This is a genomic window from Sabulicella rubraurantiaca, assembly GCF_017355885.1.
Classification (GTDB): Bacteria; Pseudomonadota; Alphaproteobacteria; order Acetobacterales; family Acetobacteraceae; genus Roseococcus; species Roseococcus rubraurantiacus.
The window spans coordinates 327,937-548,822 of sequence record NZ_JAFEUU010000002.1 but is presented as its reverse complement, the minus strand read 5'-3'; the positions used below and the strand labels follow the sequence as shown (position 1 = coordinate 548,822).

The window sequence follows — 220,886 nt, the reverse complement described above, 5'->3', positions numbered from 1 at the left end:
CGCTCATCGGCCGCGCCTCGCTCCCGGTCGGGTGCTCCACCAGCGCGACGCGCTGCGATCCATCGCGCAGCGTGGCAGTCAGGCGCGCGGCGCCGCGCGGCAACGAAGCGTCCAGCCTGGCGCGCACCCGCGCGCGCATCGCTTCCAGGGCGGGGTCGTCCACCGCCCCCTGCTCGAACTCCGCGACGCCGGCACGCCGGCGCACGAGGCCGAGAGCGACGGAATGATGGATGGAGACGCGCGCATCGCCGCGGCTGTGCACCGGACGGTCGCCACGCGCCAGCAGCAGCGCGTCGCCCTCGGCCACCACCTCCGTCACCTCCTCCGGCGCGACGCCCAGCTGCAGCGCCGCCTCGATCACGGCGTGGAACACGATGCCGGCCGGATAGGGCTTGTAGGTGATGCGCGACACCTCCCAGCGCGTGCCGAGATCGCCCGCCATCGCCGCGACGTCCGGCGCGTCACCCGTGGCGCGCGCCCAGCCCAGCCGCCCCTCCACCGCGCCGGGCGCGGCGTCCCAGCCCGCCTCGGCTAGGAGTGCGGCGAGAAGGCCGTTCCTGGCCGCGTTGCCCATGCTGGCGTTCTTGCCGGAATTCGGCAGGTTCTCGACGATGCCGGCGGATTGGCTGGCAGCGAGGCCCAGCGCATGGGAGGTCCGCACCGCATCGAGGCCCAGAAGCCGCGATGCCGCCGCCGCCGCGCCGAAGGCGCCGCAGGTGGAGGTGATGTGCCAGCCCCGGTCGTAATGCCCCGGCGAGACGCCGAGGCCGATGCGGCACTCCACCTCCATCCCCAGCAGCAGCGCGTGCAGCACCTCGCGCCCCGACAGGCCACGCGCCTCGGCCAGCGCCAGGGCGACCGGCGCGACGGGCGCGGCCGGGTGGATCACCGTCGCCAGATGCGTGTCGTCGAAATCCAGCAGATTGCCGGCCACGCAATTGACGAAGCTCGCCGCCATGGGGTCGAGCTGCGTGCCCTGGCCATAAACGGTCGCGACGGCGGGGCCGGACCAGGGACGCAGCACGGCGAGGGCGGAGAGCACCGCCTTGTCCCGCGCCACACCCAGCGCGCAGCCCAGATGGTTGAGCAGGGCGCGCGGCGCCTCGCGCCGCACCGCCTCGGGAATCGCATCCCAGGTGGTTTCCGCGACGAAGCGGCCGAGCGTCCCCGCGACCGAGGCGCTCACCCTGCGCGCCCGAGCAGGCCGTCGCGCCGGAATTGCTGCCAGCGCGCATCCTCCTCGCGCAGCAGGGCGGTGAAGCCTGCGGGGCCGAGCGGCTTCAGATCGGCGCCGATGGCAGCGAGGCGCTGCCGAATGTTCGGCTCCTGCAATGCCGCCTGGATCGCGCTCCACATCGCTTCCGCAATGGCGGGGTCGAGGCCCGCGGGCGCCGCCATGGCATACCAGCCCGCGAACTCGTAGCCCGGCACGCCTGCCTCCTGCAGCGTCGGGACCTCGGGCAGAAGGGCGGAGCGCTCGGCCATGGTGACGCCGAAGGCGCGCAGCCGCCCGGCCTGGATGTGGGGCAGCGCGGCGACGGTGCTGTTCCACCCCACCGGCAGGTGGCCGGCGATCAGGTCGTTAAGCATGGGCGCAGCGCCGCGATAGGTCACCTCCACCATCTCCACCCCCGCGAGGCGGGCGAAGAGATTGCCGGCGAGCGAGATGGCAGCGTCCGAGGTGCCGAAGCCGATGCTGCGCGGCGCGGCCTTTGCCGCGGCAACGAGGGAGCGCACGTCGCCGAAGGGCTGGTTGTTCGCCACCGTCATCATCAGCGGGAAGCGCGACAGCAGCGAGACATGGGTGAAATCACGCAGCGGCGAGAAGGACAGGTTGGGCACGACGTGCGGGTTAAGGCTGAAGGAGCCGGTATCCACCAGGAAGACCGAGCCATCCCGCTCGGCCCGCGCCACGAACTCGTTGCCCACGACGCCGTTGCCGCCCGAGCGGTTCTCCACCGTCACCGTCTGGCCCAGGACGGGGCGCAGGCCTTCCGCCAGGGCGCGGGCGAAGACATCCGTGCCGCCGCCAGGCGCATAGGGGACGACCAGGCGCACGGGACGCTGTGGCCAGCGCCCCTGCGCCTGCGCCCCGAGCGCGGGGAGGGCGAGCGCGGCCTGCAGCGCTGCGCGGCGGGCGAGAAGGGGCATGGGCTTCCTCCGGTTCGTGGTAACGCTAACCACGGCCATGGATGGCCGCAACCCGGCCACCCGCGGCTTGCGGCCCAAAGCGGGCGAGGAATAGGCTCGCGCCGTGATACCGATAGCAGAAGCGACCTCCCGTTCCCTGGCCGGGCGCACGGCCCTCCTCACCGGCTCGACGGGCGGGATCGGCCTGGCCGCCGCCGAGGCCCTCGCGGCGCTGGGCTGCGGCGTCGTGCTGCATGGCCTGGCATCCGAGGCGGAGGGCGAGGCAGTCGCCTCCGAGGTCGCGGGACGATGGGGTGTTCCCACTCGCTACCTGCGCGCCGAGCTCGCCGACAAGGCGGCGGTCGCGCGCCTCGCGGCGGAAGCCGGGCCGGTGGACGTGCTGGTGAACAACGCCGCGACGCGCCACTTCGCGCTGGTGGAGGCGCTGTCGGAGGCGGATTGGGATGCCGACCTCGCGGTGAATCTCTCCGCCCCCTTTCACCTCATCCGGCTGCTGCTGCCGGGGATGCGGGCGCGGGCTTGGGGGCGGGTGATCAACATGTCCTCCATCTACGGCCTTGTCGGCGCCACGGGGCGCGCGGGCTACGTGGTGACCAAGACCGCGCTGCTCGGCCTCACCCGCGCGGTGGCGCTGGAAACGGCAGGCAGCGGCATCACTTGCAACGCGCTCTGCCCCGCCACCACGCGGACCCCCAACATCGAGGAACGCCTGCGCGACCTGATGGCGCGCGAAGGGCTGGACGAGGCGGAAGCCTCGCGCCGCTTCCTGGGCGGCAAGCAGCCCAGCGGACGCTTCGTGGATGCGGCTGCGGTGGGAGCCCTGGTCGCCTTCCTGTGCGGGCCCCACGCGGATGGCATCACCGGATCGGCGCTGCCGATGGATGGCGGCTGGTCCGCAGCATGACAAAGAACTGGGAGGAACAACCATGAGATGGACGCGACGCGCCGCGATCGGCACCGCCTTCGCCACCGGGCTTCAGACCCCGGCCCTTGCGCAGGATTTCCCTTTGCGCCCGCTTCGCCTCCTGGTCACCTGGCCGCCTGGCGGCACCACCGACATCCTGGCGCGGCAATTCCAGCCGCGCCTCTCCGCCCTGCTGGGCCAGCCCATCGTGGTGGAGAACCGGGGCGGCGCCTCGGGCGCCATCGGCGCGGCGGAGATGGCGCGCATGAACCCGGATGGGCACGGCTTCGGCATGGTCACCTCGACCGTGATCTCGGCGGCGCTGCTGTCCCGCCAGCCCTATGACCCGGTGCGCGACCTCGCGCCCATCATCAACCTCGCGCGGGTGGCGAATATCCTGGTGGTGCATCCCTCGCTGCCGGTGCATTCGGTGAGGGACCTCATCGCGTTGGCCCGCTCGCGGCCCGGCGCGCTCACCTTCGGCTCGCCGGGCATCGGCTCGGCCGTCCATATCTCGGGCGAGATGTTCAAGCTCGCCGCCGGTGTGGACATGGTGCATGCCCCGTATCGCGGCGGCGGGCCGGCCCTGGCGGATCTGGTGAGCGGCCACATCCAGCTGATGTTCGGCAACGCCTCCTCGACCTTGCCCTTCGTGCGGGACCGTTCGCTGCGCGCCATCGCCGTCACCTCGGCGGAGCGGGCTGCCTACCTGCCGGAGGTGCCGACCGTGGCGGAATCCGGCTTGCCCGGCTTCGCGATCGACGAGTGGTATGCCTGCCTCGGCCCCGCCGGGATGGCGCCGCGCGCGGTGGAACGGATCAACGCCGCCTTCAACACCGTAATCGCGGAGCCGCAGGAGCGGGCGCGCCTGCTGGAGATGGGGGCCGAGGTGGTCGGCGGCACTGCCGAGGCCTTCGGCGCCTTCATGCGCGAGGAGGTGGAGAAGATCGGCCGCGTGGTCCGCGACGCACGCATCCGGATGGAGTAGAGCAGGCGGGCATGCACGACCTGCCCGACCCACCCGGCGGCGCACGGATGCGCGACGTGGCGCGCGCCGCCGGGGTTTCCGCCATGACCGTCTCCCGCGCCCTGCGCGAGCCCTCGCGCGTCTCGCCGGAGGTGCGGGCGCGAGTGGAGGCGGCGGTGCGCGAGGTGGGTTACGTGCCGAACCGCCTCGCCGGCTCGCTCTCCTCGCGCCGCTCCGACGTGGTGGGGCTGGTGGTCCCGTCACTGGAGAACTCGCTCTTCGCCGCGACGGTGAAGGGGATTTCCGACGTGCTGCGGCGCGAGGGATTCCAGCTGATGATTGCCGACAGCCTTTATAGCCCGGAGGCGGAGGAGGCGGCGATCCGCGCCTTCCTCGAGCAGCGCGTGGCGGGGCTGATCCTGCACGACACGCTGCACACGGAGGCGACGGTGCGGATGATCCGCCGCGCCGGGGTTCCGGTGGTGGAGAACGGCACCGTGCCGGCGGAGCCGCTGGACATGGTCGTCTCCTACTCGAACCGGGAGGCGGCGAAGGCGATGACCCGCCACCTCGCCCGGCTTGGCTACCGGCGCGTGGCGCTGGTGACGCTGCCCTCTGCCGCCAATGCCCGCTCGCGTGATCGGCGTGACGGCTTCCTGGAGGCGCTGGCGGAACTGGGCCGGCCGCAGGATCCGCGCCTCATGCTGGAGATGCCATCCGGGCTGGTATCGGGAGCGGAGGCGCTGGCACGGCTGATGGAAGGGGCGGAGCCGCCCGACGCCATCTTCTTCGCGGGCGACGTGCTGGCGGCGGGCGCCGTGCTGGAATGCCAGCGGCGCGGCTGGGCAGTGCCGGGCAAGGTGGCCATCGCCGCCTTCGACAACGTGGACCTGCTGGCCCAGCTCAATCCACCCGTCACCACGCTGCGCCTGCCCCGGCATGAGATCGGCACTCGCTCCGCTCGCATGCTCCTTGATCGGCTGGCGGGACGGCAATCCGGCCCGGCCGTGCTCGACCTGGGCTTCGAGATCATCCAGCGCGCGAGCACCTGACGCCGCGCCCTTGGCCTTTATGGTGATACCGGTATCATCGCCGCAAGGCTGAAGGGGAAACGTGGAGATGGCGGATCAGGTCATCGGGTTCGTAGGGCTGGGTCAGATGGGCCGGCCCATGGCAACGCGCCTGCTGGAGGCGGGGCACCGTCTCGTCGTGCATGACCGCGTGCCAGAAGCGGTGGCGGCGCTGGTCGCCAAGGGCGCGGAGGCCGCGGGCAGCCCGCGGGAGGTGGCAGACCGCGCCGACGTGGTACTGGTGAGCCTCCCCACCCCCGCCATCGTGCGCGACGTGGCGATCGGCCTTGGCGGCGTGCTGGAAGGCCAGCGCGCCCGCGCCCTGGTGGATTTCTCCACGACCGGTCCGCGCGTCGCGGGCGAGGTGCACGAGGCCTTCGCCGCAGCGGGACGCGACGTGCTGGACGCGCCGGTGAGTGGCGGCAAGTCCGGCGCGGCGGCCGGCACGCTGGCCGTGATGGTCTCCGGTCCTCGCGCCCGCTTCGACGCGCTGGAGCCCGTGCTGAAGGTGATGGGCCGGCCCTTCTTCTGCGGCGAGCAGCCCGGCGCCGCGCAGGTCATGAAGCTGTGCAACAACCTCCTCGCCGCCGCGACTCTCGTCGTCTCCTCCGAGGCGCTCGCCATGGGGGTGAAGGCCGGGCTCGATCCTTCGCTGATGTGCGAGGTGATCAACGCCTCTTCCGGCCGCAACAGCGCGACGCAGGACAAGTTCCCGAGAGCCATCATCCCACGCAGCTTTGACTTCGGCTTCACCACCGGCCTGTCGCACAAGGATGTGCGCCTCTGCGTGGAGGAGGCGGAGGCAATGGGCATCCCGATGGTGGTGGGCAGCGCGGTGCGGCAGATGCTGGCCGTCACCAGCGCCAAGCACGGGCCGGAGAGCGACTTCACCAGCGTCGCCAAAGTGCTGGAGGATTGGGCTGGTGTGACCATCGGCGGGAGCAAGCCATGAGCTGGGAAGTCTATGCGCTGCGCTATGCGCGCCGCGACGCCACCGCCTCCGCGCATTTCATCGGCGGCGATCCACATGATGGGCCGATGCCCATGGACTACTTCGTCTGGGCCTGCGTGCGCGACGGGCGCGCCGTGGTGGTGGATACCGGCTTCACGGCGGAGGTGGCGGCACGGCGCGGGCGCGAATGGCTGCGCTGCCCCGCCGAATCCCTGCGCCTGCTGGGCATCGCGCCGGAGACGGTGGAGGACGTGGTCATCACCCACCTCCACTACGACCATGTCGGCTCCTTCCACCTGTTTCCCCGCGCGCGCTTCCACCTCCGCGAGGAGGAGATGCACTACGCCACGGGCCGCTACATGCGGCACCGCCACCTCGCCCATTCCTTCGAGCCGGAGGATGTGGTGGGCATGGTGCGGATGAACTTCGCCGGACGCGTCTCCTTCCATGACGGCGTGGTGGAGCCCTGGCCGGGGCTGCGCCTGCATCCCACCGGCGGGCATTCGGCGGGGCTGCAATTCGTGTCGGTGGAGACGGCGCGCGGGCAGGTCGTGCTGGCCTCCGACGTTACGCATTTCTACGCGAACATGGAACAGGGGCGCCCTTTCACCGTCGCCTTCCATGTCGGCGAGATGCTGGAGGGCTATGACCGGCTGCGGCGCGCGGCATCGAGCGAGGCGCATATCGTGCCCGGCCACGATCTGCTGGTGATGGAACGCTATCCTGCGCCTTCGCCGGAACTTGAGGGCATCGCCGTGCGCCTCGACGTGGCGCCGCGCCCGGATCGCCATTGACAGGGCGGGCTGACGCATCGTGTGATCGGTAACAGGACCGGGCGGCAAGCCCCGGCCGCCCGATCCCGGAGGACACGCCATGAACGCTCCCGTCACCCGCCGCGCGCTGCTTGGGGCGGCCGCGCTGCTGCCGCTCGCCGCCCCGGCCCTGGCTTTCCCGGACCAGCCCGTCCGCGTGATCGTGCCCTGGAATGCGGGCGGCCTGGCCGACGTGGTGATCCGCGCCCTCGGCCCGGCCATGGCGGGGCCGCTGGGCCAGCCGGTGGTCATCGAGAACCGGCCCGGCGCCAATGGCGCGGTCGGCACCCAGGCCGTGTCGCAGTCGCGCCCCGATGGCCACACGCTGATCCTGGGCAATGCCGAGACGCATGCGATCAATCCGCTGATCTATCCGCGCCTGCCCTATGACGCGGTCGGCGACTTCACCCCGGTCACGATCTTCGCGCGCGGGCCCTTCGTGCTGATCACGCGCCCGGGGCTGGGCGTGGAGACGCTGGAGGCCTTCCTCGCCCGGGCGCGCGCCCAGGCGGGGCGGATGACCTACGCCTCCTGGGGCATCGGCTCCACCTCGCATCTCGCGATGGAGCGGCTGATGAAGGAGACGCGGCTGGAGTTGCTGCACGTGCCCTTCACGGGCGCCGCCCCGGCCAGCACGGCGGTGCTGGGCGGGCAGGTGGACTGCATGTTCCTCAATGCCGGCCCGGCCGAGGCCATCGCGCGCGACGGGCGTGCCAAGATTCTCGGCGTCGGCGCCGATGAGCGCATCCCGCTCCTGCCCAACGTGCCCACGCTGAAGGAACTCGGGACGCCGGTGGACGCGGCCAACTGGTTCGGGCTGCTCGGCCCCGCGCGCATGCCGCAGGCCGGCGCCACGCGCATCGCCGCCGTGACGGCGGAGGCGCTGCGCAATCCACAGGTGCAGGAAGTGTTCCGTGCCCAGGCGGCGCTGCCCGTCACCATGACGCCGGAGGAAACGCGCAGCTTCATCTCGGGCGACCGCGAGCGTTGGGGATCGGTGGTGCGCGACCTCAACATCCGGCTGGAGTGAAGGTCAGGAGGCGTCGAACTCCGCCAGGCGCAGCACGGCGCCGGCCAGCGTCTCGTCGGCACGCAGCCCGGTCAGCAGCAGCTGGTCCCGCGCCACGGTGCGGGCGAGGTCGCAGAGTTGCCGCAGCGCCTCCACGGCCTCGGGCTGGAGGCGCGGACCGGTATCTGGCGGCGTGACCTTCACGCCATCCGAGGCGACGAGACGCAGGGGCGAGTTCTTGTGGTTCGGCATGACCCATTCCGGGGAAGCGCCGGGATTATGCGACGCCGCCCGGACTTGTCGCCCTGCGGGAAACTACCGAAGCGCCGTCAGACGAACTCGCCGCCGATGCGCCCGACCCCATGGATGGCGGCGGACCATTTCTCGCCGGGCTGAGGCTCGGCCTCGCCGCCCAGCCCTGACACCAGCAGCACCGCGCCCGCGGGCAGCCCGCCCCAGCGCCGCGCCTCGGCAGCGGCGCGGGCCATCAGCGCGCCCAGCGATTCGTGGATGGGACGCGGGCGCGCGCCGCGCCGCCCCAGCCGCGCCTCGGCGGAAGCGGGGAGGGGGGCGAGGGAGCGCTTCCCCACCAGCACCTGCCCCAGTCCGCCAAGATCGGCCACGAGCTGTGCCGCATCGGCCGGGCCTTCGGTGAAGCGCGTCGCCGCCACGTCCAGGGCGGGATAGAGGGCACTGAACTCCGCCTCGCCCTCGCCCTCCGCCTCCAGCGGCGTGGCGAGCACGCCCAGCACCCCGGCGGAAAGCCGCGGCCGACGCAGCGCAGCGAGGGCCACCGGCGTGCCGGCGCGCAGCATCCGTCCCTCCAGCAGCGGCGCGGACAGCCAATTGCCTCCCGGCCCGCGCGCAAGGCGCAGGCCACAGACCGGCAGGCCCAGCGCCTCCACCAGCGCGGCTGCCTGCGCTTCGCCCTCGGCGATGTCCAGCGGTGCTACCTCGGGCGGCAGGGGGGCAAGGGAGTTGCCGGTCTCCCACGCCTCGGCCAGCCAGTTGGAAGCGCCGCTCATTGCAGCGGCGGCAGTTCGGGAATTTCCTCTTCCTGGAAGCCACCGGAGGGCGGCGCATCCATCTGGATGGCGGGCGCCCCGGCTTGGTTGCCATAGAGGGTCTCGGGCAGCCAGGTGACGATGGAAGGGAAGATGTAGACCATCAGCATGGTGAAGATGACGATGTAGATGAAGGGCATGCAGCCGCGGAAGATGTCCTCGATCCTCACATGCTTCGGCGCCACGCCCTTCAGGTAGAAGGCGGCCATGGCGACGGGCGGCGACAGGAACGAGGTCTGCAGGTTCAGCGCGATCAGGATGCCGAAGAAGAGCGGGTCCACGCCGAAATTGTCGAGCAGCGGCAGGAAGATCGGCACGAAGATCACGATGATCTCCGTCCATTCGAGCGGCCATCCCAGGACGAAGATGATCGCCTGCGCCAGCAGCATGAAGGTGAAGGTGTTGAGCGGCAGGGACTTCACGAACTCTTCCACCACGCCCTGGCCGCCGAGATAGCCGAAGACCGACGAGAAGATGTAGGAGCCGACGAAGAGCCAGCACACCATGGCGGAGGTGCGGGCCGTGAGGAACACGCTTTCCTTCAGCTTCTCGAAGGTGAAGGCGCGATACGCGATGGCCAGCACGATGGAGCCGAGCGATCCCATCGCCGCGGCCTCGGAAGGCGTGGCGAGGCCCATCAGGATGGCGCCCAGCACCATGGCGATCAGCAGCGCCAGCGGCAGGAAGCTGGTCAGCAGCGCCCATAGAATCTTGTGCATCGGCACTGCCACCGCATCGGGCGGCAGGCGCGGCGCCACCTCCGGCTTGATGATGGCGATGCCGATCGCATAGACGATGTAGAGCCCTGCCAGGGTGACGCCCGGGATGAAGGCGGCGGCGTAGAGCTGCACGACCGAGACGCCCGCGGTCGCGCCATAGAGGATCAGCATGATGGAGGGCGGGATCAGGATGCCGAGGCAGCCCCCCGCGCAGACCACACCCGAGGCCAGCTTCACGTCGTAGCCGGCGCGCAGCATGGCGGGGAAGGCGAGAAGCCCCATCAGCGTCACCACCGCGCCGACGATGCCCGTGGCGGTGGCGAAGAGCGCGCAGGTCGCGAGCGTCGCAACGGCGAGCGAGCCGGGAATATTGCCCGAGGCCATCTGCAGCGAGCGGAACAGCCGGTCGAGGATGTTCGCGCGCTCGATGATGTAGCCCATGAAGACGAAGAGCGGGACGGAGATCAGCACGTCGCTCGACATCACCGCGTAGGTGCGCTGGATCAGCAGGTCGAAGATGCGGTCGCCCATGCCGAGATAGCCGAAGAACAGCCCCATCGCCATCAGCGTGAAGGCGATGGGGAAGCCCAGCAGGATGAAGAACAGGAAGAGCAGGAGCTGGGTGAGGCCCAGCGCGGCGTCGGACATCATGGGCTCAGGTGCTCTTGTTCGTGAGGGTCGTGTCGTCGCCTTCGGCGATCTTGCGCGCGAGATCCTCGGGGTCTTCGGCCTCGGCGGCGCGGGCGAGGATGATCTGGTCCAGCTCCTCCACGTCCGACAGGCGCTGCGGCCATTCACCGGTGCGGATGCAGCGCACGCAGCGCACCGTCTCGACCAGGCCCTGCAGCAGCAGGATGAAGCCCACGACCGGGATGATGCCCTTGAAAGGCCAGATGACCGGCCCGGAGGGGCTGAACATCGAGCGCTCGTTCTGGATCCAGCTCAGCTCGAAGAAGTGCCAGCCGGCGATCATGAAGGCGAAGATCGCGGGAAAGAAGAACAGGATGTAGAGCAGGCAGTCGAGCATGGCCTGCTTGCGCGGCGCCATCATGCGGTAGAGGAAATCACCCCGCACATGCCCGTTCCGCGACAGCGCATAGGCGCCGGCGAACATGAACAGCAGGCCGTAGAGCATGTACTGCGCGTCGTAACCCCAGTTGGTCGGGGAGGAGAAAAAACGCCGCGCGAAGACCTCGTAGACGATGGATGCCGTCAACAGGAGGATGGTCCAGGCGAAGATCTGGCCGATCAGGGTGGAGAACCGGTCCACGGCCAGCAGGGCGCGCTGCACGAAATGCGCGCCGGAAAAGGCGATGCCCACGATGAGCGCCGCCACGACGAGGCCCGCAAGCCCCCCGACTACGAGGCTGTCCGTCATCCCCCTGTCACTCCCTGCGCAGGCGCGAAAAAAACGGCCCGGCGTGATATTCGCCGGGCCGGGAAGCCATCAACCGGAACTTAGCCCCGGGCGAAGAAGTGGTTGTAGGACACCACGGGGCTCACGTTGTAGCGCAGCATGAAGTTGCCGACGCGGCGGCACCATTCGCGCTGGCTGTCGCAGACTTTCTTGAAGAACGGACCGGCCTGCGGGTTGGAGTTGTCGCCCTCCATCTTCTGGATGACGCGGTCCCAGGCCTGGAGCTGGGCGTCCAGGATGGGGCGCGGCGTGGCGCGCACGTTCACGCCCTGCTGCTGCGACATCGCCAGCAGGTCGCGCGAGTAGCGGTCCTGCAGCTTCCAGGACATGTCGGCGGAGGCCGCCTCGGAGGCGTGGCGGAGCATCGCCTGGAGTTCCTGCGGCAGCCCCTCGTATTTCTGGCGGTTGAACAGGATCTCGAAGCATTCCACCGCCTGATGGTAGCTCTGGATGTAGTAGTTCTTGGCGACATCGGGGAAGCCGAGCACGCGGTCGGAGGAGGGATTGTTGAACTCCGCCGCGTCGATGACGCCGCGCTCCAGCGCCGGCACGATCTCACCGCCCGGCAGCGCCACGACGGCCGCGCCCATCTCCTGGAACAGGTCGGTGGAAAGGCCGACGGTGCGGTAGCGCAGGCCGCGGATCTGGTCGGCGCGCTCGATCGGGTTGCGGAACCAGCCCAGGGGCTGGGTCGGCATCGGGCCCGACATGAAGCCCACTGCGTTCATGCGCAGGACGTCGTGCAGCAGCTCGCGATACAGGGCCTCGCCGCCGCCATAATAGAACCAGCCCAGCATCTGGTTGGCGTCGCCGAACCAGGGCGGCGTGGTGCCGAAGAGCGAGAAGGCGCGGTTGCGGCCGAACCAGTAGGCCGACACGCCATGCCCGCCATCCAGCGTGCCGGAATGCACGGCGTCGAGCACCTGGAAGGCGCCGACCACGGCGCCCGCGGCCAGCAGCTCCAGCCGCAGGCGGCCGCCCGCCATGGCGTTCACGCGGTTGACGTAATCCTGTGCGAATTCATGGAAGATGTCGCGCTGCGGCCAGGTGGACTGGAAGCGCAGCGTCACCGTCTGGGCCCGGCTTACATTGGGGGTTGCCAGCACGGCGGCGCCGGCCGCAGTGACGGCGCCGGCCTTGAGAAGTCCGCGGCGGCTGCCGGAGACGGCTTCAGTCATGTCCCACTCCCTTGATCTGTGCCCCTGTTGGCACAAGGCCCCCGCTCTCTGGCGGTTCTCTGCGATTAAAGAACGACTTCGGCACTTGCAATCCCGCAATGCATCTGGCGCTTGACTCGCCAGCTGTTGCGGCGCAACCAGACGCGACGAAGCCGGGACCGTGATGAGCGAGATCCTCGACCTGATCGCGCCTGCGGGCGCGGTGCCCGAACGGGCCTATCGCCTCGACGCCTCGGCGGGGCACCTGCTTCGGCGCGCCCATCAGCGATACCAGGCGCTCTTCGGCGAATGCGCCGCGGGCCATGGCCTCACCGGGCCGCAATTCGCCGCGCTGCTGCGGCTTTCCGAAGCCGGGCGCGCCACGCAGAACCAGCTGGGACGCCTCGCCGCCATGGATTCGGCGACGGTGCAGGGCGTGGTGCGGCGCCTCGCTGCGCGCGGCCTGCTGCGCGTGGCCAATGACCCGTTGGACCGGCGCACCCGTGTCCTGTCCGTCACGCCGCTTGGCCACGACCTGCTTGCCGAGGCGAAGGAAGCCGGGCGCCGCGCCAACGAGGCGCTGCTGGCCCCGCTCTCCGCCGGGGAGCGCGCGCATCTCCTGTCGCTGCTGCAAAGGCTGTCAGGCTAGGAGCGCGCCGCCTCCGGCCAGTCGGGCCGGTCGAAGCGCTGCACCTCCAGCAGGTAGCCCGCCGGATCACGCAGAAAGAAATGCGTGACGCGATACGCCTCCGACCATTCGGGCGCAGGCGGCAGATCGACCCCCTTGGCGGCGAGGCGCGCATGCCATGCCTCTACATCCGGCGTGACGAAGGTGAAGACGACGCCGCCTTCGGCGCGCGGATTCTCCTCGCTGCGCGGGGCGCGGGCGCGGCAAACACCCAGGAAGGCGCGGCCGCTTTCCGCCGCCTCGTAGATGCGGCACGAGCCCTGATCCTGCGCGAGGGGAAGCTCCAGCACCTCTTCGTAGAAGCGCCAGCTGGCTTCCGGGTCCTCGGCGTAGAGGAACGTCACCTGCTGCGCGAATCGGGGCATGGCGCAGCTTGGCACGCGGTGATTCAGCCGGGAAAGCGCAGCGTCCCGTTGCCCGAAAGCAAGGCCAGACGTGCCTCGACCGCCGCCTCGGCCCCCGCTTCCAGCCCCAGCATGCGCACGATGCCGCGCGCCGCCTCGGCCTCCGTCGTCATCGGTCGCGCTTCGAGCAGGGCGCGCGCCGCCGCCTCCAGCTCGCGCGGATGCAGGGCAGCGGCGCGGCGCAGCGCGGGCAGGGCGGCGCGGCGGTCGCGCGGACGGAAATCGGGCGCCGCCTCGCCGAACCAGAACCCTCCCTCCTCGTGGAGCCCGTGCAGGGACCGGGCAAGGCGCAGCGCCTGGGCCAGCGCCGCGCGCTCGACGGCGGAAAGCGGCGCCTCCCCGCGCGCGAGGCGCAGCCGTTCCGCCAGCGCCTCCTCCGGCATGGGAGCCTCGGCCGCCACCACCTCGGCCGCCGCCTCGGCGAGGCGCGCGAAGGGCAGGGCGTCGAGCGGCGCGTCGAGGCGCGGCGCCGCCTCCGCGTAGGGCGCGGCCAGCCCGGCATCGTCCGGGGCGGGCGACGCCGCTTCCGGAGCGGCGAGGCCAAGCGTCCCGCGCAGCCGTTCCTCCGCCTCGCGCGGACGGTCCAGCCAGTCGAGGGTCCAGCTTTGGGCCAGCCGCCAGCCCATGGATTTCAGCGCCTCGGTCCAGCCATTGCTGCGGTCTCGCGCCGAGCGCAGCCCGGACCAGTCGGCCCCGTCGGCTTCGATGCCCCATTCGAAGCGCCCGTCGCGCCGCGCCGCCACGTCCACGCGCAGCCGCCCCGCGCCCACCCCTGACACCGGCTCAAGTCCGCCCGCGCGCAGCACCGGCCCGACCAGCGCGCCGAGCGGCGTGTCCGCCGCCTCCGCCTGCTTGGCCTCGTCCTCGGAGGCGGCAAAGGTGAGGAAGGCCCGCAGCGCCGCCACGCCGCGCCCGCCGGCACGCGACAGGTCGATCTCCTCAGGCGCGAGGCCGGTGAAGACGATGCAGCGCCGCCGTGCCCGGGTGATGAGGACGTTGAGCCGCCTTTCGCCACCCTCCGTCGCCAGCGGCCCGAAGCGCAGGGCGAGGCGCCCATCGGCGTCGCGCCCATAGCCGACGGAGATCAGCATCGCGTCGCGTTCGTCGCCCTGCACGTTCTCCAGGTTCTTCACGAAGAAGGGCTCGTGCGGGTGGGCGCTGAAGAAAGCCTCCGTGTCCGGGCTGTCGCGGCGCAGCGCCTCCAGCTTGGCGATGATGGCGTCGCGCTGGCCGATGCCGAAGGCGGCGATGCCCAGTGACTCGCCCGGCGTCTCGCGCGCATGGCGCATCGCCGCCTCGGCCACGGCCTGCGCTTCCTCCGCATTGTGGCTGTCGCGGAACCGCCCCTCCACCCGCACCAGGGTCAGGCCCAGCGCGGGAGAGCGCGGCAGGGGCGAGGGCAGGACCAGCAGCCGCCCGCCATAGAACTCGGCGTTGGAGGTGGCGATCAGGCTTTCGTGGCGCGAGCGGTAGTGCCACCGCAGCAGCGCACTGGGCACGCCCCGCGCGGCGGCGAGGCCGAGGATGCTTTCCACGTCGCGCGCCGCGGGACCGTCGGCCTCCTCCTCGGCCTCGGCTTCGTCTTCCTCCTCCGTTACGCGGCGGAAGAAGCGCGTGGGCGGCATCTGACGGTCGTCGCCCACCACGACGAAGTGCCGGCCGCGCGCGATGGCGCCCAGCGCGTCCACCGGCTCGATCTGCGACGCCTCGTCCATCACCACGAGGTCGAAGAGCGGGAAGCCCGGCTGGGTGGCGTGGTGGGGGTTAGCGAGGAAGCGTGCGACGGAAAGCGGGCTCATCATCAGCACGGGCTTGAGCATCCGCACCGCCGCGCTGCCGCGCGCCAGCAGGGTCCGCACCGGGGCGTGGCCGCGCCGCCGCTCCATCTCGCCGCGCAGGAAGCCCATGGAGGCCGGCTCCGCCCCGCCGCGAAGCGCCGCCGCACGCTCGGCGTGGCGCAGCAGGGCCTCATGTCGCGCGAGTCGCACCCGCGCCGCATCGGCGACCTGGAAGGACTCGACCAGCCGGTCCATCGCCGTGCCGTCAAAGGCGGCGAGTTCCGGATGGGCGCGCAGCGCCGCGCGCCACAGCGCCTCGAACAGGGCACGCTCAAAACCCGCTTCCGCCTGCTCGGGCGGGAGGGTGCCGACTGCCAGCGCATCGGCCAGCGGCGCCAGTTCCGGCGCCGCCTCCCGCGCGCGCAGCCACAGGCGCCAGCGGGGCAGCGCGTCGGTCTCTGCCGCCAGCGTGGCCAAGCGCGCGGCGAGATCGCCGAAGCGCCCGGAAAGGGGCAGACCCAGCGCGCCACAGGCCTCCCGGGCCGCTGCGAGCGCGTCGCGCGCGGTGTCGTCCAGGGGCGGCGTGGCGCCATGCGCTGCGTGCCATTCCAGGGCCGCGCGCAGCGTGGCGGCGTCGCGGGGCAGGGGGCTGGACGCCACGCGCCGCATCGCCTCCCGCGCTGCCAGGAGGCTCGGCAGGGCGGCGGGGTCACGCAGCGCCGCATCCAGCACGCGCTGGGCTGCGCGGCGCTCGCCATCGAGGAAGCCGAGCAGCCCGCCGGGGCGCGCCAGCCGCGCGGCCGCCTCCTCCACCTCCGGCGTATCCAGGTTGGCGATGCGCGCATCGACGCGCGCCCGGGCGATCGTCTCAAGGTCCGCCAGCAGGGCGCGGACCGCCGGAAGGGTCTCGGCAGGCAAGGGCGGGGCGCCCGCTGCCTCCGCACGCTGCGCCTCCTCCACCGAGCCGGACGCGGCGGCGAGGCGGCGGATCAGGGGTGGAAGGGAGGGCAACGTCTCCGCGGGCACGGTTCCCGCCCAGGGACCCCGCGCTGCCTCGGCGCGTTCCGCGAGCGTGGGCACCGCCTCACGCAGCGCGTCGCGCCGCGCCGGGCTCCAGGCTTCCGCGCCATCCAGGCGGAAGGGCGGTGCCGGGCCGTCCTGCCGCAGCAGGGCGAGGCGCTGCGCGATCTCGTGCACGGGAATGCCGCCGAAGCGGTCGCGCATCGCGGCGGCGTGGCGGTTGAGGCGTCCGCGCAAATCGCCCAGCCGGGCAATCGCCGCCTCGCGGTCCATCGGCTCGGGGCGCGGCGTCGCCAATGCCTCGCGCAGCGCATCCAGCACGGCGCGCGGCCCCGTTTCCTCGTCATGCAGGGACAGGATGGCGGGATCGAGGCCCAGCGCGGCCAGGCGGCGCTGCACCACCTCCAGCGCCGCCGCCTTTTCCGCGACGAACAGCACCGTGCGCCCGTCCAGGATGGCCTGGGCCAGGATGTTGACGATGGTCTGGCTCTTGCCCGTGCCGGGCGGCCCCTGGATGACGAGGTCTCCGCCCCGCCGCGCCGCCTCCGCCGCCAGGGCCTGGGAACCGTCCACTGGCACGACATGGTCCAGCCGCTCCACCGGGATGGCGGCGTCCACGTCGGCGTCATCCTCGAAGGGGGGCGACGTTTCGGTGGGCGGAGCGGGGTCGAGCAGGCGGCGCAACGGGGCGTGCGACAGCAGGCCCGGATGCAGCGTCGGGTCCAGGTCGCGCCACATCAGGAAGCGCGCATGGCCGAATAGGCCCAGGACGATGCTGCCCTCCTCCACGCGCCATCCTTCCGGCAAGTGCGGGGACAGCAGCCCGGCCCAGGCCAGCGGCGCGGCGGGGTCGAAGGGCGGGAGTTCGCGCCGCAACTCGCGGGCGAATTTCTCGCGCAGGGGCAGGTTCTCCTGCGGCTCCCCCGGCGCCAGGCGAAGGCGGAAGCGCGAGGACACGCCTTCGCGCGTCAGTGTCACCGGCAGGAAGGCGAGCGGCGCCTCGCGCTCGCGCTCCGGCGTGCGGGTGTCGCGCCAGTGCAGCGTGCCGAAGGCCAGGAAGAGGGAGGCGACGCCGGTTTCCTCCCGTGCCGCCCGCGCATCGGCGGCGATGCCGCGCAGCCGCGTTTCCAGCTCCTTGGCCGGCAGGGCGGTACGGAAGGGGGCAGATGGGCCGAAGGCGATGGCGTCACCGGCTTCGAGCCGCGCCAGCGCGGCGGCGGGGTCGCCTTCCAGCCGCAGCACGCGCCGGCCCCGCGCCTCGCCGGGCAGGGAGAGCATGCGGTTGCGCGTGGAAAGATCCAGTAGGGCGCGGCGCGCCTCCTCCAGGGCAGGGGCGATGCTCATCCCAGGGCGCGCTTCACCCGGCCTTCCTCCAAGTCCAGTTCCTCGTTCAGCTTCACCAGGAACTCCTCCGGCAATTCACCATCATCATGGCGTTGGCGCAGCACGACGCGGGCGGCCTCCAGCGCCTCCAGCCGCAAGGCGCGGCGCGCGGCGCGTTCCGCCCGCGCCGCACCGCCGCCGCGTCGGACCCGCTCTAGATGGGCGTGGCGGTCCCGGTATTCGGGCAGGAGGTCCGCGGCGATGGCGCCATACAACTCGTCGCGCAACCGCTCTTCGATGGTACGCAGCCGTGCCTGGGCCGCGAGTTGGCGCGCCGTCGCCTCCTCCGGCGCGAGCCCGTCGGGCGGGGGTGGCACGGTGAGGCGGAGGCGGCGAATCACCCATTCCAGCGTCGTGCCCTGCACCACCAGCGTGGCGAGGATGGCGCAGAAGGCGAGGAAGACCAGCAGGTCACGCTCGGGGAAGCCGATGGGCAGGGCCAGGGCGACGGCCAACGACACCACGCCGCGCATTCCGGACCACCCAAGAACGAAGACCTGCTGCCAGGGCAGGTCGGGCTGGTCGCGCCAAAAGGCTGGGAGAAGCCTGGCCAGCAGGGCGGCCGGGAACACCCATAGGAACCGGAGCGCGATGAGGGCGAGGGAGATGGCCAGTGCCAACCCTGCCAATTCGAAAGTGCCGCGCCCCTGCAGGTCGGACAGGATGGCGTTCACCTGCAGCCCGATCAGGATGAAGACGAGCGAGGTGAGGGCGAATTCGACGAAGTCCCACACCGCCCGCGCTTCCAGCCGTGTGCGGGCGGAGTAGACGCGATGCGCGGCGCGGCCGAGCCAGATGCCGCAGGTGACGGTCGCCATGACGCCCGAAAGCCCCAGCTCCTCGGCCAGCAGGAAGGAGGCGAAGGCGGCGAGGAAGGACAGCGCGGTTTCCAGCAGCGTGTCCTCCAGCTGCCGCAGCGCCCAGCCGGTGAAGCGTGCGACGGCATAGCCCACCAGGATCCCGCCCCCGCCCAGCAGCAGGAAGGAGCCGACCGCCGCCGCGGGCGACAAGCTTCCCGCCGTTGCGGCCACGATGGCGAGGCGATAGAGCACGAGGGCGGACGCGTCGTTCACCAGGCTCTCGCCCTCCAGGACGGTGACGATGCGGCGCGGCAGGTTCAGCCTTTGCAGCACGGCGGCGGCGGCCACCGCGTCGGGCGGGGCCAGGATGGCGCCCAGCGCCAGCGCCGCCGCCCAGGGTAGGTCGGGGACCAGCAGCCGCGCCACGGCACCCAGCGCAAAGGCGGTGAAGACGACGCAGCCCACGGCGAGCAGCAGGATAGGGCGCAGATTGCGGCGAAAGGCCTGCCAGTCCGTGCGGTAGGCGCTGCCCATCAGCAGCGGCGGCAGGAAAAAGGCCAGCGCCAGTTCCGGATCCAGCGCGATGCGAGGCACGCCAGGGGCGAAGGCCAGCGCCATGCCGGCCAGGATCAGCACCACGGCGTAGGGAAGCCGCAACGCCCGCGCCAGCAGCGCGAGCAGGATGCAGGCCGCCATCAGCCCCAGCACGGCCTGCAGAATCGCCATCGCGCGGGAGGATAGCCACCCCGCGCGGGAATGTCAGCGACGGCTGATCAGGGCGAAGACCAGGACCAGGACGGCCACGAGAAGCAGCGCCGTCATGCCCTGCAGCACGGGGTGGAGCGCGGAAAGCGGCGGCACCAGCAGTGTGGCAAGCGCGCCGGCAGCGGCGAGGATCAGGCGGATCAGCATGGGCATGGGCGGGGCCTCCTCAGCTGGTCCTGTCCCACATCGCGGGACCCTGCACCTTGCGCATGCTCAAAAGGAAGGGGCGCCGCGGGGAGGTCCCGCGGCGCCCCTTGGTTGGGCTCCGTCGTGGCGGGGGTTCAGCCCGCCATCGCGGCGTCCTTGCTCTTGCGCATGTTGGGCAGGAGCATCAGCGCCAGGGCGAAGGCCGCGATGCCGAGCATCGTGGCCGAGATCGGCCGCTCCAAGAACACGATCCAGTCGCCGCGCGACAGCAGCATGGCGCGGCGCAGGTGCTCCTCCATCATCGGGCCGAGCACGAAGCCAATCAGCAGCGGCGCCGGCTCCATCTTCAGCTTCGAGCACATGTACCCGAACACCGCGAAGAGGATGGTCGTGTAGACGTCGAAGACGTTGTTGTTGATGGAGTACACGCCGATCGAGCAGAAGACGAGGATCGCCGGGTAGAGGTACTTGTAAGGCACCTGCAGCAGCTTCACCCACATCCCGATCATCGGGAGGTTGATGACCAGCAGCATCACGTTGCCGATCCACATGGAGGCGATGAGGCCCCAGAACAGGTCGGGCTGCGCCTCCACCATGCGCGGGCCGGGCTGGATGCCCTGGATGATCAGCGCGCCCACCATCAGCGCCATCACGGCGTTGGACGGGATGCCCAGCGTCAGCAGCGGGATGAAGGAGGTCTGCGCCGCAGCGTTGTTCGCCGCCTCCGGACCGGCAACGCCCTCGATGGCGCCCTGGCCGAACATGTGGCGGCCCCGGCTCATCTTGCGTTCCATCATGTAGGCGCCGAAGGCCGCGAGCGACGCGCCGCCGCCCGGCAGGATGCCAAGCGCGGAGCCGAGCAGAGTGCCGCGCAGCACCGAAGGCGTGGCGCGCTTGAACTCGTCCTTGGTCAGCCACAGCTTGCCGACCTCGGTCTTCAGCACCTCGCGCGCCTCAGGACGCTCGAGGTTCAGGATGATCTCGGCGATGCCGAACATGCCCATCGCGATGGCGGCGAAGCCGAGGCCGTCCGACAGCTCGGGGATGCCGAAGGTGAAGCGCTGCTGGCCGGTCTGCACGTCCGTGCCGACGAGGCCGAGCGCCACGCCCACCACCACCATGCCGATGGCCTTCAGGATCGAGCCCTGCGCAAGCACGCAGGCGATCACGAGGCCGAGGAGCATGAGCGAGAAGTAGTCCGCGGGCCCGAAGGACAGGGCAATCTGCGTCAGCAGCGGGCCGGAGGCGGCGACGAGGATGGTGGCCACCGAGCCGGCGAAGAAGGAGCCGAGCGCCGCCGTGGCCAGCGCCGCGCCGGCGCGCCCGTTGCGAGCCATCTTGTAGCCCTCGAGCGTCGTCACAACGGACGATACCTCGCCGGGCAAGTTCAGCAGGATGGCCGTGGTCGAGCCGCCATACTGTGCGCCGTAATAGATGCCGGCCAGCATGATGATGGCGGTCGTCGCCTCCTGCCCGAAGGTGATGGGCAGCAGCAGCGAGATCGTCGCCACCGGACCGATGCCCGGCAGCACGCCAATGGCCGTGCCGATCAGCGCGCCGAGCAGAGCGAATGACAGGTTCTTGAGCGAGAGCGCGACGCTGAATCCGTGCGCCAGATTGTCGATGAGGAGTTCCATGGTCGCCTTGTCCCTATCGCGCCGTCAGAACTGCGGCCACAGGTTTACGCGGATGTCGAGCTCGTAGATGAAGACCCACCAGCAGAGCGCCAGCAGGAAGACGAGCATGCCGGCCACGCCACGCACCGTGTGCGTGCGCTCCGCCATCGACGCGACGAGGATAATCCCGGTCAGTGCCGCAAAGAAGCCAAACTTCTCCAGCAGAAGGGCGAACACGGCCATGGATGCGCAGATCAGCCCGATCTTGCGCCACCCGGCCGACCAGGAGACGACGAGCATCCCGACCAGCACGCCCAGTCCGACGCCATTATAGGTCTGCGAGAAGAAGGGGCCCAGGTTGGTGGCGATGGCCCAGGTGATGAAGCCGGCTGCCACGCCGAGGGCGAGCGAGGCCGCATCCAGGCCGGTCCACTTCTCCAGCGGATCGGGCCCGCTGAACAGGCCGATCAATGTCACCGCCGTGCCCAGCCCGACCTGGATCCAGAACACCAGCATAGGCATGTAGCCTGGCCCCATGCGCCGTGCCGAGCCAAGGCTGTGATCCTGATTCAGCCAAAGTCCAATCAGGGCGAGGAGGACCAGGAATAATCCCGATACCACATCCTTCATGTTGATCCTGAGCTGCATCGCCCGTTCTCCCGTCAAAGCCGCCGGAAAATCCGGCATTTCTCCTAAACTGCCAAGTCTTGCCTGTCCGACATCAACAAGATTACGCTTCAGTCAGGCTTTGCGCCACTTTCGCGCACCACCGGTCCCCAGCGCGCTAGCTCGGATTCGACGAACTGCGTGAAACTCACTGGATCGAGCGTGCCGGGCGTCCCGCCGAACTCGGCAAAGCGCGCCTGTAGCTCAGGCCGTGCCAGAATCGCCAGCACTTCCCGCGACAGCCGCTCCGTGACTGGGGCGGGAAGCCGCGCCGGGCCGGACAGGCCGAACCAGGAGGAGGTGACGAGGTCAAACCCCGCCTCGCGCAGGGTCGGCACTTCGGGAAAGGCGGGGTGGCGCATTTCGCCGCTCGTCGCCAGGGCGCGCACGCTGCCCTGGCGGATATGCGCCGCCGCGCTGGGTAGGCTGTCCGACATCAGCGGAACCTGCCCGCCGATCACCGCCGTCATTGCCGGGCCGGCGCCACGGAACGGGATGTGGTTCAGCTCCTTCCCCAGAAGCTGGCCGAGGCGGACGATCAGGAGGTGGTTGGACGAGCCTGCTCCCGAACTCGCCATATCGAGGCCGCGCGCGCCCTCGCGGTGGCGCCTCGCCAGATCCGCCATGTCGGTGGGGCCGAGGCGCGGATGCGCCACGATCACCGAGGGGTTCAGGCTCAGCAGCGCGACATGGGTGAAATCCGTCAGCGCGTCGTAGCGCACGCCGGAATACAGCGCGGGCGCGATGGCGTGGCTGGCGATGGAGGAGAGCACCAGCACGTGCCCGTCCGGCGGCGAATGCGCGACCAGCAGCGAGCCGAGAGTCGCCCCCGCGCCCGGCCGGTTCTCCACCACCACCGGCTGGCCGAGACTTTCGCCGAGCGGCGTGGCGACGAGGCGCGCGATGAGGTCGGTGGTGCCGCCGGGCGCGAAAGGCACCACGAGGCGAATGGGCTGCGAGGGCCAGGATTGCGCGAGGGCTGGAGTGGCCAAGCCGGCAAGGGCAAGAACAGGAGCAAGGGACAGCGCGGCGCGCCGTGGCGTGGGCTTGGACAACCCGCTCTCCCTTTCCCTGAATGGTTCTGCTTGGTGACGGCTATGGCATGTGCCTCCCCTGGCTGCAAGCGTCTGGACACGGCGGGATACCGCCGCGAGGATGCCCCATGCCCGAGAATCGCATCGCGGCCCTGCCGGCGCCCGAGGTGGCCGCGCGCGTCGCGTCCGGCCACGCGGTGATCCTGCCGCTCGGCAGCACGGAGACGCATGGCCCGGCCCTGCCCATGGGCGACTACGCCCTAGCCGAGGCCGTGGCGTGCCGCATCGCCGACGAGGCCGGGGATGCCCTGGTCGCTCCGCCCCTTCCGTTTGGCGGCGCGGATTTCTTTCGCGGCGTCCCGGGCGGCGCGGCGCTCTCCCCCGCCACCCTCGCCGCCGTGGTGACGGAGGTGCTGGAGGCGCTGCGCGAGGGAGGGGCGACGCGGCTTCTCGTGCTGAACGGCCATGGCGGCAATATCGGCGCGATCGAGACGGCGCAGCGGCGCCTGCGCGAAGCCGGGATACTGGTCCCTGCCTTCCACATCTGGCGCAACGCCGCCGCCTGGCATGCGGAGGAGGGCGGTGCCGCCACCGCGCTGGGCCATGGTGGCGACCCGGTCGCCTCTGTGGCGCTGCATCTCTTTCCCAGGCTTTGCGATCCGTCGCGCCTCGGGCCGGGCGCCCAGCCCGGCGCGGCCTTCGGCCTGCCAGTCACGGGTTTCGGCACGCTGCGCGCAGGCGGGGCGGAGTTTGCCCTGCCGCTGGAGATCGGCGAGATCGCGCCGGGCGGGGTGCAGGCAGCGGATGCGCGCGGCGCCTCCGCGGAGCTGGGGGCGCGGCTGGTCGCGCGGATGGCGCGCGCGGGCGCGGCGATGCTGGAGGCGATGCGGGAATGAAGGTTTGCGTTTTCGGCGCGGGGGCCATCGGCGGCCACCTGGCGGCACGGCTGGCGCGCGGCGGGGCGGAGGTGTCGGTGGTGGCGCGCGGTGCCCACCTCGCCGCCATGCGCGAGCGGGGGCTGACGGTGGAGGCGCCGGATGTGCGCTTCACCGTGCCCGTGCGCGCCAGCGACGACCCGGCCGCGCTCGGCCCGCAGGACGCGGTGCTCGTGACGGTGAAGACCCCCGCGCTGGAAGCGGCGGCCTCGCAGATCCCGCCTTTGCTGGGACCGGACACGCCCGTCGCCTTCGTGGTGAATGGCATCCCCTGGTGGCACGAGGCCTCGCCGCCGCACCCGCTGCATGACGCGGTGGGGCTTGGACGGACGCTGGGCGGGGTGGTGTGGTCCGCCTGCACGGTGGAGGAGCCGGGCACCATCCGGGTGCAGACCGCGGCCAACCGGCTGATCCTGGGCGAGACGCAGCCCGGTGCCTCGGATCGCGCCGCCCCCATCCTGCAGGCGCTGGAGGCGGGCGGGATGACCGGCACCACAAGCCCCGACATCCGGCGCGACATCTGGCTGAAGCTGCTGAACAACCTGAGCAACGGGCCGATCTGCCTGCTCAGCCGCGCCGACATGAAGACCACCTTCAGCGACCCGGCGGTGCGCGAGGCGGCGCTGGCCGTGCTGCGCGAGGGCCTGGCCATCGCGGCGGCCGAGGGGCATGACGTGTCCAAGGGGGCCGAGGAGCGCGCGATGCGCTCCGTCGCCCTGCCGCACAAACCCTCCATCCTGCAGGATGTGGAGGCGGGAAGGCCGACGGAGTTCGCCACGCTGTTCGAGGCGCCGCTGGCCATCGCCCGCGCGCGTGGCGTCGCGACGCCCATGCTGGACCTGCTGGTGGCGCTGGCGCGGGTGGCCTCGTCTCCGCGCTGACGGTTACAGGCGATGGGGCAGGGCGGTCTGGCCCAGCACCCAGCCCTCCCAGCGCCGGACCCACGGGTCATCCGGCACGAAGTCGGGCGCCGCGCCGTCCAGCACGGCGAGGAGGTTCAGGAGGCCCAGCACGCAATCCAGCCGGTCCTCCCCCGCCGCATCGGCGCCGAACCCGTTCAGAGCGGCGTCGCGCAAGCCCGGCTCGGGCGTGACGGAGAGCGCATCCATCGCCGCGAGCAAGGCAGGGCCGAGGCGCCGGCGCGCCTCCGGGTCGCGCTTCGAGCCCCCGAGGCGCAGGCCGAGCAGGCGCAGCGCCTCGGCCGGATACACCTCCGCCAGCACGAGGCGGCCCGGGGCGAGCAGGGCACGCAGATCGCCCTCGAAGGGCCAGAGCGCGTAGGGCGCCCCGGCAGCCAGGGCCGGGGCGAGCCAGTCGCGCCACGCGGCGATGGCCGCCTTGCCCGACTGGTTGGCACCCAGCGTCCAGAAGGGCGGTGCCCCGGCGGGGCGGGTGGCTGTGGCACGGTCGCACCAGCGCTCCAGCGCCGCCGCGCCTGCGAGTCCGAGCGCGGCGGCGTGGGAAGCGCGCGTCATCCCCCGCAGGCCGCGCGCCGGATAGAAGGGCGCGTGCGGTCCCACCGCGTGCAGCGACGCCGCGACATCAAAGAAGCGCGCATCCCCGACACGGGCGCGCAGGAACTCGGGAAAGCCGCCTTCGCTCCGCCCGGCGGCATAGGCGCGCGGCAGGCCAAGCGGCATGTCGAGGCCCAGCGCGGCGGGGGCCCCGCCTTCGAGCAGCGCACCGGCCAGGGCGAAAGGGTCGCCCACCGGGCGTGGTGCTGCGGCTCGCCAGCCTGTCGCGTCACGTTCGGCCAGGCAGGCCCAGCGCTTCTCCGGCCGCACCGACCAATCCGCATGCGCGGCACGGCGCGCGATGCTAGGGTCAGGCATGGGCTATGCCGCACCCGCCAAGTGGTTCCACTGGATCACCGTCGCGCTGATGCTGGTGGCATTGCCCACCGGCATCGTGATCGAGCACATCCGCGATGCCGACAAGATGCGCTTCTATGCGATCCATGAAAGCGCGGGGCTGACGACCTTCCTGGTCGCCCTGGCGCGTCTGGCCTACCGGCTCCGCAATCCGCCGCCCGAAGCTTCGCACCAGCCGCGCCTGTTTCGCCTCGCCGCGACGACGGTACATCACGCGCTCTACGCCGCGCTGATCGTGCAGCCCGTGCTGGGCTTCCTGGCGACCAATGCCTTCGGCTTCCCCTTGCGCGGCCAGACCGCCTATCTCGGCTTCATTCACCTGCCGCGCTTCATGGAAACGAATGTCCCACTGGCCGAGGCGCTGCTGGCGGCGCATCTCTGGCTGGGCTGGGTCATCGCGGCGCTGCTGGTGCTGCACGTCTCGGCGGTGGTGTTCCATCAGGCGATCCGCCGCGACGGCACGCTAGACCGGATGATCTGAGCGCAGCTTCGCGATCTCCTCCGCCACGCGCTCCGGTGTCGCCTCGGAGGGGAAGATGGCGTCCCACTCCAGCGCATCGGCCAGCGCCGCCTTGTACTCGGCGCGCGGGATCTCGATCGTGCCAAATTGCGCCAGGTGCTCCGTGGTGAATTGCGCATCGAGCAGGGAGTAGCGGCCGATCCGCAGCCGCGCGACGAGGTGGACCAGCGCGACCTTGGAGGCGTCAGTGGCACGCGAGAACATGCTTTCCCCGAAGAAGGCGCCGCCGATCGCCACGCCGTAGAGGCCGCCCACCAGCTCGCCATCCTGCCAGGCCTCGACCGAATGGGCGTGGCCCATCGCGTGCATCGCAGTGAAGAGCGCGGCGATCTCGCTGTTGATCCAGGAATCGAAAGAGCCGCGGCGCGGTGCCGCGCAGAGCGCGACGACGCGGGCGAATTCGCGATTGGCCGTGATGGTGAAGCGCCCCTGGCGCACGGTGCGGGCCAAGCGGCGGGACAGGTGGAAGCCGTCGAGCGGGATCACGCCGCGCCGCTCGGGATCGAGCCAGTAGAGCCGGTCGCTGTCCCGGCTCTCGGCCATGGGAAAGAGGCCGATGCGGTAGGCACGCAGCATCAGCTCGGGCGTGATCTCGATCCGCCGGCGGCTCATGCTGCGCCCTCCATGGGATAGGAAGCTAGGGAAGCGCGCCGGCGAATGCCAGCGCCGCGTTCCTCATCCGGCGCGGGAAACGAACCGCTCCAGCCAATGGATCGTGTAGTCGCCGGACTGGAATTCCGGATCGTCCATGATGCGGCGGTGCAGCGGAAGCGTGGTGCGGATGCCGTCCACCACCATCTCGTCCAGGGCGCGGCGCGCGCGGGCGATGGCGCCGGCACGCGTCGGCGCGTGCACCACCAGCTTGGCGACGAGGCTGTCGTAATGCGGCGGCACGGCGTAGCCGCTGTAGAGCGCGCTATCCACCCGCACCCCCAGTCCGCCCGGCGCGTGGTAGGTCGAGACGCGGCCCGGCGAGGGTGCGAAGCTCTCGGGGTCCTCGGCAGTGATGCGGCACTCGATGGCGTGGCCGGAGAAGCGCACATCTTCCTGCCCGTAGCCCAGCGCCTCGCCGCCCGCGATGCGGATCTGCTCGCGCACCAGATCCACGCCGCAGACCATCTCCGTCACCGGATGCTCTACCTGCAGGCGGGTGTTCATCTCGATGAAGGCGAACTGCCCGTCCTGCCACAGGAATTCCAGCGTGCCGGCGTTGCGGTAGCCCAGCTCCCGCAGCGCCTTGGTCACCTGCGCGCCCAGCGCGTCGCGCTCGGCGGCCGAGAGCACGGGCGAGCCCGCCTCCTCCACCAGCTTCTGGTGGCGCCGCTGGAGCGAGCAGTCGCGCTCTCCGAAATGCACCACGTTGCCGTGCGTGTCCGCGAGGACCTGCAGCTCGATATGGCGGGGCCGGTCGAGATACTTCTCCATGTAGACGCTGTCGTCGCCGAAGGCGGCCTTGGCCTCCGTGCGAGCGACGCGCCACGCCTCCTCCAGCTCGCCCTCGTGGCGGGCGACCTTCATGCCGCGCCCGCCGCCGCCGGCGGCGGCCTTGATCAGCACGGGATACTTCACCTGCTCGGCGACCGCCCGCGCTTCCTCCAACGATTCCAGCGCGCCGAGCGAGCCGGGCACGAGGGGGACGCCCAGGCGGCGCATCGCGTCCTTGGCGGCGATCTTGTCGCCCATCATGCGGATATGCTCGGCCGTCGGGCCGATGAAGGTCAGGCCGTGCGCCTCCACCATCTCGGCGAAGCGGGCATTCTCGCTCAGGAAGCCGTAGCCGGGATGGATCGCCTCCGCGCCCGTGATGGTGGCGGCGGACAGGATGGCGGCGACGTTGAGGTAGGATTCACGCGCCGGGGGCGGGCCGATGCACACGCTCTCATCCGCCAGGCGCACATGCATGGCGGAAGCATCGGCGGTGGAATGCACCGCGACGGTGCGGATGCCCATTTCCTGGCAGGCGCGGTGGACGCGCAGGGCAATCTCGCCGCGATTGGCGATCAGCACCTTGGAAAAGGGACGCGTCATCACTCCACCAGCACCAGCGGCTCGCCGTATTCGACCGGGGTGCCGTTGTCGATCAGGATGCGCGTGACGGTGCCCGCCTTCGGCGCCTTGATCTGGTTGAAGGTCTTCATCGCCTCGATCAGCAGCAGCGTCTGCCCGGCAGTGACCTTGGCGCCCAGGGTGATGTAGGGCGCAGACCCTGGCTCCGGCGACAGGTAGGCGACGCCGACCATGGGCGAGGTGACGAGGCCCGGGTGGCTCGCATCCAGGGACGGAGCGGCAGCGGGGGCAGGGGCGGCGGCTGGCGCTGCGGGCGCGGCGGCCTGGGCCGGCGCGGCGGCCATGGCCTGCATGGGCGCCATGGCGGGAGCGGCGAAATACTGCGCCGGGGCCGGCGCCGGGATCACGCGGGCGACGCGGATGCGCGCATCCTTCTCCGCGACCTCGATCTCGGTCAGGTCGGTGTCGCGGAGGATCTCCGCAAGCTTGCGGATCGCGTCCGCGTCCACGGTGACGCCGTTGCTCATGTCAGTCGTCCTGATCCTCGTCCCCCGCCTCGGCGAGGATGCCCGCCATGGCGCGCAGCGCCAGCGCGTAGCCGCCGATGCCCAGCCCGGCGATGACGCCGGTGGCGACGCGGGAGACGTAGCTGTGATGCCGGAATTCCTCCCGGCGGTGGATGTTCGTGATGTGCACCTCGATCACCGGCAGATCCACGGCGGAAAGCGCGTCGAGGATGGCGACCGAGGTGTGCGAGTAGGCGGCCGGGTTGATGATGATGCCCGCGGCGCGCCCCCGGCATTCCTGGATCCAGGACACCAGCTCGCCCTCGATGTTGCTCTGCCGGAAGTCGATCGCCAGCCCCAGCTCCTCCGCCGTCTCGGCGCAGAGGCTTTCCAGGTCATCCAGCGTCGCGGGGCCGTATTTCTCCGGCTCGCGCGTGCCGAGCATGTTGAGGTTGGGGCCGTTCAGGACGGCGACGAGCTTCATCGGGGGCGGGGTCCGGTGTCCGGGAAAGGGGGCCGGGTATCACGGCGCGCCGCGCCGGGGCAACCCGGGGTTCCCCGGACATGCCTCCTAGAAACGGAAGGATACGCTGAGCGAGCCGAAGATCTGCGTCCCCCGCTGGCCGTAGAACTCCTCCGACCGGACCACCTGGGTGTAGGCGATGCGGGTGCCGCGCCAGTAGATCGCCGCCCCGGCCTGCGCCTCGCCGACGAGCCAGCGCCGCTGCACGGAGGGTGAGTTCTCCCGGAAGGTGCTGCCATCCAGGAACAGGTCGCGGGCTACGACGCGCCCATCCACCCCAGCGAAGAGGTACCAGCCGAAATCCCGCGTCGGCTGAAAGAAGGAGGAGCCGGCGGGGGAGGGGCGGATGCGGGTCGGGCCCCAATCCGCCTCCAGCCCCTGGCCGATCCGCAGGACGGCGCCGCCGCCCGCGTTGATCGCGACGTTGCCCAGGGACGCCGTGGCCGAGGGGATGAGCTCCGTCTCGAGCGAGCCCACGCGCGCAAGCGGAACGCGCCAGCGCCGCTCCAGCATCGCGTTCAGCGTCGGCTCGTCCTTCAGCTGGTGGTCCCAGCCATTGAGCCGCTTCACGTTGATCAGCCGGTGGTAGTTGTTCTGCACCTGCTCGCCCAGCGCCGAGGGGCCGACCACGCCGGCCTGGAGTTCCAGCAGGGTCTGCGTCGTCGCCGTGGCGCGCGACAGGCTGACCGTGGCGTAGAGATGCCCGGCATAGGGCCGGTCGCGCGGGTCGGGGACGTAGCGGCGCTTGTCCTCCGGCGTGTAGATGTTCTGGCCGAGCGACACGCCCCAGCGGAGGTTGCCCGGCCCGAAGAGCCAGGTGAGGCGCTGGTCCAGCCAGGCGAGGGGGCTGGGCAGTTCCGTCGAGGGCGAGCGCCAGGTCAGCAGCAGCCCGTTGCTGTAGTAGCGGTCGGTGAAACCGCCGAAGAGGTCGTTCTCCGTCGTCAGGGTCAGGGTGCCGCGCGGGTCGGGCGGGGGCGTGCGGACCGGAAGCTCCATCACGGGGGATTGTGCCGCGGCGGGCAGCGCGAAGAGGGACAGGGCCAGGGCCAGCCCCGGCGCAGGAAAGCGGATCATGGCCCCTCCAACGCCTGATGGGCGCCGCCGTCCACCCCCGCCTTGTCCTGGTTGGTGGGCCGGTCCACATACCGGGACATGGACCAGGCGCTGCACAGCCGCATCACGCTCTCGGTGAATGGCGAGACGCGCGCCCTCCCCGGGGGCGCGACCGTGGCCGATCTTCTTGCGGAAATCGGCCTTGCCGCGCGCAAGGTGGCGGTGGAGCGCAATCTCGAGATCGTGCCCCGTTCGCAGTATGGCGCCACGGTGCTGGCGAGCGGCGACACGATCGAGATCGTCCATTTCATCGGGGGCGGGTAAGCGCATGGATGGCATGACCGAAATGCAGGACGACCTTTGGGAGGTCGCGGGACGGCGCTTCCGCTCGCGCCTCGTCGTCGGGACCGGGCGCTACAAGTCGCTGGAGGAGACGGCCGCGAGCATCGCCGCCAGCGGCGCAGAGATGGTGACGGTGGCAGTGCGGCGGGTGAACCTGTCGGACGCCTCCGCGCCCATGCTGCAGGATTTCGTCCCGCCCGACCGCTACACCTACCTACCCAACACCGCCGGCTGCCACACGGCGCAGGAGGCGGTCCGCACGCTGCGCCTGGCGCGCGAGGCGGGGGGCTGGAACCTCGTGAAGCTGGAGGTGCTGGGGCCGCCGCCCTTCCTCTATCCCGACATGGCCGCGACCTTCGAGGCCGCCGCCGCGCTGCTCGCCGATAATTTCGAGGTCATGGTGTATTGCGCCGACGACCCGGTGGCGGCGAAGCGCCTGGAGGAGATGGGCTGCGTCGCCATCATGCCGCTGGGAGCGCCCATCGGCTCCGGCATGGGGGTGGTGAACCCCTACATGATCCGCGCCATCAAGTCCCAGGCCAAGGTGCCGGTGCTGGTGGATGCCGGGATCGGCACGGCGAGCGACGCGGCGCTGGCGATGGAACTGGGCTGCGATGCGGTGCTGCTGAACAGCGCCATCGCCCACAGCCAGGACCCGGTGCGGATGGCGGTGGCGATGAAGCACGCGGTGATTGCCGGTCGCGCGGCCTTCCTGGCCGGGCGTATGGGACGTGACTACAAGGCCGATGCGTCGAGCCCGATGACCGGGCTGATCCGCCAAGGAAGCTAGATCAGCCGCGCTTCACGAAGGGCGGCGCGCAGCGACTCTGGCAGCTTGTCCAGGCCGCGCACCGGCTCCGCGCCGGAGGCGACATCCACTGGCGCCTCGGCGGGGTCGAGGTAGCGCCAGCCCTGAAAGGCCTTCACGGCCCGTGCCTCCACCGGCACCAGCTCCGGATCGAGCACGAGGCCGCAGCAGGCGGAGCCATCCTCCCAGCAATCCTCGATGATGTCCGTGATGCGCTGGCGCACCTGCACGAAGCCCGCCACGACCCAGAAGATCGAGCCGCCCTGCAGGATCTCCGCGCGCCGCTTCGGCGCCATGCGGGTGCGGTGGCGCAGCGGCGGTTCCGACAGGGCGCGGTCCGCCTGGATGCGGCGAAGCTGCGCCACGTCGCGCGGCCCGACCGAAAGCTTGATGAGGTGAAGCACGGGGCAATAGGTGCGACGGCATCCGCACCCCGGCAAGAGGGGGACCCCCGCGCGAACCCGCGCGGGGGAGAGGCGTCAGGCGCCGTGCCGCTCGACCAGGAGCTGCTTGATCTTGCCGATGGCGGCGGCCGGGTTCAGCCCCTTGGGGCAGGTCCGGGTGCAGCTCATGATGGTGTGGCAGCGATACAGGCGGAACGGGTCTTCCAGGTTGTCCAGACGCTGGCCCGTCGCCTCGTCGCGGCTGTCCGCGATCCAGCGATAGGCGGCCAGCAGCACGGCCGGGCCCAGGAAGCGGTCGCCGTTCCACCAGTAGGACGGGCAGGCGGTGGAGCAGCAGAAGCACAGGATGCATTCCCACATCCCATCCACCTTGGCGCGCTCATCCTTGCTCTGGCGGCGCTCCTCGTCGGGTGGGGGCGGGGTCTCGCTCTTCAGCCAGGGCTCGATGGAGCGGTACTGGGCGTAGACCTGCGACAGGTCGGGCACCAAGTCCTTCACCACCGGCATGTGCGGCAACGGGTTGACCCGCACCTCGCCCTTCACCTCGTCGATGGGCTTCAGGCAGGCGAGGGTGTTCAGCCCGTCGATGTTCATCGAGCAGGAACCGCAGATGCCCTCGCGGCAGGAGCGGCGGAAGGTCAGCGTGCTGTCGATCTCGTTCTTGATCTTGATTAGCGCGTCCAGGACCATCGGGCCGCACTTGTCCATGTCCACCTCGTAGGTGTCCATGCGCGGGTTCTCGCCCGTATCCGGGTCCCAGCGATAGATCTTGAACGCCTTGACGTTCGTGGCCCCGGCGGGGGCCTTGAAGACCTTGCCTTGTCCGACGGTGGAGTTCTTGGGGAGCGTGAAAGTCGCCATTGGCTCAGTACACCCGCGCCTTGGGCGGGAAGACCTGGACCTCGTTGGTGAGGGTCCGCATCTTCACGCCGCGATAATCCAGGGACACCTCGCCCTTGTCGTTCACGGAGGCGAGGGTGTGCTTCATCCAGTTCTCGTCGTCGCGCTCGGGGAAATCCTCGTGCGCATGGGCGCCGCGGCTTTCCTTGCGCGCCTCGGCACCGACGATGGTGGTCAGCGCATTGCCGACGAGGTTGTCCAGCTCCAGCGCCTCGACGAGGTCGCTGTTCCAGACCAGCGAACGGTCCGCGATCTTGAGGTCGGACAGGCCAGCGTGGACCTTGCGCATCTTCTCCACGCCCTCGGCCAGCAGCTCGCTCGTGCGGAACACGGCGGCGTGGTTCTGCATGGTCCGCTGCATCTCGAGACGGATCTCGGAGGTGTGGGTCGTGCCCTTGGCGTTGCGGATGCGGTCGAACCGGTCCAGCGCCTTCTCGCCCGCCTTGGGGGGCAGGGGTGCCTGGGTGGCGCCGGGCTTGATCGTCTCGACAGCGCGGTGCGCGGCGGCGCGGCCGAACACCACGAGGTCGAGCAGCGAGTTCGTGCCCAGGCGGTTCGCGCCGTGCACGGAGACGCAGGCCGCCTCGCCCACCGCCATCAGGCCGGGGACCACCGCGTCCTCGTCCTCGCGGGTCGGGCGCAGCACCTCAGTGTGGATGTTCGTGGGGATGCCGCCCATGTTGTAGTGGACGGTCGGGAGCATCGGGATCGGCTCCTTGGTCACGTCCACGCCCGCGAAGATGCGCGCCGTCTCGGAGATGCCGGGCAGGCGCTCATGCAGGATGTCCGCGCCCAGGTGCTCCAGGTGCAGGTGGATGTGATCCTTCAGCGGGCCGACGCCGCGGCCCTCGCGGATCTCCATGGACATGGCGCGGGAGACGACGTCGCGGGAGGCGAGGTCCTTCGCGGTCGGCGCGTAGCGCTCCATGAAGCGCTCGCCCTCACTGTTGGTCAGGTAGCCACCCTCGCCGCGCGCGCCCTCGGTCACGAGGCAGCCGGCACCGTAGATGCCGGTCGGGTGGAACTGCACGAATTCCTGATCCTGCATGGGCAGGCCGGCGCGCAGGATCATGCCGCCGCCATCGCCCGTGCAGGTATGGGCGGAGGTGCAGGAGAACCAGGCGCGGCCATAGCCGCCGGTCGCCAGCACCACGCTCTGCGCGCGGAAGCGGTGGATGGAGCCGTCCTCGAGATTCCACGCCATGACGCCGCGGCAGGCGCCCTCATCGTCCATGATGAGGTCGAGGGCGAAGTATTCGACGAAGAACTCGCAATTGTGCTTGAGGCTCTGCTGGTAGAGCGTGTGCAGGATGGCGTGGCCGGTGCGGTCGGCGGCGGCGCAGGCGCGCATCGCCGGCTCCTTGCCGTAGTGCTTCATGTGGCCGCCGAAGGGGCGCTGGTAGATGCGCCCATCCTCCGTGCGGCTGAACGGCACGCCGTAATGCTCCAGCTCGATGATCGCGGGCACGGCCTCGCGGCACATGTACTCGATGGCATCCTGGTCGCCGAGCCAATCCGACCCCTTCACGGTGTCGTACATGTGCCAGCGCCAGTCATCCTCGCCCATGTTGCCCAGCGCGGCGCCGACGCCGCCCTGCGCCGCCACGGTGTGCGAGCGTGTGGGGAAGACCTTGGTGATGCAGGCCGTCTTCAGCCCGGCAGCGCCCATGCCGAAGGTGGCCCGAAGCCCCGCGCCGCCCGCGCCGACCACCACCACGTCATAGGTGTGGTCCACGATGCGGTAGGCGCCGCTGGAAGGCATGGTCATGGCGTTCATCGCGAAATCCCGCTCCGCTCGCGCTCCTTGTCGGAGCGCCCTCGAAACTGCAGCCGGAACCGCCCGGCCTCGAACAGAAAATCGGCGCGGGATGGCCCCGCGCCAGCATTGTTACGCCGCGGCGACGATCCGCACCACCGCCACGGCACAGGCCAGGGCGAGCAGGACGGAAACGGCCTTGATCGCCAGCACCGCCAGCATCTGCGCCGTCTCGGGGCGGACATAGTCCTCCGCCACCACCTGCAGCCCATTGGCCATGTGGTGGAAGGTGGCGGCGATCAGCGCCAGCAGCAGCACGGCGTTGAAGGGCCGCGAGATCCACAGCACCGTCTCGACATAGGAGGCGCCGGCCAGGCCGATCATGCTGAACACGAACCAGAAGGTCAGCGGCAGCAGCGCCAGGGAGGTGACGCGCAGCATCCACCAGTGATGGGTGCCCTTGCGCGCCGAGCCCAGCCCCCGCACCCGCCCGAGGGCGGATCGCATCGAAGCCGGGCTGCTCGTCTCGTTCGCCATATCTTGCGTCAGCCCCAGAAGATCAGCGCCAGGATCCAGGTCAGCACCGTCAGCACGGCCGTGCCGATCAGCACGGCGCGGCCCGTGGCGTACATGGTCGGCAGCTCGAAGCCGAAGCCCCAGTCCCACAGGAGGTGCCGCAGCCCGGCCAGCGTGTGATACCAGGTCACCGCCGTCAGCCCGAACAGCACCAGCAGGCCCAGGAAGGAGCCAAGGAACCACTGCACGCGGGCGAAGGATTCCTCGCCCGTCGCGGCGGCAACCAGCCACCACACGAGCAGCAGCGTGCCCGCGGACCAGATCGCCCCCGTGATGCGGTGGGTGATGGAAAGCGCGCTGTTCATCTGCATCATGTCGTAGACCTGCAGATGCGGGGAAAGCGGGCGTCGGACGGGGGTTCCGTCGGAACGCCGGCCCGTCATCAAGGCCTCGCGCGCGTCATGTTGGGTCGTCATTTGAGCTGGGCTCCGGCCTGCCTTGCCTCGCGCCCGTCTTTAAGGACGGGCTGCCACCCGGTCAATCCGCGGTCGGACCGGAATCAGGCACGGCGAAGCCGTGGCGCAGCACTTCCTCGCCATCCAGGCGCAGCACGGCATAGCCCGGCGCCTCGCCGGTCGGACGCAGCCGCTGCCCCGGACGGAAATCCAGCGCGAAGGAGGAGGCGGTGCCCCGCACCCCGAAGCTGGGGATGCCGTGCCACGTGCCGGCGATGTCGCGATGGACGTGGCCGTGCAGCATCGCCCGGATTCGCGCGCGATGCGGGCGCAGCACCTCCAGCAGCGCCGGCGCGTCGCGCAGGCCGATGGCATCGAAGCCGGGGATGCCCACACGCATCGGCGGGTGGTGCAGGGCCAGGATGATCGGCCCCTCCGCCTCGTCGAGTTCCCGTGCCAGCCAGTCCAACCGCGCGCGGCACAGCCGGCCGCCCGCCTCGCCGGGGGAATGGGTGTCGAGGGTGACGAGTCGCCCCGCCGGGGTGTCGCGCGTCTCCTGCACGAAGCCCTTTCCGCCGAAATGGCGCCGGAAGGCATCGCGGTCGTCGTGGTTGCCGATCATCGGCACGACCGGGAAGGGGAGGGCGGCCAAGCGGTCGCGCAGCCAGGGATAGGTGTTCTCGTAGTCGTCATGCCCGATATCGCCCGTCGCGACGGCCAGCACGGCGGGCCAGACGCTGCCCGGCCCGTGCAGGGCCACGAGGCTGTCCAGCACCGCCTCCAGCCTTTCGCGGCCGCCCTTGGGCGTGCCGATGTGGAAATCCGACAGGTGCAAGAGGATCATGACGCGGCGCATGATTGACCCATGCGGCCGGGGAGGGAAGTCTCGCCGGAGGCAACCGGCGGATCGGGCCGGGATTGCGCTTCCGTCGCCATGTTGCCTGGGGAAACGCCGTGAAGCGCCTGCTTGCCCTGCTGCTTTGCGCCTGCCTTGCCGCCGGGGCCGCGCGCGCGGGGGAGCCGGTGCGGCTGCTCATCGGCCTGGCGCCCGGCAGCGCAGTGGACCAGATGGGCCGCCTCCTGGCGGACGGACTTGCCGACGAGCTGGGTCGCCCTGTCGTGGTGGAGAACCGCACCGGCGCCCGCGGCAACGTGGCGGCCGAGGCGGTGGCGCGCGCCAATCCGGACGGGTCGGTGCTGGGGGTGGTCTCGGCAGCCACGCTGGTGCTGAACCGGCACCTTTCGCGGCGGATGGGCTATGATCCACAGGCAGATCTGACCCCCATCAGTCGCTTCGCCGCCCAGCCCTTTCTGGTGTTGGTCCCACCGCGCGACGGGCCCCGCGACCTGGGTGAGCTGATCGAGAATTTGAAAGGAAAAACAGGCACTTGCGGGACGCCGGGTGCGGGGACTCAAGCCCATCTGGTGCTCGACATGCTGCTGCGTTCGGCGGGGGCGCGCTGCGACTTTGTCCATTACAGAAACAATGCAAGCGCTATTCCAGATTTGCTTGATGGGTCGCTTCAGGTCTATGTCGGCTCCGCTGTCATCGGATTGCCATGGGTCCAGGAGGGGCGCGCGCGATTACTCGCCGTTACCTCCCGGGTGCGTTCCACCCTATTCCCCGAGGCGCCCACGGTGGGTGAGACGGTCCCCGGCTTCGAAGCCGAGACCTGGATCGCCCTGATGGGACCCCGCGGTATGGAGGAAGCCCTGGTGGCGAGGATCGAGGCAGCCGCCATCGCCGTCGCGCGTGACGTCGCGGTGGTGAATCGGCTCCGGGCCATGTTCGCCGAACCCGTTGGGGAAGGGCGGACGGAACTCGCCGCCACCATCCGCGCGCAGGATTCCATATGGGGGCCGGTGGCCCGCGCCGCCGGAGTGACCGCTGATTGACGCTGCACAGGAAGCCACCATTCCTCGGAAGCTTGGTTTCAAGCCTGGGATGGTGTGCGCCGTCCTCGAACCGCCGGCCGGCTTCAAGCATGGCCTTCCCGCGACCAATGCCTCGGAGCCCGAGCTGATCCTCGCCTTCGCCCCCGACCGCGCCGCCCTGGCGCGGGTGGCGGCGAAGGCGCTGGATCTCTACGGCGTCGGTGGCAGGCTGTGGTTTGCCTATCCGAAGAAGACCGCGAGCATCCGCACCGACCTGGACCGCGACCATGGCTGGGAGCCGCTGACCCAAGCGGGCCTCCTGCCGGTGACGCAGGTGCCGCTCGACCCCACTTGGTCGGCGCTGCGCTTCCGCCTGCGTGAGGAAATCCCCACCCTCACCCGCAAGGCCTGAGGCGCGACGCGCAGGTTGATCCTGCGCAAGGCGCTTGCTTGCATTCCGGGGCAAGGGAGGGACATGCTCCCTTGTCCCATCTCGCCCCCCGGCGCAGGGTCCCGCCCGATGAACGCCACACGCTCACGCTTCCTCAACCAGTGCCGCCAGGGCCTCGATGCCCTGCAGGCGGAAGGGCGTTACCGCGAATTCGCGAAGCTGGAGCGGGAGGCGGATCGCTTCCCGGTCTATCGCCATGAGGGCCGGGACGTCGTCGTGTGGTCCTCCAACGACTACCTGGGCATGGGGCGGCACCCGGCGGTGATCGCCGCCGGGCAGGCGGCGCTGGCCACGCAGGGCGCGGGGGCGGGCGGCACGCGCAACATCTCCGGCACCTCGCCGCTCATTGCGGCGCTGGAGGAGGAGCTGGCGACGCTGCATGGCATGGAGGCCGCGCTGCTCTTCGGCTCGGGCTATGTCGCCAACCAGGCGGCGATCTCGACGATCCTCACCTCGCTGCCCGGCTTCTACGTCTTTTCCGACGCCAAGAACCACGCGAGCATGATCGCGGGGATGCGCGGCCTGCCGGGGGTGACGCGCCACATCTTCCGCCACAACGACCTCGCCCATCTCGAGGAGCTGCTGGCCGCGGCCCCCGCGGACGCGCCGAAGCTGATTGCCTTCGAGAGCGTCTATTCCATGGATGGCGACATCGCCCCCATCGCCGCGATCTGCGACCTGGCCGAGCGCTTCGGCGCCATGACCTATCTGGATGAGGTCCATGCCGTCGGGCTCTATGGCGCGACGGGCGGCGGCATCAGCGAGCGCGACGGCATCGCCCATCGCCTGGACGTGATCGAGGGCACGCTGGCCAAGGGGTTCGGCGTGGTCGGCGGCTATGTCGCGGCGCGGGCGGAGGTGGTGGACCACATCCGCTCCAACGCCTCCGGCCTGATCTTCACCACCTCGCTGCCACCGGCCACGGTGGCTTCCGCCCTCGCCTCCGTCCGGCACGTGAAGGGGGACGGGGCACTGCGCGGCCGCCTCGCGGCCCAGGCGCGGCTGCTGAAGGGCAAGCTGGACGCGGCAGGCATCTCCCGCCTGCCGAGCGAGAGCCATATCGTCCCCGTGTTGGTCGGCGAGGCCGAGGCGTGCCGCGCCGTGGCGCGCCGCCTCCTGGCCGAGTTCGCGATCTACGCAACCCCCATCAACTACCCCACCGTACCGCGAGGCGGGGAGCGGCTGCGGCTCTGCGCCACGCCCTTCCACACCGAGGCGATGATGGACGCCCTGGTCGTGGCGCTGCGCGCCGTGCTGCCGCGCGCCGTCCTGTCCCGGGCCGCCTGACGCGGCCTGTCAGGGCGTCGCGGTCATTCCATTGGCGTTGATCGTCAGGTTGGGCGTCGCGCAGGGATCCACCCCCGCCACCTCACCGGCGCGGCCCGTCGCATAGACCACGCGGAAGGCGCGCGGCCCCGGGCCGATGCGGAAGATGCGCTGGGCGCCGGGCGCCAGAGTGCCGGGGACCAGCAGATCCTGGCCCCATTGGCCGGGCGCCCCGGCGAAGAACTGCTCCACCTCCACCGGGGCCGCATTGCGGACCACCATCACCCCGTCGCAACCGCGCCCGGCGGCTTGCTGGGCGACCGGTCCGGCACAGCCAGCCAGAAGGAGCGGAAGCAGGACGGGAAGGGCGCGCATGGCGCCCATCCTACACCCAGGCCGGGTCCACGGGCGAGATCGGCTCGGGCGCCAGCGCCTCGCCAGCCTGGAGCAGCAGATCCTCCCGATAGCGCCCGGCGACGAGCTGCACGCCAACCCCCACCGCGCCGGTGGTGACGGCCAGGCCAGGCAGGCCGAGAAGCGGCAGCCCCACCTGGGGAAGCTGCGCCTCGATGATCCCCTGGAACGCCTCGAACCCTTGCGTGTCCAGCTGGTCGGGGAAGGGGGTGCGGCCGCAGACTGGCATCAGGACCACGGGATAGTTCTGGAAGAACAGGTTCCACTGCCGCAGGAAGCCGGCGCGGGCGGTCAGCGCATCCTGGAAGGCCGCGAGGTCGGGCGGCGGGCACAGCTTCGCCATGTGCTGGTGGACGGCCAGCGCGGCGGGCTCCGCCTCCCGTTCCACGAGCGCCATGCCGCCGCGCGGCAGCAGGGCAAGCCAGAGCTGCGCCTGGAGCCGGGCCGGCTCACGCAGCGGCGGCAGGGTGTCGGTCTCCTCCACCTCCCACCCCGAGTCGCGCAGCCGGGCGGCGGCGTCGCGCAGCGCCTTCTCCACGGCGGGCTCCACCTCCATCCCGTCGGGGCGCACGCACAGCGCGACGCGGCGCGGCACGGGCGGGCCTTCCAGCGGCGCCGGAACCCACCACGGGTCGCGCGGGTCGAACTCGCTCATCGCCGCAAGGGCGAGGCGCAGATCGGCGATGGAGCGGGCCAGCGGGCCGGACACCGCCATCAGCTGCCCGCCAATGTCGCGCTCGGGCAGGGAGGGGTTCCAGGCCGGGATGCGCCCCAGCGTCGGCCGCAGCCCATGGATGCCGCAGGCATAGGCCGGAAAGCGGATCGAGCCGCCGATGTCGGTGCCGTGCCCGATGGCACCGATCCCCGCCGCCGTGGCCGAGGCCGCGCCGCCGGAGGAGCCGCCGGGGGTCAGCCCCTTGTTGTGCGGGTTGTAGGTGGCGCCATGCAATGCGTTGTCGGTGAACCAGCGCACGGAGAAGGCCGGGGTGTTGGTGCGCCCCAGGATGATGGCGCCGGCCTTGCGCAGATTCGCGACAACGGGGTTGTCCACCTCCGCCCGGTGGTTGGCTTGCAGGCGCAGCCCGTTGGTGGTGGCGCAGCCCGCCTGGTCCACGTTGACCTTCACCGTGACCGGGACGCCGGCCAGCGGGCCGGGCTCCTCGCCGCGGGCGAGGGCGGCATCCACCGCCGCAGCCGCCTCGCGCGCCTCCGATTCCAGCGGCTGCACCACGGCGTTCAGGGCGGGATTCACCGCCGCCATGCGGGCCAGCGCCGCCTCCGTCACCTCGCGCGCGGACACGTCCCGCCCCCGCACCCGCCGCGCCGTTTCCGTGGCGGTCCAGCCGTGAATCGCTTCCATCCGCACTAGCCCTATACGGGGCTCTCCCGATTGCGAGGACGATGGTCCCGGCGGCATGGTCCGGCGTCAAGGAGCCTTCAATTTCGTCATGTCCGCCGTCCTTCGTTCTGCCGAGGTCCAGCCCCTGCACCGCCCCCGTTCCTCCTGCGCCTGGCTGCCCGAGAAGCGCCGCGCGCACATCGTCCTCGAAGGCGACGTGACGGGGAGTGATTATGTCGGGCTGCTGCGCCAACTGCTGACAGCGCATCCCGAGGCGGCGCTGCATGACTGGGTCTTCGACCTGCGCGCCTATCGAGGCTCCATCCGGCACGAGCACGTGGAGGAGGTCGCGACCCTCTACCACACGGTCGCGCGCGGACGGGACGACCGGGCGATCACCGTGCTCGTGACGCCCGATCCAGGCTTCGTCCACTGGGCGGTGCTGCTGCGGGTGCAGTTCCGCCCGCGCCGCTTCGAGGTGGTGCAGACGATGAACGAGGCCGAGGCGATGCTCTCGGCCCCGGAGTGGTGAGCTACCCGTGGTGAAGCAGGGCTAGCCCAGTTCCAGCACGTTCTTGGCGATGATGTTGCGCTGGATCTCGCTGGTCCCGCCATAGATCGTCGTCGGTCGCGCCTGGATGTAGAGCGCGCCAGGGTTGAGGTTGCGGTTCCCCTCCATCGGGCCGAACAGCGCACCATTCTCCCCGGCGATGGAGAGCGCCGTCTCGGTGATGCGCTGGAACAGCTCGCTCTGCACGATCTTCAGCTGCGACACGTCGGCGCCGAGCGGACGCCCGGCCTTCAGCACTGCGACATAGCGGGCATAGAGGGACTTCAGATCCTCCAGGTCGCAGCGGTGCTTCGCGTAGGTGGCGGCGAAGACCGGCTCCTCCGCCACGCCCATCCGCTCCGCCAGCTGGCGCAGACGCGTCAGCGCATAGGCGGACTGGCGGGGCGAGCCGAGATAGATGCGCTCGAAGGAGAGTAGCGCCTTGGCCATGTCCCAGCCCTTGTTGAGCTGGCCGACCAGGTTCTCCTTCGGCACCTTCACATTGTCGAAGAACACCTCCGAGAACTCGTCATGCATCTCGAGGTTGATGATGGGCCGCACGGTGATGCCGGGGCTCGTCATGTCCACGAGGAGGAAGGAGATACCCTCCTGCTTCTTCGCTTCCTTGTCCGTGCGGACGAGCAGGAAGATCCAGTTCGCGTCGCCGGCCAGCGTGGTCCAGATCTTCTGGCCGTTGACGACGTAGTGGTCGCCCGCATCCACCGCCTCGGTGCGGAGGCTGGCGAGGTCGGAGCCGCTATTGGGCTCGGAATAGCCCTGGCACCATACGTGCTCGCCGGACAGGATCTTGGGCAGGAAGCGCTGCTTCTGCTCCTCCGTGCCGTAGCGGATCACGAGGGGGCCGAGCATGACGATGCCGTGGTCGTTGGTGCGGGCGCAGCCCCAGCGCTCCAGCTCCTCCGTCCAGATGATCTGCTTGGCCGGCGACAGGCCGAGGCCGCCATATTCCCGCGGCCAGCCGGGGCAGAGCCAGCCTTTCTCGGCCAGCTTCATGTACCAGGGCTTGTTCTCGTCCCAGTGCAGCCGCTTCTCCGGGTTGCGGATCTCGGCCGGGTAGTTGGCCTCGATCCAGGAGCGGATGTGCTGGCGGAACTCCTCGTCGGGGAGGAGGTTCAGGTCCTGCTTCTCGCGGGGCGTGATCGCATTCATCTCAGCGCCCCCCGAAGACGGGCTTGCGCTTGCCCAGGAAAGCCTCGCGCCCTTCCTTGTGGTCGGCGGTGGCGAAGAGCGCGGCCTGCCAGTCGGATTCCTTGGCCAGCGCCGCCTCCATCTCGTCGGAGAACCACTGCTTCATGTAGGCGATCGGCAGCGGCGCCTCGGCCGCCAGGGCCCGCGCCTTCTCCATCGCCGCCGCCAGCGCCTGGCCCTTGGGCGCGATCGCGTCCACGAGGCCGATGCCGAGCGCCTGCGCGCCGGTGTACTGGGTGTGGAACAGCATCATGTCCCGCGCACGCCCCAGCCCGATGCGGGCGGGCAGCGTCATCGGCAGGGCAAGGTCGGCCATCAGCCCGATCTTGTGGAAGCCCAGCACGAACTTGGCATCCTCGGCCGCCACCACGTGGTCGCAGAGCAGGGCGAGCGAGCAGCCCGCCCCCGCGGCCCAGCCTTCCACCGCGGCGATGATCGGCACGTTGCCGCGCGCCATAAGCCGCACGAGGCGATGGGTGCGGCGCATCCGCTCCCGCCCCTCCAGCGGCGTCTCCACATTCATGCCGGAGATGTCGCCGCCCGCAGAGAAGATCCCCTCCGCACCGGTCAGCACGATGCAGCGTGTCCCGTCGGATTGCGCCTTCTCCAGCGCCGCTTCCAGCTCCGTCCGCAGCGGCACCGCAAGGGCGTTGCGCCGCGCCGGGTAGTCGAGGGTGAGGACGAGGATGTCGCCCTCGCGTTCCGCGTTGATCCGCATGCGCGGGGTCTGGTTGCCGTCCATCACGCGTCCTCCGTCTCGGGTTCCAGGGCCATGAAGCGGGCGCGGTGCAGCGCCGCCCCGCCGAAGCTCGGCACCAGCACCATGGCACGGCGCAGATGCAGCCCCTGGTCGTATTCGTCCGTGTAGCCAATGCCGCCATGCAGCTGCAGCGCCGCCTGCTGCACGGCCATGGCCGCGTCGCTGGCCCGCGCCTTGGCGCGCGCGACGATGGCGGGGCCGCCCGTGCCCTCGTCCAGCTCGAAGGCCGCTTCCTCCACCGCCGCGCGGGCGAGCGAAAGCTGCACGCGCGCATCCGCCGCCTTGTGCTGCAGGGCCTGGAACTTGCCGATCACCGTGCCGAACTGCTTGCGGGTGCGGAGGTAGTCGAGCGTCATGGCGAAGCTCGCCTCCATGCCGCCTAGCAGCTCCGCCGCAGTCGCCAGCGCCGCACGGTCCAGCGCGGCGGCGATGGCCTCGCCAAGCCCGGTGGCGATGGGGGCGGGAAGCGCACCCTTGGGCCGCACCGTGCCGAAATGCCCGCCATCCTGGCGCTGCTCGGTTTCCAGCGTGACGTCGCTGGCGGGGAGGAGGTGCAGGTTGCCGCCCGACACGAACAGGAAATGCGTGGCGCCCGCCGCCATGGGCACGAAGCGGCGCGGCCCGTCGCCCGTCGCCGGCTCCAGCGTGTTGGGGCGATCCTGCCAGGCGGTGAGCACGATCGCCTCGCCGGAAAGCATCTGCGGGAGCAGGTCATGCCCGGCGGCGGCGAGCAGGGCGGCAGAAAGCTGGAGCGACGTCAGCGGCTCTGGCGCGCAGGCGCGGCCCAGTTCCTCGGCTAGCGCTGCCATCTCGGCATGGCCGAGGCCGGTGCCGCCCTTCGCTTCCTCGATCATGAGGCCGATCCAGCCCGCCGCGCCCATCTCGCGCACCAGGGCTGGGTCGAAGCCCGGTTCGGTGAAGCGCAGCTTGCGCACCCGCGCCATGTCGGCGCCCAGCAGGCCCTGGGCGCTGTCGCGGATCATGCCGATGCTCTCGGCCCGGTCCTCGCTGAAGGGCGCCAGCCCCGTCGGGTCGGCGCTCATGCGCGGGCGTGCAGCTTGGCGCCGGAGCGCGCCTGCAGATCGGCGAGGCTCATCCCCGGCACGATGTCGCGCACCACGAAGCCCAGCCCCTGCACCACGTCCAGCACGGCGAGGTTGGTATAGACGCGTGTGACCGTGCCCAGCGCGGTGAGCGGATAGCCGCAGCGCTCCACGATCTTGGGACGGCCATCCTTGGTCTGGTGGTCCATGGTCACCCAGATCTGCTTGGCCCCGGCGCCCAGGTCCATCGCGCCGCCCACGGCGGGGGCGGTGTCGTTCTCGCTGGTCGCCCAGTTGGCGAGGTCGCCATTCTCCGCCACCTCGAACCCGCCCAGCACGCACAGGTCGATGTGCCCGCCGCGGATCATCGCGAAGCTGTCGGAGTGATGGCAGAAGGAACCGCCGGGTCGCAGCGTGACCATCTGCTTGCCGGCATTGATCAGCCAGGGGTCTTCCTTGCCCCTCTCCGGCGCCGGGCCCATGCCCAGCACGCCGTTCTCGGACTGGAAGATGACCTCGCGCTCCAGCGGCACGTGGTCGGCGATCAGGGTCGGGATGCCGATGCCCAGGTTCACCACCCAGCCCTCGGGGATGTCGGCGGCGGCGCGGGCGGCCATCTCGGTGCGGCTCATCGGCTGCATGGCATGTCTCCTCTGCCGGCCAAGCTAGGACCGCGCGGCGGCCCGGTCCAGACACACCCGATGCCGCCGTGCCCCGCCGGTTTCGTGCGGTGCGGAGGCGTCCCGCCAAGTTGTGGCGAGGTTTTGACTTCTGTATGCAGGAGGCTGCCGCCCTGGCCGGGGCATGTGGCGGGCTCAGCGGAAGGAAGCGAAGCGTGGAGCGGGTCCTGGGACAGCTTTCCCTTGCCCTTGTCGAGCATATCAGGGCGACCGGCGCGACGCAGGAGCAGTTGCTCCAGGAAAGCATCGAGTATTTCCGCGGCATCGCCGATGCCTCCCCGGGCGTGATTTGGCTGACCGACCCCGCGGGTGAGTGCATCTTCGTCAATCACCGCTGGACGGAGATCACGGGCCAGGATGGCCAAGCCGCGCAGGGCATGGGCTGGCTGGACAGGGTACACCCGGAGGACCGGCCCGCGGTGGAGCGCAGCTTCGCCGAGGCCAATGCGGTGAAGGGCTGCTTCCGCGCCGAATATCGCCTCTTGCGGGAGGACACGGACGAGGTCTGCTGGGCGCTCGACACGGCCTCGCCGCGCTTTTCCGCCTCCAACGAGTATCTCGGCTATATCGGTGCGGTCACGGACGTGACGGAGCGGCGCCTCGCCGAGGAGCGGGCGCTGTTCCTCGCTTATCACGATCCGCTGACCGGCCTTGCCAATCGCCGCCTTCTCCGTGACCGCCTGGCGAATGACCTTGCCGCGCTCCGTCCGGGGGCGGGGCTGGCCCTGCTCTGCCTCGACCTCGACCACTTCAAGGCGATCAACGACACGCTGGGCCACCCGGCGGGCGATGCGCTGCTTTGCGAGGCGGCAGAGCGCCTGCGGAGCTGTGCGGGGCCGCGCGACCTCGTGGCGCGGCTGGGCGGGGACGAGTTCGCCATCCTGGCCGCCACGGAAGGCGAAGGGCGGCCCGAGGCCAGCCTCCTGGCCGAGCGGGCCCTTGAGGCTCTGCGCCGCCCCTATTTCCTCCGTGGGCAGCCTTATGTGGTGAGCACCAGCATCGGTGCCGTGCTCGCGCCCCGGGATGGCATGCTGCCGGATGAGCTGGTCCGTCACGCTGACATCGCCCTGTACCGTGCCAAGCGCGACGGGCGCGACGCCGCGCGATTCTTCGACTGTGCCATGGCGGAGGAGGCGGAGCGCCGCCACGGCCTGCGGCGAAGCCTCACCAGCGCGCTGGAGCGGAACGAGCTTTCCCTGCGCTTTCAGCCTCTCCGGCGGCTGAGCGACCGCAGCGTGACTGGGTTCGAGGCGCTGCTGCGCTGGATTCCGGCCGGGCAGAAAGCGGTGCCGCCGGCCGAATTCATCCCCTTGGCGGAGGAAAGCGGCGTCATCATTCCCATCGGCGAATGGGTGCTGCGGCAGGCGTGCCAAGCCGCCGCGCTCTGGCCGGACGATGTGCGGGTCGCGGTGAATCTCTCGCCCGTCCAGTTCCGCTCGCCGTGCCTCCTGGCTGCCGTGCAGGAGGCGCTGGCCGATGCGTCCCTCGCGCCCGACCGGCTGGAGCTGGAGGTGACCGAGTCGGTGCTGCTGCAGGAAGACCAAGCCAATCTGGACATTCTGTGCCGCCTGCGCGGCCTGGGCGTGCGGATCGTGCTGGACGATTTCGGTACGGGGTATTCGTCGCTCGCTTATCTGCTCCGCGCGCCCTTCGACAAGATCAAGGTGGACCGGTCCTTTGTGGCCGGGCTGCCCGGCCGGCGCGAATCCAAGGCCATCATCTGCGCCATCGCCGGGCTCGGCCGCAGCCTGGAAATCGCCGTGACCGCCGAAGGGGTGGAAACCGAGGCGCAGCTTCAGACCGTTGGGGAGATGGGATGCAGCGAGGCGCAGGGCGCGCTTGTCGGCTCTCCCATGACGGCAGGAGAGGCCGGTGCGTTGCTGGCGGGCATGCTGAGCGTGGCCTGAATGGGCGTGCGGCCCTGGGGTCATACGTGACCCTACGGAGGGACATGGCCGGAAGCCCTCCTGCCAGCGCGGCTGGCAAGCATGATTTTTCCAGGCTTTCGCCGGGCGTCCTGGGGGCACTTCCGGTGCCGCGGCAGGGCGGCGCGAAAAATCTTCGCCATGGGCGCTGATGTCCCTTGCATCCGGGGGCCGGCGCGCGTATCTGCCCCCTCCACAAGACGCAGTACGCACGTGCCTCTAGGCCCCAGGCCCACGGAGCGGAGCCCCGAGTAAGGCTCGCCACCGCGGCGCAAGGTTTACGCAACGACGTCAAGCGTTCTGGCACCCCGCGGGTCGCAAGCCCCGCGGTTTTCTTCTGGTCGCTGGTTCGTTCGACCGTTTCGTCAATCTGGGGCCGCCCCGCGGAAGGGGAGGGTTCCACACATGCTGGTGGAGGATGGTGCGATGACCCCCAAGGTCGCTCGCTATCTGGCGGAGATGGAGCCTGCGACGCCGTGCCTCGTCATGGACGTGGACCGCGTGGAGCAGAACTATGCCCGGCTGAAGGCCGCGCTGCCGCTCGCCCGCATCTATTATGCCGTGAAGGCCAACCCGGCCGCGCCGATCCTGGAGCGTCTGGTCGGTCTCGGCTCCTTCTTCGATGCCGCCTCCTTCCAGGAGGTGGAGATGTGCCTCGATGCCGGCGCGACCGGTGATCGCGTCTCCTACGGCAACACGATCAAGAAGGAGCGGGACATCGCGGCGGCCTATGCGCGCGGCGTGCGGATGTTCGCCTTCGACAGCGAGGCGGAGTTGCTGAAGCTCGCCCGTTCCGCCCCTGGCGCGCGCGTCTATTGCCGCATCCTGGTCGGCAATGACGGCGCCGAGTGGCCGCTGTCGCGCAAGTTCGGTTGCGAGGTCGAGATGGCGCGCAAGCTGATGGTGCAGGCCGGCGAGCTCGGCCTCGACCCCTTCGGCCTGAGCTTCCATGTCGGCTCCCAGCAGGTGAAGACCGCGGCCTATGAAGCGGCCATCGCCAAGGTCGCCATGCTGTTCACCGACCTCGCCGAGGCGGGGGTGAAGGTGCGCATGGTGAATCTCGGTGGCGGCTACCCCGTTCGGTACAAGAGCGAGGTGCCGGAGATCGGCGCCTTCGGCGACGCCATCATGGGCGCGATGACGAAACACTTCGGCAATGCCCTGCCGGAGATCGTGATCGAGCCCGGCCGCTTTCTGGTGGCCGATGCGGGCGTGGTCCAGAGCGAGGTCGTGCTCGTGTCCCGCAAGGGCGAGGACGATCCGGTGCGCTGGGTCTATCTCGATATCGGGCGCTTCGGCGGGCTGGCGGAGACGGAGGGCGAGGCCATCAAGTATGGCATCCGCACCCCGCATGACGGCACGGAGGAAGGGCCGGTGACCATCGCCGGGCCAACCTGCGACAGCACGGATACGCTCTACGAGAAGAGCAACTACCGTCTGCCGATGGCGCTGCGCGATGGGGACAAGGTGGAGCTGCTGGCCACCGGGGCCTACGTCACCACCTATGCCAGCCAGAAGTTCAACGGCTTCGCGCCGCTGAACGAGATCTACATCTGACATTCCCGGGCGGAGTTTCTCCGCCCGGCTTCCCGCCGCGATGGGACGGTGCCGCGCTTGCCCTTTGCGCGGCAGACCGCCTGTCGCGGCGGTTTTCCTTTTCCGCCCCTCCCAATCCGGATAAGCTTCGGCCATGGACGAGATTGACCGGAAGATATTGCTCGCGGTGCAGGCGGACGGCGCAGCCGGCCTCGCCGAGATCGCCAAGATCGCCGGGCTTTCCGTGTCTGCCACGGCCGAGCGGCAGAAGCGGCTGGAAGAGCGCAAGCTGATCCGCGGCTGGCATGCCGAGTTGGACCCGGCCCTGGTCGGCGTGCCGCTCCTCGCCTTCCTGCGCCTCGACATGCGGCCCGGCAAGGAGGACAGCGCCTTCCGCCGCCTCGTGCGCAAGCAGGAGGCTGTGCTGGAGTGCCACCAGCTGACCGGCGAATGGTCCTACCTCCTGAAGCTGCGCGTTCCCGACATCGGCGCGCTGGACGAGCTGATCACGGAGGAGATCCGCCCCCTGCCGGGGCTGGAGCGCCTGTCGGTGGAGATCGCCCTGGCTTCCGTGAAGGAAACCGGCCTCCTCCCCATCCCGCCCGTGCCGGAGGAGGACGAGTAGCGCCGCCTTGAAGCGGGGTCTCGTTCTCTCTATGTTCTAATCATGGCCAAGGATCGCGCGCGCTATGTCTGCCAATCCTGCGGGGCGGCGCATCCGAAGTGGCAGGGGCGCTGCGATGCCTGCGGCGAGTGGAACACCTTGTCGGAGGAGGTGGTCCAGTCCGGGCCTGGCCCTGCTGGCAAGGGACCGCGCGGCAAGGGGCTCGATTTCGTCGGGCTGAAGGGGCAGGGCGCCCCGCCGCCGCGTCACGTCACCGGCCTTGCCGAACTCGACCGCGTGCTGGGTGGCGGCTTCGTCCCCGCCTCCGCCGTGCTGGTCGGCGGCGACCCAGGCATCGGCAAGAGCACCATCCTGCTGCAGGCGGCGGCCCGCATGGCCACGGGCGGCAAGCGCGTCCTCTACATCTCGGGCGAGGAGGCAGTGGAGCAGGTGCGGCTGCGCGCCCGTCGCCTGGGCCTCGCCGAGGCACCACTGGCGCTGGCCAATGCCACGGCGCTGCGCGACATCACCGCCAGCCTGGAAAGCGAGCGCGAGGCGGCGCTGGTCGTCATCGACTCCATCCAGACCATGTGGCTCGACACGCTGGACTCCGCACCCGGCACCGTCGCCCAGGTGCGCGCCTGCGCGGCGGAGCTGATTCGCACCGCCAAGGCGCGCGGCTTCGCCCTGGTGCTGGTGGGGCACGTGACCAAGGAAGGCACGCTGGCCGGGCCGCGCGTGCTGGAGCACATGGTGGATGCGACGCTCTACTTCGAAGGCGATCGTGGCCACCAGTTCCGCATCCTGCGCGCGGTGAAGAACCGCTTCGGCGCGACGGACGAGATCGGCGTCTTCGAGATGACGGAAGGCGGGCTGGTTGAGGTTGCCAACCCCTCGGCGCTGTTCCTGGCCGAGCGGCGCGGCAACATCTCTGGCTCCGCCGTCTTTGCCGGGCTGGAAGGCACGCGTCCCGTGCTGGTTGAGGTGCAGGCGCTGCTCTCGCCCTCGGCCGGCGGTTCCCCCCGGCGGCAGGTGGTGGGCTGGGATGGCGGGCGTCTGGCCATGCTGCTGGCGGTGCTGGAGGCACGCTGCGGCCTGACCTTCGCCCAGGCTGATGTCTACCTGAACATCGCCGGCGGGCTGCGCATCAACGAACCGGCGGCGGATCTCGCCGTGGCGGCGGCGCTGGTCTCCGCCATGACCGATCGGCCCACTGAGGCGGATGCGGTGTATTTCGGCGAGGTCGGGCTGTCAGGCGAGGTGCGGCAGGTGGCCCAGGCGGAGTCGCGCCTGCGCGAGGCCCGCAAGCTGGGCTTCGGCGCCGCTGTGCTGCCGCGCCGGCTGGCACGCGGTCAGAAACCCCCCGCCCCGGTGGAAGGGCTGCGTCTGGATGAGATTGGCCACCTTGCCGACCTCGTGGCGCCCTTCGCGGCGCAGACCGTGAAGCGCAAGGAGCGGGCGTAGCTTTAACCCCCGCCCATCCTCGCCTAAACCCTCCCTCATGAACCCCCCTCGACATGGAGCGCCGCGATGACCTGGGTGGACGGCGTCCTCCTGCTGGTGATGGTGCTGTCCGCCATCCTGGCCTTCATGCGCGGCTTCATCCGCGAGGTGTTGGGCATCGGCGCCTGGATCGGCGCGGCCTTCGCCGGCTTCGCCTTCCGCGGCGCGGTGCGGCCCTTCATGGACCAGCTGGTGGAGGTGGACTGGATCGCCGACGGGCTTTCGGTGGCCGCGGTCTTCCTGGTCGTGCTGATCGTCCTCAAGCTCGTCATCCACGTCATTGCCGGCAAGGTGCAGGGTTCGGCGCTGGGCGGGGTGGATCGTTCGTTGGGGGCGCTGTTCGGGCTGGCACGGGGCGTCGCCATCGCCATATTGGCTTATGTCCTGGCCGGATTGCTCGAACCCGATACGGGGGAGTGGCCCGAACCGGTGCGCGAAGCCAGGACGCTGCCGCATATCGCGGATGGCGCGCGTTGGGTTGTGGGGTTGCTCCCGCCGGAGTATCGCCCCCGCATTGCCGCCCCACCGGAACGCCGCGTGCCCACGCAGGAAGACCTGCTGCGCCCGCCCGCCCGGAACCGAACGTAAAGGGCTAGGTCGCCATGTCTCTTCCGTTGTCCGACGACGACAAGTTCCACGAGGAGTGCGGCGTCCTCGGCGTATGGAACGCCAAGGACGCGGCGGCCCTGGTCGCGCTCGGCCTCCATGCCCTGCAGCACCGGGGCCAGGAGGCGTCGGGCATCGTCGCCATGGGAGAGGGCGGGCAGTTCCGCACCCACAAGGGGCTGGGCCTCGTCGGCGACATCTTCGGCGATGCCAAGGTGATGGCCGGTCTGCCCGGACGTGCCGCGGTGGGCCACAACCGCTACGCCACCACGGGCGAGACGGCGATCCGCAACGTCCAGCCGCTCTTCGCCGATTTCGAGTTCGGCGGCTTCGCCGTCGCCCATAACGGCAACCTCACCAACGCCGCGCAGCTTCGCCGCGCCCTGGTGCGCCGCGGCTGCCTGTTCCAGAGCTCGACGGATAGCGAGGTCTTTGTCCACCTTATCGCCATCAGCCTCTATTCGACGGTGCTGGACCGGCTGATCGACGCGCTGAAGCAGGTCCAGGGCGCCTATTCCCTTGTCGCCCTGCACAATGGCGCGCTGATCGGTGCGCGCGACCCGCTGGGGGTGCGGCCGCTCGTGCTCGGCCGCGTCCATGATGGCTGGGTGCTGGCCTCGGAGACCTGCGCCCTCGACATCGTCGGCGCGGATTTCGTGCGCGACGTGGAGCCGGGCGAGATCGTCGTGATCGACGACAACGGCGTGCAGAGCGTGAAGCCCTTCACCGCTGCACCCGAGCGTTTCTGCATCTTCGAATACATCTACTTCGCCCGGCCGGACTCCGTGGTCGAGGGCACGCCGGTCTACGACACGCGCAAGCGCATCGGCGCGGAGCTGGCGCGGGAAAGCCACGTTGCCGCCGACCTCGTCGTGCCGGTGCCCGATTCCGGCGTCCCGGCCGCGATGGGCTACGCGACGGAGGCGGGAATCCCCTTCGAGCTGGGCATCATCCGCAACCACTACGTGGGCCGCACCTTCATCGAGCCGACGGACCAGATCCGCCACCTCGGCGTGAAGCTGAAGCACAGCGCCAACCGTGCGGCGCTCGAAGGCAAGCGCGTCATCCTGGTGGACGATTCCATCGTGCGCGGCACCACCTCCAAGAAGATCGTCGAGATGGTGCGCCAGGCCGGCGCGGCGGAGGTGCACATGCGCATCTCCTCGCCGCCCACGACGCATTCCTGCTACTACGGCATCGACACGCCGGACCGCGCGCACCTGCTCGCCGCGCAGAACGACGTGGAGGCGATGGCGAAGCTGATCGGCGTGGACAGCCTCGCCTTCATCTCGCTGGACGGGCTGTACCGGGCGCTGGGCCGACCGGGGCGCAACGCCGCCAATCCCGGCTATTGCGACGCCTGCTTCACCGGCGACTACGCCATTCCTCTCACAGACTGGCCTACGAATGAGGAGCAAAGGGCCAAGCAGCTCCAGGTGAATTTGTGATTTTGCGCCCTCAGACGCCGGGCGCGGCCTCCGACCGCTTGGCTTCGCGCCGCTGCGGGTGTGCTGACCGGCAGGTTCGTCTTGGCGCGGCTCGCGCTTCGCGCGGCTCGGCTCGCGATGCGAGCCGCTTCCCCTCCCATTCCACTTGGAGCCCTGCATGACCCTCGCCGGGCAGGTCGCGCTCGTCACCGGGGCGTCGCGCGGGATTGGGCGGGCCACGGCGCTGGCACTTGCGAAGCGCGGCGCGCATGTCGTCGCCACCGCCCGCTCCCAGGGTGGGCTGGAGGAGCTGGACGATGCCATCCGTGCTGCCACCGGCCAGGGCGCGACGCTGCTGCCGCTCGACCTCGTGAAGGAAGCAGAGCAGCTCGACGCGCTCGGCCCCACGCTGCTGCAGCGCTTCGGGCGGCTGGACCTCCTGGTCCACGCGGCGGGGCTGCTGGCCAAGCTGACGCCTGTCGCGCATATCATGCCGCGCGACTGGAATGAGAGCCTCGCGGTCAATCTCTCCGCCTGCTGGCGGCTGATCCGCACCGCTGACCCGCTGCTGCGCGCTGCCCCCGCCGGTCGCGCCCTGATGCTGACGGATCGCCGCACCGAGGAACCGGAGGCCTATTGGGGCCTCTACGGCGCTGCCAAGGCGGGGCAGCACCACCTCGTCCTCGCCTGGGCGCGCGAGGTGGCGAGCACCCCCCTGCGCGTCGCCCTGGCCGACCCCGGCCCGACCGCCACCAACCTCCGTCAGGTGGCAATGCCAGGGGAGGACCCGAAGTCGCTGCGCCAGTCGGAGCAGGTCGGCGAGTGGCTGGCCGCGCAGATGGAGGCCGGCTTCGGCAACGGCGCCGTCCTGCGGGCTTGAACTACCGCCACGCCTTTCACGCGGGAAATTTCGCCGACTGCATGAAGCACGCGCTGCTTCATGCCCTCCTCCTCGCGCTGCGGCGAAAGGCCGCGCCCTTTCACGTCCTCGACACCCATGCCGGCATCGGCCGTTACGACCTCCGATCCTCCGAGGCGGAGCGGACCGGCGAATGGCGCGCCGGCATCGGCAAGCTGCTCGGCATCACGGAGGGACCGCTGGCGCCGTGGCTGGACCTCGTCCGTGCAGAGGGAGGCGCCTATCCCGGCTCCCCGGCGCTCGCGGCGGCGATGCTGCGCGAGGCGGACCGCCTGACCCTCGTCGAACTGCACGAGGCGGACCATGCCACGCTGCGCGCCGCATTCCGCCGCGACAAGCGCGTTTCCGTCCACCGGCGCGACGCGGCCGAGGCGGTGCGTGCCCTGCTTCCCTTCACCGAGAAGCGCGGACTCGTCCTGCTGGACCCGCCTTTCGAGCAGCCGGGCGAGTACGAGCGTCTCGTCGCCGCCATGGTCGAGGCGTGGCGCCGCGCGAGAGGGCTGATCCAGGCCGCTTGGTATCCGATCAAGGGCCGCGCCCCCGCGCGTGCCTTCCACGCGGCGCTGCGCGACAGCGGCATCCGCGACGTCGTCGCCGCCGAGCTTCACCTGCGCGAGCCGACCGATGCGGCGCGGCTGAACGGGAGCGGCCTCATTATCGTCAATCCGCCCTTTGGCTTCGAGGGAGAGGCGCGCGACATCCTCGCCGCGCTGCACGCCGCCCTCGCCACCGGGGAGGCGGGCGGCGGCTGGTCGCTGGAGCGGATCGCGGATGAGTAGCCTCGCCATACTCGGCGCGGGGGCCTGGGGCACGGCCCTCGCCATCCACGCGGCGCGGCAGGGCCGGAATGTCACGCTCTGGGCGCGCGATCCGCGCCACGCGGCCGAGATGGCGGAGGCGCGCGAGAATCGGCGCCGCCTGCCGGGTCACGCATTCCCGGCCTCGCTGCGCGTGACGGCGGAGTGGCCGGAAGGAGCATCGCTGGCGGTAGTGGGCGTGCCGATGCAGCCCTTGCGTGCCACCCTCGCTACCTGGCCGGAGCAGCTGCCGCCGCTCGTCCTGCTGTGCAAGGGGCTGGAGGGTGGCAGCCACCGCCTGCCGCTGGAGGTGCTGGAGGAAGCAAGGCCCGGCCACCCGGCTGCCATCCTGTCCGGGCCGAATTTCGCGCATGAGGTCGCGGCCGGGCTGCCCGCCGCCAGCGTCGTCGCCAGCCGCGACCTCCCCCTGGCGCGGGCGGCGCAGGCGCTGCTCTCCGGCGGCCGGCTCCGCCTTTACCTGAGCCAGGACCCGGTCGGCGTGCAGCTGGGCGGTGCGGCGAAGAACGTGCTGGCCATCGCGGCGGGCGTCGCTATGGGGGCCGGCCTCGGCGAGAATGCGCGCGCCGCCCTGGTCACGCGCGGCCTCGCGGAATTGTCGCGCCTGGTCGTGGCCTTCGGAGGGGAGGCCGCGACGGCGGCGGGGCTGTCCGGCCTGGGCGACCTGCTGCTGACGGCGACCGGCGAGAGCAGCCGCAACACCTCGCTCGGCCTCGCACTCGGGCGCGGCGCCACGCTCGACGAGGTGCTCAAGGGACGCTCTTCCGTGACGGAGGGGGTGGCGACGGCGCCCGCCCTGCTGGCCCGCGCGGCCACGGTCGGGGTGGAGCTGCCGGTCTGCGCCACCGTGGCGGCGCTGCTGGAAGGGCGTCTGGACGTGCAGGGTGCGCTCCGGGCTTTGATGGAGCGGCCGGTCGGGGAGGAATAGACTTCCTCGACGAAAGATGCGCGCCAGCAAAAAAGGGGCTGACCACTCGCCAGCCCCTTGCGCGGATATCCGAAGGCCAACGGTCTCAACCAGCTCGCGCCTCGTTCGGCCGCAGCGCCTCGCCCGACCAGCCGATCTCGCCCGCCGTGTCGCAGGCTTGGCACAGCGGTTTCCATCGATTGTGCTCGGCGCCGCAGCGGCGGCAGCGCCAAGTGGGTGCGGCCGGGGCATCAGCGGCGAGGCGCAGCAGTTCCGGCTCCTTCTCCCGCGCTGCCTCGTCGCCCAGATCGGCGCGCTCCACCTGCACCATCAGGTCGTAGCAGCGGCGATCGGCGGCGCCCGTCTCCATCCAGGCCTGGAGGTCCTGGCGGGCGCGGCCGGTCAGTCCGGCCTGCAGGGCCACCTGGGCGCGTAGCAGGCGGCTTTCCGGATGGCTTGCCGTGTCGCGAGTCAGCTCGTCCACCAGCTTGATGCGCGTCGTGGGGTCCGGCTCCTCTGCAACGTAGGCGGCGCCGATGTCGGGGTGCGGCGCGGCCGCCCAGCCTTCGCGCAGCACGGCGCGGCCGCGTCGCGGGCTGCCCGTATCCACCAGCCGCCGCGCATGCGCCACCACGGCCGGCGAGAAGGAAGGGTCGGCCATGAAGGCCTGGCGTTCCAGTTCCGCCGCCTTGAGCGGGTCCTCCGCTTGCGCGGCGGCGGCCAGCGAAAGGGCGGCGCGCGGCGCCTCCGGGCCAGACAAGGCCAGGGCTTCGCCCCAGTCGCGCTCGCGCAACGCCGCGGCGGCGCGGGCGCTCTTGAGCCATTCGGCGTTCGGCTCGGCCTTATGGGCCTCGGCGGCGATGCGGCGAGCCTCTGCCCAGTCGCCGCGCGCCTCCGCCTGGCGAAGCAGGCCGCGCAGCCCGAGGAAGCGCGAATCCTCGCGCTCGGCCAGCTTCTCGAAGGCGTCCGTCGCGGCCTCCTCATCGCCGCGCGCCCGCGCCGCCTCGGCGGATAGCAGCAGGAGGTGCGGCGTATCCCCGGCCAGGGTGCGGGCGCGGTCCACCTCGATCCGCGCCTGCTCGGCCCGGCCGGCGGCCAGGGCAACCAAGGCGCGGGTGAGGGAGCGATCCGCCTCGGCCCGGTTGCGCGCCTCGCGCTTCAGGCGGCGGCGCGCCGGCCAGCCCCGCAGCCAGGAAACGATGCGCAGGAAGCCATGCACCGTGCCGAAAAGCAGGATCAGCGCGACGATGGCGGCAGGCAGGGAGATGCCAATGAACCACTCGCCCACCCGCACATCCACCGTCCCGCCCAGCCCGGCGAGCCAGAGGATGGCGGCGACGACGAGGCCGACGACGAGAAGGGTCTTGATCGCGATGCGCACGGCGGGATCAGCCCTGGCCCAGTCGGCGCAGCGTGGCGCGGGCGGAGGCAACGGCCTGTGCCTCCTCCATCCAGGGGCGCATTGCGTTGCGTGTCGCCTCCGGCAGGCCGCGCAGATGGTCGAGGGCCGCTTCCAGCTCCCCGGCTTCCAGGGCGCGGCGGGCGCGCTCGATCACCGCCTCGGCGGCATCGCCCACCACCACCTCCTCGCCACGCCGGATGGTCAGCATGGTGCCCAGGCGGGTGAGGGTGTCGGCCGGCGGCGCAGCGTTGCGCGCGTTGCGGACCGCCTCCTCGAAGGAGGCGCGAAGCTGCGCCTCGGTGGGCGGGGCACGGTCGGCGAAGCGGGCCAGTTCCGGCGGCGCCTCCCCGCCAAGCCGCGACAGGGCCGGGCGCAGCGGGCGGCCCGAGGCCATTTCGGCCCGCAGCGCTTCCACCGCCGCGGCGCGGGCGCCGCTCTGCTCGGCCCGGGTCAGGCGCTCCTGCAGGGCGCCGAGGATGCGGGCCGATTCGGCCTGGGCATTGCGGACGGCGGCGGAGAACTCCTCGGCCCGGCGCGCAGCCTCGGCCACCGCCTCCTCCTGGCGGCGGCGGAATTCGGCCGCCGCCTGCTCCGCAGCCTGACGGGCCTGGGCGACTGCCTGCTCGGTGGCGCGGCGCCCTTCCTCGGCCCGGCGGGCGGTCTCTGCGGTCAGGGCCTGGATCCGGGCCTCCGACTCGCGCCGCGCCGCTTCCAGCGCGTTCGTCGATTCGCGCCGTGCCGTGTCGATCGCCTCGCGCAGCGCGGCCTCGCGCCGCGCCGCCGCCTGCTCCAGCGCCGCGACGGCGGGGGGAAGCTGGGCGGTGACCGCCGCCAGAGCCTGCTCCTGCGCGGCGAGGCGGCGCTCGGCCTCCCTCAGCGCCGCGCCGATGCCGGCCTCGATCTGGTTGAAGCGCGTGTCCACGGCCTGGCCCGCCTCGCGCAGGACGGCGCCGGTGGCGGCGCGAAGCTCCGCGATGGCGCGCTGGGTTTCGCCGTCCTGGCGGCTCAGCTCGGTGACGCGCGATGCTAGGCCGGGGTCCCCGACCGGGCGGGCAGCGAGCTCCTCCAGCCGGCGCTCCAGCGCCGCCAGCCGCTCCGTCACCGGGTCTGGCGTGGGGATCGCGGCGACGGGCGCGGGCTCGCCCGGAACGGCCGGGGTGGCGGGCGCGCCGGCGACCGGGGCAGGCTGCCCGGCCTCGCGCGGTTCCAGCCCGCCGCGTGCGGCGATCAACCAGACCGCCGCGCCGATCAGCACCGCGGCGGCGAAGCCGAGCGCAATCCAGGCAGGGTCGAAAGGCAGGTTCTTGCGGGGGGCGTTCATGGCCTGCGCAGCAGCTCCAGCATCGGGTCCTGATGGGGACGGGGGGCGACCAGCACCTCCCGCCAGGGCAAGGGTGACAACACGGCAGCCACGCGCGGGCTGATGGCGATGGCAGAAATTCCTGCCACCCGCGAGGCGAGGCCGGCCCCCTCCAGCAGCCGGAGGATACACGAGGCAGAGCGGGGAGAGAAGAACAGCGCCTGCCCCACCCGCCCCGAGGTCAGCGCCGCGCGTGCCTCCTCCGGCAGGGCGTCGGCATCGCCCGCGGCATAGACGGCGCGGCGGATCACCCGGAACCCGGCCCCGCGCAGGGCGGCGAGGAGGTCGCGCCCATAGCCCCGCCCGGAAGCGAGCAGCAGCGGCCCCGCCGCGGGGTCCAGCGTGGCGGCGACCGCGGCGGCGAGGGAGGCGGCATCGCCATCGGCGGCCCGGACCTGCCGGAAGCCCCGGCGCCGCGCCTCCTCCGCCGTCGCCTCGCCTACCGCCCAGATCGGAGTGTCCGAGAGGGGGAGGGCGCGGGCGGAGGCGCGCGAGGGCAGCAGCACCGCTTGGACGGGCGGGAAGGGCGCGACGGGCAGGGAGCGCAGTACCAGCGCCGGGGCCAGGACCGGCTCCAGCCCCAGGGCGAAGACGCGCCGTGCCGTCTCGGCCGCGCCCGGCTCCGGGCGCGTCACGAGCACGGCACCGGCAGAGCTAGCCAAAGATGTCGGCGGGGCTGTCGGCGCGGAGTTCCTCGCCCAGCTCGCGGCCGATGAGCGCGGCGTCGGCCGCCGCGCCGCGCACCGAGCGCTTGAGCAGGAAGGAGCCGTCGGCACGCGCCACGAGGCCGGTGAGGTGCAGCGTCCCGTCGGGCAGGAGGCGCGCATGGCCGCCGATCGGCGTGCGGCACGACCCGTCCAGCGCGGCGAGCAGACCGCGCTCCGCCTTGCTCACCGCCGCCGCCTCGCGATCCTCGATCCCGGCAAGGAGTTCGTGGAGCTCCGTGTCCTCTTCCCGCACCGTGACGCCGACGATGCCCTGGCCGGCGGCCGGGACCATCGCCTCCGGGTCCAGCACCACCGCCGCCTTGTCCTCCAGCCCCAGGCGCCGCAGCCCGGCGAGGGCCAGGAGCGATCCGGCCACCTCGCCCGCCGCGATCTTGGCGAGGCGCGTCTGCACGTTGCCCCGGATGGTGACGCAATGGAGGTCGGGCCGCGCGGCAAGCAGCTGGGCCTGGCGGCGCAGGGAGGCGGTGCCGATCACCGCCCCGGCCGGGAAGCAGCCAAAGGGGTCGGCGGCGTCGCCGGTCTCAGAGCCTTCGGGCACCACCAGCACGTCGCGCGCATCCTCGCGCTTCAGCGTGCAGGCCAGGACGATGCCGGGCGGAAGCTCCGTTTCCAGGTCCTTCAGCGAATGGACGGCGAAATCCACCCGCCGGTCCAGCAGCGCCTCGTGGATCTCCTTCGCGAAGAGGCCCTTGCCGCCGATATCGGCCAAGCGGCGGTCCTGCACCCGGTCGCCCGTGGTGGCGATGGCGTGTTCCTCGAAGGCCTTGGCGCCGCGCAGCACCGGGCAGAAGCGGGACACGATGTCGAGGAAGTGCCGCGTCTGCCAAAGGGCGAGCGGGGACTGGCGCGTGCCCACGCGCAGGGGCAGGGGACGCACCCCCTTGTGCGGCTTGGCGGTGGCGGAGGACATGAGCGCGTCTTATAGGCAAGCGCGTGACGAACGAAAGCCGAGGCCTCGCAACGCAGCCCTTCCTGGGCGTCGAATCAAGCTGCGACGAGACGGCGGCGGCCCTGCTGGACGGCGAGGGCCGCATCCTGGCCGAGGCGGTGTTCAGCCAGACTGAGAGCCATGCCCGCTTCGGCGGCGTTGTGCCCGAGATCGCGGCCCGCGCCCATCTGGGCCGCCTGCCCCATCTGGTGCGTGGCGTGCTGCGGGAGGCGGGGGTGGAGCCGCGCGACCTCGTGGGAGTCGCGGCCACCTCGGGGCCGGGGCTGATCGGCGGGCTGGTGGTCGGCGCCACCTTCGCCAAGGGGTTGGCGCTGGGGGCAGGGATTCCTTTTCTTGGCATCAATCACCTGGAGGCGCATGCGCTGACCGCGCGCCTGCCAGGGCTCTTCCCCGAGCCGCCCGAATTTCCCTATCTGCTGCTGCTGCTTTCCGGCGGGCATTGCCAATGCGTCGCGGTGCATGGGCTGGGCCGCTACGAGCGCCTGGGCACGACGCTGGACGACGCGGTGGGCGAAGCTTTCGACAAGTCGGCCAAGCTGATGGGCCTGCCCTGGCCCGGCGGCCCCCACCTCGAACGCCTTGCCGCCGAGGGCGACCCGCACGCCGTTTCCCTGCCGCGCCCCATGCTGGGGCGGGAAGGGTGCGACTTCTCCTTTTCCGGCCTCAAGACGGCGGTGGCGCAGGCAGTCGGGCGGGGGCACCGCCATGCCGACATCGCCGCCGCCTTCCAGGCCAGCGTGGCTTCGGTGCTGGCCGACCGCGCGCGCCGCGCCCATGCCATGCTGCCCGGCGCGACGGCGCTGGTGGTGGCGGGGGGCGTCGCCGCCAACAAGGCGGTGCGCGCGGCGCTGGAGGCGGCGACACCCCTGCCGCTGCTGGCACCGCCCATACGGCTCTGCACGGATAATGCGGTGATGGTGGCCTGGGCGGGGCTGGAGCGCTGGCGCGCCGGGCAGCGCGACGCCATGGCGCTGGCGCCGCGCCCGCGCTGGCCCATGGCGGAATTGCAACCTCCCGCCGGTTGATCGGGCGGCGGGGCGGCACCACCATGCGCCGCCATGCCAGACGCCGCCATGCCTTCTCCCAAGCGCGACTACCAGACCTGCGCCCTGATCGGCACGGGACACTTCCTGTCGCATTTCTACGTGCTCTGCCTGCCGCCGCTCTTTCTGGTGTGGCGGGACGAGTTCGGGGTGTCCTTCGCCATGCTGGGCCTCGCCGTCGCGCTGATGAGCGGGACGACGGCGCTGCTGCAGACGCCGGTGGGGTTCCTGGTGGACCGGCACGGGGCGCGGCCCTTCCTGGTCGGCGGGACGTTGCTGATGGCGCTGTCCATCTCCGCCATGGCCTTCGTGCACGACTTCCGGCTGATCCTCGTGCTGGCCGTGCTGTCGGGCGTGGGCAACAGCGTCATCCACCCGGCGGACTACGCCATTCTCGCCGGCTCCATCCGCAAGGAGTTCATGGGCCGCGCCTTTGCCTTGCACACCTTCACCGGCAATCTCGGCTTCGCGCTCGGCCCGCCGGTGATCGCGGCGCTGCTGCTGATGATGGGGTGGCGCGACGCGCTGCTGCTGGTCGGCCTGCTCGGCGTGCCGGTGGTGGGCGCGATCCTGTGGCAGAGCCGCATCCTGAAGGAACAGCCGAAGAAGCGCGGCGAGGCAGCGAAGGGCGGGGCGCGGCTCCTCACCTCCAAGCCCATCCTGGCCTTCTTCGCCTTCTTCCTGCTTTCCGCCATGGCGGGGTCCGGCGTCTCGGCCTTCCTCATCACCGTGCTGGGCAAGCTGTGGTCCACCCCGGTCGCCGTCGCCTCGCTGGCGCTCACCGGCTACATGGCAGGCGCGACGGCGGGAACGCTGGTGGGCGGCTGGGTGGCCGACAAGCGCGGCGGCAACCTGCTGGGCTTCGTGATTGCGCTGACGCTGGTCTCCATGGGGCTGCTGCTCTCGCTCGGCTTCGTGCCCTGGCCGGAGTACCTCCTGCCCGCCGTGGCGCTGGTGGCCGGCGGCTGCCTCGGCGCCTCGCGCACGCCGCGGGACGTGATGCTGAAGGATGCCTGCCCCCCCGGCGAGGTGGGCAAGATCTTCGGCTTCGTTTCCTCCGGACTGCCGCTCGGCTCCGCCATCACCCCCGTTCCGCTGGGCTTCCTGCTGGACATGGGGCACGAGGCGCTGGTGCTGCCGGTGGTGGCGCTGCTGCTCGGCCTGTCGCTGCTTTGCGCCAGCGGGGCACGGGCGCTCTCCCTCCCGGCGCGGATGCGGATGCAGCCCGCCGAGTAGCCTCTTCATGCTGTTCGACGCCACGCTGCGCTGGCTGGACCTCGCGGGCATCGCAGTCTTCGCGGCCTCCGGCGCCCTGGTCGCCTCGCGCAAGCAGATGGACGTGGTGGGGTTCGTGGTGATCGCCTGCATCACCGGCATCGGCGGCGGAACTTTGCGAGACCTGCTGCTTGGCCGCACGCCGGTCTTCTGGCTGCGGGCGCCGGAACTCCTCGGCGTCGCGGCCGCCGTGGCGGTGCTCGTCTTCGTCGCGGCGCACCGTGTGGAGAATCGCTACCGCGCGCTGCTCTGGGCCGATGCGGTGGGGCTTTCGCTCTATGCCGTGCTGGGCGCCGAGATCGCACTGATGGCGGGCGCCGACCCCTGGGCCGCCGTGCTGCTCGGCGTGATGACGGCCAGCTTCGGCGGCATCCTGCGCGACGTGATCTGCAACGAGGTTCCGCTGCTGCTGCGGCGGGAGATCTACCTGACCGCGGCGGCGCTGGGCGCCGCCACCTTTGTCGCGCTGCGGCTGGAAGGCGTGTGGCGGGAGCCCGCCTTCCTGGCGGGCGCGCTGGCCTGCTTCCTCCTCCGCGCGGCTTCGCTGCTGCGCGGCTGGTCCCTGCCGGGCTACAAGCCGCGCCCCGGCAGGACCCACGAGCCGTAGAGGCTCAGCTTTCGGCCGCGTCCAGCTCGATCACCGCATCGGCGGCATAGGCGCCCTCGGGCAGGACAAGCACCGGGTTCACGTCCACCGACAGCAGGCGTGGCCCCGCGCCCGCAGCGAAGAGCGACAGGGCGGAGAGCGCCTGCGCCAGGGCCGGCACGTCAGCCTTGGGCCGGCCGCGCGCGCCGTCGAGCAGGGGGAAGCCCTTGAGCGAGCGGATCAGCCGCTCCGCCTCGGCCGCGTCGAAGGGGCAGCGGCGGAAGGCGACATCCTTCAGCACCTCGATGAACACGCCGCCAAGCCCGACCATGGCGACCGGCCCGAAGACGGGGTCGCGCAGGATCCCCATGGCCATCTCCACCGCGCCCTTGATCTGCTTCGCCACCAGCGCGCCCTCGATGCGCGCCCCGGGCGCGTGCTGCTTCGCGCGCTGCATCAGCGTGGCGAAGCCGGCCCGCACGGCCTCCTCGTCCCCGACGTCCAGCAGCACGCCGCCGATCTCGGATTTGTGCAGGATGTCGGGCGAGAGGATCTTCATCACCACGGGGAAGCCGAAGCGCCGCGCCGCCGCGACCGCGGCCTCCGCATCCGCGCAGGCTTCCTCCGGCACGGCGGGCACGCCCGCCGCGTCGAGGATCTGCTTCGCCTTCGCTTCGCTGGGCGCCGTGGCGGGCAAGGCGACCGGGGCGGGCTGGGGCGCGGCCTCGCCGCCGCGCGCGAAGGCCTCCCCGAAGCGGCCCATGGCGTGGAGCGCGACGACGGCGCGGGTCGGGTCCTCGAAGACCAGGAACCCGTCCTTCTCCCATTCCTGCGCCGTCTCGGGCGGGGCGATGATGGAGACGGCCCAGAGCCGGTCCGGATGCTCCTCCGCCACCGCCTTCATCTGGGCCCGCACCTTCGGCCCCACGGTGGGCGAGCCGCCGACCTGGGTGAAGAAGCCGAGCAGCGACGAATACCCGCCCTCCGCCGCCGTGGCGCGCGCGAACTCGCCCACCAGCTCGATCTGGTTGAAGGCCTGGGCGGTGCAGTCTACCGGGTTGCGCGGTGCGCAGAAGGGCACGAAGCCGAGCAGCTTCTTCTGCGCCTCCTCCGGCATGGGCGGCATCGGGAAGTCGAGCGATTCCGCGACGTCGGAGATCAGCACGCCGGCGCCGCCGGAGACGGTGATGACGCCCAGCGAGTTGCGCGCCGGGTACACGCGGCGCGTTGCGGCATAGGCGATGTCCAGCAGCTCCTCCGTGTTGCGGGCGCGGACCACGCCGTATTCCGCCAGCACCGCATCCGTCACCGCGTCGTCGCCGGCGATGGAGGCAGTGTGTGATTGCGCGGCGAGGCCACCCAGCGCCGAGCGGCCGACCTTCATCATGACGATGGGCTTGCGGTTGCGCCGCGCGAGGTCCAGCGCGGCGAGGAACTTCTCGCTCTCGCGGATGCCTTCCGCATAGGCGCAGATCACGTCCACCTCCGGCGCCTCGGCCATCCAGCCGAGCACGTCGCCCAGCGCCACCTCGGCCTCGTTGCCCGTGGTGACGCAGATCGGCGTGCCGATGTTGCGGATGCGTGCCAGCGAGAACAGGTGCGTGCCATAGGCGCCGGATTGCGAGGCGATGCCGATGCGCCCCGGCACCGGCCAGCCCTGCTCGAAGGAGGAGGAGAAGATCGGGTAGAAGCCGATCGCGTCGTTGAACAGGCCGAGGCAGTTGGGGCCGAGCAGCCGCATGCCGTTGCGCCGCGCCGCCGCCACCAGCTTGTCCTGCATCAGCGCGCCCTCGTCGCCCGTCTCGGCGAAGCCGGCGGTGAACATGATGGCGGCCTTGCAGCCCTTCTCGCCCAGCGCCTCCACGGCATCGAGCGCGGCGCTGCCCGGCACCGCGATGAGGCCGACATCCGGTACGCCCGGCAGAGATTCTACGCCGCTGAAGCACTTGATGCCCTGCACGGTGTCGCGCTTCGGGTTCACCGGCCACAGCTCGCCCCGGAAGCCGCGCGTCTTCATGTAGGCGATGGGACGGCCGCCGATGCGCGTCGCATCGTCGCTCGCGCCGATCACGGCGAGGGAGCGGGGGCGGATCATCGGGTCGAGCGTGGAGAAATCCATGGTTCAGGCCGTTTCCGTATCGTTGTCGTTGAGAAGGCGCAGATACAGCTCCCGCGCCGCTTCCAGCGCCGCAAGGGGCACGTGCTCGCGCGGCGTGTGCGCCAGGGCGATGGAGCCCGGCCCCAGGATCACGCAGGGCGCGACATCCTGCAGGATGGAGGCATCGGTGCCAAAGGGCACGGTGGACGGGGCACGGCCGGTGAGGCGGACGGCTTGGCGCACCAGCGGGTGCTCGACCGGAAGCTCCGGCGGCAGGCCTTCGCGCGCTATTTCCAGCTCCACCCCGGCGCTCCGCGCCGCCGCCTCCATGCGTGACAGGAGCGGGCTCGGGTCCAGCCGGTGGGAGTAGCGGAACTTCACCCGCGCCGTGGCCAGGGGCACGGAGACGTTCACCGCCGTGCCATGGTTGTCGACGACAAGGTTGAAATCCGAGAAGGGCGGGTCGTAGGCCTCGTCGTGCCACGCCGGATCCTCGCGCAGCATCGCGTGGATCTCGCGCAGCTCCGCCAGGAAGGGGATCAGCGCCCAGTTGGCGTTCACCCCGCGCCCGGTCGAGGAATGCGCCTGCACCCCGCGCGCGGTGGCGGTGAAGGCGATGTGCGAGCGATGGCCGCGCACCGGCACCAGCTCCGTCGGCTCCGCCACCACGATGCCGCGCAGCTTCGCGGCGCGGGCCAGTTCGGAGCGCTCGGCGATGACGCGTGCGCCGCCCTTGGTCGTCTCCTCATCCGCGGTGATCAGCAGCGTGGCGCGGGGCGCGGCCTGGGCGGCCAGGATGCAGGCGGCGACCGGCCCCTTCATGTCGCAGGAGCCGAGCCCGTGCAGCACGCCATCCCGCACCGCGCCCGACCATGGGTCGTCGGTCCAGCCTGTCTCGGGCACCGTGTCCATGTGGCCCGACAGGGCGATGCCGCCCGGCCCGCCGCGATGCGCCACCAGGGCACGCTTCGGGACGCCCTGCGCGTCGGTGTAGTCGAGGCGCTCCACCTCGAAACCATGCAACTCGGCCTCGATGCGCTCGGCGACGGACAGGTTGGAGACGGAGGATCGGCTGTCGAGCCGCACAAGTTCCGCGGCGAGGCCGGCGAGGCTGGTTTCCATGGGGTCGGAGGCTTGCCCGAAGCGGTCGGAAGGGCAACCCTGCCGGACGCATGGCTTCCTATCTCGACCCACGCAGCGGCCGCACCTGGCCGCTGGACACGCCCCGCTGGTGCGGCGATGCGCGCGAACCGCTGCTGCTGACCCCGCTTCCCGGCATCTCCCGCGACGACATCGCGCCCGTCCGCTCCATCTGGCGCTACGCCGCCGCGCTGCCCTTCCTGCCCGCTGCGCCCATCACCATGGGTGAGGGCTGCACGCCGCTGGTGGAGATGCGGCTGGGCGAGGGGACGGCCCTCGCCAAGTGCGAGTGGTTCATGCCCACCGGCTCCTTCAAGGATCGCGGCGCCTCCGTGATGCTCTCCCTCCTGCGCGAGCAGGGGGTGCGGGCGGTGCTGGAGGATTCCTCCGGCAATGGCGGCGCGGCGGTCAGCGCCTATGCGGCAGCAGGCGGCATGCAGGCGGAGATCTACGTGCCTGCCTCAACCTCCCCGGCCAAGACGGTGCAGAGCCGCGCGGCAGGGGCATCCATCACCCTGGTGCCGGGCAGCCGGCAGGATTGCGCCGAAGCGGCCGAGGCGGCGGCGGAGCGCATCTTCTACGCCAGCCACAACTGGCACCCCTTCTTCCTGGAAGGTACCAAGACCCTGGCCTATGAGCTCTGGGAGGATCTGGGCTTCCGCGCGCCGGACAACGTCATCGTGCCCTGCGGCGCCGGCTCCAATGTGCTCGGCCTGTGGCTCGGCTTCACCGAATTGCTGCGCGCCGGACAGGTGGCGAAGCTGCCGCGCATCTGGGCGTCGCAGCCGGCGAATTGCGGGCCCATCGCCCGCGCCGCGCTCGGCCTGCCGGAGCAGGAGGCGCGGCCCACCATCGCCGAGGGCACGGCCATCGCCAAGCCGCTGCGCCTGCCTGAATGCCTGCGCGCCCTGCGCGAGTCGGAAGGCGGTGCCGTGCTCACCGAGGAGAGCGAGATCGCCGAGGCCGCTTTGGCCCTGGCCCGGCGTGGCGTCTATGTGGAACCCACCTGTGCTCAGGCCGCCGCCGCCTTCACCAAGCTGCTGGACCAGGGGCGCATCGCCGCGCGCGAGACCACGGTGGTGCTGCTGACCGGGACCGGGCTGAAGGCGACGCCCCGCTTCGCCGAGATGCTGGGGGTGGAGATATGAGCGGCCCGCGCATCGCCCTGCTGGGCTTCTCCATCGAGTGCAACCGTTTCGCGCCTCCCGCCGGGCTGGAGGATTTCAGCACGCGCTGCTGGCTGCGCGGCGATGCCATCGTTTCCGACGCGCGCTCCGCCGCGCCGCAGGCCCTGGGCGAGATGCCGGGCTTCGTCACCCGCATGGACGAGACCGGCCCCTGGCAGCCGCGCCCGATCATGCTCGCCATGGCCGAGCCGAACGGCCCGGTGGACCACGCGCTGTTCCTCTCGATGATGGAGGAATGGCGCGAGGGGCTGCGCGTCCTGCGCGGCGAGGTGGAAGGCGCCTATGCGGTGCTGCACGGCGCAGGACTGACGACCGTTCTGGACGACCCGGAAGGTGCCTTGCAGGCGCTGGTGCGGAGCGAGCTGGGCGAGGTGCCCTTCATTTGCTCCTACGACCTGCATGCCAATGTGTCCGACGCCAACGTGGCGCTGAACGATGCCTTCGTGGGCTACCGGACCAATCCGCATCTCGACATGCGCGAGCGTGGCGCGGAATCCGCTGACCTGATGCGCCGATTGCTGGCCGGCGAGCGCTTCGTGCGCGCGCATCGCCGCCTGCCCATCGTGGCGCCCACCGTGTCTCTGCTGACGGCGCAGGGCCCCTATGCCGAGGTCATCAATTTGGGCCAGGAGCGCGCCGCCACCGATCCGCGCATCGTCAATGTCTCGGTGATGGCGGGCTTCGCCTATGGCGACACGCCCTTCAACGGCATGTGCGCCGTGGTGACGGCGACGCACCAGGGCGCGGCGGATGCGCTGGCCGATGAGCTGGCCGAGGCGGCATGGGAGCGGCGCCACCGCTTCGTCGCCGCGCTGACGGAGCTGGAGGAAGCGACGCAGCGCGCCCTGACCAGCGACGTGCCACTCGCCTTCGCCGATGTCGCCGACAACCCCGGCGGCGGCGGCCGCGGCAACACCATGTGGATACTGGAATCCTTCCATCGCGCCGGCGTGAAGGGCGCGGTGTTCGGCGTGATCCACGATCCCGAACTGGCGGTCGAGGCGCATCGCCTCGGGATCGGTGCGCGGTTCGAGGCGCGGTTCAACCGTGATTCCGGCCAGGACCCCTTTGCCCGCCCCTTCGCGGCGCAAGCGGAGGTGGTGGCGCTTTCCGACGGACGCGTCACCGGGCGGCGCGGCATCTTCAAGGGCACGGCCATGCAGATGGGCCGTACGGCACGGCTGCGCTTGGGCGGGATCGAGGTGGTGGTGATCGAGGGCCGCACCCAATGCGCCGACCCTGCCTTCCTGGAGCATCTGGGCATCGACATCGCCCAGGCGCGCTGCGTGGTGGTGAAGTCGCGCGGGCATTTCCGCGGCGGCTTCGACGAGTTCTTTGACCACGAGCGCATCGTGGAGGTGGACGCGCCGGGCCTCACTTCGCCCATCCTGTCCCGCTTCGACTGGCAGAAGCTGCCGCGCCCCGTGCTGCCCCTGGATTCCGAGACCACGCGATGACCCTCGACGACCTGCTCACCCCCGCCCTCGTGCTGGACCTCGGTGTGCTCCGGCGCAACCTTGCCATGATGCGCCGCGCGCTTGAGCGCCATCCGGGCGTGGTGCTGCGCCCTCACCTCAAGACCGCCAAGAGCATCGAGGTGGCAAAGCTGGCCGCGCCGGATGGCGGCCCCATCACCGTCTCCACCCTGGCCGAGGCGCGGTACTTCGCGAAGGCGGGCTGGCGTGACCAGATCTATGCCGTGGGCATCACGCCGGGGAAGCTGGATGCGGTCGCGGCGCTGAACGCGGAAGGCGCGCAGGTGAAGGTCATCACCGACGATGCCGAGGCGGCGCGCGCGGTCGCCGCCCATCCCGGCGCGGTCGAGGCGCTGGTGGAGGTGGATGTGGGCGAGGGGCGCGGCGGCGTCCCGCCCGAGGAGGCCAAGGCGGTCGCGGCAGCGCTCGGTTCGCGCCTGGCCGGCGTCTTCACCCATGCCGGTCATTCCTATGGCGGCCGCTCCCTGGAGGAGATGGCCCGCATCGCGGAGGAGGAACGGCTGGGCGTCACCCGCGCCGCCGCCGCGCTGCGCGAGGCCGGGCACCAGCTGCGCATCGTCTCGCTCGGCTCCTCCCCGACCGCGCTGCATGCGAAGAGCCTGGAGGGCATCACCGAGGTGCGCGCCGGCGTCTACATGTTCGGCGACCTGTTCCAGGAGCAGCTCGGCACGCATCCGGAGGGCGAGATCGCCGTGACGGTGCTGGCCAGCGTCATCGGCCGCAAGCCGGCACGGGACGCGCTGCTGCTGGACAGCGGCGCCCTGGCGATGAGCAAGGACCGATCCACCGAGAAGGCGCCGCGCGACGACGGGTTCGGCCTCGTGCTGGATCTGGATGGGAAGCGCGCCTTCGGCCACGCGGTTCTGACCCGTGTCCACCAGGAGCACGGCGAGGCGCATCCCATGCCCGACATGCCGGTGGGCACCAAGCTGCGCGTCGCCCCCAACCACACATGCCTGACAGCGGCGGCCTTTGACCGCTATCATGTGGTGGACGGATCGCGCGAGGTGATCGCCACATGGGACCGGGTGAACCACTGGTGAGCCTCTCGGCGCTGCGCGAGGCGGAGACGGCGCGCATCACCGCCGCCTGCCTGCGTTGCGGCGCCTGCTTCGCCGCCTGCCCCATGGTGCCATTCGCGCCGGGCGCCGAGGGCGCCCAGGGCGGCGCCGTGGTGGAGGGCGTGCTGGACCTGCTCAATGGCGGGCCGGGCGACGAGGCCTCGCGCGCCTGGGTCGCCGCCTGCACCCGCTCCGGCTCCTGCAACGCCGCCTGCCCGGAGGCGGTGAACCCGATGCTGATGCTGCGCCTCGCCAAGTGGCGGGCCAACGAGACGGGCGCCCTGCCCAAGCGCGACGCGCGCGACGCGATGGCCCGGGTCAAGGCCTTCGCGCGGCTGACCATGACGGAGGAGGAGCAGGCGCGATGGCTGTGAACCTGTTCTGGTACGGCTGCAACATGACCCGCCATGCGGAGATCATCCGCCTGTCGGAACGGCTGCTGGAATGCGTCGGCACGCCGGCGCAACCCGTCGGCGGGCCGGGCGCCTGCTGCGGCAGCCCCAAGGAGAGCGAGCCCCGCATCAACGAGGCGATGGCCGCGCGCACCATGGATGGGTTCGCGGCGCGTGAGGCGGAGCGGGTGATGACCTGGTGCCCCTCTTGCCACATGAACCTCGAGGATTTCATGGCCCCGGTGAAGGGCCAGGGTTTCCGCCACGCACATCTCTGCGAGGCGCTGCACGAAGGCCGCGGCGCGCTGGCGAAGCTGATGACGCAGCACATCCCGGCGCGGGTGTTGCTGGATGCGCATGTGGGCTTCGGCGATCGCGTGGACGTGAACACGCTGATTCCGGAGTTGCTGCGCCTCGTGCCCGGGGTGGAGATGCTGGACCACCCGTATCGCGGCGCGTCCTACATGTGCTTCGGCTTGGCCAACGTGCCGGGTGCGCTGCCCGCCCACAAGGCGCGGCTGCTGGCGGCGGCGCGGGAAGCGGGGGCGGACACCATCGTGACCATCTTCCATTCCTGTCACCGCGAGATGGTGGCGCTGGAGCGCGACCATGGCATCCGCGTCGTGAACTGGGTCCACCTGCTGGCCGAGGGCGCGGGCTGGGACTACCGCGACGAATACAAGGAATGGCGCAACGCCGAGGACCCGACTGCGGCGATCGGCCCCGCGCGCATGGCGGCGGCCGGGGAGGAGGCGGTGAAGCGCCTCGCCCTGCCGGAACTCACCCGCCCGCGGTAGATCCAGTGCTTAAGCGCATTCCCGAGCCGCCGGGCGATCCCGCTCGGCTTGGAATGCGCTAGCCGCCCTCACGCACCAGCGACACGCCCTCCGCGATGCGCGAGTGCAGCGCCATGATGTCGGAACACAGGCCCAGCGTGTCGTAGCCGCGCGCCGCCAGCGCCTTCGCCTCACCGGCCGAGGTGGCGAGACGGCCAAAGGCCTTGCCGTGCCGCTTCGCCGCCTCGCGCACCCGCGCTTCGACCGCGTGGAAATCGGGGTGGTCGAACTGGCCGGGAATTCCGAGCGAGCAGGACAGGTCGTTGTGGCCGATCCAGAGGCAATCCACCCCCTCCACGGCCGCGATGGCGTCCGCATCCTCCGCGCCCGCGCGCGTCTCGATTTGGATGATGATGGCCTTGCGCGCATCCGCCTCCGCCATCTTCACGACGGCGGGGCCGGGGCGGTAGCCGTCATGCGCGATGCCCATCGCCGCGCCGCGCGTGCCGCCCGATGGCGGATAGGTGGCCCAGGCGACGAAGTCCCGCGCCTCGGCAGCGGAGGAGACGAGGGGCGCCATCAGCCCGTCCGCCCCCATGTCCAGGGCGCGCGACACCTCATTCGGATGGCGATGCGCGACACGGACGATGACGGGCAGGTCGGCGGCCCTTCCGCCCACGCAAACCGTCTTCACCGTCTCGAAGCCGAAGCCCGAATGCTCCATGTCGAGCACCATGAAATCCGCTCCGGCTTGCCGCACGATCAGTGGCAGGCCAGGCGTCGCGAACTCCATGGCAAAGAGGCCGAGCTTCAGGCCGGGCGCGAGCAGGCGCTGGCGCCAGGTGGCATGGGGCATCCCCGATTTCTCCCTTGAAGGGCCAGCGGTCGCTAGTTGATGCCGTCCAGCAGGGCGATGATCCGCTCGGGCACCGCGGCCTGGGCGTCGTGCGGCACGTCCATCTCCATGAAGCGCCAGCCCTGCGCCTGCTTGGCCCGTGCCCGCACCCGGCTCGGCTCGATCGAGGCGAGGGGCGGGTTGGTGTAGGAGACGTAGGTGACGGGCCGGCCGGCGCCCGGCGGCGCCTTCAGCCGGAGCGGCGTGTCGTAGGTGCCGAAGGGATGCGGCGCGAGCTGCCGGCCGAACCAGGCGCGCACGTCATCGGGCAAGGGAAAGGCGGAAAGCGGAGGGACGGGAAGGGCGACGCCGCCACCCTGCTCGGCCACGGTGCGGCGGCGCGCCTCCTCAATGCCGGGCGGCAGCACGGCGAAGGCGGTGTCGCCATTCTCCGGCAGCAGCGCGTCCAGATAGACCAGGTGCCGAATGCGGTCGGGCATGCGGTCCGCCACCCCGGTGACGGCGAAGCCGCCAAAGGAATGGCCGACCAGGATCACGTCGCGCAGGTCCTCCGCAAGCAGGACGGCGGCGATGTCCTCCACGAAGGTGTCGATGGTGATGGAGCGCGCCATGAGGTGCTTGCGCTCGCCCAGCCCGGTCTGGGTGGGGGTGAAGACGCGATGGCCCTTGGCGCGCAGCCCTTCGGCCGTGTGCTTCCAGATCCAGCCGCCGCCCCATGCGCCATGCACCAGCACATAGGTCTTGGGCGTGGCGGCCTGCTGCTGGGCGAGGGAAGGGGTGGCCGCAAGGGCGAGTGCCCCGGCGGCCAGCATCGTGCGACGTTCCATGGCGTTTCTATTCCTTCGACTTGGCCGGATTGGGCCATGGTCGATGCGGAATGGCAACGCCCGCGCGGCCTCAGAAGGCTGGCACCACCGCGCCCTGGAAGGTGGCGGTGACGAACTCCTTCACTTCCGCCGAGTGATAGGCGGCGACGAGGCGGCGCACCCACTCCGCCTCGCGATCCGCCTGCCGCACGGCGATCAGGTTGCTGTAAGGGTTGTCCGCGCCCTCGATGGCGATGGCGTCGCGCACCGGGTTCAGCCCCGCCTGGATGGCGAAGTTGCTGTTGATCGCTGCGGCCTCCACCTCGTCCAGCGCGCGGGGCAGCTGGGCCGCTTCAAGCTCCACGACGCGGATGCGCTTCGGGTTCTCCGTGATGTCGGCGACGGTGGAGCGGAAATCCCCCTCGCCGCGCAGGCGGAAGGCGCCGTTTGAGGCGAGCAGCACCAGGGCCCGGCCGCCATTGGTGGGATCGTTGGGGATGGCGACGCGGCCGCCCTGCGGGATGTCGGCCAAGCGGCGATGGCGGCGCGAATACACGCCCATCGGGAAGATGACGGTGCGAGCCACGGCAACCAGCGGCAGGCGGCGGTCGCGCACCTGCTGATCGAGGAAGGGCTGGTGCTGGTAGGAATTGGCGTCCAGGTCGCCCGCGGCCAGCGCTGCGTTGGGCTGGATGTAGTCACTGAACTCGGTGATGCGCAGCACGAGCCCGTCGCGCCCCGCCACCTCGCGCACCTTCTCCATGATCTGCGCGTGTGGCCCGGCGGTGACGCCGATGCGCAGCGGGCGCCCCTGTGTGCCGATGGCGGGGGACTGGGCGGCCGCTGCGAAGGGCAGGGCAAGGCCCGCGAGCAGGAGGGGACGGCGAGCGGTCATGGGGGTGTTTCCTTGTGGGTTCAGCGACGCGAAAGCCGGCGGACCAGCCAATCCCCCAGGGATTGCAGGCCCTGCACGAACAGGATCAGCACGAGCACGACGGTGAGCATCACCTCGGGCATGAAGCGCTGGTAGCCGAAGCGGATGCCCAGGTCGCCGAGCCCGCCGCCCCCGACCGCCCCCGCCATGGCCGAGAAGCCGACCAGCGAGACGAGGGCCACGGTGGTGGCGGCGATCAGCCCCGGCAGGGCCTCCGGCACCAGCACCTTGGTGACGATCTGCATCCGGGTCGCGCCCATGGCGCGCGCCGCCTCGATCACGCCTCGGTCCACCTCGCGCAGCGCGTTCTCGAAAAGCCGCGCCAGGAAGGCGGTGGCGGCCAGGGCCAGCGGCACCACCGCCGCCCCTGTGCCGATGGAGGTCCCGGCGACGAGGCGGGTGAAGGGCACGATCGCCACCATCAGGATGATGAAGGGGGTGGAGCGCACCGCATTGACCAGCAGGCCGAGCGGCCGGTTCATCCAGGGCCGCGGCGACAGCCCGCCCGGCCCGGTGGCGTGGAGCAGCAGCGCCAGCGGCAGACCAAGCGCGACGGCGATAGCGGCGGAGATGCCGACCATCACCAGCGTCTCCCAGAATCCCTCGACGAGGAGGTCCACCATGGCGGGGGTCAGCCAGTTCATGCCGCTTCTCCCAGCTCGGTGACGTGGAGGCCGAGGGAGCGCATCCAGCCCAGCGCGCCTTCCAGCTTGTCCGGCGCGCCATAGGCGGCGAGGGCCATGACGCCGAAGGGCTCGCCCGCGATCTCGTCCACGCGGCCACTGACGATGTTCATGTCCACGCCGAAGTCACGGCTGGCCTCGCTCACCACCGCGCGGGTGGAGTTGGGCCCGGCGAAGAGCACCTGCACGAGGCGCCGCGCCTCGCCGGGATTGGGCTGCGGCAGGCGGGAGAGAGTGCCGGGCGGGACGGAATGGCCGATCACCTCGGCCACGAAGCGGCGCGTAGTGGGCTGGCGCGGCCGGGTGAAGACGCCGAAGACCGGGCCTTCCTCGATCACGCGTCCTGCCTCCATCACCGCCACACGGTCGCAGACCGACTTCACCACCGCCATCTCATGGGTGATGAGCAGCACGGTGAGGTCGAGCCGCGCCCGCAGGTCGCGGATCAGCGCCAGGATCTCGGCGGTCGTCTCGGGGTCGAGGGCGCTGGTCGCCTCGTCGCAAAGCAGGATGCGCGGGCCGCTGGCCAGCGCCCGGGCAATGCCCACGCGCTGCTTCTGCCCGCCGGATAGCTGCGCCGGATAGGCGTCGCGCTTGGCCTCCAGCCCCACCAGCGGCAGGAGTTCAGCCACGCGCCGCTCCCGCTCCGCCCGCGCCATGCCCGCCACTTCCAGCGGGAAGGCGACGTTCTCGGCCACGGTGCGGCGGGCATGGAGGTTGAAGTGTTGGAACACCATGCCCATCCCGCGCCGCGCCGCGCGCAAGGCCGGCTCGTCCAGGGCCATCAGATCCTGGCCCAGCACCTCGACCCGGCCGGAATCCGGCCGCTCCAGCAGGTTCACGCAGCGGATGAGGGTGGACTTCCCGGCGCCGGAACGACCGACGATGCCGAACACCTCGCCAGGGGCGATGTCGAGCGAAACCTCCTCCAGCGCGGGGGGCGCGCCGGGGGCGAAACGCTTGGAGAGCCGGGACAGGGCGATGGCAGCCATGGCAAGGATATGCGGAAGCCCTGCCCTCAGCGGAAGTGACGGGACGGAATACCCGCCATCACCCGTTGATGACCGTGCCCCCGTTCGGGTGCAGCACCTGGCCGTTGATGTAGGAGCTGTCCGCCTCGCTGGCCAGGAAGATGTAGGAGGGCGCCACCTCGTCCGGCTGGCCGGCGCGCTCCATGGGGGCGCTGCTGCCATGGCTCGCCGTCCGCTGCTCGTCGAAGGAGGCGGGGATGAGCGGCGTCCAGATCGGGCCGGGGGCGACAGCGTTCACCCGGATCTTCCGGTCCTTCCACAGCTTCTGCGACAGGGAGCGGGTCAGGGCCACGATCGCGCCCTTGGTGGCGGCGTAGTCCGGCAGTTCCGGGCTGCCGCGATAGGCGGTGATGGAGGTGGTGTTGATGATGCTTCCCCCGGCCGGTATGTGCGGCAAGGCGGAGCGGATCATCCAGATGTAGCCGAAGATGTTGGTGCGGAAGGTGCGCTCCACCTGCTCGGTCGGGATCTCGGTGAAGTCCTTGGTTTCGTGCTGCTCGGCCGCGTTGTTCACCAGGATGTCGATCAAGCCATCCAGGTGCGATTTCGCCTTCGTCACTGCCTGCTGACAGAATTCCGGGTCGCCCACGTCGCCGGCGATGGCCAGCGCCTTGCGCCCCTCCGCCTCGATGCGCCGCACCGTTTCCTGCGCGTCCTCCTCCTCATCCTTGTAGAGGATGACCACATCGGCGCCTTCCTTGGCGAAGCCGATGGCGACCGCACGCCCGATGCCGGAATCGCCGCCCGTCACGATGGCGCGCTTGCCCTTCAGCTTCCCGGCAGGTTTCCAGCCCTCCATGAAAGAGCGCGGCTGGGGCGTCATCTCCGCTTCGCTGCCGGGCTGATGGTCCTGCTTCTGCGGGGGTTGGAGTTCTTTGGCCATGCGCCCCCAACGCGGAGCCCGGGGCGGCGGGTTTCGTGAAACCCCCCATGCTCCGCGGCCCCTTTGGAGGCGTCTATCCTGTCAGGACCAGGACTCGATGCAGGTGATGCCTCCGGCATTCCCGCGCGCCGTGTAGCTCTGGTTGCCGGAGAACTGCGTCCATTCGCGGCGGCAGACGCGGCTCGGTCCCGTTGGCAGCAGGGCCGACACGGAGAGCGCCGCCCGGCTGCCCGGCACCACGTTCAGGCAGCGCTGCTGCCCGGCGGCGATGGCGTCCTGTACCACGTTCCGCGTCCAGCCCGTGGCGACGTCCTGGCCGGGGCGTGGCGGCTGGAAGCGGAAATCCGCCTGGAGGGACACGTTGGTGTTGTTGACGATGCACAGCCGCAGTGTCTCGCCCTGCGCGAAAGCCGGGTTCGCGCCAAGAAGGCCAAGCCCGAAGGCAGCGAGGAGGAAGGGACGCAGTTTCATTCGAGGAAGTCTCTTGCTTCTGGATGAGGGAACCCTACTGGCCCCACCGCGCCGGTACCAATCCGCTTGATCTTTGCGCGCAATCGGTGTCGCCGATGAGGCGGGTCAGCGGCGAACCGGCGTTAGGTCGCCGAAAGTCCCGGTGGGGACGCTTCCGGCGCGGCTGGGCCAGCCATAAGCGCCCCGCGTGGTCTGCACCGGCCCCCAGACGCGGTAGGTGTTGCCGCGAACGTGTTCGATCCGTTGCGATGAGTCCGGCAGCCTGGATACCGGGGCCGGCTTCCAGCGCGGGTCGCCAGGGGGCGGGACGGGCGCGGCGGGCGGCTCGGCCGCGCAGCCTGTGACCAGCAAGACGGCCATGACCTGAAGACGCATTCGCCTCACCTCTCCCTCCCTCCATTGGAAGGCAGGGCGCGGCGTTTGTCACCCCTTCCGCATGAGCAGCACGGGCATGGACACGCCGCCCGGCAGCTCCATCGTGCCCGGCGCCTCCTCTACGTAGCCGAGGCGGCGATACAGCGGCACGGCATCGAGATAGGCGCGCAGGACGAAGCGGTTCCGGCCCGAGCGCCGCTCCGCCGCCGTGACCAGCGCGGTCGCGACGCCCTGGCGTGCAGCATCGGGATGCACGAAGACCTTGCGGATGCGCGCCGCGCCGTCCGGCTGCGCCAGCCATCCGGCGCTGCCGAGCAGAAGCCCGTCCCGCTCGGCCACCCAGAGGTCGGAGCCCAGCACGTCCTCGGCATAATCCGGCTGAGCCACCAGCGCCGCGTGGGCGACGATCGCCCGCGCATCATAGGCGCGGGCGAGGCCGGCAAAGGAGGCATCGTGCAGCGCCCGCAGCGCCGCCATCTCCTCCGCGCGCAGGGGGCGCAGGATCAGGCGTTGCGGTCCATCGTGCCGGAGGAGAGCGCCGCCTGCGCCGCCGCCAGCCGCGCCACCGGCACGCGGTAGGGCGAGCAGGACACGTAGTCGAGCCCGACCGTCTCACAGAACTGGACGGAGGCGGGGTCACCGCCATGCTCGCCGCAAATGCCGAGCTTCAGCCCATTCTTCACGCCGCGCCCCTTCTCCGAGGCGATCTCCACCAGCGCGCCCACCCCTTCCGGGTCGATGGAAACGAAGGGGTCCTTCGGCAGGATGTTGCGCTCGACATAGTGGGGCAGGAACTTGCCCGCGTCGTCGCGCGACAGGCCGAAGGTGGTCTGCGTCAGGTCGTTGGTGCCGAAGGAGAAGAAGTCGGCGCTCTCGGCGATCTTGTCGGCAGTCAGCGCGGCGCGCGGCAGCTCGATCATGGTGCCGATCATGTATTCGATGGTCGTGCCCGTCTCGCTGAACACTTCCTGCGCCACCTTCTCCACCTGGGCGCGGGTGATCTCCAGCTCCTTCTTCACCATGACCAGCGGGATCATGATCTCGGGCACCGGGGCCTTGCCGGTTTCCTTCGCCACGGCCACCGCTGCCTCAAAGATGGCACGGGCCTGCATCTCGTAGATCTCGGGGAAGGTGATGCCCAGGCGGCAGCCGCGGTGGCCGAGCATGGGGTTGGCTTCCGCAAGGTCGCTGGCGCGGCGCTGCATGGAGAGCGCGTCCACGCCCAGCGAGGCGGCGAGTTCCGCGATCTCCTCGTCGCCATGCGGCAGGAATTCGTGCAGCGGCGGGTCGAGCAGGCGGATCGTCACCGGCAGCCCCGCCATGATGCGGAACAGCGCGGTAAAGTCGTCGCGCTGGAAGGGCAGCAGCTTCGCCAGGGCGGTGCGGCGGCCTCCTTCCGTCTCGCTCACGATCATCTGCCGCACGGCGCCGATGCGCTCGGGATCGAAGAACATGTGCTCGGTGCGGCACAGCCCGATGCCCTCGGCGCCGAACTTGCGCGCCGTCTCGGCGTCCAGCGGCGTCTCGGCATTGGCGCGCACGCGCATGCGGCGCACGCCGTCGGCCCATTCCATCAGCGTGGCGAAGTCGCCGGAAAGCTGCGGCTCGATCATCGGGACGGCGCCGATGAATACCTCACCCGTCGCCCCATCGAGGGTGATGGTCTCGCCGGCGCGGATGATGTTGCCTCCGGCCATCAGCGCCTGGGCAGCGTAGTCCACGGTGATGCTGCCCGCGCCTGCCACGCAGGGGCGGCCCATGCCGCGCGCCACCACGGCGGCGTGGCTGGTCATGCCGCCGCGCGTCGTCAGGATGCCGCGCGCCGCGTGCATCCCGTGGATGTCCTCCGGCGAGGTCTCGATGCGGACCAGGATCACGCTCTCGCCCTTCTGCGCGCGCGCCTCCGCCTCGTCGGCCGAGAACACCACCGCGCCGCAGGCCGCGCCCGGCGAGGCGGGCAGGCCCTTGGACAGCGTTTTGCGCGGCGCCTTTGGATCAAGCGTCGGGTGCAGCAACTGGTCGAGCGAGGCGGGATGCACACGGGTCACCGCCTCCCGCTCATCGATCAGCCCCTCGCGCGCCATATCCACGGCGATCTTCAGCGAGGCGGCGGCGGTGCGCTTCCCGTTGCGGGTCTGCAGCATGTAGAGCTTGTTCTGCTGCACCGTGAACTCGATGTCCTGCATATCCTTGTAGTGCTTCTCCAGCACCTCGCGGACGCGGACGAGCTCGGCATAGGCCTCGGGCATCACCTCTTCCATCGGCTTCTCGCCGGGCTTTGCGCGGGCCGCCGACATGGGCTGCGGCGTGCGGATGCCGGCCACCACGTCCTCGCCCTGCGCGTTCACCAGGTACTCGCCGTAGAAGATGTCCTCGCCGGTCGAGGGGTCGCGGGTGAAGCAGACGCCGGTGGCGCAATCCTCGCCCATGTTGCCGAAGACCATGGCCTGCACGTTCACCGCCGTGCCCCATTCGGCCGGGATGTCGTTCAGGCGGCGATAGGTGATCGCGCGCTGGTTCATCCAGGATTCGAAGACCGCGCCGATCGCGCCCCAAAGCTGCGCCTCGGGTTCCTGCGGGAAGGGGGCGCCCGTCACATCGGCCACCATCTCCTGGTAGCCCTGCGTCACCTCGCGCCAGTCGGCGGCGGTGAGGGCCGTGTCCTCCACCACGCCGCGCGAGAGCTTCACCTCCTCGATGATCTCCTCGAAGCGGTGATGGTCCACGCCGAGCACGACGGAGCCATACATCTGGATGAAGCGGCGGTAGGAATCCCAGGCGAAGCGCGCATCGCCGGAAGCGGCGGACAGCCCCTCCACCGTCGTGTCGTTGAGGCCCAGGTTCAGCACCGTGTCCATCATGCCGGGCATGGAGACGCGGGCGCCCGAGCGGACCGAGACCAGCAGCGGCTTCGTGGCATCGCCGAACTTGAGGCCGACTGCCTCCTCCACCCGCGCCAGGGCGGTTTTCACGTCGGCCTTCAGCGCCGCGGGGTATTGCTTCCCGTTGGCGTAGAAATGGGTGCAGACCTCGGTGGTGATGGTGAAGCCGGGGGGCACGGGAAGGCCGATGCTCGCCATCTCCGCCAGGTTGGCGCCCTTGCCCCCCAGGAGGTTGCGCATGTCCGCGCGGCCTTCGTTGTGGCCGGCGCCGAAGCTGTACACCCATTGCGTCATCAGGCTGTTCCTCAGGCTTCGATCTTGGAAAGCTCTGCCACCTGGTCGGCGGCAGCGCGGAGGCTGGAAAGAAGGAGCAGCCGGTTGACCCGAAGCTGCGGATGGTCGGCGTTCACCACCACCTTGTCGAAGAACGCGTCCACCGGGGCGCGCAGCCTCGCCAGCGCATTGGTGGCACCCGCGAAATCCTCGGCGTCGAGGCGCTGGCGCGTGAGTGGCCAGACCTCCGCGATGGCGGCATCGAGCGCGGCCTCCTCCGGCGCCTCGAGCAGCCCGGCATTGACCGGGCCGGAATAGGCGCACCCGTCCTTCTTCTCCTCGATGCGGAGGATGTTGGCGGCGCGCTTGTAGGCGGCCAAGAGGTTGGCGCCGTCCTCGGTTTCCAGCATCGCCTTCAGCGCGTCCCCGCGCGCGAGGATGCGCGCGAGGTCGTCATCGCCGCCGATGGAGGCGGCGACCACGTCGTGGCGCTGGCCTTCGGAGCGCAACTGGACGCGCAGCCGCTCCAGCATGAAATCCAGCAGATCCGCGACCGGTGCGTCGGACCGCGCCGCGGCGAAGATCTGCCGCAATGGCAGCCGCAGCCCGTTCTCCCGGATGATGCGGATCACGCCCAGCGCGGCGCGGCGCAGCGCGAAGGGATCGCCCGAGCCGGTCGGCTTCTCGCCCACCGCAAAGAAGCCGGCGAGCGTGTCCAACTTATCAGCCAGCGCCACCGCGATCGCCACGGGCTCGGAGGGAACCGCATCCGTCGGGCCGAGCGGGCGGTAATGCTGTGCGATGGCGTCGGCCACGCGCGCATCCTCGCCGGCCTCGCGGGCGTAGTAGCCGCCCATGACGCCCTGCAGCTCCGGGAACTCGCCCACCATGCCGGAGGCGAGGTCGGCCTTGCACAGCCTCGCCGCGCGCGCTGCCAGCGCGGCGTCGGCGCCCACCAGCGGCGCGAGGTGACGCGCCAGCGCCTCGATCCGCGCCACGCGCTGCGCCTGGGTGCCGAGCTTGGCGTGGAAGGTCACGCCTTCCAGCTTCGGCAGGAAGCTTTCCAGCCCGGCCTTGCGGTCATTGTCCCAGAAGAAACGCGCATCGGAGAGGCGGGCGCGCAGGACGCGCTCATTCCCCGCGATGATGGCCGCGCCGCCATCCGTCGCCGGAATGTTGGCCACCAGGGCGAAGCGGTTGGCGGCGCGGCCGTCGGGGTGGCGCAGCGCAAAGTAGCGCTGGTTCACCCGCATGGAGGTGCGCATTACCTCGGCCGGCAGGTCCATGAAGGCATCGTCGATGCGGCCGAGCAGCGGCACGGGCCATTCCACCAGCCCTGCCACCTCGGCCAGCAGGCCGCGATCGGGCACGACCTCCAGCCCCTCGGCACTCGCCAGTTCGGCGACGCCGCGCTCGATCAACGCCTCGCGCTCTGCCGCGTCGGCGATGACGTGGCGCTCGCGCAGCCCTGCTTCCCAAGATGCGGCGTCGCGCGCGGCGAAGGCGCCGGGCGACAGGATGCGGTGCCCTTCGGTTTCCTCGCCCGCCCGGAGGCAGTGCCCGTCATCGCCTTCCGTGGCGAGGGCGAAGGGCACAACCGCGCCGTCGAAGACGCAAAGGATGCGCTGCAAGGGCCGCACCCAGGTGAAGGCGGAGCCGTCACCCCAGCGCATGGATTTTGGCCAAGGGAAGCGGCGCAGCAACGCGGGCAGGGCTTCCGCCAGCACCTCGGACGTCGGGCGGCCGGGGCGGCGGATCACGGCGTAGAGATATACGCCCTTGCCGGTGTCGCGTTCCTCCAGCTGCTCGCGCGACAGGCCGGTGGCGCGCAGGAACCCGTCCAGGGCAGGGCCGGTGGCGTCGGCGCGGGGACCGCGGCGCTCTTCCTCCACCGCTGCGGTCGCGGCGGGCAGGGTGCAGGACAGGGCGATGCGACGCGGGCCATGGACGGTGCGGACATCCCCGGGCGCCAACCCGGCGGGCTTCAGAGCATCGGCGAGGAGGCGCGCGATATCTTCCGCCGCGCGGGCCTGCATGCGCGCGGGAATTTCCTCGGAGAACAGCTCAAGCAGCAATTCGGGCATCAGGTGGCGGGCTTCACATCGCTGCGGGCGACGGCTTCGCCCAATGAGAGGGAGTGGCGGGCGCGAACGGCCCCCAGGCCAACGTCACGCCCATGCTAGGGCCCGAGCAGGGAGGAGTCACGCCGCGTCCTTGGCGAGCCACGTTTCGCAGCAGCGCTTCGCCAGGTCGCGGACCCGCCCAATATAGGCGGCACGCTCGGTCACGGAGATGGCGCCGCGCGCATCCAGCAGGTTGAAGCGGTGGCTGGCCTTGATGCAGTGGTCATAGGCCGGCATGGCGAGGCCCTGCTTGGCCAGCGCCTTGCACTCCTGCTCGGCTTCCTCGAACTGGCGCTTCAGGAGGTCGATATCGGCGTGCTCGAAGTTGTGGGCGCTGTATTCGCGCTCGGCGCGCAGGAAGACGTCGCCATAGGTGACGCCCTTTCCATTGAAGTCGAGGTCATAAACATTCTCGACGCCCTGGATGTACATGGCCAAGCGTTCCAGCCCGTAGGTCAGCTCGCAGCTTGGCACCTCGCAGGCAATGCCGCCCACTTGCTGGAAATAGGTGAACTGCGTCACCTCCATCCCGTCGCACCACACCTCCCACCCCAGGCCCCAGGCGCCGAGGGTCGGGCTTTCCCAGTCATCCTCCACGAAGCGGATGTCGTGCAGCTTCGGGTCGATGCCGATGGCGCGGTAGCTCTCGATCAGCAGCGATTGCGGGTCGGGCGGGCTCGGCTTCAGGATGACCTGGTATTGGTAGTAATGCTGCAGCCGGTTCGGGTTCTCGCCATAGCGCCCGTCGGTGGGGCGGCGGGACGGCTGGACATAGGCGGCGCGCCATGGTTGCGGACCCAGGGCGCGCAGCGTCGTCGCCGGATGAAAGGTGCCGGCGCCCATTTCCATGTCGTAGGGCTGGAGGATCAGGCAGCCCTGCTCGGCCCAGAACGCGTGCAGGCGCAGGATCATCTCCTGGAAGGAGGGCGGGCGTGTCTGGCTCATAGTCTTCCGGGCTGGGCGTCGTTGCGGCGCAGCATACCCAAGCCTGTCCAAGCCGGGAAGTTGCACGCGCGTTGCGGCATGCAGCCAGGGCATGAAAGATTGCGCCGATGCCCGATTCGACGCCTCAGCCGGTCGCCGCTTCCCGACTGGCGCTGCCGGGTTGGGCCGACCGCCGACGGGACCACCGCACCCGCCCGCCCGCCGACATTGCCCTGGATGTGGCAGACCCGGTCCCGCCCGGAGCGGCACTTGGCTTCGCCCTGCAGCACCTTGCGGTCCAGGCGGTGTATCTGCTGCTGCCCCTCGTCCTGGCGCGGGCCCTTGCCCTCGGCCCGGGCGAGACAGTGGCGCTGCTGTCCTTGACCCTGGTCGGGATGGCGGTGAACGCGGCGCTTCACCTCCTGCCGCGCGGGCCGGTGGGGTCGGGCTATGCGCTGTCCTGCATCCCCTCGCCGGTGAGCCTGGGGGCGCATCTCACCGCGGCCGGGATGGGGCTCGGCATGGCGCAGGCCGGGCCTGCCATCCTCGTGGCGGCGCTGATCGGGCTGGGCCTTGTGCTGCTCCTGCCGGGCCTGCTGCGCCTGATGCCTGTTGAGGTGGCAGGGGTCGTGTCCTTCTCGCTGGGCGTCAGCCTCCTGCCGCGCGTGGCCGAGCTCGGCCTCGGCACCGATGAGGGCATGGCGGAAGAAGGGTTCCTCTTGGCGGCGCTGGGGCTGATCGTGCTGCTTTCCGTGCTGCGCTGGCGGCTTGCCCCCTTCGCCCTGCTGCTGGGGGGCGGCGTCGGGACCGTGCTGGGCCTCCTGATCTGGCCGCCCGACCAAGCGGCGCTGGCCGAGGTCGCCGCGCAGCCCTTCCTTGCCCTGCCCGTGCCGCGCTGGCCGGATTTCACCGCCTTCGACTGGGGCCTCGTGCTGCCCTTCCTGGTCGCGGGGCTGTGCCTGATCCCCGGCGTGCTGGGCAACGCGCTGGTTCTGCAGCGCGAGGGCAACGCGCATTGGGTGAAGCCCGACCCAGGGCCGCTGCAGCGCTCCCTGGTCGCGGCGATGCTCGGCATGGCCGCGACGGCGACTCTGGGCGCGATGACCGCCACCACCTCCTCCGGCGGGGTCGGGTTGGCGGTCGCGACGCGGGTGCTGGCGCGGGCGGTGATCTGGCTAAACTGCGTGCTCCTGCTGCTGCTTGCCTGCTCGCCCTGGCTGCTGGCGCAGATGCTCCTCCTGCCTGCGCCAGTTGCGGCGGCACTGCTGCTGCACATCACCTGCTTCATCCTCGCCTCCGGCGCGCAGCAGATCGCCAGCCGGGTGCTGGACCGGCGCCGCACCGCCTGCGTCGGGCTGGGCCTCGCCGCCGCGCTGCTGGCCCTGCTGGCGCCGGATCGCTTGGCAACGGTGCTGCCGGAGGCATTGCTGGGGCCGGTGACGCTGGGCTTTCTCGCCTCCATGGGGGTCCATTTGCTGACCCTGCCACTGGTCCGGCAGCGGGAGCGCATCTCCATCGCCCTCGACGCGGAGGCGAACCGGGAGATCGAGCGCTTCGTGGAACGTGCCTCGGGCGGGTTCGGCCTGCGCCGGACCACGGCCGATGCCGCCGCCCACGCCACCATTGAAGTGGCTGAGATCCTGGCCGTGCGAGGCGTCGCGCGCATCGAGGCGGAGATGCGCCATGCCGATGGGCGCCTCGTCCTTCTGGTTCGCTACCGGGGGGCTAAGTTGCCTCTGCCTGCCCGGACCCCGCGTGTGGAGGACCTGATCGGTGGCGCGGCGGCGCAGGAAGGCTTCGCCATGTGGCTGGCGGCGCGAGAGGCGGATACCTGCTCAGTCCGCACCCATGGCGAGGATGCGGTGCTGGAACTCGTCTTCAGCGAATAGGGCGGATCAAGCCTTCGGCGTCCCGGCATCGGGCCAGAAGCGCACGCCCTGCCGGGCGGGGCCGCCGCCAAGGCCGAGGGGCGCCCCATCGGCCCGCCAGCACGCTGCGCCTTCCAGCATTCCATCCTCCTCGAAGCGGATGCCGCACATGCCGCCCGCGACATGCGGCACGGCCTGCACCTCGTGACCCAGCGCGGCGAGGGCGGAGCGCGCGGCGGGGGCGATGCCCGCCTCTACCTCGACCTTGCCGCCGTCGGTCCAGATGCGCGGCGCTTCCACGGCCTCCTGCAAGGACATCTTGTGGTCGAGCAGGTTCATCACCGCCTGGAACACGGAGCCGAAGATGCGCAGCCCCCCCGGCAGGCCGAGCGCGGCCCAGGGCGCGCCGTCGCGGCGGATCACCGTGGGTGCCATGGAGGTGGTGACGCGCTTGCAAGCCTCGACCGACTGGGCGCGCCCGGGCACGGGGTCGAACAGCGCCATGTAGTTGTTGGGGATCAGCCCCGTCTCGGGGAGAAGGAGGCGGGCGCCGAACAGGCTGTTGATGGTGTGGGTGCAGCACGCAATGCCGCCCTCGCCATCCGCCACGGTGACATGGGTCGTGTTCGCCCCTTCCCGTGACGGCTCCACCCCCGCCGTCCAGCGCCGCGCGGCGGCCGGGTCGATCAGGGCACGTCGGTCCGCTGCATAGGCCTGGTCCAGCAGGCGCGTGACGGGGACCGGGATGAAGTCCGGGTCGGCCGTCGCGGCAGCGCGGTCGGCAAAGGCGATCTTCAGGCATTCGGCAACGAGGTGCAGCGACGCCGCGGTGCCGAAGCCGAGCCGCGCCACGTCGAACCCCTCCATCACCTTCAGCATCTGCAGGAGGTGGACGCCGCCCGCGGAGGGGGGCGGCGGGCCGATCACCTCGGCGCCGCGATAGGTGCCGCGCACCGGGTCCCGCCACCCGGCGCGCACGGCGGCGAGGTCGTCCGTGGAAACAATCCCGCCGCGTCGCGCCAGCTGCAGCACGGCGGAGGAGCCGACATCGCCCCCGTGCAGCGTGGCGGCCCCCTCCTTGGCAACGGCGCGCAGCGTCTCGCCCAAGGCCGGGTTGCGGAGCAGGCTGCCGGCCGGAAGCGGCGTACCGCCCGGCATGAACAGGGCGGCGATGGCACGGTCCCTCGCGAGGTCGGGCGCCGTCTCGGCAACGCATTCGGCGAGGTAGCCGCCGGTGCGGAAGCCGCGCTCGGCGAGGCGGATCGCCGGCTCTGCGCAATCGGCCAGGGTGAAGCGCCCGAAGCGCCGGAGCGCCTCCTCCCAGGCGAGGAGGTTGCGCGGCACGCAGACCGACAGCGCGCCCACGGTACGCCGCGTCGGCGGGTGGTCCTCGAACATCTCCGGCCGCGCGGAGAAGGGGGCGGAGGCCATGCCGTCCAGGATGGCGTGGCGCCCGTCCGACCCGGCGAGGTGCATCATCCCGCCGCCGAACAGCCCCACCATCATCGGCTCGCAGACCGAAAGGGCGAGCAGGGCGGCAACCGCCGCGTCCGTCGCCGTGCCGCCCTCGGCCAGCATCTGCGCCCCAGCGGCGCTGGCGGCCGGATGGTTGGTGACCACCATCCCCCGCCGCCCGGTCGCCGGGTGCTTCTCGGGGAAAAACGGGCTGCCTGCCCGGTCGCGCCAGCTTGCCATGACGCCAGCTTGCCTCAGGCGCCGGCCAGCGTCATCCCGTCCACGCGCAGAGTCGGCGCATCCGTTCCCCGCCGGAAGACGAGGTCGGAGGCAGCGGAAAGCGCGAGGAACATATCGGGGAGGCGGCCGGCGATGGTGATCTCGCTCACCGGCTCGGCGATCCTGCCCTCGCGGATCATGAAGCCCGCGGCCCCGCGGGAGTAGTCGCCGGTCACCGGGTTCACCCCCATGCCGATCAGTTCGGTCACGAAGAGCCCCTCGCGGATATCGGCCATCAGCGCCTCCGGCGTGGGGGCGCCGGCCTCGATCCAGAGATTGCTGGGGGAGGGCGCGGGCGGGCCGCCGGTACCGCGCGCGGCATGACCGGTGGAGGCGAGGCCCAGCTGGCGGGCGGAGCGCGAATCGAGCAGCCAGGAACGCAGCATCCCACCCTCGACCAAGGCGAGGCGGCGTCCTGGCACGCCTTCCCCATCGAAGGGGCGGGAGCGCAGGCCGCGCGGGCGCAGCGGGTCGTCCCACACCGTCATCCCGACGGGCAGGATCTGCTTGCCCATGGCATCGCGCAGGAAGGAGGTGCCGCGCGCGATGGAGGCGCCGTTGATGGCGTTGGCGAGGTGGGACAGGAGCGAATTCGCTACGCGCGGGTGGTACACCACCGGCACGGTGCCGGAGCGCGGGCGGCTTGGGTTCAGCCGGGCCACGGCCTGCTCCCCAGCCTTGCGGCCGATCACCTCCGGCGCGTCGAGGTCGGCGAGGTGGGTGGCGGCGCTGTAGTCGTAGTCGCGCTGCATTCCCGTCCCCTCGCCGGCCAGGGCGGTGGCGGAGAGGGAGTGGGAGCCGCGGACGTATTCGCCGAAGAAGCCGCGCGAGGTGGCGAGGGCGCGGGTGCCGCGCGCCCAGCCGGCCGAGGCGCCTTCGCTGTTGGATACGCCGGAAACGGCCAGGGCTGCTTCCTCGGCCGCGGCAGCGCGCTCCAACAGCGCCTCGGCCGAGGGTTCCTCGCGGTCATCGAGGTCGAGGGCCAGGGCATCCGGCGCGTGGGGCACCTCCGGGATCTCGGCATGCGGGTCCTCGGGAACCACGCGGGCCATGGCGACGGCACGCTCGGCCAGGGCGGCGAAGCCCTCGGGCGAGGCATCGGTGCCGCTCACCGTCGCGACGCGGCGGCCCAGAAAGACGCGCAGGCCGAAATCCACTGATTCCGACCGCTCCAGCTGCTCGATCTGGCCGAGCCGGCGCTGCACGGCCAGCGAGGCGGATTCGATCAGCAGCGCATCGGCTTGGTCCGCTCCGGCGCGGCGGGCCGCATCCAGCAGGGCGGCGAGGCGGTCCTGCCGGTTCACGCCGCCAGGCTTTCGGCGATGCTGGCGAGGGAAGGCACGCGGGAGACCGGGCCCAGCGTCGCCAGGGAGGGCGTGCTGCGGAACAGCTTCGCCGCGACGCGCTGCACATCCTCCACGGAGACTGCGGCGATCTTGGCCTTAGTCTCCTCCACCGGGATCACCCTCCCGTGCACCTGGATCTGCCGCGCGATCTGCTCGCAGCGGGAGCCGGTGCTTTCCAGCGACATGAGCAGCGAGGCGCGAAGCTGCGCCTTGGCCCGGCGCAGCTCCTCCTCCGTCACGTCGCGCTGGACGCGCTTCAGCTCCTCCACCGCCACGGGCACCAGCTCGGCTGCCTGGTCCTCGCCCGTCCCGGCATAGAAGGCGAAGACGCCGCTATCCTCGTAAGGGTGGGCGAAGGAGTAGATGGAATAGACCAGCCCGCGCTTCTCACGGATTTCCTGGAAGAGCCGCGAGGACATGCCGCCGCCGAGCAGGGTGGAGAGCAGCAGCGAGGCGTGGTGGTCCTCGTCGCCGTAGCGCGTGCCGGGGAAGCCAAGGACGAGGTGGACCTGATCGAGCTCCCGCTCCTCGCGGAACTCGCCGCCCCGGTAGCGCGCGGGCTCGGGCGCGGGGGGCGCGACTTCGGGCAGATCCTGGAAATGGGTGCGGACCATCTCCAGCAGCGCCTCGTGCTCGATGGCGCCGGCGGCGGCGACCAGCATGCGGGACTGGCCGTAGTGGCGCCGCATGTACCCCGTCAGCGCCTCGCGCGGCATGCGCTCGATGATCTCGGCGCGGCCCAGAGTGGGCCGGCCCATGGGCTGGTCGGGGAAGCACGTCTCCTGGAAATGGTCGAAGACGATATCGTCCGGCGTGTCGTTGGCCTGGCCGATCTCCTGCAGGATGACGCCGCGCTCGCGCTCCAGCTCGTCCGGAACCAGGGTGGAGTGGCAAAGTATGTCGCCGATGATGTCGGCGGCCAGCCCGGCATCCTCCTTCAGCACCTTGCAGTAATAGGCGGTCTGCTCCCGCGCCGTGTAGGCGTTGATATGCCCGCCGACATTCTCGATCTCCCGCGCGATGGCGGCGGCGTCACGCTTGCCCGTGCCCTTGAAGGCCATGTGCTCCAGGAAGTGGGAGGCGCCGTTCTCCTCCGCGCTCTCGTTGCGCGTGCCGGCATGGACATAGGCGCCGATGGAGACGGTCTCGACCCGCGGCATGTGCTCGGAGGCGACGATCAGGCCGCTGGGCAGGGTGGTGATGTTCAGCATATTCGGGATATGGCCCTTCAGGCGGCGTTGCGCAGTGCATGACTACGCACAAAGCCCTGCGTCTCACGCAAGTCGTTCGGCAGCACGGCGAGGCGCTCCTCCCGCTCGTAGAGGTCGGCAAGGGCGGGGGGCAGGGCGGGGCGCAGCCCGGTGGCCTGTTCCACCGCGTCGGGGAACTTGGCCGGGTGGGCAGTGGCGGCGACGATCACCGGCATCCCCTTGTCTTCCGGCGCCAAGGCGCGGGCGGCGGCGGTGCCGATGGCAGTGTGCGGGTCCAGCAGGTAGCCGGAGGCGCGGTGCACGCGGCGGATTTCCTCCAGCGTGCCGGCATCATCCAGGGTGAAGCCCTGGAACTGCGCCGAGGCGGCGCGCCAGGCGGCATCGGGCACCGGCATCCGGCCGGTGGCACGGAATTCCCGCATCACCCGCGCGGTGGCGGCCGGGTCGTCGCCCAGCAGGCCGTAAAGCAGCCGCTCGAAATTGGAGGAGACCTGGATGTCCATGGAGGGCGAGAGCGAGGGCTCCACCGGCTTCGCGCTCATGTCGTTGGAGGCGAGGAAGCGCACCAGGATATCGTTGCGGTTGGAGCCGACGATGAAGCGGGCGATGGGCAGACCCATGCGCTTCGCCGCCCAGGCCGCCAGCACGTTGCCGAAATTCCCAGTGGGCACGCTGACCGCCACCTCGCGCTCCGGCGCGCCGAGGGCCAGGGCAGCGGCGGCATAGTAGGGGATCTGCGCCGCGATGCGCGCCCAGTTGATGCTGTTCACCGCGGCGAGGCGCATCTCCTCCCGGAAGGGCGCATCCACGAACATCGCCTTCACCAGATCCTGGCAGTCGTCGAAGCTGCCTTCGATGGCGAGGTTGGCGACATTGGGCGACAGCACCGTGGTCATCTGCCGCCGCTGCACCTCCGAGGTGCGGCCCAGCGGGTGCAGGATCACGATGTCCACCGAGGCGCGGTCCCGGCACGCCTCGATGGCGGCAGAGCCAGTGTCGCCCGAGGTGGCGCCGACAATGGTGATGCGCTCGCCCCGCTTCGCCAGCACGTGGTCGAAGAGCCGCCCAAGCAGCTGCAAGGCCATGTCCTTGAAGGCCAGGGTAGGGCCGTGGAACAGCTCCAGCGCGAAGGAGCGCGAGTCCAGCTGCACCAGCGGCGCCACGGCGGGGTGGCGGAACCCGGCATAGGAATCCCGGCACAGACCCAGCAGCGTCTCGAATGGGATGGACCCGCCGGTGAAGGGATGGATCACCCGGGCGGCCAACTCCGCATAGGGCAGGCCGCGCATCTCGCGCCATTCGGCGGCCGAGAAGCTGGGCCAGGATGCGGGCAGGAACAGCCCACCATCCTCCGCCAGCCCGGCAAGCAGGACATCCTCGAAGCCGCGGGGGGCGGCTTCGCCACGGGTGGAAACATAGCGCATGGGGTGGAACGTAACGCGTCCCGCCCCTTCCGGCTACTCGGCGGCCTGCAACTGCCGCTCGGCGTAGGCTTCCAGCGGTGCGCAGGTGCAGACCAGGTTGCGGTCGCCATGGACGTTGTCCACGCGCTTCACCGGCGGCCAGTACTTGGCAGCGCGGACCCAGGGCAGGGGGAAGGCGGCCTGCTCGCGGGTATAGGGGTGGGACCAGTCGCTGGACATCACCTCCGCCGCCGTGTGCGGGGCGTTCTTCAGGGGATTGTCCTTGCGGTCGGCCCGGCCCTGCTCGACGGCGCGGATCTCGGCGCGGATGCTCACCATCGCCTCGATGAACCGGTCCATCTCGGCCTTGGGCTCGCTTTCCGTCGGCTCCACCATCAGCGTGCCATTGACCGGCCAGGACATGGTGGGGGCGTGGAAGCCATAATCCTGCAGGCGCTTGGCAATGTCCTCCACCAGCACCCCGCCGCCCTGGCCGAAGCCCCGGCAATCCAGGATGCACTCATGCGCCACCATGCCCTTGGCGCCGCGATACAGCACCGGGAAATGGTCGCGCAGCTGCGCCGCCATGTAGTTGGCATTGAGGATGGCGATCTCCGTCGCGCGCCGCATCCCCTCCGCTCCCATCATGCGGATATAGGCGTAGGAGATTGGCAGGATGGCGGCCGAGCCGAAGGGCGCGGCGCTGACGGGGCCGACGCCCGTCTCGGGCCCCGCCTCGGCCAGCAGCGGGTGGTTGGGCAGGAAGGGCGCGAGATGCGCCGCCACCCCCACCGGGCCGACGCCCGGCCCGCCGCCGCCATGCGGGATGCAGAAGGTCTTGTGCAGGTTCAGGTGGCACACGTCGGCGCCGATCGCGGCCGGCGAGGTGAGGCCGAGCTGCGCGTTCATGTTCGCGCCGTCCATGTAGACCTGCCCGCCCCGCTCATGCACCGTGGCGCAGATCTCGCGGATTGCCTCCTCGTACACGCCATGGGTGGAGGGGTAGGTCACCATCAACGCGGCGAGCCGGTCCTTATGCTGCTCCGCCTTTGCGCGCAGGTCATCGAGGTCCACGTTGCCGTCGCGGTCGCAGGCCACGACCACCACCTTCATCCCGGCCATGACGGCCGAGGCGGGGTTGGTGCCATGCGCGCTGGAAGGGATGAGGCAGACATCGCGCTGCGTGTCGCCGCGCGAAAGGTGCCAGGCACGGATGGCGAGCAGCCCGGCATATTCCCCCTGCGATCCGGCATTGGGCTGCAGCGACACGGCGGCGAAGCCGGTCACGGCACAGAGCCACGCCTCCAGCTGGCGGATCAGGGCGATGTAGCCCTCGGCCTGGGAGGCAGGCGCGAAGGGATGCAGGTCGCTGAAGCCCGGCCAGGTGATGGGGATCATCTCCGCCGTGGAGTTCAGCTTCATGGTGCAGGAGCCGAGCGGGATCATGGAGCGATTGAGCGCCACGTCCTTGTCCTCGAGCCGCTTCAGGTAGCGCAGCATCGCGTGCTCGGCGTGGTGGGTGTTGAACACCTCCGCCTGCAGGAAGGGGGAGCGCCGCTCCAGCACCTGCGGGATGCCGCCCTTGGCTGTGCCCGGTGCGCCGCCCAGAACGCGGGCGAGCGCGTCCAGCTCCTCGCGCGTCACCGTCTCGTCCAGCGCGACGGACACGGCGCCGTCCAGGCGGCGCAGGTTGAACCCGGCCTCCAGCGCCGCCGCCATCACCGCGTCGGTCTCGGCGCCCGTCTCGAAGGTGACGGTGTCGAAGAAGGCCTCATGCCGCAGCGGGAAACGGGAGGCGCTGGCCAGCAGCCGCGCCAGCAGGTTCACCCGGCGGGCGATGCGCTTCAGCCCCTCCGGCCCGTGCCACACCGCGTACATGGAGGCCATGACGGCCAGCAGCACCTGCGCGGTGCAGATGTTGCTCGTCGCCTTCTCTCGCCGGATGTGCTGCTCGCGCGTCTGCAGGGCGAGGCGCATGGCCGGCGCGCCCATTGCATCCACCGACACGCCGACGAGGCGACCGGGCAGGGAGCGCTTCAGCCCGTCCTTCACCGCCATGAAGGCGGCGTGCGGCCCGCCATAGCCCATCGGCACACCGAAACGCTGCGAGGAACCGACGACGATGTCCGCCCCCATCTCGCCGGGCGGGGTGAGCAGCGTCAGCGCCAGCAGGTCCGTCGCGACAATGGAGAGGGCGCCTGCCGCCTGCGCCGCCGCGATCTCGGGTGCGATGTCGCGCAGCGCGCCTTCCGTGCCCGGATACTGGGTCAGCACCGCGAAAGGCCTCTCCACCGCGATGGCATCCGCGAGGCCGGAGACCGACGCCACCACGACGCGGATGCCGACCGGCTCCGCGCGCACGCGCACGACGGCGAGGGTCTGCGGATGCAGGTCATCCGCCACCACCAGAACCGCGGAGCGGCCCTTGTGCTGCCCATGCGCCAGCGTCACCGCCTCCGCCGCCGCCGTGCCCTCGTCGAGCAGGGAGGCATTGGCGACTGGCAGCCCGGTCAGGTCGGTCACCATGGTCTGGAAGTTGACCAGCGCCTCCAGCCGGCCCTGGGCGATCTCCGCCTGATAGGGGGTGTAGGCGGTGTACCAGCCCGGGTTCTCCAGCACGTTGCGCAGGATGACCGGCGGGGTGCGGGTGCCGTGATACCCCATGCCGATCAGCGAGCGCTTCACCTGATTGCGTCCCGCAAGGGCGCGCAGCTCGGCCAGGGCACCCGCCTCGTTCACCGGGGCGGGGAGTGCGGACAGGTCGGCGCCGCGGATCGGACCGGGCACGGTGCGGGAGACTAGATCCTCCAGGCTCGCCGCGCCGACGACGCGCAGCATCTCCGTGATCTCGGCCTCGGAGGGGCCGATGTGGCGGCGGATGAACTCGCCCTGGTCCTCCAGCGCCGCCAGCGTGGCGAGGTCACTCATGCCAGGCTCTCCACGTGGGAGGCGTAGGCGTCGGCGTCCATGAGGTCGTCCGGCAGCTCACCCTCGGGGGCGATGCGGAAGAACCAGCCCTCGCCGGTCGGGGCCTGGTTCACGAGGCCCGGATTGTCCACCAGCGCGGCGTTCACCTCGACGATCTTGCCGGTGATCGGGGCATAGACGTCGCTCGCCGCCTTGACGCTCTCCACCACCGCGATGGCCTCGCCGGCCTGCACCTCGCGGCCCGGCTCCGGCAGGTCCACGAAGACCACGTCGCCCAGCGCGTTCTGCGCATGGTCGGTGATGCCGACCGTCGCCGCGTCGCCCTCGATGCGGAGCCACTCATGGTCCTTGGTGAACTTCATGGTCATGGGTGCGATCCTTTCAGCGGGCGTAGCGATGGGGTTGGAAGGGCGTGGGGGCGACGCGGGCCGGCAGGGCCTTGTCACGCACGCGAAGCTCAAGCGGCGTGCCGTCGGCGGCGAGGTCGCGTCGGACATAGCCCATGGCGACCGGCGCCCCGACCGAGGGGCCAAACCCGCCGGAGGTCACCTCGCCCACCGTCGCGCCGCCGCTCTCGATCGCGGTGTGGGCGCGGGCGGGCTGGCGACCCTCGGGACGGATGCCGACGCGCAGGCGCTTCGGGCCATTGTCCAGCGCCTCGCGCACCGGCTCGGCGCCGGCGAAGTCCCAGGCCATGCGGCGGCGCTTGCCCATGGACCAGACCAGCGCGGCCTCGACCGGGTTTGTGTTCTCATCGAGGTCATTGCCGTAGAGGCAGAGCCCTGCCTCCAGCCGCAGCGAGTCACGCGCGCCAAGCCCGGCGGGCATGACGCCGGGCAGGGAAAGGAGATGCCGTGCCAGCGCTTCGGCCTTGTCGGCCGCCACGCTGATCTCCAGCCCGTCCTCGCCCGTATAGCCGGAGCGGGAGGTGATGACCGGGATGCCGGCGATCTCCATCGCGCTGATGCCCATGAAGCCCATCTCGGTGGGGATGATTGACGCCACCGCCGGCCCTTGCAGCGCCAGCAGGGCACGTTCGGGCAGGGGACGCAGCCGCACCCCGGCGGGCAGCACGGATTCGATCAGCGGGAAGTCCACGTGCTTGCGCGAGGCGTTCGCCACCAGGAAGAGCCGGTCACCCAGATTGGCGACCATGAAGTCGTCCACGATGCCGCCGCGCTCGTTCAGCAGCAGGCCGTAGCGCTGGCGGCCCGGCTTCAGCGCCTGCACCTCGGCGGGGGTCAGGCGCTCCAGCGCCGCCGCGGCGCCTTCGCCCACCAGCTCCGCCTGGCCCATATGGGAGACGTCGAACAGGGCAGCATGGGCGCGGCAATGCAGGTGCTCGGCCATGATGCCGGCCGGGTACTGCACGGGCATGGAATAACCCGCGAAGGGCACCATGCGGCCGCCCAGTTCACGGTGCAGACCCGCCAGCGGGGTTTCGAGCAGGACTTCGTCGGCCACGCATTCTCCCTGCCGCGCACGCGGCGGTTCGAGGTCGTGGCCCCCCTCTGTCCATGGACCTGAGAGATTCAGGAAGCCAAGCTTCCCTTACTCCGTCGGTGCCGGCGCCATCGCTGGCTCCGGGCTTTCCAGAGTGTCCTGGTGTCCGCGCGCGGCCCTTTTGCCTGAGCGTTTCCGGGGGCCGGTTGCGCCTTCGGCGACCCTCCGCCCGAGGGCGAGGATTCTCTCCCGCGCGCGGTGCGCGGACCGCGTGGTAATGCCTGCTATGGGAGGCAGATGCAAGGCGGAAACGCGGCGCTCAGCCCCGCTTCCGCAGCACCAGCGTCGCCCAGGGCGCCAGGTCCAGCCGCCGCTCCAGCACCAGACCCTGGCGCCGGTGCGCTGCCAGCACCATCGGCACCTGCGTCCCGAGCAGCCCGGCCAGGATCGCCGTGCCGCCCGGCGCCAGATGATCCGCGAGGTCCTTCGCCATGGCGCAGAGCGGCCGCGCCAGGATGTTGGCGAAGACGAGGTCATAGGGCGCGGGCCTCCGCACTGCGGCGGCGCGCCAGCCATCGGCCAGGATGGCGCGGACCCGCCCGCGCAGCCCGTTCATTACCGCGTTGTCCTGCGCGACCCGCACCGACCACGGCTCGATATCCGTGGCCAGCACCTTGCAGCCCCAGAGCTTCGCCGCCGCCATGGCCAGGATGCCGCTGCCGGAGCCGAGGTCGAGCACCCGCGCCCGCTGCCGCCCACGCCGGGGCAGAGCCTCCAGCGCCATCAAGCAGCCGCGCGTCGAGTTGTGCTCACCCGAGCCGAAGGCGAGCCCGGCATCCAGCGTCAGCGCGATGCGCCCATAGACGGGGTCTTGCGGCACATGGGTCGGGCGAAGCAGGAAGCGCAGCCCCACCGCCATGACCGGAAAGGCCTCCACCGTGCGGGCCAGCCAGCCATCCGCCTCGGTGTCGTGCCGCTCCAGCGCCGCCTCATGCCCCGTCAGCCCGGAGGCGAGGGCGAGCGCCGCCTGCAGCGCGGCGGGATCGGCCGTCGCCTCGCGCACCGCCTCGATCCGCCAGGTATCCGTCGGCTCGTCCCGGAACAGCGCCACCGTGGCACTGACCGACAGCAGCGCCGCCTCGAAGGCTGGCACCGCCTCCTCCGGCAGCCCGTCTAGCACGAGGGTCTCCAGAGGCTGGGGGTGGCGCTTCAATGGACGACCTCCACGAAGCTGGCCATGACGCGCTTGGTGCCCGCCTTCTCGAACTCGATGTCCAGCCGACCCTCCTCGGATGCCGTCACGGTGCCGTAGCCGAATTTCTGGTGGAAGACGCGGCTGCCCACCGCGACCTTCTGCGCCGGGCGCGACTCCACCTCCCAGGCGCCGGCCTCGATCAGCCGTGGCCGCCGCGTGCCCAGCAAGGGCCCGCCGCCGAAGACGGAGGAGGGGACCGGTATGGGCCGGCGCTCCGCCCCCTCGCGCGTCACCTCGCCCTCCGGCAACTCGTCCAGGAAGCGCGAGGGGATGGAGGAAGTCCAGTTGCCGTAGATCCGGCGATTGGCGGCGTGCGTGATCACGCAGCATTTCCGCGCCCGCGTGATGCCGACATAGGCGAGGCGCCGCTCCTCCTCCAGGCTCTTGGCGCCGCCCTCGTCGAGGGAGCGCTGCGAGGGGAAGAGACCCTCCTCCCAGCCCGGCAGGAAGACCATGTCGAATTCCAGTCCCTTGGCGGCGTGCAGCGTCATCAGCGACACCTTCTCGCCCTCCGCCTTGTCGTCATTCTCCATCACCAGGGCGATGTGCTCCAGGAACGCGGCCATGTCCGGGAAGTCGGCCATGGCGCGCAGCAATTCCTTGAGGTTGTCGAGCCGCCCCGGTGCCTCGGCCGAGCGGTCGTTCTTCCACATCTCGGTGTAGCCGCTTTCCTCCAGCAGCCGTGCCGCCACGACCACATGGCCCTCGCGCTCCATCGCCTCGCGCCAGCGGGCCATGCCGTCCAGTAGCTCGCGCAGCGCGGCGCGCGGCTTGGGGCGCAGCGCGCCGCCCTCCACCATCCGCTCCGCCGCCACGCGCAGCGGCACCGACTGCTCCCGCGCCGTGACGTGCAGCGAAGTCAGCGCCGTGTCGCCCAGCCCGCGCTTCGGCACGTTGACGATGCGCTCGAAGGCCAGGTCGTCGCTCGCGCTCACCGTCGCGCGGAAATAGGCGATGGCGTCGCGGATCTCCTGCCGCTCATAGAACTTGGCGCCGCCGAAGACGCGATAGGGAATGCCGAGGGTGATCAGCCTTTCCTCGAAGGCGCGGGTCTGGAAGCCGGCGCGCACCAGGATGGCGATCTCGGACAGCGAGGTGCCCTTGCGCTGCGCCTGCTCGATGCGCTCACCCACGGTGCGCGCCTCCTCCTCGCTGTCCCAGAGCGAGACGATGCACACCTGCTCGCCATCCGCGTCGCGGCGGCCCGGGCGCAGCGTCTTGCCCAACCGCCCCTGGTTGCGGGCGATGAGGTGGGAGGCGGCGGCGAGGATGGGACGCGTCGAGCGGTAATTGCTTTCCAGCCGGACGATGGTGGCGCCGGGGAAATCCTTCTCGAAGCGCAGGATGTTCTCGATCTCCGCGCCGCGCCACGAGTAGATGGATTGATCGTCGTCGCCCACGCAGCAGATGTTCTTGTGGCCCTGCGCCAGCAGCCGCAGCCACATGTACTGCACGAGGTTCGTGTCCTGGTACTCGTCCACCAGGATGTAGCGGAACAGCCGGTGGTAGCGCTCCAGCACCTCCGGGTTGTTGCGCAGGATCTCCGTCACGTGCAGCAGCAGGTCGCCGAAGTCGCAGGCATTCAGCGCCGCCAGCCGCGCCTGGTAGGCGGCATAGAGCGCTTCCGCCCGGTTGTTGGCGTAGTCACTCGATTCCGCCACGGGGATCTTGCCCGGCGCGAGGCCGCGATCCTTCCAGCGCTGGATCACCCCCATCAGCCCGGCCGGCGGCCAGCGCTTGAGGTCCACCCCCGCCGCGTCCATCACCTGCTTCAGGAGGCGCGTCTGATCATCCGTGTCGAGGATGGTGAAATCCGGCCGCAGCCCGGCCAGCTCCGCGTGGCGCCGCAGCATCCGCGCCGCCAGCGCATGGAAGGTGCCAAGCCATAGCCCTTCCACCGGACGCTGTAGGATGGCGCCCACTCGCTCCCGCATCTCGCGCGCCGCCTTGTTGGTGAAGGTCACGGCCAGGACCTGATGCGGCTGGGCGCGGCCCGTCATCAGCAGATGGGCGAAGCGCGTGGTCAGCACGCGCGTCTTGCCGGTGCCGGCGCCCGCCAGCACCAGCAATGGGCCGTCCAGCGTCTCGACCGCCGCGCGCTGCTCGGGATTCAGCCGCGACAGGTATTCGGGGAGGGGAGGGGTTGCCGTCACGGCCGGGGCTATAGAACATCCGGCCAACACCACCAATGGCGAAGCGCATTGCAGGAAATCCGGCACTTCCTCGAATGGTCGGCCCGCAAGGGCGCTGCGCTTCTGGCCGTGGGAATCTTTGTCGGACTCTTCACCCCGCCCCTCGCCGCGCTGCTGCGCGACGTGGTCACGCCGGTGGTCTTCTCCCTGATGACGCTGGTGCTGCTGCGGGTGGACCCGGTGCAGGTGCTGGGCTACCTGCGCCGGCCGCTGCTGGTGCTGGCCCTGCTGATCTGGCTGCTGGTCGCCTCGCCGGTCCTGGCCTGGGCGGTCTGCGCCGCGCTGGGCTTCGAGGGGCCGCTCGCCGCCGCGCTGGTCATCATGGCCACGGGCTGCGCCGCCACCTCCTCCCCCGCCTTTGCCCGCCTCGTCGGGCTGGATGGCGAGATCTCGCTCGTTGCCGCCGTGCTCTCCACCCTGCTGGTGCCCTTCACCGCGCCGCCCCTGGCGCTGGGGCTGATGGGGATCGACCTCGCCATCTCGCTGGAAGGGCTGATGCTGCGCCTGGCGCTGGTGGTGGGGCTGCCGCTGCTGCTCTCCATCGCCATCCGCCGCATCCTCGGCCCCCGGCGCCTCGCGGAATGGGGCAGGGCGGTGGATGGCGCCTCCGTGCTGCTGGTCGTGCTCTACGGCTTCGGGGTGATGGACGGCATCCTTGCCCGCCTCCTGGCCGAGCCGCAATTCGTCCTGGCCGGCATCGCCCTGGCCTTCGCCGGCTCCTTTGCCCTCAACCTCGCCACGGTGCTGGCCTTCGGCGCCTTCGGCCGGCAGGTCGCCCTGTCGGCCGGGCTGCTCTCCGGCAACCGCAACATGGCCCTCTACCTCGCCGTGCTGCCCGCCGCGACGGATGCGCGAATCCTGATGTTCTTCGCGCTCTGCCAGTTTCCCCTGTTTCTCAGCCCATTCTTGCTGCGCACGGTCTATGCGCGGCTAGTGCCAGAGGCTCAGCCCGCCTCCTGAGGCGCGTTCTTCTGCGGCCGCGCCCCCAGGATATGCGCGATGGCATAGGTCAGGTCGGCCCGGTTCAGCGTGTAGAAGTGGAACTCGTCCACCCCGTTCGCCTGCAGGATCCGCACCTGCTCCGCCGCCACCGTGGCGGCAATCAGGTGACGCGTCCCCGCATCCTCCTCCAGCCCCTCGAACAGCGCCTCCAGCCAGCCGGGCACCGACGCCCCGCACATGCCGGAGAAACGCTTCACCTGAGTGAAGTTCGCCACCGGCAGGATGCCCGGCACGATGGGCAGGGTGATCCCGGCCGCGTGGCAGCGGTCCAGGAAGCGCAGATACACGTCCGTGTCGAAGAAATACTGGGTGATCGCCCGGTTCGCCCCGGCATCGATCTTGCGCTTCAGGAAGTCCAGGTCGGCATCGGCGGAAAGCGCCGCCGGATGCGTCTCCGGATAGGCGCCGACGCTGATGTCGAAATCGCCGATCCGGCGCAGACCCCGCACCAGGTCCTCGGCCTGGGCATAGCCGCCTGGATGCGGCTCATACTTCTCCGCCCCGGCCGGCGGGTCGCCGCGCAGCGCGACGATGTGCCGCACCCCGGCCTCCCAATAGGCGCGCGCCACCTCGTCCACCTCCTCGCGCGTCGCGCCGACGCAGGTGAGGTGCGCCGCCGGCGTCAGGCTGGTTTCCTGCACCAGCCGTGCCACCGTGTCATGCGTGCGCGACCGGGTGGAGCCGCCGGCGCCATAGGTGACGGATACGAAGCGCGGCCCCAGCGGCTCCAGCCGCCGGATCGCCGCCCAGAGATCGGCCTCCATCTTCTCGTTCTTCGGAGGGAAGAACTCGAAGGACAGCTTCGGCACCGGCAGGGCGGTCGGCGAGGGCAGGGTGCCAATTCGCGGGCCGGTCAGCCAGCGCTCGAGGGTGTTGGGGGCGGTGTCCATGGCTCGGCAGCAATGGCGTCCGCCGCGTCCCGGCGCAAGAGGGTTTGCACGGAACCGTGCCGCGGCGGTAAACCTGCCGTGTTCGCCCAAGTTAATCACGCGAAGCCCTCCGCCCAACCGGGCTCCAGCCCTGAAGGACAGCCAGCCCCCATGCGCCTCCGGTCCGCCCTCCTCTCGGCAGCCTTCCTCATGGGCCTGGCCGGATGCGCCACGCCGCCCCCCGCCACGGACCGCGAGGCGCTGCAGGAGTTCCGGGCGAACAACGACCCGCTGGAACCGTTCAACCGTGCGATGTTCCAGGTGAACGACGCGATCGACACGGTGGCGCTGCGCCCCGCCGCGGTGGTGTACCGCACCGTGGTGCCGCCGCCGCTGCGCACCGGCATCCGCAACGCGCTGTCCAACCTGCGCGCGCCCACCGTCCTCGCCAACGACATCCTCCAGGCCCAGCCGGAGCGCGCCTTCCGCACGGCCGCCCGCTTCGTCATCAACTCCACCCTCGGCCTCGGCGGGCTGATCGACGTGGCGGAATGGCAGTTCGGCATGCCCGGCCACACGGAGGATTTCGGCCAGACCCTGGCGGTCTGGGGCCTGGGCGAAGGCCCGTACCTCTTCCTGCCCGTCATCGGCCCCTCCAACCCGCGTGACCTCGCCGGGCTGGCAGTGGACGCCGTCGCCTCCCCCTGGAACTGGATCGGCCAGGGTGAGGTGGTGGAAGCGTTGCGCTGGGCGCGCTTCGGCCTCACCATCCTCGACACGCGCGAGGAGGTGCTGGACGTGCTGGACGAGGTGCGCCGCACCTCGCTCGACCCCTACACCACCATCCGCTCCGGCTATCGCCAGCGCCGCCAGACGGAGATCGCCAACCGCACCGGAGCGGAGATGCCCGTGCCCAGCACCGGCTTCGGCTCCGTCGGACAGACCCCGTCCGACCCCAACCCCCGCTGACCCTTCCCCCGAGGGGAAGCGGGCCGCGTTTCGAGGAACATGCCAGTGACCACCCCCCGCCTGTCCCGCCGGACCCTGTTCGGCGCCGCGCTCCTGTCGCTTCCCGCCCTGCCCGCTCTAGCGCAGATGGACCCCGCCCGCGCCGCCGCCTTCATCCAGGCGACGGGCCAGGAGCTGGTGGGCGTGCTGAACTCCAACGCGCCGGTCGAGCGCCGCCGCGCCGCCGTGGCCGACATCCTGCGCCGCTCCGTGGACATTGAGGGCACGGGCCGCTTCATCCTCGGCCGCTGGTGGCGCGCCGCCTCCCCGGCCGAGCAGGCCGAGTTCCTGCGCCTCTTCGAGGAGGTGCTGATCCGCAACCTCGCCTCCCGCTTCGGCGAGTACCAGGGCGTGCAATTCGCCCTCGGCCGCGCGCAGCAGCGCACGGAGGACGATGCGCTGGTCACCACCATCGTTCAGCGGCCCGGCAGCGCCGCCTTCACCCTCGACTGGCGCGTGGCCGACGTGAACGGCCAGCCGCGCATCGTGGATCTGGTGGCGGAGGGCGCCTCGCTCCGCCTCACCCAGCGCAGCGAGTATTCCGCCGTGATCCAGCGCGGCGGCAACCAGGTGGCCGCGCTGCTGAACGCCATGCGGCAGCAGATCGCGCAGCTGTCGCGCTGACGGCGCCACTCACGCCGGCTCCCAGGCGCGGCGGATGCGCCGCGTCCCGCTGAACAGGCGGAACAAGGCCCGGCACAGCCGGAAGAACCCGGTGGCGACCGCGTCCGGCCAGTCCGGCACGCGGCGCATCCCGGGCAGGATGATCCGGCGATGGCAGCGCGCGGACAAATCCGGGTCCGGGAAGCGCGAGAACGGCGCCCGCAGCGCCGAAGCCAGCCCCGTCGCCCGCGCCACCAGCACCCCGCGCAGCCCCTGGCCGCGCCACGCCCGCCGATAGGCGCGGCAGACGAAGTATTCGAGCGCCGGCAGGCCCGGCTTCTCCTCCGCCAGCTTGATCAGCAGCATCATCCACAGCTTGCGCTGCGTCCAGCGGCGAAACGTCCGGTGCAGCGTGTCGCCCTTCACCCCCGGCGCCGCGCCCACGGAGACCTCCCGCCAGGGTCGCCTGTGCATCGCCGCCTCCAGCACCGCCTCGAACCGCGCGAGCAGCGGCAGCCCCGAAGGCCGCCCCACCTCATGCGCGCACACCATCTCCAGCACCGGCCACACGAAGCGCAGCTCCGCTTCCGTCAGCGGGCGCCACTCATGCGGCGTCGAAAGGCGCGGCGCATGGCGATGCCGGGGGCGGAGCCGCGCCATGACGCGGTGCATGCGCGCGAGGCTTTTCGCTCGACCTTCCCGCTCCGCCTTGCACTGCCCCGCCATGCATGCCTCCGCCCACATCAAACGTCCGAACAAAGCAAGAACATACCGGCATGGTCAAGGATTTCTTCCTTGCAGACTTTCGGAGCCCGCTTCGGGAATGACGGACTTGCGCACCGTCGGTGCCGGACAAGCCGCAGATCAGTTTGCGTTGCCTCCCACCAGCGGGAGGGAGCAAGCTGAACCCTCTGCGGAGGCAACGCCGTGCCCGAGATCGAGGTCAACGGCCGCAAGCTGCGCTTCACGGATGCCGGCTCGGGCGAGCCGGTCCTGCTCCTGCACGCCGCCTCCAGCTCCTCCGGCCAGTGGCGCACTCTCAGCGAACTGCTCCTCGCCCAAGGCGGCCTGCGCGTGCTGGCGCCCGACCTCCAGGGCTATGGCGGCAGCAGCCCCTGGGACCCACACACCGTCCTCCGGCTTGAGGACGAGCTTGCGCCCCTTCGCGCCCTCATCGCCCAGGCCGGGGGCGGGCCGTTGCACTTGGTGGGCACTCCTACGGCGGGATGATCGCCCTGCGGCTCGTGCTGTCTGATCGCGCCTTCCAACTGCGCAGCCTGACCCTCATCGAGCCGGTGGCCTTCTGGCTCCTGCGCGATGCGGGCGAGCGCGACCTCTACGCGGAAATCCGCGCCGTTGCCGAAGGCGCCATGGCGGCGTTCGAGGCCGGCGATGTTGTGGGCACCGCAGCGCCCATCATCGATTACTGGAACGGGCCGGGCGCCTGGGAGGCCCTGCCGGAGCCGGTGAAGAAGCACGCCCTCGCCGCCGCCGGGAAATCCCGCTGGGCAGTCGCCCTGGGCGACATCGATGTCGGCGCTCCATTGGCCGATTGCGAACGCCTGCGGATACCGACGCTTCTCATCCGCGGCGAAAGGACGCGGGCGACGACGCGGCGCATTCTCGACCTCCTGCATTCAGCGATCCCGGACGCGCGCATCATGGAAATCCCTGGCGCCAGCCACATGTCCCCGATCACGCATCCAGGGCCGGTGAGCGCCGCAATTGCGGCCCACCTGACGCGCGCATCCTCCATGTCGAGAGAGGAAATCTAGCCCTCAGCTTGGGGCCCTTCGAGAGCCATCAAACCGCCCCCTGCCCGTTCCCTTACCGCCCCAACCACCCCCGCAACCGCCCCGGCGCCTCCCGCATCGCCCCCTCATCTCCGCAATACGAAAACCGCAGGAACCGGTGCCCGCGCGTCCGGTCGAAATCCACCCCCGGCGTCGCCGCGATCCCCGCGCCGTTCAGCATCCGTGCGGCGAAATCCAGGCTGTCATTGCTCAGCCCATGCAGGTCGCACCACAGGTAGAAGGCGCCATCCGCCGCCGCGATGCGCCCGAACCCCGCCTCCGGCAGCCCCGCCAACAGGGCGGCGCGGGACCGGGCATAGGACGCCTTGCGCGCCTCCAGCTCCTCCCCGCAATCCATCGCTGCCTCGGCCGCCACCTGCGCCACGTGCGGGGCGGAGATGAACATGTTCTGCGCCAGGCACTCGACGGGCCGCACCAGATCCTCCGGCAGCACCAGCCAGCCGATGCGCCACCCCGTCATGCACCAGTATTTCGAGAAGCTGTTCACCACCACCGCGCTCTCGCTGAACGCGGCCGCCGTGCTCTCCTCGACCGTGCCCCAGGACAGGCCGTGATAGATCTCGTCCGACACCAGCCGGACGCCCTTCTCGTGGCACCAGCGCGCGATGGCGCGCAGCTCCTCCGGCGCCAGCATCGTCCCGGCCGGGTTGCACGGGCTGGCGACGATCAGCCCGTCGGGCAGCGGGTCCAGTTTCTCCAGCATCGCCAGCGTCGGCTGGAAGCGCGTCTGCGCGTCGCATTCCAGCAGCACCGGCTCCATCCCCAGCGCGGCGAGGATGTTGGCATAGGGCGGGTAGAAGGGCGCCGCCATCGCCACGCGGTCGCCGCGGTCGAAGGCCGCCAGGAAGGCGAGGGGAAATGCCCCCGATGCCCCCACCGTCACCGCGATGCGCCGCTCCGGCACCGCCACCCCGTAATGCTCGCGGTAATGCCGCGCGATGCGCGCGCGCAGCGAAGGCAGCCCGAAGGCCTCGGTGTAGCCCAGCGCGCTGCCCGAGCGCAGCGCCCGCTCCGCCGCCTGCACCGCGCCTTCCGGCGCGCCGAAGCCCGGCTGCCCCACCTCCATGCGCAGGATGCGCGGCGCGCCCGGCGGCAACGCGGCCTCGCGCGCATTCGCCGCCGCGATCACGTCCATGACCAGGAAAGGCGGCGCCTCCGCGCCCCGTCCGGTCTTGATCAACGATCCGTCGCCCCGAGCGCCACCCCCGCGCCGCGCGGGTCGGTCGCCGTTGCACAAAGCTGCTCCCAGCCCGGCAGGTAGCGCGGGCAATGGCCGAGCTGCGCCCGCCCGCCCTGCGGCACCTGCGCGATGGCCGAGGCCGCGTCCGCGTCGCGCCCCATCGCCGCCGCCAGCGGCGCCGCCACCGCCAGCGGCGCCCATTCCTGGCCCGAGCCGGCAGCCACCGCGCGGAAGGCGCGCAGATTGGGGTTCCAGCCGATCGCGGCGGAAAGCGGCGCGGCGGTGACCCGCCCGATCCCGGGCGCCGCCGCCGCCAGGAAGCCCATGCCCGGCACCATGCGCCCGGTGCCGAACAAATTGTTCAGGCTGAAGGCGCAGCTCACCGCCAGCCCGGTGCGGTCATAGACGATCAGCCCGGCGCTGGCCGGCAGCGCGCCGGGCAGGGGGCCGGGCTGCTGACCCGCCAGCAGCGCCTGGAAGGCCTGGGCGGCGGGCAGCCCCGCCTCCGGCAGGAAGGAGGCGCGGTCGCCGCCGCGCGCCGCCAGGGTCACGGCCGGCACCACGCGCGGCAGCGCCGCCCGCAGCTCGCCCTGGGCATAGGTGCCGCCGCCCGCCAGGGGCATCGCCTCCTCCAGCCGCCGCGCCAGCGTGCCCTGGTGCAGGTCGCCCACGCCCGAGACGCGCAGCGCCGTCAGCGTCGCGCCCAGCGCCGGGTTCTGGAACCGCTCGCCCACCGCGATGGGCACGCCGTTGCGGCTGAAGATTGCCCGCGACTCCGGATCGGCGAAGAGCGGCCCCTGCACGGCGGAAAGATCGGCATGCAGCGCCCGCGTCATCGGCGCGCCGAATCGCGCCAGCTGCTCCGCCGGGGCGATCAGCTCCTCGAAGGGGCGGCCGGTGCGCTGGCGGGTGTGCAGGGCGAAGAGGCCGCGCGCCATCATCGGCACCGCCGCCGGACGATCCGCGCCGGACAGCCCGCCCGCGCGTCCGCGCGCCTCGAACATCACCGCCTCGGCGTCGTTGCGGCGCGGGTCGAACACCACGCAGGCCCCGCCGCCGCCCAGCCCGGCGCGCGAGGGCAGGGTCACCGCCATCACGAAGCTCGCCGCCACCGCCGCATCCACGGCCGATCCGCCGGCGGCCAGCACCTCGCGCCCCGCCGCCGCGGCCATCGGGTCCTCGGACGCGATGCCGCCCAGGAAGCCGCGCACGAAGCCCGGCTGCCCCGCCTGCGCCGAGGGGCCGAAGACGCCGGCGGTGACCGATCGCGCCGTCTCGCACCCGGCGAGGGCGAGGCCGGAGGAAAGGAGGATGGCGAGTCGCGGGAAGCGGGAGATCATGGCCCGTGGTTCTTGCCCCGAAGCGCCCCGCCCGGCAACCGCGTCCCTCCCTTGTCCGGATGCCGAAGCCCGGCCACATGCGCCGCATGAACCGCCGCGCCCTCCTCGCCCTTGCCGCCCTCGCCCCCACGGGCGCCCTGGCCCAGGCCCTTTCCCCCGCCCAGCGGGAGGAGGTGCTGAGCATCCTGCGCGAGGCGCTGCGCACCGACCCCTCCATCCTGCGCGACGCCCTCTCCGGGCTGGAGCAGGCGGAGATGCGCGACCGCGAGGCCGCCCAGCGCCGCGCCATCGCCGGGAATGCCGAGGCGTTGTTCCGCGACCCCACCCTGCCGGTGAAGGGCAACCCCCAGGGAAGCGTCACCATCGCCGAGTTCTTCGATGCGCGCTGCGGCTACTGCAAGCAGCTGCATCCGGTGATGGAGCAGCTCCTCGCCAGCGACCGGGACGTGAAGGTGGTCATGATCGACCTGCCCATCCTCGGCCCCAACTCGGTGCTGGCCTCCCGCGCCCTGCTCGCCGCCCAGCGCCAGGAGCGCTACGCCCCGCTGCAGGACGCGCTGCTGCGCCTGCGCGAGGAGCCGACCGAGCCCGTCATCCGCCGCGAGGCCGATCGGCTGCGCCTCGACTGGCCGCGCCTGCGCCGCGACATGGACGACCCCGCCATCGGCCGCCGCATCGAGCGCAACGTCGCCCTGGCCCGCGCCCTGGAAATCCAGGGCACCCCGGCCCTGGTGATCGGCGAGTCGCTGATCCCCGGCGCCGTGGACCTTCCGACGCTGCAATCCCTGGTCAGCCGGGCGCGAGGCTGAAACACCCGCCCGGCGCCATCCTATGAGGGTGGCGCCGCGCCGAATTCCCGCGCCAGCCCGGCCCAGCGCTCTCGCTGCTCCGCGAGGAGGGCGGCGAAACTCGCGGGCGTGCCGCCGGAGCGGGCCAGCAGTCCCATCCCACGCAGCCGTTCCGCCAGGAGCGTATCGGCCAGGACAGAATTGGCCTCGTTGGCGATGCGCTCCCGCAAGGCCTCCGGCATGTCCTTCCAGCCGAACAGCCCGTGGATTCCCTCCTGGCGGAAGCCCGGAAAGCCTTGCTCGGCGCTGGTGGGCACGTCGGGCAGGGCGGGGGCGCGCTCCCCTCCCGTGACGGCGACCACGCGCAGCCGCCCCTCGCGCGCCACCCCCGCGAGGGGCGTCAGGGGCGCCAGCACCACATGGAGCCGCCCGGCCAGCATCTCCGCCACCGTGGCCGCGCCGATGCCGCGGAACCCGACATGGACCATGTCGAGCTCCGCGTCGCGCAGAAAGGCGCGCATCGCGAGGTAAGGCGGCCCAGGCGCGGCCGCGTAGTTGAGCCGCCCCGGATTCTCACGGGCATGGCCGACGAGGCCCGGCAGGTCCCGCACGGGAAGTGCCGCCGGCACGGCGACGCCGAAAAGGTCGGTGCTGAGATCCAAGATGGGCGAGAGCGCGGCCATGGGATCGAAGCCGAGGCGCGGGTTGAGGAGGGGTGTCACCGTGACGGCGCCGTGATTGGCGAGAAACAGCGCATCCCCCGGCGCAGCGGCGATCATGGCTTCCAGGGCGGGGATGCCATCGACGCCCGGCCGCCCTTCCACGGTGACCGGCTGGACCCAGCGCGCGCCCAGTCGCTCGGCCATTAGCCGCGCGACCAAGTCGAGGGAAGAGCCGGGTGGGGCGGGCGTGATGATGCGCACGCGGCGCTGCGGCCAGGCGGAAGCGCCGTCCGCTTGCGCCGCGCCGCGGGGTGGCGCCGCTCCGAGCCCGGGCAGCAGGGCGAGGATCGTGCGGCGACCGGGCGCCGCCATGCTCTGCTGACCGGGCATATCGTCCTCGCTGCTGGGCGCCGTGCTTTCGCGGGAAGCGGCCCAGGAAGCAGACGACCCCAGAGGCTATGAACGGAAGTGGTATCTGGTCATATCGGGATGACCAGCGGGAATAGGCCTCATGCAGGCAGATGAGGGCGTCGCGCGACGCCTCCGGATCCGCGACCTCCACACGCTTCGCGTGGTGGCCGATCTCGGCAGCATGGCCCAGGCGGCGGAACGGCTTGCCCTGTCCCAATCGGCCATCTCGAAGGCCATCGCCGAGATGGAGCGCACCCTCGGTGTCCCGTTGCTCGACCGGTCGCCGCGCGGAGTCGTGGCGACCGATTACGGCCGCGTCCTGCTCGCGCGCAGCGCCGCCATGCTCGACGAGCTGCGGCAGGGAATGGAGGAGCTTCGCTACCTGGCCGACCCGTCGCAGGGCGAGGTGCGCGTCGGTGCGACGGAACCGATGACCGCCGTGGTGTCCGCCGTCATCGACCACCTGTCCCGCCGCCACTCCCGGCTTCGCTTCCGCGTCGAGGTCGCCCACACGACCGAATTGCTGCAAAGGCTTCGCGACCGCGACCTCGACCTCGCCATTACGCGGATCGCGGATGCACGCGCGGAGCCGGATCTGCATGCGGAAATCCTGTTCGACGACGCGCTGAGGGTGGTGGCCGACCGGAGCAATCCGCTGGTCCAGCAGGGCGCCACGACGCTTGCCGAACTGCTAGGCGAAGCCTGGGCACTGCCGCCCTATGACAGCTTCCTCGGGCAATTCATCCTGAAGGCCTTCCAGAACCGGGGATTGGAGCCGCCGCGCGCCACGGTCTTCTCCCGGTCCGTGCAGATGTGGGTGGCGATGCTGCGGACGGGGCGGTTTCTGGGCATCGGCCCCTCGGCGATGCTGCGCTTCCCCGTCCACTACCCGTTCCTCGCAGCCTTGCCCGTGGAACTCCCCGAGACCCGGCGGCCCATCGCGCTGGTGACGCTCGGCGGCCGCAGCCTGACACCCGCGTCCCGCCTCTTCGCGGAAACGGCCCACCTCGTCTCGCGGGAGGCCAAGGAAGGCGCGTAGCCGGCCCGTGCCTCAGCCCAGGGCGAACTCCGCCTCCGCATCCAGCGGGAAGCTCGGACGTGGCAGACGCCGCCAGTTGAAGTTCTTCAGCACGGGCGAGGTCAGCCCGGCGCTGTCCACCTCGAAGATGCGGTCGGGCGGGAAGAACTCGTCGAAGCCGGCGCGGAAATGCCCGCGCGACTTCACCACCACCGTGCGCGCCTGCGCGATGTCGATGCCGTGCATCTCCAGCGTACGCGGCTCGTGGCATTGCCGCCGCAGCGAGATCACCACGACCTGCATCCCCGAGCCGTCGAGCTCCAGCAGCGCCGTCCGCCCCAGCTCGAAGTCGCGCCCGGCCATGGTCCCGCGCCGCCCGGTGCCCTTGCCATCCGTCAGCTTCACCACCCGCGCCCCGCTCTCGAAGCGGCGGGAGAACTCGCTCTCCACCCGGTTGAACACGGCGTGGAAATGCGCGCCCTCGCCCAGCTTGTGCGCCTCCTCGGCGAGGGCCGGATCCACGAACAGCCCCAGCACCACGCCCTTCGCCCCCGCCTCGTGCAGTGCCCGCAGCGTGTAGGTGGTCGAGCCGCGCCCGCCGCCGCCCGGATTATCCCCCGCATCGGAGAAGATGACCGGTTTCTCACGCCCTTCGCCGGCGGCGACGGCTAGGGCGGCGGCCTCCTCCAGGCTCAGCAGCCGCCTTGTGTGCCGGTGCCGGTCGGCCCAGCCGCGCTCCGCCAGAATCCGCGCCGCCTCGTCCGCCGCCGCCTGGTCGCGGTCACGCGCGGTCACCGTCACGGTGATCCCGCATTTGGGCAGGTCGCTGAACACGAAGCCACCCGCGACGCTGACGTTCAGCAGGCGCCGGTCGCGCGCCATCATCGCCTCCGCCTCGCGGATCAGATCGGCATAGGGGCCGTTATCGGTCAGCAGCGTCACGGTGGGCGGGATCAGCGGCAGGCGGATGAAGGACTTGGCCGTGCGCATCCCGGCCAGCATCTCGCGCAGCGCATCCGCCGCTTCCGCGGCCCGCGCCGCCATGTCCACGTGCGGGTTGGTGCGATAGACGATCAGCGCATCCGACAGCGCGACCAGCCTTTCGCTCACGTTGCAGTGCAGGTCGTGCGTCACGACGACCGGCACGGCCGGCCCCACCACCTCGCGGATCATCGCCAGCATGGTGCCGTCGCTGTCCTCGTCGCCCGTGGCGCTGCTGGCCCCGTGATTCGCGACATAGACCCCGTCCAGCGGCAGCGAAGCCAGCAGGCCGCGCCGCATCTCGTCCAGGAAGGACAGGAACACACCCTGCTCGATCGGCCCGCCGGGCGGCGAGTTCGCCACCAGCACCGGGCAGGGCACCCAGGGCCCCGTCTCGTCCATGCGGCGATAGAAGCCCGGCAGCTCCGCCGGCAGGGCGGAGGAGGGCGCCCGTGCCTGCGCCGAGATCTCCTCCCCGCGCACCAGGCATTGCGCGGCGAAATCCGCCAGGGTGGTGGGCGGGGCGAAGGCATTGGCCTCCAGGTGCAGGCCCAGGACGGCGATACGGGGTGGTGACATGGACTCCCTCCGGCGCGGCGATATGCTCTCACCATGGAGGGGATCCGACGCGCCGTGGAGAGGGGCGCGCGCCGCGCCGGAGGGCGCGCCGCGTGATGCGGGACGTCGCCACGCTGCTGGAAAGCGTCGGCGCCCCGCCGCGCCGCCCGGCTCTCGCGGCGCCGGAGATCGGACCCTGGCGCGACGGCAATGTCCTTCCCGGCGTGTGGAGCTTCGAGGGCGTGGAGCCCGGCCTGCATGTCTGCGTCGTCGCCCTCACCCATGGCAACGAGATCGCGGGCGCCGTGCTGCTCGACCGCTGGCTGCGCGCCGGGCTGCGGCCGCTAGCCGGTCGCCTGACCCTGGTCTTCGCCAATCTCGACGCCTTCAGCCGCTTCAACCCGGAAGACCCCACCGCCTCCCGCTTCCTGGAGGAGGATCTGAATCGCCTCTGGGACCGCGAACAGCTGGAAGGACCGCGCCGCTCCTCCGAGCTGCGCCGCGCCCGCGCCCTGCGCCCGGTTCTCGACTCGGCCGACGTGGTGCTGGACCTCCATTCCATGCTCTGGCCGGGCGACCCGCTCTTCCTGGTCGGCGCCTCGCCCGAGGCCGCCGACCTCGCCATGCAGATCGGCGCCCCGCCCCTCACCGTCGCCGATCACGGGCACGAGGAAGGGTTGCGCCTGATCGACTACCTCCCGCCCGGCGTCACCGCACGGCGCGGCCTCCTGCTGGAGGCGGGATGGCATTGGGAGGAAGAAACCGTGCAGCGCATGGACCGCGTGGCGCGACGCCTCCTCGCCCTCACCGGCCTGCTGCCCGGCGCGCCGGAGGAGCCGCGCATGGAGACGCCGCGACTCGCCCGCGTGGTTCGCACCGTCACCGCGCGCAGCCCCGCCTTCCGCTTCACCCGCCCCTGGTGCAGCGGCGAGACGGTGCCCGGCGGTACGCTGCTGGCCCGCGACGGTGCGCTGGAAATCCGCGCGCCGGAGGAAGGCTGCCTGCTGGTGATCCCGAACCTGCTGCCGCGCCCCGGCCAGACGGCGCTCCGCATCGCGAAGCTGGGCTAATTCCCATCACCGCCTGAACCCAGGGCTGTCGGCGGCGCGGGGCCTGCTTCAGCCGCCTCGCCGCCCTCGGCGTACCGGGAAGGAGGCCGACCCGCCCCGATTTCGCTGTTCCTCCCAATCGGTTCTGGAGCAGGCTCAAGCCGCTCCGGCGCCCTGAGCGGCGGCTTCCTTGGCCGTCTGGTTGCCGGCGACCACAGTGAGCGGGAGGCTGCCATGCGCGTCCTCGTCCTCGGTGCCGGTGCGGTCGGCGGATATTTCGGCGGACGGCTGCTCGAGGCCGGCGTGGCCAAGGAGGTCGCCTTCCTCGTGCGGCCCGGCCGCAAGGCCCAGCTCGAGCGCGATGGCTTGGTGATCGAGAGCCCCGCGGGCGACTTCCGCCGCCATCCCGTGTCGGCACTGCTCCCCGGCGAGGCCGGCCCGGGCTGGGACATCGTGCTGCTGGCCTGCAAGGCCTACGACCTCGATGACGCGATCGAGACGCTCCACCCCGTGGTCGGCGAGGGAACGGCGGTGCTGCCGCTGCTGAACGGTATCGACCACCTTGGACGGCTCGAAGCGGCGTTCGGGCGGGGGCACGTGCTCGGTGGGCTGACCAAGGTCGTCATCCTGCTGACGCCGGAGGGCGTGGTGCGGCAGGTCGCACCCCCGCAACTGCTCGAGTTCGGCGAACTCGACGGGCGGATGAGCCCCCGCGTGCTCGCCTTCCAGGCGGCGTTCGCCGGCACTGTCGTGCATGCCGAGGCGGCGCCTGACGTGGTTCGGCGGATGTGGGAGAAGCTGGTGATCTTCGGCACCTTCGCGACCGCGACCGTTCTGATGCGTGGAAACCTCGGCGAAGTCGTCGCCGCTCCAGGCGGCGCGGCCTGGCTGGAGCGCCTGCTCCACCGCAACGCCGCGATCGCGGCCGCGCATGGCCACCCGGTGCGCGACGAAGTGTTGGAGGGACAATTCCTTCCCTTCCTCCGCGGGACCCCGCAGGCGACCTCCTCCATGTCGCGCGATGTCGAGGCCGGGCGGCGGATCGAGGCCGACCATGTGCTGCGCTTCCTGCTGGAGGCCGCAAAGCGCGCCGGCGTGCCGGAGGAGCTGCACGAGGCCGCCTATATCCACGCCAAGGCCTATGAGGCACGCCGCGATGCCGGCAGGCTGGCAGGCGCTTAGGTTCAGCTCCGCAGGGCTTCGCTCGAACCAGCCGAGCGCAGCGGCGAGGGAGAGCAGGCCAAGGAAGAATCTGCGGTCGTGTCGCAGCGGATGGCGTCCGCGCGCCTGATCCGTCTCAGGCTCAGGACCCAACGGGCCCCAGCTTCGGGTAACCTTCCTCGGTCGAGGCCATTGTCCAAGGGAGCGTTGCATCAAGCGCTCGCCGCAAAACCATCCGAGATCTTGCGGGTTTGGCTCAGAGGGATCTCAAGCTGTGTTTCTTTCACCTCTGATCAATCTCGTCCTGCGCGTTGCTCCGCCGCGAATCGCCTTCAGGGTGGAGCAGATGCGGCTGCAACGCTGGCGAAGCACCGAGCCCGAGTGGCTGCTTCTTCCCGAATTGACCGATCCGGCCCGCGCTGCCGTGGATGTCGGCGGCAACCATGGGCTTTACGCGGGGCGTCTGGCCCGCATCTGCCCGCGCGTGCACTGCTTCGAACCGCAACCTGCCCTCGCGATGGAGCTGCAGGAAAAGCTCCCACGGAACGTCACGATCCACTCCATGGCTCTCTCGGATCGAGAAGGCTCCGCCGAGCTTCGCATCCCGCCGGAGGATGATGGGCGTGCGTCGCTCCATCCCGGCAGCCCCGTCCAGGGCGAGACGCTGCGCGTTCCGCTGCGGCGCCTCGACGACGTCGTGTCCGAGCCGGTGGGCTTCGTGAAGATCGACGTGGAAGGCCACGAGATGGAAGTGCTGCGCGGCGCGGAGCACATACTCCGTCGCGACCGGCCCACGCTCCTCATCGAGTCCGAAGCCGCGCACCAGCCCGGCCAACCCTTCGAGCTGTTTCGCCATCTCCTGCAGCGCGGCTACCAGGGGTGGTTTCTCTGGCGCGGCGAGAACGTGCCGATCGCCGCCTTCTCCCTGGAGAAGCATCAGCGGCCGGACCGGGCAGGCGGCTACGCGAACAACTTCGTGTTCCAACCCGCCTAGGCCCCGTTCAGGAAGGCGGTCATCCGCCTCCCTTGCGCTTCCCTTCTTCCCCCGCGATCGCCCGCAGCGCCGCCTCGCGCCGCTCCGCATAGGCCGCCTGGGCGGAAGGGTCCTCCGTCGCCGCGCAGGCCGCGCCATGCGCAAGCTCCAGATGGTGCCGCAGCACCTCCAGCCGCCCGGCATCGCGTTCCACCTCCGCCACCGCGCCCAGCACTTCCATCAGCCGGATCATGACCGGTGGCTGCATCGCGCCGGATTGCCGGATCATGTGGAACATCGCGTCCACGATCCCCGCATAGTCGGAGGCGGATCGCCACAGCCGTGGCACTTCGCCCCGCCACGTCACGCCATCCGGCAGAAGCCGCTCTTCCATCTCGCACAGCACGGCGCCGAACTGGTCCAGCACGGCAATGGCGGTGAAGGAATCATTCACGCCGGGCGGAAGGGCGCGGGCCGCGATCTCGACCATCTGGTTCACCGCGAATTCCAGGTCCTGGTTCACGATGCGCGAACGCCCGACTGAAGCCGCATCGCTCAGCGCCTTCTCCGCCTCCTCCTGGAGTTCCGGCGGCTGCACCTCCCCCACCAGGCGGCCCGGGAAGACGAAGTCGCCCGGCCGGATGAGCAGGCGCAGCCGCGCATTTCGCTTCTCCGCCCAATCGGCCAGCGCCTCGTCATCCAGCAGGCGCAGGTAGCCGCTCTCCTTCAGGCGCAGTTTCCCGCCGCCGGCATCGGCATGCGGCTGGGGGCGCTGCGCCAGCTCGTCGCCATCCGCGCGCCGGGGCAGGGCGCGCAGCGCGCGGGTCAGGTCCTCCCGCACCAGCGCCACGACATTGTCCATGTTGATGGAAGAGGCGACGTGGTGGATGAACCAGATCACCACGCCCACGCAGATACCCGCCAGGAGCAGGGCGACCGAGACGGCCAGCTGCGGCACGAACACCTCCTCGCCCACCTCGCGCACTGCGCGCAGCGTGACGAGCGAGAAGGCGAAGGTCGCGAGCAGCGCTCCGAGCGCATACTGGTTGCCCGGGTCGCGCGTGAAATTGCCCAGCAGCCGCGGCCCCATCTGGTCGGAGGCGAGGCTGAGCGCCGCGACGGTGATGGAGAAGGTGGTTCCCGCCACCCCGATCATCGCCCCCGCGACGGCGGCCAGCACGCCGCGCGCGCCGGAAATCCCGCCGGCATAGATCCATGCTTCCATCCAGCCGGGCAGGGAGATGCTGTTCTCGTGGCGCACCAGCAGCTCGGCCAGCACCACCGCGGCGACCACCATCGCCGAAGGCCGCAGCCAGAAGCTCGAAGCGACCTCCAGGGCCCACCGGCGCAGCCAGGCGGCGCCCGGGACGGTCAAGCGGGCGGTTCTCCCTCCACCGGCTGCGCGCCCATCCCGCGCAGCATGGTGGTGATCGCCTCCGCCGCCGCATCCACGCTGGCCGGGTCCGTCCCCTTCGCCACCAGCGCCACGCCGCCGCCGGAGAACACGCCCGCCTCGACCTTGCGGTAGAAGGGGTAGGAGCCGATGTCGAGCGCCGGGAAGCGCTTCTGCACCGCCTCCAGCGCTTCAGCGATGTTGCCCTCGAACACGCCCACCGCATGGACGGTGCGCGACACCACCGGCACCCCGCCGCGCAGCGTGGGCGCGATCACCTCGAACATCGCCTGCATGATGCGCGGCACGCCCGCCATGACATGGACGTTGCCCATAGTGAATCCGGGCGCCGAGGTGATGGAGCAGCGGATCGGCACCGCGCCCTCGGGCAAGGTCGCCATGCGCAGCCGCGCCGCGTTCATCTCAACCGGCGGGTCGCGCCGCGCGTAATCCTCCGCCATCAGCGCACGGCTTTCCTCGTGCACCACCCAGGGCACGCCGAAGGCGGCGGCGATGCATTCGCTGGTGATGTCGTCATGCGTCGGGCCGATGCCGCCCGTGGTGAAGACGTGGTCGAACTTCGCCCGCACCTCGTTCACCGTGCCGATGATGGTTTCCGGCACATCGGGGATCACCCGCACCTCGCGCAGCGGGATGCCGATTTCGCCCAGCCGCGTCGCCAGGAATTGCAGGTTCGCGTCGCGCGTGCGGCCCGACAGCACCTCGTTGCCGATGATCAGCAGGCAGGCGGTGGGATTGGTCATGCGGTGCTCCTCACAGGAAGTCGCGCAGCAGCGCGACCAGCGGGATGTCGGCGGGCGGCATGGGATAATCGCCCATGCGGGCGGGGCGCACCCAGGCCAGTTCCTGTCCCTCGCGCGCCTCAGCCCGCCCCTCCCAACGCCGGCAGACATAGAGCGGCATCAGCAGGTGGAAACGCTCATAGGCGTGGGAGGCGAAGAAGAGCGGCGACAGGCAGGCCTCGCGCGTCTCGATGCCCAGCTCCTCGCGCAGCTCGCGGATCAGCGCGGTCTCGGGCGTCTCGCCGGGGCCGATCTTGCCGCCGGGGAATTCCCACAGCCCGGCCATGGGCTTGCCCTTCGGGCGCTGCGCCAGCAGCACGCGCCCCTCCGGGTCCACGAGCGCGCAGGCGGCGACCAACAGGATCGGCCGCTCTGTCGGCTTGCGTGGCCCGGCGCGGCGGAAATAGGTGACGGGCATGGCGCGGTTGCGCGACAGGAAGGGCTCGTGCCCCGTCCCCGCCTCCTCGAAGCCCAGGGCGCGCAGCACGGCATGGCTTGCCGAATTGTCGGAAAGGGCGCTGGCGCGGAAAGTGGCGGTGCCCAGCTCGCCCTCGGCCCATTCCAGCAGCGCCCCTGCCGCCTCGCGCGCCAGGCCCTGGCCCCAGAAGCGCCGCCCGATCCAGTAGCCGATCTCCGGTGCTTCCTTGCCCTGCACGGTCAGCCCGACGCAGCCCACCAGCGCCTCGTCGCGCGTGACGGCGAGGTGATAGCCCTCGCCCCGCGCGCGCTGCGTGGCGGTGGAGGCAATCCATTCCTCCGCCAGCTCCTCGCGATAGGGGAAGGGAACGCGGGCCAGCTTGCCCGCGACCGAATAGTCGTTGACCAGCCGCGTCAGCGCCGGCACGTCGCCGCGCTCCAGCGGACGAAGCACGAGGCGCTCCGTCCGCAGGAGCGGCCCCTCAGCTCCGGTAGGAGCCATTGATGTCGATGTATCCGTGCGTCAGGTCGCAGGTCCACACGGTCGCCGCGCCGCGCCCGAGCCCCAGATCCACGGTGATCTCCACCTCGCGCCCCTTCATGTGCGCGACCACGGGCGTCTCGTCGTAGCCGGGCACCACCTCGCCCTCGCGCGCCATCCAGGTGCCGCCCACGGCGACGGAAAGCCGGTCGCGATCCGCAGGCTCGCCCGCCTTGCCCACCGCCATGACGATGCGGCCCCAATTGGCGTCCTCGCCCGCGATGGCGGTCTTCACCAGCGGCGAATTGGCGATGCACATCGCGACGCGATGCGCCGAGCGCGCGGAAGCGGCGCCGGTCACCTTCACCGTGATCAGCTTCTGCGCCCCCTCGCCGTCGCGCGCGACCATGAGGGCGAGCTCGTGCAGCACCTCGTCCAGCGCGCGGGCAAAATCCTTGAGCGAGGACGGCTTCGCATCCGCCGCGACGCGCGGGTGCTTCGCCTGGCCGGTGGCGAAGAGCATCACCGTGTCGGAGGTGGAGGTGTCGCTGTCCACCGTCACGCAGTTGAAGCTTTTGTCCACGCCGCGCTTCAGCAGCGCCTGGAGGACGGGCGCCGGAATCTTCGCATCGGTGGCCAGGAAGGACAGCATGGTCGCCATGTCGGGCGCAATCATGCCGCTGCCCTTGGCGATGCCGCAGATCCTCACTTCGGAATCGCCGATCCGCGCGGTCCGCACCGCGCCCTTGGCGAAGGTGTCGGTGGTCATGATGGCGCGCGCCGCGCCGGCCCAGCCATCCGTCTCCAGCTTCTCCACCGCGCCGGGAAGGGAAGCCAGCAACACCTCGGTCGGCAGCTTCTCGCCAATCACGCCGGTAGAGGCCAGGAACACCTCCTTCGGGCGGCAGCCCAGCAGCCCGGCCATCTCGCGCGCGGTGCGCTCGCAGGTCTCGCGCCCCGCCTTGCCGGTGAAGACGTTGCTGTTGCCCGCCGTCACCACCAGCGCCCGCGCCTTGCCGCCGGGCAGGGCGGCACGGCACCAATCCACCGGCGCGCCGGGGCAGAGATTGCGGGTGAACACCCCCGCCGCCGTCGTGCCCGGCGCGAAGCGGAACACCGTCACGTCCTCGCGCGCCTTGTAGCGGATGCCGGCCGCCACGGAGGCGATCTCGACCCCCGCGATGGCGGGCATCTCCGGCAAGGGCAGGGCGAGGGGGGAGGGGGGAAGCGCCATTCTCAACCTTTCATCCGCGCGATCCACTGGCCGAAAGCGGCCATCAACTTCTCCACCGCCGCGCGCGTCGGCGCGTCGGTCAGCTTGCCTTCCGCGTCGAAGCGCGAGTTGGCCTGGGCGACGAAGACCTCCGGCCCCGGCATGGTCAGCGCGCCCAGGAGCTGGATGGACTGGCGGAGCTGGAGCTGGGAGCGGATCGTCCCGCCCATCCCGCCCGAAGCGCCCATCATCGCGCAGGGCTTGTCCTTGAAGGGCTGCTTCCCGTCCACCCGGCGGGACAGCCAGTCCACCGCGTTCTTCAGCCCGCCGGGGATGCCGTAATTATATTCCGGCGTGACGAAGAGCAGCCCGTCCGCCGCGAAGCAGCGCTCGCGCAGCGCGGCGACCTCATCGGGCAGCCCCTTCGCCTCGATATCCTCATCGAAGACGGGGATGCCGCGGATCCCCGTCTCCTCCACCACCATGCCCCCGGGCGCGAGCTCGGCGGCGGTGCGCAGCAGCTTCCGGTTCAGGCTGGCGGCCCTCAGGCTGCCGCAGATGGCGAGGACGCGCATGAAGCCTAGCGCCGCTGAGCGGGGGCGGGCGCCGGCGTCGGAGCGGGTGCCGGGCTGGCGGAAGGCGCGCCCGGGCGCGGCGGCGGGTCGGCCTGCACCCCGGCCGGCGCCGGCGGCTCCACGATCTCGACCCGCGCCGCCTGGCGCAGCCGCGTGATCATCGCCTGCACCTCCTCCTCGATCATGGACTGGCGCACCGCCTCGCGGCTCTCGTCGAAGCCCGGGCCCTGGCCGGTGCGCCGCTCCTCGACGCGGATGACGTGCCAGCCGAATTGCGACCGCACCGGGTTGGGCGTCATCTGCCCGGGCTGGAGGTTGAAGGCGGCGGTGGCGAATTCCGGCACCATGTCGTTGCGCCGGAAGAAGCCCAAATCGCCGCCATTGCTGCGCCCCGCCGGGTCGGTGGAGCGGCGCCGCGCCACCTCCTCGAAATTCGCGCCGCGCTGGATCTCCCCGATGATCGCGCGGGCATCGGCCTCCTCGCGCACCAGGATATGGCGGGCGCGCACCTCCTCCTCCGCCGGGCGGCCGGCACGGTCGCGCTCCCAGCGGGCGCGCAGCGCCTCGTCGGTCAGCTTGGGCACGATCTCGCGGCGCAGCAGCGCGTCGCGCAGCTCACCCTCCTCGAAGGCGCGGACGCGGCGGCGCACATCCTCGTCGCGCTCCAGCCCCTCGCGCCGGGCGGCGGCGACCAGCACGCGGTCGGTCACCGCACGGTCCACCAGCTGCCCGAAGACCTGCGGGGGCAGCAGCGCGCGCAGCGTCGCGGGGGGCACGTTCCGCAGCTCGGCCGGCAGGGCCTCGGCGGCGGTTTCCATCACCTCGCTCAGCCGGATCTCCTGCCCGTCCACGCGGGCCAGCACCGGATCCGCATCGGCGGGGGTGGCGGCGGCAGGGGCCGCTGCGGGCGGCGTGGGCGCGGCGGTGGCCGGGGAGCGCTGGGCCGGTGCGGGAGCGGCGGGAGCCCCGGTCTGGGCCAGGGCAGGCAGCGCGCAGGCGGCAAGGAGGAGGGCGACGGGGGGGAGGCGCGTCATGGTTCGGGAATCCGGGATCGAGGGCGGACAATGGCAGGGGGCCATGCCTCCCACAACCCGGAGCGCCAGTCAGGGGTTTGGCCCATCGTTGACCCCCGGCCCCCCAGAGCCTACCTGTTCCAGCAAACGGCCCGCGCCCAATCCGGCGCCGTGCCCGGAGAGATACCCGCCCCCATGTTTGCCCGCCTCGCCCGTGCCATCTTCGGCTCCACGAATGACCGCGCACTGAAGCGCCACGAGAAGCGGGTCCCCGCCATCGCCGCCTGGGAGCCGAAGCTGGAGGCGCTGAGCGACGAGGCGCTGCGCGGCAAGACCGCCGAGTTCCGCGAGCGCCTCGCGCAGGGCGAGACCCTGGACGACATGCTGGAGGAGGCCTTCGCCACGGTGCGCGAGGCGGCGCGCCGCGTGATCGGGCTGCGCCATTTCGACGTGCAGATGATCGGCGGCATGGTGCTGCACGAGGGCCGGATCGCCGAGATGAAGACCGGCGAGGGCAAGACGCTGGTGGCGACGCTGCCCGTCTACCTCAACGCCCTGCCGGGCAAGGGCGTCCACGTCGTCACCGTCAACGACTACCTGGCGAAGCGCGACAGCGAGTGGATGGGCCGGGTCTACGGCTTCCTCGGCCTTTCCACCGGCGTCATCGTGCACGGCCTGACGGATGAGGAGCGCCGCGCCGCCTATGGCTGCGACATCACCTACGGCACCAACAACGAGTTCGGCTTCGACTATCTGCGCGACAACATGAAGTACCGGCTGGACGAGATGGTCCAGCGCCCCTTCCACTACGCCATCGTAGACGAGGTGGACTCGATCCTGGTGGACGAGGCGCGCACGCCGCTCATTATCTCCGGCCCCACCGACGACACTTCCGACCTCTACCGCCGCGTGGACGCGGTGATGGCCGAGTTCGTGAAGGACGAGACGCGCTTCGAGAAGGACGAGAAGCAGCGCACCGTCGCCATGACCGAGCAGGGCGGCGAGGACATCGAGCGCATGCTGGGCGAGGCGGGCGTGCTGGAGGAGGGCAACCTCTACGACGCGCACAACGTCTCCGTCGTGCATCACGTCAACCAGTCCTTGCGCGCCCATGTGCTGTTCCGCCGCGACGTGGAATACGTCGTGCGCGACGACAAGATCGTCATCATCGACGAGTTCACCGGCCGCATGATGGAAGGCCGGCGCTACTCCGACGGGCTGCACCAGGCGCTGGAGGCGAAGGAGGGCGTCACCGTCCAGCCCGAGAACCAGACGCTGGCCTCCATCACCTTCCAGAACTATTTCCGCCTCTACCCCAAGCTGGCCGGCATGACCGGCACGGCCGCCACCGAGGCGGATGAGTTCGCCGAGATCTACAAGCTGGAAGTGGTGGAGATCCCGACCAACGTCCCCGTCGCCCGCGTGGACGAGGATGACGAGGTCTATCGCACCGCCCTGGAGAAGTACGAGGCGGTGATCAAGCTGGTGGGTGAGTGCCGCGAGCGTGGCCAGCCCTGCCTTGTCGGCACCACCTCCATCGAGAAGTCGGAGCTGATCTCCAACCTTCTGAAGAAGCGCGGCATCCCGCATTCGGTGCTGAACGCTCGCTATCATGAGCAGGAGGCGACCATCGTCGCCCAGGCCGGCCGTCCCGGCGCCGTCACCATCGCCACCAACATGGCCGGCCGCGGCACCGACATCAAACTCGGCGGCAATGCCGAGATGCTGGCCCGCTCCGAGGTGCCCGAAGGGGAGGGCGAGGCCTACGAGGCCGCGCTCGCCCGCCACAAGGCGGAGGTCGCGGTGGCGCAGGAGAAGGTGAAGGAGGCGGGCGGCCTCTTCGTCATCGGCACGGAGCGGCACGAGAGCCGGCGCATCGACAACCAGCTGCGCGGCCGCTCCGGCCGCCAGGGCGACCCCGGCAATTCCCGCTTCTTCCTGAGCCTCGAAGACGACCTGATGCGGATCTTCGGCTCCGACCGCATGGGCGGGATGCTGCAGAAGCTCGGCCTCAAGGAAGGCGAGGCCATCATCCACCCCTGGATCAACAAGGCGCTGGAGAAGGCGCAGAAGAAGGTCGAGGCGCGCAACTTCGATACGCGCAAGAACCTGCTGAAATACGACGACGTGATGAACGACCAGCGGCGCGAGGTCTATTCGCAGCGCCGCCTGTTCATGGAGTCGAACGACCTCTCCGAGACCGTCGAGGAGATGCGCCACGAGACCATCGACGGCATGGTTTCCCGCGCCATCCCCGAGAACGCCTATCCCGAGCAGTGGGATCTCCAGGGGCTGGAGACCCAGGTGCGCGACATGCTCGGCCTCGACCTGCCGATCGAGGCCTGGGGCAAGGAGGAGGGGATCGACGACACGGTGATCCGCGAGCGCATCAGCGCGGCCGCCGACCAGCTGGCCGCCACCAAGGCCGCCAATCTGGGCCCCGACTTCATGCGGATGGTGGAGAAATCCATCCTGCTGCAGATCTTCGACCAGGTGTGGAAGGAGCACCTGCTCCAGCTCGACCATCTGCGCCAGGGCATCGGCCTACGCGCCTATGGCCAGCGCGACCCGCTGAACGAATACAAGCGCGAGGCCTTCTCCCTGTTCAACGCCATGCTGGAGGAGCTGCGCGAGCGCACCACCTCGCTGCTGCTGCGCCTGGAGTTCCAGCCCAACGCCCCGCTGCCCGAGCCGGAGCCGGTGCGCGTGAGCGACATGCGCCACGCCGAGCCGGAGCCGCTGATGGGCGCCGCGGCGATGGAGGACGTTCCCCCCATGGGCTATGGCGCCGCCACCCTGGCCGAGCCGCGCGTCACCCCGGGCGTGGACCCGAACGACCCCGCCACCTGGGCCGCCACGCCGCGCAACGCGCCCTGCCCCTGTGGATCTGGCAAGAAGTACAAGCACTGCCACGGCCGGGCCTGAGGGAATGAGTGGCCTCTGGACCGAGTTCCTCACCAACCAGGGGCGCAGCGTCCACAAATGGACCCACTACTTCCCGGCCTATGAGCGGCATCTTGCCCGCTACGTGAACCGCCCCTGCCGCATGCTGGAGATCGGCTGCGCCCATGGCGGTTCGCTCCAGCTCTGGAAGCGCTGGCTCGGCCCGCTGGCGCAGATCGTGGGCGTGGACATCCATCCGGGCTGCGCCGCCTATGCGGAGCACAACATCGCCATCCGCATTGGCGACCAGGGGGACACCGCCTTCCTGGCCCGGCTGCACGAGGAATTCGGCCCCTTCGACGTCGTGCTGGATGACGGCTCCCACCGCCAGTCCGACATCGCCACCTCCTTCGGCTTCCTCTACCCGCGCATGGCGCGCGACGGCGTCTACATGGTGGAGGATCTGCATACCGCCTATTGGCCCGAATATGGCGGCGGCCTCCGCAACCCCGCCTCCTTCCTCGAGACGTGCAAGCATCTGGTGGACGAGCTGAACGCGGTCTGGACCAAGGGCGCGCTGCCGCCCACGGAATTCACCCATACCACCCTGTCCATGCATTTCTACGACAGCATGGTCGCCTTCGAGCGCGGCGCCACCCCGCCGCGCGTCGGCCCGCAGATCCCGCCGGTCGAGGTGAAGGAACTCCGCCCGCCGCCGGGCTGACGGAGCGCGTTAGCGCCGCAACAGCCGATGGGCGAAGCCAAGCCCCAAGAGGGCGATGCCCAGCAGGGCCAGGCTGGCCGGCTCCGGCACCGGGATGATCTGCCCCCGGATCTCGCCGCGCGGATTCTGCACCGTGTGGAAGTTCAGATAGGTCAGCCCGGCCAGCAGGTTCGGCAGTTCCAGCGTCAGGTTTGTCCCAGGCTGACCTTCGGGCTGATTCCAGATGGAGGTGAAGGTGCCCCCGACGCCCGAGGCGAAGGGCGTGATCACGAGGTTCTTGGGGTCGGTGTCGTTGTCCGGCGTGCCGAAGAACCCCCAGACGATGGGGCCAGCGCTGCCCAGCGGGGCCCGGTGGATATGCGCGGCCCCCAGATTGTCATTGAGGTCGGGCGTCTGGGACCCGGTGACGTCGATGTTGAAGATCGTCGCCGTCATGGTCAGCGCCGTCTGCGCATCGTTCAGCGTGAAGGTCGCGGTGCCGAAGGGAAGGGGGCGCGGCGCGCCAGTAGCGTCGGTCAGCGTGACCGGCTGCGTTTCCTGCGAGGTGGTCAGGTTCGCGGTGAAGCTGAGCGCGGCCTGCGCGGCACCGCCCAACAGGGGCGCGAAGACCAGCGAAAGCAGGAGGGCGGAGAGGGGCAGGGCAGGGCGCATGGCACGGGACCTCCGTTCGGCCGCGCGGCTCCCTCCGCGCGATAACATTCCCATGCAAATTTCTTGCCGCGACAGAGAAACCTTTTCGGAGAAGGGCTTAACGGCGCCTTGCAGCGGTGGCGGCGGCAAGCTGTCAATTCCGCCGACGCGACCCGGGCCGGCGCCCGAACCAGCCGCCGCCTCCGCTCAGGCCGCCACCGACCCCGTCAGCAACTGGCGCGCATGGGCCCGGAGCGGGTCGTCGAGCGCGGGGGCGAAGCGCTTGATGCCGAAGAGTTGCGGGTCGGCAAGAACGTCTTGCATCTCCGCCTCTGTGGCAATCTGGTTTTGAGTCTTCGACGTTAGCACCACATGCCTTGCTCTGCGAAGCTTGCGCTCCTTGCAAAAGAACTCGACACAGACAGCGATGAGATACTCCTCGATGGGGTAGACCATCTCCATGTCGCGCATGTCCACAAGGCTCTTGTGTGCCAGCAACGGGTACATAATTTCGAAGAAGAGATCGGTGCGGAAGAAACACCCCTCCGATCTAGACTTGTATAAGCTATCCATGCCCAGAGTACGCAGCATCGGCGCCAACGTCGGATCCGCACGAATGGCATCGCGGAACGCTGGCGTCGTTTCGGTGTCGATAAATTCTTGGCCGTCCCGGGTCTCGAACGTGGCCTGCATTCTCCATGACTTGCCGAGGCCGAAATCATAATTTCGAATGTGGTGGGCAACGCCGCGCTTGATGATGAGATCTGCAGGGGTGTGGAAATAAACGTAGTCAAAGCGGCGTCCATCCGCCAGCGCCTTTAGGACGGCCTGGAAATAGGCGTGTGCTACCTTGCCCCATTTGGTTGGAACAGCAGGGTCCAGGAAGTGCAGATTTCCAATCTTCGCGAAATCAATCCCAGCCCTGACGCGGCTTCTCTCGAAAGATTCCGCGAAATTAGCACTGATGTTGACGTAATGAATTAGGTCGCCGTCAAAGGCGATGTTGTAGTTCTCGACCTGCTGCAGAAGCAGATCTGGGCGCTCATGCCAGTTCGAAATGACAAGGATGGTCATTCGCTGCTCCGCGGGAGAAGAAGGGGCGGCTCAGCCAACGTCAGCGACGAGAGGAGCTGCTGAACATTAAGTTCCATATCCGCGCTTCCTAACAAGGCAAGCTGAACTTTCTCCACCTTCGTTGGCACGCGTACGTGGCTCCCTCATGTGGCGTGGAGACTGCCCCTCGCTCCGGTCGTCCGTTCAGCCGTTTCGCTAAGCAGAAGCAACCTCCCGCCCCTTACGCAGTCAGCGGCGCCCCGCGCATCTCCCGCAGCAGCTTGCGCCGGATGGCCTCGGCGAAATCGTCGTAGGAAGCGCATTCCATCGCGAAGGAGCCGGTCCCACCGATCACATCCCGCTCGTAATGCGCCAGCAGATCCGCCTCCTCATTCACCACGGCAAGGCCATTGATGACCGCCCCCGCCGCCACCCCGAGGTCGCGCACCGGCCCCGGCGCCCGTCCCCGGTTGGAGCTCCCGTCGCCCGACACGTCCACCACCAGGCGCGGGGCCTGGGCCGGGCAGCGCGCCAGCAGGGCCAGGGCAGCGACCAGCGCCTCGCCGATGGCGGTGGCGGCGGCGCGGGGCTGGCGCGGCGCCGCCTCCAGCGCGCGGGCCAGCGCATCCGCCTCCTCCGGGCCGGAGATCCGCATCCAGGGCACAGCCACGTCCTGCGCCTCGGACCAGAACAGCACCGCGACGGCCACGGCGCCGCGCGGCCCAGCCGTGGCGGCCGCCCGCACCCCCTCGTCGCGAAAGGCGGAAGCCAGTCCGCCGACCATCAGGCCGAACTCGTCGAAATCCACGCTGGCCGAAACATCCACCGCCAGCGCCAATGCCAAGTCAACGTCCTCCATCAGGGGCAAAGACATGTTGCGGTGCGGCGCAACGCATCCTTTACTCGCGTGAAACGGGAGTCATGATGATGCAACGACGCGCCCTCCTCGCCTTGCCCGGCCTCGCCCTGGCGGCGCCCGCCCTGGCCCAGTCGCCCTGGCCGAACCGCCCGGTGCGGGTGATCGTGCCCTTTCCGCCCGGCGGCTCCACCGACGCCATGTCCCGCACGGCCGCCCAGAAGCTGCAGGAAAGGCTGGGCCAGCCCTTCGTGGTGGAGAACCGCGCCGGCGCCAACGGCGCGGTCGGCGGGCAGGCCGTCGCCCAGGCCGCGCCGGATGGCTACACGCTCTGCGCCTCCGCCTCCATCCAGATGCTGGGGCGCCTCGTCATGCGCAACCCCGGCTATGACCCGATGACGGATCTGACGCCCATCATCCGCACCGGGCGCGGGCCGCTGCTGCTGCTGATGACGGCGAACCGCCAGCCCACAAGCCTCCAGGAATTGCTGGCCGCCGTTCGCGCAAATCCGCGCGAGTGGAACTTCGCCGTCTCCTCGCTCGGCGCCGCCGGCCACCTCGCCACCATCGAGTTCATCCGCCAAGCGGGGGTGGAGCTCACCCAGGTTCCGTATCGCGGCACGGCCCCCGCCATCACCGACGTGGTCGCCGGCAATGCCCAGCTGGTCTTCGAGCCGATCCTCGCCACCTGGCCCCCGGCGCGGGACGGCCGCGCCAAGGCGCTGGCCATCACGGCGGCGGAACGGTCGCAGGCCGCGCCGACCGTGCCCACCGCTGCGGAAGGCGGCATGCCCAACCTCGACATCCAGTCCTGGTGGGCGCTCTGGGGCCCGCGCGGCCTGCCCACGGAGATCAGTGCGCGCATCGCCGAGATCCTCCAGCCCGCGATGCGCGAGCCGGACGTGGTGGCGCGCATCGGCGGCCTCGGCATCGAGCAGGCTGGCGAGGCGGGGCCCGACTTCGCCGCCTTCATCCGCCGCGACTTCGAGCGGTCGCAGGAGTTGCTGCGGGTGGCGAACTTCCAGCCGGAATGAGTCTTGTGCTTGCGGCGGCGCAAGCCGCCGCGACATCATGTGGGCTATCTTCTCTCCCAATACTCAGAGGAGGCGCATCCATGATCGAGCATTGCACCATGGCGGAAGTGGTCCACCATGGCAGTCCCCTCGTCCTTCCCGCCAGCACGACGGTGAAAAAGGCCTGCACGGAGCTGCACGAGCGCCATGCGGGCGCCGTGCTGGTGGTGGAGAAGGGCAAGCTGGCGGGCATCTTCACCGGCCGTGACGCCGTCGCCTGCCTCGCGCGGGGCCTCGACCCGCAGCGGACGCTGATCCGTCAGGTGATGACGGCCGACCCGTGCTGCCTGCCGCCCGAGGCCACCGCCATCGACGCGCTGCGCCTGATGAACGATGGCGGCTTCCGCCACCTGCCCGTCGTGCGCAACGGCGAGGTGGTCGGGCTCGTTTCCCGCTACGACCTGCGCGGCACGCCGCAGCGCCAGCTAGACGAGGAGACGGGGTTCTTCGAGGTGCTGCGCTAGAGCATTCTCAAGCCGAGCGCCGCATCGCAGGCGGTGAAACGGGTCCGGCCCCCAGGGGGCGACATCCCGCGCCCGCCGTTCTAACGTCCCCCCGCCAAGCGATCGGAGGGAGCGGCGATGCCGGATGGTGCGGGAATGGTGAAGCGGACGGGCGGGCAGCTGCTGGCCGATGCGCTGGTGGCCCAGGGCGCGAGCCATGTCTTCGCCGTGCCGGGCGAGTCCTACCTGGACCTACTGGACGGGCTCTACGCCCGCCGCAACGAGATCCAGCTCATCACCTGCCGCTTCGAGGCGGGCGCCGTCCATATGGCCGAAGCCGTGGGCAAGATGACCGGCAAGCCCGGCGTCGCCGTCGTCACGCGCGGCCCCGGCGCTTGCCACGCCAGCATCGGCGTCCATGTCGCCATGCAGGATTCCACGCCGCTCGTGCTGCTGGTCGGCCAGATCCCCGTCGAGGAAACGGATCGCGAGACCTTCCAGGAGGTGGATTACCGCCGGATGTTCTCGCCGCTGGCGAAGTGGGTCACGCAGATCGACGACGCGAAGCGCATCCCGGAGATTATGGCCCATGCCTTCGACGTGGCGGTGAGCGGCCGTCCCGGCCCCGTCGTCGTCGCCATCTCGGAGGAGATGCAGAAGCACGCCGTCTCCGTGCCCGATCTGGGCATCGCGCGCGTCCTGCCGCCGCACCCGGCGCCGGAATCCATCCCCACGATGATGGAGATGCTGAAGAAGGCGAAGCGTCCGCTGGCCATCCTCGGCGGCGGTGCGATGTGGAGCGAGGAGGGCCGCGCCGACATCGCCGCCTTCCTCCAGGCCAACGACATCCCCACCGCCGTGTCCTTCCGCCGCCAGGGCCTGTTCGACGGCACCTCGCCGCTCTTCGCCGGCGATCTCGGCGTGGGCGCCGATGCCGGCCTCGTGCAGAAGGCCAAGGAGGCCGACCTCCTCCTCGCTTTCGGCACCCGCATGGGCGAGCCGGTGAGCCAGGGCTACACGCTGCTCGACATGGCCGGGCGCACGCCCATCGTGCAGGTCTATCCCGACCAGGCGGAGATCGGCCGCGTCTACCGCGTCGCGCTGGGCATCACCGCCGACGTGAACCGCTTCGCCCGCGCCATCCGCGACGAGCGCGTGCAGGGCGGCTGGTCCGAGTGGCGCCAGTCCGTCCGCGCGGCGCGCGAGGCCCAGGCCGTCGCCCCCGAATACCAAGGCCCGCTGAACCTCGCCCGCGCCCTGCAGGCGCTGGAGGCGGTGCTGCCCGACGACACGATCTTCACCACGGATGCGGGCAACTTCGCCACCTGGCCGACGCGCTTCATGCACCTGAAGCCGAAGCAGGAATTCCTCGGCCCGACCAACGGCGCCATGGGCTATGGCGTGCCGGCAGCGATCGGCGCGGCCGTCGCCTATCCGAACCGGCAGGTGATCGGCTTCGCCGGCGATGGCGGCTTCATGATGACGGGGCAGGAGATCGCGACCGCCTTCCACCACAAGGTCGCGCCCATCATCATGGTCTTCAACAACGGCATGTACGGCACGATCCGCATGTATCAGGAGCGCACCTATCCCGGCCGCGTCTCCGGCACGGAGCTGACCAACCCGGACTTCGCCAAGTTCATCGAGGCCTTCGGCGGCCATGGCGAGGTGGTGGAGACGACGGAGGAACTCGTCCCCGCCTACAAGCGCGCTGCCGCCAGCGGCAAGCCGGCGATCATCGAGGTCCGCATGAACCCCGAGCAGGTGACCAACCGCGCCACCATCGCCGACCTTCGGGCCCAGGCGAAGAAGTAAGGCGGGGGGCACGAGGCGGCGCTAGGCTCCACGCCATGCGCCGCCGCCCCCTGCTCGCCGCCCCCCTTCTCCTCGCCGCAGGGGAGGCGGTGGATCTGCTGCTGGTCCTCGCGGTGGATGCCTCCGGCTCCATCTCGCCGGAGGAGTTCCTCTGGCAGCGCGAAGGCTATGCCGAGGCGCTGACCAGCGCGGCGGTGATCTCCGTCATCGAAAGCAAGCCGCGCGGCATCGGCGTCGCCATGCTGGAATGGGGCGCGCCCGGCGGGGCCGAGACGGTGGTGCCCTGGCACCGCGTGACGGATGCCGCCTCCGCCCGCCGCCTTGCCGACGCGGTGCTGGCCGCGCCGCGCTCGCGCCAAAGCTGGAACGCCATCGGCGACGCGCTGCTCGCCGCGCGCGACCTGCTGCACGCAGCGCCCTTCGCGGCGGCGTCGCGCATCGTGGACCTGTCGGGCGACGGCCCCGACATCCGCTCCCTCGTCCCGGCCGCCGAGGCGCGCGACCGGCTGGTGGAGGAGGGGATCACGGTGAACGCCCTCGCCATCGCGGCCGAGGGCCAGGTGACGTGGGGCGGTCAGCCCCTCGCCGAGCATTACCGCGACGAGGTGATCGGCGGCCCCGGCGCCTTCGTCCTGTCGGCCGAAGATCGCCGTGACCTCGCCCGCGCGCTGCGGATCAAGCTGGTGCGCGAGATCGCCTGATCCCGCGCCCAGGCTTCAGGCCGCGACCTCGACTAGCACCAACTCGGCCTCCTCCTCCGCCACCAGGACCACCTCGTCCTCGTCGCGGATGGCGGCGCCGTCGCGCCGGTTCAGCACCGTGCCGTTCACCGTGACGCTGCCCTTGGCGGGCACGACGTAGGCGGCGCGGCCTTCGGGCAGGCGGAAGCGCAGCTCCTGCCCCTCCGCCAGCGTCGCGGCCATCACCGCGGCATCGGCGTTGATGGGCAGCGCGCCCGCCTCGGCATCGCCGGGACGGCCCCCAGCCAGCACCTCGAACCGCGCGTCGCGCCCCGCCTTGGGGAAGGACTTGGCGCCCCAGTTCGGCTTCGCGCCCGCCACATCCGGGATGATCCAGATCTGGAAGATGCGCGTCGCCTCCTCCTCGCGGTTGTACTCGCTGTGCACCACCCCGGTGCCGGCCGACATGATCTGCACGTCGCCCGCCTCGGTGCGCCCCTCATGGCCCAGGGAGTCGCGATGGGTGATCGCCCCTTCGCGGACATAGGTGATGATCTCCATGTCGCGATGCGGGTGCGGGTCGAAGCCGGTGCCGGGCGCGATCTCGTCGTCGTTCCAGACGCGCAGCTTCCCCCATCCCATGCGCGAGGGATCCATGTAGTGACCGAAGGAGAAATGATGCTTGGCCTTGAGCCAGCCGAAATCAGCGCCGCCCAGGCTCTTGAAGGGTCGGATGTCGATCATGGTGGTGGTTCCCGGGCGCCGGAATGTGGCTGCCCTTGGCCCATCCATATGGCAAATGAAGCGCCCGCAGCCATGGCGGCTGCCCGATGGTGCTCATCACCGGCGCTGATGAAGGAGGCGTCGCCCCTCCTGGGTCACCGCGACGCGCAGCGTGCCTTCGGCGTCGCGGTGGCAGGTGGCCAGGCCCTGCTCCATCGCATCCTCCCACACCGTGAGGCGGGGGCAGGAGGTGCGCCAGGCCTCGATCGCCGCCGCGTAGCTGCGCGGCTCCTTGTCGAGCCAGAGCAGGAAGTCGCGCACCAGGCCGGAGATGTCGGTATGGGACATGGCAACGGCTCCTTTTCTCAGGCGTGCGACAACCCTCCCTAGGCTGCGTCGCGCCTCATCGGCACATCAGCACGGGCATGTCCGCATTCTCCAGCACATGCCGCGTCACCCCGCCGAGAATCAGCTGACGCAGCCGGGAATGGCTGTAGGCGCCCATGCACAACAGGTCGGCATTGAAGTCGCGCGCCGCGCCGAGCAGCCCGGCCCCGACATCCTTGGTCAGCGGCTTGAACTGCACCGCCTCGGCCTGGATCTCGTGCCAGTGGAGATAGGCGAGCACGCCTTCCACCTTCGGTCCGCGCCGCTGGTACTCGTCGGCATGGAGGACGCGCCGCGCATCGGCATGGTGCAGCCAGGGCAGGGCGGCGGCGAGGGCCGTGGCGCTCTCGGCGCTGCCATTCCAGGCGCAGCACACGCGCTTGCCGATGGTGGCCGGCGCCTCGCGCGGGGCAATCAGCACCGGGCGGCCGGAGTCGAACAGCACGGCGTGCAGCGCGTCGGAGGAGGACACGTCCTCATCCGCCTCCGGGTGCGGCACCACCGCCATGTCGTAGAGGCGCGATTGCTGCGCCACGATATCCTCTTCGCGCCCCGCGATGGATTCGAAGGACAAGGTCGGGCCGGCGGATTTCAGCGCCGTCTCGGCGGAATTGGCGATCGAGACGTCGCCCGACGTGGCGGCGAAGCGCTCGAACAGGGAGCGCACGCGGCTGGCGCGGTCGCCGCTCTCGCGCTCCGTGGCGGCCATCATCTCCTCGATCATCGCGCCGGACAGGCCTTCGCCGGCCAGCGGTGCGACATCGCGGGCATCCACGCGCACATGCAGGCAATGCACATGCGCATTCCAGATGCGCGCCACCATCAAAGCGGTGGCCAGCGCCGCTTCTCCGGCGGCGGTGCCGGTCAGCGGCAGCAGCAGGCGGCGATAGGCCATGGCTCGGTCCCCCAGCGGATTCGTTCGGTTCGTCCGTCGTTTATGCCGGGCCGCCGCTGGGAAGGTCCAGCGTCATGAACGCGGCTGGCAGCGGGTCGGCCTCCGCCGGCAGAACCGTCCAGCGCATCGGGCCAGGGTCGCGCGACGCCGCATCCTCCAGCACGGCCACCGTGGCGTCCGAGGCATCGCCACGCCTCGCCTCGACCCGCGCCCGCAACACGTCGAGCGGCGCGTCCAGCCAGAAGCCCGTGAATGAAACGCCGCAGGCCGCGATCGCGTCACGCTCTTCCGCGCGCAGGAACACCGCATCGGCCACCACCGCATGCCCGCCCGCCAGGGCCGCGCGCGCCATGCGGCGCATCTCCGCGAAGACCGCCGCGCTGGCCTCCGCAGTGTAGGCCCTGGCAGGCAGTTTTTCCTCCGGCAGGACGCCGTGCATCCGCTTGCGGATCTCGTCCGAGCGCAGCACCAGCGCCCCCGGCGCGGGGCCGAGCAGCGGGGCAAGGCGCCGCGCCAGGGTAGATTTTCCCGTCCCCGGCAGCCCGCCCACCGCCACCAGCCGGCCGGGGGCGGGCCGCAGCGCCGCCTCGGCGAAATCGAGCAGTGCCGCCCAGTCCCCGCCGCGACGCCGCTCGACATGTGCGCGAATCATCGCCCGCAGCGACAGCCACAGGGGCAGGGCGGCGACGAGCCCGGCATCGTCGCCGCGCGCCACGTAGCGGTTCAGCACGGCATTCGCCGCCGCCCGCCCATGCCGCATCTCCAGGTCCATCAAGAGGAAGGCGAGGTCGTAGCCGACATCGATCGTCGCCAGCGCCTCGTCGAATTCCAGCGCGTCGAAGGGGCAGGGGCGGCCCTCGATCAGGCAGAGATTTCCCAGATGCAGGTCGCCATGGCAGCGCCGCACCCGCCCCTCCGCGGCGCGTTGCGCGAGGAAGGGGGAAAGGCGCCCATGCAGCGCCTGCGCCGCTGCGTGCCAAGCCTCCACACGTCCGGGCGGCAGCCCGGCCTCCAGCGCCGCCTGCCGGTTCTGCGCGATGACGCCATCGAGCGCGCCATCGCCCGGAAGCGGCGGCGCCGCCTTGTGCAGCGCCCACACCGCATCGGCCAGGGCGGCGGCGTCGGGCATGGGCGCGCAATCCAGGAAGGATTCGGGCGGCAGCCGCGCCATGCGCAGCACCCATTCCACCGGCGCCCCATCGCCACCCAGGCGCAGCGCGCCGTCGGCCCCGCGCGTGATCGGCTCCACGCCGCGATACATCCCCGGCGCGTGCGGCGCGTTCAGCGTCATCTCGCGCCGCAGCAGTCGCTCGCGCTCATCAAGGCGGGTGAAGTCGAGGAAGCCGAGATCCACCGCCTTCTTCATCTTGAAGGCGTCCCCGCCGCGCAGCGCGATCAGCGAGACATGCGTCTCCCGCACGGAATCAGCGAGGCCGCGGAGGAAGCGCTCCGCTTCCTCCTGCCCGCTCACGGGAATAGCGCCTCTTCCCCCCACGCACCCGTGCCTTCGCGCGTGAAGACGCGGCGCTCATGCAGGCGGAAGGGCATGTCGCGCCAGAATTCGATGCGATCGGGAACCAAGCGGAAGCCCGACCAGTGCTCCGGGCGCGGGATCTCGCCCAGGCCGAAGCGCGCCGTGTATTCCGCCACCGCCTTCTCCAGCGCCCAGCGCCCTTCCAGCGGGCGCGACTGGCGCGATGCCCAGGCGCCGATGCGCGACCCGCGCGGGCGCGAGGCGAAATACGCGTCCGCTTCCGCGTCCGAAACCATCTCGACCGGCCCCTCGACGCGCACGGAACGACGCAGCGACTTCCAGTGGAAGCACAGCGCCGCGAAGCGATTGGCCAGCAGCTCGCGCCCCTTGCGGGATTCGAGGTTGGTGTAGAACACGAAGCCGCGCGCATCCTGTCCCTTCAGCAGCACCATGCGCGCCGAGGGCCGCCCTTCCGGCGATGCCGTGGCGAGGCAGGTGGCGTTGGGGTCGTTCGGCTCGCTGCGGTCCGCTTCCGACAGCCATTCGGCGAAGATCGCGTGGGGATCCTGGGTCATGCGCCCTTCCTGGGAATGGTCCGGGACTTGCCCGGCCAGGGGGCATGTGCCACCACCACCGGGCTCCCGCAACGACCCCGCAGCCCCTTCACGGACCCGCGATGACCGAATCTCCCATCCCGACCGGAACGCTCATGCAGGGGCGGCGCGGCCTCATCATGGGCGTGGCGAATGATCGCTCCATCGCCTGGGCCATCGCCCGCGCCTGTGCGGCGCAGGGCGCGGAACTCGCCTTCACCTACCAGGGCGAGGCGCTGGAGAAGCGCGTGCGCCCCCTGGCCGCGACGGTGAACAGCGACCTCGTCCTGCCCTGCGACGTCGGCTCGGACGAGGACATGGACCGCGCCTTCGGCGAGGTGGAGAAGCGCTGGGGCAAGCTGGACTTCCTCGTCCACGCCATCGGCTTCGCGGACAAGCAGTTCCTGCGCGGCCGCTTCCTCGACACGCCGCGCGAGGCCTTCCTGCAGGCGCTCGACATCTCCTGCTATTCCTTCGCCGCCACCGGCCGCCGCGCCGCCGCGCTGATGGGGGAGGGGGGCTCGCTTCTCACCCTGTCCTATCTGGGCGCGGAGAAATGGGTGCCGCACTACAACGTGATGGGCGTCGCCAAGGCCGCGCTGGAGGCCAGCGTGCGCTACATGGCCGCCGATCTCGGCCCGCGGAACATCCGCGTGAACGCCATCTCCGCCGGGCCGATCAAGACGCTCGCCGCCTCGGGCATTGGCGATTTCCGCTACATCCTGAAGTGGAACCAGTACAACGCGCCGATGCAGCGCAACGTGGGTCTGGAAGAGGTCGGTGGCGCCGGCCTCTACCTTCTCTCGCCGCTCTCCACCGGAGTGTCGGGCGAGGTCCACCACGTGGATTGCGGCTACCACATCGTCGGCATGAAGAACCCCGAGGCGCCGGACCTTTCCATCGAGAAGGGCTGACGCGGGCTTAGCGCACCTCCTCCGTTTCGACGTGGAAGCGGAGGAGGGTGTGGATGCCGAAGCTCGTCACCATCGCCGTGTCGGCCGCGTCGCGCCCGCGCGCCATCAGGATGCGGCCGATGCGCGGATGGTTGTGCCGCGCGTCGAAGCTGTACCAGGCTCCGCCGAGATAGGCCTCGAACCAGGCGCTGAAATCCATCGGATAGGGCGCGGGCGGCACACCGATATCGCCCAGATAGCCGGTGCAGTAGCGCGCCGGGATGTTCATGCAGCGGCACAGCGCGATGGCGAGGTGGGCATAGTCCCGGCACACGCCGCATCCCAGATCCTGCGCTTCCCCCGCCGAGCGGGTCGGGTCGGCCTGGTTGTAATTGAAGGCGATGCGCTGGTGCACGTGGTCGCAGATCGCCTGCACCCGCCCCCATCCTGGCGGCGTGCCGCCGAACAGGCTCCAGGCCAAGTCCGACAACCGGTCCGTGTCGCAATAGCGACTGCCGTGCAGGAAGGGCAGCGTGTCGTCCGGCAGATCCTCCACCCGATGCTGCTCCGCATCGGGCCAGACCGGATCAGGCGCGCCGCTATCCCACACATGAACCTCCGAGCGGAGGATGATCCGCCCCGCCGGCGCCACGAGGCGATGGGCGACATTGCCGAAGGCGTCGCGGAACTCGCGGAAAGGGATGGGCGGGTCCGATTGGAGGCGCTGTTCCCCCAACAGATCGGGCAGGCGCGAAGGGTGCAGGCTCAACAGGAGGATCATGGGCGTGGGCTGGGGACAGTCCATCGCGATCTCGAAGCCGGCCCTGATTTCCATGCGTGGCCTCCTGCCGAGCTTCATCCAGTCCCGCCCGGACTGTGTCGAAACTTGGGCGAAGATGAAGGGTTGTTCATCCCATTCCTGTTGATGCGATTTGTCGCGCGGCGCGGCTTGTCCTGGCCTACCCGATACGGGCGGCCGACCCCTCCGAGGAGGAACGAACATGACGCAGCGCATTCCCGCATCGCTCGTGGCCCTGTCGCTGCTGGCGGCGGGCCCGGCCCTGGCGCAGGGCACCACCCCAGCCCAGACCGCGCAGCCCCAGCAACCCGCCCAGCCACAAGCGGGGGCGGCGAATTGTCAGGCCGAGCTGAACGGCTTCGGCCGCACCATGGACGAGGAAGGTTTCTGGCTGGACGGCTACCGCCGGGGCATTGCCGCCGCAGTGGCACCGGCAGGCGCTTTGCCGCCCGGCACCGCCATCCCGCCGGGCACCGCGCCCAATATGGGCCACGGCGCAGGCGGACGCAGCGGCACGACCACGGGCACGGCCGGACAGCAGGCCCCAGCCAGCCAGCCGCAAGCCGCCCCGCGCGACCCCCTGGCCCGCGTGGACTGGAACGCCGCCCCGGTCCAGTCGCTCCGCACCCTCTACGCCGCAGCGCATGTGCTGCCCGCCAATGGCAGCGACGCCGCCTGCCGCACCGTGCTGGAGGAGGCGCACCGGATCTACGGCGCCTACGCCACCCAGCTTCGCCAGGCCGGTGTCGAGCCGGGCGAGATCCGCACCTACCGCCAAAGCCAGCTGGCCCAGGCGCGGCCGGTCACGGAGCTGGGCCACGGCATGCGGGTGGACGACATCACCGGCACCGATGTCCGCAACCCACAGGACCAGCGCCTGGGCACCGTGCAGGACGTGATCCTGGACCCGCGCAGCGGCCGGATCGCCTATGCGATCCTGGGCCGCGGCGGCTTCCTCGGCATCGGGCGCGACTATGTCGCCGTGCCCTGGTCGCAGCTGCGCGCCGCGCCGGGCATGCGGAGCCTTGTGCTCGACGTGACGGAGCAGCGGCTGGAACAGGCGCCGCAGGTGGATCGCAACGCCTTCGCCAACGAGGCCGAATTCACGCGCCGCCGCGGCGAGATCGACCGCTTCTGGAGCGGCCGCGCCGGATAGGGCGGGAAGCGGCCCGGCGCGCGAGGCGCCGGGCCATGTGACTCACAGCGCGGGCAGCGGCTCGCCCACCCCGCGCTCCAGCCCGCCGAACTGGCCCAGCGAGCTCCAGCCGCGATCATATTGCGGCGGGACGCGCAGCGCGGATTGCTCGCCCAGCGCCACCGCGGCGTTGAGCACCCAGTAGGGGTCGCGCAGGAAGGCGCGCGCCAGCAGCACCATGTCGGCCTTGCCGTCCTGCAGCGCCGCCTCGGCCTGATGCGCGTCGGTGATCATCCCCACCGCCATCACCGCGATCCCGGCGCCGCGGCGCACCGCCTCCGCGCCCGGAAGCTGGTAGCCGGGGCCGACCGGGATCTTCTGCCGCGCATCCAACCCGCCGGAGGTCACGTCCACGAAGTCGCAACCGTCCTCCTTCAGCCGGCGCGACAGCTCCACCGTCTCCTCCGTGGTCCAGCCGCCTTCCACCCAGTCGGTGTGTGAAAGCCGCACCCCCAGCGCCACATCGCCCGGCAGGGCGGCGCGCAGCCGCCCCATCGTCTCGCGCACGATGCGGGTGCGGCCATCGAAGCCGCCGCCCCAGCGATCGTTGCGCCGGTTCGCCAGCGGCGACAGGAACTGGTGCAGCAGGTAGCCATGCGCGCCGTGCAGCTCGATGACGCGATAGCCGGCGCGCACCGAGCGCTCCGCCGCCGCCACCGTCGCGACCATCGTCTCCTCAATCTCCGCCTCGCTCATCGCGCGCGGCTGGGCGTAGCCGGTGAAGGCCTCCGCGCTCGGTGCCACCGCCTCCCAGCCCGGATCGGCGGCGCCGCTGTCCCAGGCCGGCAGGCGGCTGCCCTTACGGCCGGCATGCGCCAGCTGGATTGCCGGCACCGCGCCCATCGCCGCGATCGCCGCTGCCAACCGCGTGTGGCCCACGACATGCTCGTCGCTCCAGATGCCGAGGTCGCGCGGGCTGATCCGCCCTTCCGGCACCACCGCCGCCGCCTCCGTCATCACCATGCCCGGCCCGGCCACGGCGCGGGACACGAGATGGGCGAGGTGCCAGTCGGTCGGGCGGCCATCCTCGCCGGCGCAGTACTGGCACATGGGCGACACGCCGACGCGGTTGCGGAAGGTGACGCCACGCAGCGTCCAGGGGGAAAGCAACAGGCTCAAGATCGATTCTCCTGATTCCAGGGCGGCAGGCGCCCCAGCCGATTTTCCATGATCACGAGGGCAGGGCGCGGATTCGGCAAGACCCGCCCGGCCGCGTCGGCAGGCACCCGTACCAGCGTCACAGCGTCCTCCACGTTGCCGCCCACCGCCTCCACCACGCCCGGCGCGGTGGCGACCACCACGTCGCAATGCATGGGCCGGAACTGCCCGCGCTCAGAGGCGCGCAGCCCCCAATACGGCAAGGCATTGCGCGAGCGGTCGCGGCAGAGGAGGTCGCCGGTGCGCGGCGCATAGGCCGCCGGGTCGCGCGGCACGAAGGCCGCCAGGGTCGGATACGCGGCAAAGACCGCGTCCAGGTGGTCGAGGTAGCGCGAATGGGAGGCGGAGGGCGCGAATTCCACGCTGTCCACCCCCGCCGCACCGATCAGCCAGGAGATGAAGGCCGCCGACCAGTAGGGCTCGGCCCAGAGCGGCGACGCCTCGCCGCGCAGCGCCCCGGCATAGAGGGCGCGGTTGCGCGGGATGGCATCCCCGGCATCCGGCACGGAACGCCAATAGGCCAGGACGCGCGGGAAGCTTTCCGGGTCGCTCTCCCGCGCTGGATAGGCGGGGAGGCAGGGACCGGCCGCCGGCTCCCCAATCTCGCCGGTCACGCGGCAGCCCCATTCGCGCCATTCCTCCAGCGCCAACCGCAGCAGCCTTTCCCGCGCCGCCACCGGATAGGGCAGGGGCTGCGGGGGAGGGGGCGGCGGCGCCGGGGCGGCGCAGGCGGCCAGGAGCAGGAGGAGGGGGAGCAGGCGGAGCACGGCGCAGCCATGCAACGGGGGGACAGCGGGGGCAAGACCGCGTATGAACCGGCCATGCCCGACGAGACCCGCCCGGTGGGCGGACGCCACTTCTTTCAGAGCCCGGTCTTCTCCGCCGGGCCGCGAAGCCGCCGCGCCCCCACGGGCGAGATCTGGCACGAGGCGGCGCGCGATATCCCCGTCCATGCGCGCTGCGACGTGCTGGTGGTGGGCGGCGGCCCGGCCGGCGTGGCGGCCGCCATTGCCTCTGCCCGCCTCGGCGCCCGCACCATCCTGGTAGAGCGGCACAACCACCTGGGCGGGCTCTCCACCGGCGGCCTCGTCATCTGGATCGACCGGATGACGGATTGGAACGGCCAGCGCGTCATTCGCGGCTTCGCCGAGGAATTCCTGTCCCGCCTGCCCCCCGGCGCCGTCTCCGGCCCGCCCCCCTCCGCCTGGGGTGCGCGCGACGCCGCCTCCGCCGCTTGGTGGGGGCAGCGCACCGCTGCCTTCCACGGCACCGTCACCCATTCCCCCACTTGCGACCCGGAAGCGATGAAGCTCCTGGCGCAGGAGATGGTGCTGGAATCCGGCGCTGAGATCCTGTTCCACGCCTGGGGCGCCGAGCCCCTGCTGCGCGACGGCGCGGTGCAAGGCGTGGCCTTCGAAAGCAAGCAGGGACGCCGCGCCATCCTCGCCGCCTGCACGGTGGACGCGACGGGCGATGGCGACCTCTACGCCCGCGCCGGTGCCCCCTTCGAGGCCGACGTGGACCCGGACGACATCCATGGCTGCATGAACACCTCCTGGCTGTTCGGCGGGGTGGACATGCCGCGGCACCTTCGCTGGCGCACCGAGCGCCCGGCGGAATGGAGCGAATTCCTCCGCCGCGGCCGCAAGAAGCTGCGCTTCTTCGACAAGGCCTTCGTGTCCTGGCGCGACGACGTGGCGCTGTTCATGGGGCCACGCCTCGCCGGCTTCTCGGCGGTGGAGGTGGACGACCTCTCCGAGGTGGAGATCCGCTCCCATCGCCTCATGGCCGCGCATCTCGCAGCCTATCGCGAGGAGGCGCCGGGCTTCGAGGGCGCCTATCTCATGCTCTCCGCGCCGCAGCTCGGCGTGCGCCACGCCCGCCGCCTGCGCGGTGTCTCCGCCATCCTGCGCGAGCACTGGGACGGCCGCATCGCCCCGGACGAGATCGGCGTCTCACCCAGCCTCGCCACGAAATTCCCCAACGTCTCCGTGCCCTATGGCGCCCTGGTGCCCGAGGCGCTGGACGGGCTCCTGGCCCCCGGGCGGCATCTGAGCTGCGATGCCTCCAGCCACTCCTTCCTGCGGGAAATCCCGCAATGCTGGCTGACCGGCCAGGCGGCGGGGGCGGCCGCCGCGCTCTCCGTTGCGGCGGGGGTGACGCCGCGCCGCTTGCCGGTGGAGCGTCTGCAGGGGGTGCTGGCCGGGCAGGGCGTGTATTTCTCGCCCCGCCTGGAGGCTCCTCAGAAGGCCGCGGCCAGCGCCCTCTCCGCCTCGGCGGCGCGATAGGCCGGCGCTGGCTCGCGCACGATGTAGCCGCGGCCCCAGACCGTGCCGATCACGTTCTGGGCGCCCGATTGCTGCAGCTTCTTCCGGAGCTTGCAGACGAAGACGTCGATGATCTTGGCGTCGGGCTCGTCCATGCCGCCATAGAGGTGGTCCAGGAAGTTCTCCTTGGACAGCACCGTGCCCCGGCGCAGCATCAGCAGTTCCAGGATGGCGTATTCCTTGCCCGTCAGATGGACCGGGCGCCCCTGCACCGCGACCTCCTTCGCTGACAGGTCGAGGGAGAGGGCTCCCATCTGGATGCGCGGCTGGCTGAACCCCTTGGAGCGGCGGATCATCGCCTGCATCCGCGCCGCCAGTTCATCCGGGTCGAAGGGCTTGGCGAGGTAGTCATCGGCACCCGATTGCAGCGCCTTGACCTTGGCCGTCGTCTTGTTGACGGCGGAGAGCACCATGACCGGCGCCTCAATGCGTGCCCCGCGCAGCCGCGTCACCACCTCGAACCCCTCGATGTCGGGCAGCATTACGTCCACGATCACGGCGTCGTAGTCGTAGAGCCGGGCGAGTTCGAGTGCCTCGGCGCCACAATCGGCCACGTCCACGATCATGCGGTGCTGCTGCAACTGGAAGCTGATACCACGGGCGGCGCTGTGGTCGTCTTCGACGAGCAGGATACGCATTCTTGGTCTCTCCACACTTTTTGCGTGTGGAAACTTACCACTCGGCGTTGCGTTACCATAGATGGAAGCACGCGAAACTGCGCTTTTAAAAAGAAATCACCGGGAAATTGACCAGTTATCGCTAAAAAAATACCTGCTTCATGAACGGGAACCGAATTCGTCCCCGGCGTAGTAAGGATTTCCCGGCGACCGAGAGACGATCCTGGTGGGCCTCACCTGATGCGACTGCGTCTCGCAAACTGCGAAGCCCGGGCAAGAAAGAGGGGCGGACCCGAAGGCCCGCCCCCATTCCCTCGACGCTGAGGGGAAGGATCACTCCTCCCCGGCCAGCTCCCGGCGGCGGCGGATGGCCGCGCCCAGGATGTCGCCCAGCGAGGCGCCGCTGTCGGCCGTGCCGTACTCGCGAACGGCCTCCCGCTCCTCCTCGATCTCCTTGCCCTTGATGGTCAGGGACAGGCGACGGGCGGCGCGGTCCACCGCGGTGATCTTGGCGTCCACCTTCTCGCCGATGGCGAACTTCTCCGGACGCTGGTCCTGGCGGTCGCGCGCCAGTTCCGCACGGCGGATGAAGCCGGTGAGCACGTCGTCCACCTTCACCTCGATGCCATTGGCCTCGACCTTGGTGACGGTGCAGGTGACGATCTCGCCCTTGCGGACGCGGTCCAGCACCTCGGCGGCCGGGTCGGCCTCAAGCTGCTTGATGCCGAGGGAGATGCGCTCCTTCTCGACGTCCACGTCCAGCACCTTGGCCTTCACCACGTCGCCCTTCTTGTAGGACGCCATGGCCTGCTCGCCCGGGAGGTCCCAGGACAGGTCGGACAGGTGCACCATGCCATCCACGTCGGGGCCGACGCCGATGAATAGGCCGAACTCGGTGATGTTGCGGATCTCGCCCTCGATCACGCTGCCCAGCGGGTGCGCCTGCAGGAACAGCTCCCACGGGTTGCCCTGGGCCTGCTTGAGGCCGAGCGAGATGCGGCGCTTCGGCTCGTCCACGTCCAGGATCATCACGTCCACCTGCTCGGAGGTGGCGACGATCTTGCCCGGATGGACGTTCTTCTTGGTCCAGGACATCTCGGACACGTGCACGAGGCCCTCGACCCCCGGCTCCAGCTCCACGAAGGCGCCGTAGTCGGTGATGTTGGTCACGCGGCCCGAGAAGCGGGCGCCCACCGGGTACTTCAGCGCCACGCCGTCCCACGGATCGGCCATCAGCTGCTTCATGCCCAGCGAGATGCGCTGCGTGTCCTGGTTGAACCGGATCACCTGCACCTTGACCGGCATGCCGATCGTCAGCGCCTCGGAGGGGTGGTTGATGCGGCGCCACGCGATGTCGGTCACGTGCAGCAGCCCGTCCACGCCGCCCAGGTCCACGAAGGCGCCGTAGTCGGTGATGTTTTTCACCACGCCGTCCAGCACCATGCCTTCCTTGAGGCCCTGCACCAGCTCGGCGCGCTGCTCGGCACGCGTCTCCTCGAGAACCGCGCGGCGGCTCACGACGATGTTGCCGCGGGCGCGGTCCATCTTGAGGATCTGGAAAGGCTGCTTCTGACCCATCAGCGGGCCGACGTCGCGCACCGGGCGGATATCCACCTGCGAGCCGGGGAGGAACGCGACCGCGCCGCCCAGATCCACGGTGAAGCCGCCCTTGACGCGGCCAAAGATCACGCCGTCCACGCGCTGGTTGGCGGAGAAAGCCTTCTCAAGCGTGGTCCAGGCCTCCTCGCGGCGCGCCTTCTCGCGGCTCAGCACGATGGAGCCGTCACGGTCCTCGTAGCGCTCGACGAAGAGGTCGACCACGTCGCCGGGGTTCACCTCCGGCTTGGCGCCCTGCGGGGCGAATTCCTTGAGCGGAACGCGGCCTTCGCTCTTGAGGCCCACATCCACCACGGCCACGTCGTCATCGATGCGGATGACCTTGCCGGTGACCACGGAACCGGCGAAGCCGGTGTTTGCGCCGAGCATCTCATCGAGGAGAGCGGCGAAATCTTCTGCCATGAAGCGGTTTTGTCCTGGGTCCGAGAAACGGGGCCGAACTTGCCCCGCGACTGGTGCCTGCGCCCCCCGGGATCAAAGCATCCGGGGCACGTCCTGCCTTTCCGCGGCCTTCAGGCGTCGCGGCGGCCGATGGTGGGGCGTGTCACGGTTCGCCCCGATCCGGCCACATAGATGCGGCCGCCGTTAAATCGGCGCATTCCATGCCACAGTCAAGCGGAAAGCTTGCTTTTACCGGCAATCAATGCCAGCGCCATCCGGAAAGCGGCTTCCGCGTCCAGGTCGGTCGTGTCCAGAAGCAGCGCATCCGGCGCCGGAATCAGCGGCGCCACGTCGCGCGCGGCATCCCGCGCGTCGCGCGCCGCCATCTCCGCCTCCACCGCCTCCAGCGTCGCTTCCTGGCCGCGGCCCAGCATTTCCAGGTGGCGGCGCCGCGCCCGCTCGCGCGGATGCGCCGTGACGAAGAGCTTCACCTCGGCCTCCGGGAACACCACCGTGCCGATGTCGCGCCCATCCAGCACCGCGCCGCGCTCCTGCCCGAAGCGGCGCTGGAACTCCAGCAGCGCCGCCCGCACGCCGGGAATGGCCGCGACCTTGCTGGCCGCCTGGTCCTGGGCCGGGCCGCGCAGATCGCCGCGCGCCGTGTCCTCCGGGTGCAGCGCCCGCGCTGCCGCCTCGGCCGCCACCGGGTCAGCCGGGTCCGCCCCGGCATCCAGCACGCGCCGCCCCACAGCGCGGTACAGCAGCCCCGTATCCAGATAGGGCAGGGACAGGTGCTGCGCGAGGCGCCGCGCCAGCGTCCCCTTGCCGGCCGCCGCGGGCCCGTCCACCGCGATGATCATCCGATGCTCCCCGCCCCGGCGGCGCCGTTCATCAGCGACGTGAAGCCGGGAAAGGAGGTGGCGATGAAGGCGCCGTCATCCACCCGCATCCCGTCGCGCGAGGCCAGCCCCAGCACCAGCCCCGACATGGCGAGGCGATGATCCATGTGCGTCCGCACCGTCCCGCCGCCGGGCGGTTTGCCGCCGCATCCCTCGATGACGAGGTCGTCCCCCTCCACTACGCAGCGCACCCCGGCCGCCTCCAGCATCGCCGCCGTGCCGAGGAGGCGGTCGCTTTCCTTCACCCGCAGCTCGGCGAGGCCGCGGAACCGGCTCTGCCCCCGCGCGCAGGCCGCGGCGACGGCCAGGATGGGGTATTCGTCGATCATGGAAGGGGCGCGCTCCGCCGGCACGTCCACCCCGCGCAGCTCCGAACCCCTTGCCAAGAGATCGCCCACGGGCTCGCCCCCCTCGGTGCGCGGATGCTCGACCGTCAGCGATGCCCCCATCTCGCGCAGCGTGTCGAAGAGCCCGGTCCGCAGCGGGTTCAGCCCGACATTGCCGATGACGAGGCGCGAGCCCGGCACCAGCAGCGCTGCGACGGCGAAAAAGGCGGCGGAGGAGGGGTCGCCCGGCACCGCCACCGGCGCGGCCACCAGCTCCGGCTGGCCTTCCAGCTCGATCACCCGGCCCGCGCCCTCCACCCCGACGCGCACCGTGGCGCCGAAATGCCGCAGCATGTTTTCCGAGTGGTCGCGCGTCGCCTCGCGCTCCACCACCCGCGTCGTGCCGGGGGCGCAGAGCCCGGCCAGCAGGCAGGCGCTCTTCACCTGGGCAGAGGCGAGGGGCAGCACGTAATCCAGCGGCAGTGGGTCGCGCGCCCCCTCGATGGCGAGGGGCAACCGCCCGCCCTCCCGCCCGCGGAAGATGGCGCCGGTCGCGGCCAGGGGTTCCGTTACGCGCTTCATCGGGCGGCGGCGCAGGCTGGCATCGCCCGTCATCACCGCGAAGATCGGGTGGCCCGCCAGCACGCCGCAGATCAGCCGCGCCGCCGTGCCGCTATTGCCCATGTCCAGCACGTCATCCGGCTCGGCCAGGCCGCCAATGCCGCGCCCTGCTACGCGCCAGCGACCCTCCCCCTGCCGCTCGACCTCCGCGCCCAGGAGGCGCATGGCGGCGGCGGTGCGCAGCACGTCCTCGCCTTCCAGCAGGCCGGTGATCGCCGTCTCGCCCACCGCCAGGGCGCCGAACATCAGCGCGCGGTGGCTGATAGACTTGTCGCCGGGCACGGCGATGCGCCCCTCCAGCGGGCGGGCGGCGGGGCGGGCGGAAACCGGGCTCGGGACGGCGTGGTCGGGCATGATGGGGCCCGGTTTGACACCGCCGCGCGCGCCGTGGCAATGCGCCCCGCCCGCGCGGAGCGTGGGGAATCAAGGCCCCGCCGCCTGGCGTGCGGGGAATCAAGGATTGGAAGGCTCCATGGCCAAGCCGGAACTCGGTCTGAAGCGTGTCTGCGTGTCGTGCAGCACGAAGTTCTACGACCTCACCAAGCAGCCTGCGATCTGCCCGAAATGCGGCGCCGAGCAGCCGGCCGAGCAGCCCCGCCTGCGCCGCCCCGCTGCCCCGCTGCCGGATGACAAGCTGAAGAAGCGCGGCACCGCGACGGAGGCCGACACGGACGACGTGGAGTTGGACGACGTGGATGCCGAGGCCGGCATCGAGGATGCGGATGAGCTGGAAGACGAGGACGAGGCGATCGACGCCGACATCGAGGTCGAAGGCGAGCGCGACGAAGAGGGCTGACACGCCCCCTGGACAGGCCGGGCGCTGTTGTCGCCCGGCCCCCGCGGATTTATCTACCCGCGATGCGCTTCCTCCTCGCCGCCCTGCTGATCGCCGCCGGTCCCGCCCTGGCCCAGAATCGCCCGGCCGCCCTGGGCGAGTTCCAGTCCTGGACCGCCGCCACCCATCAGGAGGGCGGGCAGAAGGTCTGCTACGCCTTCGCCCGCGCCCGCTCGGCCGAGGGGGCAGGGAATCGCGAGGCCCGCAACGTCATGCTGATCGTCACCCACCGCGCCAACGGGCGCGACCAGGTGGCGGCCCGCGTCGGCTACTCCTATGCCCGCGGCGCGGAGCCGAAGCTCTCCATCGGCTCGGGCGAGTTCCCTTTCTACACCTCCGGCGACAATGCCTTCGCCCGCGACGGCCGCGCCGTGGTGACCGCCCTGCGCGGGGGGCGCGACGCCCAGCTGCGCGGCCCCGGCCCCAACGGGCGCGGCACGGCCACGGACACCTTCCCCCTCAGCGGCTTCTCCGCGGCCTATGAGGCCATCTCCCGCGAATGTCCGGCAGGGCGCCGATGAACGCCTTCCCCCCGCATAGCCGCGTCCTCCCCGCCGCGGACCAGATGACGGAGGCGGAGCGCAGCCGCATCCTCGCCAAGGCCGCGCTCTTCGCCCCGCCGCCCCTGCTGGACGAGCAAGGGCGCCGCGACCTCGTCGGCCTGTCGCGCGAGGAGCTGGCGGCGGAAATGGCCGAGATCGGCGAGAAGCCCTTCCGCGCCAAGCAGCTTTGGCACTGGATCTACCACCAGGGCGAGCGCGACTTCGCGAAGATGACCACCATCGCGAAGCCGCTCCAATCCAAGCTGGCCGAGCGCTTCACCGTCGGCCGCCCCGGCGTCGCCGCCGAGCAGACCAGCACGGACGGCACGCGCAAGTGGCTCTTCGAGGGGCGCGACGGCCAGAAGGTCGAGACGGTCTACATCCCGGAGGAGGATCGCGGCGCCGTCTGCATCTCCACCCAGGTGGGCTGCACCCTGTCCTGCCGCTTCTGCCACACCGGCACGCAGAAGCTGGTCCGCAACCTCTCCGCCGCCGAGATTGTCGGCCAGTTCATGGCCGCGCGCGACTCCTACGGCGAATGGCCCACCCCCAAGGGCGAGGAGGGCCGCATGCTCTCCAACATCGTCGTGATGGGCATGGGCGAGCCGCTCTACAATTACGAGAACGTCGCCAAGGCGCTCACCATCATCATGGATCATGAGGGGATCGGCCTGTCCCGCCGCCGCATCACCCTCTCCACCTCCGGCGTCGTGCCGATGATGGATCGCTGCGGCGCGGAGCTCGGCGTCAACCTCGCCGTCTCGCTCCACGCCGTGCGCGACGAGCTGCGCGACGAGATCGTGCCGCTGAACCGCAAGTACCCGATCAAGGAGCTGCTGGACGCCTGCCGCCGCTATCCCGGCGCCTCCAACGCCCGGCGCATCACCTTCGAATACGTCATGCTGCGCGGCGTGAACGACAGCGAGGCCGAGGCGCACGAATTGGTGCGCCTGCTGCGCGGCCTCCCGGCCAAGGTGAACCTGATCCCGTTCAACCCCTGGCCCGGCAGCCCCTATAAGACCTCGACGCCCGAGGCCTTGCAGCGCTTCGCCGCCATCGTGAACGACGCCGGCTATTCCTCGCCGATCCGCCGCCCGCGCGGGCGCGACATCCTGGCCGCCTGCGGCCAGCTCAAGACCGAGAGCGAACGGGCGCGGCGCGCCACGCGGGACGAAAACCCGGCGTGAGCGGCTTCGCCGACCTGCGCGCGCGCTTCGCCGGCCGCGCGGGGGCCGGCACGAAGCGCGGATTCGGGCGGGACAGCCTGACGGTGGGCGGCCGCATCTTCGCCCTTCCCGATGGCGACTCCCTGGTGCTGAAGCTGCCCGCCCCGCTTGTGGACGCGCTGGTGGAGTCCGGCACCGGGGTGCCCTGGGACGCGCATCGCGGCCGGGCCTTGCGCGAATGGGTGGCGTTGGGCCCGGGCACGGCCGCGCGATGGCCCGAACTGGCGGAGGAGGCCTGGCGGGCCGGCGGCGGGGCGTGAGCGCCGCGCCCGCTCCGCTCGGCCTCCTCGCCCTCGGAGGCTTCGCCACCGGCTTCGGCATGCGGATGCTCGACCCGCTGCTGCCGCTGATGGCCTCGGGCTTCAACACCACCGTTTCCGCCGTCGCCGTGCTGATCGCGGCCTTCATGCTGCCCTATGGCGCCGGGCAGATCCTCAACGGCCCGCTGGGCGACCGCTTCGGCAAGCCGCGCGTCGCCAGCCTCGCCCTCTTGCTCTACGGCACCGTGACGATGCTGGCCGTCTTCGCCTCCACCCTGGGCGAGGTGACGGTGATGCGCGCCCTGGGCGGGCTCTTCGCCGGGGCGGTGATCCCGCTGCTGATGGCGCATGTGGGCGACAGCGTCCCCTATGAGGAGCGCCAGGGCGCCATCGGTCGCTTCCTCACCGGCAACGTCATGGCGACCATGCTGGCCGGCCCCATCTCCGGCGCGCTGGGCGAGGCGCTGGGCTGGCGCGCCTCCTTCCTGGCGGGCGGGATGCTGGCCTTCGGCGTGGCGACGCTGCTGTTCTGGCGGCTGGTGCGCGGCCAGCCCATGCCGCCGCGCTCCGCCCTTTCGGCCTTTGCCGGCTATGCGCGCCTCCTGCGCGCCAAGGCCGGGCGGCGGCTGATGCTGGTGGCGGCGCTGAACGGCTCGCTGCTCTTCGGCGGGGCCTTTCCCTTCATCCCCTCCTTCCTGATCGAGGATTTCCGGCTTTCGGCCGGCGAGGCGGGGCTGGTCACCGCCGGCTTCGGCGTCGGCGCCCTGCTCTACACCCGCATCGCCAAGCGCCTCGTCGCCCGCTTCGGCGAGGAGGGGCTGCTGCGCCTGGGCGGCCTGTCCCTGGCCGTGCTGCTGACCGCCATCGCCCTGTCGCCGCATTGGGGGGTGGTGCTGGCGGCGCAGCTTTGCGTCGGCCTGGCCTTCTTCATGTTCCACGGCGTCCTGCAGGCCCGCGCCACCGAGGCGCTGCCCGAGGCGCGCGGCACGGCGGTGAGCGCCTTCGCCATGGCGCTGTTCCTGGGGCAGACCGTGGGGAGCCTGATCTTCGCGGGGCTGATCGCGTGGGTGGGGTATCGGTGGGGGTTTGGGGTGGCGGCGGTGGGGGTCGCGGCCCTCGCGCTCTGGGCGCAGGGGCGCCGATAGGCTTGCCCCCCTGCCGAACCCCTGGCATCCCTCCGCCCGACATTCGGTGACAGAAGGCCAAGGCCAGACCATGCGCGTGAAGGGTGTGAAGAAAGTCGTCCTCGCCTACTCCGGCGGGCTCGACACCAGCGTGATCCTCAAGTGGCTCCAGACCACCTATGGCTGCGAGGTGGTGACCTTCACCGCCGACCTCGGCCAGGGCGAGGAGCTCGGCCCGGCGCGCGACAAGGCCAAGCTTCTCGGCATCAAGGAAGAGAACATCTTCATCGACGACCTGCGTGAGACCTTCACGAAGGACTTCGTCTTCCCGATGTTCCGCGCCAACGCGCTGTACGAGGGGCTGTACCTCCTCGGCACCTCCATCGCCCGCCCGCTGATCGCCCAGCGCCAGATCGAGATCGCGGAGCAGGTGGGCGCCGACGCCGTCTCCCACGGCGCCACCGGCAAGGGCAACGACCAGGTCCGGTTCGAGATCAGCTATTACGCGCTGAAGCCCGACATCAAGATCATCGCCCCCTGGCGCGAATGGGACCTCGCGAGCCGCACCAAGCTGATCGAGTTCGCCGAGCAGCATCAGATCCCCATCGCCAAGGACAAGCGCGGCGAGGCCCCGTTCAGCGTGGACGCCAACCTCCTGCACAGCAGCAGCGAGGGCAAGATCCTGGAGGAGCCCTGGGACGCGCCGGATGAGATGGTCTGGCAGCGCACCATCTCCCCCATGGAAGCGCCGGACACCCCGACCGAGATCACGATCCAGTTCAAGCGCGGCGACGCGGTGGGCATCAACGGCGAGGCCCTCTCCCCCGCCGCGCTGCTCACGAAGCTGAACGCGCTGGGCAAGGAGAACGGCATCGGCCGCCTCGACCTCGTCGAGAACCGCTTCGTCGGCATGAAGTCCCGCGGCTGCTACGAGACGCCGGGCGGCACCATCCTCCACTACGCCCACCGCGCCATCGAGAGCATCACGCTGGACCGCGAGGCGGCGCACCTGAAGGACAGCCTGATGCCCCGCTACGCGGAGTGCATCTACAACGGCTTCTGGTTCTCGCCGGAGCGCCGCATGCTCCAGGCGCTGATCGATGCGAGCCAGGAAAGCGTGGAGGGCGAGGTGCGGCTGAAGCTCTACAAGGGCAACGTCATCGTGTCCGGCCGCCGCTCGCCGCACAGCCTCTACTCCATGAAGCACGTCACCTTCGAGGAGGACCAGGGCGCCTACGACCAGTTCGACGCCCAGGGCTTCATCAAGCTGAACGCGCTCCGCCTGCGCCTCGGCGCCATGGCGGGACGGCGCGGCGGCGCGTTGTGACGCGCCGCTCCATGCATCGGCCGCTCCGCGGCCAAGCTGGCGCGCTGTGACGCAAGCCGGCGGCAACGGGGCCTCGCCCTGATCGCGCGCCAACATGGGTGGCGGACCAGACTCCGCCACCTCTACACCGCCGCGTCGCCCCCGGCGCGGAACTTCCGCTACGGCCTGCTGATCCTGGACCTCGCCAGCATCACCTGGATCGTCTTCGCCTCCTTCCTGCCCCTCGGCCCGGTCGTCTTCGCGGTGGACATGGCCTTCGGCGCCGTGCTCCTGGCCGAGTTCATCGCCCGCCACGCCATCCGCGAACGCCCCTGGCACACCGCGCTGCGACCGCTGGAGGTGGCGGATTTCGTCGCCATCCTCACCCTGCTGCTCTCGCCGCTGCTCCAGCACTTCCTGGGCTTCCTGCGCGTGCTGCGGATGCTGCGCCTCTTGAACTCCGCCCGCATCGCCAAATCCCTGCGCGAGGACTGGGATCTGTTCCGCCAGAACGAGGACGCGGTGATGGCGGCCGCGCAGCTCATCGTTTTCCTGTTCATCATGACCGGCATCGTGTTCGAGCTGCGCTGGCTGCTGCGCCCCGCCGTCGAGAACTATGGCGACGCGCTGTATTTCGTCGTCACCGCCCTCACCACAACCGGCTTCGGCGACTTCGTGCCCCAGGACACCAGCGGGCGGATGCTGGCGGTCTTCATCATGCTGGCGGGCGTCACCCTGTTCCTGCGGCTGGCCCAGGCGCTGTTCCGCCCACGCAAGGTGCGCCACCCATGCCCCAGCTGCGGCCTTCAGCGCCACGAGACGGATGCCGTGCACTGCAAATCCTGCGGCACCCTGATCAACATCCCGAACGACGACGAGAGCATCTGAGCAGAGCTGGACGCGCCCAGGGACCCGGCGCATCCTCGCCGCCATGTACAACCCGCCGCATTTCCGCGAGGACCGGCTCGAGATCCTCCTGCCCATCATGCAGGCCCCGCGCATGGCGCTGCTGGCCTGCCAGGGGCCGGATGGCGTGCCGAGCCTGTCGCACCTGCCGCTGCTGACCGATGGGATCACCGTGGTCGGCCACCTGGCCCGCGCCAACCCGCAGATCGCGGCGCTGCGCGCGGCGGGCCGCGCCATCGCCGTCTTCACCGGCGCGGAGGGCTACGTCTCCCCCAGTTCCTACGCCTCCAAGGCCGAGCATCACCGCGTCGTCCCCACCTGGAACTACGAGGCCGTCCATGCCGAGGGCCCAGTGGAGCTGGTGGACGATGCGGAGCGGCTGCGTGGCATCGTCGCCCGCCTGACCGACCATCACGAGGCCGGGAGCGCCACGCCCTGGTCGGTGGACGACGCCCCCGCGCCCTTCATCGCCGGGCAGCTCAAGGGCATCGTCGGCGTGGTGCTGCGGGTCGAGGTGCTGACCGGCAAGCGCAAGCTTTCGCAGAATCGCAGCGAGGCCGACCGCGAGGGCGTGCTGCGCGATGCCGCCCCCGAACTCGCCGCCGCCATGAGGACCGCCTGAGATGGATATGGGACTGAAGGGGCGCCGCGTCGTCGTGACGGGCGCCAGCCAGGGAATCGGCCGCGCCTGCGCCGAAGCCTTCGCCGCAGAGGGTTGCGACATCGTCCTCGCCGCCCGCCAGCCGGAGGAGGCGGCCGCCGATCTCCGCGCCCGGTTCCAGGTGCGGGTGGAGGCCGTCGCCGCCGATCTGTCCCGCCCGGAAGAGCGGCAGCGCCTCTTCGACGCCGCGCCGGATGCCGACATCCTGGTGAACAATGCCGGCGCCATCCCGAGCGGCGGCATCGGCGACCTTTCGATGGAGGATTGGCAGGCGGCCTGGGACCTCAAGGTCTTCGGCTATTTCCACCTGACCCAGCTTTTCCTGAAGCCCATGCGGGCGCGCGGCTCCGGCGTCGTGCTCAACGTCATCGGCATGGCCGGGCGCGCCTGGAAGCCGGCCTATATCGCCGGCACGGCGGGCAATGCGGCGCTGATCGCCTTCACCTCGGCGGTCGGAGCGGATGCGCAGAAGGACGGGGTGCGCGTCCTCGGCATCAACCCCGCCGTCACCCGCACCCCGCGCATGCAGCGCCAGGCGCGCTGGCGCGCCGAGCAGGCGCTGGGCGACGCGGATCGCTGGCCGGAAATGGTTCAGGGCCTGCCCTTCGGCCGCCCGATCGAGCCGGCGGAGATCGGCGCGCTCGCCGTCTTCGCCGCCAGCCCCCGCGCCGCCTACCTGAACGGCACGGTGCTGGATTTGGACGGCGGCGGCCAGTTCAAGGGCTGATCCCGGCGGCGCGGAGCAGCTCCGTCGCGTCGCCCTGCATGGGCAGCAAATGCCCGCGCCCCGGCAGGAAGACCGGCTCCACGCCGAGGAACTCGCCCAGCCGCCGCGTCGCGGCCGCCGAGACCAGCCCATCCTCCGCCCCCGCGAGGAGCCGCACGGGGCAGGGGGGGCGGCCGTAGTGGGCCTTCCGCATGGCGAAGGAAGCGCGCCAGGATTCCTCCTGCGCCACCGCCTGCGCCCGCGCCACCAACTCCTCCGGGGCGTCCGGTGTCAGCAGCAGGGCGCGGCACGTCTCGGGATTCAGCATCGGCGCCAGCAAGCTGCCCGTCCGCATTGCGTCCCAGGTGGCGCGGGGGCGGTGCCAGAACACGCGCAGCGCCTCGCGTCTCCAGCCGTCGCGTGGGGGTGGCGCCAGCAGGACCAGCCCGGCCAGGGGCGCGCGCTCCGCCGCCAGCAGCCCTAGCAGCGCCCCCATGGAATGCCCGACCAGTACGGGCGGGCGCGGCAGGGTCCGCAGCACGCGCAGCACGTCATCCAGGTAGTCGTCCAGCGTCCAGTCCTGCAGCCTCTCCCGGCCGCCGCTCGCGCCATGGCCGCGCAAGGAAAGGGCCAGGCAGCGCCCGGGGCAGGCGGCGATCACCTCGCGCCACATCGCGGCCTGGCCCAGCGCGCCATGCACCAGCAGGAATTCGGGTGCCTCCACGCCGAGCCGCTCCAGCGCCGGCGCCTCGGCCTTGGCGGCCAGCCTCACCGTCGCCGCAGGATGCCGCGCACCCGCGTCACCTGCCGGTTGGTCCAGTCCATCGCCTTCTGCTCGCGCGCCTCCACCGCCGGGATCAGCGCGGGCCAGCGTGCGCGGATCACCCCGACGCCGCGATGCGCCCAGACATACTGGTCGCGCAGGACGAACACCCCCAGCGCAACGAATAGGAAGCCAGGCAGCACAGGGAGGGCCAGCCCCACCGGCCCGAGGGCGATGGAAGCGAAGCCAACCGCCTTGCGCCGCCGGCAAGGTCGCAGCTCGATCATGCGGGCCATCTGGCCCTTGGCGGAACCCTGATCAAGCGGATCCGCGCAGCAGGGCGGCCAGTGCTGGGGAAAGCCCGACGCTTTCCTGCCCGTCGCAGGCGGCGAAGGAGCCGACCCGCGCCCGCCCCGGCGCCAGCGCCACCAGCGCCTCGGCCAGTTTCACCGCACAGGCGATCCCATCCAGAAGGGGCACGACGGAGGCGCTGCGCAGCCGCTTGGCCATGCCGGCCAGGGCCGCGCCGCCCAGCACCACCGCATCTGCCCCCTCGCGCACCGCGTGGGTGACGCCGGCCAGGACCACCCGCTCCACCTCCATGGGCTCGCGCACCGCGTCCTGCGGCGTCGCATCCACCCCCACCAGCGAGGCGCAGCGCCCCGCCAGCCCATGCTGGGCGATCCGCTCGCGATAGGTCTCGACGCCGCCGAAGGTGACGAGGCCGAAGCGCCCGCCCAGCAGGCAGGCGGTGAAGCAGGCCGCCTCCGTCATCCCGACCACCGGGCAGGGCATGATCTGCCGCGCGGCCTCCAGCGCCGTGTCGTGGCTCACCGCCAGCACGGCGGCGTCCACCTTCCCCGCATGCTCCGCCAGCAGATCCAGCAGGCCATGCGCCGCGATGGCGTTCTCGGCGCGCGACGCGATCACCGCCGGGCCGAAGCGCGGCGTCGCCGGAAGGATCTCCGTGCCCGGCGAAGCCGCCTCCCGCGCCGCCGCGGCGCAAAGATCCGTGATGGCTTGGGTGGTGTTGGCGTTCGCGAGGAGGAGGCGCATCGTGGAACCATCCAAACAGGGAATCCCGATGGACGCCAAGCTCGACCTTCCCTTTGACGCCGACGCGATGCTCGAGGGGCTTCGCGCCTGGGTGGAGTGCGAAAGCCCCACCCATGATGCCGCGGCGGTGAACCGCATGATGGCGCTGGCAGGGCGCCACCTCGCCCTGATGGGCGCGACGGTGGAGACCATCCCGGGCCGCCTGGGCTTCGGCGACTGCGTGCGCGCGCGCTTCCCGCATGAGAGCAAGGAGAAGGGCATCCTCGTCCTCGCCCATCTCGACACGGTGCATCCGGTGGGCACGCTGCAGAATGGCCTGCCCTTCCGGCGCGAGGGCGCGAAGGCCTACGGCCCCGGCATCCAGGACATGAAGGGCGGCACCTATCTCGCGATCGAGGCGATCGGTCAGCTCATCAAGGCCGGCATCCCCACCTCGCGCCCCGTCACCGTGCTGCTGACCAGCGACGAGGAGGTGGGCTCCCCCGCCACGCGCGACCTGATCGAAGCCGAGGCGGCGCGCCACGCCGTGGTGCTGGTGCCCGAGCCGGCGCGGCCCGATGGCGGCGTGGTCACCGGGCGCTACGCCATCGCGCGCTTCAACCTGCGCACCACCGGCCGCCCCTCCCATGCCGGGGCGCGGCTGGGCGAGGGCCGCTCGGCGATCCGCGAGATGGCAAAGCAGATCGTCGCCATCGAGGAGATGACGACCGAGGCCTGCACCTTCTCCGTCGGCGTGATCCATGGCGGGCAGTGGGTGAACTGCGTCGCCACCCATTGCGACGCCGAGAGCCTGTCCATGGCCAAGCGCCAGGAAGACCTGGACGCGGCGGTGGAGAGGATGCTCGCGCTCCGCTCCACCACCAACGACGTGCAGCTTTCGGTGAAGCGCGGCGTCACGCGACCGGTCTGGGAGCCGGATGCCAAGGTGCTGGCCCTGCACGCCACGGCGGAGAAGCTGGCGAAGCGCCTCGGCTTCTCCCTGCCGCATCAATCGGCGGGCGGCGGCTCGGACGGCAACTTCACCGGCGCCATGGGTATCCCGACCCTGGACGGGCTCGGCATCATCGGCGCCCTGGCCCACACGCTGGAGGAGCATGTGGAGGTGGAGTCGCTGGCCAGCCGCGGCAAGCTCTTCGCCGGGCTGCTGCAGGTGGTGTGACGGCGCAGGCCGGGGCGCGGGCGGACCCTTCCACCCCCGCAAGCCCCGGCCTAAACCCTTCTCATGCCCAGGATTGCCGTCGCCCGCCTCTGGTTTGAGGGCAACAGCTTTGCCCCCGCGCCCACGCCGCTCTCGGCCTTCCAGGGACGCGAGTGGGTCGGGGGCGAGTCCGCGCTGGCGCGCTATGCCGGCACCGCCACGGAACTCGGCGCGGTGGCCGCCTGGCGCGACTCGCATCCGGACTGGGACATCACCGTGCTGCGCTGCGCCGCCGCCCAGCCCGGCGGCCCGATGGCTGATGACGCCTTCGCCCTGTGGCTCGGCGAGGTGGAAGCGGGGCTCGCGCAGGGCGGGTTCGACGGGTGCTACCTATCGCTGCACGGCGCCTGCGTCACCGAATCCGACCCCGAGGCCGACCTGACGATCATCCGCCGCGCCCGCCTCGCCCTGGGGCCGGAGGCGCGGCTCGTCGCCTCCTTCGACTTCCACGGCAACATGTCGCCACGCATCGCCGCGCTACTGGACGGCGCCAGCGTCTATCGCACCTATCCCCACACCGACATGGACGCCGCTGCGAATCGCGCGCTGCGCCTGCTCGCGCGCGGCCTTGCCGGGGAAAGGCTGCATGGCTGCATCGTGAAGCACGGGCGCATGCTCCATTCCTTCCACATGCGCCACGAATCCGGCCCCATGGCCGAGGTGTGGCGCGAGGCGGCGGCGCTGGAGAACGGCACGGTGCTGGACGCCGCGCCCTTTGGCGGCTTCGCCTGGGGCGACTCGCCGCATGCTGGCCCCTCCGGCATGGCCTGGGGCACGGAGGAGGCGGCGGTGCGCGCGGCGGCGCGGGCGGTGCGCGACGCCATCGCCGCACGGGAATCCCGCTTTGCCGTTTCCCTGCCCACGCCCGAGGCGGCGCTGGACACGGCCCTGGCCGCGCCCCCCGGCCTCGCCGCCCTGCTGGACCCGGCGGACAACCCACTTTCCGGCGGCGCCGCCGACACGCCCGGCCTGCTGCGCCTGCTGGTGGAACGGCGCGAATCCCTGCCCGAGACGGTCTTCGCCTTCCTGCACGACCCCGACGCCGTGGCCGAGGCGGCAGCAGCGGGGGAGGGGGGGCGGTTCCGGCGCGACCTCGCCGCCCGTCTCACCGCCGATTTCGGCCCGCCCGTCCCCTTTGATGGCGTGGTGGAGCGCCTGACCCATGGTCGCTTCCTCAACACCGGCCCGATGGAGCACGGCGCGCCAGTCGATCTCGGCCCAACGGCGCTGCTGCGCGCGGGGCGGCTCCGTGTCGTGCTGACCTCGCGCAAGGAAGCGGCGGTGGACCCGCAATTCTTCGCCCTGCACGGCATCGCGCTGGAGGAGGTGCGGCTCCTCGCCAACAAGGCAAAGAACCATTTCCGCGCGGCCTTTGCCGGGCGCTGCGCCGCCATCGTGGAGTGCGACACGCCCGGCCCGGCCGCGCTCGACCTCGCGGCACTGCCCTTCCGCCACGTTCCGGCGGAGTGGCGCTAGGCGCTGCCCAAGGCCGCTATCGGGCGGCAAGGCCGCCGGCGCCGCCAGACTGCTCGTCTAACACGCGCACGCGTGGCGCGGCGAAAGCCAAGCGGCCGGAGGCCGCGCCCGGCGCTTGAGGGCACAAACGAAAACTAACCCCTATTGATCTCGAGCCGCCGCGCAACGCGCTTCAGCGCCGCGGCCAGGATCTGCTTCTTCATCGCCGCGTGGTCCTCGCTCGGCTCGCCGCGCGCCTCGCTCTTGCCGCGCTTCTCCCGGCGCGCGTCACGCACCGTGAAGCGCAGCCGGTCATGCTCCTCGCGCAGGCGCTTCTCCAGAAGCACCACCTCGTCAGGGGGCAGCGACGCCAGCGCGGGATAGTGGCTCGGCGCCACCAGGGCGCGCTGCGCCTCGCTCAGCAGCTTGGTCTCGGTGGCCCGGGTGATGGCCATCGGGGGTCTTCCTTCCTGTGTCGGTCGGCCGTGCGGCTTCTATTCCAGCCGGACGTTGGCGCGACGCACCACCTCGCGCCACTTCTCGTTCTCGGCGGCGATGTAGCGATCGAAGCCCGGCCCATCGAGGTAGGAGGGCTCGGCGCCGATCTCGCGGAAGCGGGACTGCACCGCCGGATCGGCGCAGATCTCGCGCAGCGCCGCGCTCAGCCGGTCCACCGCCGGGCGCGGGGTGCGCGCCGGGGCCTGCATGCCGAACCACGCCACTGCCTCGAAATCCGGCACGCCGGACTGGCCCACCGTCGGCGTCTCCGGCACGGCGAACCAGCGCTCGCGGCTCGTTACCGCCAGGATGCGCAGCCGCCCCTCGCGGATATGCGGGATATAGGCCGGCAGATTGTCCACCGCGATCTCGATCCGCCCGCCCAGCAGGTCGGGGATCAACGCGCCGGTGCCGCGATACGGCACGTGACCGATATCCACCCCGGTGCGGAACTTCAGGAACTCGCCGCACATGTGGCCGGAGGTGCCGTTGCCCGGCGTGCCGTAATTCAGCTTGCCCGGCTCGCGCTTCGCCAGCTCCAGCAACTCGGGCAGCGTGTTGGCGCGCACGGAGGGGTTCACCACCACCGCGTTGGTGACGTTGTTGATCAGACCGATGGAGGCGAGGTCGGTCTGCGGGTTCCAGGGCAGGCGCGGATACAGGAACTGGTTGATGCTGGCCGTACCGATCGTCGCCAGCAGCAGCGTGTGCCCGTCCGGATCCGCCTTGGCGACCATGTCGGTGCCGAGGTTGCCACCCGCGCCGGGCCGGTTGTCCACCACCACGGTCTGGCCCAACAGCGCACCCAGGCGCTCGGCGACGATGCGCGCCGTGACGTCGGTCGCGCCGCCCGCGGTGAAGGGCACGATGAGGCGGACGGAGCGGTTGGGCGCCCAGCCCTGTGCCGAGGCGGCAGCAGGCAGCAGCAGCGCGGGGAGGGCAAGGGCGGAACGGCGGGACAGCATGACGGGACCTCCGGCTTATTGCCGGCGCCTATAGCCCGCCCCGCCCCGCCGGTCACTCCGCGCGGATGCCGGCCTTGCCGATCACCTCGCCCCATTTCCGGATCTCCGCCGCCGTGAAGGCGGCGAAGGCGGCCGGGGTGGTGCCGCCCTCCGGGGTCAGGTCGGGCCCTTCGGCGCCGAACTCGGCCAGCCGGGCGCGGAAGCCGGGGTCGCGGGTGATCTCGTCCAGCTCCGCCCCGATTCGGGCGATGGCGGCTTGCGGGTTGCGCGCCCCTGCCTGCACGCCGAACCAGGCCGTTGCCTCGAAGCCGGGCAGGGTTTCCGCCACCACCGGCACCTCAGGCAGGACCGTCGAGCGGCGGGCGCCGGTCATCGCGATGCCGGTGATCCGGTTCTCGCGGATGAAGGCGAGGGCGGAGGGGATGTTGTCCATCCCGCAATCCAGCCGCCCCGCCATCAGCTCGGTCAGCATGGGGCCGGAGCCGCGGAAGGGGATATGGGTGAACCGCAGCCCCGTCATCTGTGCCAGGAGTTCCATGCACACATGCGGGGAGGAGCCGAACCCCGCCGTGCCGTAGGAAATCTCCCGACCCCGCGCCGCCTGGAGGAAGCCCGCCATGTCGCGCGCGGGGAAGCCGCTGGAGACCATCAGCACGTTGGGCATGCGGGTGACGAGGCCGACCGCCGCCACCTCCTCGGGCCGCCAGGGCATGCGCGCGCCATGGACGGCGAAGTTCATCGCCCCCGTGCCGATGGTGGTGAAGAACAGCGTGTGCCCGTCCGGCTCGGCGCGCATCGCCGCCTCGCCGCCCAGATTGCCGCCTGCGCCCGGGCGGTTCTCCACCACCACGGGCTGGCCCAGCCGCGCCGCCAGCCTTTCCGCCACCATGCGGCCGACCAGATCCGTCGTGCCGCCCGGCGGGAAGGGAATGATGAGGCGCATCGGGCGCGACGGCGCCCAGGCCTCCCGGGATTGCTGCGCCTGCGCCAGGCCCGGAAGGGCCAGCGCGGGCAGGGCGGCCAGGGCGCGGCGGAGAATCATCCCTCGACCGTGGCGCCGGAGCGCCGCACCACGTCGGACCACTTCGCCACCTCGTTGCGGATGAAGGTGTCGAAGGTCTCGGGGGTGGAGCCGCCGCCGGGGGCGAGGTCGGCGCGCATCCCGCCCAGCTCCTCGAAGCGGCGCCACACGGCGGGGTCGGCCAGAACCGCCTCGCATTCGCGGTTGATGCGCAGGATGGCCTCGCGCGGCATCCGTGCCGGGCCGACCAGCCCGAACCACGCCGTCGCCTCGACGGAAGGCAGCCCCGCCTCCTCCGTGGTCGGCACCTCCGGCATGGCGGGGGAGCGCGTCTTGGTGGTGACGGCGAGCGGCCGCAGCCGTCCCTCGCGCAGGTGGTTCACGACGGAGGGCAGATTGTCCACGCCGACCTGGATGCGCCCGGCGATCATCTCCTGCAGCATCGGTCCCGCGCCGCGGAAGGGCACGTGCAGCAGGTCGATGCCGGTGGCAAGCTTCAGCAGCTCCCCGGTCATGTGTAGCGAGGTGCCGACGCCCGAGGAGCCGATATTCATCCGCCCCGGGTTGCGCTTCGCCAGCTCCACCAGTTCGCCCAGCGTGTTCGCCTGCACACCCGGATGGACGAAGATCGCGTTGGGCACGCGCGTCACCAGCGAGATGCCGACGAGATCCTCCGGCTTGTAAGGCATGCGCTGCCCATAGAGCTGGTAGTTGATCGCGCCGGAGGAGATGGTCTGCATCAGGATGGTGTGGCCATCCGGATCGGCCTTCGCCACCAGGTCGGCGCCGAGGTTGCCGCCGGCGCCGGGCCGGTTCTCCACGATCACCTGCTGGCCCAGGCGCTGCGACAGCGGCTCGGTGATGATGCGCGCGGCGATGTCGGTGGTGCCTGCCGGGGTGAAGCCGACCACGAGGCGGACCGGCCGGTTGGGCGACCACTGGCCCTGGGCGCTCGCAATTCCCGGCGCCGCGAGGGCGGCAGCGGCGAGCAGGCTGTGGCGTCGGGTCAGGCGCATGCTTGTTTCACTCCACGGAAATGCCGGCGCCGGTGATCACCGGACGCCAGGCGGCGGCCTCGTCCTGGACGAAGCGGGAAAAATCGGCGGGGCTGCCGCCCATGGGCTCCACCCCAAGCTCGGCGAGGCGGGCCCGCACCGCGGGTTCGGCCAGCATGGCCTGCGCCGCCTCGTTCAGCCGCTCCACCACGGGGGCGGGGGTGGCGCGCGGCACCTGCAGCCCGAACCACACCGTCGCGGCGAAGCCGGACAGGTTCGCCGCCTCCGCCACGGTGGGGATGTCGGGAAGGGCAGGGTTGCGGCGCGGCCCGGTCACGGCGAGGGCGCGCAGCGTCCCGTCCCGGATCATGCCGATGGCGGTGGGCAGGTTGCCGAAGGCGATGTCGATCCGCCCGGCCAGGAGTTCCGTCAGCATCTGCCCGCCGCCGCGATAGGGCACGTGCAGCAGGTCGATCCCGGCCCGGTGCTTCAGCATCTCGCCGGTCAGGTGCAGGGACGAGCCGGCGCCGGAGGAACCGAAGGACAGCGCGCCCGGCTTCTCCCGCGCCGCCGCGATGAAGCCCGCGAGGTCGGGGAAGGGCGCGCGCGGCGCCACCGTCGCGACATTGGGCAGGGCGAAGAGCGCCGCCACCTCGGCGAGGTCCTCGGTGCGGTAGGGCAGGTGGCGATAGACCAGCGGGTTGGTGGCGGCGGTGCCGATGGAGGCCAGGAACAGGGTGGAGCCATCCGCGTCGCCGCGCGCCGCCTCGGCGGCAGCCACGCCACCCGCGGCCCCGGCGCGGTTCTCGACCACCACCGGGTGTCCCAGCCGCGCCGCCAGGCGATCGGTCGTCAGTCGTGCCAGCAGATCCGTGGTGCCCCCGGCGGGAAAAGGCACGATCAGCCGTGCCGGCCGGCCGCCCTGCGCAAAGGCGGGGGCAGCGCACAGCCATGGCAGAGCGAGCGCCGTGCGGCGGCCCACTTCCATCGGACGTCTCCCTGGTACGTATTCGTTGCCAACAAAGCTGGCCCAGTGGCGTTTGCCGTGCAAGGCCCATGGCGTTACCACGCGCAGAGGGTGTCCTGACGACCCGGGTGAGGCGATGGAATTCTTCCGGCTGTACTGGCGTGTCCTGGCCCAGTTGAAGGGCGACCGCTGGGTGGCGATGGGGCTGTCAGCCTCCGCCATCGCATTGGCGGGTCTGCAGTTCCTCGAACCGGTGCTGTTCGGCCGTGTCGTGGACCTGCTGAGCCGTGCCGACCGAATCCCGGAGGAGGTGGTCTGGACCGAGTCCTTCGTCCTCCTGGGTGTGTGGGGCGCGGTCGGCATCTCGGGCATCGTCGCCAACGTGGCGGTGGCGCTGCTGTCCGACCGGATGGCGCACCGCAACCGGCTCTCGATGATGAGCCGCTACTTCCAGCACGTCCTGGCCCTGCCGCTGGAATTCCACGGCGACGTGCAGTCCGGGCGGCTGATGAAGGTGATGCTGCGCGGCACGGACAACCTCTTCGGCATCTGGCTGTCCTTTTTCCGCGAGCACCTGACGACGCTCGTCTCGATGATGGTGCTGCTGCCGCTCACCCTCACCCTCAACTGGCGGCTCGGCCTGATGCTGATCGGCCTCGTCATCGTCTTCACGATCCTCACCACCCTCGTCATCCGCAAGACGCAGCGCGCCCAGGAGGCGGTGGAGGGGCTGCATTCGGAGCTGGCCGGCAACGTCCAGGACGCGCTGACCAACGTGGTGGTGGTTCAATCCTTCACCCGCCTCTCCTCCGAGGCGAAGATGTTCGGCGACATCATGCGCCGCGTGCTGGACCAGCAATTCCCGGTGCTGAACTGGTGGGCGCTGGTGAACGTGATGACGCGCGCCGCCTCCACCGTCACCGTCATCATGATCTTCATGGTGGGGACGTGGCTGAACCTGAACGGCCTTGCCACGGTGGGCGAGATCGTCTCCTTCATGGGCTTCGCCACGCTGCTGATCGGCCGGCTTGAAGGGGCGGTGGCCTTCGTCTCGCACATGATGTTCCAGGCCCCTTCCATCGGCGAGTTCTTCCAGGTGCTCGACACCGTCTCCACCGTGCCGGAGCGGCCCGACGCGCAGGACATGGGCCGCGCCGAGGGCTGGGTGGAATTCGACCAGGTCGGCTTCGGCTATCCCCGCTCGCAGAAGATCCTGCACGGCGTGTCCTTCCGCGCTGCGCCGGGGCAGACCTTCGCCCTGGTCGGATCCACCGGCGCGGGCAAGACCACCTCCATGCAGCTGCTCCAGCGCCTCTACGACCCGCAGGAGGGGCGGATCCTGCTGGACAACGTGGATCTGCGCGACATCTCGCTGGAATCCCTGCGCCGCAACATCGGCGTGGTGTTCCAGGAATCCATGCTGTTCAACCGTACCATCCGTGACAACCTGCTGGTGGGCCGCCCCGACGCAGTGCAGGAGGATATCGAGCGCGCCTGCCGCATGGCCGAGGCGCATGACTTCATCATTCGCCAGCCCCAGGGCTACGAGACGATGGTCGGCGAGCGCGGCGCGTCCCTCTCCGGTGGGCAGCGCCAGCGCCTCGCCATCGCCCGGGCGCTGCTGAAGGACCCGCCCGTGCTGATCCTGGACGAGGCGACGAGCGCGCTGGACGCCGCCACCGAGGCCAAGGTGCAGAAGGCGCTGAAGGCGCTGATGGCCGGGCGCACCACCTTCATCATCGCCCACCGTCTTTCCACCGTGCGCGATGCGGACGAGATCATGGTCTTCGACCAGGGCCGCATCGTCGAACGCGGCTCCTTCGCCCAGCTCGTCGGCGAAGGCGGGCGCTTCGCCGAGCTGGTGCGGACGCAGCTGACCGGCACCGCCGTCTGAACCTTCCCGCGCTTTCCCTGGTGTGCTGCACGCACAGATTGAATGCGTGGGCTTATTTCGGTTGCATGCCCACCCTGCCCGGTCGCACCATGGGCGCTACTTCATCTGATGGAGCGGCGCATGATCATCGCGAACATCCTGAAGTCCAAGGGAAGCCAAGTCATCTCGGTGCGGACCCATGACGGGGTCGCCAGCATCACCCGTACCCTGGCGCAGCACCGCATCGGCGCCGTCCTGGTGGTCGAGCGGGATGGCGGCGTCCTGGGCATCGTATCCGAGCGCGACATCGTCCGCGCCCTTGCCAGTTTGGGCGAGGGGGTGACGCGCATGACGGCGGGGCAGCTCATGACCCGCGTGCTCTTCACGGTCTCGCCGCGCTCCACTGTCACGGACGCGCTGCAACTCATGACCGACCGGCGCATCCGGCACCTGCCGGTGCTGGAGGAGAATGGCTCCCTGTGCGGACTCATCTCCATCGGCGACCTCGTGAAGGCCCGCATCGCCGAGGCGGAATACGAGGCCGAGGAGCTGAAGCACTTCGTCACCCATATCGGGTGACGATGCGGTCGGGCCGGGGCCAGCACGCCCCGCCCGCCCGAATCTCACGTTGACACTTCGTGAACGACCCCTCAGCGTTTCCGCCGGGGACGCGAGAAGGGGAGCGTGCATGGTCCTGCCGCCGCGCTGGGCAGCGAAGGCCCGCCGCATGGGCAGGCTTGGCGCGGGATTGCGCCTGCCGCGCCGCAAGACCCCTTGATGCCCGCCCCCGAGCCGCCGACCATCCCCCACTGATGGAGACAAGTCCGATGCTGAATCGCCGCTCCCTGCTGGGCGCCTCCGCGCTCCTGCCGATTTCCGCCGGGGCCTTCGCCCAGGCGCGCTGGCAGATGGCCACTCCCTATCCGGACGGGAACTTCCATACGCGCAACGTGCGCACCTTCCTGGAGGACGTGCAGCAGGGGACGGGCGGCCGCGTGCAGGTCCAGCTGCACAGCAACGCCTCGCTCCTGCCCATGCCGCAGATCAAGGCCGGCACGCAGCGCGGCCAGGTCCAGCTCGGCGAGATCCTGCTCAGCGCCTATGGCAATGAGGACCCGTTCTTCGAGGTGGACGGCATCCCGCAGCTCGTCACCACCTTCGCCGAGGCGCGACGGCTGATGGATGCGGCGCGGCCCTTCATCGAGGCGCGGTTCCAGCGCCAGGGCCTGTCGCTGCTCTACATGGTGCCGTGGCCGCCCTCGGGCTTCTACACCAACTTCCCGGTCGAATCGCTGGAGAACCTGCGCGGCACGCGCATGCGCACCTTCAACGTGATGACCAACCGCTTCGCCACGCTGATCGGCGCCACGCCGACGCTGGTGCAGGCGGCTGAGATCCCGCAGGCCTTCGCCACCGGGGTGGTGAATTCCATGGTCACCTCCGCCGCCACGGGCGTGGACACCTCCGCCTGGGATTATGCGCGTCACTTCACCCCGGTCGGCTTCACCTTCACCCGCAACGCGGTCTTCGTGAATCGCCGCGCGCTGGAAGGGCTCTCCGCGGCCGACCAGCAGGCGCTGCGCGCCGCCGCCGCCACCGCCGAGACGCGCGGCTGGCAGATGGCCGAGCAGGCCAAGGACCAAGCCGAGGCAACCCTCGCCCAGCGCGGCGTCACCGTCACCCCCGCGAATGCCTCCGTCATGGAGGCCATGAAGCGCGTGAGCGACGAGATGGTGCGCGAATGGCTGACTCGCGCGGGCGAGGACGGGCAGCGCGTCATCCAGGCCTACCGCTCGGTCCGGAGCTGACGCGTGCTGCGGCGCTCGCTCGACATTCTCTACCGGGCGAGCGCCGTGCTCGCGGCCCTGTCCCTTCTCGCCATCTTCCTGTCGATGATGGCGCAGGTGGTGCTGCGCGGGATGGGGCGCCAATTCCCCGGCGCGGACGACTTCGTCGCCTATCTCTGCGTCGCCACCACCTTCTTCGCCCTGGCCCACACCTTCAAGCGGGGCGAGCTGATCCGCGTCGGCCTCGTCATCGAACGCTTCGGCCCGGCGCGCCGCTGGTCCGAGGCGGCGGTGCTGGTGCTGGCGGCGCTGATCTGCTCCTACATCACCTTCTGGACCTTCTCCGAGGCCATGTTCTCGCGCGAGATCGAGGAGGTGGCGCAGGGCACCGTTCCCTTCCTGCTCTGGATCCCCAAGATGGCCATCCCGCTCGGCGCCGGCATCCTGCTCATCGCCGTGCTGGACGAACTCGTGACCGTGCTGCTGGGACAGAAGCCCAGCTATGTCGCCGCGGCCGAGGAACGCGCCGCGCGCGGCGACTTCTCGGCGGAGGTCTGAGCCATGGGAATGCTCGAGATCGCGCTGCTGCTGCTGGTGCTGCTCTGCCTCCTGCTCGCCTCCGGTCTGTGGATCGCCCTGTCCCTGGCCGCGACGGGCTGGGTGGCGATGATGATCGTGCATCCCTCGCCGGGACTCTTCCTCGCCTCCGCCTTCTGGGAGAGCACCGGAAGCTGGACCCTGGCCGCCCTCCCCATGTTCATCTGGATGGGCGAGATCCTGTTTCGTACCCGGCTGTCGGAGGAGCTGTTCAACGGCCTCGCCCCCTGGGTGCGGCGGCTGCCTGGTCGCTTGCTGCACGTGAACGTGCTGGCCTGCGGCATCTTCGGCAGCGTCTCCGGCTCATCGGCCGCCACCTGCGCCACGGTCAGCAAGATCGCCCTGCCGGAGCTCATGCGCCGCGGCTATGACGAGCGAACGGCGATTGGCTCCCTCGCCACCTCTGGCACGCTGGGCATCATGATCCCGCCCTCCATCATCATGGTGGTCTATGCCGTGGCGGCTGAGGTTTCCATCGTGCGCGTCTTCATCGCCGGGATGATCCCGGGGCTGATCGTGATGGCGCTGTTCTCGCTCTACATCGTGGTCTGGGCGCTGCTGAACCCGTCGAAGCAGCCCCCGCCGGAGCCGCGGCTGTCCCTCGCGCAGAAGCTGCGTCAATCCACCCAGCTCATCCCCTGCGGGCTGCTCATCCTCGGCGTCATCGGCTCCATGCTCGTGGGCTGGGCCACGGCGACGGAGGCGGCGGCCTTCGGCGTGCTCGGCGCGCTCATCCTCGCGGCGCTGACCGGCTCCCTCTCCTGGCGCTCCTTCCTCGACAGCCTCGCGGGCGCGACGCGCCTGTCCTGCATGATCATGTTCATCCTGGCCGGCGCCGCCTTCCTCACCAAGGCGATGGCGCTGACCGGCATCCCGGCGGCGCTGGCGACGGCGGTGGCCGATGCCGGGCTCGGCCCCTATGCCATCATCGCCATCCTCACCGTGGTCTACCTGATCCTTGGCACGGCGCTGGACGGCGTCTCCATGATCGTGCTGACCACCAGCGTCGTGGTGCCGATGGTGCAGCATGCCGGCTTCGACCTCGTCTGGTTCGGCATCTTCATCGTGCTGCTGGTGGAACTGGCCGAGATCTCGCCGCCGCTCGGCTTCAACCTCTTCGTCATGCAGACCATGACCGGCAAGGAGCAGACGGAGATCGCCTGGGCCTCGCTGCCCTTCTTCGCGATGCTGGTGCTGACCGTGGCGCTGCTGACGGTGTTCCCGGCGCTGGCCACTTGGTTGCCGGACGCGCTGCTGAGCCGGTAGGCCCATTTCCCTGCATCCAACCGCGGCGTCGGTCGTCCAGTCGCCCGTGAGCCAAAGGGGCCATCCACAAGCCTCTCACCGCGCCTTGCCGCCGCGCTGGTCCGTGAGTTCACCACTGCCCAATCACCCAAACCAATCACGTGTCCGCTTTGATGAGATCCGTCCTCGGGGCTTTGCTCATGTGCTGCGCAGCCGGCACTTCAGCGGCGCAACACCCTCAAAGCCCACCAGCCGCAACGCTCCCTACCGAGCTGAGGGATGGGGAGGCAGGTGTGGCTGCGATGATCGAGCAACAGGCCAACGAGAGGTGCCAGATCGGCCTGTTGCTTCGGCACCGCACCGGCAGCACCCGAGACCACGTCCGTGCACTGATCGAGGTGATCTCGAACTCGGTCAGCGAGGTTCATATGGCGGCCTGGCGCGTCGCCGAGGAGGATCGCGCGGCTCATGCAAGCATCAACACCCTTAGGCCATGTGACCAAGGAACCCAAATCGTCATCCGCACCGTGCAATTCTGCGCCCCGCACGAACGAGGCCCCCGTTGCGAGCCGTCCATAGTGCCGTTCAGGCCTCGCAGTGCAGCTTCGGTGCAATGGCTGAGCGTCTCCTATCGAGAAGGGCCGATGTTCAATCTCCCGCGTAACTGAACCAACAAGGCTTTACGGGCGATGACATCATGCTGTGCGTCGCCCGCGAGCAAGGTGGTCACGCCATCGGAAGCCAAGCGCGGCTTTGTGCGGTTGCCCGGATGGTGGACTTGGATTTGCTGCTCAGGCGCGCCGCAGATCTCCCCGCCAGTGCGCAACAGCCTCTACCTGTAGCCTGGGGCATTCTCCGGGCCCCTGGACAATTCAGACCGCTTGAAATGCTCCTGGAGATTACGCTTCCCGGAACCGCGCCGCCGCCACTGCATCCTCGCGCAACGCCGCTCGCACCGCCTCCACCGCGCCAGGCGCGACGGCGACGGCGTCGAACCACGGGCATCTTCCGCGCACCCGGTCGCCAAACAGCCGGTCCAGGGCCACTGCCGCAGCGCTGCGCCCACCACAGCAGGCGCAGCCCGCCGCATGGCTCTCCGGCCCCACCGCAGCGGCTGCGACGGCGCCCGCCGGCGGGTCGTCCCCTACCCAGGCCATCGCCCTCCCGGGCGGTGGTGCGCCGAAGCTGACGGGAATGCGGGTATCCAAGGTCCAGGCCATCGCCCCAAGCTAGGGAAGGGTAGGGGGAGTTCCAATCCATTGCTGGACATAAGGATATGTTTATGCGATGACGGGCCATGGACGAGCTGCTTTCCCAACTCCGCGCCGCCGCCGAACCCACGCGGCTGCGCCTGCTCGCCCTTTGCGCCCGCGGCGCCTTCTGCGTGTCGGAGATGTGCCAGATCCTCGGCCAGTCTCAGCCGCGCCTGTCCCGCCACCTGAAGCTGCTGGCCGAAGCCGGGCTTCTGCAACGGATTCCCGAGGGCGCCAATGTCTATTTCCAGCTTCCGGCCGGGGCGGAGGTGGCGCGCCTAATCCTCGTCCGCCTGCCGGAGGAAGAGCCGCTCCTGCAGAGCGACCGCCGCCAGGCCGCCCGCATTGCCGCCGAGCGCGCCCGCGCCGCCAGCGAATCCTTCCAGAGCGAGGGGATGGAGTGGGACGAGATGCGCGCCCTCGGCCTGGATGCCGAGGCGCTGGAGGCGGCGATGCTGGACGCCCTGCCGCCGCGCCTGGGCACCCTGCTCGACATCGGCACCGGCACGGGGCGGCTGCTGGAACTCGCCGCACCGCGCGCCGGCCACGCGCTCGGCCTCGATGCCAGCCGCGAGATGCTGGCCCTGGCCCGCGCCCGCCTCTCCGAGCGCGGCCTTGCTGACCGCGCCACGGTCCGTCAGGCCGACATGTACCGCCTGCCCATTGCCGATGCTTCGCAGGATGCGGTCACGCTGCAGATGGTGCTGCACTATGCCGAGGACCCGGCCGCTGCCCTGGCCGAGGCGGCGCGCGTCCTGAAGCCCGGCGGCGTGCTGCTCGTGGCCGACCTTGCCGCGCATGGCCGCGCCGACCTCCTCTCCCGCTTCGCCCATCGCTGGCCCGGCTTCGACGATGCCGAACTGGCCGGCTGGTTCGGCGCTGCGCGCTGCGCCCTGTCCTCCACCCGCGACATCCCCGGCCCACTCGCCGTCCGCCTCTGGGCGGCCGAGCGCATGCCTGCCTTCAACGCCGCCTGACACACGGAACGACCATGTCCCGACCGCACCTCCTCGAAGCCCTTCGCGATCACGTCCTCCTTTGCGACGGCGGCATGGGCGCGCGCGTCCAGCAGATGACCCTGGACATCGAGAAGGACTATTGGGGCCAGGAGAACTGCACCGACATCCTCTGCCTGTCGCGCCCCGACATCGTGCGGGAGATCCACCACTCCTACTTCGAGGCGGGCGCCGACATGGTGCTCACCAACACCTTCGGCGGCTCCCCCGTCACGCTGGGTGAGTTCGGGCTGGAGGCGCGCGCCTTCGAGCTGAACAAGGTCGCGGTCGAGATCGCGCGCGAGGCCGCCGAATCCTTCGCCGATGGCCGCCACCGCTGGGTGGTGGGCGATATCGGCCCCGGCACCAAGCTGCCGAGCCTCGGCCACATCGCCTATGACGAGCTGGAGGAGGCGCTGACGGTCCAGTGCCGCGGCCTCATCGCCGGCGGTGCCGACGCGCTGCTGACCGAGACCAACCAGGACACGCTCTACATCAAGGCCGCCGTCAACGCCGCGAAGCGCGCGCGGGCGGAGGCGAAGCGCGACCTTCCCATCTTCGTGCAGGTGACGGTGGAGACGACCGGCACGCTGCTGGTCGGCCCCGACATCGCCGCCGCCGCCGCTGTGGTCCATGCGCTCGACGTGCCGCTGATCGGCCTGAACTGCGCCACCGGCCCGCAGGAAATGGCCGAGCATATCCGTTGGCTGTCGCGCAACTGGCCCGGCCTGCTCTCCGTCCAGCCCAATGCCGGGCTGCCGGAGCTGGTGGACGGCAAGACCCACTACCCGCTGGCTCCGGAGGAGATGGCCTCCTGGATGGAGCGCTTCGTAGCCGAGGACGGGTTCAACCTGATCGGCGGCTGCTGCGGCACCTCCACCCCGCACATCGCGGCGCTGGACGCCATGCTGCGCAAGCGCGCCGGCGAGGCGCGCCGCCCCGCGCCGGCGAAGCGCACGCATCTCTGGGTGCCCTCCGTCGCAAGCCTGTATTCGGCGGTGAGCCTGCGGCAGGAGAACAGCTACTTCTCCATCGGCGAGCGCTGCAACGCCAACGGCTCCAAGGCGTGGCGCGAGCGCCAGGCGGCGCATGACTGGGATGGCTGCCTCGCCATCGGGCGCGAGCAGGTGGGCGAGGGCTCCAACTCCCTCGACATCTGCACCGCCTTCGTCGGCCGCGACGAGATGGCCGAGATGAACGAGGTCATCACCCGCTTCACCGCCAGCGTGAACGCGCCGCTGGTGATCGACAGCACCGAGACGCCGGTGATCGCGGCGGCGCTGAAGCGCCATGGCGGCAAGCCCATCATCAACTCGATCAACTTCGAGGATGGCGAGGACGCGGCGCGCGACCGCATGATCCTCGCCAAGAAGTTCGGCGCCGCCGTCATCGCGCTCACCATCGACGAGGTGGGCATGGCGAAGACTGCCGAGGACAAGCTCCGCATCGCCGAGCGGCTGGTGGACTTCGCCTGCAACAAGCACGGGCTGCCGCAGAGCGACCTCTTGATCGACCCGCTGACCTTCACCATCGCCACCGGCAACGAGGATGACCGCAAGCTCGGCCTGTGGACCCTGGAAGGCATCCGCATGATCCGGGAGAAGTTCCCGGACATCCAGATCATCCTCGGCCTGTCAAACATCTCCTTTGGCCTGAACCCGGCCGCGCGCCACGTGCTGAACAGCGTCTTCCTCGACCACGCGGTGAAGGCGGGCATGACGGGCGCCATCGTCCACGTCAGCAAGATCAAGCCGCTCCACGCCATCCCGGCGGAGGAGGTCCAGGTGATGGAAGACCTGATCTTCGACCGCCGCCGCGAGGGCTACGACCCGCTCCAGAAGGTGCTGGAGATGTTCGCCGGAAGGAAGGCCGCCGACGCCGCCGCCAAGAAGAAGGCGGAGACGGTGGAAGGCCGCCTCAAGGACCGCATCGTGGATGGCGACCGCAAGGGCCTCGACGAGGAACTCGCCGACGCGCTCGCCAAGGGGCTGACGCCGCTCGAGATCATCAACGACATCCTGCTCGACGGGATGAAGGTGGTCGGCGAGCTGTTCGGCGCCGGCAAGATGCAGCTTCCCTTCGTGCTGCAATCCGCCGAGACGATGAAATCCGCCGTCGCCTACCTCGAGCCGCACATGGAGCGGGTCGAGGGGCAGGAGAAGGGCATCATCGTGCTGGGCACGGTGAAGGGCGACGTTCACGACATCGGCAAGAACCTCGTGGACATCATCCTCACCAACAACGGCTACAAGGTGGTGAATCTCGGCATCAAGGTGCCGCTTGCCGACATCGTCACCGCGGCCAAGGAGCACAAGGCGCATGCCATCGGCATGTCCGGCCTGCTCGTGAAGTCCACGGTCGTGATGCGCGAGAACCTGGAGGAGATGAGCCGTCAGGGCATCGAGATCCCGGTGCTGCTCGGCGGCGCGGCGCTGACGCGCAACTACGTGGAGGATGACTGCGTCAAGGCCTATGCCTGCGGCCGCGTTGCCTATGCGCGCGACGCCTTCGACGGTCTGCACCTGATGGACAAGGTGGTCGGCAACGGCTTCGACGACTACCTCGCCGCGCTGCAGGCCAAGCGCGGCGGCAAGGCGCGCAACGAGAAGCGCGTCCTGGGTCAGGCCGATCCGCGCGGCTTCGCCCCGGTGGACGTGAACTACGCCCAGTCGCGCCGCCGCCGGCAGACCGCCGACCTCGCCGTGCCAAAGCCGCCCTTCTGGGGCGCGCGGGTGATGGAAGCCGATCCGAAGGCGCTGGTGCCCTTCATCAACGAGCGCTCGCTGTATCAATTCCAGTGGGGCTTCCGGAAGGCCGGGCGCTCGCTGGAGGATTTCCTGGGCTGGGCGAAGCAGGAGCTCCGCCCCGTGCTGAAGCGCATGCTCACCATCGCGGAGCAGGAGAAGATCCTGAAGCCGCAGGCCATCTACGGCTACTGGAAATGCGCCGGCCAGGGCAACGACCTGATCCTGTTCGAGGAGGATGGCATCACGGAAGCCGCCCGCTTCACCCTGCCGCGCCAGCCCAAGGAGGATGGCGAGTGCATCTCCGACTTCGTGCGCGACGTGGAGGATGGCGAGCGCGACGTGATCGGCCTGCAGGTCGTCACCATGGGCCAGCGCGCCAGCGAGGTGGCGCGGCAGTGGTTCGAAGAGAACCGCTACCAGGACTACCTCTACCTGCATGGCCTCGGCGTCGAGATGGCGGAGGCGCTGGCAGAGTACGTTCACAAGCGCATCCGCGCCGAACTCGGCTTCGCGGCCGAGGATGAGCGCGACATCGAGAAGATGCTGAGCCAGGGCTATCGCGGCGGCCGCTACTCCTTCGGCTACCCCGCGTGCCCGCGCCTGGAGGACCAGGCGCCGTTGCTGAAGCTGCTAGGCGCCGAGCGCATCGGCGTGGACCTGTCCGATGAGTGGCAGCTCCATCCGGAGCAGAGCACCAGCGCCATCGTCCTGCACCATCCTCGCGCCAAGTACTTCTCTGTCTGATCGGGTTGCGCCCCCCGGCATTTCGCCGGGGGCCGCTTCCGCCAGATCATTCGCCGCATTTTCCGAGCCGTCAGGCGTTTCCGCCTGTCTTGAAAATGCTAGGAGGGGCACCCGAACCGCAGCGGGATTCCTGAGTGAGCCGAGCCGTCAACACCGCCTGGGGCAGCGTCGCCGTGGCCATCGCCGTGCTGGCGCTGAAGGCCGTGGCATGGTGGCTCACCGGCAGCGTCGCGCTCTTCGCCGATGCGCTGGAAAGCGTGGTGAACGTCGCGGCCGCCTTCGCGGCCCTGGCGGCAGTGCGCTTCGCCGCCCTGCCGGCCGACGCCAACCACCCCTATGGCCACCACAAGGCGGAATATTTCTCCGCGGTGCTGGAAGGGGCGCTGATCCTCGCGGCCGCCTTTGTCATCCTCGTGGAGGTCTGGTCGGCCTTCAGCACGCCCCGCACGCCGGAGCTGACATGGCCCGCCGTCGCCGTGGCGCTGGGCGCGACGGCGATCAACGCGGTCTGGTGCCGCCATCTGTTCCGCCGCGCCGCCGCGCTGCGCTCCCCAGCGCTGAAGGCCGATGCGCGGCATCTGCTGTCGGATGTCGTCACCTCCGCGGGCGTGCTGGCCGGAATCGGGCTGGCGACCGCGACCGGCCTGTGGTGGCTCGACCCGCTTCTGGCCGGGCTCACCGCGCTGAACATCCTGGCCAGCGGCGCGGGGCTCGTGCGGGAATCCGTGGGCGGGCTGATGGACGAGGCGGTGGCGCCCGAATCCCTCGCCCGCATCCGCAGCACCGTCGGCCAGGCCGCGGAAGGCGCCATCGAGGCGCACGACATCCGTTCCCGCCAAGCCGGCCGCTTCACCTTCATCGAGTTCCACCTCGTCGTCCCCGGCTCCATGACGGTGGCGGAGGCGCACGTGATCACCGACCGGGTGGAGGCCGCGCTGAAGGCCGAACTGGGCGAGGCCGTCATCACCATCCATGTCGAGCCCGAGGGCAAGGCCAAGCACAGCGGGGTGGTGGTCCTGTGACGCCGGAGGGGCCGCGATGGGGGAACGCTCCGCCGGGTCCGCCCCGCTTCCCCGTCGCCATCCCCGTCTCGCTGGCGCTGCATGGTGTCGTGCTGGGGGCCGCCCTGTTTCTGATCCGCCCCTCCCTCCCACCCCCCGTCGAGGAGCAGGGGGTGCAGATGGTCTGGGAGCAGGTGACGGAGGAGGGTGCCCCCGCGCCCGAGGCCGCGCCGGACGCGGTCCCGCCACCTCCAGCGCCTGAGCCGGCAACACCGCCGCCATCCCCGCCGCCCAGCCCGCCCGTCGCCGCTGCTCCGCCGCCTCCGCCACCCATGGCCAACGCGCCGCCGCCCATGGCGGCCCCACCGCCCCCGCCGCCTTCCGAGCCCGCGCCGCGCCTCGCCGAGGCGCCGCCCCCCGCCTTGCCCGAGGCGCAGACGCCGCCCGTGCCCACCGATCTCGCCCTGGCCCCGCCGCCTCCACCGCCCGAAGCCCCGGCGGAGCCCGCGCCGGAAGCGGTGCCCGAGCCGGAACCGGCCGAGGAATTGCCGCTGCCGCCTCCCCCTGCGCCGCCACCTCCGCCGCTGCCCACCCGCCCGCCACCACCGCGCCCCACCCCGGCGCAGCAGGCCCAGCCGCAACCTCAGCAGCCGCAGCAACAGGCCGGCCCGGCATCCCCTGCCGCCTCGCCGACGCCTGCCGCCACGGCCGGCGTCAACCGCGCCACCGGCGTGCTGGTGCCGGCCGGCCTCGACCCGAATTTCCGCAACCGCGACATCCCCTATCCCGACGCGGCGCGCTTCCGGAACGAGACGGGCGTCGTCGCGCTGGAACTGTCCATCGGCCCGGATGGCCGCGTCAGCGGGGTGCGCGTCGCGCAATCCTCCGGCTCGCGCATCCTGGACGAGGCGGCGCAGCGTGGCGCCCTGGCCTGGCGCTTCCGCCCGGCGACGCGCGACGGCGTGCCGATCCCGAGCCTCGCGCGCACCAGCGTGCAATTCCGGCTGCAATAGAGAGGCACCGCCCATGGTTCGGCTTGACGTCATCACCACGCGCGGCGGCGATGCCGGCGAAACCTCGCTGGGCGACGGGGAGCGGGTCCGCAAGGATGCGCTGCGCGTCGAATGCTTCGGCACGGTGGACGAGGCGAATGCCGCCATCGGCCTCCTGCGCCTGCACACGCAGGGCGAGGCGGATGCGATGCTTGCCCGCATCCAGAACGACCTCTTCGACCTTGGCGCCGATCTCTGCGTGCCGGGCACGGAGGCGGAGAAGCGGCTGCGCATGCAGGACGCGCAATCGGCGCGGCTGGAGGCAGAGATCGCCTCGCTCAACGCGCGTCTCGCGCCGCTGCGGAGCTTCGTCCTGCCCGGCGGCAGTCCTGGCGCCGCCCATGCCCATCTGGCCCGCACGGTGGTGCGGCGGGCGGAGCGTCTGGTCGTGGCCCTGGCCTCGCGCGAGGCGGTGAACCCAGCGGCGATCCGCTACCTCAACCGCCTCTCCGACCATCTCTTCGTGCTGGCGCGCCACCTGAACGAGGATGGCGCGCGCGACGTCACCTGGGTGCCGGGGGCGGGAAGGGCGTAGCCTTCCAGCCTCACGACACGGAAAGCGCCTGAAAGGGACGGCGCCTCACCCCTTGGCGCGCGCCTTCTTCGCCTTCACCGGGGCGTGGCGTTCCAGGATCGGCCGCAGGAACCGCCCGGTGTGGCTGTCCGGGTTCGCCGCCACCTCCTCCGGCGTGCCATGCGCCACGATGCGCCCGCCGCCCTCGCCCCCTTCTGGTCCGAGGTCGAGCACCCAATCGGCGGTCTTGATGACCTCCAGATTGTGCTCGATGACGATGACGGTGTTGCCGCCCTTCACCAGCGCGTGCAGCACCTCCAGCAGCTTGCGCACATCCTCGAAATGCAGACCCGTCGTCGGCTCGTCGAGGATGTAGAGGGTGCGGCCGGTGGCGCGGCGCGACAGTTCCTTGGCCAGCTTGATGCGCTGCGCCTCGCCGCCCGAGAGCGTCGTGGCCTGCTGGCCGAGGTGGATGTAGCCCAGCCCCACCTCCTCCAGCGTCTTCAGCTTGTCGTGGATGGGCGGTACGGCGGAGAAGAACTCGCGCCCCTCGCTCACCGTCATGTCCAGCACGTCGGCGATGCTCTTGCCGCGGAACTTCACGTCCAGCGTCTCGCGGTTGTAGCGCTTGCCCTTGCAGGTGTCGCAGGTGACGTAGACATCGGGCAGGAAGTGCATCTCGATCTTGATGACGCCGTCGCCCTGGCACGCCTCGCAGCGCCCGCCCTTCACGTTGAAGGAGAAGCGGCCCGACTTGTAGCCGCGCGCCCGGCTTTCCGGCAGCTCGGAGAACCAGTCGCGGATCGGCGCGAAGAGCCCCGTATAGGTGGCGGGGTTGGAGCGCGGCGTGCGGCCGATGGGCGACTGGTCGATGTCGATCACCTTGTCCACGTGCTCCAGCCCCTCGATGCGCTGGTGCGGCGCGGGCACGACGGCGCTGCCCATCAGGCGGCGCGACAGCCCGTTGTAGAGGGTCTCGATCACGAGGGTCGACTTGCCGCCGCCCGACACGCCGGCCACGGCGGTGAAGGTGCCCAGCGGGAACTCCGCCGTCACGTCCTTGAGGTTGTTGCCCCGTGCGCCGACGACGCGGATGGCCCGCTTCATGTCCGGCTTGCGCCGCGACTGCGGCATCGGGATCTCGCGCCGCCCGGCCAGGTAGTCGCCGGTGAGCGACTTCGTGTCGCGCGTCACCGTGTCGGGCGTGCCCTGGCTCACCACCGTGCCGCCATGCGCCCCGGCGCCGGGGCCAATATCCACCAGCCAGTCGGCGGTGCGGATCGCATCCTCGTCGTGCTCCACGACCAGCACCGTGTTGCCCAGGTCGCGCAGGCGGCGCAGCGTGCCCAGCAGGCGCTCATTGTCGCGCTGGTGCAGCCCGATGGAGGGCTCGTCCAGCACGTAGAGCACGCCCGTGAGGCCGGAGCCGATCTGCGAGGCCAGCCGGATGCGCTGGCTCTCCCCGCCCGACAACGTAGCCGAGGAGCGGGCGAGGGACAGGTAGTCCAGCCCCACATCCACCAGGAACTGCAGCCGCTCCTCGATCTCGCGCAGGATGCGGCGCGCGATCTCCTGGCGCTGCGGCGTCAGCGTGTCGTTGACCGAGGCGAACCATTCGCGCGCGCGCCGGATGGACAGGGCGCTGGCCTCGCCGATGTGGCTGCCCGCCACCTTCACCGCGAGCGCCTGCGGCTTCAGCCGGAAGCCCTCGCAGACATGGCAGGGTTTTTCCGCCTGGTAGCGCGAAAGATCCTCGCGCACCCAGGGATTGTCGGATTCGCGGAAGCGGCGCTGGAGGTTGCGGATCACGCCCTCGAAGGGCTTCTCCACCTCATAGGCGCGCAGCCCGTCCTTGTAGCGCAGCGTGACGGGGGTGGAGCCGGTGCCGTGCAGGATCGCGTTCCGCGCCGCCTCCGGCAGCTCCTCCCACGGCGCCTCGGCGCTGATCTTCAGGTGCTTGGCGAGCGAGGCGAGGGTCTGGTCGTAATAGGCGCTCGACGCGTTGCCGGCCCAGGGGGCGATGGCGCCCTCCTTCAGCGACAGCCCCTCTTGGGGAACCACCAGCGCCGGGTCGAAGAAGCTTTCGACGCCCAGCCCGTCGCATTCCGGGCAGGCGCCCTGCGGCGAGTTGAAGGAGAAGAGGCGCGGCTCGATCTCCTCGATACTGAACCCGCTCTCCGGGCAGGCGAATTTCTGGCTGAACACCGTGCGCTCGCCGCTATCAGCATTCTCCGCATAGGCGATGCCGTCCGCGAGGCCGAGCGCCGTCTCGAAGCTGTCGGCGAGGCGCTGGCCCAGATCGGGCCGCACCACCACGCGGTCCACCACCACCTCGATGTCATGCTTCAGCTTCTTGTCGAGCTTCGGCGCCTCCTCGATCCGGTGCAGCGCGCCGTTGATCTTCACCCGCTCGAAGCCGCGGCGCTGATACTCGGCCAGTTCCTTGCGATACTCGCCTTTCTTGCCCCGGATCACCGGCGCCAGGATCAGGAGCCGCGTCCCCTCCGGCATGGCCAGCACGCGGTCCACCATCTGGGACACGCTTTGCGCCTCGATGGGAAGGCCGGTCGCCGGGGAATAGGGCACGCCCACCCGCGCCCAGAGCAGGCGCATGTAGTCATGGATCTCCGTCACCGTGCCAACGGTGGAGCGGGGATTGTGCGAGGTGGTCTTCTGCTCGATGGAGATCGCCGGGGACAGGCCCTCGATGCTGTCCACGTCCGGCTTCTGCATCAGCTGGAGGAACTGCCGCGCATAGGCCGACAGGCTCTCCACGTAGCGCCGCTGCCCCTCGGCATAGATGGTGTCGAAGGCGAGGGAGGATTTGCCCGACCCTGACAGTCCGGTCAGGACCACCAGCTTGCCCCGCGGCAGGTCCAGATCCACGGACTTCAGGTTGTGCTGCCGGGCCCCCCGGATCCGGATCAGCCCGGCGGTGGAGGCGAGTTCGGCGGCATCGCGGGGCATGGGGGCACAGCTCCAAAAAGGGACAATGTTCGCATTGCGTTCTTGCCCTTCAAGCACCATATGGGGTGGGTGTGAAAGGGGTTTTCCGCTAAGGAAAGCCCCTTGGTTTCGAGGATGTGTGTGCGATGGCCGGCGTGAACAAGGTGATCATCCTGGGTCGTCTCGGGAAGGACCCCGAGGTTCGGAACTTCCAGAATGGCGGCAAGGTGGTGAACCTGCGTGTGGCGACGTCGGAGCGCTACAAGGACCGCGAGGGCCAGCAGCAGGAGCGCACCGAATGGCACTCGGTGGCGATCTTCAACGAGAAGCTGGGCGAGATTGCCGAGCGGTATCTGCGCAAGGGCAGCGAGGTCTATCTCGAAGGCCAGCTCGAGACGCGCAAGTGGCAGGACCAGTCCGGCCAGGAGCGCTACACCACCGAGATCGTGCTGCGGAACTTCCGCGGCGAGCTCACCCTCGTCGGGGGGCGCGGCCAAGGCGGCGGCGGGGATGACATGGGGGCAGAGCCCTCCGGCTTCTCCGGCGGCGGCCGCTCGGGCGGCGGTGGCGGCTATGGCGGCGGCGGACGCTCCTCCGGCGGCGGCAGCGGCGGAGGCCGCTCCTCCGGTGGCTGGGACTCCGGCGGCGGCAGCGGCGGTGGCCGCGGCAAGCCCGACCTCGACGACGACATTCCCTTCTGATCGGACTCCCTGAACCTTGACCGACGAGACCACCCCGCCCGACATCGCGCCGATCGCGGTCGAGCAGGAGATGCGACGCTCCTTCCTCGACTACGCGATGAGCGTCATCGTCTCCCGCGCGCTGCCGGATGTGCGCGACGGGCTGAAGCCCGTCCATCGCCGCATCCTCTATGCGATGCATGAGAGCGGCTATGCCTCCGACAAGCCACACCGCAAGTCAGCCCGCGTGGTCGGCGACGTGATGGGCAAGTATCACCCGCACGGCGACAGCGCGATCTACGAAGCCATGGTCCGCATGGCCCAGCCCTTCTCCATGCGCGTGCCGCTGGTGGATGGGCAGGGCAATTTCGGCTCCATGGACGGCGATCCGCCCGCGGCGATGCGCTACACCGAGGTCCGCCTCGCGAAATCCGCCACGGCGCTGCTGGAGGGGATCGAGGAGGACACGGTCGATTTCGTCCCGAATTACGACGAATCGGCAGAGGAGCCGCGCGTCCTTCCCGCCGCCTTCCCGAACCTGCTGGTGAACGGCGCCGGCGGCATCGCCGTCGGCATGGCGACCAACATCCCGACCCATAATCCGGGCGAGGTGATCGACGCCACGTTGCGCCTGATCCACGAGCCGGACACCACCCTGTCTGAGCTCATGGAGATCATTCCCGCCCCTGACTTCCCGACGGGCGGCATCATCCTCGGCCGCGCCGGGGTGCGCTCCGCCTTCGAGACGGGACGCGGCTCCATCCCGCTGCGCGCGCTCTGCGACATCGAGGAGATGAAGGGCGGCCGCCAGGCCATCATCGTCTCCGAGGTTCCCTACCAAGTGAACAAGGCGGCGCTGATCGAGAAGATCGCGGAGCTGGTGCGCGCCAAGGCGATCGAGGGCATCTCCGACCTGCGCGACGAGTCCGACCGCTCCGGCCTGCGCATCGTCATCGAGGTGAAGAAGGACGCGAATGCGGAGGTGGTGCTGAACCAGCTCTACCGCATGACGCAGCTGCAGATCTCCTTCCCCGTCAACTTCCTGGCGCTGCACAAGGGCCGGCCGCAGCAGATGGGGCTGCGTGACGCGCTGCTCGCCTTCATCGGCTTCCGCGAGGAGGTGATCGAGCGCCGCTCCCGCTTCCGGCTGCAGAAGGCGCGCGAGCGGGCGCACAACCTCATCGGCCTCGCCGTCGCCGTGGCCAATATCGATGAGGTGATCCGCCTCATCCGCGAAAGCCCGGACGCCGCCGCCGCCCGCGTGGCGCTGATGGCGCGCGACTGGCCTGCCGCCGATGTCGGCCCGCTGGTCGCGCTGGTGCAGGACGAGGGCAACGAGGTCACGGCCGAGGGCACGATCCGCCTGACGGAAGCCCAGGCCCGCGGCATCCTGGAGCTCCGCCTCCAACGCCTGACGGGCCTCGAGCGCGAGAAGATCGACGCCGAGCTGAAGGAGGTCGGCGCCCGCATCACCGAGCTGCTGGAGATCCTGTCCAGCCGCCCGCGCCGCCTGGAGGTGATGTCCGAGGAGCTGACGGCGGTCCGCGCCACTCTCGCCAGCCCGCGCCTGACGCGGATCGACGACCATGCGGGCGACATCGACGACGAGAGCCTGATCGCCCCCGCCACCATGGTGGTGACGCTGACGCGCGACGGCTACGTGAAGCGTACGCCGCTTGACGTGTTCCGGGCGCAGAACCGGGGCGGCAAGGGACGCAGCGCCGCCGCCACCCGCGCCGACGACGTGGTGGTGCGCAGCTTCATCGGCCACACCCACCAATGGGTGCTGTTCTTCACCAATCGCGGTCTCGTCTTCCGCGAGAAGGTCTGGCAGCTGCCCGAGGGCGGGACGGGCGGCAAGGGCCGCTCCTTGCGGCAGGTGCTGAACCTGGCGGATGGGGAGGGGGTGACGGCCGTGCTGCCGCTGCCGCAGGATGAAAGCCTGTGGGAGGCGCTGCACCTCGTCTTCGCCACCCAGCAGGGCAATGTCCGCCGCAACCGCCTGTCCGATTTCCGCAACGTCCGCTCCTCCGGCCTCATCGCCATGAAGCTGGATGAGGGGGATTCGTTGATCGGCGTCGCCACCTGCCGCGAGGGGGATGACGTGCTGCTGGCCACCCGCAAGGGCCGGGCCATCCGCTTCCAGGCGACGGAGGACGTGCTGCGCGTCTTCGCCGGGCGCGATTCGACCGGCGTGCGCGGCATCAAGCTGGCAGGCGACGACGCCGTGATCGGCCTCGCCGTGCTGACCCACGTGGATGCGACGGTGGAGGAGCGGGCCGCCTTCCTCAAGGCGCGCCGCCCCGCCAATGGCGAAGAGGGCGAAGCCGTCCCCAACGCCGCCGACGAGGAGCCCGTGGCCGAGGTGACGCTGAGCGCCGAGCGCCTGGACGAGATGGCGCGGCGCGAGCAGATCCTCCTCACCGTCACCGATCGCGGCTTCGGCAAGCGCACCAGCGCCTACGAATACCGCGTCACCGGCCGCGGCGGTCAGGGCATCGGCAACATCACCCTGTCGCGCCGCACGGGCGACGCGGTGGTGGCCTGCTTCACGGTGACTCCGGGCGACCACATCATGCTGATGACCGATGGCGGCCAGGCGATCCGCTTCGAGGCGCAGCAGGTGCGGCGCACGGGGCGGCTCTCCCAGGGCGTCATGTTCCAGCGGCTTGACGAGAGCGAGCGCGTCACCTCCTGCTTCCCCGTCATCGACGACGAGGAAGCGCCAGAGGCATGACGACTCGTACTGCCCTCTACCCGGGCACCTTCGACCCCGTGACCAACGGCCACCTGGACGTGATCGGCCGCGCCGCGCGTCTGGTGGACCGCCTGGTGATCGGGGTCGCCATCAACACCGGCAAGGGGCCGCTCTTCCCGCTGGAGGAGCGCGTGGCCCTGGTGGAGGCCGAGACGCGCGCCGTCGCCGAGCGCACCGGCTGCACGATCGAGGTGAAGCCCTTCACCGGCCTCCTGATCGGCTTCGCGAGGGAGGTGGGGGCCGGGATGATCGTGCGCGGGCTGCGCGCCGTCACCGATTTCGACTACGAGTTCCAGATGGCGGGAATGAACCACCGTCTGGACTCGGGCGTGGAGACGGTGTTCCTGATGGCAAGCGAGCGCAACCACTTCATCTCTTCGCGCTTCGTGAAGGAAATCGCGCAGCTGGGCGGCGACATCTCCACATTCGTCCCGCCGCTGACGCTGGAAAAGACCCTGGCCCGCGTGGGCCGCTGAACACAGGGGGATGCCCATGCACCGTCGCACCCTGCTTGCCACCGCAACCCTGATGGGAGCCGTCATGTCCGACACCAACGAAGCCGAGGCCCAGCCCGCGGCGGACCGCGAGAACACGCTGATTATGACGCTGAAGGATGGCGACGTGACCATCCAGCTGCGCCCGGACCTGGCGCCGCGCCACGTGGAGCGGATCAAAGAGCTGACGCGCAAGGGCCTGTATGACGGCACGCCCTTCCACCGCGTGATCGAGGGCTTCATGGCCCAGGGCGGCGACCCGACCGGCACCGGCACGGGCGGGTTCCGCGACCGCGGCTATGCCGACCTTCCGGCTGAGTTCGTTCCCGCCTCCCGCGCGCGCTTCCTGCGCGGCACCTGCGGCATGGCGCGTTCCCAGAACCCGAACAGCGCCAACAGCCAGTTCTTCATCATGTTCGCGCCCGGCGAGTTCCTGAACAACCAGTACACCATCTGGGGCCAGGTGACGGCCGGCATGGACAAGGTGGACCGCATCGCCCGCGGCGAGCCGCCGCGCACGCCGGACCGGATCGTCCGCATGAAGGTGCTGGCGGACACTTGACGGAATGACCTGCGCGCGGCCTTAGAGAGCCGCGCGCAGCGCGAGCCCGTAGCTCAGTCGGTAGAGCACGTGACTTTTAATCATGGGGTCCTGGGTTCGAGTCCCAGCGGGCTCACCATGGATTTCAAAGACTTATAAGGTCTTTGGCCTCTTGAAATAGCGGACCCCGAAACTGCGGACCCAATGGTCCAACATCACCCTCCGCACCGAATGCGCAATTGGGGCTCGATTGTGGGGCAATGCACTGTCTGCGCGGTCAGCTAATCACCGGCCACGGACAAGGCGTGCACCTTCGACGTCGCCGCCAACAGGCAGTTCAGGGGATCGCGTCACCTCCGCCCACACAGCGGATTGCCGGGGGTGCTGTGCAACGGGAGCGCCGGCAGCTGCTTCTTCAGCGGTACTATGTCGCCCGCCGTCCTAGTCACACCTGCCGGGCCAGTGCCCGTCCCCGCGCCGGCCGGGCTGACCTTCCTAGCGCTCGGCATCGTGAGGCGCGGTCAGTTCGCCTAAAAGACCGAAGCCCTCGCCCTCTCGACGGGGGCTTCTACCTTTGAGCGGCCGCGACCGTGGCGTTGGCGTTCAAGGCGCAGATGTTCGCGCGTCAGTTCCAAGGTCCGGTGAAACACCTTCAGAGCCTCTCGTGCCGCCAAGGCGGCGTCGGGGGTTTCGCTGCGCTCCAGGCGGGCAATGAGGGCACGCTTCCGCATCACCCTGTGCTCTGCTTCGCGGACAAGCCGCTCCGCTCCACTCTCGCGCGCTGGAGCATGACCCGTTCTTCAGCTTCCCGGATGTGTTGCTCGGCCACTGCCAAGCGGTGCTCAAGCGGCCCCATAGGCGCCTCCTCCCGCGCAACAACGCCCTGATACCGCAGCAGGTGCCGTCGCAAGTTTCATGGCTTCAGGACCCTTCAGCGGCTTCGACCTCGCCAGCCAGGATGGTGCGCGAAGCGACAGAAGGCCACGTTAGGAAGCCCTCAGGAAAACGGCGTCAACCGTCCACTGCATGGTACCCGCCCACTGCATGGCACGGTTGCGCTAACAAAAATTAACACGCGCAGGCATGCAACCCGCTTGATAATCGCAGGCAGTCAGGGAGGTGCAACTATGTGCAATGTTGGAAGGCTGACGCAGCGAACCATCCTGGTCGTCGAGGATGAGTACCTCATCGCGCGTGACATGGCGGAAGAGCTGGAGATGGTTGGGGCCGAGGTGCTGGGTCCAGTCGCCACGCTGCACGCTGCGCAGCAACTCATCGCACGCAGTGAGCACATCGACGCAGCCGTGCTCGACGTGAAGCTGGGGGCAGAAAGCGTCTACCCCGTGGCCGATACCCTCAGGCGTCGCGGCATACCGCTTGTCTTCTGCACCGGCTACGACCGCGGCGCACTCGCCCCCGCCTTCCGCGACGCCCTCTTGTGCGAGAAGCCGAGCGAGCCCGCTGACGTCATCCGGGCCCTGCAAGACCAGCTTGAGTCACAGCTTGCCGCCTGAGGCGGGGAGACCCTTACTCCCCGCCTATCGGTGTGTTTGTTGCCTAGCGGCCGCCGTGGGCGTCTTCGCCATCCTTCCGGCCGGCCTTCGATGCGGCGCGAAAGGTGAGGAAGGCGATCCCGCGAGGTGCACTTGCGGGCTTCTCCTGCCGCGAAAGGCCGTTGTTGCTGACGGAGGCGCGTATGCTGCCGCGCGAGGGACCCTTGGCCATGGCCGAGCGGCATGCCCGCGACGCCGAGGAACGCGTCGCGCGCCAGGGGGGCCAGAGTGGAAATGTTGCGGAGCTACGGCCGGTCCGAGGCCTTCGATCTCGCCGAATTGACGCTTGAGACAAGGCAGACCTGTCCGAGCATTGCGCAAAGGAACCTTAGGAGAGAGCGCGAACGGCATGGTCTCGAACCCTGAGGTGGGAAAGTGGCACCTCCAGTGAGAGCGGGACCGGCGGCATCTTCTGTGAGAGAGTGCCGGTCTCGTCTACGGAGGCATCCATGGACCCGCATGAAGACGCTTTAGCCATGGCGGAACGCCACGTCCGAGAGGGCGAAGAGCGCGTGGCCCGCCAGCGCGCCATCATCGAGGAGATGGAGCGGGATAACCACCCCAAGGCCGCTGAGATTGGCAGGAGCACGCTGCAGGTCCTGCTATCGACCTTGGAGCTGATGCGCGGCCACCTTCGTATTGAGCGCGAGCGGCACGGCCTCGAACCCTAAAAACGAACTTCTCGTGCGGGAGGCGTTATTTCTCTCATCCTTGTTCCTCCGCCAGGAAGATCGGTGCTGGGGATGCAAGTCCCTGAGGACGCCTCGGGCCGAGGCCGGTCCTACCCTTACCTTCCTAAGGTTTCGAGAAGCCCCCAGCCATCGACGGGGCTTCGTCGTTTCAGGGATCAAAGCCATGCCACTTGCGCTCGATCCGCAGGTGTTCGCGCCGGAGTGCCAGTCTCGTTTCATGGATCGCCAGCAATTCCCGCGCTGTGTGGGCCAAGTCAGGATGCCCGTCCCGCTCTAGCCGCTCCACCAAGGCTCGCCCTTGTGCGACCCGCTCCTCCGCCTCTCGAACAAGGCGCTCTGCCTGAGCGATCGGGTCCTCCATAAAGCTCATCCGCTTTCCTGGGCATGAATGCGCGGAGCGCCAAGGGGGCCACCGCAAGTACACCAACATTCAGCAAAGGAGCCGGACACTGCTTGGCAGCTGATATTTTCTCTTCTCCCACTCCGGAGCAGTATCGCGTGATATTTTTGTGACTGCGCTATTTCCAAGTCTGCCGGTTAGTCTTTTTTGAGGCCCTTTAATCCACTCAGGCGACAGGGCTCCATTTTTATGCCCAAGAATACTTCCGCCAGTACTCTGCTGTTGGATCTCAGCGACGGGCGATCATGTCGAACCGGCCGAAGCCAAGCGATCGCGCCCGAGCTGGGGGGGCTTCTCAGGCCTGCCGTGGCCTGAGGCGGCCCGGCGCCTGATCGGACCGTACGCATTACTGCCAACTCGACCGTCACCTGACCCAAATTGTACGAGCCGTCGACCAAGGAGGCGTGGTGCCTTCACTTCCAATCAGATGCGCTCGTCTCAATGCTGATCGTCCACCATGGCTGGTTCCGCTCGTGGTATCGCCGGGTCCGCCCCGAAGTCGTCGCCCGTTACACGCGCTGGCATCGCCGCTTCTGAGGGGCATAGCCCACGCTGGCGCAGGATCCTCTCGGCGCCGCAGGAGAATGTGTCGCTACCATCCATGGGGTCGCGCCGCAGCCACTCTTGGGCAGGAGCAGGAGGGCAGAAGCGCGGACGGCAGTCCAGCACGATAGCCGGAATATCGGGCTGTCCGCCTCGGCGATAGCAGCCATTACCCCTCGCTCGCCATCTACTCGGGCGCATGGATCGCGAACAAGGGCGCTACGAGCTAACGCTGTTTGAGTTCTCGGTGAGTCCAACCCAGCCGACCGGGCGCAGCCGAGGAAAGTCGGCGCGGAAGGGTGAACGCGAGAGCCCTGCACCGGAATACCGTGGACCGAACAGGGAGCTTTGGAGCGGCCATGGCCGCATGCCTAGGTGGCTGCAGGCCGACCAGGCATGCGGCAAGTCCAGGGACGAATTTCTAATCGGATAACATGAGTCTCAGGCTTGCTCTGCGCCACGCTTCGGCTAATCGCCTGGAACGGCAGCCGGGGCTGGCCCGTCATGGAGGCCAACGGCGACACCTGCGAGAAACAGCGTGTGTGCAACGGTGGAGCCCACGTCGCCGACGCCGCGCACAAGAGTCGCTCCCTGATGCGCTGCCACGCCCTCTTCCAAAGTCACTGCGTGCCGCTACCGCACCAGCTCCACGCGGAAGTCATCGAAATGGGTGACGCTGTCCGCCTTTGTCCACAGCCCCACCCGGCCAGCCTCGCGGAAGGTTCGGTCTGTCACAGCAAACAGCTCGCGTCCGTCGAGCGAAACTACCAACCGGTCGCCCTCGACACGGAGCCCCAGCGTCTGCCATCGGTCACGGGGCACCGGAACATCGACGCCCGCAAACTGGGTCCGCCGCCCGTCCACGACGCGATAAAGGCGCACGTTGTTCTCCAGCGCGTTGGCACGGGCAATGTAGTAGTTGCGCGGGTCACGAAGCCGCACCACCAGCCCTGCCGCTTGGTCGATGGTGCCGGAAACCGGCCTGAACCGCACCGATACGGCCACGTCGCGCGCCTCGAAGCCGTCCAGAATCGCCAGCGGAAAGCGGTCGCTCGTCCGATCGCCGCTTGTCTCGGCGAGCACGGCCGGACCGGCTGGCGACGACCGGTCCTCAAGCACCACCCACCGCACGGACCGACCCCGGCCCGTGAGCGCGAAGGTGAAGCCAGGCGGCGGAGTGCCTGCGGGCATATCTTCGAAGGTGTGCGGCACCGTCGCCCCAGCGGTCTGCGCCGCGACGCCTCGGGATCCAAGCGCCACGGCGATGGCGCCCATCAGAAGCGCGGCGACAAGCGCGCCTTGCGTGGATTGCTGATCACTCCGCATGGCTGCCTCCTCACCTCCGACCGCCATCACGGCCAGGCGCCGCATCGGTGCGGCGGCTATTCGTGCGATCGAGCGCCGTGCGCAGGCCGCGGGCCAAGCCCTCGGGCTCGCCCACCCCCCAGAAGTGCATGAAGAACAAGCGGGGCTGCTCGTGAAGCATGTGGTTGTGGATGGCGGTGACCTCGATGCCGCTCTCAACCAGCGCCCGCTGAACCGGTACCACCTCGGGGGCTGTCAGGACGAAATCACCCGTGACCGCGGCTCGGCCATTTCCGGCCGCCTGGAGGTTGATCACCGTTCCGAGACCCATGGCCGGCGGCACCTCCGCGCCATTCTCCTGAACCGCCTCCGCGCGCGGCACCGACACGGAATAGACGGCCCCAGCGACACGACCCTCGCGGCCGAGAGCCTGGGTGAAGGCGGCGGTGTCGAGCCCCTCCATCCTGTCCTCCGCGGACGGGCTCGCGGCACCTTCGAGCGGTGTCGCGCTTTCCTGGACTGCGGTCCGAAGGACGACAGCGATCCGCCTTGGCTCTCCGAGGCCAGCTACGTGCAGATACATGGTGGCTGGCTGGGCCCGGACGAGGTGATTGTGCAGGGCCGTCACCTCCACGCCGCCTTCGGCAAGGCGGCGCATCACGGGCGCGATCTCGCTTTCCAGCAGGACCAAGTCGCCCATCAGCATGACCTGCCCGCCATGCTCATGGAAGGCCACCCATGAGCCGAGCGCAAAGCCCGGCAGGAGCCGCACGCCGTCGAGTGTCACCTGCAGGTCGGTGCGCGGCAGCGCAACGCGGTAGACTTCGCCGGGCATATCGGTGCCGGGCTTTCCCAGCACCTCGGCAATGGTGTTGCGCCAGTCCGGGTCCCCGCCCGGCGCGCTGGGCGCAGGCGCAGTGGCGTTCGGCTGGGTTTGGCCGGACGCCCCTGCCTGCGGCATCAGCGCGACAAGGCTCAGAAGAACGATCCTGAGCGTCGTCCGAATGTGCATGGCTTCATCCTCCTGGAATGTGGGTGCGGCGGTCGGCTCCCACGATGGTGACGAAGAAAAACCATGACCTGCTGTTCGGCCTTCTGCCGTTCAGGCGGAGCTTGGACCTTGCGGGGGCTGACGAGAGCAGGCGTCCATCCCCCGGTGCTGCCAGCTGGGCCAGAACTCTTAAGCCAGCCACTCGCGGTGCTGCGCCCATGCCAGCTTCATCCCAGAACGAGCTTCGCCACCAGCCCAACGGCGGCCGTGATACCGAGGGTGCGCAGCAGGCCAAGCCTCAGCCAGAACAAGCAGACGGCAGCGAGCGCGGCGAGCGCAAGGGCGACCGGATCCAACGAGCTGAGCCTGGGGACATCGAGGCCTAGCGGCCCAATCTCCCAACGCCCCACATCGGCGAACAGCACGCGTAGGCCGAACCAGAGCGCGAGGTTGGCAATGACCCCGACCACCGCCGCCGTCACCGCCGCCAGGGCGCCTGTCAGTTCCCGGTTCGAATGCAGTCTCTCGACGTAGGGGGCACCCAGAAAGATGAAGGCAAAGCAGGGCGCGAAGGTGACCCAGACCGTCAGAAGAGAGGCCAAGACGCCCCAGACAAGACCCCCCGCACCATAGCCGGCAAGAAAGCCAACAAACTGCAGGACCAGGATTAGCGGCCCAGGCGTAGTCTCAGCGAGACCGAGGCCCACCAGCATCTGCTCTGGCGTGAGCCAGCCATAGCTTTGGACGGCCTCCTGGGCGACATAGGCGAGCACGGCATAAGCGCCTCCCACCGTGACCACGGCCATCTTCGAGAAGAACCAAGCAACATCCGCGAAGACGCCACCGACGATGAGCATCAGCACCGCGACGGGGACCAGCCAGAGCGCGACAGCAATCCAGCCGGCGCGCCAGGCCTTCGCCGCAAATCGAGCCGGCCGTTCTGGGTCCGCCGCCAGAACCGCATCAAGCACCGCGGGTGGACCGTCCTTTGCGGAGCCGTGGGCCCCTGCCTTGAAGGCGCCTGGCGCGAAGTAGCCGATGACGGCGGCGGTCAGGACGACGATCGGGAACGGCACGCCGAAGAGGTAAAGGGCCAGAAAGGCCGTAGCTGCGAGGGCCCAGGCTTCGTTCGTCTTGAGCGCGCGCCGCGCCACGCGCAGCAATGCCTCGACCACCAGAACGAGCACCGCACATTTCAGGCCGAAGAACAGCGCCGCGACGGCGGGCACCTCGCCAAAGGTGACATAAAGGAGTGTGAGGCCAAGCATCACCACCACGCCCGGCACGACGAACAGCGCCCCGGCGGCGACGCCGCCGCGCACCCCGTGCATGAGCCAGCCAAGATAGGTGGCAAGCTGCTGCGCCTCCGGTCCCGGCAGCAAGGCGCAGAAGTTCAGCGCATGCAGGAAGCGCGCGTCCGAGACCCAGTTGCGGTCGTCCACGACCTCGCGGTGCAGCAGGGCGATCTGCCCCGCCGGGCCACCAAAGGAGAGCAGCCCGACCTTCAGCCAGACTTTGAAGGCCTCACCAAAGGATGGCATGCGGGCCGTCGCCTCAGCTGCCGCCGAACGGGCCGCCGCCGTCGCGGCAGCTTCAGTGGAAGTGCCGTTCAAGATGCGGCCTCCGGCGACACGACGCGGCTCGTCGGCGTCCAGTTATGGATCTCTGGCTTCTCGGATTGGCACCAGGCGTAAAGCGCGTCGTAGATCACCATGCCCTGCTCCAGCATCGCATGGTCGTCCGGAATATTCGCAGACAGTCCCATTGAGATGGCATGCAGGCCGGAGGCCTCCGGCGCCAGATCATGCCGGGCGGTGTCAGCGCCCCGCACGATCAGGGCCAGCCGCCGCAGGGCGGGGTCCTTCAGCTCATAATGCTTGATGATGGCGTCAAAGGAGCAGAGTTCGCCGTCATGCGCGAATGGCTCTGCACCGGGGATGTCATAGGGGATCGCGCCGGTTTCCCTTGCCGCCGCGAAGACACGGTCGGTCGGCACATAGAGGAACTCGGCGTCGGCCTCGACGAAGCGCCGGATCAGCCAGGGGCAGGCAATGCGGTCGATCTTCGGACGCTCGCGGGTGACCCATTTCGTCATCGCACTTCTCCCTCGATGTCTGTCTTGTTGACGGGCGCTGTCTGCGCGCCGATGGCGTGCCAAGCGGCAATGCCGCCGCCCAGGACCACCGCATCAAAGCCCCGGCGCCGGAGTTCGGCCGCTGCGTCGCCGCTCACCTGGAAGCCGTAGACGCAGTAGGCGACCACCGGTCGGTCGCGCGGCAGGTCCTCCGCCCAGCGGGCGATTGCGGCGGGGTCGCGCCAGATGGACCCCGCGATGCGGTCGGACGCGGCTGCCAGATCCTCGGGCTTTCGCGCGTCGAGGACCGTGACAGGTTCGCCGCGCGCGAGCATGTCGCGCAGCCGCTCGGCCGAAACGGTTTCAGGCTCTGGGTAAGGCGCGGCAGGGGTCGGCACTGCGGCGGAGAGCGCCGCCGTATGGCGTGCCGCGACACGGCCCCAATGGAGATTGCGCATCACCGTGTCGACGTACTCGCCAGCGCGGGCGCCGAAGTCGATGTGGTAGGAGTGCTCGTACATGTCGAGCGCGAGCACCGGCAACCCGCCGGCCAAGCCGTGGGCATGGTCGGCCGCCCAGTGGTTCACCAGTCGACCGAGGCGCGGTGACCAGGCGAGGACCACCCAGCCTGACCCGCCGGCCAGGGCCTTGCCCATGCCGACGAACTCGGCACGCCAGCGCGCGACCGAGCCGAAGTCCCGCTCAAGTGCGGCGGCGAGGCCGCCGTTGGGGTCGCCCCCCTCGCCACCGAGCCCTTCGAAGTAGACCTCGTGCAGGATCACTGAGCCGGCCGCGATCAGCTCCTCCCGCTTGAGGCCGTTGATCTCGAAAACCGGGGCTGAACTCCAATCGATCTCGCCCAGGCGGCGCTCGATGGCGTTCAGGCGCCGTAAGGCGCCCCCGTAGTTGTTCTCGTAATGGCTGGCCAGCAGGCGTTCTGAGAGGCCCTGGAGCCGTGACGGCTTGAAGCTCAGAGGCGCGACGGCCTGGGGCATTCGGGCGACTCCTTGTGGGGTTCGCTGGCTGGCGTTCCAACGCTACGCCAGATCCGGTATGAGATACAAGTGTTGCATTTTCCCTCTTTCATGATACGACTTCCTCACAAATTGGGATGTGCCGATGAGGAGGGCTTGGAGATGAGTGCTCCCACATGAGCGTGGGCAATCCGGCCGACACGCGGCGCATTCTGCTCGCGCGGGGATTGCGCGCCTTCGGTGATGGCTACGTTGCCATCCTCCTTCCTGTTCACCTGTCCAGCCTTGGATTTGACGCGCTGGCCGTGGGAGCGATCTCGACAGCCACCCTGCTCGGCTCGTCACTCCTGGCTTTGGGGCTTGGCGCGGTTGGCCACCGCATCCGACGCCGCCCCGCGCTGCTGGCAGCCAGCCTGCTGATGGCCGCGAGCGGCTTCGCTTTCGGCGTTCTCGACAGCTTCTGGCCGCTGCTGCTGATCGCCTTCGTCGGCACTCTCAGCCCGACCGGGGGCGATGTGGGCGTTTTCCTTCCCCTGGAGCACACGGTGCTGACGCAGTCGGTGCCGGCGGAGCGGCGCACTGCTGCGTTCGCCCGCTACAGCTTCGTGGGTTCGATGGTCGGCGCCCTAGGCGCGCTCGCGGCCGGCGCCGTGGACTGGCTGGGGTCGATCGCCTCGGCGCGCACCATCGCCGACGCGCTGTTCCTGCTCTACGGCGGCCTCGGGCTCGCAAGCTTCGCGCTCTACCGCAGCCTGTCGCCGCGCGCCGAGGCACCGGGAGACGCGCCGCCGGCACCGCTCGGCCCGTCGCGTCGGCGGGTCTATGGCCTTGCCGCACTGTTCTCGCTCGACAGCTTCGGGGGCGGGTTTGTGGTGAACTCGCTGCTCGCGCTCTGGCTATCCGAGCGGTTCGGGCTCGACGTGGCAGCCGTCGGCACGATCTTCTTCGTGACGAGCCTCTGCTCGGCCGTGTCCTACTTCGCCGCCGTCCCCTTGGCGGCACGCTTCGGGCTGGTGAACACGATGGTCTTCACCCATCTGCCATCAAGCGTGTTCCTCATCCTCGTCGCTTTCGCACCAGATGCGACTGTCACATTCGGTCTGCTGGTCTTGCGCGCTCTGCTGTCTCAGATGGACGTGCCGACCCGCTCCTCCTACGTCATGGCGGTTGTCGAACCGCATGAGCGGCCGGCTGCGGCGAGCATCACTGCCGTGCCTCGCGGTTTTGCCGCAGCCCTCTCGCCGCTGATCTCCGGCTGGCTGATGGGGCTCAGCCCCTTTGGTTGGCCGCTGATCTTCGCTGGGGCACTCAAGATCACCTATGACCTCCTGCTGCTCCAGGCTTTCTCCCAGGTTCGGCCGCCGGAGGAGGTGGCACGGCGTGCGCCCCAGGGCGGACTGCGCGATGCTGGCGGCCGATGAGCAGGACAGCAGAGCAGCAGGCCAGCTCCGATAGGGCCTCGTCCGAAGCCGGGGGCGAGGCACGCTGGCTGCTGCTCGTCTTCCAACTGCCATCCAAGCCGGCCTACCTCCGCGTGAAGGTCTGGCGGCGGCTGCAAGCGCTCGGCGCCGTGGCCCTGAAGAACGCGGCCTATGCGCTGCCCTTGACGGCGGAGGCGCAGGAGGATTTCGGCTGGCTCGCGAAAGAGATCGCCGAGGCCGGAGGCGAGCCGCTGGTCTGTGAGGCGCGCTTGGTCGACGGCATGACGGATGCCGAGGTCCGCGCCCTCTTCGATCGGGCCAGGGACGCCGATTACGAGACGCTGGCCGAGGAGGCCCGCACGCTTGCCGCGGACCTCGACGAGGCGGACAGGTCTGGCGCCGGTGCGACAAGCGAGTTGCGCACGAGGCTCACCCGCCTCCGGTCAAGGTTCGAACAGGCCGTGACAATCGACTTCTTCGGCGCACACGGCCGCCAAGCGGCGGAAAGCCTCCTTCGCGAGCTTGGCCAGCGAATGGCGGACATAACTGGCACACCCTCCAAGGCAGTTGCACCAGAGGGAGCCTCTGGTGCCGCAGCGCTGAAGGGGAAGGTCTGGGTGACGCGCGCTGGAGTTCACGTGGACCGCATCGCCTCAGCCTGGCTCGTGCGACGCTTCATTGACCCTTCGGCGCGGTTCCGTTTCGTGCGGGGCAAGTCGGCCGCATCGGTCCGTGGCGAGATCCGCTTTGACATGGCCGAGGCCGAGATCACCCACGAAGGAGACCGTTGCACCTTCGAGGTGCTGATGCGTCGGGCCGACCTGGAGGGCGACCACGCCCTCGCTGCGGTGGCCGAGATCGTGCACGATATTGACCTCAAAGACGGCAAGTTCGGCCGCCCTGAGGCAGATGGGGTTCGGACGCTAATCGCGGGCCTTTGCGCGGCGACTGAGGATGACGAGGAGCGACTCACGCGCGGCGCGGCGATCTTCAATGACCTGCATCGGTACTTTGCTGCTCCCCGACGCGGGCGTTAAGGGCTGGTCAGCACCTGTTCCTGAGGTTGCTCTGGCTGTTGGGCTTGCCTTTGCGGCAGTAGGGCGCGCTGAGCACACCAGAGAACCGCAAGCAGATCAGAAGGAGGGTGGCAGGATTACGCTCGTCGCTCGCCCGCCATCCCGCGCTGCCGCAGGCGGCCCATGTCCTCCTTCGCCTCGGCGAGGAGCCAGTCGCGGAAGGTCGCGATCCTCGGCACGTCCGCAACTGCGGATGGGCAGACGACCCAGTACGTGTTCGCCATCGGCAACGAAACATCCACCGGTCGCACCAGGCGGCCCTGGATGAGGTCCCACGCCACAAGAGCCGTCCGGGCCAGCGCCACACCCTGCCCATCCACCGCGGCGTCGATCAGCATGCTCGCCTGGTTCAACACCGGGCCGCGGGGCACGGGCTCCCGCACGCCCGCAGCTGAGAACCACCTCGCCCAGGTCCTTTCATCCTCAAGGCGCAGCAGTGGGAGACGAAGGAGATCAGACGGGGTGGTGATGCGCTTCCGCCCGGAGAAGAGCTTTGGACTGCAGACAGGAAACAGCCGCTCCGAGCACAAGCGCACAACGTGAAGACCCGGCCAGTTGCCGTCCCCATGGCGGACCGCGAGATCGACCTCGCCCCGTGAGAGGTCGACGTGATGCGCCGATGCCGACACGCGGAGATCGATCTCTGGGTGGGTCTCGGCGAAGCGTCCGAGCCGATTGACGAGCCACTTCGCGGCGAAGTCCGGCGAGGTGCTGACCGTCAGGATACCGGACGTCTGACGCTGCACGAGACGAGCCGTGCCGAGCGCGATCCGGTCCAGCGCGTCGCGGGTGACCGCGAGGTACTCGCGGCCCGCCTCCGTCAAGGACAGCCGCTGGCGTTCGCGCAGGAACAACCGGACACCAAGGCTCTGCTCCAACGCCTTGACCTGGTGACTGACCGCCCCGGGCGTCACGCAGAGTTCCTCAGCCGCCCGCGTGAAGCTCTCGCTCCGCGCGGCGGCCTCGAAGGCCCGGATGGCGTTCAGCGGCGGCAGGCGACGCAGCATGTCCTGGCACTCATGAGAAAATCTGATGAAGCAGCGAGCCGAGTCTAGATCGCGATCAGGCGGATAAAAAGCTCTGTCTTTGGGCACTAAAGGCCAGCGATGAGCCGTGGCTGGTGCGCCCGAGGCCAGCACCTCAAGCTTCAGCGCCCCCCTGGGCTCACGCAACGTTCGGGCTTGTGCGCGCTGATTCAAGGTCGAAGCGCCTAGAGCCGACTTCATGAGAATTTCTAAGGCTTCCCTGAGAAATCATGCTTTGCGCCGTGGCATGGCACTCGCCCCAAATGGCTGGGTTTTCAAGAGGCTCAGGGGCCACGATGAACACCCAAGCCAGCCACGTGCTACCTCCTGCCCTTGCGCAGGAAGAGGCGCCATCGGCACACCCTACGTCCTGGCTCCGCTGCGCCATCGCTGCTTGCGCTGTCTCGGTCGTCCTCACCCTCTCGCCGCTCGCGCAGACTGCCTCGTCCGAAGTATTCCACGGCCCGGATGGCGTCACAGGGCTCCTGTACCTCCCCATGGAAGGCACGCCTGCGCCGCCTGCGGTGCTGATCGTCCACGACACGCTTGGGCTGGACAGGCGCAGCCGGAGTTACATCGCGCGGCTCAATGCGGCCGGGATTGCTGTCCTTGAGGTCGAACTCCGCGCCAATCCGCTCGATGGCGCACCAGAGCCGCTCCCCGGAGAGTCTGAAGCGGCCGAACTCGTGACGCGCACCGTGGCGGTGCTCACGCGCGACCCCCGGGTGAACCCGACGCGCATCGGCGGGCTTGGGTTCGGCATCGGCGCCCGCGCGGTGGCGCTCGCGCCGGCGTGGGATGACGGCCACCGGTCCTTCGCCGCCCGCCTGCTGCTCTACCCGGGATGCGCGAGCTTGGCCGAACTGCTCTCCGCGCCGCAGGCAAGTAGGGCCACGCCATCACCCGTCCTGATCCTGCACGGCGGGGACGACCCGGCCAACCCGCCCACCGCCTGTGGCGCTCTGGCCGCAGCTTTCGGGCCGACGGAGTCAGTGCGGCGCATTTCCTACGAGGGCGCGACCTATGCCTGGGACCTTCCCCAGTCCGGCGGGAGCCCAGCCACCGCCCAACCGTGGCCGCGCGAAAGCGGCACGGTGCCGGCGCATTCGTGCCCGGAGTTGGCGGAACTCTCGGCGGCACAGGCGGCTGAGTTCTTCGCTGCCGCGCTCCATGGGACCGGCAGAGATGCGGAAATGATGCCAGTATCGTTCCGATAGACAGCGAAACAGTCAGGTATCAACCGTAGCCAAGCCACCTGCGTCAGCAGAGGTTTTTGCAGACTTTTCGCTACGCCAAGGGGCGGCGCTGCTCCAGCAGCTTGCTTGGTAGAGCGTAGAAGAGCGCAGGCTTTACCTCGCTCCCGCCCCGAAGGACCATTGTGCGGCGAAGCTCACCAGCAGGGCCGGCGTATCCCGCGTGGTCCCAGCGCCTATGGCGAAACCCAGAATGGGCCAGTCGTCGGCAAAACGATGGCGGACGCCTACTTCGACGAGACTGAAGTCACGTTCGCCGCGTTCCTGCTGCCGCCGCGCATGAGAGAGCACAACGACCGTGTCGCGCGAGACGCCCGTGCCAACGGCCGCGGTGAAGGAATACTGGTTCGGCCGCTCACCAGGTAGGGGAGCAAAGCGGGTGGTCCAGCCGAGGTTGAGGTTAAGACCCACAGCCCGGGCGCCGGAGCCAAGCGTTTTGCCAAAAAGTGCAGCCACCTCGCCTTCGTGGCTGGGCGTGCCTGGGCCATAGACCGAGAGCACGCGGCCGAGCAGCGAGATGACGGGAACCGCACCCCGCTCCTCCGTGATCTGGTACAGGAACCCAAGACGCGTTGATCCACCCCAGGCTGGTCCTGCGCCATTGCCTTGGGAGGGATCCGTTCCTGTAGCGCCGGAAGTGGCGGGCCGCCCCCGCGTTTGAAGATTGCCGTAGGCGCCCAACTGCCCGAAGCGGATTTCAAGCCTGGGGGCCACGCCAAGTTGAATTTCAGTCGCGACCGCTCCTGTGTCGCGATACGCCCCCTGGCGTGCGCGTTCGTAAATTCCAATGAACGCCAGTTCCGCTTCCCCCGGCTTCGCAGCGAGGGGGTCCGTGGTTTCGAAGGGGTCGGCCGCGAGAACAAGCTGCTCGGCCTCCGCGCCTGCGCCTTCTTGTGCTGCCGCAGGTGCTGCCACCAAGACCAGTCCCATCAGACAACGGAAGAGCGACGGGCGTGCTCCGTCTGGCATCGCATCATCCTTATCCAGCAGCGATCTGTCGTAATGGATCGCTGGATTGAGGCGAAGGGCAAGATACGCGACAGATTGAAGGCCTGTAATCAGAGGGCACGAGAGTGGTTTCGGGCCAGTCATCGTCAAGCCAGCTGCCGCTAGCCAGTTGAAATCCGTTGAGCGCTCAGCGTCGATCTTACCCGTGGAAGTTGAACGTATGGACGCGGATCAGCAGTGTATCGCCTTGGCGCTGGAAGATGCTGGTGACGTTGCCTTGTCGCTCAGTCCCTTGGGGGAGGCGGACCATATAGCCACCTGCGGCCCAGGCGCCGTCCGGGGCATAGTGCTGGAACTGAAAGCGGATATTTCCAAAGCCCTGTTCAAGTCGCCCCTTGTAGTTCTGCGCGATCGCCGGCCTGCCGATGAGGATCGGCGCCGGGCCGCTGAGGATGCCGTCTTCCGTAAAAAGGGCAGCAATCGCGTCGGCGTCCTTGCGGTTGTAGGCTTCGGCGAAACGCTCCATGAGGGCATCGATGGCCTGTCGGTCGCCCACCTGGGCACTCGCCTTCGTGCCGTGGGCTATGATCCCGGCGGGGACCGCCAGGGCGAGAGCACGTCGGAGCATGAGCTGTCTCCCGTGTTGGCCCCGGCAGATTGCACGCTACCGCGTCTCGCCGGGCGGGAGGCGCCAAGTTTTGTTACACGCCCTCGAGATGCCTGCTCCGGACACGGTGCGATAAGCGCACTGCCTCCGTCTCGCTGCCATCGATAGGGCGCCGCGCCGCGCGCCGCTTACGCCGCAAGCGTGAAGAGTTGAAGCAGCCAAGGCGCCTATCCACCAGGCGAAGAGTGGCGGCCGCCGTCAGCGCCGGTGCTTAGATCCTCAAGGGGGAAGAAGTGGCAACCGTCAGCTTAGTTGGCCCCAGCATGATGCGTTGTCCGAAGCACGAGCCGGTGAATGCGATGTTGTGAGCGGCTAGGGCGCCACAGCAACTCCACGATGGAACAGCGCGCGCCCCCGTCACCTCCACTCACATGGCTCAACAAGGCAGTGGTGGCGGTAATTTCGCTGACGATCCCAAGCGTGCCAGCGAGGCGGGGCGCGAGGGCGGCAAGAACGTGGCGCCGGAAGACCGCTCTTTCTCCAAGGACCCTGAACTCGCCGCCGAGGCAGGCCGGAAAGGTGGGCAGTCCGTCGCGCCAGAGGATCGCTCATTCTCGAAGGACCGGGAGTTGGCGGCGGAAGCCGGCCGGAAAGGCGGCGAGGCGTCCCATGGCGGCGGCGGTGGCGGTGGCAGCAGCGGTGGTGGCGGGGGCGGCGGCAACTTCGCCGATGACCCGGAGCGCGCCCGCGAGGCTGGCCGGAAGGGCGGCGAAAACTCCCGCGGCGGCCGCTAGGCAACAAACACACCCACAGGCGGGGAGCGAAGGCCTCCCCGCCTCAGGCGGCAATCTGTGACCTGAATTGGTCTTGCAGGGCCCGGATGATGTCGGCGGGCTCGCTCGGCTTCTCGCACAAAAGGGCGTCGCGGAAGGCGGGGGCGAGTGCGCCGCGGTCGTAGCCGGTGCAGAAAACAAACGGGATGCCGCGACGCCTGAGGGCATCGGCCACGGGGTAGACGCTTTCTGCCCCCAGCTTCACGTCGAGCACGGCCGCGTCGATGCACCCACTGCGCGCGATGAGGCGAAGCGCAGCGCTCAGCGTGGCGACCGGGCCCAGCACCTCGGCCCCGACCATCTCCAACTCTTCCGCCAGGTCGCGCGCGATGAGGTACTCATCCTCAACGACCAGGATGCTTCGCCGCGTCAGCTTTCCAGCATGGGGCATCGTGCTGCCTCCCTCACTGTCTGTGACTATCAAGCGGGCGACATGCGTACGCATGTGAATTTTTGTTCGCGTAACCGTGCTATGCTGTGAGCGGCTGACGCCGTTTGCTTAGTCCGGGCGGGGAGCTTTGGAGCGGCCGTGGCCGCATGCCGAGATGGCTTCAGGTCGCCTAGCCCGACAGTAAGGCCAAAGACGACTTCCTGATCAAACATCTGTCTGCGAAGGGCGGCCTTTCGCACCTCAGGGACTGATTGGCCATCCAGCCTTGTCCGCTAGGGTAATGGCGTTCAGCATGCGCCGGCATCGACGGCCACAACAGAACGTTGAGGCGGCAGGAGGCGCGCATGCACCCGCGCGAGGGGCCCTTGGCCATGGCCGGGCGGCATGTCCGCGAGGCCGAGGAACGCGTCGCTCGCCAGCGGGCCAGAGTGGAAATGCTGCAGGGCTACGGCCGGTCTTAGGCCTTCGACCTCGCCAAGCTGACACTCGAGACGCTGCAAGCCTATCTGAACATCGCGCGAAGGAAGCTCAGGAGAGAGCGCGAGCGGCACGGCCTCGCGCCCTGAACCGACGAAGCCTTCATCCTCGATGTAGTCGCTCCGCGAGCAAAAGGCGGCGTTCCACGGAGCAGCGGCGCTGGGTCACGGTGTCTGCGACTGCAAGCAGGCCCACGACTTCATGTGCGCGAAAGGAACGGGACGTGCTGCGCTCCGGCGGGAAGATCCCACCAGAGCGCGTGAGTTGCTTCCGGGCAGAAGCGCCCCGTCAGTACGTCATGCGGCCATCTTACGACGGCACGCCAAGCCCAAGCCGAGCAGCCCGGCACCGAGGAGCGCGAGGCTCGCCGGTTCGGGAACAGGGATGGTGAGGGCTTGGCCGCGGCTCAGCAGCTGCCCTCCCGGATCCAGCGAGAAGTCGAACCCGAGCGTCAGGGAGTAGGGAGATGTCAGGTTGACCCCAGCCTGCTCGTTCAGGGAGAAGCTGTACGGAGCAGTGGCCGGCGCACTGAAGGTTTGGCTGAACAGCTGAGTGCCAGGCCGATCATTGGGTGTCTGACCACCCTGCGAGTTCGCATCGTCGGCGTAGTAGCTCAGCGTGATCGACTCCCCGGCATTGCCCTGCATCGTCCCGGAACCCGAGAGGAAAGCCAGGGGGCCGCCATGCAGATAGTCGGTCGCACTCACCGAGACGTTGATGGTCTGTTTGCTGCCGGTGGTGTTGATCACCTGCAGCGAACTGCTGCTGAGGCCATCTGTGCCCGTGCCTGGGTTTCCAGGGATCCCCGTCGCGGTGCTGAGTGACCCGAAGACATTGACGCCGTTGATGGTTTGGGGGCTGGAGGTGGTCCCAATCCCGAGAACCCCGACCGCCGAGTTGGTGTCGCAGGCGGCTTGGTCGGCGCAGCTGAAGATTGTGCCACCAACATTGGCGGACAGGATCAGCGCGGCCTGTGAGTCGGGCGCGGCTAGCGTGGGACCTGCTAGCGCCACTGTCGCCAGAAGAAACTTCCGCATTTTTGCCCTCCTACCATGCAACCTAACTGGAGGAACGATCACCTCCGCTCCTCTCGCAGCAAAAATCATGCCTAGGAATATTGACTGGGACATTCAAATGCTTAGGGCATGAGGCATTGCGTCATTTTTGAGACTGTAATAAACGCTGACCTGCCGACGCTTTAGAAGGTTTAGGATGTGATCTCTGTCGTTGGAGGGTGGTTTGCAGAGCGTACTACCAGCGCGAATCATACGGCTTTGTTCAGCAATTACCTGTAACTTGGCGCTAGTAATGGCGAGTGGGCAGAGCGAGGGATTTGGCTGACACTGTTTCGATGCGGCAAACACGGGCACGGACACGCGACGCTGAGCCTGCCATTATCAGAATGGCGAGCTTTTTTTGTGCTTGAGCGGGAAACGGCCCCGAACTCTCTTGACCACTAAGAGCACGTGAGCGCCATAAACGACGAAGCCCCGCCGGATGGCTGGCGGGGCTTCTCGAAGCCGCAGAAAGATAGTGGTTGGCGGCTCCGGCCCGAGGCGTCCCCGGGGACTTGCATCCCCGGCACCGCTCTTCTGAGCGGAGGAGCAGGGACAAGAGAAATAACGCCTCCCGCACGAGAAGTTTTCATTCCAATGTGGACGCCAAGCGCGAACAGACGGCGTCCTCGTTGGACAAGTGGACTATGCGGAAGACCTCTATGTTGGATGGCCCCACCCTGTCGCCTCGGGAGCGACGGGATGGGGCCCAACTGTCCCTTAGAATAGCAACCATGAGGAAGCTGTTAGTCTGGTAGTGCTTCGAGAATACATAAAAATGCATAAGGTTTCATGGCCGACATGAACCGCGTGTGGCCGCACTTCTGTCGCTTCAACCCGCTTGCTGCCGGCAGCTCTCCGCAGGTTCGATCAGGGCTGTGGCAAATGCGTCCACACGGGTCGGTGGAGGAAGGGCTGGCCAATCCGTAGCATCGCGAGGAGCCTGCGGTGGCAAGTCAGCTACCCCGAGCATGGCGGGAGGCCATCGCCCGGTGCTGTGAACGAGATTACGCAACAGGCTACTCGCCGTCTGCTTTTCGAAGCCCGAGCTCCTGCAGGGTGCGGCGCATTTCCTCGAGAAGCCCGCGCTGCTGCTCAGCCGCAACACGCTCGGCTTCGGCCTCAGCCCGGAGCCTCTCGGCCTCGGCGCGGATCTCCTCGGCCAGCTGCCGGATCTCTTCGGTCATCCGGCGCCCTTCCTCGCGGGCCTGGCGCACCTCTTCGCGAGCCGCCCGAACCTCCTCGGCGACGGTGCGCGTCTCTTCCGCAGCGGCGCGGGTGGTTTCCGCCAATTCGCGCAGATCCTCCTGGGTCTGACGGCCCTCTTCGCCCAGCACCCGCCGCTCCTCTCCGGCGATACGGCCCGCCTCAGCCGCCGCCTGCTGTCGAGAGGCTTCCTCACGCCGGCCCTCCGCGGCCTCGCGTCGTGCCTCGGCCTCCCGCCGGTGGGCTTCTGCGTCGTTATGCAATGGGCCTACCCCTGGCTTCTGTTCCGACACAGGCTCACTCCCATTCGTCCTGCCGCCAGGCCTGATCAGGCACTGGTCCGACTGCGCCAGCCGTTGATCGCTCTCGGCAAGGAGGCGCTGGCTCGCAGCGACGCGCGCCTGGACCCGCCCAAGTAAAGCGCGAACAGCGGCCAACTTGGCAGCGATATCGTCAGGGATCGGGACGGATGGCTCGCTGCTGGTTCCACTCGGACGAATAGCTCCCCGCCAGCCACCCAGCCAACTGACCTCATTTTCAGGGTTATTCAAATCTTTGGCGGAGCCTTGGGCCATCGAGGCTCGGACGCGCGAAGTCGGGTTGCCGCGCTCGGCGTTCGCAGAGCGGTTCACGTATGATGTCGGCGTTGGATGAAGCCCGTCCCACCACCCAGGTAGGTAGCCGAAAGGATCATTTCGATAATTCGAGAAATATAGTTGATTTGTGGTGATGGCGTCGCGTAGCTTCGGCTTCTATCGAAATGTCAGGCCAGCCGCATGGATGCCAGCCTCGCAGTCACCGCTCTCGGAGCGCTCGCCCATGAGCATCGCCTCGCTGCCTTCCGCCTCCTCGTCGAATGCGGTCCGGAGGGCCTTGCTGCTGGCGTGATCGCGGAGCGGGTTGGCATCCCAGCCTCGTCGCTCACCTTCCATCTCCAGCATCTGCTGCGCGCCGGCTTGGCGACCCAGCGCCGCCTGGGCCGACAGATCATCTATGCCGCCGACTTCGCGGCCATGAACGACCTGATCGGCTTCCTGACCGAGAATTGCTGCGGGCGTGGCCTGTCCGCCCGCCTAACAACGGCTGCGGCTTGCACGACCATCGCTGAATCCTCCCTCGCCAAAAGGAAAGCACCATGAACCGGCTTTCGCTGCCCGTCGTCGTCGTGGGCGCCGGCCCTATTGGCCTTGCCGCGACGGCCCATCTGATCGAGCGGAACCAGCCATCCGTTCTGCTCGAAGCGGGTCCGACACCCGCATCCGCCGTGCGCGAGTGGGCCCATGTGCGTATGTTCTCGCCTTGGCGCTTCAACACCGACGCCGCAGCCGTCCGGCTGCTGTGGGAAACCGGCTGGTCCGCGCCCGACCCTGATCACCACCCGACCGGCGAGGAACTCGTCCGCGACTACCTCGCGCCGCTCGCGGCGCACCCCGCCCTCGCGGCGCGGCTCCGCCTGGAGGCGCGGGTCATCGGCCTGTCGCGCCGCCACCACGACTTGCAGCGCGACGGCTCGCGCGACAGCACCCCCTTCGTCGTTCAGATCGAAAGCCCGTCCGGTGCCGTTGAGGAAATCGAGGCCCGCGCCGTGATCGACTGCTCCGGCACATGGAGCAGCCCCAATCCGGTCGGCGCGCACGGGCTGCCCGCGCCTGGTGAGCCTAGCCGCGTCTTCTACGGCATACCCGACGTGCTCGGGCGCGACCGTGCGACCTATGCAGGACAGCGCACTCTTGTGGTGGGGGCCGGGCACTCCGCCATGAACGTGGTCGAAGCGCTTGCTGACCTCGCCAACGAGGCGCCAGGAACCGACACGACCTGGGCTTTCCGCCGTCCGCTGGGTGCGGCGAATTTCGGCGGCGGCAGCAATGACGGGCTTGCAGCGCGTGGAGCGCTCGGAGCCCGTGCCCGCGCGCTTGTTGAAGAGGCACGGGTGGCGGCGCTGGCGCCCTTTCTGGTGCACCGACTGCTCGGGACGCGGGGCGGAGCGATCCGTGTGGAGGGAATTCTGAATGGACGCCCGCATGCGGTCGAAGTAGACCGCGTGGTCGGCGCCACGGGCTTCCGCCCCGATCTGAGACCGCTTGCCGAGCTTCGCCTGTCCCTCGACCCCGCCGTGCAGGCGACGCCGGCACTGGCGCCCCTCATTGATCCGAACATGCATTCGTGCGGCACCGTGCGTCCCCATGGCGAGGTGGAGCTGCGCCATCCGGAGGAGCCTGGCCTCTACGTCGCCGGCATGAAGTCCTACGGCCGCGCGCCGACCTTCCTGTTGGCCACCGGCCACGAGCAGGTCCGCAGTATCGTGGCCCACCTCTCGGGCGACGAGGACGCCGCACGCCGTGTGGAACTTGCCCTGCCCGAGACCGGCGTCTGTTCCGGCCCCACCAAGCCGCATGACCGGAAAGCCAGCGCCGCGGCCGGTTGCTGCGGCGCGGCGGAGCGGGTTGGAGGGCTTACCGATGAACCAAGCTGCCGCGCACCAAATTTGGGCGAGCCAGCCGAGGTGTCAGCAGCGGCGCAGGCTTCGTGCTGTCAGTGACAGCCGCTTTCGACCTGCCCCGACGTGTCGTCGCCGAAGCGCTCGGGACCGCGCTGTTGGTCGCGACCGTCGTCGGCTCCGGCATCATGGCCGAACGGCTGACCGGCGACACGGCCCTGGCGCCCCTGGCGACCGGCGCGATGCTCGTGTGCTGATCACGATCTTCGGTCCGGTCTCGGGAGCGCATCTCAACCCGGCCGTGTCTCTGGTCTTCGTGGCCCGTGGCGAGTTGCTGCCACGGGAGGCCGGCTTCTATGCCCTGGCTCAGCTCGCTGGAGGCGCTGCGGGGACGGCCGGCGCGCAATGGCTCTTGGAAAGCGTCGCCACCTTCGGGCTGGTCCTGGGACCCTTGCCGGCCTCCGCTTCGAACGGCGTGCATTCCCCTGGCTGGTCGGCCTCTACATCACCGCCGCCTATTGGTTCACCGCCTCCACTTCCTTCGCAAACCCTGCCGTCGCGATGCACGGTCGCTGACGAACGCCTTCTCTGGCATCCGCCCGGCCGACCTGCCAGTCTTCGTGGCCACGCAGATCGCCAGCGTGCTCCTCGCCGCGGCGCCTGTCGGATGGCTCCTGCGCCCGTCAGCGCTTCATCCTGTCCCCACGAAAGCGGAGCTCGGACCGTGACAGTCACCATCTACCACAACCCGGCCTGCGGCACTTCGCGCAACACGCTGGCCATGATCCGCGGGGCTGGCCTGGAACCCAGGGTGGTCGAGTATCTCAAGACGCCGCCGAGCCGCGCGGAGGTGCTGGATTTGGCGCAGCGGATGGGCGTGCCGCTGCGCGACGTGCTGCGGCGCAAGGGCACGCCGTATGATGCCCTTGGCCTGGATGACCCCGCCCTGACGGATGAGGCGTTGCTGGACGCCATCGAGACGCATCCGATCCTCCTGAACCGCCCCATCGTCGCCACGCCCAAGGGCGTGCGGCTCTGCCGGCCTTCCGAACTGGTCCTGGACCTGCTCGACGCGCCGCTCGCACGGAACTTCGAGAAGGAGGATGGCGAGCAGGTTCCGGCCCGGCGCCCGTGATCTCCGCCACCTCACCGCGGTCGCCACGACCTTGACTGCCAGTCGTGCCGTCGCGGCCGTGGTCAGCGCGCAGGTCCTGGTGCAGGTCGGTGCCTTCTTCCTGCCCGCGTTGCTGCCAGTCTTCATGGACCGCTGGTCCCTTTCGGCCACGGAGGCGGGCTGGCTCGTCGGCGCCTTCTTCGCGGCCTACGTGCCGTCGGTTCCCGTGCTGGTCGCGCTGACGGACCGTGTGCCATCGCGGCGGATCTATCTCGTCGGGGCAGGGCTGACGGCGCTCTCGCATCTTGGAATGGCCGTCGCGGTCGACGGCTTCTGGAGCGCCCTGCTGTGTCGCGTCATCGCTGGGGTCGGATGGGCGGGCTGCTACATGCCCGGCCTCAAGATGGTCGCCGACCGGCTGGAAGGTGCTGAGCAATCCCGTGCGGTGAGTTGGCATGCGCTGGGCGTCGGCATCGCCGGCGCAGCTTCCTTCGCGGTGGCTGGCCTTCTCAGCGCCGTCACGGGCCCAACCGGCGTATTCCTCTTCGGAGCAGCGACGGCTTTGGTCGCCTTCCTCACCATCATGCTCGTTGCCGGGCCCGAAGTGGCGCGACACGACCCAAAGGCATCGGTAGCCGAGCTGCTGGATTTCCGCCCTGTTGTCCGGAACCGCGCGGCCATGGCCTGGATCGCCGGCTACACCGTGCACACCTGGGAAATGGCCGCGCTGCGTGCATGGGGCGTCACTTTCCTCGCAGTCGTCATGGCGCGAGGCGATGCGTCAGGCTGGCTGCTTGACCCCAATGCCTTGTTCACCGCTGCCGGCCTCCTCGGCATCGCCGTCTCGGTCACCGGGAACGAGATGGCGCAGCGGCTGGGACGCGATCGGATCGTCGCCACCGCTATGCTGGCGGGGGCGGTGCTGAGCGTGGCGACGGGTCTGTCCTTCGGGCTCTGGGGCCCCGTTGCCGTCCTTTGCGTGCTGGCTTGGAACGCGGTGATCTACCTCGACAGCGCCGCACTGACGGCGGGGACGGTAGCCGCGGCCGACAAGGCCTGGCGGGGAGCGACCATGGGGCTGCACAGCATGTGTGGCTACGCCGGTGGTTTCCTGGGGCCACTCGGCGTTGGGCTTGCGCTCGACCTCGCGGGGCGGGACAGCGTCATGGCCTGGGCACTCGCCTTCGGGCACCTCGCGCCCGTCGTGTTGATCGGCTTTGTGGTCGTGAGGCTTCTTGCTGGCCGGAACTGAGGGAGCGGTCCTGTACCGTGATACATCTCTCTGGTCACGGGCCCGGCGGCAGGCGTCGACCGGCGCATGCTGTTTCGTGTGGGTGGCGATGTGACTCGCGCCACCTCGGTCGTTCGAAAGCCGATCCTCATATCAAGCGCCCGCACAAGCGGCTCAGAGGGCAAGGCTCGGCGGCCCTGGCGGGCTCAGAGGGGTTTCATGAGCCGCTCACCGCGACGACCAATTTGAAGGTCTGTGCCATTTCCAAGAGGCGCATGGCCTAGGCTCAGGACTCACTGATTGAGCCAGAAGGTGACGGTGGCGGCCAGCGCCATGACGCTGAAGGAGGTGTGGACGCATCGGTCATACCGCATGGCGATGCGGAATCTATGGCATCGCCCATGGCGGCTTTCCTGATCGCGCCCGACTGTGCCCGGTGCAGCAGGACAGCGGAGGTCAGCCGCCCTGACATCAAGCGGCGCGACGATATTGGGCGGCCCTGAGCGGATAGCGGAGCTTGAGGCCCTGCCGGTCGCGCGGCTTCTCAGGCTCGCCCAACACCGGCCGAAGTCCTAGGCTGACCGGGTTGGCGCCCGGGGCGTTGGAAGAAAATGGCCGGCCAAGACGAGATGATGAGGCGCCAGCGCGTGCTGGCTGATTTCGGGGACTTCGTGCTCGACCATGAAGACCTGGACGAGATCCTCACCGAGGGTTGCCGTCTCATAGCCAAGGCCCTGGGCACTGATCTGGCGAAGGTCATGGAGATCGACCGTGAGACGAACACAGGCTTCGTGCGGGCCGGCATCGGCTGGCGGCCCGGGATCGTCGGCCACGAGCGCGTCAGCCTGAGCGATCGTTCGTCGGAAGCCTATGCGATCAAGAAGGCAGAGCCGGTCATCACCAACGATATCGCGTGCGAGGAGCGCTTCGAGTTTCCGCCTTTCCTTCGCGAGCATGGCGCCATCGCGCTGGTCAACGTGCCGATCCTGCTGCCTGGCCGAAGGCCGTGGGGGATCTTGCAGGTCGACGCGCGCGAGCCGCGGGAGTTCGACCAGGGAGACATCGAGTTCCTCAAGACCTACTCCATGGTACTGGGGCCGGTCATCGACCGCCTCCGCGTGACGGTGGAGCGGGAGCAGGCGCGCAGCGGATTGGCGGAGCGCGAAGAACGGCTCAGCCGCGTGCTGGATGGGATGGGCGAAGGCTTCGGCGTGCTGGCCCCCGACTTCACCATCCTTGAACACAATCGCGAAGCTCTGCGCTTGGACGGGCGCCCCCGAGACGCGGTCGTCGGCCGCTCGCATTGGGAAGCATACCCTGGGAGTGAGCAGTCCGAGGTCGGGCAGCTCCTCCGAAAGGCCATGGCCGAGCGCGTGCCCGTCTCGCTCGAGCACCAATACGCCTGGGACCAGGGGCGCGCCCGATGGCTCGAGATGCGGGCATTCCCCACAGCGGACGGTGCCCTGGCCGTGTTCTGGCGCGACGTCACGGATCGCCGGCAGGCCGAGGATGCGTTGCGGGAGAGCGAGCTGAATTATCGCACCTTGTTCGAATCCATCGACGAGGGATTCGTTACCGCCGAGCTGATCTGCGACGCGGACGGAAAGGTGGTCGATGCCCTTTATCTGCAGGGAAACCCTGCGGCGTCTCGCCTGACCGGACGACGCTACGATCACCGCCTGTTCAGCGAACTCGTCCCGGAGGCCGAGGTCTATTGGCTGGAAATCTACGGGCGTGTAGCGCGCAGCGGAATCAGCGAGCGGCTCGAGCGCTATCTGAAACCCCATGGCCGTTGGTACGACTGTCACGTCTCGCGGGTCGGTGGCGGGGACGATGGCAAGCCTCCGCGCGTCGCGATCGTCTTTCAGGACATCACCGAGCGCAGGCAAGCGGAGCTGGCACTCCAGGAGAGCGAGCAACTTCGCCGCCTGGCATTGGAGAGCGGCGGGATGGGAGCCTGGAGGTGGGATACACGTGAGCGATCCGTGCGGGCCGACCAGGTGGCCCAGAGACTATGGGGCGTGTCCACCACCGGCCAGCCCAGTGAGGTGTCCCTGTACGCCGGTCTGATGCATCCTGAAGGCGTCGCCTGGCTCGAAGCCGGGATGGCCAGCCAAGCAGCCCCGGGCGAAGAGGTCAGCGTGCGGATGCAGGTGGCTCGCGGCCCGAATGCCGGGCGCTGGGTGCAGCTGCGCGGTCGGGCCGACCCAGAAAGCCCGTGGATCATCAACGGCGTCAGCTTCGACATCACCGACCAGGTGCTGGCGGATGACTGGCTTCGCGAAAGCGAAGCGCAGTTCCGGCTGATGGCGGACGTCGCGCCGCCCATCATCTGGGTCACTGACGGCGAAGGCCGCCTGGTGTTCTTCAACCGCCATTGGGAGAACTACATCGGCGCGCCGACCAACGTCACGACCGCGGCGGAGGTCGCGACGGACTTCGTCCATCCTGACGATGCGGGCGAGACGATGGCGCGGTTCGAGGAAGCCGCGCGCACGGGCGGGATCTTTGAAGTCGAGCACCGGATCCGGTCGAAGTCAGGCGATTACCGGTGGTTCCTCGTGCGCGCCGAGCCCTATCGCGGCCCGCGCAGCGGAGAGATCGTCCGGTGGTTTGGCGCGTCGATGGACATTCATGACCGCAAGCTCGCCGAGGACGTGCTGCGTGAAAGCGAGGCACGGTTCCGCGGTCTCGTCACGGCTGGCTCCTACATGGTGTACCGCGTGAGCGCCGACTGGCAGCAGGTATACCAGCTAGCCGGCCAGGACGTGCTGGCCGACACGGTCGAGCCCATCGAGAACTGGGCGGAGGACTACCTCCTTCCGGAGGACCGGCCCACCGTCTTCGCGGCCATCGAGGAGGCAATCCGGGCGAAGTTGCTCTTCGAGATGGAGCACCGTGTGCGTCTGGCCGATGGAGGGGTCGGCTGGGTCCTGTCGCGGGCCGTCCCCATCCTCCGCCCCGACGGCGAGATCGCCGAGTGGTTCGGCGCCGGCAGCGACGTGACCGCCCGGCGCGAGGCGCAGGACCGGCTCCGCGCGGCCGAGGAGAGATACCGGAGCGAGCTCGAGGCGCAGGTCGAGGAGCGTACGGCCGAGCTTCACGCGAGCCGCGACCTGCTCCAGGCAACCATGGACGCCTCGACGGACATGATCCAGGTCTTCGAGGCGGTGCGCGACGAGGCCGGGCAGATCACCGACTTCCGCTGGGTTCTCAACAACCACACCTCGGAGAGCCGGTACGGGGAGATTCGTGGCGAGAGCCTCCTCGAGCGAAACCCGGGCGTGGTCGTGGAAGGCATCTTCGACACCTTCAAGCGCGTGACCGAGACCGGCGTGCCCGAGCAGAACGAACGGCACTACGTGCACGAACAATTCGACGGCTGGTTCCTCCAATCCGTCGTCAAGCTCGGGGATGGCGTCGCGACAACCACCAAGGACATCACCGACTGGAAGGCGGCGCAGACGGAGGTCCTGCGTCTGCAGGAGGAAGTTGCGCAGGCCAAGCTGCGCGAAAGTGAGGAGCGGTTCCAGCTGCTGGTGGGGAGCGTGCGCGACTACGCGATCCTTACCATCGACAGGGAAGGCCTTGTCACCTCCTGGCCGCCTGGCGCGGCGGCGGTCTTCGGCTGGTCGGAAGCGGAGATGCTGGGCCGGTCCGTGGACCGGACCTTCGTGCCCGAGGATGTCGCCACGGGGGAGCCGCAGAAGGAGAGGGAGATAGCGCTGCGCGAGGGGGTGGCACCGAACGTCCGGGAGCATCTGCGCAAGGACGGTGCCCGCATCTTCATCGACGGCTCGACCCAGTCGCTCGTGGGCGCCGATGGCGAGGTCCGGGAGTTCATCAAGATCGGCCAGGACGTGACCGAGGCCCGGCGGGTGCAGCAGGCGCTGCTTGCGAGCGAGGCGCGGCTTCGCACGCTGGTGGAGGGCATTCCGCAGCCGGTCTGGCGCTCGGGCGGCGAGGGGCGCTGGAGCTGGGCCAGCCCGCAATGGCAGGGCTTCACCGGGCAGGGCCTGGAGGCAAGCCTCAACCTGGGCTGGCTTGACGCCGTGCATCCCGCGGACCGCGCCGCGGTGCTGGAGGCTTGGCGCGAGGCCCGGGAGAGCGGCGGCGCCTTCCGGGTCGAGCACCGCCTCTGGCACGCTGCCGAGGGGCGCTGGCAATGGGTGCAGAGCCAGGCCTTGCCGGTGCGCGGCGGCCCAGGGGCAGGGCAGGGGGGCAGCATCACCGAGTGGATCGGCACCACCACGGATGTGGAGGAGATGCGCCAGGCGCAGGAGCAGCGCATCCTGATCGAGGAGCTGCACCACCGCGGCCGCAACCTGCTGGCCGTGGTCTCCGGCATCGCCGAGCAGATCCAGGCCACCAGCACCTCCCTGGAGGAGTTCGGCCGCGGCTTCTCGCAGCGCCTCGCCGCCCTGGGCCGGGTCCAGGGGCTGCTGTCGCGCGAGGTGGCGCCCAACGTGACGGTCGGCGAGTTGCTGCGGCTGGAACTGGCGGCCCATGGCGTGGACGAGAGCCATGAGCGCGTCACGCTGAGCGGGCCGGAGGTCACGCTGCCGGCGCGGGCGGTGCAGCTGCTGGCGCTCGCGCTGCACGAACTTCTGACCAACGCGCTGAAGCACGGCGCGCTTGGCGGCGGGGGCAGGCTCGCGGTCACCTGGTCCACGGACGGCAGGGGGGAGCCGCCCGGATTGCAGCTCGACTGGAGCGAGAGCGGCGTGGCGATGCCGGCGGGGGATGCCGCCCGGCGCCGGGGCTTCGGGCTCGACCTGCTCGAGCAGTTGCTGCCCTACGAGCTGGATGCGGAAACCACGATCGAATTCGCTGCCGATGGTCTGCAATGCTCGGTCCGGCTGCCCCTCGAGGATGGCGGCGCCTGACCGGCGGAGGTGCCGATCCCTGCCGCGATCCTATTGCTTGCTGACGAAACCGCCCTGCCTGGCGGCGATCCGGCCCTCGGTGATGAGGTCACGGCTGCGGCGGATCGCCTCCCAGGCCCGCTGCACCACACGCGAGGGCGGGGCGGCGTCTTCGGCTGGAACCTGGCCCGTCGGGGGCGGCTGGGCGATGGCGGAGCGGAGCGCGACGAGCAGGGCCGGGGGATCGAAGGGCTTTTCGAGGCGGGGTGCGTCCCGCCAAGGCTCGGGGATGATGGGGGCTCCGAAGCCGGTGAGGAACAGGAAGGGCAGGCCGCGATCGCGCAGGATCTCGGCGACCGGATAGACCGCCTCGCCGCGAAGATCGATGTCGAGCACCGCGGCGCCGATGGCTTCGTTGCCCTGCGCCAGTGAGAGTGCCGCCTGAAGTGTCGCGGCAGGGCCGACGACGACGCAGCCCCCGCGGCGCAGGGCCATGGCAACCTGGTTGGCGATGAAGCCCCGGTCCTCCGCGACCAGCACCGCCAGCCCTGCGCGCAAGCCCCGATCCTCCTGCCTTTGCTGCTGCTCGGCCATCATGCGACACGTCCGCTTCGGGTTTTCATGTCCTTCGAACGCGCCGCCCCCCGTGCCGGTGTCCGGGAGCGACGGGCGGGGCTCCAGGCGCCCCTGGCGCTCCATCCAAAGGTGGTCGCGGAAGAGTTCGAGGGTCGTCTGCAGGTGTTCCAGGACGATCTGGGCTTCGGTCGCGTTCAGCCCCCGCCTGGCCAGCCGGGCGACGAGGGCCGCCTGGCGTGCGACGCGCTGCTCGCCTTCGCGGACGTGGCGCTCTGCCTGCGCCAGCGGGGTCCCCGGTTCGGGCATGGGCTGCCTCCTTGGCGCAGGATGGCACAGGTCGCGATCCGCGAGGGAGGGCAGCGTGGCGCGCCCCATCCACCGTGCCATCCTTGCCCAAGTCGAGGCCGTGTGTCCGCCTCGCGAGACCGCTCGGCTTGGGAGCGCTATCCGGCAGCGCCCTTTAGACGTGGCTTAGCGCTGCTCCATCACTCACAGGTCCACCAGCAGCATTCAGGGCGTGGCCGGACACGTCAGGAGGCTTCCATCGCTGAGGTGCCTCTGGCCATCTCGTAGACGGCACGCGCATCCCGTAACCGTTCAAAGCGCCGGGCACCGCCCGAAGACGGAACCCGGCTTGGCCAGGAAATCCTCCGCAACACCCAGGCAAGACCGGCGCAGTCACCGCGTGCCGACGAAAGCCCTCGCCTGGACCAGTTCCTGCCGGCTGGCATCCGCATTCGGAGCGATCTCCAGCAGCGCCGCATAGTGGCGGCGCGCCGCGTCGCGGTTGCCCGCCTGCTCCGCCGCGCGGGCGGCACCAGCGACGGCGCGGAAGCGGCGTGGCTCGGTCTGCTGCACGGCCTCGAACTCAGTCAGCGCGGCAGCGGGCTGGCGGGCCTCCAGCAGCGCCTCTGCCAGCAGTTCGCGCGCTGGCGCCAGCGGGCCCGGCGTCACCACGTGCTTCTCGGTGCGCCCTTCACGGTCGGCCGCAGCGCGCAGCGTGGTCAGCCCTTCCTCCTGCCGGCCAGCCGCGAAGAGCGCCACGCCCTCGGCGGATTGGCGCTGGATGTCCACCTGCTCAGACCAGTAGGCGTCGCGCGTGCGCAGCGTCTCTGCGATGCGGCGCAGCGCCTCGATGTCGGCGGAAGCCTCCTGTGGTCGGCCGGAGCGGGCAAGGCCGATGGCCCGGGCGAAATGCGTCAGCGCGTCCGTGTAGGGAAAGGCGCCTTCTTGCGCCGGGGCAGGCAGCGCCGCCGCCTCGGCCCAGGCGCCCCGCTCCAGCGCGAGCCGCGCCGGCATGGCGGCAGCGGCGAAGGCATGGGCGTTGCGCGGCGGCGTGGCCGAGCGTGCCCGGCCGGCAGAGGACAGGGCACGGCGCGCGGCCTCGTCCTGGCCCGTCTGCAGATAGGCATAGACCATGTAGTCGATCGCGTGGAACTCACCATCCACGTCCCCGGTGGCGACGGCGCGCTCGGCCGAGCGCTGATTGCTCTCGATCGAGCCATCCCAGCGGCCGATCCGGGTGAAGATGTGCGATGGCATGTGCAGCGCGTGCGCCGCATCCGCCGCCAGCGTCGCATAGCGCTCGGCCGCGCGAACGCCGCGTGCGGCGAGAGGCGGGTAGTCGTAGAGGTGGATGAGGTAATGGACGATGCCCGGATGCTCGGGCTGGCGCTCCCACTCCGCTTCCAGGATCGCAGCGCCGCGAAGCTGGTCGGCATAGGTCTTGTCGGCGGGTGAGGCAGCGACACCCAGGATCAGCGCGTACTGGATCGCTCCTTCGGTGTCGTCGGGGAAGCGGGCGTGCAGCTGCCCCATGGCATCGCGGTAGGCGCCGAGGCGGGCACGGTGTTGCGCCACGTCGTCACCGGCGAAGACCAGCGACAGCGCATCCACGTAGGCGGCCTCGCGCTCGTTCCGCGCACCCAGGCGCTTCGCCTCCTCGAGCAAGGCGCGGCCCTGGCGCAGATTGGCCGGGGAGGGCGGGCTGTAGGGATTGGTGAGCAGCGACAACGCCTCGCCCCAATGGGTCATGGTGCAGCCGGGATCACGCTGCCGCGCCTGCTGGAAGGCCTGGCCGGCGGCCTGGTACCAGAAGGAGTGCTGCAGCTTCATCCCCTCGTCAAAGGCGGCTTGCGCCTCGGGGGAACATTGCACGGGGAAGTGTACGCGGCCGAGAACGGCAGCTTGGCTTCCGGCGTGGCTGTGATCATGCTGCTGGGCGCGAACTGCAAGCGGCGTGACAACGAGGCCGGCGGCGATCAGCGCGCGGGCGACGGCGGAATACGGCATGACGGCGTCCTCCACGCCGAGGCCACCTGGGTCCGGCCCCTGGCGTGGCTATGCTACGCCGGTTCCGTTATTTCATGCCAATGAATTAATATGGGCCGGTACATCCCCGTGGTGGAGGTCAGTGCCCTCCCTCCACGGGTTCGGAGATGCCATGCAGACGTCCGTCGCCGATCAGCGGACCGGAGACGTGCAGGCCCCCACCGGCTGCCAGCCGGGGAGCAGCGCTGGGTCCTGCCACGCCGATACCAGCACGGCTCGCTCGCTGCCGGATGACATGCCGGTTCCGGCTTCGCTCGGAACCCAAGTGGTGACGAACAGGGTGAAGTCCTGGGGCTCAGGGCCCGTCTGGACTCTGAACGTGCCTCGTCCATCATCGGTCAGGGCAGTCCACCCGATTTGCTCGTAGCCGCTCTTCAACTTTCGCAGGGCGCGCATGCACAATCCCTCTTGTGAGCGCGGGATAGCAGCGCCCGCTGCTTCTTGCAGTTCCGCAAAAATCCGGATGGGGTTGTGCTGGAGCAGACGATCCGGCGTTCCGAAGTACCCTTTTTCGTCTCCTGCGACGTAGCGCATGCACGATTCTCTCGCGTGCATTCGTGTAGTCTCGTCGCGCACCGAGGCTCGGTGGGCGCACTCCCTGCTGCATTGCAGAATGAGCCACGCAGATGATCGTTGTCGCAATTTCCAGTTGTGATCATGTATTTTGGTTGCTACTGTTATGGAAGTTGAGGGGTCTGCATGTCACAGGCTGAGGCAATCGCTGGCCGAAACATCCTGGTCGTTGAGGACGAGTACTTGATCGCCCGCGACCTAGCAGAGCAGCTGGAAATGGCCGGAGCGAATGTTCTCGGCCCCGTGGCCACGGTGGACGCGGCCATGAGAATCCTCGATCGGCATGAGCGCGTCGACGCAGCCGTGCTCGACGTCAAGCTCATGGGCGCAACCGTCTATCCCGTCGCTGATGCGCTCCGCCGTCTGGGCGTGCCCATCCTGTTCGCGACGGGCTACAACCGCGACGCCCTCGCGCCCGCCTTCCAGGACGTTCTTTTGTGCGAGAAGCCCTTGGAGACTTCTCGTGTGATCCACATTCTCTGCGAGCAGTTTGAGCATTCTTCAAGCGCCTAGGCTCGAGGTTCGTTTTTCCCCTGCCCAGGCTGGTCCCATGGTGGAGATGGCCTGGATGGCCCAGCGCCCCAGGCCTCAAGCAGAGGTGGAGCGATGGGCGAGATCGCGGCACGCATCCACGCTCATGATTGGGCTGGGTCGCCGCTCGGGCCCGTCGAGGCTTGGCCGAGAAACCTGCGGGCCGCGCTCGACATCATCCTCCCCAGTGGCTTTCCCATCCTGCTCGCCTGGGGGCCCCGCTTCATCCAGATCTACAACGACGCCCTGATCGCGGTCGCGGGCGCCAAGCACGCTTTCGCCCTGGGCCGGCCGGCGGAAGAGGCTTGGCCTGAGAGCTGGGCGGTGAACGGCCCGCTCTTCCAGCGCGCCCTGGCAGGCGAGACGGTCACGGTCGGGGATTTCTCCATGCTTGTGGAGCAAGACGGGCAGTCGCAGGAGGCTCGGTTCACCGCCTCCTTCAGCCCTGTGCGAGATGACAGCGGCGAGGTCGGCGGCGTTCTGGTCGTGCTGGCCGAAAACGCCAGCCACGCGGGGGATAGCGAGGAGCGCCTCGCCACCATCTTCGCGCAGGCCGCCGTGGGACTGTCGGAGGTGGCGGAGAATGGCCGCTTCCTCGCGGTCAACGATGCGCTGTGTCAGCTTCTCGGCCGCTCGCGCGAGGAACTGCTCCGCCTTTCGGTTCCGGATGTCACCCATGCCGACGATCTACCCCCAAGCACCGTCGCGCTTGTTCGTGCTGCCACCCAAGGCGAGGCGACCTCCCTAGACAAGCGCTACATCCGGCCCGACGGCAGCATGGTATGGGCGAGCAGCACGATCACGCGACTGCGGGACCGCAACGGCCGGCCAGGCAATTTCCTGGTCGTGACCGCAGACCTTTCGGAACGCCGGAAGGCCGAGGAGGCGCTGCGCATGAGCGAGGAACGGTCCCGGCAATTCGCCGACGCCTCGACGAATGTTCTGTGGATCCGCAATGCGGAGACGCTGCAGTGGGAATACCTCTCGCCTGCCTTCGAGCCCATCTACGGCGTGAACTGCTCCGCTGCGCTGGAAGGCGACATGTTTCACAACTGGACGGCGCTGATCCACCCCGACGACCGCGACACGGCCTTGGCGGCTCTCGACCGCGTTCTCGTTGGTGAGCACGTGAACTTCGAGTATCGCATCGTGCGGCCCTCGGATGGGGCGGTGCGCTGGCTCCGCAACACCGAGTTTCCCATCCGCGATGGCGAGGGGCGCGTCGTGCGCATCGGCTGCATCGGGCAGGATGTCACCGACGCCAAGGCAACGGCGGCGCGCATGGAGGTTCTCGTCGCGGAACTCCAGCACCGCTCCCGCAACATCCTCGGCCTCGTCCAGGCCATGGCGCGGCAGACGCGCAAGGATGTCGCCTCGCTCGATGCCTTCGGTGAACGCTTCAACGCCCGGCTCGGCGCCTTGGCGCGTGCGAATTACCTCCTGTCGCGCCTGGGTGCCTGGGACCGCATTGCCTTCGATGAGCTTCTGCGGACCGAGTTGCAGGCTCATGGCGCACTCGGGAGGGGGGACGGGGGGGACCAAGTCACGCTCGATGGGCCGCCAGGGGTGCTGCTGCGCTCGGTCATGGTGCAGACCTTCGCGCTCGCGCTGCACGAGCTCGCGACCAATGCCGTGAAGTACGGGGCGCTCTCCAGCCCGGAAGGCCGGCTGGCCGTCCGGTGGTGGCTGACCACGCAATCCGACGGCGGGCGTTGCCTCCACGTCCATTGGAGCGAGCACGGCGCGGCCATTTCCGCGCCGGATGCCGAGGAGCGGCGCGGCCATGGCCGTGGCCGCGAGCTGATCGAACATGCATTGCCCTACCAGCTCGGTGCGGAGGTGAATTACGAACTCGGGCCGGAAGGGGTGGAGTGCCGCATCGCGCTGTCCATCTCGCCGGGCGACCAGGCGCGCTAGGACGTAATGGGCGCTGCGGCTGCATTTCGGCTCGCTCAGGTGCCACAACTGTGTCCTGGCCGCCCTCTCTACCTGCGCGCGAGCGCATTTCCATCTTCGGCACATGCAACAGAAGGCGTCCTTGCCTTGCCCGAATGTCGGCGGCGTCTCGGGCCTGCACTTCCTGCCGAATGATCCGGCCGACCTGGTGCGGGCGATGCGGAAGGCGATGGAACCCATGATGCATGAGGGGCTGGTAAAGGCGCTTCCGCAGCCCTCGACGGCACGCGAGATGGCAAGGCGCTATCTCGACTTCTTCGACGAGGCCTTGCTGGAACCTGTCTGAACCCTGGCATCCTTCCCTGGAAGGAACGCACCTTGCGGTGCGTCCCTCCACAGGCTGATCAGAAGATCAGCGCGTCCTGCACCTGCTGGGTGGTGAGGCCGAAGAAGGCGATGGAGCCCTGTTCGGATTGCAGCATCACCCCGCCATCGAAGGCGGAGAGGGTAACGGCAGCGAGGCCGGACACACCCGAGCCACGCAGATCCAACCCGAAGCCCGAGCCGGCGACGAGGCCGAAGACATTGTCCGCGCCCCAGCTTTGCGCATCGAAGATGAGCTGATCCGCGCCACCGCCGGAGACGATGACGTCATTGCCGGTGCCGCCGCGCAGCTTGTCGGCGAAGCTCGTGCCGACCAGCGTGTCGTCGCCCGCGCCGCCATCGAGGGTGGAGGCGAGATCCATGTTGCCCACCAGCGTCTGGGCCCCCGTGCCGCCCGCAAGCTGGGTGGCCAGGCCGACCAGCTGCGCGGTTTCGACGCCCAGCGGCACCGTCCAGCCATTGACGTAAACGAAGGCAAGATCATTGCCTTCGCCTTCGAGCTCGATCACGGCGTCGCCCGCGTCCTGGATCGTGTAGGTGTCGTCACCCATGCTGCCGATCAGCGTGTCGGCACCGCCGCCGCCCACAAGCGTGTCGTTGCCCCCGCCGCCCGAGAGCGTCTCGCCACCCAGCGTGTTGCCGAACAGGGTGTCATTGCCCGCGCCGCCCGTCAGCGTCGCGGCGAGGTTGCCGAAGTTCACCAGCGTCGCACCGGTGTCTGGCCCCTGGAGGATATGGGTGTCGTTGATCATAAGGCCAAACTCGACATGCGCGTCGAGGGTGAAGGCGTGGTTGCCGTCGAACACCGCGACGTCCTTGCCCTCGGCCTCCATTTCGACCAAGCGGGCCGCGGGATCCTTGACGACGAAGAGGTCGTCGCCCGTCCCGCCGAGCAGGGTGTCGGCCCCGCCATTGCCGTAGATCACGTCGGTGCCTGCGCCGCCCGAGAGCGTATCGGCGAAGGTGGAGCCGTTGAGCGTGTCGTTGCCGCTACCAGCGTTCAGGGTGGAGCCGAAGGAGGCATTGGCGAAGAGCTGCATGCCGCCGTCGGAGCCGGTGAGCAGGCGCGCGGTGCCGCCCAGCGCGGCGACCTCGACATGCAGCGGCACGACGAATCCGTCGACGAGGGCCCAGAGCGCGTCGCCGCCGCCATCCGCTTCCTCGACCACCACCGCCGAGAGGCTGGAGACGAAGTAGACGTCGTCGCCCGTCCCGCCCACCAGCGTATCCGCGCTGGCTCCGCCTTCGAGAAGGTCGTTGCCCTCGCCGCCCAGCAGCAGGTTGTCGCCGGCAAAGGCCGTCAGCGAATCATTCCCGGCCCCGCCATCCAGCGTGTTGTTCTGCTCGTTGCCGATGATCTCGTCGTCCAGCGACGTGCCGATCACGTTCCGGAAATTGTGGATCTGGTCGGTGAAGCCCCAGGCATCGCGGGCGCAGAAGCGCGACAGGTCCACCTGCACGCCCATATCCACCTCGCCCAGGAAGACGAGGGCGTTCACCCCGGCCCCGCCATCCAGGTAGTCGTCGCCAGCGCCGCCGCAGACCGTGTCGTCCTGCAGGCCCAGGCGGATCTGATCCTCCTCGGCGCCACCGGCGAAGACCGAGAAATTCGCCAGCCGGTCGATGCCCCAGAGCGCGCCGTCGAGGCCGAACTTGTACACCAGCACGGGATAGGCCGCGGCGGCAGCGCCGGAATGCCAGATCATGACCCGGACGCCGTCGCCGACGTAATACTGGTTCACACCTTCCCCGCCATCCAGCGTGTCGTCGCCGTTGGAGGCGTAGATGAGATCGTCGCCGGCGGTGAAGCTGCCGGTCACCAGCGGGGAGCTTTCCCCGGGGACGGCCACATCGTCCTCGACCGACCCTGTCACCACGTTGATGCTGCCGCTCATGGTCCCAACCACCCGGAGATTCCCGCCAGGAAGTTGTCCCAGCAGATTGATCCTCACGCGATGGTTAAGCGGATCGGTGAGGGGAAGCATCGGGGCTTCCCCTTACTCAACTAAAAATTGTATATATCGTGATTCATGCAATCTTCGCCGGCGGCGAAGTGGATTTACTTAGGCCGCGAGCGCTTCCTCGGCGTCCAGCGTCGCGGCCGTGGCATGCACGACGGCGGCGATGCGGATGGCGGCCTGCACCTGCTCCTTGGTGACGCCGTGCTGCAGCAGAACCTTCTCGTGGCTCTCCATGCACATGCCGCAGCCATTGATCGCGGAGACGGCGAGCGACCAGAGCTCGAAATCCACCTTGTCCACGCCCGGCTTCGCCATCACGTTCATGCGCAGCTTCGCCGGCATGGTGGCGTAGTCGCCATGCACGAGGTGGGTGAAGCGGTAGTAGATGTTGTTCATCCCCATGATGGAGGCGGCGGCCTTCGCGGCATTCAGCGCCTCAGGGGAAAGCTGTGGGCCAAACTCCGCCAGGGTGTTCCGGATCACCGTCGCGTTGCGGCTCGCCAGTGCGGAGACGACAAAGGTGCCGGCGCGCTGTTGCGCGGAGAGTGACGGCTCTGTGGAGAGGCTGCCGAGGTTCAGCTTCTGGTCCTTGGCGTATTCGGGCAGGGCGTTGCGAAGGGCTTCCAGCGACATGGCGGGCTCCAAGGGGCAGATTGGGGAAGGGGAGAAACGCGTCTTTCAGCCGCACACGTGCGGCTGAAAGCGGGGGGTCTAAGGGGGCTGGATGCCCCCCTTTCGCACCGGCAGGTAGGGTTGGTGTGGCGGCTACCAGACGGTGCGATGGAAGGCGGCCTTAGGCCGCCTTCTCGAACAGCTCCTGCGGCTTCAGCGCGTCCTCGCCCTTGGTCCAGTTGCAGGGGCACAGCTCGTCCGTCTGCAGCGCGTCGAGGATGCGCAGCGTCTCCTGCGGGTTGCGGCCCACGTTCAGCCCGTTCACCGCGACGTGCTGGATCGTGTTCTCCGGGTCCACGATGAAGGTGACGCGCAGCGGCACGCCGGCCTGCTTGTCGAGCACGCCCAGCGCCGTCGCCAGCTCGCGCTTGATGTCGGCCAGCATCGGGAAGGGAAGGTCCTTCAGGTCGCTGTTGTGGACGCGCCAGTTCAGGTGGACGAACTCGCTGTCGCAGGACACGCCGTAGATCACCGCATCACGGTCTTCGAACTCGCTGTTCAGCTTGCCGAAGGCCGCGATCTCGGTCGGGCAGACAAAGGTGAAGTCCTTGGGCCAGAAGAAGACGATCTTCCACTTGCCGGGGTTGGACTCGGAAGTGATGTCCTCGAAGGACTTGCCCGGGCCGGCCAAGCCCTCCGCGCCGCCCTTCACGGCGGTCAGCTGGAAGGCGGGGAACTTGTCACCAACGGTGAGCATTCGCTTGTCACTCCTGATGTCGTTGCAGCAGCCCTCCGGGGCCGCTCACGCGTGGAGATGCCATGCGATGCTGCGGTGCACCAATGAATCCTTTGCGCGAGTTTCATCAGCTTTCTCGATGAAACACACCGAATGAAATCATCGGTCCTGTGGGAAGCCAGTCAGGACAGGAAGCGTTCGAGGCAGGACCATTCCTGGTCATGATCCCCCCAATCGGAGGTTTCCGATGTTCCTGCGCGTCGACAAGCTGCAGACCGAGTTGCCCGCGCCCAAGCGTCAGGACCCCAACGCCGCAGCCGCGTTGCAGGAACTGCTCGGCGGCAAGTATGGCGAGATGTCCACCCTCGGGAACTACATGTTCCAGAGCTTCAATTTCCGCTCGAAGTCCAAGTTGCGCCCCTTCTACTCCATCGTCGCCGCCATCACGGCGGAGGAGTTGGGCCACGTGGAATTGGTGAGCAACGGCGTCGCCATGCTCGCGAACGGTCCCGATTCCGAGGCGAACGAGAAGGGCGGCGCCGACATCTCGAACGCGCCTTTCGATGCGATGAAGGACATCCGCCTCGCTGCCTCTTTCTACTCGAATGGTGGCGGCTCCATGCCGGTGGACAGCAACGGCGCGGCCTGGAATCGCGACTTCGTCACGA

General features: G+C 70.0%; 209 protein-coding genes, 1 tRNA gene, 2 pseudogenes and 2 riboswitches (2 of these 214 only partly in view). Of the genes and pseudogenes, 98 read left to right on the top strand and 114 right to left on the bottom strand.

From position 1 onward, the window contains the following. Together JTJ31_RS06625 and JTJ31_RS06620 are read right to left on the bottom strand one after the other, a co-directional pair. Nucleotides 1–1,186, bottom strand: partial view of an MmgE/PrpD family protein gene (locus JTJ31_RS06625; protein ID WP_207537812.1) — the 5' portion only. 137 nt of this gene lie to the left of the window's left edge; only the first 1,186 of its 1,323 coding nucleotides appear in the window; the start codon lies at nt 1,184–1,186; the stop codon falls past the left edge of the window. Beyond that, nucleotides 1,183–2,151, bottom strand: coding sequence for a tripartite tricarboxylate transporter substrate-binding protein (locus JTJ31_RS06620; RefSeq protein WP_207537811.1), 969 nt, complete (start codon nt 2,149–2,151; stop codon nt 1,183–1,185). The genes JTJ31_RS06625 and JTJ31_RS06620 overlap by 4 nt, the downstream gene beginning before the upstream one ends. 103 nt (nt 2,152–2,254) lie before the next feature. Between JTJ31_RS06620 and JTJ31_RS06615 the strand changes: the two genes are divergently transcribed. The 6 genes from JTJ31_RS06615 to JTJ31_RS06590 all read left to right on the top strand — a co-directional run bounded on the left by JTJ31_RS06615 (nt 2,255) and on the right by JTJ31_RS06590 (nt 7,886). After that, the gene (locus JTJ31_RS06615) at nt 2,255–3,055 is read left to right on the top strand and encodes an SDR family oxidoreductase (protein WP_207537810.1); all 801 of its coding nucleotides are present in this window, start codon (nt 2,255–2,257) and stop codon (nt 3,053–3,055) included. 22 nt (nt 3,056–3,077) lie between these two features. Further along, nucleotides 3,078–4,043, top strand: coding sequence for a Bug family tripartite tricarboxylate transporter substrate binding protein (locus JTJ31_RS06610; RefSeq protein WP_207537809.1), 966 nt, complete (start codon nt 3,078–3,080; stop codon nt 4,041–4,043). Nucleotides 4,044–4,054: 11 nt separating this feature from the next. After that, nucleotides 4,055–5,074: a LacI family DNA-binding transcriptional regulator gene (locus JTJ31_RS06605; RefSeq protein ID WP_207537808.1), complete on the top strand. Its 1,020-nt coding sequence runs from the start codon at nt 4,055–4,057 to the stop codon at nt 5,072–5,074. Nucleotides 5,075–5,141: 67 nt separating this feature from the next. Beyond that, nucleotides 5,142–6,044, top strand: coding sequence for an NAD(P)-dependent oxidoreductase (locus JTJ31_RS06600; RefSeq protein WP_207537807.1), 903 nt, complete (start codon nt 5,142–5,144; stop codon nt 6,042–6,044). Beyond that, the gene (locus JTJ31_RS06595; RefSeq protein WP_207537806.1) at nt 6,041–6,838 is read left to right on the top strand and encodes an N-acyl homoserine lactonase family protein; all 798 of its coding nucleotides are present in this window, start codon (nt 6,041–6,043) and stop codon (nt 6,836–6,838) included. Before JTJ31_RS06600 ends, JTJ31_RS06595 begins: the two co-directional genes overlap by 4 nt. A gap of 79 nt (nt 6,839–6,917) precedes the next feature. Then, nucleotides 6,918–7,886 (top strand): Bug family tripartite tricarboxylate transporter substrate binding protein, encoded by a 969-nt coding sequence (locus tag JTJ31_RS06590; protein ID WP_207537805.1) that lies wholly within the window; start codon nt 6,918–6,920, stop codon nt 7,884–7,886. 3 nt (nt 7,887–7,889) lie between these two features. Here JTJ31_RS06590 and JTJ31_RS06585 read toward each other — a convergent pair whose 3' ends face one another. From JTJ31_RS06585 to JTJ31_RS06565, 5 genes are all read right to left on the bottom strand, one after another. Then, complete coding sequence (locus JTJ31_RS06585; protein WP_207537804.1) at nt 7,890–8,117, bottom strand: hypothetical protein; 228 nt, start codon at nt 8,115–8,117, stop codon at nt 7,890–7,892. A 77-nt stretch (nt 8,118–8,194) separates the two neighbouring features. Further along, entirely contained in the window at nt 8,195–8,890 is a 696-nt protein-coding gene (locus JTJ31_RS06580; protein WP_207537803.1) for a hypothetical protein, read from the bottom strand. Further along, nucleotides 8,887–10,299, bottom strand: a complete 1,413-nt coding sequence (locus JTJ31_RS06575; protein ID WP_236019914.1) for a TRAP transporter large permease — start codon at nt 10,297–10,299, stop codon at nt 8,887–8,889. Before JTJ31_RS06575 ends, JTJ31_RS06580 begins: the two co-directional genes overlap by 4 nt. 4 nt (nt 10,300–10,303) lie before the next feature. Beyond that, nucleotides 10,304–11,026 (bottom strand): TRAP transporter small permease subunit, encoded by a 723-nt coding sequence (locus tag JTJ31_RS06570; RefSeq protein WP_236019913.1) that lies wholly within the window; start codon nt 11,024–11,026, stop codon nt 10,304–10,306. An 80-nt stretch (nt 11,027–11,106) separates the two neighbouring features. Continuing rightward, complete coding sequence (locus JTJ31_RS06565) at nt 11,107–12,243, bottom strand: TRAP transporter substrate-binding protein (protein ID WP_207537802.1); 1,137 nt, start codon at nt 12,241–12,243, stop codon at nt 11,107–11,109. Nucleotides 12,244–12,406: 163 nt separating this feature from the next. Here JTJ31_RS06565 and JTJ31_RS06560 point away from each other — a divergent pair, with 163 nt between their 5' ends. Further along, nucleotides 12,407–12,871 (top strand): MarR family winged helix-turn-helix transcriptional regulator, encoded by a 465-nt coding sequence (locus tag JTJ31_RS06560; RefSeq protein ID WP_207537801.1) that lies wholly within the window; start codon nt 12,407–12,409, stop codon nt 12,869–12,871. Here JTJ31_RS06560 and JTJ31_RS06555 read toward each other — a convergent pair. From JTJ31_RS06555 to JTJ31_RS06525, 7 genes are all read right to left on the bottom strand, one after another. After that, the gene (locus JTJ31_RS06555; RefSeq protein ID WP_207537800.1) at nt 12,868–13,275 is read right to left on the bottom strand and encodes a VOC family protein; all 408 of its coding nucleotides are present in this window, start codon (nt 13,273–13,275) and stop codon (nt 12,868–12,870) included. The two genes, JTJ31_RS06560 and JTJ31_RS06555, sit on opposite strands and share 4 nt — an antisense overlap. 23 nt (nt 13,276–13,298) lie before the next feature. After that, nucleotides 13,299–17,456, bottom strand: a complete 4,158-nt coding sequence (locus JTJ31_RS06550; RefSeq protein WP_207537799.1) for a DUF4011 domain-containing protein — start codon at nt 17,454–17,456, stop codon at nt 13,299–13,301. Beyond that, on the bottom strand, nt 17,453–19,021 hold the full coding sequence (locus JTJ31_RS06545; protein ID WP_207537798.1) for a Na+/H+ antiporter: 1,569 nt from the start codon (nt 19,019–19,021) through the stop codon (nt 17,453–17,455). The genes JTJ31_RS06550 and JTJ31_RS06545 overlap by 4 nt, the downstream gene beginning before the upstream one ends. Nucleotides 19,022–19,054: 33 nt before the next feature. Next, complete coding sequence (locus JTJ31_RS06540; RefSeq protein WP_207537797.1) at nt 19,055–19,213, bottom strand: hypothetical protein; 159 nt, start codon at nt 19,211–19,213, stop codon at nt 19,055–19,057. Between the two features lie 128 nt (nt 19,214–19,341). Next, entirely contained in the window at nt 19,342–20,844 is a 1,503-nt protein-coding gene (locus tag JTJ31_RS06535) for a tripartite tricarboxylate transporter permease (protein ID WP_207537796.1), read from the bottom strand. 24 nt (nt 20,845–20,868) lie between these two features. Beyond that, nucleotides 20,869–21,471 (bottom strand): hypothetical protein, encoded by a 603-nt coding sequence (locus tag JTJ31_RS06530; protein WP_207537795.1) that lies wholly within the window; start codon nt 21,469–21,471, stop codon nt 20,869–20,871. 89 nt (nt 21,472–21,560) lie between these two features. After that, the gene (locus tag JTJ31_RS06525) at nt 21,561–22,544 is read right to left on the bottom strand and encodes a Bug family tripartite tricarboxylate transporter substrate binding protein (protein WP_207537794.1); all 984 of its coding nucleotides are present in this window, start codon (nt 22,542–22,544) and stop codon (nt 21,561–21,563) included. A 107-nt stretch (nt 22,545–22,651) separates the two neighbouring features. On the opposite strand from JTJ31_RS06525, the gene JTJ31_RS06520 reads away from it, so the two are divergent. After that, entirely contained in the window at nt 22,652–23,419 is a 768-nt protein-coding gene (locus tag JTJ31_RS06520; RefSeq protein ID WP_207537793.1) for a creatininase family protein, read from the top strand. Further along, nucleotides 23,416–24,339: a ketopantoate reductase family protein gene (locus JTJ31_RS06515; protein ID WP_207537792.1), complete on the top strand. Its 924-nt coding sequence runs from the start codon at nt 23,416–23,418 to the stop codon at nt 24,337–24,339. Before JTJ31_RS06520 ends, JTJ31_RS06515 begins: the two co-directional genes overlap by 4 nt. A 3-nt stretch (nt 24,340–24,342) precedes the next feature. Here the strand turns inward: JTJ31_RS06515 and JTJ31_RS06510 are convergent, their stop codons facing one another. After that, complete coding sequence (locus tag JTJ31_RS06510; RefSeq protein WP_207537791.1) at nt 24,343–25,290, bottom strand: DUF429 domain-containing protein; 948 nt, start codon at nt 25,288–25,290, stop codon at nt 24,343–24,345. On the opposite strand from JTJ31_RS06510, the gene JTJ31_RS06505 reads away from it, so the two are divergent. After that, nucleotides 25,289–25,810 (top strand): cytochrome b, encoded by a 522-nt coding sequence (locus tag JTJ31_RS06505; protein ID WP_207537790.1) that lies wholly within the window; start codon nt 25,289–25,291, stop codon nt 25,808–25,810. The two genes, JTJ31_RS06510 and JTJ31_RS06505, sit on opposite strands and share 2 nt — an antisense overlap. Here the strand turns inward: JTJ31_RS06505 and aat are convergent. From aat to JTJ31_RS06480, 5 genes are all read right to left on the bottom strand, one after another. Next, nucleotides 25,793–26,461: a leucyl/phenylalanyl-tRNA--protein transferase gene (gene aat, locus JTJ31_RS06500; protein WP_207537789.1), complete on the bottom strand. Its 669-nt coding sequence runs from the start codon at nt 26,459–26,461 to the stop codon at nt 25,793–25,795. The genes JTJ31_RS06505 and aat overlap by 18 nt on opposite strands. A 63-nt stretch (nt 26,462–26,524) precedes the next feature. Continuing rightward, nucleotides 26,525–27,877, bottom strand: coding sequence for an acetyl-CoA carboxylase biotin carboxylase subunit (accC, locus tag JTJ31_RS06495; protein WP_207537788.1), 1,353 nt, complete (start codon nt 27,875–27,877; stop codon nt 26,525–26,527). Further along, nucleotides 27,877–28,383 carry an acetyl-CoA carboxylase biotin carboxyl carrier protein gene (gene accB / locus JTJ31_RS06490; RefSeq protein WP_207537787.1) on the bottom strand — a complete coding sequence of 169 codons (507 nt, stop codon included), beginning with the start codon at nt 28,381–28,383 and terminating at the stop codon, nt 27,877–27,879. The genes accC and accB overlap by 1 nt, the downstream gene beginning before the upstream one ends. Before the next feature lies 1 nt (nt 28,384). Continuing rightward, entirely contained in the window at nt 28,385–28,846 is a 462-nt protein-coding gene (aroQ, locus tag JTJ31_RS06485; protein ID WP_207537786.1) for a type II 3-dehydroquinate dehydratase, read from the bottom strand. A gap of 87 nt (nt 28,847–28,933) precedes the next feature. After that, the gene (locus tag JTJ31_RS06480; RefSeq protein ID WP_207537785.1) at nt 28,934–29,959 is read right to left on the bottom strand and encodes a lipid A deacylase LpxR family protein; all 1,026 of its coding nucleotides are present in this window, start codon (nt 29,957–29,959) and stop codon (nt 28,934–28,936) included. 78 nt (nt 29,960–30,037) lie between these two features. Between JTJ31_RS06480 and thiS the strand changes: the two genes are divergently transcribed. Then, a complete protein-coding gene (gene thiS / locus JTJ31_RS06475; RefSeq protein WP_207537784.1) occupies nt 30,038–30,262 on the top strand; it encodes a sulfur carrier protein ThiS in 225 nt (74 codons plus the stop codon). 13 nt (nt 30,263–30,275) lie between these two features. Then, nucleotides 30,276–31,070 carry a thiazole synthase gene (locus JTJ31_RS06470; protein WP_236019912.1) on the top strand — a complete coding sequence of 265 codons (795 nt, stop codon included), beginning with the start codon at nt 30,276–30,278 and terminating at the stop codon, nt 31,068–31,070. Here the strand turns inward: JTJ31_RS06470 and JTJ31_RS06465 are convergent. The 6 genes from JTJ31_RS06465 to JTJ31_RS06440 form a co-directional block, all read right to left on the bottom strand. Next, a complete protein-coding gene (locus JTJ31_RS06465; RefSeq protein ID WP_207537783.1) occupies nt 31,067–31,492 on the bottom strand; it encodes a DUF1489 family protein in 426 nt (141 codons plus the stop codon). The two genes, JTJ31_RS06470 and JTJ31_RS06465, sit on opposite strands and share 4 nt — an antisense overlap. A gap of 75 nt (nt 31,493–31,567) precedes the next feature. Beyond that, nucleotides 31,568–32,353 (bottom strand): succinate dehydrogenase iron-sulfur subunit, encoded by a 786-nt coding sequence (locus tag JTJ31_RS06460; protein ID WP_207537782.1) that lies wholly within the window; start codon nt 32,351–32,353, stop codon nt 31,568–31,570. A gap of 4 nt (nt 32,354–32,357) precedes the next feature. Further along, nucleotides 32,358–34,169 carry a succinate dehydrogenase flavoprotein subunit gene (gene sdhA, locus JTJ31_RS06455; RefSeq protein ID WP_207537781.1) on the bottom strand — a complete coding sequence of 604 codons (1,812 nt, stop codon included), beginning with the start codon at nt 34,167–34,169 and terminating at the stop codon, nt 32,358–32,360. 111 nt (nt 34,170–34,280) lie between these two features. Beyond that, nucleotides 34,281–34,655, bottom strand: coding sequence for a succinate dehydrogenase, hydrophobic membrane anchor protein (gene sdhD, locus JTJ31_RS06450; protein ID WP_236019910.1), 375 nt, complete (start codon nt 34,653–34,655; stop codon nt 34,281–34,283). A gap of 38 nt (nt 34,656–34,693) precedes the next feature. Beyond that, nucleotides 34,694–35,140 carry a succinate dehydrogenase, cytochrome b556 subunit gene (gene sdhC / locus JTJ31_RS06445; protein WP_207537779.1) on the bottom strand — a complete coding sequence of 149 codons (447 nt, stop codon included), beginning with the start codon at nt 35,138–35,140 and terminating at the stop codon, nt 34,694–34,696. Nucleotides 35,141–35,201: 61 nt separating this feature from the next. Next, nucleotides 35,202–35,963: a metallophosphoesterase gene (locus tag JTJ31_RS06440; protein WP_207537778.1), complete on the bottom strand. Its 762-nt coding sequence runs from the start codon at nt 35,961–35,963 to the stop codon at nt 35,202–35,204. Between the two features lie 110 nt (nt 35,964–36,073). Between JTJ31_RS06440 and JTJ31_RS06435 the strand changes: the two genes are divergently transcribed. From JTJ31_RS06435 to hemA, 3 genes are all read left to right on the top strand, one after another. Further along, nucleotides 36,074–37,015 carry a Bug family tripartite tricarboxylate transporter substrate binding protein gene (locus tag JTJ31_RS06435; RefSeq protein WP_207537777.1) on the top strand — a complete coding sequence of 314 codons (942 nt, stop codon included), beginning with the start codon at nt 36,074–36,076 and terminating at the stop codon, nt 37,013–37,015. A gap of 49 nt (nt 37,016–37,064) precedes the next feature. Continuing rightward, entirely contained in the window at nt 37,065–37,406 is a 342-nt protein-coding gene (locus tag JTJ31_RS06430) for a hypothetical protein (protein WP_207537776.1), read from the top strand. A gap of 108 nt (nt 37,407–37,514) precedes the next feature. After that, on the top strand, nt 37,515–38,732 hold the full coding sequence (gene hemA / locus JTJ31_RS06425; RefSeq protein ID WP_207537775.1) for a 5-aminolevulinate synthase: 1,218 nt from the start codon (nt 37,515–37,517) through the stop codon (nt 38,730–38,732). A gap of 9 nt (nt 38,733–38,741) precedes the next feature. Here hemA and JTJ31_RS06420 read toward each other — a convergent pair whose 3' ends face one another. Together JTJ31_RS06420 and JTJ31_RS06415 are read right to left on the bottom strand one after the other, a co-directional pair. Then, nucleotides 38,742–39,086 carry a hypothetical protein gene (locus JTJ31_RS06420; protein WP_207537774.1) on the bottom strand — a complete coding sequence of 115 codons (345 nt, stop codon included), beginning with the start codon at nt 39,084–39,086 and terminating at the stop codon, nt 38,742–38,744. Nucleotides 39,087–39,096: 10 nt separating this feature from the next. Beyond that, nucleotides 39,097–40,485: an amidase family protein gene (locus JTJ31_RS06415; RefSeq protein ID WP_207537773.1), complete on the bottom strand. Its 1,389-nt coding sequence runs from the start codon at nt 40,483–40,485 to the stop codon at nt 39,097–39,099. An 88-nt stretch (nt 40,486–40,573) separates the two neighbouring features. Between JTJ31_RS06415 and JTJ31_RS06410 the strand changes: the two genes are divergently transcribed. Then, the gene (locus JTJ31_RS06410; RefSeq protein ID WP_207537772.1) at nt 40,574–40,996 is read left to right on the top strand and encodes a hypothetical protein; all 423 of its coding nucleotides are present in this window, start codon (nt 40,574–40,576) and stop codon (nt 40,994–40,996) included. Between the two features lie 21 nt (nt 40,997–41,017). Here JTJ31_RS06410 and JTJ31_RS06405 read toward each other — a convergent pair whose 3' ends face one another. From JTJ31_RS06405 to JTJ31_RS06390, 4 genes are read right to left on the bottom strand one after another with little or no spacing between them, the layout of a single operon-like run. Further along, entirely contained in the window at nt 41,018–42,184 is a 1,167-nt protein-coding gene (locus tag JTJ31_RS06405; RefSeq protein ID WP_207537771.1) for an acyl-CoA dehydrogenase family protein, read from the bottom strand. Between the two features lies 1 nt (nt 42,185). Beyond that, nucleotides 42,186–42,965: an enoyl-CoA hydratase/isomerase family protein gene (locus tag JTJ31_RS06400; RefSeq protein ID WP_207537770.1), complete on the bottom strand. Its 780-nt coding sequence runs from the start codon at nt 42,963–42,965 to the stop codon at nt 42,186–42,188. Beyond that, entirely contained in the window at nt 42,965–44,026 is a 1,062-nt protein-coding gene (locus tag JTJ31_RS06395; RefSeq protein WP_207537769.1) for an acyl-CoA dehydrogenase family protein, read from the bottom strand. Before JTJ31_RS06395 ends, JTJ31_RS06400 begins: the two co-directional genes overlap by 1 nt. Next, nucleotides 44,023–44,667, bottom strand: coding sequence for a 3-oxoacid CoA-transferase subunit B (locus JTJ31_RS06390; protein WP_207537768.1), 645 nt, complete (start codon nt 44,665–44,667; stop codon nt 44,023–44,025). The genes JTJ31_RS06395 and JTJ31_RS06390 overlap by 4 nt, the downstream gene beginning before the upstream one ends. Before the next feature lie 194 nt (nt 44,668–44,861). Here JTJ31_RS06390 and JTJ31_RS06385 point away from each other — a divergent pair, with 194 nt between their 5' ends. The 9 genes from JTJ31_RS06385 to JTJ31_RS06345 all read left to right on the top strand — a co-directional run bounded on the left by JTJ31_RS06385 (nt 44,862) and on the right by JTJ31_RS06345 (nt 54,969). Then, the gene (locus JTJ31_RS06385; RefSeq protein ID WP_207537767.1) at nt 44,862–46,613 is read left to right on the top strand and encodes a putative bifunctional diguanylate cyclase/phosphodiesterase; all 1,752 of its coding nucleotides are present in this window, start codon (nt 44,862–44,864) and stop codon (nt 46,611–46,613) included. Nucleotides 46,614–47,057: 444 nt separating this feature from the next. Further along, nucleotides 47,058–48,188: a type III PLP-dependent enzyme gene (locus JTJ31_RS06380; protein WP_207537766.1), complete on the top strand. Its 1,131-nt coding sequence runs from the start codon at nt 47,058–47,060 to the stop codon at nt 48,186–48,188. A 133-nt stretch (nt 48,189–48,321) separates the two neighbouring features. After that, nucleotides 48,322–48,792 carry an Lrp/AsnC family transcriptional regulator gene (locus JTJ31_RS06375; RefSeq protein ID WP_207537765.1) on the top strand — a complete coding sequence of 157 codons (471 nt, stop codon included), beginning with the start codon at nt 48,322–48,324 and terminating at the stop codon, nt 48,790–48,792. Between the two features lie 42 nt (nt 48,793–48,834). Next, nucleotides 48,835–50,235 (top strand): DNA repair protein RadA, encoded by a 1,401-nt coding sequence (radA, locus tag JTJ31_RS06370; RefSeq protein WP_207537764.1) that lies wholly within the window; start codon nt 48,835–48,837, stop codon nt 50,233–50,235. Between the two features lie 66 nt (nt 50,236–50,301). Beyond that, entirely contained in the window at nt 50,302–50,862 is a 561-nt protein-coding gene (locus JTJ31_RS06365; protein WP_207537763.1) for a CvpA family protein, read from the top strand. A 14-nt stretch (nt 50,863–50,876) separates the two neighbouring features. Continuing rightward, complete coding sequence (gene purF, locus JTJ31_RS06360; RefSeq protein ID WP_207537762.1) at nt 50,877–52,328, top strand: amidophosphoribosyltransferase; 1,452 nt, start codon at nt 50,877–50,879, stop codon at nt 52,326–52,328. 157 nt (nt 52,329–52,485) lie between these two features. After that, a complete protein-coding gene (locus tag JTJ31_RS06355) occupies nt 52,486–53,187 on the top strand; it encodes an SDR family NAD(P)-dependent oxidoreductase (protein ID WP_207537761.1) in 702 nt (233 codons plus the stop codon). 41 nt (nt 53,188–53,228) lie between these two features. Further along, nucleotides 53,229–54,005, top strand: a complete 777-nt coding sequence (locus JTJ31_RS06350) for a 23S rRNA (adenine(2030)-N(6))-methyltransferase RlmJ (RefSeq protein WP_328805684.1) — start codon at nt 53,229–53,231, stop codon at nt 54,003–54,005. After that, nucleotides 53,998–54,969 (top strand): NAD(P)H-dependent glycerol-3-phosphate dehydrogenase, encoded by a 972-nt coding sequence (locus tag JTJ31_RS06345; protein ID WP_207537759.1) that lies wholly within the window; start codon nt 53,998–54,000, stop codon nt 54,967–54,969. The genes JTJ31_RS06350 and JTJ31_RS06345 overlap by 8 nt, the downstream gene beginning before the upstream one ends. Nucleotides 54,970–55,054: 85 nt before the next feature. Here the strand turns inward: JTJ31_RS06345 and JTJ31_RS06340 are convergent, their stop codons facing one another. Genes JTJ31_RS06340 through hemC form a run of 4 tightly spaced genes read right to left on the bottom strand, consistent with a single transcriptional unit; the run spans nt 55,055 to nt 59,348 of the window. Then, nucleotides 55,055–56,380, bottom strand: a complete 1,326-nt coding sequence (locus JTJ31_RS06340; protein WP_236019908.1) for a heme biosynthesis HemY N-terminal domain-containing protein — start codon at nt 56,378–56,380, stop codon at nt 55,055–55,057. Beyond that, nucleotides 56,337–57,671, bottom strand: a complete 1,335-nt coding sequence (locus JTJ31_RS06335) for a hypothetical protein (RefSeq protein ID WP_207537758.1) — start codon at nt 57,669–57,671, stop codon at nt 56,337–56,339. Before JTJ31_RS06335 ends, JTJ31_RS06340 begins: the two co-directional genes overlap by 44 nt. After that, on the bottom strand, nt 57,668–58,345 hold the full coding sequence (locus JTJ31_RS06330) for a uroporphyrinogen-III synthase (protein WP_207537757.1): 678 nt from the start codon (nt 58,343–58,345) through the stop codon (nt 57,668–57,670). Before JTJ31_RS06330 ends, JTJ31_RS06335 begins: the two co-directional genes overlap by 4 nt. Before the next feature lie 19 nt (nt 58,346–58,364). After that, nucleotides 58,365–59,348, bottom strand: coding sequence for a hydroxymethylbilane synthase (gene hemC / locus JTJ31_RS06325; protein WP_207537756.1), 984 nt, complete (start codon nt 59,346–59,348; stop codon nt 58,365–58,367). A gap of 23 nt (nt 59,349–59,371) precedes the next feature. Here hemC and tsaD point away from each other — a divergent pair, with 23 nt between their 5' ends. Genes tsaD through JTJ31_RS06310 form a run of 3 tightly spaced genes read left to right on the top strand, consistent with a single transcriptional unit; the run spans nt 59,372 to nt 62,312 of the window. Further along, nucleotides 59,372–60,412, top strand: a complete 1,041-nt coding sequence (tsaD, locus tag JTJ31_RS06320) for a tRNA (adenosine(37)-N6)-threonylcarbamoyltransferase complex transferase subunit TsaD (RefSeq protein ID WP_207537755.1) — start codon at nt 59,372–59,374, stop codon at nt 60,410–60,412. A 33-nt stretch (nt 60,413–60,445) separates the two neighbouring features. After that, complete coding sequence (locus JTJ31_RS06315; RefSeq protein WP_207537754.1) at nt 60,446–61,666, top strand: MFS transporter; 1,221 nt, start codon at nt 60,446–60,448, stop codon at nt 61,664–61,666. 7 nt (nt 61,667–61,673) lie between these two features. After that, complete coding sequence (locus JTJ31_RS06310) at nt 61,674–62,312, top strand: trimeric intracellular cation channel family protein (protein WP_207537753.1); 639 nt, start codon at nt 61,674–61,676, stop codon at nt 62,310–62,312. A 4-nt stretch (nt 62,313–62,316) separates the two neighbouring features. Here JTJ31_RS06310 and JTJ31_RS06305 read toward each other — a convergent pair whose 3' ends face one another. Then, nucleotides 62,317–64,410 carry an acetate--CoA ligase family protein gene (locus tag JTJ31_RS06305; RefSeq protein WP_207537752.1) on the bottom strand — a complete coding sequence of 698 codons (2,094 nt, stop codon included), beginning with the start codon at nt 64,408–64,410 and terminating at the stop codon, nt 62,317–62,319. 3 nt (nt 64,411–64,413) lie between these two features. Continuing rightward, nucleotides 64,414–65,511, bottom strand: a complete 1,098-nt coding sequence (locus JTJ31_RS06300) for a M20/M25/M40 family metallo-hydrolase (protein WP_207537751.1) — start codon at nt 65,509–65,511, stop codon at nt 64,414–64,416. A 50-nt stretch (nt 65,512–65,561) separates the two neighbouring features. On the opposite strand from JTJ31_RS06300, the gene JTJ31_RS06295 reads away from it, so the two are divergent. The 5 genes from JTJ31_RS06295 to JTJ31_RS06275 are packed head-to-tail and all read left to right on the top strand — an operon-like array spanning nt 65,562 to nt 70,462. Continuing rightward, a complete protein-coding gene (locus JTJ31_RS06295) occupies nt 65,562–66,677 on the top strand; it encodes a threonine synthase (protein ID WP_207537750.1) in 1,116 nt (371 codons plus the stop codon). After that, nucleotides 66,674–68,173 (top strand): M81 family metallopeptidase, encoded by a 1,500-nt coding sequence (locus JTJ31_RS06290; RefSeq protein ID WP_207537749.1) that lies wholly within the window; start codon nt 66,674–66,676, stop codon nt 68,171–68,173. The genes JTJ31_RS06295 and JTJ31_RS06290 overlap by 4 nt, the downstream gene beginning before the upstream one ends. Beyond that, complete coding sequence (locus tag JTJ31_RS06285; RefSeq protein ID WP_207537748.1) at nt 68,170–69,255, top strand: alanine racemase; 1,086 nt, start codon at nt 68,170–68,172, stop codon at nt 69,253–69,255. Before JTJ31_RS06290 ends, JTJ31_RS06285 begins: the two co-directional genes overlap by 4 nt. After that, a complete protein-coding gene (locus JTJ31_RS06280) occupies nt 69,231–69,647 on the top strand; it encodes a (Fe-S)-binding protein (protein ID WP_207537747.1) in 417 nt (138 codons plus the stop codon). The genes JTJ31_RS06285 and JTJ31_RS06280 overlap by 25 nt, the downstream gene beginning before the upstream one ends. Then, the gene (locus JTJ31_RS06275) at nt 69,638–70,462 is read left to right on the top strand and encodes a heterodisulfide reductase-related iron-sulfur binding cluster (RefSeq protein ID WP_207537746.1); all 825 of its coding nucleotides are present in this window, start codon (nt 69,638–69,640) and stop codon (nt 70,460–70,462) included. The genes JTJ31_RS06280 and JTJ31_RS06275 overlap by 10 nt, the downstream gene beginning before the upstream one ends. 58 nt (nt 70,463–70,520) lie before the next feature. Here the strand turns inward: JTJ31_RS06275 and JTJ31_RS06270 are convergent, their stop codons facing one another. The 12 genes from JTJ31_RS06270 to JTJ31_RS06215 form a co-directional block, all read right to left on the bottom strand. Beyond that, the gene (locus tag JTJ31_RS06270) at nt 70,521–71,297 is read right to left on the bottom strand and encodes an HpcH/HpaI aldolase family protein (protein WP_207537745.1); all 777 of its coding nucleotides are present in this window, start codon (nt 71,295–71,297) and stop codon (nt 70,521–70,523) included. Between the two features lie 32 nt (nt 71,298–71,329). After that, nucleotides 71,330–72,124 (bottom strand): alpha/beta hydrolase, encoded by a 795-nt coding sequence (locus tag JTJ31_RS06265; protein ID WP_207537744.1) that lies wholly within the window; start codon nt 72,122–72,124, stop codon nt 71,330–71,332. Between the two features lie 70 nt (nt 72,125–72,194). Continuing rightward, nucleotides 72,195–72,998: a MetQ/NlpA family ABC transporter substrate-binding protein gene (locus tag JTJ31_RS06260; protein ID WP_207537743.1), complete on the bottom strand. Its 804-nt coding sequence runs from the start codon at nt 72,996–72,998 to the stop codon at nt 72,195–72,197. 20 nt (nt 72,999–73,018) lie between these two features. Then, the gene (locus JTJ31_RS06255; RefSeq protein ID WP_457852401.1) at nt 73,019–73,672 is read right to left on the bottom strand and encodes a methionine ABC transporter permease; all 654 of its coding nucleotides are present in this window, start codon (nt 73,670–73,672) and stop codon (nt 73,019–73,021) included. Between the two features lie 5 nt (nt 73,673–73,677). After that, on the bottom strand, nt 73,678–74,712 hold the full coding sequence (locus JTJ31_RS06250; protein WP_207537741.1) for a methionine ABC transporter ATP-binding protein: 1,035 nt from the start codon (nt 74,710–74,712) through the stop codon (nt 73,678–73,680). A gap of 58 nt (nt 74,713–74,770) precedes the next feature. Next, nucleotides 74,771–75,634 carry an SDR family oxidoreductase gene (locus JTJ31_RS06245; RefSeq protein ID WP_207537740.1) on the bottom strand — a complete coding sequence of 288 codons (864 nt, stop codon included), beginning with the start codon at nt 75,632–75,634 and terminating at the stop codon, nt 74,771–74,773. An 81-nt stretch (nt 75,635–75,715) separates the two neighbouring features. Next, nucleotides 75,716–76,105 carry a hypothetical protein gene (locus JTJ31_RS06240; protein ID WP_207537739.1) on the bottom strand — a complete coding sequence of 130 codons (390 nt, stop codon included), beginning with the start codon at nt 76,103–76,105 and terminating at the stop codon, nt 75,716–75,718. Nucleotides 76,106–76,210: 105 nt separating this feature from the next. After that, a complete protein-coding gene (locus JTJ31_RS06235; RefSeq protein WP_207537738.1) occupies nt 76,211–76,480 on the bottom strand; it encodes a hypothetical protein in 270 nt (89 codons plus the stop codon). Between the two features lie 48 nt (nt 76,481–76,528). Further along, nucleotides 76,529–76,957 (bottom strand): GNAT family N-acetyltransferase, encoded by a 429-nt coding sequence (locus JTJ31_RS06230; RefSeq protein WP_207537737.1) that lies wholly within the window; start codon nt 76,955–76,957, stop codon nt 76,529–76,531. A gap of 26 nt (nt 76,958–76,983) precedes the next feature. Next, the gene (ppdK, locus tag JTJ31_RS06225; protein WP_207537736.1) at nt 76,984–79,656 is read right to left on the bottom strand and encodes a pyruvate, phosphate dikinase; all 2,673 of its coding nucleotides are present in this window, start codon (nt 79,654–79,656) and stop codon (nt 76,984–76,986) included. A gap of 11 nt (nt 79,657–79,667) precedes the next feature. After that, nucleotides 79,668–81,719: a glycine--tRNA ligase subunit beta gene (glyS, locus tag JTJ31_RS06220; RefSeq protein ID WP_207537735.1), complete on the bottom strand. Its 2,052-nt coding sequence runs from the start codon at nt 81,717–81,719 to the stop codon at nt 79,668–79,670. A gap of 117 nt (nt 81,720–81,836) precedes the next feature. Next, nucleotides 81,837–82,703 carry a glycine--tRNA ligase subunit alpha gene (locus JTJ31_RS06215; RefSeq protein WP_207537734.1) on the bottom strand — a complete coding sequence of 289 codons (867 nt, stop codon included), beginning with the start codon at nt 82,701–82,703 and terminating at the stop codon, nt 81,837–81,839. 107 nt (nt 82,704–82,810) lie between these two features. On the opposite strand from JTJ31_RS06215, the gene JTJ31_RS06210 reads away from it, so the two are divergent. Then, entirely contained in the window at nt 82,811–84,571 is a 1,761-nt protein-coding gene (locus tag JTJ31_RS06210; protein WP_207537733.1) for a solute carrier family 23 protein, read from the top strand. Nucleotides 84,572–84,577: 6 nt separating this feature from the next. Here JTJ31_RS06210 and ggt read toward each other — a convergent pair whose 3' ends face one another. From ggt to JTJ31_RS06165, 9 genes are all read right to left on the bottom strand, one after another. Beyond that, complete coding sequence (gene ggt, locus JTJ31_RS06205) at nt 84,578–86,245, bottom strand: gamma-glutamyltransferase (protein WP_236019906.1); 1,668 nt, start codon at nt 86,243–86,245, stop codon at nt 84,578–84,580. 14 nt (nt 86,246–86,259) lie between these two features. Further along, a complete protein-coding gene (locus JTJ31_RS06200; protein ID WP_207537732.1) occupies nt 86,260–87,588 on the bottom strand; it encodes a TldD/PmbA family protein in 1,329 nt (442 codons plus the stop codon). Beyond that, complete coding sequence (locus tag JTJ31_RS06195) at nt 87,585–88,850, bottom strand: M16 family metallopeptidase (RefSeq protein ID WP_207537873.1); 1,266 nt, start codon at nt 88,848–88,850, stop codon at nt 87,585–87,587. Before JTJ31_RS06195 ends, JTJ31_RS06200 begins: the two co-directional genes overlap by 4 nt. Nucleotides 88,851–88,858: 8 nt before the next feature. Next, on the bottom strand, nt 88,859–90,265 hold the full coding sequence (gene thrC / locus JTJ31_RS06190) for a threonine synthase (protein WP_207537731.1): 1,407 nt from the start codon (nt 90,263–90,265) through the stop codon (nt 88,859–88,861). Nucleotides 90,266–90,298: 33 nt separating this feature from the next. Beyond that, nucleotides 90,299–93,172, bottom strand: a complete 2,874-nt coding sequence (gene gcvP / locus JTJ31_RS06185; protein ID WP_207537730.1) for an aminomethyl-transferring glycine dehydrogenase — start codon at nt 93,170–93,172, stop codon at nt 90,299–90,301. After that, the gene (gene gcvH, locus JTJ31_RS06180) at nt 93,169–93,540 is read right to left on the bottom strand and encodes a glycine cleavage system protein GcvH (RefSeq protein WP_207537729.1); all 372 of its coding nucleotides are present in this window, start codon (nt 93,538–93,540) and stop codon (nt 93,169–93,171) included. The genes gcvP and gcvH overlap by 4 nt, the downstream gene beginning before the upstream one ends. A gap of 13 nt (nt 93,541–93,553) precedes the next feature. After that, complete coding sequence (gene gcvT, locus JTJ31_RS06175; protein WP_207537728.1) at nt 93,554–94,636, bottom strand: glycine cleavage system aminomethyltransferase GcvT; 1,083 nt, start codon at nt 94,634–94,636, stop codon at nt 93,554–93,556. A 37-nt stretch (nt 94,637–94,673) separates the two neighbouring features. Continuing rightward, a riboswitch (glycine riboswitch) is annotated at nt 94,674–94,778 on the bottom strand. Beyond that, nucleotides 94,779–94,877: riboswitch (glycine riboswitch) on the bottom strand. It abuts the riboswitch before it with no gap. Between the two features lie 57 nt (nt 94,878–94,934). Next, the gene (locus JTJ31_RS06170) at nt 94,935–95,828 is read right to left on the bottom strand and encodes a 50S ribosomal protein L11 methyltransferase (protein ID WP_207537881.1); all 894 of its coding nucleotides are present in this window, start codon (nt 95,826–95,828) and stop codon (nt 94,935–94,937) included. Further along, on the bottom strand, nt 95,825–98,023 hold the full coding sequence (locus tag JTJ31_RS06165; RefSeq protein WP_207537727.1) for an ATP-dependent helicase: 2,199 nt from the start codon (nt 98,021–98,023) through the stop codon (nt 95,825–95,827). Before JTJ31_RS06165 ends, JTJ31_RS06170 begins: the two co-directional genes overlap by 4 nt. Before the next feature lie 48 nt (nt 98,024–98,071). Here JTJ31_RS06165 and JTJ31_RS06160 point away from each other — a divergent pair, with 48 nt between their 5' ends. Beyond that, entirely contained in the window at nt 98,072–99,022 is a 951-nt protein-coding gene (locus tag JTJ31_RS06160; RefSeq protein WP_207537726.1) for a hypothetical protein, read from the top strand. Here the strand turns inward: JTJ31_RS06160 and metF are convergent. Then, nucleotides 99,007–99,954: a methylenetetrahydrofolate reductase gene (gene metF / locus JTJ31_RS06155; RefSeq protein WP_207537725.1), complete on the bottom strand. Its 948-nt coding sequence runs from the start codon at nt 99,952–99,954 to the stop codon at nt 99,007–99,009. The genes JTJ31_RS06160 and metF overlap by 16 nt on opposite strands. A gap of 150 nt (nt 99,955–100,104) precedes the next feature. Between metF and JTJ31_RS06150 the strand changes: the two genes are divergently transcribed. Then, nucleotides 100,105–100,902 carry an MlaA family lipoprotein gene (locus tag JTJ31_RS06150; protein ID WP_207537724.1) on the top strand — a complete coding sequence of 266 codons (798 nt, stop codon included), beginning with the start codon at nt 100,105–100,107 and terminating at the stop codon, nt 100,900–100,902. Between the two features lie 45 nt (nt 100,903–100,947). Next, a complete protein-coding gene (locus JTJ31_RS06145) occupies nt 100,948–101,565 on the top strand; it encodes an MlaC/ttg2D family ABC transporter substrate-binding protein (protein ID WP_328805683.1) in 618 nt (205 codons plus the stop codon). A gap of 9 nt (nt 101,566–101,574) precedes the next feature. Here JTJ31_RS06145 and JTJ31_RS06140 read toward each other — a convergent pair whose 3' ends face one another. After that, nucleotides 101,575–102,270: a hypothetical protein gene (locus JTJ31_RS06140; RefSeq protein WP_207537722.1), complete on the bottom strand. Its 696-nt coding sequence runs from the start codon at nt 102,268–102,270 to the stop codon at nt 101,575–101,577. Between the two features lie 201 nt (nt 102,271–102,471). On the opposite strand from JTJ31_RS06140, the pseudogene JTJ31_RS25335 reads away from it, so the two are divergent. Beyond that, nucleotides 102,472–103,319: pseudogene (locus tag JTJ31_RS25335) on the top strand (alpha/beta fold hydrolase). A gap of 52 nt (nt 103,320–103,371) precedes the next feature. Here JTJ31_RS25335 and JTJ31_RS06125 read toward each other — a convergent pair. Next, nucleotides 103,372–104,538, bottom strand: a complete 1,167-nt coding sequence (locus JTJ31_RS06125; protein ID WP_457852400.1) for a pyridoxal phosphate-dependent aminotransferase — start codon at nt 104,536–104,538, stop codon at nt 103,372–103,374. Next, nucleotides 104,535–105,878, bottom strand: coding sequence for a gamma-glutamyltransferase (locus JTJ31_RS06120; RefSeq protein ID WP_207537720.1), 1,344 nt, complete (start codon nt 105,876–105,878; stop codon nt 104,535–104,537). Before JTJ31_RS06120 ends, JTJ31_RS06125 begins: the two co-directional genes overlap by 4 nt. 5 nt (nt 105,879–105,883) lie before the next feature. Between JTJ31_RS06120 and JTJ31_RS06115 the strand changes: the two genes are divergently transcribed. Continuing rightward, nucleotides 105,884–106,687 carry a DsbA family protein gene (locus JTJ31_RS06115; RefSeq protein ID WP_328805682.1) on the top strand — a complete coding sequence of 268 codons (804 nt, stop codon included), beginning with the start codon at nt 105,884–105,886 and terminating at the stop codon, nt 106,685–106,687. 20 nt (nt 106,688–106,707) lie between these two features. Here the strand turns inward: JTJ31_RS06115 and JTJ31_RS06110 are convergent, their stop codons facing one another. Further along, entirely contained in the window at nt 106,708–107,700 is a 993-nt protein-coding gene (locus tag JTJ31_RS06110) for a Bug family tripartite tricarboxylate transporter substrate binding protein (RefSeq protein WP_207537719.1), read from the bottom strand. Nucleotides 107,701–107,839: 139 nt separating this feature from the next. Here JTJ31_RS06110 and JTJ31_RS06105 point away from each other — a divergent pair, with 139 nt between their 5' ends. Then, entirely contained in the window at nt 107,840–108,778 is a 939-nt protein-coding gene (locus JTJ31_RS06105; RefSeq protein WP_207537718.1) for a LysR family transcriptional regulator, read from the top strand. A 12-nt stretch (nt 108,779–108,790) separates the two neighbouring features. On the opposite strand, the gene JTJ31_RS06100 is transcribed toward JTJ31_RS06105, so the two are convergent. Next, nucleotides 108,791–110,317: a M81 family metallopeptidase gene (locus tag JTJ31_RS06100; RefSeq protein ID WP_207537717.1), complete on the bottom strand. Its 1,527-nt coding sequence runs from the start codon at nt 110,315–110,317 to the stop codon at nt 108,791–108,793. A gap of 95 nt (nt 110,318–110,412) precedes the next feature. On the opposite strand from JTJ31_RS06100, the gene JTJ31_RS06095 reads away from it, so the two are divergent. From JTJ31_RS06095 to JTJ31_RS06085, 3 genes are all read left to right on the top strand, one after another. Then, on the top strand, nt 110,413–111,366 hold the full coding sequence (locus JTJ31_RS06095) for a M14 family metallopeptidase (protein ID WP_207537869.1): 954 nt from the start codon (nt 110,413–110,415) through the stop codon (nt 111,364–111,366). 213 nt (nt 111,367–111,579) lie between these two features. After that, nucleotides 111,580–112,527 carry a ketopantoate reductase family protein gene (locus tag JTJ31_RS06090; protein WP_207537716.1) on the top strand — a complete coding sequence of 316 codons (948 nt, stop codon included), beginning with the start codon at nt 111,580–111,582 and terminating at the stop codon, nt 112,525–112,527. Between the two features lie 253 nt (nt 112,528–112,780). Then, nucleotides 112,781–113,500: an FkbM family methyltransferase gene (locus JTJ31_RS06085; RefSeq protein ID WP_207537715.1), complete on the top strand. Its 720-nt coding sequence runs from the start codon at nt 112,781–112,783 to the stop codon at nt 113,498–113,500. Nucleotides 113,501–113,519: 19 nt separating this feature from the next. On the opposite strand, the gene JTJ31_RS06080 is transcribed toward JTJ31_RS06085, so the two are convergent. The 6 genes from JTJ31_RS06080 to JTJ31_RS06055 are packed head-to-tail and all read right to left on the bottom strand — an operon-like array spanning nt 113,520 to nt 119,395. Beyond that, nucleotides 113,520–114,854, bottom strand: coding sequence for a DUF2254 domain-containing protein (locus tag JTJ31_RS06080; protein WP_207537714.1), 1,335 nt, complete (start codon nt 114,852–114,854; stop codon nt 113,520–113,522). After that, the gene (locus JTJ31_RS06075; RefSeq protein ID WP_207537713.1) at nt 114,851–115,636 is read right to left on the bottom strand and encodes a competence/damage-inducible protein A; all 786 of its coding nucleotides are present in this window, start codon (nt 115,634–115,636) and stop codon (nt 114,851–114,853) included. The genes JTJ31_RS06080 and JTJ31_RS06075 overlap by 4 nt, the downstream gene beginning before the upstream one ends. 10 nt (nt 115,637–115,646) lie before the next feature. Beyond that, nucleotides 115,647–116,594: a bifunctional GNAT family N-acetyltransferase/(deoxy)nucleoside triphosphate pyrophosphohydrolase gene (locus tag JTJ31_RS06070; RefSeq protein WP_207537712.1), complete on the bottom strand. Its 948-nt coding sequence runs from the start codon at nt 116,592–116,594 to the stop codon at nt 115,647–115,649. Continuing rightward, complete coding sequence (argJ, locus tag JTJ31_RS06065; RefSeq protein ID WP_207537711.1) at nt 116,575–117,813, bottom strand: bifunctional glutamate N-acetyltransferase/amino-acid acetyltransferase ArgJ; 1,239 nt, start codon at nt 117,811–117,813, stop codon at nt 116,575–116,577. Before argJ ends, JTJ31_RS06070 begins: the two co-directional genes overlap by 20 nt. Beyond that, nucleotides 117,810–118,361: an NADPH-dependent FMN reductase gene (locus JTJ31_RS06060; protein ID WP_207537710.1), complete on the bottom strand. Its 552-nt coding sequence runs from the start codon at nt 118,359–118,361 to the stop codon at nt 117,810–117,812. Before JTJ31_RS06060 ends, argJ begins: the two co-directional genes overlap by 4 nt. 5 nt (nt 118,362–118,366) lie before the next feature. Beyond that, nucleotides 118,367–119,395 (bottom strand): peptidylprolyl isomerase, encoded by a 1,029-nt coding sequence (locus JTJ31_RS06055; protein ID WP_207537709.1) that lies wholly within the window; start codon nt 119,393–119,395, stop codon nt 118,367–118,369. A gap of 174 nt (nt 119,396–119,569) precedes the next feature. Here JTJ31_RS06055 and secA point away from each other — a divergent pair, with 174 nt between their 5' ends. Beyond that, nucleotides 119,570–122,299, top strand: a complete 2,730-nt coding sequence (gene secA / locus JTJ31_RS06050; protein WP_207537708.1) for a preprotein translocase subunit SecA — start codon at nt 119,570–119,572, stop codon at nt 122,297–122,299. Nucleotides 122,300–122,303: 4 nt separating this feature from the next. After that, entirely contained in the window at nt 122,304–122,981 is a 678-nt protein-coding gene (locus JTJ31_RS06045; protein WP_207537707.1) for a class I SAM-dependent methyltransferase, read from the top strand. A gap of 9 nt (nt 122,982–122,990) precedes the next feature. Here JTJ31_RS06045 and JTJ31_RS06040 read toward each other — a convergent pair whose 3' ends face one another. The 3 genes from JTJ31_RS06040 to JTJ31_RS06030 all read right to left on the bottom strand — a co-directional run bounded on the left by JTJ31_RS06040 (nt 122,991) and on the right by JTJ31_RS06030 (nt 125,508). Further along, nucleotides 122,991–123,632 carry a CHRD domain-containing protein gene (locus tag JTJ31_RS06040; RefSeq protein ID WP_207537706.1) on the bottom strand — a complete coding sequence of 214 codons (642 nt, stop codon included), beginning with the start codon at nt 123,630–123,632 and terminating at the stop codon, nt 122,991–122,993. 186 nt (nt 123,633–123,818) lie between these two features. Next, the gene (locus JTJ31_RS06035; RefSeq protein WP_207537705.1) at nt 123,819–124,685 is read right to left on the bottom strand and encodes a hypothetical protein; all 867 of its coding nucleotides are present in this window, start codon (nt 124,683–124,685) and stop codon (nt 123,819–123,821) included. A gap of 220 nt (nt 124,686–124,905) precedes the next feature. Continuing rightward, complete coding sequence (locus JTJ31_RS06030) at nt 124,906–125,508, bottom strand: DUF1194 domain-containing protein (protein WP_236019904.1); 603 nt, start codon at nt 125,506–125,508, stop codon at nt 124,906–124,908. Between the two features lie 83 nt (nt 125,509–125,591). Here JTJ31_RS06030 and JTJ31_RS06025 point away from each other — a divergent pair, with 83 nt between their 5' ends. The 4 genes from JTJ31_RS06025 (at nt 125,592) to JTJ31_RS06010 (ending at nt 129,552) form a co-directional block, all read left to right on the top strand. Then, nucleotides 125,592–126,554, top strand: coding sequence for a Bug family tripartite tricarboxylate transporter substrate binding protein (locus tag JTJ31_RS06025; RefSeq protein WP_207537703.1), 963 nt, complete (start codon nt 125,592–125,594; stop codon nt 126,552–126,554). An 80-nt stretch (nt 126,555–126,634) separates the two neighbouring features. After that, the gene (locus tag JTJ31_RS06020; RefSeq protein WP_236019903.1) at nt 126,635–127,057 is read left to right on the top strand and encodes a CBS domain-containing protein; all 423 of its coding nucleotides are present in this window, start codon (nt 126,635–126,637) and stop codon (nt 127,055–127,057) included. Nucleotides 127,058–127,174: 117 nt separating this feature from the next. Beyond that, nucleotides 127,175–128,851: a thiamine pyrophosphate-dependent enzyme gene (locus JTJ31_RS06015; protein ID WP_207537702.1), complete on the top strand. Its 1,677-nt coding sequence runs from the start codon at nt 127,175–127,177 to the stop codon at nt 128,849–128,851. A 35-nt stretch (nt 128,852–128,886) separates the two neighbouring features. Continuing rightward, entirely contained in the window at nt 128,887–129,552 is a 666-nt protein-coding gene (locus tag JTJ31_RS06010; protein WP_207537701.1) for a DUF1194 domain-containing protein, read from the top strand. 15 nt (nt 129,553–129,567) lie between these two features. Here JTJ31_RS06010 and JTJ31_RS06005 read toward each other — a convergent pair whose 3' ends face one another. The 5 genes from JTJ31_RS06005 to pdxH form a co-directional block, all read right to left on the bottom strand. Next, on the bottom strand, nt 129,568–130,275 hold the full coding sequence (locus JTJ31_RS06005; RefSeq protein ID WP_207537700.1) for a pirin family protein: 708 nt from the start codon (nt 130,273–130,275) through the stop codon (nt 129,568–129,570). Nucleotides 130,276–130,371: 96 nt separating this feature from the next. Then, nucleotides 130,372–130,602: a hypothetical protein gene (locus JTJ31_RS06000; protein WP_207537699.1), complete on the bottom strand. Its 231-nt coding sequence runs from the start codon at nt 130,600–130,602 to the stop codon at nt 130,372–130,374. Nucleotides 130,603–130,657: 55 nt separating this feature from the next. Next, nucleotides 130,658–131,536, bottom strand: a complete 879-nt coding sequence (locus tag JTJ31_RS05995) for a universal stress protein (RefSeq protein ID WP_207537698.1) — start codon at nt 131,534–131,536, stop codon at nt 130,658–130,660. 40 nt (nt 131,537–131,576) lie between these two features. Then, nucleotides 131,577–133,007, bottom strand: coding sequence for a bifunctional aminoglycoside phosphotransferase/ATP-binding protein (locus tag JTJ31_RS05990; protein WP_328805681.1), 1,431 nt, complete (start codon nt 133,005–133,007; stop codon nt 131,577–131,579). Then, entirely contained in the window at nt 133,004–133,585 is a 582-nt protein-coding gene (pdxH, locus tag JTJ31_RS05985; RefSeq protein ID WP_207537697.1) for a pyridoxamine 5'-phosphate oxidase, read from the bottom strand. Before pdxH ends, JTJ31_RS05990 begins: the two co-directional genes overlap by 4 nt. 101 nt (nt 133,586–133,686) lie before the next feature. Here pdxH and fabI point away from each other — a divergent pair, with 101 nt between their 5' ends. After that, nucleotides 133,687–134,517, top strand: coding sequence for an enoyl-ACP reductase FabI (fabI, locus tag JTJ31_RS05980; protein WP_207537696.1), 831 nt, complete (start codon nt 133,687–133,689; stop codon nt 134,515–134,517). A 7-nt stretch (nt 134,518–134,524) separates the two neighbouring features. Here the strand turns inward: fabI and JTJ31_RS05975 are convergent, their stop codons facing one another. Continuing rightward, nucleotides 134,525–135,331 carry a transglutaminase-like domain-containing protein gene (locus JTJ31_RS05975; protein ID WP_207537695.1) on the bottom strand — a complete coding sequence of 269 codons (807 nt, stop codon included), beginning with the start codon at nt 135,329–135,331 and terminating at the stop codon, nt 134,525–134,527. 166 nt (nt 135,332–135,497) lie between these two features. Here JTJ31_RS05975 and JTJ31_RS05970 point away from each other — a divergent pair, with 166 nt between their 5' ends. Further along, a complete protein-coding gene (locus JTJ31_RS05970; protein WP_207537694.1) occupies nt 135,498–136,451 on the top strand; it encodes a PRC-barrel domain-containing protein in 954 nt (317 codons plus the stop codon). A gap of 42 nt (nt 136,452–136,493) precedes the next feature. Here the strand turns inward: JTJ31_RS05970 and JTJ31_RS05965 are convergent, their stop codons facing one another. Beyond that, nucleotides 136,494–137,609 carry an NADH:flavin oxidoreductase/NADH oxidase gene (locus JTJ31_RS05965; protein ID WP_207537693.1) on the bottom strand — a complete coding sequence of 372 codons (1,116 nt, stop codon included), beginning with the start codon at nt 137,607–137,609 and terminating at the stop codon, nt 136,494–136,496. Continuing rightward, nucleotides 137,606–138,415: a DUF2272 domain-containing protein gene (locus JTJ31_RS05960; protein WP_207537880.1), complete on the bottom strand. Its 810-nt coding sequence runs from the start codon at nt 138,413–138,415 to the stop codon at nt 137,606–137,608. Before JTJ31_RS05960 ends, JTJ31_RS05965 begins: the two co-directional genes overlap by 4 nt. A gap of 54 nt (nt 138,416–138,469) precedes the next feature. Between JTJ31_RS05960 and JTJ31_RS05955 the strand changes: the two genes are divergently transcribed. Further along, entirely contained in the window at nt 138,470–139,936 is a 1,467-nt protein-coding gene (locus JTJ31_RS05955) for an FAD-dependent oxidoreductase (protein ID WP_207537692.1), read from the top strand. On the opposite strand, the gene JTJ31_RS05950 is transcribed toward JTJ31_RS05955, so the two are convergent. From JTJ31_RS05950 to aroA, 4 genes are all read right to left on the bottom strand, one after another. Further along, nucleotides 139,891–140,613, bottom strand: a complete 723-nt coding sequence (locus tag JTJ31_RS05950) for a response regulator transcription factor (RefSeq protein WP_207537691.1) — start codon at nt 140,611–140,613, stop codon at nt 139,891–139,893. The two genes, JTJ31_RS05955 and JTJ31_RS05950, sit on opposite strands and share 46 nt — an antisense overlap. Before the next feature lie 312 nt (nt 140,614–140,925). Then, nucleotides 140,926–142,611: a 30S ribosomal protein S1 gene (gene rpsA, locus JTJ31_RS05945; RefSeq protein ID WP_207537690.1), complete on the bottom strand. Its 1,686-nt coding sequence runs from the start codon at nt 142,609–142,611 to the stop codon at nt 140,926–140,928. 209 nt (nt 142,612–142,820) lie between these two features. After that, nucleotides 142,821–143,450 carry a (d)CMP kinase gene (cmk, locus tag JTJ31_RS05940; protein ID WP_207537689.1) on the bottom strand — a complete coding sequence of 210 codons (630 nt, stop codon included), beginning with the start codon at nt 143,448–143,450 and terminating at the stop codon, nt 142,821–142,823. Continuing rightward, nucleotides 143,447–144,790, bottom strand: coding sequence for a 3-phosphoshikimate 1-carboxyvinyltransferase (gene aroA, locus JTJ31_RS05935; protein WP_207537688.1), 1,344 nt, complete (start codon nt 144,788–144,790; stop codon nt 143,447–143,449). The genes cmk and aroA overlap by 4 nt, the downstream gene beginning before the upstream one ends. Before the next feature lie 118 nt (nt 144,791–144,908). On the opposite strand from aroA, the gene JTJ31_RS05930 reads away from it, so the two are divergent. From JTJ31_RS05930 to JTJ31_RS05890, 9 genes are all read left to right on the top strand, one after another. After that, the gene (locus JTJ31_RS05930) at nt 144,909–145,232 is read left to right on the top strand and encodes a TIGR02300 family protein (protein WP_207537687.1); all 324 of its coding nucleotides are present in this window, start codon (nt 144,909–144,911) and stop codon (nt 145,230–145,232) included. A gap of 62 nt (nt 145,233–145,294) precedes the next feature. Further along, nucleotides 145,295–145,792 (top strand): invasion associated locus B family protein, encoded by a 498-nt coding sequence (locus tag JTJ31_RS05925; RefSeq protein ID WP_207537686.1) that lies wholly within the window; start codon nt 145,295–145,297, stop codon nt 145,790–145,792. After that, complete coding sequence (gene rlmN / locus JTJ31_RS05920; RefSeq protein WP_207537685.1) at nt 145,789–147,000, top strand: 23S rRNA (adenine(2503)-C(2))-methyltransferase RlmN; 1,212 nt, start codon at nt 145,789–145,791, stop codon at nt 146,998–147,000. The genes JTJ31_RS05925 and rlmN overlap by 4 nt, the downstream gene beginning before the upstream one ends. Beyond that, entirely contained in the window at nt 146,997–147,299 is a 303-nt protein-coding gene (locus tag JTJ31_RS05915) for a hypothetical protein (protein WP_207537684.1), read from the top strand. Before rlmN ends, JTJ31_RS05915 begins: the two co-directional genes overlap by 4 nt. Then, the gene (locus tag JTJ31_RS05910; protein ID WP_207537683.1) at nt 147,296–148,444 is read left to right on the top strand and encodes an MFS transporter; all 1,149 of its coding nucleotides are present in this window, start codon (nt 147,296–147,298) and stop codon (nt 148,442–148,444) included. The genes JTJ31_RS05915 and JTJ31_RS05910 overlap by 4 nt, the downstream gene beginning before the upstream one ends. Before the next feature lie 70 nt (nt 148,445–148,514). Next, nucleotides 148,515–149,750 carry an argininosuccinate synthase gene (locus tag JTJ31_RS05905; protein WP_207537682.1) on the top strand — a complete coding sequence of 412 codons (1,236 nt, stop codon included), beginning with the start codon at nt 148,515–148,517 and terminating at the stop codon, nt 149,748–149,750. Nucleotides 149,751–149,765: 15 nt separating this feature from the next. Further along, a complete protein-coding gene (locus JTJ31_RS05900) occupies nt 149,766–150,617 on the top strand; it encodes a potassium channel family protein (RefSeq protein ID WP_207537866.1) in 852 nt (283 codons plus the stop codon). Nucleotides 150,618–150,660: 43 nt separating this feature from the next. Further along, nucleotides 150,661–151,257, top strand: a complete 597-nt coding sequence (locus JTJ31_RS05895; protein ID WP_207537681.1) for an FMN-binding negative transcriptional regulator — start codon at nt 150,661–150,663, stop codon at nt 151,255–151,257. 1 nt (nt 151,258) lies between these two features. Continuing rightward, entirely contained in the window at nt 151,259–152,023 is a 765-nt protein-coding gene (locus JTJ31_RS05890) for a short-chain dehydrogenase/reductase (protein WP_207537680.1), read from the top strand. Here JTJ31_RS05890 and JTJ31_RS05885 read toward each other — a convergent pair. Genes JTJ31_RS05885 through JTJ31_RS05875 form a run of 3 tightly spaced genes read right to left on the bottom strand, consistent with a single transcriptional unit; the run spans nt 152,013 to nt 153,821 of the window. Beyond that, a complete protein-coding gene (locus JTJ31_RS05885; RefSeq protein WP_207537679.1) occupies nt 152,013–152,774 on the bottom strand; it encodes an alpha/beta fold hydrolase in 762 nt (253 codons plus the stop codon). The two genes, JTJ31_RS05890 and JTJ31_RS05885, sit on opposite strands and share 11 nt — an antisense overlap. Continuing rightward, nucleotides 152,771–153,052 carry a PGPGW domain-containing protein gene (locus JTJ31_RS05880; RefSeq protein WP_207537678.1) on the bottom strand — a complete coding sequence of 94 codons (282 nt, stop codon included), beginning with the start codon at nt 153,050–153,052 and terminating at the stop codon, nt 152,771–152,773. Before JTJ31_RS05880 ends, JTJ31_RS05885 begins: the two co-directional genes overlap by 4 nt. A gap of 31 nt (nt 153,053–153,083) precedes the next feature. Then, a complete protein-coding gene (locus tag JTJ31_RS05875; protein ID WP_207537677.1) occupies nt 153,084–153,821 on the bottom strand; it encodes an aspartate/glutamate racemase family protein in 738 nt (245 codons plus the stop codon). Nucleotide 153,822: 1 nt separating this feature from the next. Between JTJ31_RS05875 and JTJ31_RS05870 the strand changes: the two genes are divergently transcribed. Both JTJ31_RS05870 and JTJ31_RS05865 read left to right on the top strand, forming a co-directional pair. Beyond that, the gene (locus tag JTJ31_RS05870) at nt 153,823–154,980 is read left to right on the top strand and encodes a M20/M25/M40 family metallo-hydrolase (RefSeq protein ID WP_328805680.1); all 1,158 of its coding nucleotides are present in this window, start codon (nt 153,823–153,825) and stop codon (nt 154,978–154,980) included. Nucleotides 154,981–155,043: 63 nt separating this feature from the next. Next, nucleotides 155,044–156,495 (top strand): M81 family metallopeptidase, encoded by a 1,452-nt coding sequence (locus JTJ31_RS05865; RefSeq protein ID WP_207537676.1) that lies wholly within the window; start codon nt 155,044–155,046, stop codon nt 156,493–156,495. Nucleotides 156,496–156,629: 134 nt separating this feature from the next. Here JTJ31_RS05865 and JTJ31_RS05860 read toward each other — a convergent pair whose 3' ends face one another. From JTJ31_RS05860 to JTJ31_RS05840, 5 genes are read right to left on the bottom strand one after another with little or no spacing between them, the layout of a single operon-like run. Then, nucleotides 156,630–156,929 carry a hypothetical protein gene (locus JTJ31_RS05860; RefSeq protein WP_207537675.1) on the bottom strand — a complete coding sequence of 100 codons (300 nt, stop codon included), beginning with the start codon at nt 156,927–156,929 and terminating at the stop codon, nt 156,630–156,632. A 39-nt stretch (nt 156,930–156,968) separates the two neighbouring features. Then, nucleotides 156,969–157,937 carry a Bug family tripartite tricarboxylate transporter substrate binding protein gene (locus JTJ31_RS05855; protein ID WP_207537674.1) on the bottom strand — a complete coding sequence of 323 codons (969 nt, stop codon included), beginning with the start codon at nt 157,935–157,937 and terminating at the stop codon, nt 156,969–156,971. Nucleotides 157,938–157,989: 52 nt separating this feature from the next. Continuing rightward, on the bottom strand, nt 157,990–158,979 hold the full coding sequence (locus JTJ31_RS05850) for a Bug family tripartite tricarboxylate transporter substrate binding protein (protein WP_207537673.1): 990 nt from the start codon (nt 158,977–158,979) through the stop codon (nt 157,990–157,992). Then, entirely contained in the window at nt 158,976–159,974 is a 999-nt protein-coding gene (locus JTJ31_RS05845) for a Bug family tripartite tricarboxylate transporter substrate binding protein (protein WP_207537672.1), read from the bottom strand. Before JTJ31_RS05845 ends, JTJ31_RS05850 begins: the two co-directional genes overlap by 4 nt. Before the next feature lie 7 nt (nt 159,975–159,981). Further along, a complete protein-coding gene (locus JTJ31_RS05840) occupies nt 159,982–160,941 on the bottom strand; it encodes a Bug family tripartite tricarboxylate transporter substrate binding protein (RefSeq protein WP_207537671.1) in 960 nt (319 codons plus the stop codon). A gap of 115 nt (nt 160,942–161,056) precedes the next feature. Between JTJ31_RS05840 and JTJ31_RS05835 the strand changes: the two genes are divergently transcribed. The 6 genes from JTJ31_RS05835 (at nt 161,057) to JTJ31_RS05810 (ending at nt 167,090) form a co-directional block, all read left to right on the top strand. Continuing rightward, nucleotides 161,057–162,814, top strand: coding sequence for a glucan ABC transporter ATP-binding protein/ permease (locus JTJ31_RS05835; protein ID WP_207537670.1), 1,758 nt, complete (start codon nt 161,057–161,059; stop codon nt 162,812–162,814). A gap of 120 nt (nt 162,815–162,934) precedes the next feature. Then, nucleotides 162,935–163,372 (top strand): CBS domain-containing protein, encoded by a 438-nt coding sequence (locus tag JTJ31_RS05830; protein WP_207537669.1) that lies wholly within the window; start codon nt 162,935–162,937, stop codon nt 163,370–163,372. Nucleotides 163,373–163,620: 248 nt separating this feature from the next. Next, complete coding sequence (locus tag JTJ31_RS05825; RefSeq protein ID WP_236019901.1) at nt 163,621–164,601, top strand: TRAP transporter substrate-binding protein; 981 nt, start codon at nt 163,621–163,623, stop codon at nt 164,599–164,601. 3 nt (nt 164,602–164,604) lie between these two features. After that, entirely contained in the window at nt 164,605–165,138 is a 534-nt protein-coding gene (locus JTJ31_RS05820; RefSeq protein ID WP_207537667.1) for a TRAP transporter small permease, read from the top strand. 3 nt (nt 165,139–165,141) lie between these two features. Further along, complete coding sequence (locus JTJ31_RS05815; RefSeq protein WP_207537666.1) at nt 165,142–166,443, top strand: TRAP transporter large permease; 1,302 nt, start codon at nt 165,142–165,144, stop codon at nt 166,441–166,443. Nucleotides 166,444–166,715: 272 nt separating this feature from the next. Then, a complete protein-coding gene (locus JTJ31_RS05810) occupies nt 166,716–167,090 on the top strand; it encodes a hypothetical protein (protein ID WP_207537665.1) in 375 nt (124 codons plus the stop codon). Between the two features lie 231 nt (nt 167,091–167,321). On the opposite strand, the gene JTJ31_RS05805 is transcribed toward JTJ31_RS05810, so the two are convergent. Continuing rightward, entirely contained in the window at nt 167,322–167,579 is a 258-nt protein-coding gene (locus JTJ31_RS05805) for a hypothetical protein (protein ID WP_207537664.1), read from the bottom strand. 140 nt (nt 167,580–167,719) lie between these two features. Here JTJ31_RS05805 and JTJ31_RS05800 point away from each other — a divergent pair, with 140 nt between their 5' ends. The 5 genes from JTJ31_RS05800 (at nt 167,720) to JTJ31_RS05780 (ending at nt 174,749) form a co-directional block, all read left to right on the top strand. Continuing rightward, entirely contained in the window at nt 167,720–168,652 is a 933-nt protein-coding gene (locus JTJ31_RS05800; protein WP_207537663.1) for an ArsR/SmtB family transcription factor, read from the top strand. Between the two features lie 14 nt (nt 168,653–168,666). Continuing rightward, nucleotides 168,667–172,161, top strand: coding sequence for a methionine synthase (gene metH, locus JTJ31_RS05795; protein WP_207537662.1), 3,495 nt, complete (start codon nt 168,667–168,669; stop codon nt 172,159–172,161). Between the two features lie 134 nt (nt 172,162–172,295). Beyond that, entirely contained in the window at nt 172,296–173,183 is an 888-nt protein-coding gene (locus tag JTJ31_RS05790; RefSeq protein WP_207537661.1) for a cation diffusion facilitator family transporter, read from the top strand. After that, nucleotides 173,180–174,175 (top strand): energy transducer TonB, encoded by a 996-nt coding sequence (locus tag JTJ31_RS05785; RefSeq protein ID WP_207537660.1) that lies wholly within the window; start codon nt 173,180–173,182, stop codon nt 174,173–174,175. The genes JTJ31_RS05790 and JTJ31_RS05785 overlap by 4 nt, the downstream gene beginning before the upstream one ends. A 13-nt stretch (nt 174,176–174,188) precedes the next feature. After that, nucleotides 174,189–174,749 (top strand): cob(I)yrinic acid a,c-diamide adenosyltransferase, encoded by a 561-nt coding sequence (locus JTJ31_RS05780; RefSeq protein ID WP_207537659.1) that lies wholly within the window; start codon nt 174,189–174,191, stop codon nt 174,747–174,749. Nucleotides 174,750–174,794: 45 nt separating this feature from the next. On the opposite strand, the gene uvrA is transcribed toward JTJ31_RS05780, so the two are convergent. After that, on the bottom strand, nt 174,795–177,695 hold the full coding sequence (uvrA, locus tag JTJ31_RS05775) for an excinuclease ABC subunit UvrA (protein ID WP_207537658.1): 2,901 nt from the start codon (nt 177,693–177,695) through the stop codon (nt 174,795–174,797). Nucleotides 177,696–177,820: 125 nt separating this feature from the next. Here uvrA and ssb point away from each other — a divergent pair, with 125 nt between their 5' ends. From ssb to JTJ31_RS05740, 7 genes are all read left to right on the top strand, one after another. Next, complete coding sequence (ssb, locus tag JTJ31_RS05770) at nt 177,821–178,375, top strand: single-stranded DNA-binding protein (RefSeq protein ID WP_207537657.1); 555 nt, start codon at nt 177,821–177,823, stop codon at nt 178,373–178,375. Nucleotides 178,376–178,391: 16 nt separating this feature from the next. Then, nucleotides 178,392–181,091, top strand: a complete 2,700-nt coding sequence (gene gyrA / locus JTJ31_RS05765) for a DNA gyrase subunit A (protein ID WP_268956999.1) — start codon at nt 178,392–178,394, stop codon at nt 181,089–181,091. Next, nucleotides 181,088–181,588, top strand: a complete 501-nt coding sequence (gene coaD, locus JTJ31_RS05760; protein ID WP_207537656.1) for a pantetheine-phosphate adenylyltransferase — start codon at nt 181,088–181,090, stop codon at nt 181,586–181,588. Before gyrA ends, coaD begins: the two co-directional genes overlap by 4 nt. Nucleotides 181,589–181,604: 16 nt before the next feature. Continuing rightward, on the top strand, nt 181,605–182,168 hold the full coding sequence (locus JTJ31_RS05755; protein WP_207537655.1) for a peptidylprolyl isomerase: 564 nt from the start codon (nt 181,605–181,607) through the stop codon (nt 182,166–182,168). Between the two features lie 42 nt (nt 182,169–182,210). Then, nucleotides 182,211–182,286, top strand: a tRNA-Lys gene (locus JTJ31_RS05750). 988 nt (nt 182,287–183,274) lie between these two features. Beyond that, entirely contained in the window at nt 183,275–183,661 is a 387-nt protein-coding gene (locus tag JTJ31_RS05745; protein ID WP_207537654.1) for a response regulator, read from the top strand. A 488-nt stretch (nt 183,662–184,149) separates the two neighbouring features. Then, nucleotides 184,150–184,371, top strand: a complete 222-nt coding sequence (locus JTJ31_RS05740) for a hypothetical protein (RefSeq protein WP_207537653.1) — start codon at nt 184,150–184,152, stop codon at nt 184,369–184,371. Nucleotides 184,372–184,540: 169 nt separating this feature from the next. Here the strand turns inward: JTJ31_RS05740 and JTJ31_RS05735 are convergent, their stop codons facing one another. Next, on the bottom strand, nt 184,541–184,762 hold the full coding sequence (locus JTJ31_RS05735; protein ID WP_207537652.1) for a hypothetical protein: 222 nt from the start codon (nt 184,760–184,762) through the stop codon (nt 184,541–184,543). A gap of 772 nt (nt 184,763–185,534) precedes the next feature. Here JTJ31_RS05735 and JTJ31_RS25330 point away from each other — a divergent pair. Beyond that, a complete protein-coding gene (locus tag JTJ31_RS25330; RefSeq protein ID WP_207537651.1) occupies nt 185,535–185,768 on the top strand; it encodes an H-NS family nucleoid-associated regulatory protein in 234 nt (77 codons plus the stop codon). Nucleotides 185,769–185,968: 200 nt separating this feature from the next. Here the strand turns inward: JTJ31_RS25330 and JTJ31_RS05725 are convergent, their stop codons facing one another. The 5 genes from JTJ31_RS05725 to JTJ31_RS05705 form a co-directional block, all read right to left on the bottom strand. Continuing rightward, entirely contained in the window at nt 185,969–186,661 is a 693-nt protein-coding gene (locus JTJ31_RS05725) for a hypothetical protein (protein WP_207537650.1), read from the bottom strand. Nucleotides 186,662–186,671: 10 nt separating this feature from the next. After that, nucleotides 186,672–187,652 (bottom strand): DUF1259 domain-containing protein, encoded by a 981-nt coding sequence (locus JTJ31_RS05720; protein ID WP_236019900.1) that lies wholly within the window; start codon nt 187,650–187,652, stop codon nt 186,672–186,674. Between the two features lie 206 nt (nt 187,653–187,858). Next, on the bottom strand, nt 187,859–189,172 hold the full coding sequence (chrA, locus tag JTJ31_RS05715; protein ID WP_207537649.1) for a chromate efflux transporter: 1,314 nt from the start codon (nt 189,170–189,172) through the stop codon (nt 187,859–187,861). A 68-nt stretch (nt 189,173–189,240) separates the two neighbouring features. Further along, nucleotides 189,241–189,726, bottom strand: a complete 486-nt coding sequence (locus tag JTJ31_RS05710) for a chromate resistance protein ChrB domain-containing protein (RefSeq protein WP_207537648.1) — start codon at nt 189,724–189,726, stop codon at nt 189,241–189,243. Continuing rightward, nucleotides 189,723–190,700 carry a Fe-Mn family superoxide dismutase gene (locus tag JTJ31_RS05705; RefSeq protein WP_207537647.1) on the bottom strand — a complete coding sequence of 326 codons (978 nt, stop codon included), beginning with the start codon at nt 190,698–190,700 and terminating at the stop codon, nt 189,723–189,725. Before JTJ31_RS05705 ends, JTJ31_RS05710 begins: the two co-directional genes overlap by 4 nt. 155 nt (nt 190,701–190,855) lie before the next feature. On the opposite strand from JTJ31_RS05705, the gene JTJ31_RS05700 reads away from it, so the two are divergent. Further along, nucleotides 190,856–192,100 carry an MFS transporter gene (locus JTJ31_RS05700; protein WP_207537646.1) on the top strand — a complete coding sequence of 415 codons (1,245 nt, stop codon included), beginning with the start codon at nt 190,856–190,858 and terminating at the stop codon, nt 192,098–192,100. Continuing rightward, nucleotides 192,097–193,137 (top strand): chromate resistance protein ChrB domain-containing protein, encoded by a 1,041-nt coding sequence (locus tag JTJ31_RS05695; protein WP_236019899.1) that lies wholly within the window; start codon nt 192,097–192,099, stop codon nt 193,135–193,137. The genes JTJ31_RS05700 and JTJ31_RS05695 overlap by 4 nt, the downstream gene beginning before the upstream one ends. 116 nt (nt 193,138–193,253) lie before the next feature. Here JTJ31_RS05695 and JTJ31_RS05690 read toward each other — a convergent pair whose 3' ends face one another. Continuing rightward, nucleotides 193,254–194,183, bottom strand: coding sequence for a transcriptional regulator GcvA (locus tag JTJ31_RS05690; protein ID WP_207537645.1), 930 nt, complete (start codon nt 194,181–194,183; stop codon nt 193,254–193,256). A 515-nt stretch (nt 194,184–194,698) separates the two neighbouring features. Between JTJ31_RS05690 and JTJ31_RS05685 the strand changes: the two genes are divergently transcribed. After that, a complete protein-coding gene (locus JTJ31_RS05685; RefSeq protein ID WP_207537644.1) occupies nt 194,699–195,418 on the top strand; it encodes a dienelactone hydrolase family protein in 720 nt (239 codons plus the stop codon). A gap of 132 nt (nt 195,419–195,550) precedes the next feature. On the opposite strand, the gene JTJ31_RS05680 is transcribed toward JTJ31_RS05685, so the two are convergent. Further along, nucleotides 195,551–196,552 carry a hypothetical protein gene (locus tag JTJ31_RS05680; RefSeq protein ID WP_207537643.1) on the bottom strand — a complete coding sequence of 334 codons (1,002 nt, stop codon included), beginning with the start codon at nt 196,550–196,552 and terminating at the stop codon, nt 195,551–195,553. A 49-nt stretch (nt 196,553–196,601) separates the two neighbouring features. After that, nucleotides 196,602–197,030, bottom strand: a complete 429-nt coding sequence (locus JTJ31_RS05675; protein ID WP_207537642.1) for a YybH family protein — start codon at nt 197,028–197,030, stop codon at nt 196,602–196,604. A gap of 410 nt (nt 197,031–197,440) precedes the next feature. Between JTJ31_RS05675 and JTJ31_RS05670 the strand changes: the two genes are divergently transcribed. Beyond that, the gene (locus tag JTJ31_RS05670; protein WP_207537641.1) at nt 197,441–197,803 is read left to right on the top strand and encodes a con-10 family general stress protein; all 363 of its coding nucleotides are present in this window, start codon (nt 197,441–197,443) and stop codon (nt 197,801–197,803) included. A 43-nt stretch (nt 197,804–197,846) separates the two neighbouring features. Here the strand turns inward: JTJ31_RS05670 and JTJ31_RS05665 are convergent, their stop codons facing one another. Next, on the bottom strand, nt 197,847–198,233 hold the full coding sequence (locus JTJ31_RS05665) for a response regulator (RefSeq protein WP_207537640.1): 387 nt from the start codon (nt 198,231–198,233) through the stop codon (nt 197,847–197,849). 104 nt (nt 198,234–198,337) lie between these two features. Between JTJ31_RS05665 and JTJ31_RS25325 the strand changes: the two genes are divergently transcribed. Next, nucleotides 198,338–198,406 carry an H-NS family nucleoid-associated regulatory protein gene (locus tag JTJ31_RS25325; RefSeq protein ID WP_207537861.1) on the top strand — a complete coding sequence of 23 codons (69 nt, stop codon included), beginning with the start codon at nt 198,338–198,340 and terminating at the stop codon, nt 198,404–198,406. A 600-nt stretch (nt 198,407–199,006) separates the two neighbouring features. Here the strand turns inward: JTJ31_RS25325 and JTJ31_RS05655 are convergent. Together JTJ31_RS05655 and JTJ31_RS05650 are read right to left on the bottom strand one after the other, a co-directional pair. Beyond that, nucleotides 199,007–199,747: a PEP-CTERM sorting domain-containing protein gene (locus JTJ31_RS05655; protein WP_207537639.1), complete on the bottom strand. Its 741-nt coding sequence runs from the start codon at nt 199,745–199,747 to the stop codon at nt 199,007–199,009. Nucleotides 199,748–200,784: 1,037 nt separating this feature from the next. Beyond that, complete coding sequence (locus JTJ31_RS05650; RefSeq protein ID WP_207537638.1) at nt 200,785–201,234, bottom strand: hypothetical protein; 450 nt, start codon at nt 201,232–201,234, stop codon at nt 200,785–200,787. Between the two features lie 513 nt (nt 201,235–201,747). Between JTJ31_RS05650 and JTJ31_RS05645 the strand changes: the two genes are divergently transcribed. The 7 genes and pseudogenes from JTJ31_RS05645 (at nt 201,748) to JTJ31_RS05620 (ending at nt 210,639) form a co-directional block, all read left to right on the top strand. Continuing rightward, nucleotides 201,748–202,110, top strand: coding sequence for an ArsR/SmtB family transcription factor (locus JTJ31_RS05645; RefSeq protein WP_207537637.1), 363 nt, complete (start codon nt 201,748–201,750; stop codon nt 202,108–202,110). Next, the gene (locus JTJ31_RS05640) at nt 202,107–203,510 is read left to right on the top strand and encodes an NAD(P)/FAD-dependent oxidoreductase (RefSeq protein WP_207537636.1); all 1,404 of its coding nucleotides are present in this window, start codon (nt 202,107–202,109) and stop codon (nt 203,508–203,510) included. The genes JTJ31_RS05645 and JTJ31_RS05640 overlap by 4 nt, the downstream gene beginning before the upstream one ends. Continuing rightward, a complete protein-coding gene (locus JTJ31_RS25180; RefSeq protein WP_207537635.1) occupies nt 203,498–203,665 on the top strand; it encodes a hypothetical protein in 168 nt (55 codons plus the stop codon). Before JTJ31_RS05640 ends, JTJ31_RS25180 begins: the two co-directional genes overlap by 13 nt. Beyond that, a pseudogene (locus tag JTJ31_RS25320) lies at nt 203,659–203,763 on the top strand (hypothetical protein); the annotation flags it as partial. The gene JTJ31_RS25180 and the pseudogene JTJ31_RS25320, both read left to right, overlap by 7 nt. A gap of 369 nt (nt 203,764–204,132) precedes the next feature. Continuing rightward, on the top strand, nt 204,133–204,543 hold the full coding sequence (arsC, locus tag JTJ31_RS24535; protein WP_328805679.1) for an arsenate reductase (glutaredoxin): 411 nt from the start codon (nt 204,133–204,135) through the stop codon (nt 204,541–204,543). Beyond that, entirely contained in the window at nt 204,512–205,774 is a 1,263-nt protein-coding gene (locus JTJ31_RS05625) for an MFS transporter (RefSeq protein WP_207537633.1), read from the top strand. The genes arsC and JTJ31_RS05625 overlap by 32 nt, the downstream gene beginning before the upstream one ends. A gap of 590 nt (nt 205,775–206,364) precedes the next feature. Beyond that, nucleotides 206,365–210,639 (top strand): PAS domain S-box protein, encoded by a 4,275-nt coding sequence (locus JTJ31_RS05620; protein ID WP_207537632.1) that lies wholly within the window; start codon nt 206,365–206,367, stop codon nt 210,637–210,639. 30 nt (nt 210,640–210,669) lie between these two features. Here the strand turns inward: JTJ31_RS05620 and JTJ31_RS05615 are convergent, their stop codons facing one another. The 3 genes from JTJ31_RS05615 to JTJ31_RS05605 all read right to left on the bottom strand — a co-directional run bounded on the left by JTJ31_RS05615 (nt 210,670) and on the right by JTJ31_RS05605 (nt 214,059). Further along, nucleotides 210,670–211,500 (bottom strand): response regulator, encoded by an 831-nt coding sequence (locus JTJ31_RS05615; RefSeq protein ID WP_207537631.1) that lies wholly within the window; start codon nt 211,498–211,500, stop codon nt 210,670–210,672. 372 nt (nt 211,501–211,872) lie between these two features. Continuing rightward, the gene (locus tag JTJ31_RS05610; RefSeq protein ID WP_207537630.1) at nt 211,873–213,486 is read right to left on the bottom strand and encodes a hypothetical protein; all 1,614 of its coding nucleotides are present in this window, start codon (nt 213,484–213,486) and stop codon (nt 211,873–211,875) included. Nucleotides 213,487–213,657: 171 nt separating this feature from the next. After that, nucleotides 213,658–214,059, bottom strand: coding sequence for a hypothetical protein (locus tag JTJ31_RS05605; RefSeq protein ID WP_207537629.1), 402 nt, complete (start codon nt 214,057–214,059; stop codon nt 213,658–213,660). A gap of 165 nt (nt 214,060–214,224) precedes the next feature. Here JTJ31_RS05605 and JTJ31_RS05600 point away from each other — a divergent pair, with 165 nt between their 5' ends. From JTJ31_RS05600 to JTJ31_RS05590, 3 genes are all read left to right on the top strand, one after another. Beyond that, nucleotides 214,225–214,611, top strand: coding sequence for a response regulator (locus JTJ31_RS05600; protein WP_268956997.1), 387 nt, complete (start codon nt 214,225–214,227; stop codon nt 214,609–214,611). Nucleotides 214,612–214,704: 93 nt separating this feature from the next. Further along, nucleotides 214,705–216,546: a PAS domain S-box protein gene (locus JTJ31_RS05595; RefSeq protein ID WP_207537627.1), complete on the top strand. Its 1,842-nt coding sequence runs from the start codon at nt 214,705–214,707 to the stop codon at nt 216,544–216,546. A 121-nt stretch (nt 216,547–216,667) separates the two neighbouring features. Then, nucleotides 216,668–216,871 carry a hypothetical protein gene (locus JTJ31_RS05590; protein WP_207537626.1) on the top strand — a complete coding sequence of 68 codons (204 nt, stop codon included), beginning with the start codon at nt 216,668–216,670 and terminating at the stop codon, nt 216,869–216,871. A gap of 58 nt (nt 216,872–216,929) precedes the next feature. Here the strand turns inward: JTJ31_RS05590 and JTJ31_RS05585 are convergent, their stop codons facing one another. The 3 genes from JTJ31_RS05585 to JTJ31_RS05575 all read right to left on the bottom strand — a co-directional run bounded on the left by JTJ31_RS05585 (nt 216,930) and on the right by JTJ31_RS05575 (nt 220,239). Next, nucleotides 216,930–218,804 carry a calcium-binding protein gene (locus JTJ31_RS05585; RefSeq protein WP_207537625.1) on the bottom strand — a complete coding sequence of 625 codons (1,875 nt, stop codon included), beginning with the start codon at nt 218,802–218,804 and terminating at the stop codon, nt 216,930–216,932. Nucleotides 218,805–218,972: 168 nt separating this feature from the next. Further along, nucleotides 218,973–219,503: a carboxymuconolactone decarboxylase family protein gene (locus JTJ31_RS05580; protein ID WP_207537624.1), complete on the bottom strand. Its 531-nt coding sequence runs from the start codon at nt 219,501–219,503 to the stop codon at nt 218,973–218,975. Between the two features lie 160 nt (nt 219,504–219,663). Next, nucleotides 219,664–220,239, bottom strand: coding sequence for a peroxiredoxin (locus tag JTJ31_RS05575; protein ID WP_207537623.1), 576 nt, complete (start codon nt 220,237–220,239; stop codon nt 219,664–219,666). 226 nt (nt 220,240–220,465) lie between these two features. Here JTJ31_RS05575 and JTJ31_RS05570 point away from each other — a divergent pair, with 226 nt between their 5' ends. Then, on the top strand, nt 220,466–220,886 hold the start of the coding sequence (locus tag JTJ31_RS05570; RefSeq protein WP_207537622.1) for a manganese catalase family protein. Its footprint extends 506 nt past the window's final position; 421 of the gene's 927 nt are visible here — the first part of the coding sequence; it begins with the start codon at nt 220,466–220,468; its stop codon lies beyond the right edge, outside the window.

What these genes read in the sequence shown, in the direction of transcription:
- JTJ31_RS06620 (WP_207537811.1), bottom strand. Translation starts at nt 2,151, where the DNA reads ATGCCCCTTCTCGCCCGCCGCGCAGCGCTGCAGGCCGCGCTCGCCCTC.
- JTJ31_RS06610 (WP_207537809.1), top strand. Translation starts at nt 3,078, where the DNA reads ATGAGATGGACGCGACGCGCCGCGATCGGCACCGCCTTCGCCACCGGG.
- JTJ31_RS06605 (WP_207537808.1), top strand. Translation starts at nt 4,055, where the DNA reads ATGCACGACCTGCCCGACCCACCCGGCGGCGCACGGATGCGCGACGTG.
- JTJ31_RS06600 (WP_207537807.1), top strand. Translation starts at nt 5,142, where the DNA reads ATGGCGGATCAGGTCATCGGGTTCGTAGGGCTGGGTCAGATGGGCCGG.
- JTJ31_RS06595 (WP_207537806.1), top strand. Translation starts at nt 6,041, where the DNA reads ATGAGCTGGGAAGTCTATGCGCTGCGCTATGCGCGCCGCGACGCCACC.
- JTJ31_RS06590 (WP_207537805.1), top strand. Translation starts at nt 6,918, where the DNA reads ATGAACGCTCCCGTCACCCGCCGCGCGCTGCTTGGGGCGGCCGCGCTG.
- JTJ31_RS06585 (WP_207537804.1), bottom strand. Translation starts at nt 8,117, where the DNA reads ATGCCGAACCACAAGAACTCGCCCCTGCGTCTCGTCGCCTCGGATGGC.
- JTJ31_RS06580 (WP_207537803.1), bottom strand. Translation starts at nt 8,890, where the DNA reads ATGAGCGGCGCTTCCAACTGGCTGGCCGAGGCGTGGGAGACCGGCAAC.
- JTJ31_RS06575 (WP_236019914.1), bottom strand. Translation starts at nt 10,299, where the DNA reads ATGATGTCCGACGCCGCGCTGGGCCTCACCCAGCTCCTGCTCTTCCTG.
- JTJ31_RS06570 (WP_236019913.1), bottom strand. Translation starts at nt 11,026, where the DNA reads ATGACGGACAGCCTCGTAGTCGGGGGGCTTGCGGGCCTCGTCGTGGCG.
- JTJ31_RS06565 (WP_207537802.1), bottom strand. Translation starts at nt 12,243, where the DNA reads ATGACTGAAGCCGTCTCCGGCAGCCGCCGCGGACTTCTCAAGGCCGGC.
- JTJ31_RS06560 (WP_207537801.1), top strand. Translation starts at nt 12,407, where the DNA reads ATGAGCGAGATCCTCGACCTGATCGCGCCTGCGGGCGCGGTGCCCGAA.
- JTJ31_RS06555 (WP_207537800.1), bottom strand. Translation starts at nt 13,275, where the DNA reads ATGCCCCGATTCGCGCAGCAGGTGACGTTCCTCTACGCCGAGGACCCG.
- JTJ31_RS06550 (WP_207537799.1), bottom strand. Translation starts at nt 17,456, where the DNA reads ATGAGCATCGCCCCTGCCCTGGAGGAGGCGCGCCGCGCCCTACTGGAT.
- JTJ31_RS06545 (WP_207537798.1), bottom strand. Translation starts at nt 19,021, where the DNA reads ATGGCGATTCTGCAGGCCGTGCTGGGGCTGATGGCGGCCTGCATCCTG.
- JTJ31_RS06540 (WP_207537797.1), bottom strand. Translation starts at nt 19,213, where the DNA reads ATGCCCATGCTGATCCGCCTGATCCTCGCCGCTGCCGGCGCGCTTGCC.
- JTJ31_RS06535 (WP_207537796.1), bottom strand. Translation starts at nt 20,844, where the DNA reads ATGGAACTCCTCATCGACAATCTGGCGCACGGATTCAGCGTCGCGCTC.
- JTJ31_RS06530 (WP_207537795.1), bottom strand. Translation starts at nt 21,471, where the DNA reads ATGCAGCTCAGGATCAACATGAAGGATGTGGTATCGGGATTATTCCTG.
- JTJ31_RS06520 (WP_207537793.1), top strand. Translation starts at nt 22,652, where the DNA reads ATGCCCGAGAATCGCATCGCGGCCCTGCCGGCGCCCGAGGTGGCCGCG.
- JTJ31_RS06515 (WP_207537792.1), top strand. Translation starts at nt 23,416, where the DNA reads ATGAAGGTTTGCGTTTTCGGCGCGGGGGCCATCGGCGGCCACCTGGCG.
- JTJ31_RS06505 (WP_207537790.1), top strand. Translation starts at nt 25,289, where the DNA reads ATGGGCTATGCCGCACCCGCCAAGTGGTTCCACTGGATCACCGTCGCG.
- JTJ31_RS06510 (WP_207537791.1), bottom strand. Translation starts at nt 25,290, where the DNA reads ATGCCTGACCCTAGCATCGCGCGCCGTGCCGCGCATGCGGATTGGTCG.
- aat (WP_207537789.1), bottom strand. Translation starts at nt 26,461, where the DNA reads ATGAGCCGCCGGCGGATCGAGATCACGCCCGAGCTGATGCTGCGTGCC.
- accC (WP_207537788.1), bottom strand. Translation starts at nt 27,877, where the DNA reads ATGACGCGTCCCTTTTCCAAGGTGCTGATCGCCAATCGCGGCGAGATT.
- accB (WP_207537787.1), bottom strand. Translation starts at nt 28,383, where the DNA reads ATGAGCAACGGCGTCACCGTGGACGCGGACGCGATCCGCAAGCTTGCG.
- aroQ (WP_207537786.1), bottom strand. Translation starts at nt 28,846, where the DNA reads ATGAAGCTCGTCGCCGTCCTGAACGGCCCCAACCTCAACATGCTCGGC.
- JTJ31_RS06480 (WP_207537785.1), bottom strand. Translation starts at nt 29,959, where the DNA reads ATGATCCGCTTTCCTGCGCCGGGGCTGGCCCTGGCCCTGTCCCTCTTC.
- thiS (WP_207537784.1), top strand. Translation starts at nt 30,038, where the DNA reads ATGGACCAGGCGCTGCACAGCCGCATCACGCTCTCGGTGAATGGCGAG.
- JTJ31_RS06470 (WP_236019912.1), top strand. Translation starts at nt 30,276, where the DNA reads ATGACCGAAATGCAGGACGACCTTTGGGAGGTCGCGGGACGGCGCTTC.
- JTJ31_RS06460 (WP_207537782.1), bottom strand. Translation starts at nt 32,353, where the DNA reads ATGGCGACTTTCACGCTCCCCAAGAACTCCACCGTCGGACAAGGCAAG.
- sdhA (WP_207537781.1), bottom strand. Translation starts at nt 34,169, where the DNA reads ATGAACGCCATGACCATGCCTTCCAGCGGCGCCTACCGCATCGTGGAC.
- sdhD (WP_236019910.1), bottom strand. Translation starts at nt 34,655, where the DNA reads ATGCGATCCGCCCTCGGGCGGGTGCGGGGGCTGGGCTCGGCGCGCAAG.
- sdhC (WP_207537779.1), bottom strand. Translation starts at nt 35,140, where the DNA reads ATGACGACCCAACATGACGCGCGCGAGGCCTTGATGACGGGCCGGCGT.
- JTJ31_RS06440 (WP_207537778.1), bottom strand. Translation starts at nt 35,963, where the DNA reads ATGATCCTCTTGCACCTGTCGGATTTCCACATCGGCACGCCCAAGGGC.
- JTJ31_RS06430 (WP_207537776.1), top strand. Translation starts at nt 37,065, where the DNA reads ATGGTGTGCGCCGTCCTCGAACCGCCGGCCGGCTTCAAGCATGGCCTT.
- hemA (WP_207537775.1), top strand. Translation starts at nt 37,515, where the DNA reads ATGAACGCCACACGCTCACGCTTCCTCAACCAGTGCCGCCAGGGCCTC.
- JTJ31_RS06420 (WP_207537774.1), bottom strand. Translation starts at nt 39,086, where the DNA reads ATGCGCGCCCTTCCCGTCCTGCTTCCGCTCCTTCTGGCTGGCTGTGCC.
- JTJ31_RS06415 (WP_207537773.1), bottom strand. Translation starts at nt 40,485, where the DNA reads ATGGAAGCGATTCACGGCTGGACCGCCACGGAAACGGCGCGGCGGGTG.
- JTJ31_RS06410 (WP_207537772.1), top strand. Translation starts at nt 40,574, where the DNA reads ATGTCCGCCGTCCTTCGTTCTGCCGAGGTCCAGCCCCTGCACCGCCCC.
- JTJ31_RS06405 (WP_207537771.1), bottom strand. Translation starts at nt 42,184, where the DNA reads ATGAATGCGATCACGCCCCGCGAGAAGCAGGACCTGAACCTCCTCCCC.
- JTJ31_RS06400 (WP_207537770.1), bottom strand. Translation starts at nt 42,965, where the DNA reads ATGGACGGCAACCAGACCCCGCGCATGCGGATCAACGCGGAACGCGAG.
- JTJ31_RS06395 (WP_207537769.1), bottom strand. Translation starts at nt 44,026, where the DNA reads ATGAGCGCCGACCCGACGGGGCTGGCGCCCTTCAGCGAGGACCGGGCC.
- JTJ31_RS06390 (WP_207537768.1), bottom strand. Translation starts at nt 44,667, where the DNA reads ATGCAGCCGATGAGCCGCACCGAGATGGCCGCCCGCGCCGCCGCCGAC.
- JTJ31_RS06380 (WP_207537766.1), top strand. Translation starts at nt 47,058, where the DNA reads ATGACCCCCAAGGTCGCTCGCTATCTGGCGGAGATGGAGCCTGCGACG.
- JTJ31_RS06375 (WP_207537765.1), top strand. Translation starts at nt 48,322, where the DNA reads ATGGACGAGATTGACCGGAAGATATTGCTCGCGGTGCAGGCGGACGGC.
- radA (WP_207537764.1), top strand. Translation starts at nt 48,835, where the DNA reads ATGGCCAAGGATCGCGCGCGCTATGTCTGCCAATCCTGCGGGGCGGCG.
- JTJ31_RS06365 (WP_207537763.1), top strand. Translation starts at nt 50,302, where the DNA reads ATGACCTGGGTGGACGGCGTCCTCCTGCTGGTGATGGTGCTGTCCGCC.
- purF (WP_207537762.1), top strand. Translation starts at nt 50,877, where the DNA reads ATGTCTCTTCCGTTGTCCGACGACGACAAGTTCCACGAGGAGTGCGGC.
- JTJ31_RS06355 (WP_207537761.1), top strand. Translation starts at nt 52,486, where the DNA reads ATGACCCTCGCCGGGCAGGTCGCGCTCGTCACCGGGGCGTCGCGCGGG.
- JTJ31_RS06350 (WP_328805684.1), top strand. Translation starts at nt 53,229, where the DNA reads ATGAAGCACGCGCTGCTTCATGCCCTCCTCCTCGCGCTGCGGCGAAAG.
- JTJ31_RS06345 (WP_207537759.1), top strand. Translation starts at nt 53,998, where the DNA reads ATGAGTAGCCTCGCCATACTCGGCGCGGGGGCCTGGGGCACGGCCCTC.
- JTJ31_RS06335 (WP_207537758.1), bottom strand. Translation starts at nt 57,671, where the DNA reads ATGAACGCCCCCCGCAAGAACCTGCCTTTCGACCCTGCCTGGATTGCG.
- hemC (WP_207537756.1), bottom strand. Translation starts at nt 59,348, where the DNA reads ATGTCCTCCGCCACCGCCAAGCCGCACAAGGGGGTGCGTCCCCTGCCC.
- JTJ31_RS06315 (WP_207537754.1), top strand. Translation starts at nt 60,446, where the DNA reads ATGCCAGACGCCGCCATGCCTTCTCCCAAGCGCGACTACCAGACCTGC.
- JTJ31_RS06310 (WP_207537753.1), top strand. Translation starts at nt 61,674, where the DNA reads ATGCTGTTCGACGCCACGCTGCGCTGGCTGGACCTCGCGGGCATCGCA.
- JTJ31_RS06305 (WP_207537752.1), bottom strand. Translation starts at nt 64,410, where the DNA reads ATGGATTTCTCCACGCTCGACCCGATGATCCGCCCCCGCTCCCTCGCC.
- JTJ31_RS06300 (WP_207537751.1), bottom strand. Translation starts at nt 65,511, where the DNA reads ATGGAAACCAGCCTCGCCGGCCTCGCCGCGGAACTTGTGCGGCTCGAC.
- JTJ31_RS06295 (WP_207537750.1), top strand. Translation starts at nt 65,562, where the DNA reads ATGGCTTCCTATCTCGACCCACGCAGCGGCCGCACCTGGCCGCTGGAC.
- JTJ31_RS06290 (WP_207537749.1), top strand. Translation starts at nt 66,674, where the DNA reads ATGAGCGGCCCGCGCATCGCCCTGCTGGGCTTCTCCATCGAGTGCAAC.
- JTJ31_RS06285 (WP_207537748.1), top strand. Translation starts at nt 68,170, where the DNA reads ATGACCCTCGACGACCTGCTCACCCCCGCCCTCGTGCTGGACCTCGGT.
- JTJ31_RS06280 (WP_207537747.1), top strand. Translation starts at nt 69,231, where the DNA reads ATGGGACCGGGTGAACCACTGGTGAGCCTCTCGGCGCTGCGCGAGGCG.
- JTJ31_RS06275 (WP_207537746.1), top strand. Translation starts at nt 69,638, where the DNA reads ATGGCTGTGAACCTGTTCTGGTACGGCTGCAACATGACCCGCCATGCG.
- JTJ31_RS06270 (WP_207537745.1), bottom strand. Translation starts at nt 71,297, where the DNA reads ATGCCCCATGCCACCTGGCGCCAGCGCCTGCTCGCGCCCGGCCTGAAG.
- JTJ31_RS06265 (WP_207537744.1), bottom strand. Translation starts at nt 72,124, where the DNA reads ATGGAACGTCGCACGATGCTGGCCGCCGGGGCACTCGCCCTTGCGGCC.
- JTJ31_RS06260 (WP_207537743.1), bottom strand. Translation starts at nt 72,998, where the DNA reads ATGACCGCTCGCCGTCCCCTCCTGCTCGCGGGCCTTGCCCTGCCCTTC.
- JTJ31_RS06250 (WP_207537741.1), bottom strand. Translation starts at nt 74,712, where the DNA reads ATGGCTGCCATCGCCCTGTCCCGGCTCTCCAAGCGTTTCGCCCCCGGC.
- JTJ31_RS06245 (WP_207537740.1), bottom strand. Translation starts at nt 75,634, where the DNA reads ATGGCCAAAGAACTCCAACCCCCGCAGAAGCAGGACCATCAGCCCGGC.
- JTJ31_RS06240 (WP_207537739.1), bottom strand. Translation starts at nt 76,105, where the DNA reads ATGAAACTGCGTCCCTTCCTCCTCGCTGCCTTCGGGCTTGGCCTTCTT.
- JTJ31_RS06235 (WP_207537738.1), bottom strand. Translation starts at nt 76,480, where the DNA reads ATGCGTCTTCAGGTCATGGCCGTCTTGCTGGTCACAGGCTGCGCGGCC.
- JTJ31_RS06230 (WP_207537737.1), bottom strand. Translation starts at nt 76,957, where the DNA reads ATGGCGGCGCTGCGGGCGCTGCACGATGCCTCCTTTGCCGGCCTCGCC.
- ppdK (WP_207537736.1), bottom strand. Translation starts at nt 79,656, where the DNA reads ATGACGCAATGGGTGTACAGCTTCGGCGCCGGCCACAACGAAGGCCGC.
- glyS (WP_207537735.1), bottom strand. Translation starts at nt 81,719, where the DNA reads ATGCCCGAATTGCTGCTTGAGCTGTTCTCCGAGGAAATTCCCGCGCGC.
- JTJ31_RS06215 (WP_207537734.1), bottom strand. Translation starts at nt 82,703, where the DNA reads ATGAGCCAGACACGCCCGCCCTCCTTCCAGGAGATGATCCTGCGCCTG.
- JTJ31_RS06210 (WP_207537733.1), top strand. Translation starts at nt 82,811, where the DNA reads ATGCCCGATTCGACGCCTCAGCCGGTCGCCGCTTCCCGACTGGCGCTG.
- ggt (WP_236019906.1), bottom strand. Translation starts at nt 86,245, where the DNA reads ATGGCAAGCTGGCGCGACCGGGCAGGCAGCCCGTTTTTCCCCGAGAAG.
- thrC (WP_207537731.1), bottom strand. Translation starts at nt 90,265, where the DNA reads ATGCGCTATGTTTCCACCCGTGGCGAAGCCGCCCCCCGCGGCTTCGAG.
- gcvP (WP_207537730.1), bottom strand. Translation starts at nt 93,172, where the DNA reads ATGAGTGACCTCGCCACGCTGGCGGCGCTGGAGGACCAGGGCGAGTTC.
- gcvH (WP_207537729.1), bottom strand. Translation starts at nt 93,540, where the DNA reads ATGACCATGAAGTTCACCAAGGACCATGAGTGGCTCCGCATCGAGGGC.
- metF (WP_207537725.1), bottom strand. Translation starts at nt 99,954, where the DNA reads ATGGACACCGCCCCCAACACCCTCGAGCGCTGGCTGACCGGCCCGCGA.
- JTJ31_RS06150 (WP_207537724.1), top strand. Translation starts at nt 100,105, where the DNA reads ATGCGCCTCCGGTCCGCCCTCCTCTCGGCAGCCTTCCTCATGGGCCTG.
- JTJ31_RS06140 (WP_207537722.1), bottom strand. Translation starts at nt 102,270, where the DNA reads ATGGCGGGGCAGTGCAAGGCGGAGCGGGAAGGTCGAGCGAAAAGCCTC.
- JTJ31_RS06120 (WP_207537720.1), bottom strand. Translation starts at nt 105,878, where the DNA reads ATGATCTCCCGCTTCCCGCGACTCGCCATCCTCCTTTCCTCCGGCCTC.
- JTJ31_RS06110 (WP_207537719.1), bottom strand. Translation starts at nt 107,700, where the DNA reads ATGGCGGCGCCCGGTCGCCGCACGATCCTCGCCCTGCTGCCCGGGCTC.
- JTJ31_RS06105 (WP_207537718.1), top strand. Translation starts at nt 107,840, where the DNA reads ATGCAGGCAGATGAGGGCGTCGCGCGACGCCTCCGGATCCGCGACCTC.
- JTJ31_RS06100 (WP_207537717.1), bottom strand. Translation starts at nt 110,317, where the DNA reads ATGTCACCACCCCGTATCGCCGTCCTGGGCCTGCACCTGGAGGCCAAT.
- JTJ31_RS06095 (WP_207537869.1), top strand. Translation starts at nt 110,413, where the DNA reads ATGCGGGACGTCGCCACGCTGCTGGAAAGCGTCGGCGCCCCGCCGCGC.
- JTJ31_RS06090 (WP_207537716.1), top strand. Translation starts at nt 111,580, where the DNA reads ATGCGCGTCCTCGTCCTCGGTGCCGGTGCGGTCGGCGGATATTTCGGC.
- JTJ31_RS06075 (WP_207537713.1), bottom strand. Translation starts at nt 115,636, where the DNA reads ATGACCAATCCCACCGCCTGCCTGCTGATCATCGGCAACGAGGTGCTG.
- JTJ31_RS06070 (WP_207537712.1), bottom strand. Translation starts at nt 116,594, where the DNA reads ATGGCTCCTACCGGAGCTGAGGGGCCGCTCCTGCGGACGGAGCGCCTC.
- JTJ31_RS06060 (WP_207537710.1), bottom strand. Translation starts at nt 118,361, where the DNA reads ATGCGCGTCCTCGCCATCTGCGGCAGCCTGAGGGCCGCCAGCCTGAAC.
- JTJ31_RS06055 (WP_207537709.1), bottom strand. Translation starts at nt 119,395, where the DNA reads ATGACGCGCCTCCCCCCCGTCGCCCTCCTCCTTGCCGCCTGCGCGCTG.
- secA (WP_207537708.1), top strand. Translation starts at nt 119,570, where the DNA reads ATGTTTGCCCGCCTCGCCCGTGCCATCTTCGGCTCCACGAATGACCGC.
- JTJ31_RS06045 (WP_207537707.1), top strand. Translation starts at nt 122,304, where the DNA reads ATGAGTGGCCTCTGGACCGAGTTCCTCACCAACCAGGGGCGCAGCGTC.
- JTJ31_RS06040 (WP_207537706.1), bottom strand. Translation starts at nt 123,632, where the DNA reads ATGCGCCCTGCCCTGCCCCTCTCCGCCCTCCTGCTTTCGCTGGTCTTC.
- JTJ31_RS06035 (WP_207537705.1), bottom strand. Translation starts at nt 124,685, where the DNA reads ATGACCATCCTTGTCATTTCGAACTGGCATGAGCGCCCAGATCTGCTT.
- JTJ31_RS06025 (WP_207537703.1), top strand. Translation starts at nt 125,592, where the DNA reads ATGCAACGACGCGCCCTCCTCGCCTTGCCCGGCCTCGCCCTGGCGGCG.
- JTJ31_RS06020 (WP_236019903.1), top strand. Translation starts at nt 126,635, where the DNA reads ATGATCGAGCATTGCACCATGGCGGAAGTGGTCCACCATGGCAGTCCC.
- JTJ31_RS06015 (WP_207537702.1), top strand. Translation starts at nt 127,175, where the DNA reads ATGCCGGATGGTGCGGGAATGGTGAAGCGGACGGGCGGGCAGCTGCTG.
- JTJ31_RS06010 (WP_207537701.1), top strand. Translation starts at nt 128,887, where the DNA reads ATGCGCCGCCGCCCCCTGCTCGCCGCCCCCCTTCTCCTCGCCGCAGGG.
- JTJ31_RS06005 (WP_207537700.1), bottom strand. Translation starts at nt 130,275, where the DNA reads ATGATCGACATCCGACCCTTCAAGAGCCTGGGCGGCGCTGATTTCGGC.
- JTJ31_RS06000 (WP_207537699.1), bottom strand. Translation starts at nt 130,602, where the DNA reads ATGTCCCATACCGACATCTCCGGCCTGGTGCGCGACTTCCTGCTCTGG.
- JTJ31_RS05995 (WP_207537698.1), bottom strand. Translation starts at nt 131,536, where the DNA reads ATGGCCTATCGCCGCCTGCTGCTGCCGCTGACCGGCACCGCCGCCGGA.
- pdxH (WP_207537697.1), bottom strand. Translation starts at nt 133,585, where the DNA reads ATGACCCAGGATCCCCACGCGATCTTCGCCGAATGGCTGTCGGAAGCG.
- fabI (WP_207537696.1), top strand. Translation starts at nt 133,687, where the DNA reads ATGACCGAATCTCCCATCCCGACCGGAACGCTCATGCAGGGGCGGCGC.
- JTJ31_RS05975 (WP_207537695.1), bottom strand. Translation starts at nt 135,331, where the DNA reads ATGGAAATCAGGGCCGGCTTCGAGATCGCGATGGACTGTCCCCAGCCC.
- JTJ31_RS05970 (WP_207537694.1), top strand. Translation starts at nt 135,498, where the DNA reads ATGACGCAGCGCATTCCCGCATCGCTCGTGGCCCTGTCGCTGCTGGCG.
- JTJ31_RS05955 (WP_207537692.1), top strand. Translation starts at nt 138,470, where the DNA reads ATGCCCGACGAGACCCGCCCGGTGGGCGGACGCCACTTCTTTCAGAGC.
- JTJ31_RS05950 (WP_207537691.1), bottom strand. Translation starts at nt 140,613, where the DNA reads ATGCGTATCCTGCTCGTCGAAGACGACCACAGCGCCGCCCGTGGTATC.
- rpsA (WP_207537690.1), bottom strand. Translation starts at nt 142,611, where the DNA reads ATGGCAGAAGATTTCGCCGCTCTCCTCGATGAGATGCTCGGCGCAAAC.
- cmk (WP_207537689.1), bottom strand. Translation starts at nt 143,450, where the DNA reads ATGATCATCGCGGTGGACGGGCCCGCGGCGGCCGGCAAGGGGACGCTG.
- aroA (WP_207537688.1), bottom strand. Translation starts at nt 144,790, where the DNA reads ATGCCCGACCACGCCGTCCCGAGCCCGGTTTCCGCCCGCCCCGCCGCC.
- JTJ31_RS05930 (WP_207537687.1), top strand. Translation starts at nt 144,909, where the DNA reads ATGGCCAAGCCGGAACTCGGTCTGAAGCGTGTCTGCGTGTCGTGCAGC.
- JTJ31_RS05925 (WP_207537686.1), top strand. Translation starts at nt 145,295, where the DNA reads ATGCGCTTCCTCCTCGCCGCCCTGCTGATCGCCGCCGGTCCCGCCCTG.
- rlmN (WP_207537685.1), top strand. Translation starts at nt 145,789, where the DNA reads ATGAACGCCTTCCCCCCGCATAGCCGCGTCCTCCCCGCCGCGGACCAG.
- JTJ31_RS05905 (WP_207537682.1), top strand. Translation starts at nt 148,515, where the DNA reads ATGCGCGTGAAGGGTGTGAAGAAAGTCGTCCTCGCCTACTCCGGCGGG.
- JTJ31_RS05895 (WP_207537681.1), top strand. Translation starts at nt 150,661, where the DNA reads ATGTACAACCCGCCGCATTTCCGCGAGGACCGGCTCGAGATCCTCCTG.
- JTJ31_RS05890 (WP_207537680.1), top strand. Translation starts at nt 151,259, where the DNA reads ATGGATATGGGACTGAAGGGGCGCCGCGTCGTCGTGACGGGCGCCAGC.
- JTJ31_RS05880 (WP_207537678.1), bottom strand. Translation starts at nt 153,052, where the DNA reads ATGATCGAGCTGCGACCTTGCCGGCGGCGCAAGGCGGTTGGCTTCGCT.
- JTJ31_RS05875 (WP_207537677.1), bottom strand. Translation starts at nt 153,821, where the DNA reads ATGCGCCTCCTCCTCGCGAACGCCAACACCACCCAAGCCATCACGGAT.
- JTJ31_RS05865 (WP_207537676.1), top strand. Translation starts at nt 155,044, where the DNA reads ATGCCCAGGATTGCCGTCGCCCGCCTCTGGTTTGAGGGCAACAGCTTT.
- JTJ31_RS05860 (WP_207537675.1), bottom strand. Translation starts at nt 156,929, where the DNA reads ATGGCCATCACCCGGGCCACCGAGACCAAGCTGCTGAGCGAGGCGCAG.
- JTJ31_RS05855 (WP_207537674.1), bottom strand. Translation starts at nt 157,937, where the DNA reads ATGCTGTCCCGCCGTTCCGCCCTTGCCCTCCCCGCGCTGCTGCTGCCT.
- JTJ31_RS05850 (WP_207537673.1), bottom strand. Translation starts at nt 158,979, where the DNA reads ATGATTCTCCGCCGCGCCCTGGCCGCCCTGCCCGCGCTGGCCCTTCCG.
- JTJ31_RS05845 (WP_207537672.1), bottom strand. Translation starts at nt 159,974, where the DNA reads ATGCGCCTGACCCGACGCCACAGCCTGCTCGCCGCTGCCGCCCTCGCG.
- JTJ31_RS05840 (WP_207537671.1), bottom strand. Translation starts at nt 160,941, where the DNA reads ATGGAAGTGGGCCGCCGCACGGCGCTCGCTCTGCCATGGCTGTGCGCT.
- JTJ31_RS05835 (WP_207537670.1), top strand. Translation starts at nt 161,057, where the DNA reads ATGGAATTCTTCCGGCTGTACTGGCGTGTCCTGGCCCAGTTGAAGGGC.
- JTJ31_RS05830 (WP_207537669.1), top strand. Translation starts at nt 162,935, where the DNA reads ATGATCATCGCGAACATCCTGAAGTCCAAGGGAAGCCAAGTCATCTCG.
- JTJ31_RS05825 (WP_236019901.1), top strand. Translation starts at nt 163,621, where the DNA reads ATGCTGAATCGCCGCTCCCTGCTGGGCGCCTCCGCGCTCCTGCCGATT.
- JTJ31_RS05815 (WP_207537666.1), top strand. Translation starts at nt 165,142, where the DNA reads ATGGGAATGCTCGAGATCGCGCTGCTGCTGCTGGTGCTGCTCTGCCTC.
- JTJ31_RS05805 (WP_207537664.1), bottom strand. Translation starts at nt 167,579, where the DNA reads ATGGCCTGGGTAGGGGACGACCCGCCGGCGGGCGCCGTCGCAGCCGCT.
- JTJ31_RS05800 (WP_207537663.1), top strand. Translation starts at nt 167,720, where the DNA reads ATGGACGAGCTGCTTTCCCAACTCCGCGCCGCCGCCGAACCCACGCGG.
- metH (WP_207537662.1), top strand. Translation starts at nt 168,667, where the DNA reads ATGTCCCGACCGCACCTCCTCGAAGCCCTTCGCGATCACGTCCTCCTT.
- JTJ31_RS05780 (WP_207537659.1), top strand. Translation starts at nt 174,189, where the DNA reads ATGGTTCGGCTTGACGTCATCACCACGCGCGGCGGCGATGCCGGCGAA.
- uvrA (WP_207537658.1), bottom strand. Translation starts at nt 177,695, where the DNA reads ATGCCCCGCGATGCCGCCGAACTCGCCTCCACCGCCGGGCTGATCCGG.
- ssb (WP_207537657.1), top strand. Translation starts at nt 177,821, where the DNA reads ATGGCCGGCGTGAACAAGGTGATCATCCTGGGTCGTCTCGGGAAGGAC.
- coaD (WP_207537656.1), top strand. Translation starts at nt 181,088, where the DNA reads ATGACGACTCGTACTGCCCTCTACCCGGGCACCTTCGACCCCGTGACC.
- JTJ31_RS05755 (WP_207537655.1), top strand. Translation starts at nt 181,605, where the DNA reads ATGCACCGTCGCACCCTGCTTGCCACCGCAACCCTGATGGGAGCCGTC.
- JTJ31_RS05745 (WP_207537654.1), top strand. Translation starts at nt 183,275, where the DNA reads ATGTGCAATGTTGGAAGGCTGACGCAGCGAACCATCCTGGTCGTCGAG.
- JTJ31_RS05740 (WP_207537653.1), top strand. Translation starts at nt 184,150, where the DNA reads ATGGACCCGCATGAAGACGCTTTAGCCATGGCGGAACGCCACGTCCGA.
- JTJ31_RS05735 (WP_207537652.1), bottom strand. Translation starts at nt 184,762, where the DNA reads ATGAGCTTTATGGAGGACCCGATCGCTCAGGCAGAGCGCCTTGTTCGA.
- JTJ31_RS25330 (WP_207537651.1), top strand. Translation starts at nt 185,535, where the DNA reads ATGGATCGCGAACAAGGGCGCTACGAGCTAACGCTGTTTGAGTTCTCG.
- JTJ31_RS05725 (WP_207537650.1), bottom strand. Translation starts at nt 186,661, where the DNA reads ATGCGGAGTGATCAGCAATCCACGCAAGGCGCGCTTGTCGCCGCGCTT.
- JTJ31_RS05720 (WP_236019900.1), bottom strand. Translation starts at nt 187,652, where the DNA reads ATGCACATTCGGACGACGCTCAGGATCGTTCTTCTGAGCCTTGTCGCG.
- chrA (WP_207537649.1), bottom strand. Translation starts at nt 189,172, where the DNA reads ATGCCATCCTTTGGTGAGGCCTTCAAAGTCTGGCTGAAGGTCGGGCTG.
- JTJ31_RS05710 (WP_207537648.1), bottom strand. Translation starts at nt 189,726, where the DNA reads ATGACGAAATGGGTCACCCGCGAGCGTCCGAAGATCGACCGCATTGCC.
- JTJ31_RS05705 (WP_207537647.1), bottom strand. Translation starts at nt 190,700, where the DNA reads ATGCCCCAGGCCGTCGCGCCTCTGAGCTTCAAGCCGTCACGGCTCCAG.
- JTJ31_RS05700 (WP_207537646.1), top strand. Translation starts at nt 190,856, where the DNA reads ATGAGCGTGGGCAATCCGGCCGACACGCGGCGCATTCTGCTCGCGCGG.
- JTJ31_RS05695 (WP_236019899.1), top strand. Translation starts at nt 192,097, where the DNA reads ATGAGCAGGACAGCAGAGCAGCAGGCCAGCTCCGATAGGGCCTCGTCC.
- JTJ31_RS05690 (WP_207537645.1), bottom strand. Translation starts at nt 194,183, where the DNA reads ATGCTGCGTCGCCTGCCGCCGCTGAACGCCATCCGGGCCTTCGAGGCC.
- JTJ31_RS05685 (WP_207537644.1), top strand. Translation starts at nt 194,699, where the DNA reads ATGGAAGGCACGCCTGCGCCGCCTGCGGTGCTGATCGTCCACGACACG.
- JTJ31_RS05675 (WP_207537642.1), bottom strand. Translation starts at nt 197,030, where the DNA reads ATGCTCCGACGTGCTCTCGCCCTGGCGGTCCCCGCCGGGATCATAGCC.
- JTJ31_RS05670 (WP_207537641.1), top strand. Translation starts at nt 197,441, where the DNA reads ATGGCTCAACAAGGCAGTGGTGGCGGTAATTTCGCTGACGATCCCAAG.
- JTJ31_RS05665 (WP_207537640.1), bottom strand. Translation starts at nt 198,233, where the DNA reads ATGCCCCATGCTGGAAAGCTGACGCGGCGAAGCATCCTGGTCGTTGAG.
- JTJ31_RS05655 (WP_207537639.1), bottom strand. Translation starts at nt 199,747, where the DNA reads ATGCGGAAGTTTCTTCTGGCGACAGTGGCGCTAGCAGGTCCCACGCTA.
- JTJ31_RS05645 (WP_207537637.1), top strand. Translation starts at nt 201,748, where the DNA reads ATGGATGCCAGCCTCGCAGTCACCGCTCTCGGAGCGCTCGCCCATGAG.
- JTJ31_RS05640 (WP_207537636.1), top strand. Translation starts at nt 202,107, where the DNA reads ATGAACCGGCTTTCGCTGCCCGTCGTCGTCGTGGGCGCCGGCCCTATT.
- JTJ31_RS05625 (WP_207537633.1), top strand. Translation starts at nt 204,512, where the DNA reads ATGGCGAGCAGGTTCCGGCCCGGCGCCCGTGATCTCCGCCACCTCACC.
- JTJ31_RS05620 (WP_207537632.1), top strand. Translation starts at nt 206,365, where the DNA reads ATGGCCGGCCAAGACGAGATGATGAGGCGCCAGCGCGTGCTGGCTGAT.
- JTJ31_RS05615 (WP_207537631.1), bottom strand. Translation starts at nt 211,500, where the DNA reads ATGCCCGAACCGGGGACCCCGCTGGCGCAGGCAGAGCGCCACGTCCGC.
- JTJ31_RS05610 (WP_207537630.1), bottom strand. Translation starts at nt 213,486, where the DNA reads ATGCCGTATTCCGCCGTCGCCCGCGCGCTGATCGCCGCCGGCCTCGTT.
- JTJ31_RS05605 (WP_207537629.1), bottom strand. Translation starts at nt 214,059, where the DNA reads ATGCGCTACGTCGCAGGAGACGAAAAAGGGTACTTCGGAACGCCGGAT.
- JTJ31_RS05600 (WP_268956997.1), top strand. Translation starts at nt 214,225, where the DNA reads ATGTCACAGGCTGAGGCAATCGCTGGCCGAAACATCCTGGTCGTTGAG.
- JTJ31_RS05595 (WP_207537627.1), top strand. Translation starts at nt 214,705, where the DNA reads ATGGGCGAGATCGCGGCACGCATCCACGCTCATGATTGGGCTGGGTCG.
- JTJ31_RS05585 (WP_207537625.1), bottom strand. Translation starts at nt 218,804, where the DNA reads ATGAGCGGCAGCATCAACGTGGTGACAGGGTCGGTCGAGGACGATGTG.
- JTJ31_RS05580 (WP_207537624.1), bottom strand. Translation starts at nt 219,503, where the DNA reads ATGTCGCTGGAAGCCCTTCGCAACGCCCTGCCCGAATACGCCAAGGAC.
- JTJ31_RS05575 (WP_207537623.1), bottom strand. Translation starts at nt 220,239, where the DNA reads ATGCTCACCGTTGGTGACAAGTTCCCCGCCTTCCAGCTGACCGCCGTG.